192 protein-coding genes, 15 tRNA genes, 9 rRNA genes, 1 other RNA gene and 2 pseudogenes (1 of these 219 running past the window's edge) are annotated in these 230,686 nt (G+C 38.6%); 48 read left to right on the top strand and 171 right to left on the bottom strand.

The genetic code is table 11. The features are described from left to right. Both MHB44_RS01345 and MHB44_RS01340 read left to right on the top strand, forming a co-directional pair. Positions 1 to 572 carry the 3' portion of an ABC transporter substrate-binding protein gene (locus MHB44_RS01345; RefSeq protein WP_053993471.1) on the top strand. It extends 427 nt beyond the left edge of the window, so 572 of the gene's 999 nt are visible here — the last part of the coding sequence; its start codon lies off the left edge, out of view; it ends in the stop codon at positions 570 to 572. Beyond that, positions 569 to 1,369: an alpha/beta hydrolase-fold protein gene (locus MHB44_RS01340; protein ID WP_053993472.1), complete on the top strand. Its 801-nt coding sequence runs from the start codon at positions 569 to 571 to the stop codon at positions 1,367 to 1,369. The genes MHB44_RS01345 and MHB44_RS01340 overlap by 4 nt, the downstream gene beginning before the upstream one ends. Before the next feature lie 88 nt (positions 1,370 to 1,457). Here MHB44_RS01340 and MHB44_RS01335 read toward each other — a convergent pair whose 3' ends face one another. Together MHB44_RS01335 and MHB44_RS01330 are read right to left on the bottom strand one after the other, a co-directional pair. Next, on the bottom strand, positions 1,458 to 5,807 hold the full coding sequence (locus MHB44_RS01335; RefSeq protein WP_341301275.1) for an S-layer homology domain-containing protein: 4,350 nt from the start codon (positions 5,805 to 5,807) through the stop codon (positions 1,458 to 1,460). Between the two features lie 534 nt (positions 5,808 to 6,341). Next, complete coding sequence (locus tag MHB44_RS01330; RefSeq protein WP_341301274.1) at positions 6,342 to 7,892, bottom strand: sensor domain-containing diguanylate cyclase; 1,551 nt, start codon at positions 7,890 to 7,892, stop codon at positions 6,342 to 6,344. Between the two features lie 550 nt (positions 7,893 to 8,442). Between MHB44_RS01330 and MHB44_RS01325 the strand changes: the two genes are divergently transcribed. Beyond that, positions 8,443 to 9,627 (top strand): CaiB/BaiF CoA-transferase family protein, encoded by a 1,185-nt coding sequence (locus MHB44_RS01325; protein WP_053993475.1) that lies wholly within the window; start codon positions 8,443 to 8,445, stop codon positions 9,625 to 9,627. Between the two features lie 51 nt (positions 9,628 to 9,678). Here the strand turns inward: MHB44_RS01325 and MHB44_RS01320 are convergent, their stop codons facing one another. The 4 genes from MHB44_RS01320 to MHB44_RS01305 all read right to left on the bottom strand — a co-directional run bounded on the left by MHB44_RS01320 (position 9,679) and on the right by MHB44_RS01305 (position 14,164). Then, positions 9,679 to 11,154, bottom strand: coding sequence for a hypothetical protein (locus MHB44_RS01320; protein WP_341301273.1), 1,476 nt, complete (start codon positions 11,152 to 11,154; stop codon positions 9,679 to 9,681). 174 nt (positions 11,155 to 11,328) lie between these two features. After that, positions 11,329 to 11,883 carry an HPP family protein gene (locus MHB44_RS01315; protein WP_053993477.1) on the bottom strand — a complete coding sequence of 185 codons (555 nt, stop codon included), beginning with the start codon at positions 11,881 to 11,883 and terminating at the stop codon, positions 11,329 to 11,331. A 232-nt stretch (positions 11,884 to 12,115) separates the two neighbouring features. Then, positions 12,116 to 13,474: an acetamidase/formamidase family protein gene (locus MHB44_RS01310; protein ID WP_341301272.1), complete on the bottom strand. Its 1,359-nt coding sequence runs from the start codon at positions 13,472 to 13,474 to the stop codon at positions 12,116 to 12,118. A gap of 75 nt (positions 13,475 to 13,549) precedes the next feature. Next, positions 13,550 to 14,164, bottom strand: coding sequence for a PH domain-containing protein (locus MHB44_RS01305; RefSeq protein ID WP_053993479.1), 615 nt, complete (start codon positions 14,162 to 14,164; stop codon positions 13,550 to 13,552). A gap of 255 nt (positions 14,165 to 14,419) precedes the next feature. Between MHB44_RS01305 and MHB44_RS01300 the strand changes: the two genes are divergently transcribed. From MHB44_RS01300 to MHB44_RS01290, 3 genes are read left to right on the top strand one after another with little or no spacing between them, the layout of a single operon-like run. Further along, complete coding sequence (locus MHB44_RS01300; protein WP_341301271.1) at positions 14,420 to 15,142, top strand: response regulator transcription factor; 723 nt, start codon at positions 14,420 to 14,422, stop codon at positions 15,140 to 15,142. Further along, positions 15,139 to 16,506 (top strand): HAMP domain-containing sensor histidine kinase, encoded by a 1,368-nt coding sequence (locus MHB44_RS01295; protein ID WP_341301270.1) that lies wholly within the window; start codon positions 15,139 to 15,141, stop codon positions 16,504 to 16,506. The genes MHB44_RS01300 and MHB44_RS01295 overlap by 4 nt, the downstream gene beginning before the upstream one ends. A 30-nt stretch (positions 16,507 to 16,536) precedes the next feature. Beyond that, positions 16,537 to 17,364, top strand: coding sequence for a hypothetical protein (locus MHB44_RS01290; protein WP_341301269.1), 828 nt, complete (start codon positions 16,537 to 16,539; stop codon positions 17,362 to 17,364). 408 nt (positions 17,365 to 17,772) lie between these two features. On the opposite strand, the gene MHB44_RS01285 is transcribed toward MHB44_RS01290, so the two are convergent. The 9 genes from MHB44_RS01285 to MHB44_RS01245 form a co-directional block, all read right to left on the bottom strand. Further along, positions 17,773 to 17,997, bottom strand: coding sequence for a hypothetical protein (locus tag MHB44_RS01285; RefSeq protein WP_341301268.1), 225 nt, complete (start codon positions 17,995 to 17,997; stop codon positions 17,773 to 17,775). Positions 17,998 to 18,439: 442 nt separating this feature from the next. After that, positions 18,440 to 18,847: a hypothetical protein gene (locus MHB44_RS01280; RefSeq protein ID WP_341301267.1), complete on the bottom strand. Its 408-nt coding sequence runs from the start codon at positions 18,845 to 18,847 to the stop codon at positions 18,440 to 18,442. 121 nt (positions 18,848 to 18,968) lie between these two features. Further along, positions 18,969 to 19,328 (bottom strand): YxeA family protein, encoded by a 360-nt coding sequence (locus MHB44_RS01275; RefSeq protein WP_341301266.1) that lies wholly within the window; start codon positions 19,326 to 19,328, stop codon positions 18,969 to 18,971. A 1-nt stretch (position 19,329) separates the two neighbouring features. Then, on the bottom strand, positions 19,330 to 21,198 hold the full coding sequence (locus MHB44_RS01270; RefSeq protein ID WP_341301265.1) for an ABC transporter permease: 1,869 nt from the start codon (positions 21,196 to 21,198) through the stop codon (positions 19,330 to 19,332). Next, the gene (locus tag MHB44_RS01265; RefSeq protein WP_341301264.1) at positions 21,185 to 21,952 is read right to left on the bottom strand and encodes an ABC transporter ATP-binding protein; all 768 of its coding nucleotides are present in this window, start codon (positions 21,950 to 21,952) and stop codon (positions 21,185 to 21,187) included. Before MHB44_RS01265 ends, MHB44_RS01270 begins: the two co-directional genes overlap by 14 nt. A 207-nt stretch (positions 21,953 to 22,159) precedes the next feature. Continuing rightward, on the bottom strand, positions 22,160 to 22,633 hold the full coding sequence (locus MHB44_RS01260; protein WP_341301263.1) for a glutathione peroxidase: 474 nt from the start codon (positions 22,631 to 22,633) through the stop codon (positions 22,160 to 22,162). Between the two features lie 15 nt (positions 22,634 to 22,648). Continuing rightward, positions 22,649 to 23,983, bottom strand: a complete 1,335-nt coding sequence (locus MHB44_RS01255; protein ID WP_341301262.1) for an FAD-dependent oxidoreductase — start codon at positions 23,981 to 23,983, stop codon at positions 22,649 to 22,651. A gap of 13 nt (positions 23,984 to 23,996) precedes the next feature. Next, positions 23,997 to 25,142: a VanZ family protein gene (locus MHB44_RS01250; RefSeq protein WP_341301261.1), complete on the bottom strand. Its 1,146-nt coding sequence runs from the start codon at positions 25,140 to 25,142 to the stop codon at positions 23,997 to 23,999. Positions 25,143 to 25,297: 155 nt separating this feature from the next. Further along, positions 25,298 to 25,585: a DUF6509 family protein gene (locus tag MHB44_RS01245; protein ID WP_341301260.1), complete on the bottom strand. Its 288-nt coding sequence runs from the start codon at positions 25,583 to 25,585 to the stop codon at positions 25,298 to 25,300. A gap of 142 nt (positions 25,586 to 25,727) precedes the next feature. Here MHB44_RS01245 and MHB44_RS01240 point away from each other — a divergent pair, with 142 nt between their 5' ends. The 6 genes from MHB44_RS01240 (at position 25,728) to MHB44_RS01215 (ending at position 32,125) form a co-directional block, all read left to right on the top strand. Further along, on the top strand, positions 25,728 to 26,906 hold the full coding sequence (locus tag MHB44_RS01240; RefSeq protein ID WP_341301259.1) for a DHHA1 domain-containing protein: 1,179 nt from the start codon (positions 25,728 to 25,730) through the stop codon (positions 26,904 to 26,906). A gap of 249 nt (positions 26,907 to 27,155) precedes the next feature. Beyond that, the gene (locus MHB44_RS01235) at positions 27,156 to 27,905 is read left to right on the top strand and encodes a gluconate 2-dehydrogenase subunit 3 family protein (protein WP_341301258.1); all 750 of its coding nucleotides are present in this window, start codon (positions 27,156 to 27,158) and stop codon (positions 27,903 to 27,905) included. A 12-nt stretch (positions 27,906 to 27,917) separates the two neighbouring features. Further along, positions 27,918 to 29,630: a GMC family oxidoreductase gene (locus tag MHB44_RS01230; RefSeq protein ID WP_341301257.1), complete on the top strand. Its 1,713-nt coding sequence runs from the start codon at positions 27,918 to 27,920 to the stop codon at positions 29,628 to 29,630. Between the two features lie 23 nt (positions 29,631 to 29,653). Next, entirely contained in the window at positions 29,654 to 29,860 is a 207-nt protein-coding gene (tatA, locus tag MHB44_RS01225; protein WP_341301256.1) for a twin-arginine translocase TatA/TatE family subunit, read from the top strand. An 11-nt stretch (positions 29,861 to 29,871) separates the two neighbouring features. Beyond that, positions 29,872 to 30,684 (top strand): twin-arginine translocase subunit TatC, encoded by an 813-nt coding sequence (gene tatC, locus MHB44_RS01220; RefSeq protein ID WP_341301255.1) that lies wholly within the window; start codon positions 29,872 to 29,874, stop codon positions 30,682 to 30,684. Positions 30,685 to 31,000: 316 nt separating this feature from the next. Next, on the top strand, positions 31,001 to 32,125 hold the full coding sequence (locus MHB44_RS01215) for an IS4 family transposase (RefSeq protein ID WP_053994495.1): 1,125 nt from the start codon (positions 31,001 to 31,003) through the stop codon (positions 32,123 to 32,125). A 166-nt stretch (positions 32,126 to 32,291) separates the two neighbouring features. Here MHB44_RS01215 and rpoN read toward each other — a convergent pair whose 3' ends face one another. The 7 genes from rpoN to MHB44_RS01180 form a co-directional block, all read right to left on the bottom strand. Then, positions 32,292 to 33,548, bottom strand: coding sequence for an RNA polymerase factor sigma-54 (gene rpoN / locus MHB44_RS01210; protein WP_341301254.1), 1,257 nt, complete (start codon positions 33,546 to 33,548; stop codon positions 32,292 to 32,294). Positions 33,549 to 33,650: 102 nt separating this feature from the next. After that, positions 33,651 to 34,958: a histidinol dehydrogenase gene (hisD, locus tag MHB44_RS01205; RefSeq protein ID WP_341301253.1), complete on the bottom strand. Its 1,308-nt coding sequence runs from the start codon at positions 34,956 to 34,958 to the stop codon at positions 33,651 to 33,653. Positions 34,959 to 34,979: 21 nt separating this feature from the next. Next, positions 34,980 to 35,720 (bottom strand): amino acid ABC transporter ATP-binding protein, encoded by a 741-nt coding sequence (locus tag MHB44_RS01200; protein ID WP_341302901.1) that lies wholly within the window; start codon positions 35,718 to 35,720, stop codon positions 34,980 to 34,982. 4 nt (positions 35,721 to 35,724) lie between these two features. After that, positions 35,725 to 36,420, bottom strand: a complete 696-nt coding sequence (locus MHB44_RS01195; RefSeq protein WP_341301252.1) for an amino acid ABC transporter permease — start codon at positions 36,418 to 36,420, stop codon at positions 35,725 to 35,727. A gap of 261 nt (positions 36,421 to 36,681) precedes the next feature. Then, positions 36,682 to 37,515 carry an ABC transporter substrate-binding protein gene (locus tag MHB44_RS01190; protein WP_341301251.1) on the bottom strand — a complete coding sequence of 278 codons (834 nt, stop codon included), beginning with the start codon at positions 37,513 to 37,515 and terminating at the stop codon, positions 36,682 to 36,684. A 110-nt stretch (positions 37,516 to 37,625) separates the two neighbouring features. After that, complete coding sequence (locus MHB44_RS01185; RefSeq protein WP_341301250.1) at positions 37,626 to 39,059, bottom strand: sigma 54-interacting transcriptional regulator; 1,434 nt, start codon at positions 39,057 to 39,059, stop codon at positions 37,626 to 37,628. A 266-nt stretch (positions 39,060 to 39,325) separates the two neighbouring features. Beyond that, positions 39,326 to 40,141, bottom strand: a complete 816-nt coding sequence (locus MHB44_RS01180) for a metallophosphoesterase (RefSeq protein WP_341301249.1) — start codon at positions 40,139 to 40,141, stop codon at positions 39,326 to 39,328. 356 nt (positions 40,142 to 40,497) lie between these two features. On the opposite strand from MHB44_RS01180, the gene MHB44_RS01175 reads away from it, so the two are divergent. Then, on the top strand, positions 40,498 to 43,527 hold the full coding sequence (locus MHB44_RS01175) for an ATP-binding protein (RefSeq protein WP_341301248.1): 3,030 nt from the start codon (positions 40,498 to 40,500) through the stop codon (positions 43,525 to 43,527). 3 nt (positions 43,528 to 43,530) lie between these two features. After that, positions 43,531 to 44,241, top strand: coding sequence for a DNA-binding response regulator (locus tag MHB44_RS01170; protein ID WP_341301247.1), 711 nt, complete (start codon positions 43,531 to 43,533; stop codon positions 44,239 to 44,241). Between the two features lie 47 nt (positions 44,242 to 44,288). Here the strand turns inward: MHB44_RS01170 and MHB44_RS01165 are convergent, their stop codons facing one another. From MHB44_RS01165 to MHB44_RS01130, 8 genes are all read right to left on the bottom strand, one after another. Beyond that, positions 44,289 to 49,625, bottom strand: a complete 5,337-nt coding sequence (locus MHB44_RS01165) for an S-layer homology domain-containing protein (RefSeq protein WP_341301246.1) — start codon at positions 49,623 to 49,625, stop codon at positions 44,289 to 44,291. 243 nt (positions 49,626 to 49,868) lie between these two features. Next, entirely contained in the window at positions 49,869 to 50,561 is a 693-nt protein-coding gene (locus MHB44_RS01160; RefSeq protein ID WP_341301245.1) for a tail fiber protein, read from the bottom strand. Between the two features lie 101 nt (positions 50,562 to 50,662). Then, the gene (locus MHB44_RS01155) at positions 50,663 to 51,139 is read right to left on the bottom strand and encodes a GNAT family N-acetyltransferase (RefSeq protein ID WP_341301244.1); all 477 of its coding nucleotides are present in this window, start codon (positions 51,137 to 51,139) and stop codon (positions 50,663 to 50,665) included. A gap of 110 nt (positions 51,140 to 51,249) precedes the next feature. Continuing rightward, positions 51,250 to 54,369: an RICIN domain-containing protein gene (locus MHB44_RS01150; RefSeq protein WP_341301243.1), complete on the bottom strand. Its 3,120-nt coding sequence runs from the start codon at positions 54,367 to 54,369 to the stop codon at positions 51,250 to 51,252. Positions 54,370 to 54,787: 418 nt separating this feature from the next. Then, positions 54,788 to 55,057 (bottom strand): tail fiber protein, encoded by a 270-nt coding sequence (locus MHB44_RS01145; protein ID WP_341301242.1) that lies wholly within the window; start codon positions 55,055 to 55,057, stop codon positions 54,788 to 54,790. A gap of 35 nt (positions 55,058 to 55,092) precedes the next feature. Next, on the bottom strand, positions 55,093 to 56,211 hold the full coding sequence (locus tag MHB44_RS01140) for a hypothetical protein (protein WP_341301241.1): 1,119 nt from the start codon (positions 56,209 to 56,211) through the stop codon (positions 55,093 to 55,095). 250 nt (positions 56,212 to 56,461) lie between these two features. Beyond that, entirely contained in the window at positions 56,462 to 56,923 is a 462-nt protein-coding gene (locus MHB44_RS01135) for a GNAT family N-acetyltransferase (RefSeq protein ID WP_341301240.1), read from the bottom strand. A 500-nt stretch (positions 56,924 to 57,423) separates the two neighbouring features. After that, on the bottom strand, positions 57,424 to 58,476 hold the full coding sequence (locus MHB44_RS01130) for a helix-turn-helix transcriptional regulator (protein ID WP_341301239.1): 1,053 nt from the start codon (positions 58,474 to 58,476) through the stop codon (positions 57,424 to 57,426). Between the two features lie 111 nt (positions 58,477 to 58,587). Here MHB44_RS01130 and MHB44_RS01125 point away from each other — a divergent pair, with 111 nt between their 5' ends. Genes MHB44_RS01125 through MHB44_RS01105 form a run of 5 tightly spaced genes read left to right on the top strand, consistent with a single transcriptional unit; the run spans position 58,588 to position 62,738 of the window. Next, positions 58,588 to 59,562, top strand: coding sequence for an ABC transporter substrate-binding protein (locus MHB44_RS01125; protein WP_341301238.1), 975 nt, complete (start codon positions 58,588 to 58,590; stop codon positions 59,560 to 59,562). Further along, complete coding sequence (locus tag MHB44_RS01120) at positions 59,537 to 60,271, top strand: ABC transporter permease subunit (protein WP_341301237.1); 735 nt, start codon at positions 59,537 to 59,539, stop codon at positions 60,269 to 60,271. The genes MHB44_RS01125 and MHB44_RS01120 overlap by 26 nt, the downstream gene beginning before the upstream one ends. 27 nt (positions 60,272 to 60,298) lie before the next feature. Next, positions 60,299 to 60,982, top strand: coding sequence for an ATP-binding cassette domain-containing protein (locus MHB44_RS01115; protein WP_341301236.1), 684 nt, complete (start codon positions 60,299 to 60,301; stop codon positions 60,980 to 60,982). An 11-nt stretch (positions 60,983 to 60,993) separates the two neighbouring features. Next, positions 60,994 to 61,698, top strand: coding sequence for a class I SAM-dependent methyltransferase (locus MHB44_RS01110; protein ID WP_341301235.1), 705 nt, complete (start codon positions 60,994 to 60,996; stop codon positions 61,696 to 61,698). Further along, a complete protein-coding gene (locus MHB44_RS01105) occupies positions 61,695 to 62,738 on the top strand; it encodes a saccharopine dehydrogenase NADP-binding domain-containing protein (protein WP_341301234.1) in 1,044 nt (347 codons plus the stop codon). The genes MHB44_RS01110 and MHB44_RS01105 overlap by 4 nt, the downstream gene beginning before the upstream one ends. Positions 62,739 to 62,786: 48 nt before the next feature. Here MHB44_RS01105 and MHB44_RS01100 read toward each other — a convergent pair whose 3' ends face one another. From MHB44_RS01100 to MHB44_RS01080, 5 genes are all read right to left on the bottom strand, one after another. After that, positions 62,787 to 63,509: an amino acid ABC transporter ATP-binding protein gene (locus tag MHB44_RS01100; RefSeq protein ID WP_341301233.1), complete on the bottom strand. Its 723-nt coding sequence runs from the start codon at positions 63,507 to 63,509 to the stop codon at positions 62,787 to 62,789. Continuing rightward, positions 63,502 to 64,161 (bottom strand): amino acid ABC transporter permease, encoded by a 660-nt coding sequence (locus MHB44_RS01095; protein WP_131522151.1) that lies wholly within the window; start codon positions 64,159 to 64,161, stop codon positions 63,502 to 63,504. Before MHB44_RS01095 ends, MHB44_RS01100 begins: the two co-directional genes overlap by 8 nt. Before the next feature lie 76 nt (positions 64,162 to 64,237). After that, complete coding sequence (locus MHB44_RS01090) at positions 64,238 to 65,035, bottom strand: transporter substrate-binding domain-containing protein (protein WP_341302900.1); 798 nt, start codon at positions 65,033 to 65,035, stop codon at positions 64,238 to 64,240. A 264-nt stretch (positions 65,036 to 65,299) separates the two neighbouring features. After that, complete coding sequence (locus MHB44_RS01085; RefSeq protein ID WP_341301232.1) at positions 65,300 to 69,016, bottom strand: leucine-rich repeat protein; 3,717 nt, start codon at positions 69,014 to 69,016, stop codon at positions 65,300 to 65,302. Between the two features lie 220 nt (positions 69,017 to 69,236). Next, the gene (locus MHB44_RS01080) at positions 69,237 to 72,614 is read right to left on the bottom strand and encodes a leucine-rich repeat protein (RefSeq protein WP_341301231.1); all 3,378 of its coding nucleotides are present in this window, start codon (positions 72,612 to 72,614) and stop codon (positions 69,237 to 69,239) included. A 182-nt stretch (positions 72,615 to 72,796) separates the two neighbouring features. On the opposite strand from MHB44_RS01080, the gene MHB44_RS01075 reads away from it, so the two are divergent. Further along, complete coding sequence (locus MHB44_RS01075) at positions 72,797 to 75,814, top strand: ATP-binding protein (protein ID WP_341301230.1); 3,018 nt, start codon at positions 72,797 to 72,799, stop codon at positions 75,812 to 75,814. Between the two features lie 5 nt (positions 75,815 to 75,819). Continuing rightward, positions 75,820 to 76,524, top strand: a complete 705-nt coding sequence (locus MHB44_RS01070) for a DNA-binding response regulator (RefSeq protein ID WP_341301229.1) — start codon at positions 75,820 to 75,822, stop codon at positions 76,522 to 76,524. A 258-nt stretch (positions 76,525 to 76,782) separates the two neighbouring features. On the opposite strand, the gene MHB44_RS01065 is transcribed toward MHB44_RS01070, so the two are convergent. Genes MHB44_RS01065 through MHB44_RS01035 form a run of 7 tightly spaced genes read right to left on the bottom strand, consistent with a single transcriptional unit; the run spans position 76,783 to position 82,561 of the window. Continuing rightward, entirely contained in the window at positions 76,783 to 77,151 is a 369-nt protein-coding gene (locus tag MHB44_RS01065; RefSeq protein WP_341301228.1) for a Na+/H+ antiporter subunit G, read from the bottom strand. Further along, positions 77,129 to 77,413 (bottom strand): Na(+)/H(+) antiporter subunit F1, encoded by a 285-nt coding sequence (locus tag MHB44_RS01060; protein WP_341301227.1) that lies wholly within the window; start codon positions 77,411 to 77,413, stop codon positions 77,129 to 77,131. The genes MHB44_RS01065 and MHB44_RS01060 overlap by 23 nt, the downstream gene beginning before the upstream one ends. Continuing rightward, positions 77,413 to 77,895, bottom strand: a complete 483-nt coding sequence (locus MHB44_RS01055; RefSeq protein WP_341301226.1) for a Na+/H+ antiporter subunit E — start codon at positions 77,893 to 77,895, stop codon at positions 77,413 to 77,415. Before MHB44_RS01055 ends, MHB44_RS01060 begins: the two co-directional genes overlap by 1 nt. Then, a complete protein-coding gene (locus MHB44_RS01050) occupies positions 77,895 to 79,400 on the bottom strand; it encodes a Na+/H+ antiporter subunit D (protein WP_341301225.1) in 1,506 nt (501 codons plus the stop codon). The genes MHB44_RS01055 and MHB44_RS01050 overlap by 1 nt, the downstream gene beginning before the upstream one ends. Next, positions 79,393 to 79,731 carry a Na(+)/H(+) antiporter subunit C gene (locus tag MHB44_RS01045; RefSeq protein ID WP_004233143.1) on the bottom strand — a complete coding sequence of 113 codons (339 nt, stop codon included), beginning with the start codon at positions 79,729 to 79,731 and terminating at the stop codon, positions 79,393 to 79,395. Before MHB44_RS01045 ends, MHB44_RS01050 begins: the two co-directional genes overlap by 8 nt. A gap of 3 nt (positions 79,732 to 79,734) precedes the next feature. Next, the gene (locus MHB44_RS01040) at positions 79,735 to 80,157 is read right to left on the bottom strand and encodes a Na(+)/H(+) antiporter subunit B (RefSeq protein ID WP_341301224.1); all 423 of its coding nucleotides are present in this window, start codon (positions 80,155 to 80,157) and stop codon (positions 79,735 to 79,737) included. Next, on the bottom strand, positions 80,147 to 82,561 hold the full coding sequence (locus MHB44_RS01035) for a Na+/H+ antiporter subunit A (protein ID WP_341301223.1): 2,415 nt from the start codon (positions 82,559 to 82,561) through the stop codon (positions 80,147 to 80,149). Before MHB44_RS01035 ends, MHB44_RS01040 begins: the two co-directional genes overlap by 11 nt. Positions 82,562 to 83,148: 587 nt before the next feature. On the opposite strand from MHB44_RS01035, the gene MHB44_RS01030 reads away from it, so the two are divergent. Further along, positions 83,149 to 83,835, top strand: a complete 687-nt coding sequence (locus tag MHB44_RS01030; protein WP_341301222.1) for a universal stress protein — start codon at positions 83,149 to 83,151, stop codon at positions 83,833 to 83,835. A 119-nt stretch (positions 83,836 to 83,954) separates the two neighbouring features. Here MHB44_RS01030 and MHB44_RS01025 read toward each other — a convergent pair whose 3' ends face one another. Beyond that, complete coding sequence (locus MHB44_RS01025) at positions 83,955 to 85,160, bottom strand: MFS transporter (RefSeq protein WP_341301221.1); 1,206 nt, start codon at positions 85,158 to 85,160, stop codon at positions 83,955 to 83,957. A 106-nt stretch (positions 85,161 to 85,266) separates the two neighbouring features. Here MHB44_RS01025 and MHB44_RS01020 point away from each other — a divergent pair, with 106 nt between their 5' ends. Continuing rightward, positions 85,267 to 85,986 carry a DUF421 domain-containing protein gene (locus MHB44_RS01020; RefSeq protein ID WP_341301220.1) on the top strand — a complete coding sequence of 240 codons (720 nt, stop codon included), beginning with the start codon at positions 85,267 to 85,269 and terminating at the stop codon, positions 85,984 to 85,986. Positions 85,987 to 86,008: 22 nt separating this feature from the next. Here the strand turns inward: MHB44_RS01020 and MHB44_RS01015 are convergent, their stop codons facing one another. Beyond that, complete coding sequence (locus tag MHB44_RS01015; protein WP_341301219.1) at positions 86,009 to 86,719, bottom strand: CBS domain-containing protein; 711 nt, start codon at positions 86,717 to 86,719, stop codon at positions 86,009 to 86,011. A gap of 184 nt (positions 86,720 to 86,903) precedes the next feature. Here MHB44_RS01015 and MHB44_RS01010 point away from each other — a divergent pair, with 184 nt between their 5' ends. Together MHB44_RS01010 and MHB44_RS01005 are read left to right on the top strand one after the other, a co-directional pair. After that, positions 86,904 to 87,665 carry a MerR family transcriptional regulator gene (locus tag MHB44_RS01010; protein ID WP_341301218.1) on the top strand — a complete coding sequence of 254 codons (762 nt, stop codon included), beginning with the start codon at positions 86,904 to 86,906 and terminating at the stop codon, positions 87,663 to 87,665. Beyond that, on the top strand, positions 87,662 to 88,315 hold the full coding sequence (locus MHB44_RS01005; protein ID WP_341301217.1) for a GAP family protein: 654 nt from the start codon (positions 87,662 to 87,664) through the stop codon (positions 88,313 to 88,315). The genes MHB44_RS01010 and MHB44_RS01005 overlap by 4 nt, the downstream gene beginning before the upstream one ends. Positions 88,316 to 88,368: 53 nt before the next feature. Here the strand turns inward: MHB44_RS01005 and MHB44_RS01000 are convergent, their stop codons facing one another. The 5 genes from MHB44_RS01000 to MHB44_RS00980 all read right to left on the bottom strand — a co-directional run bounded on the left by MHB44_RS01000 (position 88,369) and on the right by MHB44_RS00980 (position 91,813). Then, positions 88,369 to 89,151, bottom strand: coding sequence for an ABC transporter permease subunit (locus MHB44_RS01000; RefSeq protein ID WP_341301216.1), 783 nt, complete (start codon positions 89,149 to 89,151; stop codon positions 88,369 to 88,371). Beyond that, positions 89,148 to 90,032, bottom strand: coding sequence for an ABC transporter ATP-binding protein (locus MHB44_RS00995; protein ID WP_341301215.1), 885 nt, complete (start codon positions 90,030 to 90,032; stop codon positions 89,148 to 89,150). Before MHB44_RS00995 ends, MHB44_RS01000 begins: the two co-directional genes overlap by 4 nt. Continuing rightward, positions 90,029 to 90,232: a PLD nuclease N-terminal domain-containing protein gene (locus MHB44_RS00990; RefSeq protein WP_341301214.1), complete on the bottom strand. Its 204-nt coding sequence runs from the start codon at positions 90,230 to 90,232 to the stop codon at positions 90,029 to 90,031. The genes MHB44_RS00995 and MHB44_RS00990 overlap by 4 nt, the downstream gene beginning before the upstream one ends. 181 nt (positions 90,233 to 90,413) lie before the next feature. After that, on the bottom strand, positions 90,414 to 90,845 hold the full coding sequence (locus MHB44_RS00985; protein WP_341301213.1) for a dual specificity protein phosphatase family protein: 432 nt from the start codon (positions 90,843 to 90,845) through the stop codon (positions 90,414 to 90,416). A gap of 20 nt (positions 90,846 to 90,865) precedes the next feature. After that, entirely contained in the window at positions 90,866 to 91,813 is a 948-nt protein-coding gene (locus MHB44_RS00980) for a carbohydrate kinase (RefSeq protein WP_341302899.1), read from the bottom strand. A gap of 156 nt (positions 91,814 to 91,969) precedes the next feature. Here MHB44_RS00980 and MHB44_RS00975 point away from each other — a divergent pair, with 156 nt between their 5' ends. The 7 genes from MHB44_RS00975 (at position 91,970) to MHB44_RS00945 (ending at position 100,234) form a co-directional block, all read left to right on the top strand. Beyond that, entirely contained in the window at positions 91,970 to 92,533 is a 564-nt protein-coding gene (locus MHB44_RS00975) for a GNAT family N-acetyltransferase (protein WP_341301212.1), read from the top strand. Between the two features lie 19 nt (positions 92,534 to 92,552). After that, complete coding sequence (locus MHB44_RS00970; RefSeq protein ID WP_341301211.1) at positions 92,553 to 93,470, top strand: DMT family transporter; 918 nt, start codon at positions 92,553 to 92,555, stop codon at positions 93,468 to 93,470. 329 nt (positions 93,471 to 93,799) lie between these two features. Continuing rightward, positions 93,800 to 94,876: an extracellular solute-binding protein gene (locus MHB44_RS00965; RefSeq protein WP_341301210.1), complete on the top strand. Its 1,077-nt coding sequence runs from the start codon at positions 93,800 to 93,802 to the stop codon at positions 94,874 to 94,876. A gap of 85 nt (positions 94,877 to 94,961) precedes the next feature. Continuing rightward, a complete protein-coding gene (locus tag MHB44_RS00960; protein ID WP_341301209.1) occupies positions 94,962 to 96,032 on the top strand; it encodes an ABC transporter ATP-binding protein in 1,071 nt (356 codons plus the stop codon). Positions 96,033 to 96,044: 12 nt separating this feature from the next. Continuing rightward, on the top strand, positions 96,045 to 97,751 hold the full coding sequence (locus MHB44_RS00955) for an iron ABC transporter permease (RefSeq protein ID WP_341301208.1): 1,707 nt from the start codon (positions 96,045 to 96,047) through the stop codon (positions 97,749 to 97,751). Between the two features lie 27 nt (positions 97,752 to 97,778). Further along, complete coding sequence (gene argH / locus MHB44_RS00950) at positions 97,779 to 99,290, top strand: argininosuccinate lyase (RefSeq protein ID WP_341301207.1); 1,512 nt, start codon at positions 97,779 to 97,781, stop codon at positions 99,288 to 99,290. Then, the gene (locus tag MHB44_RS00945) at positions 99,290 to 100,234 is read left to right on the top strand and encodes a BadF/BadG/BcrA/BcrD ATPase family protein (RefSeq protein WP_341301206.1); all 945 of its coding nucleotides are present in this window, start codon (positions 99,290 to 99,292) and stop codon (positions 100,232 to 100,234) included. The genes argH and MHB44_RS00945 overlap by 1 nt, the downstream gene beginning before the upstream one ends. Before the next feature lie 23 nt (positions 100,235 to 100,257). Here MHB44_RS00945 and MHB44_RS00940 read toward each other — a convergent pair whose 3' ends face one another. The 3 genes from MHB44_RS00940 to MHB44_RS00930 all read right to left on the bottom strand — a co-directional run bounded on the left by MHB44_RS00940 (position 100,258) and on the right by MHB44_RS00930 (position 102,672). Next, a complete protein-coding gene (locus MHB44_RS00940; protein ID WP_341301205.1) occupies positions 100,258 to 101,562 on the bottom strand; it encodes a transglutaminase domain-containing protein in 1,305 nt (434 codons plus the stop codon). Positions 101,563 to 101,678: 116 nt separating this feature from the next. Beyond that, the gene (locus tag MHB44_RS00935) at positions 101,679 to 101,939 is read right to left on the bottom strand and encodes a metal-sensitive transcriptional regulator (RefSeq protein WP_053993550.1); all 261 of its coding nucleotides are present in this window, start codon (positions 101,937 to 101,939) and stop codon (positions 101,679 to 101,681) included. Between the two features lie 28 nt (positions 101,940 to 101,967). Then, positions 101,968 to 102,672, bottom strand: a complete 705-nt coding sequence (locus tag MHB44_RS00930; protein WP_341301204.1) for a glycosyltransferase family 2 protein — start codon at positions 102,670 to 102,672, stop codon at positions 101,968 to 101,970. Between the two features lie 156 nt (positions 102,673 to 102,828). Between MHB44_RS00930 and MHB44_RS00925 the strand changes: the two genes are divergently transcribed. Then, the gene (locus tag MHB44_RS00925; protein WP_341301203.1) at positions 102,829 to 104,757 is read left to right on the top strand and encodes an SEL1-like repeat protein; all 1,929 of its coding nucleotides are present in this window, start codon (positions 102,829 to 102,831) and stop codon (positions 104,755 to 104,757) included. A gap of 84 nt (positions 104,758 to 104,841) precedes the next feature. On the opposite strand, the gene MHB44_RS00920 is transcribed toward MHB44_RS00925, so the two are convergent. From MHB44_RS00920 to aceA, 7 genes are all read right to left on the bottom strand, one after another. Continuing rightward, positions 104,842 to 105,228, bottom strand: a complete 387-nt coding sequence (locus MHB44_RS00920; RefSeq protein ID WP_341301202.1) for a hypothetical protein — start codon at positions 105,226 to 105,228, stop codon at positions 104,842 to 104,844. 73 nt (positions 105,229 to 105,301) lie between these two features. Then, on the bottom strand, positions 105,302 to 106,675 hold the full coding sequence (locus tag MHB44_RS00915; protein WP_341301201.1) for a HAMP domain-containing sensor histidine kinase: 1,374 nt from the start codon (positions 106,673 to 106,675) through the stop codon (positions 105,302 to 105,304). Next, positions 106,672 to 107,343 carry a response regulator transcription factor gene (locus MHB44_RS00910; protein WP_341301200.1) on the bottom strand — a complete coding sequence of 224 codons (672 nt, stop codon included), beginning with the start codon at positions 107,341 to 107,343 and terminating at the stop codon, positions 106,672 to 106,674. The genes MHB44_RS00915 and MHB44_RS00910 overlap by 4 nt, the downstream gene beginning before the upstream one ends. 73 nt (positions 107,344 to 107,416) lie before the next feature. Next, entirely contained in the window at positions 107,417 to 108,514 is a 1,098-nt protein-coding gene (locus tag MHB44_RS00905; protein WP_341301199.1) for a DUF5808 domain-containing protein, read from the bottom strand. A gap of 4 nt (positions 108,515 to 108,518) precedes the next feature. After that, positions 108,519 to 108,914: a GntR family transcriptional regulator gene (locus MHB44_RS00900; protein WP_341301198.1), complete on the bottom strand. Its 396-nt coding sequence runs from the start codon at positions 108,912 to 108,914 to the stop codon at positions 108,519 to 108,521. Between the two features lie 332 nt (positions 108,915 to 109,246). Continuing rightward, positions 109,247 to 109,474, bottom strand: coding sequence for a hypothetical protein (locus MHB44_RS00895; protein WP_341302898.1), 228 nt, complete (start codon positions 109,472 to 109,474; stop codon positions 109,247 to 109,249). A 160-nt stretch (positions 109,475 to 109,634) separates the two neighbouring features. Continuing rightward, the gene (gene aceA, locus MHB44_RS00890; RefSeq protein ID WP_341301197.1) at positions 109,635 to 110,918 is read right to left on the bottom strand and encodes an isocitrate lyase; all 1,284 of its coding nucleotides are present in this window, start codon (positions 110,916 to 110,918) and stop codon (positions 109,635 to 109,637) included. A gap of 214 nt (positions 110,919 to 111,132) precedes the next feature. Here aceA and MHB44_RS00885 point away from each other — a divergent pair, with 214 nt between their 5' ends. Continuing rightward, a complete protein-coding gene (locus tag MHB44_RS00885; protein ID WP_341301196.1) occupies positions 111,133 to 111,804 on the top strand; it encodes a LytTR family DNA-binding domain-containing protein in 672 nt (223 codons plus the stop codon). 211 nt (positions 111,805 to 112,015) lie between these two features. Here MHB44_RS00885 and MHB44_RS00880 read toward each other — a convergent pair whose 3' ends face one another. The 18 genes from MHB44_RS00880 to sfnG form a co-directional block, all read right to left on the bottom strand. After that, complete coding sequence (locus tag MHB44_RS00880; RefSeq protein WP_083448437.1) at positions 112,016 to 112,198, bottom strand: YezD family protein; 183 nt, start codon at positions 112,196 to 112,198, stop codon at positions 112,016 to 112,018. Continuing rightward, positions 112,195 to 112,596, bottom strand: coding sequence for a riboflavin kinase (locus tag MHB44_RS00875; protein WP_341301195.1), 402 nt, complete (start codon positions 112,594 to 112,596; stop codon positions 112,195 to 112,197). Before MHB44_RS00875 ends, MHB44_RS00880 begins: the two co-directional genes overlap by 4 nt. A gap of 61 nt (positions 112,597 to 112,657) precedes the next feature. Continuing rightward, positions 112,658 to 112,948 (bottom strand): hypothetical protein, encoded by a 291-nt coding sequence (locus MHB44_RS00870; protein WP_341301194.1) that lies wholly within the window; start codon positions 112,946 to 112,948, stop codon positions 112,658 to 112,660. Between the two features lie 296 nt (positions 112,949 to 113,244). Next, complete coding sequence (locus tag MHB44_RS00865; protein ID WP_341301193.1) at positions 113,245 to 114,615, bottom strand: LLM class flavin-dependent oxidoreductase; 1,371 nt, start codon at positions 114,613 to 114,615, stop codon at positions 113,245 to 113,247. 54 nt (positions 114,616 to 114,669) lie between these two features. After that, positions 114,670 to 115,854, bottom strand: coding sequence for an acyl-CoA dehydrogenase (locus MHB44_RS00860; RefSeq protein WP_341301192.1), 1,185 nt, complete (start codon positions 115,852 to 115,854; stop codon positions 114,670 to 114,672). A 15-nt stretch (positions 115,855 to 115,869) separates the two neighbouring features. Next, a complete protein-coding gene (locus MHB44_RS00855) occupies positions 115,870 to 116,403 on the bottom strand; it encodes a redoxin domain-containing protein (RefSeq protein ID WP_341301191.1) in 534 nt (177 codons plus the stop codon). Positions 116,404 to 116,409: 6 nt separating this feature from the next. Further along, a complete protein-coding gene (locus MHB44_RS00850; RefSeq protein ID WP_341301190.1) occupies positions 116,410 to 117,174 on the bottom strand; it encodes an ABC transporter permease subunit in 765 nt (254 codons plus the stop codon). A 10-nt stretch (positions 117,175 to 117,184) separates the two neighbouring features. Continuing rightward, on the bottom strand, positions 117,185 to 118,300 hold the full coding sequence (locus MHB44_RS00845; protein ID WP_341301189.1) for an ABC transporter substrate-binding protein: 1,116 nt from the start codon (positions 118,298 to 118,300) through the stop codon (positions 117,185 to 117,187). Positions 118,301 to 118,312: 12 nt separating this feature from the next. Then, positions 118,313 to 119,188: an ABC transporter ATP-binding protein gene (locus tag MHB44_RS00840; protein WP_341301188.1), complete on the bottom strand. Its 876-nt coding sequence runs from the start codon at positions 119,186 to 119,188 to the stop codon at positions 118,313 to 118,315. 61 nt (positions 119,189 to 119,249) lie between these two features. After that, the gene (locus tag MHB44_RS00835; protein WP_341301187.1) at positions 119,250 to 120,587 is read right to left on the bottom strand and encodes an LLM class flavin-dependent oxidoreductase; all 1,338 of its coding nucleotides are present in this window, start codon (positions 120,585 to 120,587) and stop codon (positions 119,250 to 119,252) included. Between the two features lie 14 nt (positions 120,588 to 120,601). Continuing rightward, positions 120,602 to 121,807, bottom strand: a complete 1,206-nt coding sequence (locus MHB44_RS00830; protein ID WP_341301186.1) for an acyl-CoA dehydrogenase family protein — start codon at positions 121,805 to 121,807, stop codon at positions 120,602 to 120,604. A 167-nt stretch (positions 121,808 to 121,974) separates the two neighbouring features. After that, positions 121,975 to 123,099, bottom strand: a complete 1,125-nt coding sequence (ssuD, locus tag MHB44_RS00825; protein WP_341301185.1) for an FMNH2-dependent alkanesulfonate monooxygenase — start codon at positions 123,097 to 123,099, stop codon at positions 121,975 to 121,977. Between the two features lie 12 nt (positions 123,100 to 123,111). After that, positions 123,112 to 124,278, bottom strand: a complete 1,167-nt coding sequence (locus tag MHB44_RS00820) for an acyl-CoA dehydrogenase family protein (protein ID WP_341301184.1) — start codon at positions 124,276 to 124,278, stop codon at positions 123,112 to 123,114. A 13-nt stretch (positions 124,279 to 124,291) separates the two neighbouring features. Further along, positions 124,292 to 124,810 carry an NADPH-dependent FMN reductase gene (gene ssuE, locus MHB44_RS00815; protein WP_341301183.1) on the bottom strand — a complete coding sequence of 173 codons (519 nt, stop codon included), beginning with the start codon at positions 124,808 to 124,810 and terminating at the stop codon, positions 124,292 to 124,294. A gap of 123 nt (positions 124,811 to 124,933) precedes the next feature. Beyond that, the gene (locus MHB44_RS00810; protein ID WP_341301182.1) at positions 124,934 to 126,325 is read right to left on the bottom strand and encodes an LLM class flavin-dependent oxidoreductase; all 1,392 of its coding nucleotides are present in this window, start codon (positions 126,323 to 126,325) and stop codon (positions 124,934 to 124,936) included. A 39-nt stretch (positions 126,326 to 126,364) separates the two neighbouring features. Then, on the bottom strand, positions 126,365 to 127,588 hold the full coding sequence (locus MHB44_RS00805; RefSeq protein ID WP_341301181.1) for an acyl-CoA dehydrogenase family protein: 1,224 nt from the start codon (positions 127,586 to 127,588) through the stop codon (positions 126,365 to 126,367). Positions 127,589 to 127,601: 13 nt separating this feature from the next. After that, positions 127,602 to 128,810, bottom strand: a complete 1,209-nt coding sequence (locus MHB44_RS00800) for an acyl-CoA dehydrogenase family protein (protein ID WP_341301180.1) — start codon at positions 128,808 to 128,810, stop codon at positions 127,602 to 127,604. An 18-nt stretch (positions 128,811 to 128,828) separates the two neighbouring features. After that, positions 128,829 to 129,905, bottom strand: a complete 1,077-nt coding sequence (gene sfnG, locus MHB44_RS00795; RefSeq protein WP_341301179.1) for a dimethylsulfone monooxygenase SfnG — start codon at positions 129,903 to 129,905, stop codon at positions 128,829 to 128,831. A gap of 1,338 nt (positions 129,906 to 131,243) precedes the next feature. Here sfnG and MHB44_RS00790 point away from each other — a divergent pair. Then, positions 131,244 to 131,390 (top strand): annotated as a pseudogene (locus MHB44_RS00790) (IS30 family transposase); the annotation flags it as partial. A gap of 127 nt (positions 131,391 to 131,517) precedes the next feature. Here MHB44_RS00790 and rrf (MHB44_RS00785) read toward each other — a convergent pair. The 24 genes and pseudogenes from rrf (MHB44_RS00785) to MHB44_RS00670 form a co-directional block, all read right to left on the bottom strand. Next, positions 131,518 to 131,633, bottom strand: a 5S ribosomal RNA gene (rrf, locus tag MHB44_RS00785). A 111-nt stretch (positions 131,634 to 131,744) separates the two neighbouring features. Next, positions 131,745 to 134,673 (bottom strand): 23S ribosomal RNA (locus MHB44_RS00780). Between the two features lie 281 nt (positions 134,674 to 134,954). Next, positions 134,955 to 136,506, bottom strand: a 16S ribosomal RNA gene (locus MHB44_RS00775). 145 nt (positions 136,507 to 136,651) lie between these two features. Further along, positions 136,652 to 136,727: transfer RNA gene (locus MHB44_RS00770), tRNA-Ala, on the bottom strand. A 15-nt stretch (positions 136,728 to 136,742) separates the two neighbouring features. Beyond that, positions 136,743 to 136,819: transfer RNA gene (locus MHB44_RS00765), tRNA-Pro, on the bottom strand. 9 nt (positions 136,820 to 136,828) lie between these two features. Continuing rightward, positions 136,829 to 136,905: transfer RNA gene (locus tag MHB44_RS00760), tRNA-Arg, on the bottom strand. 8 nt (positions 136,906 to 136,913) lie between these two features. Then, positions 136,914 to 137,002 (bottom strand) — tRNA-Leu (locus MHB44_RS00755). A 5-nt stretch (positions 137,003 to 137,007) separates the two neighbouring features. Next, positions 137,008 to 137,082 (bottom strand) — tRNA-Gly (locus MHB44_RS00750). 35 nt (positions 137,083 to 137,117) lie between these two features. Further along, positions 137,118 to 137,202, bottom strand: a tRNA-Leu gene (locus tag MHB44_RS00745). Positions 137,203 to 137,219: 17 nt separating this feature from the next. Next, a tRNA-Lys gene (locus MHB44_RS00740) sits at positions 137,220 to 137,295 on the bottom strand. Positions 137,296 to 137,301: 6 nt separating this feature from the next. Next, a tRNA-Thr gene (locus tag MHB44_RS00735) sits at positions 137,302 to 137,377 on the bottom strand. Positions 137,378 to 137,380: 3 nt separating this feature from the next. Beyond that, positions 137,381 to 137,456 (bottom strand) — tRNA-Val (locus MHB44_RS00730). 10 nt (positions 137,457 to 137,466) lie between these two features. Next, a 5S ribosomal RNA gene (gene rrf, locus MHB44_RS00725) occupies positions 137,467 to 137,582 on the bottom strand. 111 nt (positions 137,583 to 137,693) lie between these two features. Next, positions 137,694 to 140,622 (bottom strand): 23S ribosomal RNA (locus MHB44_RS00720). Positions 140,623 to 140,792: 170 nt separating this feature from the next. Then, positions 140,793 to 140,868 (bottom strand) — tRNA-Ala (locus tag MHB44_RS00715). Between the two features lie 12 nt (positions 140,869 to 140,880). After that, positions 140,881 to 140,957 (bottom strand) — tRNA-Ile (locus MHB44_RS00710). A gap of 99 nt (positions 140,958 to 141,056) precedes the next feature. Beyond that, positions 141,057 to 142,608: ribosomal RNA gene (locus tag MHB44_RS00705) — 16S ribosomal RNA — on the bottom strand. The 16S, 23S and 5S rRNA genes sit together here with 11 tRNA genes alongside, the layout of an rRNA operon. A 391-nt stretch (positions 142,609 to 142,999) precedes the next feature. Continuing rightward, on the bottom strand, positions 143,000 to 143,287 hold the full coding sequence (locus MHB44_RS00700) for a hypothetical protein (protein ID WP_341301178.1): 288 nt from the start codon (positions 143,285 to 143,287) through the stop codon (positions 143,000 to 143,002). Between the two features lie 201 nt (positions 143,288 to 143,488). Beyond that, a complete protein-coding gene (locus MHB44_RS00695) occupies positions 143,489 to 143,587 on the bottom strand; it encodes a LuxR C-terminal-related transcriptional regulator (RefSeq protein ID WP_341302897.1) in 99 nt (32 codons plus the stop codon). Between the two features lie 384 nt (positions 143,588 to 143,971). Then, positions 143,972 to 144,976 carry a putative zinc-binding metallopeptidase gene (locus MHB44_RS00690; protein ID WP_341302896.1) on the bottom strand — a complete coding sequence of 335 codons (1,005 nt, stop codon included), beginning with the start codon at positions 144,974 to 144,976 and terminating at the stop codon, positions 143,972 to 143,974. A 221-nt stretch (positions 144,977 to 145,197) separates the two neighbouring features. Then, positions 145,198 to 145,449, bottom strand: coding sequence for a TPM domain-containing protein (locus tag MHB44_RS00685; protein ID WP_341301177.1), 252 nt, complete (start codon positions 145,447 to 145,449; stop codon positions 145,198 to 145,200). After that, complete coding sequence (locus tag MHB44_RS00680; RefSeq protein WP_341303034.1) at positions 145,446 to 145,649, bottom strand: hypothetical protein; 204 nt, start codon at positions 145,647 to 145,649, stop codon at positions 145,446 to 145,448. Before MHB44_RS00680 ends, MHB44_RS00685 begins: the two co-directional genes overlap by 4 nt. Beyond that, positions 145,609 to 145,989, bottom strand: a pseudogene (locus MHB44_RS00675) (LemA family protein). The gene MHB44_RS00680 and the pseudogene MHB44_RS00675 overlap by 41 nt, the downstream one beginning before the upstream one ends. Before the next feature lie 365 nt (positions 145,990 to 146,354). Continuing rightward, positions 146,355 to 147,059, bottom strand: coding sequence for a YARHG domain-containing protein (locus MHB44_RS00670; RefSeq protein WP_341301176.1), 705 nt, complete (start codon positions 147,057 to 147,059; stop codon positions 146,355 to 146,357). Between the two features lie 137 nt (positions 147,060 to 147,196). Between MHB44_RS00670 and MHB44_RS00665 the strand changes: the two genes are divergently transcribed. From MHB44_RS00665 to MHB44_RS00640, 6 genes are all read left to right on the top strand, one after another. Further along, positions 147,197 to 148,345, top strand: a complete 1,149-nt coding sequence (locus MHB44_RS00665) for a DnaJ domain-containing protein (RefSeq protein ID WP_341301175.1) — start codon at positions 147,197 to 147,199, stop codon at positions 148,343 to 148,345. A gap of 3 nt (positions 148,346 to 148,348) precedes the next feature. After that, a complete protein-coding gene (locus MHB44_RS00660) occupies positions 148,349 to 149,776 on the top strand; it encodes an AAA family ATPase (protein WP_341301174.1) in 1,428 nt (475 codons plus the stop codon). A 214-nt stretch (positions 149,777 to 149,990) separates the two neighbouring features. Further along, entirely contained in the window at positions 149,991 to 150,692 is a 702-nt protein-coding gene (gene grpE / locus MHB44_RS00655) for a nucleotide exchange factor GrpE (protein ID WP_053997008.1), read from the top strand. A gap of 13 nt (positions 150,693 to 150,705) precedes the next feature. Beyond that, positions 150,706 to 152,451: an Hsp70 family protein gene (locus MHB44_RS00650; RefSeq protein WP_341301173.1), complete on the top strand. Its 1,746-nt coding sequence runs from the start codon at positions 150,706 to 150,708 to the stop codon at positions 152,449 to 152,451. 4 nt (positions 152,452 to 152,455) lie between these two features. Next, positions 152,456 to 153,688: a tetratricopeptide repeat protein gene (locus MHB44_RS00645; protein ID WP_341301172.1), complete on the top strand. Its 1,233-nt coding sequence runs from the start codon at positions 152,456 to 152,458 to the stop codon at positions 153,686 to 153,688. Further along, complete coding sequence (locus MHB44_RS00640) at positions 153,675 to 154,955, top strand: tetratricopeptide repeat protein (protein ID WP_341301171.1); 1,281 nt, start codon at positions 153,675 to 153,677, stop codon at positions 154,953 to 154,955. The genes MHB44_RS00645 and MHB44_RS00640 overlap by 14 nt, the downstream gene beginning before the upstream one ends. 245 nt (positions 154,956 to 155,200) lie before the next feature. Here MHB44_RS00640 and MHB44_RS00635 read toward each other — a convergent pair whose 3' ends face one another. From MHB44_RS00635 to MHB44_RS00535, 21 genes are all read right to left on the bottom strand, one after another. Next, on the bottom strand, positions 155,201 to 155,677 hold the full coding sequence (locus MHB44_RS00635) for a hypothetical protein (protein WP_341301170.1): 477 nt from the start codon (positions 155,675 to 155,677) through the stop codon (positions 155,201 to 155,203). A 389-nt stretch (positions 155,678 to 156,066) separates the two neighbouring features. After that, positions 156,067 to 157,599, bottom strand: a complete 1,533-nt coding sequence (gene lysS, locus MHB44_RS00630; RefSeq protein WP_341301169.1) for a lysine--tRNA ligase — start codon at positions 157,597 to 157,599, stop codon at positions 156,067 to 156,069. A 51-nt stretch (positions 157,600 to 157,650) separates the two neighbouring features. Further along, entirely contained in the window at positions 157,651 to 158,637 is a 987-nt protein-coding gene (locus MHB44_RS00625) for a DUF4179 domain-containing protein (RefSeq protein WP_341301168.1), read from the bottom strand. Then, entirely contained in the window at positions 158,630 to 159,163 is a 534-nt protein-coding gene (locus tag MHB44_RS00620; RefSeq protein ID WP_341301167.1) for a sigma-70 family RNA polymerase sigma factor, read from the bottom strand. The genes MHB44_RS00625 and MHB44_RS00620 overlap by 8 nt, the downstream gene beginning before the upstream one ends. Before the next feature lie 97 nt (positions 159,164 to 159,260). Next, on the bottom strand, positions 159,261 to 160,283 hold the full coding sequence (dusB, locus tag MHB44_RS00615; RefSeq protein WP_341301166.1) for a tRNA dihydrouridine synthase DusB: 1,023 nt from the start codon (positions 160,281 to 160,283) through the stop codon (positions 159,261 to 159,263). Between the two features lie 56 nt (positions 160,284 to 160,339). Further along, positions 160,340 to 160,846: a 2-amino-4-hydroxy-6-hydroxymethyldihydropteridine diphosphokinase gene (gene folK / locus MHB44_RS00610; protein ID WP_341301165.1), complete on the bottom strand. Its 507-nt coding sequence runs from the start codon at positions 160,844 to 160,846 to the stop codon at positions 160,340 to 160,342. Further along, a complete protein-coding gene (gene folB / locus MHB44_RS00605) occupies positions 160,846 to 161,211 on the bottom strand; it encodes a dihydroneopterin aldolase (RefSeq protein WP_341301164.1) in 366 nt (121 codons plus the stop codon). The genes folK and folB overlap by 1 nt, the downstream gene beginning before the upstream one ends. Further along, on the bottom strand, positions 161,211 to 162,065 hold the full coding sequence (gene folP / locus MHB44_RS00600) for a dihydropteroate synthase (RefSeq protein ID WP_341301163.1): 855 nt from the start codon (positions 162,063 to 162,065) through the stop codon (positions 161,211 to 161,213). The genes folB and folP overlap by 1 nt, the downstream gene beginning before the upstream one ends. Further along, the gene (pabC, locus tag MHB44_RS00595; RefSeq protein ID WP_341301162.1) at positions 162,058 to 162,903 is read right to left on the bottom strand and encodes an aminodeoxychorismate lyase; all 846 of its coding nucleotides are present in this window, start codon (positions 162,901 to 162,903) and stop codon (positions 162,058 to 162,060) included. Before pabC ends, folP begins: the two co-directional genes overlap by 8 nt. 5 nt (positions 162,904 to 162,908) lie before the next feature. Next, entirely contained in the window at positions 162,909 to 163,484 is a 576-nt protein-coding gene (gene pabA / locus MHB44_RS00590; RefSeq protein WP_341301161.1) for an aminodeoxychorismate/anthranilate synthase component II, read from the bottom strand. Beyond that, positions 163,468 to 164,859 (bottom strand): aminodeoxychorismate synthase, component I, encoded by a 1,392-nt coding sequence (pabB, locus tag MHB44_RS00585; RefSeq protein ID WP_341302895.1) that lies wholly within the window; start codon positions 164,857 to 164,859, stop codon positions 163,468 to 163,470. The genes pabA and pabB overlap by 17 nt, the downstream gene beginning before the upstream one ends. 654 nt (positions 164,860 to 165,513) lie before the next feature. Further along, on the bottom strand, positions 165,514 to 167,268 hold the full coding sequence (locus MHB44_RS00580) for a HAMP domain-containing methyl-accepting chemotaxis protein (RefSeq protein WP_341301160.1): 1,755 nt from the start codon (positions 167,266 to 167,268) through the stop codon (positions 165,514 to 165,516). Positions 167,269 to 167,462: 194 nt separating this feature from the next. Next, entirely contained in the window at positions 167,463 to 168,392 is a 930-nt protein-coding gene (gene cysK / locus MHB44_RS00575; protein WP_341301159.1) for a cysteine synthase A, read from the bottom strand. Positions 168,393 to 168,636: 244 nt separating this feature from the next. Beyond that, a complete protein-coding gene (locus MHB44_RS00570; protein WP_341301158.1) occupies positions 168,637 to 169,608 on the bottom strand; it encodes a peptidyl-prolyl cis-trans isomerase in 972 nt (323 codons plus the stop codon). Next, positions 169,592 to 170,473: an Hsp33 family molecular chaperone HslO gene (gene hslO, locus MHB44_RS00565; RefSeq protein ID WP_341301157.1), complete on the bottom strand. Its 882-nt coding sequence runs from the start codon at positions 170,471 to 170,473 to the stop codon at positions 169,592 to 169,594. Before hslO ends, MHB44_RS00570 begins: the two co-directional genes overlap by 17 nt. 21 nt (positions 170,474 to 170,494) lie before the next feature. Further along, on the bottom strand, positions 170,495 to 171,262 hold the full coding sequence (locus MHB44_RS00560; protein ID WP_341301156.1) for a type III pantothenate kinase: 768 nt from the start codon (positions 171,260 to 171,262) through the stop codon (positions 170,495 to 170,497). Between the two features lie 131 nt (positions 171,263 to 171,393). Further along, entirely contained in the window at positions 171,394 to 172,227 is an 834-nt protein-coding gene (locus tag MHB44_RS00555; protein ID WP_341301155.1) for an aldo/keto reductase, read from the bottom strand. Between the two features lie 154 nt (positions 172,228 to 172,381). Further along, complete coding sequence (gene ftsH, locus MHB44_RS00550) at positions 172,382 to 174,409, bottom strand: ATP-dependent zinc metalloprotease FtsH (RefSeq protein ID WP_341301154.1); 2,028 nt, start codon at positions 174,407 to 174,409, stop codon at positions 172,382 to 172,384. A gap of 346 nt (positions 174,410 to 174,755) precedes the next feature. Then, on the bottom strand, positions 174,756 to 175,298 hold the full coding sequence (gene hpt / locus MHB44_RS00545; RefSeq protein WP_053997027.1) for a hypoxanthine phosphoribosyltransferase: 543 nt from the start codon (positions 175,296 to 175,298) through the stop codon (positions 174,756 to 174,758). Positions 175,299 to 175,370: 72 nt separating this feature from the next. Then, entirely contained in the window at positions 175,371 to 176,777 is a 1,407-nt protein-coding gene (tilS, locus tag MHB44_RS00540; protein WP_341301153.1) for a tRNA lysidine(34) synthetase TilS, read from the bottom strand. 27 nt (positions 176,778 to 176,804) lie between these two features. Then, positions 176,805 to 179,198, bottom strand: a complete 2,394-nt coding sequence (locus MHB44_RS00535; protein WP_341301152.1) for a SpoIIE family protein phosphatase — start codon at positions 179,196 to 179,198, stop codon at positions 176,805 to 176,807. A 543-nt stretch (positions 179,199 to 179,741) separates the two neighbouring features. On the opposite strand from MHB44_RS00535, the gene MHB44_RS00530 reads away from it, so the two are divergent. The 3 genes from MHB44_RS00530 (at position 179,742) to MHB44_RS00520 (ending at position 179,980) form a co-directional block, all read left to right on the top strand. Then, positions 179,742 to 179,816 (top strand) — tRNA-Gly (locus tag MHB44_RS00530). 9 nt (positions 179,817 to 179,825) lie between these two features. Further along, positions 179,826 to 179,902 (top strand) — tRNA-Met (locus tag MHB44_RS00525). A 6-nt stretch (positions 179,903 to 179,908) separates the two neighbouring features. Beyond that, positions 179,909 to 179,980 (top strand) — tRNA-Glu (locus MHB44_RS00520). 729 nt (positions 179,981 to 180,709) lie between these two features. On the opposite strand, the gene MHB44_RS00515 is transcribed toward MHB44_RS00520, so the two are convergent. Continuing rightward, positions 180,710 to 181,399, bottom strand: coding sequence for an aspartate/glutamate racemase family protein (locus MHB44_RS00515; RefSeq protein WP_341301151.1), 690 nt, complete (start codon positions 181,397 to 181,399; stop codon positions 180,710 to 180,712). 154 nt (positions 181,400 to 181,553) lie between these two features. Between MHB44_RS00515 and MHB44_RS00510 the strand changes: the two genes are divergently transcribed. Next, positions 181,554 to 181,805 carry a hypothetical protein gene (locus MHB44_RS00510; RefSeq protein WP_053997031.1) on the top strand — a complete coding sequence of 84 codons (252 nt, stop codon included), beginning with the start codon at positions 181,554 to 181,556 and terminating at the stop codon, positions 181,803 to 181,805. A gap of 297 nt (positions 181,806 to 182,102) precedes the next feature. Here the strand turns inward: MHB44_RS00510 and MHB44_RS00505 are convergent, their stop codons facing one another. The 4 genes from MHB44_RS00505 to yabP form a co-directional block, all read right to left on the bottom strand. Beyond that, the gene (locus MHB44_RS00505) at positions 182,103 to 182,531 is read right to left on the bottom strand and encodes a S1 domain-containing RNA-binding protein (RefSeq protein WP_004229154.1); all 429 of its coding nucleotides are present in this window, start codon (positions 182,529 to 182,531) and stop codon (positions 182,103 to 182,105) included. A 134-nt stretch (positions 182,532 to 182,665) separates the two neighbouring features. Next, a complete protein-coding gene (locus tag MHB44_RS00500) occupies positions 182,666 to 183,070 on the bottom strand; it encodes a septum formation initiator family protein (RefSeq protein ID WP_341301150.1) in 405 nt (134 codons plus the stop codon). Positions 183,071 to 183,087: 17 nt separating this feature from the next. Beyond that, positions 183,088 to 183,579: a spore cortex biosynthesis protein YabQ gene (yabQ, locus tag MHB44_RS00495; RefSeq protein WP_341301149.1), complete on the bottom strand. Its 492-nt coding sequence runs from the start codon at positions 183,577 to 183,579 to the stop codon at positions 183,088 to 183,090. Continuing rightward, positions 183,576 to 183,875, bottom strand: a complete 300-nt coding sequence (gene yabP / locus MHB44_RS00490) for a sporulation protein YabP (protein ID WP_004229167.1) — start codon at positions 183,873 to 183,875, stop codon at positions 183,576 to 183,578. Before yabP ends, yabQ begins: the two co-directional genes overlap by 4 nt. A gap of 191 nt (positions 183,876 to 184,066) precedes the next feature. Here yabP and MHB44_RS00485 point away from each other — a divergent pair, with 191 nt between their 5' ends. Further along, complete coding sequence (locus MHB44_RS00485) at positions 184,067 to 184,321, top strand: hypothetical protein (RefSeq protein ID WP_341301148.1); 255 nt, start codon at positions 184,067 to 184,069, stop codon at positions 184,319 to 184,321. 167 nt (positions 184,322 to 184,488) lie between these two features. On the opposite strand, the gene MHB44_RS00480 is transcribed toward MHB44_RS00485, so the two are convergent. The 21 genes from MHB44_RS00480 to metG all read right to left on the bottom strand — a co-directional run bounded on the left by MHB44_RS00480 (position 184,489) and on the right by metG (position 207,537). Then, the gene (locus MHB44_RS00480) at positions 184,489 to 184,779 is read right to left on the bottom strand and encodes an RNA-binding S4 domain-containing protein (RefSeq protein ID WP_341301147.1); all 291 of its coding nucleotides are present in this window, start codon (positions 184,777 to 184,779) and stop codon (positions 184,489 to 184,491) included. A 4-nt stretch (positions 184,780 to 184,783) separates the two neighbouring features. Further along, positions 184,784 to 186,244, bottom strand: a complete 1,461-nt coding sequence (gene mazG, locus MHB44_RS00475) for a nucleoside triphosphate pyrophosphohydrolase (RefSeq protein WP_341301146.1) — start codon at positions 186,242 to 186,244, stop codon at positions 184,784 to 184,786. A 184-nt stretch (positions 186,245 to 186,428) separates the two neighbouring features. Continuing rightward, positions 186,429 to 188,051: a polysaccharide biosynthesis protein gene (locus MHB44_RS00470; protein ID WP_341301145.1), complete on the bottom strand. Its 1,623-nt coding sequence runs from the start codon at positions 188,049 to 188,051 to the stop codon at positions 186,429 to 186,431. Positions 188,052 to 188,330: 279 nt separating this feature from the next. After that, the gene (gene spoVT, locus MHB44_RS00465) at positions 188,331 to 188,867 is read right to left on the bottom strand and encodes a stage V sporulation protein T (protein ID WP_053997038.1); all 537 of its coding nucleotides are present in this window, start codon (positions 188,865 to 188,867) and stop codon (positions 188,331 to 188,333) included. 734 nt (positions 188,868 to 189,601) lie between these two features. Continuing rightward, positions 189,602 to 193,111, bottom strand: a complete 3,510-nt coding sequence (gene mfd / locus MHB44_RS00460) for a transcription-repair coupling factor (RefSeq protein WP_341301144.1) — start codon at positions 193,109 to 193,111, stop codon at positions 189,602 to 189,604. Positions 193,112 to 193,252: 141 nt separating this feature from the next. Next, positions 193,253 to 193,480, bottom strand: a complete 228-nt coding sequence (locus tag MHB44_RS00455; protein ID WP_016993788.1) for an anti-sigma-F factor Fin — start codon at positions 193,478 to 193,480, stop codon at positions 193,253 to 193,255. 179 nt (positions 193,481 to 193,659) lie between these two features. Next, positions 193,660 to 194,226 carry an aminoacyl-tRNA hydrolase gene (pth, locus tag MHB44_RS00450; RefSeq protein WP_341301143.1) on the bottom strand — a complete coding sequence of 189 codons (567 nt, stop codon included), beginning with the start codon at positions 194,224 to 194,226 and terminating at the stop codon, positions 193,660 to 193,662. A gap of 152 nt (positions 194,227 to 194,378) precedes the next feature. Continuing rightward, the gene (locus MHB44_RS00445) at positions 194,379 to 194,975 is read right to left on the bottom strand and encodes a 50S ribosomal protein L25/general stress protein Ctc (RefSeq protein WP_341301142.1); all 597 of its coding nucleotides are present in this window, start codon (positions 194,973 to 194,975) and stop codon (positions 194,379 to 194,381) included. 218 nt (positions 194,976 to 195,193) lie between these two features. Further along, positions 195,194 to 196,153, bottom strand: coding sequence for a ribose-phosphate diphosphokinase (locus MHB44_RS00440; protein ID WP_341301141.1), 960 nt, complete (start codon positions 196,151 to 196,153; stop codon positions 195,194 to 195,196). Positions 196,154 to 196,177: 24 nt separating this feature from the next. Beyond that, on the bottom strand, positions 196,178 to 197,548 hold the full coding sequence (gene glmU, locus MHB44_RS00435; RefSeq protein WP_341301140.1) for a bifunctional UDP-N-acetylglucosamine diphosphorylase/glucosamine-1-phosphate N-acetyltransferase GlmU: 1,371 nt from the start codon (positions 197,546 to 197,548) through the stop codon (positions 196,178 to 196,180). A 276-nt stretch (positions 197,549 to 197,824) separates the two neighbouring features. Beyond that, positions 197,825 to 198,127 carry a septation regulator SpoVG gene (spoVG, locus tag MHB44_RS00430; protein WP_341301139.1) on the bottom strand — a complete coding sequence of 101 codons (303 nt, stop codon included), beginning with the start codon at positions 198,125 to 198,127 and terminating at the stop codon, positions 197,825 to 197,827. A 228-nt stretch (positions 198,128 to 198,355) separates the two neighbouring features. Then, on the bottom strand, positions 198,356 to 198,730 hold the full coding sequence (locus MHB44_RS00425) for a RidA family protein (protein WP_341301138.1): 375 nt from the start codon (positions 198,728 to 198,730) through the stop codon (positions 198,356 to 198,358). Next, positions 198,727 to 199,560 carry a pur operon repressor gene (gene purR, locus MHB44_RS00420; protein WP_004229190.1) on the bottom strand — a complete coding sequence of 278 codons (834 nt, stop codon included), beginning with the start codon at positions 199,558 to 199,560 and terminating at the stop codon, positions 198,727 to 198,729. Before purR ends, MHB44_RS00425 begins: the two co-directional genes overlap by 4 nt. A 56-nt stretch (positions 199,561 to 199,616) precedes the next feature. Further along, the gene (gene ispE, locus MHB44_RS00415; protein ID WP_341301137.1) at positions 199,617 to 200,483 is read right to left on the bottom strand and encodes a 4-(cytidine 5'-diphospho)-2-C-methyl-D-erythritol kinase; all 867 of its coding nucleotides are present in this window, start codon (positions 200,481 to 200,483) and stop codon (positions 199,617 to 199,619) included. 325 nt (positions 200,484 to 200,808) lie between these two features. Beyond that, the gene (locus MHB44_RS00410; protein ID WP_053997048.1) at positions 200,809 to 200,988 is read right to left on the bottom strand and encodes a small, acid-soluble spore protein, alpha/beta type; all 180 of its coding nucleotides are present in this window, start codon (positions 200,986 to 200,988) and stop codon (positions 200,809 to 200,811) included. Positions 200,989 to 201,102: 114 nt separating this feature from the next. Further along, positions 201,103 to 201,363 (bottom strand): Veg family protein, encoded by a 261-nt coding sequence (locus tag MHB44_RS00405; RefSeq protein ID WP_004229199.1) that lies wholly within the window; start codon positions 201,361 to 201,363, stop codon positions 201,103 to 201,105. A 156-nt stretch (positions 201,364 to 201,519) separates the two neighbouring features. Continuing rightward, the gene (gene rsmA, locus MHB44_RS00400) at positions 201,520 to 202,401 is read right to left on the bottom strand and encodes a 16S rRNA (adenine(1518)-N(6)/adenine(1519)-N(6))-dimethyltransferase RsmA (RefSeq protein WP_341301136.1); all 882 of its coding nucleotides are present in this window, start codon (positions 202,399 to 202,401) and stop codon (positions 201,520 to 201,522) included. Then, on the bottom strand, positions 202,394 to 202,960 hold the full coding sequence (rnmV, locus tag MHB44_RS00395; protein WP_341301135.1) for a ribonuclease M5: 567 nt from the start codon (positions 202,958 to 202,960) through the stop codon (positions 202,394 to 202,396). Before rnmV ends, rsmA begins: the two co-directional genes overlap by 8 nt. A gap of 227 nt (positions 202,961 to 203,187) precedes the next feature. After that, entirely contained in the window at positions 203,188 to 204,402 is a 1,215-nt protein-coding gene (locus tag MHB44_RS00390) for a ubiquitin-like domain-containing protein (protein WP_341301134.1), read from the bottom strand. A 135-nt stretch (positions 204,403 to 204,537) separates the two neighbouring features. After that, positions 204,538 to 205,308: a TatD family hydrolase gene (locus MHB44_RS00385; protein WP_341301133.1), complete on the bottom strand. Its 771-nt coding sequence runs from the start codon at positions 205,306 to 205,308 to the stop codon at positions 204,538 to 204,540. Between the two features lie 252 nt (positions 205,309 to 205,560). Next, entirely contained in the window at positions 205,561 to 207,537 is a 1,977-nt protein-coding gene (gene metG / locus MHB44_RS00380; RefSeq protein ID WP_341301132.1) for a methionine--tRNA ligase, read from the bottom strand. A gap of 348 nt (positions 207,538 to 207,885) precedes the next feature. Here metG and MHB44_RS00375 point away from each other — a divergent pair, with 348 nt between their 5' ends. Next, positions 207,886 to 208,164 (top strand): AbrB/MazE/SpoVT family DNA-binding domain-containing protein, encoded by a 279-nt coding sequence (locus MHB44_RS00375; protein WP_053997054.1) that lies wholly within the window; start codon positions 207,886 to 207,888, stop codon positions 208,162 to 208,164. 304 nt (positions 208,165 to 208,468) lie between these two features. Here MHB44_RS00375 and rsmI read toward each other — a convergent pair whose 3' ends face one another. From rsmI to ffs, 20 genes are all read right to left on the bottom strand, one after another. After that, a complete protein-coding gene (gene rsmI, locus MHB44_RS00370) occupies positions 208,469 to 209,344 on the bottom strand; it encodes a 16S rRNA (cytidine(1402)-2'-O)-methyltransferase (protein WP_341301131.1) in 876 nt (291 codons plus the stop codon). Beyond that, positions 209,341 to 209,604, bottom strand: a complete 264-nt coding sequence (locus tag MHB44_RS00365) for a GIY-YIG nuclease family protein (protein WP_341301130.1) — start codon at positions 209,602 to 209,604, stop codon at positions 209,341 to 209,343. Before MHB44_RS00365 ends, rsmI begins: the two co-directional genes overlap by 4 nt. After that, positions 209,588 to 210,337 carry a tRNA1(Val) (adenine(37)-N6)-methyltransferase gene (locus MHB44_RS00360; protein WP_341301129.1) on the bottom strand — a complete coding sequence of 250 codons (750 nt, stop codon included), beginning with the start codon at positions 210,335 to 210,337 and terminating at the stop codon, positions 209,588 to 209,590. Before MHB44_RS00360 ends, MHB44_RS00365 begins: the two co-directional genes overlap by 17 nt. 63 nt (positions 210,338 to 210,400) lie before the next feature. After that, entirely contained in the window at positions 210,401 to 210,757 is a 357-nt protein-coding gene (yabA, locus tag MHB44_RS00355) for a DNA replication initiation control protein YabA (protein ID WP_004229222.1), read from the bottom strand. Positions 210,758 to 210,784: 27 nt separating this feature from the next. Then, the gene (locus tag MHB44_RS00350; RefSeq protein ID WP_341301128.1) at positions 210,785 to 211,600 is read right to left on the bottom strand and encodes a stage 0 sporulation family protein; all 816 of its coding nucleotides are present in this window, start codon (positions 211,598 to 211,600) and stop codon (positions 210,785 to 210,787) included. Continuing rightward, a complete protein-coding gene (gene holB, locus MHB44_RS00345) occupies positions 211,593 to 212,597 on the bottom strand; it encodes a DNA polymerase III subunit delta' (protein ID WP_341301127.1) in 1,005 nt (334 codons plus the stop codon). The genes MHB44_RS00350 and holB overlap by 8 nt, the downstream gene beginning before the upstream one ends. Positions 212,598 to 212,734: 137 nt before the next feature. Continuing rightward, positions 212,735 to 213,175 carry a YaaR family protein gene (locus MHB44_RS00340; protein WP_341301126.1) on the bottom strand — a complete coding sequence of 147 codons (441 nt, stop codon included), beginning with the start codon at positions 213,173 to 213,175 and terminating at the stop codon, positions 212,735 to 212,737. Between the two features lie 115 nt (positions 213,176 to 213,290). Further along, complete coding sequence (locus MHB44_RS00335) at positions 213,291 to 213,620, bottom strand: cyclic-di-AMP receptor (protein WP_004229230.1); 330 nt, start codon at positions 213,618 to 213,620, stop codon at positions 213,291 to 213,293. 209 nt (positions 213,621 to 213,829) lie between these two features. Further along, positions 213,830 to 214,459 (bottom strand): dTMP kinase, encoded by a 630-nt coding sequence (gene tmk / locus MHB44_RS00330; RefSeq protein ID WP_341301125.1) that lies wholly within the window; start codon positions 214,457 to 214,459, stop codon positions 213,830 to 213,832. A gap of 17 nt (positions 214,460 to 214,476) precedes the next feature. Continuing rightward, the gene (locus MHB44_RS00325) at positions 214,477 to 215,910 is read right to left on the bottom strand and encodes an aminotransferase class I/II-fold pyridoxal phosphate-dependent enzyme (protein ID WP_341301124.1); all 1,434 of its coding nucleotides are present in this window, start codon (positions 215,908 to 215,910) and stop codon (positions 214,477 to 214,479) included. A gap of 145 nt (positions 215,911 to 216,055) precedes the next feature. Continuing rightward, positions 216,056 to 216,361, bottom strand: coding sequence for a hypothetical protein (locus MHB44_RS00320; protein WP_341301123.1), 306 nt, complete (start codon positions 216,359 to 216,361; stop codon positions 216,056 to 216,058). Positions 216,362 to 217,039: 678 nt separating this feature from the next. Next, positions 217,040 to 217,155 (bottom strand): 5S ribosomal RNA (gene rrf / locus MHB44_RS00315). Positions 217,156 to 217,316: 161 nt separating this feature from the next. Next, a 23S ribosomal RNA gene (locus MHB44_RS00310) occupies positions 217,317 to 220,245 on the bottom strand. A 279-nt stretch (positions 220,246 to 220,524) separates the two neighbouring features. After that, positions 220,525 to 222,076: ribosomal RNA gene (locus tag MHB44_RS00305) — 16S ribosomal RNA — on the bottom strand. A 287-nt stretch (positions 222,077 to 222,363) separates the two neighbouring features. Further along, complete coding sequence (locus MHB44_RS00300; RefSeq protein WP_341301122.1) at positions 222,364 to 222,636, bottom strand: pro-sigmaK processing inhibitor BofA family protein; 273 nt, start codon at positions 222,634 to 222,636, stop codon at positions 222,364 to 222,366. A gap of 73 nt (positions 222,637 to 222,709) precedes the next feature. Beyond that, entirely contained in the window at positions 222,710 to 222,925 is a 216-nt protein-coding gene (locus MHB44_RS00295; RefSeq protein ID WP_341301121.1) for a YaaL family protein, read from the bottom strand. Positions 222,926 to 222,938: 13 nt separating this feature from the next. Next, a complete protein-coding gene (gene recR, locus MHB44_RS00290) occupies positions 222,939 to 223,535 on the bottom strand; it encodes a recombination mediator RecR (protein WP_341301120.1) in 597 nt (198 codons plus the stop codon). An 11-nt stretch (positions 223,536 to 223,546) separates the two neighbouring features. Further along, entirely contained in the window at positions 223,547 to 223,861 is a 315-nt protein-coding gene (locus tag MHB44_RS00285; protein ID WP_053995236.1) for a YbaB/EbfC family nucleoid-associated protein, read from the bottom strand. A gap of 21 nt (positions 223,862 to 223,882) precedes the next feature. After that, positions 223,883 to 225,667: a DNA polymerase III subunit gamma/tau gene (gene dnaX, locus MHB44_RS00280; protein WP_341301119.1), complete on the bottom strand. Its 1,785-nt coding sequence runs from the start codon at positions 225,665 to 225,667 to the stop codon at positions 223,883 to 223,885. Positions 225,668 to 226,000: 333 nt separating this feature from the next. After that, an RNA gene (gene ffs / locus MHB44_RS00275) (signal recognition particle sRNA large type) lies at positions 226,001 to 226,268 on the bottom strand. A 168-nt stretch (positions 226,269 to 226,436) separates the two neighbouring features. On the opposite strand from ffs, the gene MHB44_RS00270 reads away from it, so the two are divergent. Then, a tRNA-Ser gene (locus MHB44_RS00270) sits at positions 226,437 to 226,529 on the top strand. An 86-nt stretch (positions 226,530 to 226,615) separates the two neighbouring features. On the opposite strand, the gene MHB44_RS00265 is transcribed toward MHB44_RS00270, so the two are convergent. From MHB44_RS00265 to MHB44_RS00255, 3 genes are read right to left on the bottom strand one after another with little or no spacing between them, the layout of a single operon-like run. Then, the gene (locus MHB44_RS00265) at positions 226,616 to 228,235 is read right to left on the bottom strand and encodes an AraC family transcriptional regulator (protein WP_341301118.1); all 1,620 of its coding nucleotides are present in this window, start codon (positions 228,233 to 228,235) and stop codon (positions 226,616 to 226,618) included. Between the two features lie 6 nt (positions 228,236 to 228,241). Next, the gene (locus tag MHB44_RS00260) at positions 228,242 to 229,570 is read right to left on the bottom strand and encodes an LLM class flavin-dependent oxidoreductase (protein WP_341301117.1); all 1,329 of its coding nucleotides are present in this window, start codon (positions 229,568 to 229,570) and stop codon (positions 228,242 to 228,244) included. A gap of 13 nt (positions 229,571 to 229,583) precedes the next feature. Then, positions 229,584 to 230,564, bottom strand: a complete 981-nt coding sequence (locus tag MHB44_RS00255) for an ABC transporter substrate-binding protein (RefSeq protein WP_341301116.1) — start codon at positions 230,562 to 230,564, stop codon at positions 229,584 to 229,586. Between the last annotated feature and the right edge of the window lie 122 nt (positions 230,565 to 230,686).

Below are 230,686 nucleotides of genomic sequence, written 5' to 3'. Positions count from 1 at the left end.
ATTCATTTTATATGGAAAATGGCACATATGAAAAATACGCAAAAATCGCACCAACCTACGTGTTCAATAATGCTGCAAGTGATTTAGAAAGCTCTATTAAAATTTTAGGACAACTATTTGATGAAACAGACAAAGCTGAGCAAGCTTTACAGGGTTATCAAGAAAAAGTAGATGCCGCAAAAACAAAGCTTTCCTCCATAACAGAGGGTAAAAAAGTTGCGTTAATTCGCTTTAATGCAAAAGGTATGTTTTTTATGACGGATGAGTATTTCAGCGGGTATGTCCTAACACATGAATTAGGATTCGAACAAAGCAGCTACGTGAAAAACGGTGCCTTCGAAATATCATTAGAGATTCTACCTGAACTAGATGCAGATTATATTTTCTTAATTAATGATGGTAACCTTGGCGATGAATTTTTAAATGAGCTGAAGAACAGTCAAATATGGCAAAGTACGGCAGCCTTCAAAAACAATCAAGTATTTGAAACATCCGAGGATTACTGGCTAAATGGTGGTATTCATGCACAAGGTAAAGTAATAGAGGATGTATTGGAGTTTCTAGCGCTATGACAATAATGACAAAGAAACCATATACATCCGAAAACTACTTTGAATTTGCCATGTCGTCTCACCAACAGCTAGCCTATCGCATTTTAATTGCAGCCCCAACAGATGCGCCACCAGCAGATGGTTATACTGTTATCTACGTCTTAGATGGGGACGCTCTTTTTCCAACGCTTGCTGAGGCAGTGAAATTACAAACACGTAAACCAAAAGGCTATGATCCCATTCTTGTTATTGGCATCGGCTATCCCTCAAAAGAACCCTTTGATATGGAGCGACGCTGTCACGATTTTACACTACCTGTTAGTGAAGAACATCTGCCACCACGCCCAGATGGAACGCCTTGGCCTCCAAACGGCAAAGCCAATGAGTTCTTAGATTTTATTGAATACGAGCTTATGCCCACTGTCGAAAAGGAATGGCCTATCAATAAAAAGAAACAAGCAATTGTTGGTCATTCCTTAGGCGGTCTTTTCACATTGTATGCTCTATGTGCAAGTCCCCATTTATTTAGTCATGTAGTAGTCGGAAGTCCCTCTGTTTGGTGGGCTAACAATGCCGTACTAAAAGAAATAGACAGATTTGCTGAAGCTTGGAACAGTCAGTATACTATTCATCTTCTACTTACAATCGGTGCTAACGAGCTGTCAGATATGCTCGAAGGAGCTGATCAAGCGGCTGAACAAATGAAGCGGCTAAGTGGCAAAAACATTCATACTACTTATGTGAAGTTTGATGAGGAGGACCATGTGAGTGTTCTTCCTAGCATGCTTGGTCGAATTCCTCGGTTTTTATATTTCTAATTAAAATATGGGTATATCCGCTCAGTCAGTGGAAGGAATAAAAATAAAAACCAAGTAGACCTGTAGGAGCCTACTTGGTTTTCGATATTTATGGAGTTGAAGTAGTAGAATCGTATCCTACTCTTGCATAAATCTTATTTAAATTACCATATTTATCTTCTATAACTATCGTTATCCAATCGTTTTCAACAAATTGAATTGAATGTCTAGGTTTTGCCTGCGCACGTGCATTGCCGATCTGCATTGTCCCTGTGCCTGTCGCTAGTGCTTCAATTGTTTTGTCTTTAATTCCGTTAAGTACGTCTAATGGTTTTCGATCTCTAATTACTGCTTCATCTTTTAATCTTGATTCTGTCACAAAGTAATACTTTAATGTTTCATTAGGCTCATAGTTTTGCTCGGTTGTGGAAGTTAAATCAAAGAGTATATTTAATTGTTGGTTATTTGTATTAGGTTCAAACTTAATAAACACAAATCCTGCATCTAAAGTTCGGTACTTATAAAGACCTGTATTTATGAAATTATGCCCTATATAATTTGGCAGAATCATAAAGTCTCTAGTACCATCTTTCATTGTTACTGTTATTGTGCGATTTATATCTATTGGTGTTTTCGGTCTAATAATTAGCTGACTATCCTCCGTTGTATTTGTTCCTACCGTATAGCTAACAGGTTCATATTGATCTGTCACATCCGCACCAAGCCTATCTGTAATTGTAAGAACCTCTGCTAAATCCAGATTTACTGTATCTCCTGTACTTATAAGTTCCGATTTACCTTCTGCATTCTCACGCATAATCGTCTCGTTAAATGTGAGAGTCAGTGTATTATCGCTGTTGTTACGATAAATTAATCCTGGATAATCCTTATTATCCATTGGTGATTTCATACCGATTCTTGGTGGCGTACCATCCGAATAGAAATTTTGCTTCATTAAGCCTGTTGCTGTTCGATTATGGTCATTATAGTCACTATTTGCCTGATAAATTGTAAAGTTACCATATGTGTCCTCTGCTCCCACATAAACAACATAATCTGTATGAGGCTTTAATGTTACACCTCTTGCCTCTACTGTTCCAGAAAGACCACTTCCTATTTTTTCAACAGATGGTCTACCTTTTAACTCAGCTTCTAAACGTTGCTCATTTGCTGGAACACTTAAGTTCGCATCTGGATTGTCAATCCAATTCCCCTCTTCATCTTGAATTTTCTTTTCAACAAACCAATAATGCACCGTTGCTGTTTCATTCGTTTCAAAGCTAATTGTTGCTTTTGTATCATTATTTGCCATTGGCTTAATTTCCAAGCCTCGGATAAGCGGTGCTTTCACATCATTAAATACTTCTCTAGGACCCGCAATTCGCGAAAGCTCACCACCACGATCTCTTAATACCATATAAACGGAGTAATTATTAAATGGATTTAAGGCATTCTGTGCTACAGATACAGGGAATTTTTGTGTAGTTGCTTCTAAATCGGCTGTACCTGTACCGCTTGTCACATAAATATTATTTCCATTTATTTGGAACTTGTTCGATCTATTTGTACTGTTAAATTCATTAATAAAATCACGCGCTGTAATTTCATGATCTGTTAAATATTGCTGTAATGTTTTTGTTACACCATTATCTATCACCACATTCGGTAAAATCATATAGTAGTATGTCCCGGCCTTATTTGGACTAAATTCAACTTCCGCTCGTCTAAATCCGTCCGATTCATCAGCTCTATTGATAACATTTTCAATCGTTATAACAGGCATTACTGTGTCTGCATGCTTATATTCTGCATAGTTACGAACTGGGTCACCCGGCTGTACGGTATTTATATTTTCAAATGCATTATCTGCTAAATCTTTTACACCAGGTAATACAGTTACACGCAATGTATCACCATTAACAAAACCTGTATCAGATGGAATCGTTAGCAATACTTTTCTACTGCCTGCTTCATATTTTACTGCTGATGGTTTAATGCCCCGTTCTCCTGTAACATTAACGATAACAGTACCTGTTAATAAATAATTATCAATATTGTTGGCACTTTCTGGATCTAACGCCTCACTCACCGTTAGCTCGAACTGATTATTATTTTTCCGTTCTAATTGTCCTAATCCCACATATGGATGAACAAGATCCAACTCCGATGTTGTAAATTCTCGTGCCACAGGAGGGTCTACTGATAAATTACCCGAAGCATCTCGCATAACAACATAAAGCTGATAAACCGTTTCAGCCTCTAAACCTGTGAGCATTCCTTCAACACCTAGTTTACCAGCTACTGCTTTATCGCTACCTGTTGGATTCGCGATAATATCCTCCGTTGTTGGATCTGGCGCTGTTGTTTTTGGACGTACGTAATAGTAGTAATCCCCAGGCTCACTCGCTGTAAATGTAAACTCTGCACGTGTGCCCCCATGTAAAGGTGTAACTTGTAGTGATCTTACAACCGGTGGTGAAGCATCCTTCATTTGGAACGATTCTGACACAATATCCGAGGCATTCTTCGCGCCATCCACAACTAGAATATAGATTACATATTCCTTTTTCTCCCCTAGATTGGAAACTCTAATGGTATTTGTACCATTGACTGCTGTAGCGGTGCCATGCGCTATATTTTGATTGGAAAGACGGTCGATCATTTCACGCCTTGTTGGTGCATCTGCATCCGCTTCACGTACAATATAGTAGTATGTGCCCACTTCATTTGAATTGAATTTCACTTCAATCTCACTGCCATTTAATACCTGTAGATCGGTAATGCTGACAGTAGGCTTTGTTTTATCATCAGGCTGCTGGTTGTCAATATCATCTTTATCAATCGGCTTACCATCTGGGTCTGTAATGCTACCTACATTGTCTTTATCCTCTAGGAAGTCGTCGAAGATATTATTCGGCGTTTCGCCCTTAGGAATAACCACTTTATCTATATATGTGTAGTCGCCAATATCAATCTTGCCGTATTTATTTTCAACATATAATGTACCCACTCGCCCATCAATATATAGCTCAAGGTCTTTGTTACCCTTGTAATTAATCCAATCAATATTGCCTTCACCATAAATGGTAAGCTTTGTTTCTGTATTGATATTTAATGTACCAATATCACCTTGAATTTCAAATTCTTGTACACTACCATTAATATCTACACGTGGTAGCTTTGTATTTGTTTCAATTTTTGTCCCTGATTGTGATACGACTAGGCGTGACACTGTACTGTTATAGAATATAAGATGCTTTTCAACATTCTTCATTTCCTGCTTTTCTTTTGTCCAGTTCACAAAAGGCTTCTCTTGTTCAGCATCTGGTTTAGTCCAATTTTGCAAATCATTTGTTGGATTATTAGTAGATGAAGCTTCTTCCTCGTTATCTGGATTAGACCAATTGATAAAGGAAGTATTTAAGCTTGCCACGCGTCCCATTGTTAATGGCTGATTATAAGTAGTACCTAGACGTAAGGATGGACGCACTGTTTCATTAACAAACACTGTACCTGTTAGTGTAATATTTGAAAACTCAATATAGTTACCATTCACAACGATGGACGCGCCAAGAGAACCATAATCCCCATCGAATTCAAGGAAGCTTGAACTTGTGCCACTTGCATTTAAAGTTAATTTTGACACAGAGAGGAGGCTTTTCCCTGAAAGGTTACCCTCAATCAGTGCGCCTTTTAAAACCTCTGCATTGTCCTCATTGAAAATATGCGCAAGGCTATCTGAAACTCTATAGGCTTCTCCGTTAATATAAATAGCATCCTCATCGACCTTTGTAATCTTAAAGGATGTTTCATTGCTCTTTTTCTCTTGTGCACCAACAACAAACGATGCAAATTGTCCCCGCGTTACAGGCTCAAATGGAGAAAATGTAACAGGTGTTGTTCCCTCTGTAATATTCAAATCAATTAATGTTTGAATATAAATAGCATTGCTCGATTTGCTATCAACATCCTTGAATATATGATTATACGTAGGAGATACCTCTAAATGGAAAGCTAATACAATAATTTTAGCTAGCTCGCCACGAGTAATAGGCTCGTTTGGCATAAATGTACTATTTGAATAGCCAGACATAATGCCTGCATTTTGTAATGCCGCTACAGAGCGATAAAATTCACTACTTTTAGGCACATCTTTGTAATAAGGATCTTGCACATTTTTAGTATCTAGTTTTAAAGCAGTTGCCAGCATCTTGGCAGCCTGCCCTCGCGTTACACTTACATCTGGTCGGAATGTATTATCCAAAAAACCATCAATAACACCTTGCGAATATAATTTTAATATATCATTATAATGATCTGAGTATTGGTCAATATCCTTGAAGGGTGATGTAGCCGCTGCCGCTTTTTGCGGTGGAGGCACAACAACAGCAATCCCACTTGTAGCAAATACCGTAGCAATCATGGCTTTGTTTACTTTTTGGATTTTAGTTTTATCCATCTCACTCGTCCTTTCATTTATGTAGGCTGATACGTACAAATATCATTTTTCTCATATTCTTTATATCGACCAATAGCTAGCGAACCTTCATAGATAAATACAAGAAATTCAAATAAAATATAATTTCAAAGCTAAAATCCTTGATTACAGGCGTTGATTGATGTCTTTTCTGTTTAATTACCTCTCACTATTTATGAGCGACTTTTTCTTTTTTTGAGCACCCTCAAGCGAAACTCCCTCTTTCCTAATCGAGTAAATATCCAACACCACTATAAAAAACCAAGAAGCATCGGTGCCTCTTGGTTTTCGCGATATATAGGCATACATCTACTCGTCCTTGCGATGTCATAAGGGAAAGGGGGACAACCTTATGTTTTATCAAGATGAGTAAAAGATGCAGCCCGAGTTACATATTCATTTGAACATGGCTTAGAAGTCATATGACGGATGACTCAAAAATAGCTTGCCCAAATGATGATTGCATTAATCATTTACCCTAAAAATTAAAGAAATAAGCGCGTTTTTAATAATTTTTTACTTAGCCATCTTTACTTGATTACGTCCAGCCTGCTTTGCAAGATACAATGCACTGTCAGCAGCCTCTATTAGTGCCTCTGTCGTATCAGCCATTTCTGGATAAACAGCAACGCCTGCAGATAATGTTACAGATCTGCCACAAGGACTGTCTGCTTGGGCTAATCTTGTTCGTAATTGCTCTGCTATTTGTAGTGCCTCCTGTGCTGTTGCGTTTGGCAGAAGTATTATAAATTCTTCGCCCCCATAGCGGCAGCAAACATCGCCCTCACGCACTACAGATTCCATATGTCTTGCTAAAAACTGCAATACTTTATCACCTACTGCATGACCGTATGTATCATTAACACTTTTAAAGTGGTCTAAATCTAGCAAAATAATAGCATGGGGCATCTTCTTTGCCAGCCACTCAGTAAGCAAGGCATCCATCGTACGCCGATTCGTAACGCCCGTCAGTGGATCAACGGTTGATTGATCCTTGAAAAATGTAATTTGTCCATGTAAAAAGGATAAACTTCGTATCAAGACACTCTTTAAGAAATTGGCTTCATAATACCAGCCACTAACTGTTTTTAAGTCATCTACATTTTTGCTATCTAGGCTTTCCTCTGTTAATGTCGCTAATTGCTGTAGCGGATTGGCAATACGTGCTGCTGCCCAAAGTACAATAATAATCGAAATCACCATAAGGGGTATCGATTTCACAATAAATTCCTCTACACGATCAAATGAAGGAGCTAATGCTACCTGTAGAGGTTTTTGGGCAACAACACCCCAGCCTGCAGCGGTCACTGTGCTATAGCCAGCAAGCATTTCTATTCCTTTTGTATTCTCTACAAGTTGATCACCACTTTTTCCCGCCATTACAGCTTGCACGACTTTATTTTCTGTCACCACATCATTAATACGTGCCGGATCTTGATGATAGATGATGCGCCCATCCGCATCCACTACATATACATAAGAGCCATCCTTGCTATAATGTTCTCCTAATAATGTTTTAAAAATATTTGGTTCCTTTAAATAAATGGAGCCTGCTACCATGCCTAAATACTCATTTGAAGCCGAGAAAATAGGATAGGACATAAAAATAATGAGACGTCCTGTGATCGCCTCATAGGGTTTAGAAATAGTTGGTGACTTTTTAGCTAACGCTTCTTTAGCACCCGCAGATGTTAAAACCTCTCCCTTAATATCAACTGATGGTGGTGAGATCGCCAATACAAGACCCTCTGCATTGGTAATAACCACAGAATTGAACATCTGATTTTGCATTTTCAACCGATCTGTTTCCTTGAATAATACTTGCTCATCATCCATCCTTGTACTTATTTGCTTAGCGCTATAACTGAGTATTTGAAAGGCCTCGTTGAGATAGTCATCTGCAGTTGATGCCAATTTCTGAGCATACACCCGATTTGTTTCAAGTGTATTTTCCTTTATCGAATCAACATTCATTCTATATCCGCTCCAAATACTCCCAATGCTTGTAAAGAAGAATGCTGCTAGTGCTACCCCCATAATTAAATGCTTTAATTTCACCCCATGCATACTTACTAATTACCTCCTATATTATTTTTAGATGTATCTTCACAAATCGTCATTTATTACAAATAAAGACCTATTATTAGAAAAGTATGAATTCTCCAACACATATAATAATTTACTACCAAGCAACCCGCAATATATCCTTAAGATTGTATCAACAAAGAGTTACAAATCATATGGATATTTACTAAATATTCATTACAATGTTTATAAAAAAAACTTTATAATATTTTTTCTATTTAAAAACTATCATACGACTGAATTTTCAAATAAATGATTTTTATTTATCTGAATTTTGCTAGGTAATCTAAATTCTAAATTTTTTTACTTTTTTTGCTATTCTGATATATAAAATTTAGATTGTTTATTTTATAATAAAAAATAACATAGGCAAGCCATGATTCATTCTGTTATAATACTGAATAAATTAAAATAAACTGTATTACTACAGAAATAGAAATACACTTTTTATAACAATACACATGATGGGAAAAGCGCTACTCTGTCATCCTATGGATGGTCATGTAGCCTACACAAAAAGGGGTTGAAAGATTTGGGTATTTTAAAGGGACTAAAAATTCTCGATTTTTCTGCATTACTACCAGGACCAATGGCAACAATGATATTTGCTGATTTGGGAGCAGATGTCATTCATGTTGAATCTTCAAAACGTGTTGATTTAATGCGTATTATGCCTCCCTATGATAATGATCATGAGGCATATATTCATCAACATTTAAATCGCTCTAAAAAATCAATTACATTAAATTTAAAGTCGCCAGAAGCTGTAGAAATTGTGAAGTCGCTTGTACAAGAATATGACATTATTGTTGAAGGCTTTCGACCAGGAGTTATGCAACGGCTGGGGATTGGCTATGAAGCACTAAAGGAAGTCAATCCAAAAATTATTTATTGTGCGATTACTGGCTATGGACAAACTGGTCCGTACAGCCATCGTCCTGGACATGATAATAACTATCTATCATTATCAGGCTTGCTTGATTATTCACGTCACAAGGATAAAAAGCCTGTCTCCATGGGACTTCAACTAGCAGATATTGCAGGGGGTACGATGCATGCAGCCATTGGGGTGCTTGCTGCTGCACTGCATCGTGAAAAGACAGGTGAAGGTCAATTTATTGATATTAGTATGACGGATGCTGTTTTTTCTCTCAATGCGATGTATGGCGCTGCTTTTATTGGCGGTGGTCGTGTACCACAGCCTGAGCAAGAAATTTTAAACGGTGGTAGCTATTATGATTTTTACAAAACAAAGGATGGTCGCTTTTTCTCTGTTGGAAGCTTAGAGCCCCAATTTCGAAAGCTGCTCTGTGAAGCGCTTGATATTCCTGAGCTAATTGATAATACCTTTAACGATTCCTACTACACACAAATTCGTTTTAAAGAGGCTGTACAGGATGCATTTTTGTCCAAAACGTACGATGAATGGCTGGAGGTTTTTAATGAGGACTTTGAGGGTTGTGTAGAGCCTGTACTGACATTCCCCGAAGCCTGTGAGCATCCACAGCTAAAAGCTAGAGAAATGATTGTAGATATTCCAAAGCATGATGGAACGATACAAAAGCAAATTGCTTCTCCTTTTAAGTTTAGCGGTGCACATCCTGAATATAAACATGTTGGTGCTAAGCTTGGTGAACATAATGAAGAGGTTTTACATTCATTAGGCTACGATGATGAACAAATTAGCGTTTTAACAGAAAAAGGAGTTTTAGAATAAAACAAAAGGGCTATCGAGAAAAGGAGATTTTTCTTGATAGCCCTTTTGCCATTAAACATAGGCACTAATGAATCGACGAAGATTTTCAAAATGTTCATCAATTAACAAATATTTTTTATAGATTTCCATTAATTTTTCAAAAAGCTCAAACTGCTCGGTGACAAATAATACACGTAAAATATTAAGCATATGCAAGGAAGCGCTTTGTGCGACAATATGATACGGTGCTTCTGGTTGATAATAATGCCGTCGCCACTCCTCCACAGATAAACCGATATGCTGTAGTGAATTATTCACATGTAGAGCAATGTCCTGCTGAACATATGCCTCAATTGTAATAAATTGTTCTTGGCTATAATTTTTTTGTACTAATGAGGTATGGATTTTTTTATTGGACGCTAATACATGCTCCTTTAACAATGCTAGGCCATCTGTATAACGTTCCATTTTTACATAATGATCAAGTAACACTGCATATAAATTTTCTAAATAATTCAGCTGATAATTTTTAATAATGGCAGGTGGTGTTGGTTTACGGTTTGGCAGAAGCTCTCTATATTCCAATAAAATTTCTATCGCATAATTATTTAAGCGTTCATCCTCTAATAAATACTCACCATAGCGTATAGCTGCCTCACTTTGTTGCTCCCTGTTGGCGATATGAAATAAGATATAGGCAATTAACACCTTCTCCTTTTCTGTTAATGCATACATCGAATAGCGCCATTCCGTTTCAAAGGACGTAATCAGCGCTTTCACCTTTTGAACATCCCCTTCTGCTAAACAATAATGGGTCACAATTTGATAGAGTCGCAATTGTTTTTTTGCTAGGCAAGAGGGATTATGCTTATCCACATAAGTTATACACTTATCCAGTATCGCTTTATAGTTATTCACAAAGTTATCCACATGTTCACAATTTTCTCGAATAGATTGCTCAAAATGTCCCATTATTTCATAAAGAAATGTGAATTGTTCTAAAGGTCTGTGGATAAGCAGTGAATAAACCTTTTTTGCAAAAAGCCAATGCCAGAATGGAGCTTTCTCTTTATACATCATATGCATAAAATATTCATCTTGAAATTTATATAAAATAATCGTTTGCAGTTCATTCACAGGCATCGTTATTTGCAGTCGTTTCCCAAAAACTAGCCAAATTACTCTCTCTAAATCCATGGTATGCTGGGCAAAAAGCTGCTCAAAAAATGTTTCTTTTCCTTTTTGTGTATAAAAAAACGCAGAGAGTCGTTCATTCACAAATTTTGCATCGAAGCCATATTGCTCAAACAACAATTGCATTTCTCCTGATACATGTCCCCAATATTTACGTGCTGTGGAAAAGGCAATATTCTTAGCAGCTTCTTCATTTACTAGAAATAGTTGCGGTGAAAGTGAAGTACCTAATATTTGAGGGTCTTCCTGTTGAGTAGACGTTGCCTCCTCCCATGCAGCAAGTAACTTTTCTACACCCTCTTCACTATTTTGTTTATATGCCATGAATAATTGCTCATCACAATCCAACAACATACCATTGGAGCCTCCCATCCAATTTAACCACTATGCATCTTCCCTTACGTTGTTTGTCTTTCTTCAATATAACAAATCTTCTCCAACATATGCTAAAAAAATTGTGATATACATAGCTGGCACACAGAAAAAATCCATCTATAAAATAAGCACTTTATAGATGGACAAACACCGTCACCAAAAAACTGGATATTTTCTTGTATCTCGTAAATTATTGATTAACAACCCGAATAAAACGATAATTAAAGCTCCTATAAACACAGGCATAATCAGATAGCTCCAGCTATAGCCTCCTAAAATAATAATAATTGGATTGGCCCCTGCTGGCGGATGAATGGTTCCTAAAAAAGCCATAAAAAATATCGTTAGTCCAACACCAAGACTGATGGACAGCATATTGGAGCCTAATAGGGAATACATCGTTAAGCCAATAAATGCAGAAATTAAATGACCGCCTATAATATTGCGAGGCTGGGACAATGGGGCATTCCAAACAATAAAAACAAGCACACAGCTTCCGCCAAGTGATGCCATTAGCCAAGGAGCATTCGTATAATTCGTTAACCATAGTAAAACAAAAATACATATCAAACCACCTAGTGCTCCTGTAAAGGCATCAGCGAAGTTTGTACGCGAAGGAGCCCGTCCTCCCCCTTTCATTTTTGCAATAAAGGGTTTTATCGTATTCTTTTTTTCTAGTTTATTTTGGACATGAATCGTTTCTTCCATTTGTCACCAACCTTACTATAGACGTTTAATTTTTAAACTATTATATCAACACAGCAAAAGAATTCAATTCAAATTGAAAAATTCAGATAAATATTTACAATTCCTCAAGAATTGACAATAATTGCGTTAACCATTTATATTATAAAATCAATAACGGTGACCCTTTCTGTAAAGCAACAAAAAGGCCAAGACAGCCACCGAGCTATCTTGGTCATTTATTTCTCTCTTCGTATTAATCGTATTGCCTCTTAATTGTCTTTAAAAGGCGCACTTTTTTCAAAATGCTTTTTGGAACTTGGAGGGTTGCTGTGACTACACCTGGATGACGTCCGATTTCAATGGAGCCTGTAATGGTTGCTCGATTTAATACTTCAGGCTCACTCATATCAAATAGCTTGGCAGCACGCTGAATCGCATTATCCGTCGCCTCATTCAATGTCTTCCCTGAACCTACCACAGATACAGGGAATGCTTCTTCTACCTGCTTAACACCAAATTCCTCTGCTAACTCGCGTGCCTGGCGCTTTTCCTCCTTTGTAAAAGGTCTTGCTGTATATGGCAAATCTTCTTCATTTGGTAATAAAATAGGTCCCTCCAATGTAGCTTTTTTCAGGACACTCACCTGTAGCTGCACAATACCCGCTACATCTGTTGTATGACCTGCAATCTCCCCATCTCCCTGCATCGCGTGCATATCCCCAATATAGACACCACCGCCAGGAACTTTAACAGGGCAAATAATGGTTGCTCCTTCACGTACTCTACTAATATCCATATGCCCATCTGTACGATGCTTGTCCAATTCTTCCTGTGTAAAGGCATATTCATGTGGTGCTCCAATTAAGAACGAGCCAAAATCGCCCGCATTATGAGAATCTGGCATTGCCTTTGAAGGTGTTGTACCAAGCTGCCCTAAAAATGGACGCATTCTAGCCATCACACCAATTAAATCACTTGGTGCTAATGCAACAACAGGATTTTGCACTGAATTTTCAGGTGTTCTCATATAGTTTTTGGCATCGAGAGCGATACGACGTGCACCCTCCCGCCCAACAGTCACACCCATATTCCCTTTGTGATCGAGTGCCATTGTATAGCCATTGGTCATTTTAAATGGTGCTGTTTCTGTATTACATGTGGAACAGCGAATTGCTTGTCTGCCGATACCTTTGATAACTGTACTTGGATGCAGCTTGCCACAGCCTGGACATTTTACAGAAACAAATGGATCACCGATAAATCGGTCTGCGATTGCCTCATCATGACCGGATGAGGTTGCCAATGATGTCACCTGTATAGATTGAATGTTAATAACAATGGCATCTCCTACCTCAGCACCTTCTACAAAAACAGGCTTCGTGACCTCATGCCCTCCACGAATAGTTGGTGTCAGCATAGGTCCCCAGCATCCAGGCGTTGTATTGGCAATAATTGTTCCCCCATTTTTCACAGGCCCTAGCATTTGTTGCGAGGGGTCTAAAATTCCATTTATAAACTCATTTACAAACAATGTTTCAACGGCTTGAGGCCGCTTGATAGAGGCACTATTCTCCATTTCTTCTTTTTCTAGTACATGTAATTCATTTGTCATATTTGTCACGCTCCTAGTTCTGATTTTTTATGTATAGAATGCTAGCTCTCCACAATGTGCAGAGAGCTATTTTCATTAATTGTTTATATATAAATTAAAAATATGTGAGAAATCATCTTTGTTGTATTTGCTTTTGTGGTCAATCATCCAATCGTTTGCAAAGCGCGTAACTTCCTTGAATGATGATGCTGGCGTAATATTGTTATTACCAATTCGCCCAAGTGATGAAGATGCGATATTTAAGCTTCTTTCTGCTACCTCTAGCTTGTAGGCATTTTGTTTTTGTTCATAGCTAATCGCATGTAGTGCTTTATATAAATCTTTAATATCATCAATAAAGCGTTTATGGATGTCGATAGATAGTGGAGAATTATTGATTGTAAATTTAATTTCGACATCAAGGTCTATTGTTCCTGCTGTTTCGAGAAAAACATCTGTAATTGAATACATTGAATAATCGTATCGTCGCAGTAATCGCTTTTTGCTTAGGGCACTTTCACCATCAACGTGAATAATGGCACGATTTGTAAAGCAATACTCATCTGCCTTTGTTTTAATTAAGAAATAAATTTTCTCGTCGATTTCATGTAAAATAAAATCATCTGCATCTGTTTTATCATAATCCTCTCGCGGGACAACTACCCCAATATCTGAAAGTCCCAATGCATCTGCTGCTATTCTTTTAAACATCATCATTCCTCCTAATTTATGATTACTCTTTCTACGCTTGTAGCTCTCTAAAGGTTTCCTTTCTTAAATAAATTTTTAGCCTATTATTCTTTTCGCCATACTATTCGTCACTTTCTCCGTTCTCTCCACCAGTTCTACTATCCTATCCGCTAATTTATCTGAATCCTTCAACAAATACCTCTATTCTCGCTTTCATGGATATTTCATTTATAATAATTGTCAGTAAAGGCTTTTAAAGAAAGGACGTGTAGGCATATGCAAGAGCCAACTATTTTAATTGTAGAGGATGAGGCTGATTTAGCCAATCTGCTAAAAATTAGTCTGCAAAAGGAGGGTTACCAGCAAATTACCATAGCAGGCACTATACAAAATGCCTGGGCCAGTTTTCAGCAAACAACACCCGATATTGTGCTGCTTGATGTAATGCTCCCAGATGGTGAGGGCTATGATTTATGTAGACGAATTCGAGAGGTATCACATGTACCTGTACTCTTTATGTCTGCGAAAACAGAAGAAATTGATAAAATTGTAGGACTAGCTATTGGCGGCGATGATTATATTACAAAGCCTTTTAGCCCTAAAGAGGTGGCCTATCGTGTTAAGGCACAATTACGGAGAGCTGGTTATCAAACACAGGATGCTCCAGCTAGCAGCTCTGAAAAAGCTATACAGGTTGGGCCATTTCAGCTTAATATCGATGAAACTGAGGTACAGAAGGATGGGGTGTTATTGGAGTTAACTGCGAAGGAAATTGGATTAATGGCGTGCTTTATGCGCAATCCAAATCGCATTTTAAGTAAAGAAACACTATTTGAGCGTGTATGGGGCGAGGGTTTTTTCGGCTCTGATAATACAGTAATGGTGCATATTCGACGTTTGCGTGAAAAAATTGAGCAAGATGCTTCAAAGCCTATGTATATTACAACGGTTAAGGGGCTTGGCTATAAATTGGTTATACCGCAAGAGGCACAACGATGAAATGGAAGCTCACCGCTCGCTTTCTTCTATCAGTGCTTTCCATCGTTTTTATTGTTATTGTTATTAACTCCATTATTTTTATAGGCTTTTTTATGCTTCAACAGCTTCATAATTATGATGTATCCTCCTATTCGGAGGAACAGTTTGTTCGTGATTTTCAGCAATATATCGATAGTGATACAGCCACCATCCATCAAGAAGGGCTTCAGGAATTGCATCAGCGAAATGCATGGATTCAATTGCTTGATAAAAATGGAGAGGTGCTTGACGACTACTTTGCCCCAGATGATGCCCTTACACATTATGCACCCATCGATATTATTCAAGTGTATAAATATAAAGAATTTGGTGTAGACACAACAGTTTATATAGGAATGAAGGATGAGCTTAGCTATCTTATTGGCATTAAAGGTAGTAGCGTTTCGCGCTTAGTTATGCATATTTCGGGTCCATCCACACTTCAGTTTATTGGTAAATTTGGACTTGTCATTATCATTGTGGATTTATTAATCGCGGCATTAGTAGGCTGGCTCTTTGGCCGTACATTAACAAAGCCACTCTATGCCATGATTGAACGTATTCATTACTTAAAAAATCATAAATATATCCCTATTAAAAAACCTAGAGGGCTCTATAAGCCTGTTTTTGATAATTTAGATGAGGTATCACAAGAATTAGCTGCCCATGAGCAGGAGAGAAAACAACTAGAATTGATGCGTGAGGAATGGATAAGTAATATTTCACACGATATGAAAACGCCGCTCGCCTCCATTCGCGGCTATGCAGAGCTTTTAAATGATGGCTCTGAGCAAACTGAGTATATAAAAATTATTGAAAGACAGGCATTGCATATGCAGGAGTTACTGGATGATCTCAATTTAACAATGCGTCTAAGACATCAGCAGCTTCCACTAACATTTAATAAGGTCAATCTCGTAGCATTTGTTCGTGAGATTGTGATTGATACTTTAAATTCACCACAATTTGAGCTTGCGAATATTGACTTTGAGGCTACCTCTAACAATATTGAGTATTGTATTGACGAGCATTTTATGCGTCGGGCGATTATTAATTTTTTACACAATGCGGTGCTTCATAATCCACCAGATGTAGCTGTTCGAGTGATTGTTGACGAGGATTCAATTACAATTGCTGATACTGGCACAGGAATGACTGCAGAGGATTTAGAACATATTTTTGAACGCTACTATCGAGGTACAAATACCGAACAAACGGCTGGCACCGGCCTAGGCACAGCGATTGCTAGAGATATTATTGAGGCACATGGTGGAACTGTCACCATCACCTCTGAGGTGCGAAAAGGGACAATTGTAAACATTTATCTAAAAAGGGACCAGTCATAGCAGAATTTATTGTATAGGGAGGCGCTTATTATGCTTGAATGGACGAGCAGTGTGTGGAGCAAGTTAATGGGGCCATATGGTTCTGGAGCAGACGTACCTGTATTCTTACAGCAGTTGACGCAGGAATATGATCAAGAAATGGCTGATGAGCTTTTTCAAGAATATTTGTTTCATCAAAACACAATTTACACGGTTACTTATGCCGCTGTTCCTTATCTAGTACACATTGCTTGTTCAACAGAAGACCTTAAAGTGCAATGTGAGCTATTTATTACATGCGGTATTATCGAGGCAAGCCGGGATCACAATGAGGCAGCTCCATTCCCCGCAACATGGATGGAATTAGCCGAACATATCGGGGCATCAACCTGTACGGATATCTACAGTGAATACCTCAAGGCTATACGTAAGATAGCATTACTAGGACCAGAAGTACTTGCTTATGCAACCCATGCTTTAGAGAACCATGTGGAAAAGCGTTACATCCTTAGTGCTAATGCTGCTTATCAAGGGTTATACACATTGGCTAATATGCTACTGACATTTACAATGGGCGATGAATACGTTGTTACCTGCCCAAAATGTAAAGAGGAGATGTATTTATGGCCGAATGAAGACGATACATGCATACAGGCATTTACGCAGGACCCTGTGTTTAATGAGGAGCAAAATGCTCACACCATTATTCCCACAACAAAATTTTCAAATAGAGAACAGAAAATATTGCAAGAGCAAGCACAGGCGATTGACGAAGATAAACTCATCCGCCATTTGCCCTATTTAGCAGGCAAGATTGACTGTCCTTCATGCCATACAACTATCCAGATTTGGCCTTCATTACTCTCATTATTTGAGTAATGAAGGGGGGTATCGTTCTAATTTATCATTTTCCGACAGAAGACGCCCACTTTAAAGGACGTGAAGGGGATAGTCCTGTGAGTAAGGGGGAGATGAATGTCGATAGGCGTTAGCCTAAATTGGCGTACAATTAGAATGTATGTGCTCTAATGAACCTGTACAGACTGCTCTTTGAAAACTGAAGATAGGAGGTTGTAACAGGAAAGTTCGTCTGTTATATAAAATCTTCAACGTTCTATCGTTCTGTCTAGCCGAAAAGCGAAAACCAAGCAGTACGCTAGACAGCGGAGTCCAACGTACAATCCTTGCAAGTTTTTCACCGTAGGGACTACGGGGAGAGCCTGCTACTACAACTAGACGCTGGTCTGGTGTTCGCAGGAATCCCACACTTCTATAAGTGGGGGTAGTTCAAAGGTACATCTTTTTAGTGATGCGGCTATAAAATTTAATGACTGGCACAATCATAACAGTGATAAGAGCCGCAGTTAAACTATACTTCACAATCCACGCAGGTTCATAAATATTCTCTGACCCTACTGGATTATACAGTATTGTTAAAATAATCCCTTGAAGAAGGTCTGATACTATTAATAGTATGACTATTGCTAGAAAAATTCCTATTATTTTTTTCATTCGATTTCCCCCTACCTATATTTTAATGAGGCTACGAATAGCAAGTGGAAAAGCTTTATAAATCTTATAATGATTTAGCTCAGTTCATTTAGAAAGGACTCTTCCTCAGTTTAACTATGCCTTTGCGCAATTTTATAGTCAATCGCTATACCCCCGCTTTAAATGTATACTTATAGTTAAATTATTTAGCTGGAATTGTAATATCGTCTTGTTCTCCTGGCACTAGCTTTTTTCTATGTTTCTCATTGATTTTTATTATCACGTCTAGCTCTCCATTGTTTTTTCTAATAAATACGTTCTTTGGAATCCTACCGAGCTCGTTAGTTTACTTGTAGCTCTGTTCTATCTAGTAAAAAGGCAGGAACAGTACAACAGTAGCACCTTTCGCAATCATCAATAGAATTACCTTATCCATTTTTCTTCATTTCATCGCTATCTTCTATTATCTTTGACTAAGTCCATATTCCATTCGAATATTTCCTCCATTGTGTAAAGGGGCAGCTTTAAACTCATAGGTTTTCGCAAAAAATCCAACAGAGGTAGAAATATGCCCCTGTTCCCCTGGTTGAAAAATCGCTCCACCCTTTTTATCTATCGTAATTTTAATATCCGTATTTCCTGTATTTTTAATCCAAAAGTTAAGCATTTCGCCATTCCTTTTGGATACTCTATATTTATCTATAAATTGACCACCAGAATATGTACCTCTTGCAATATCTATGCCATGTAGCGTGATAACCTGATGGCTATACTTAGATTGAGCCATAAAGTTTACAGAAACAGGAATGATCAGAACTGTGGCAATGCTTATCGTTAAAATCAATAGCAGTAGCTTGCTTTCCTTTTTCATCTCCATCCCCCTATTTCGAAATTACATTATCATGTATATTATAACAATATTTCCATACATAAATCACCGAATTTTTCTATAAAAAAAGGTAGAGACTATTATCTCTACCTTAACCTGCTTGCTATTTTATTTGCTTCTGCACCTTTACAGGTAATTCATTGAATTGCACTTCATCATAGGAAGTGACCTCTGATCCTTTTTTTACATAGAGCTGTAAATAGGCATCCTGACGTAAGTTTTTTTGCGCTGAAAACTTCAATATTTTTTCTTCTCCCTTGTCATTAAGGGCGGGCAGTTCGTACCAATATGTTGTAAAAATTTCGCCGTTATCTGCCTTGTGCTCCTCTGCTTCTCCATCTGCTGTAATTTGAACGTAGTATGGATCTTTATTTAAACGATTAAAATCTACCGTTATTAGTACAATCAAGCCTGCAATAAATAATATAAATAATGCGCCGATTCCTAAAAATGCTTTTTTCATATTAATTCTCCTGTCTCACAATTTTGTAGAACGCACGTACTGTAAAGATATAGTAAATAAAGTAAATGGCTGAATATGCAACCATCCACAGAATTACGGGCTTTGTAATATTCATATTAAATAATTGTGAAAATGCTAGTAAGGCAAAAACACTATGCATGATGCCCACAATAAGGGGTGCACTAAAGATAACAGCCACCTGTCCTGCCACTGTCTTTAAGATTTGCTTACTATTCACACCAATTTTATTTAGAATTGCATATTTTGCCTGATCTTCCTCAGCTTCCGTTAAAATTTTGAAATAAATAATACTTCCTGTTGCTGCTAGAAACACTAGCCCTAAAAAGCTTCCGACAAACAATAATGCACCGACTGTAGCTAAACTGTCTTCATAGCTTTGGGGAACACTTGAGAAGCCCTGTTGCTGTTCGCTAGACAATTGTTTATAAATAACCTGTGACATGTCCTGCTGCTTTAAATCATTGTTCATGCCGACAACCTGCATTGTCACAGCTTCGGCATCAGTATCAGCAAATTCCTGATCATTTACAACGAGTATCGTTCCTGCTGGTATAAAGTTTAGGACGCTTTCTGTCAGCATTTTATCAACATGGAAGGAATCCCCGTTCTCTAGCTTAAAGTCTTCACCCGTAAAATCATGTGAAAAACGTTCATCAAAGGCTGCATCAAGTAAGACAGTTGAGCCATCTGCAATGTGTAGCTCTCCATCCTTGCCTTGTAGCTGCGCTAAACGATTATAGTCCGTTTCTTTCAGTAATGTATATTCAAAAAATGCGAATTCATTATCGACACGTAAATTTTTCACAGCCAGTGATTCATGATATAAGACATCTTGCTGAGGAAATTCTACGGTATCACCTTTCCACATAAAGGTATTAGGTAGCATCTGACGGACACTTGCTTCTGCATTGTAATACATACCAAAGACACCACCACCAGCAGTAATCGTTGTGGCACTTAAAATTGCAATGATTGACAACGATTTTGCATTGGCTCGGATACGATATAATAATTGAGAGACACCGATTAAATTTAAGCCCTTCCATGACCATGATGTCGCTTTTTTCAAGGCTGTTAACACAAATACGCTAACACTGTGGAATAATAGATAGGTGCCTGCGATTGTTACACCAATTACTAGCAGCGGCGTACCTAAGAACGTGAATAATTTCCAAATACTACTTGTAAACATATCAGAGGCAGCCGTATAATAGCCAAATGCTATCAGTACAGTTCCCAATAATGCAGCGATCAACGATGCACGTGGAATTTGCTCACCCTGTTTTTCCGCATGAAATAAATCAATTAGCTTAAATTGATAAATCACACGGTAACCTTGTAAGGATGTGAATAAAAACAGTAGTGTAAAAATGCCCGTTGTATTAATTAGTGCCTCCATTGAAAATGTCAGACTACCAACCACTTCATAGCCCATTAGATGTACTAGTATCATTAATAGCCCTTGGGACATAAAGAAACCTAGAATGATACCAAACACTAGAGAGACAAGCCCTATGACTAGGTTTTCAAAAAAGAGCATTAAGCCAATTTTTTGCTTACGTACACCTAGTAACGAGTAAAGGGCTACTTCTTTTTTCCGCTTCTTCATAAAAAATGAATTGGAATAGGCCATAAAGATAACAATAAAGAACAGAAGCACTACTGACGATGCACTCATTAATCCCTTAATTTGCTGTGCGGATTGCTTTAAAGCTGCAAGGTCATCATTATATTTCAGTGTGACAAATGTAAAGTAAATAACGATACTAAATACCATCGAGGCAATATATAAAAAGTAATTCGATAAATTGCGCTGAATATTTTTACGCGCTAAACTAAATAACGTCATTTACTCCACCCCCGATGCTGGACAGCACCTGCAAGATCTCTTGGAAAAACTGCTTTCTTGTTAAGGCTCCTCGATGAATTTCCTTCGATAACTGCCCATCCTGAATAAATAGTATGCGCTGACAGAAACTAGCCGCAAAGGCATCATGCGTGACCATCATAATAGTAGCTGCCTGGGATTGATTTAAATCACTTAGGCTTTCTAGTAAATCTGTTGCAGATTTTGAATCAAGCGCACCTGTCGGCTCATCAGCAAAGATTAGTTTTGGCTCAGTCACTAATGCTCGCGACGAGGCGGTACGCTGCTTTTGCCCACCTGAAATTTGATAAGGATATTTGTTTAATAAATCACTAATTCCAAACAATGCAGCAATGCGGTCAACTCTTGCGTTAATAGCCTTTGTTGGCATCTTCGCAATCGCCAGTGGTAAAACAATATTTTCTCGAACTGTTAAAGAATCGAGCAAGTTATAATCCTGGAAGATAAATCCTAAATTATCACGGCGAAAATCGGCTAATTCAGCGTCCTTCATACGTGCTAAGTTAGTATCTTCAATAATAATTTCACCAGTTGTTGGTGTATCAATCGTTGCCAATACATTTAGAAGCGTAGATTTCCCAGCCCCTGAAGGACCCATTACACCAACAAACTCTCCTTTTGCTACTTCAAATGTTATATTCGATAGCGCTGTAAAAGTATTTGCGCCTTTGCCGTAAGTTTTTCCAACGTTTTGTACCTTTAATAATGGCGTCATATACGCTCACCTCTTCTTTCTGACTTTAGTATACGAGTCCAAACTTACAGCAAATTTGTCGCAAGCTTACAACAACCTTAAATCATTTGTTATTGATTAACTTTTCTATTTTATTGACTTAATTTCGCATTTTATTGACCAACTTTTAAGTTTTATTAACAAAAAAAGATCCATACACAACACTGTGCATGAATCCCTCCATCTTTATTATGCTAAAACTTGCTTAATATCATCCTCAATGCTACTTGGCTTATCTGCCGATGCGTAGCGTCCAACAACCTCACCATCACGATTCACAAGAAATTTTGTAAAGTTCCATTTAACACTACTGCCTAAAAATCCTTTAGAGTGGGAAGTGAGATATTCAAAGATGGGATGTGCTTCTTTACCATTTACCTTGACGATCTCATGCATCGGAAATGTTACACCATATGTTAATCGACATTGGGAGGCTGCCTCCTCAGCAGTCGCTAGCTCCTGTTTAAATTGATTGGATGGGAATCCCAGTACAACAAGACCTTCCTCCTGATATTTTTCATAGAGCCCTTCTAATTCTTCAAATTGTGGTGTAAAGCCACATTTGGAAGCTGTATTAACAATTAGCATAGGCTTTCCTTTATAACGTTCGAGGCTATAGACCGTACCATCCTCTAAGGTTACGTTAATATCATAAATGCTCATCGCTCTACCTCCTATTTATAAACGTCCATTTAATCTTGCTAGCTGCTGTAGCGGATCCCAAACACCATTGAATGGTGGTGCATAGGCTAAATCTAAATCTAGTAAATCAGGTAGTGTCATTTTACTATATAAGGCAGTAGCAAACACATCAATACGCTTATCCACCCCTGCTGGACCTACAATTTGTGCCCCTAGTAGTAACTGATCGCGCTTGCGAACGACAACTTTCATATAGATACGCTGTGCCCCTGGATAATACCCAGCTATATGGCGTGCAGATAATTTAAATGCCTCATAGTCAAAGCCAAGCTCTTTAGCATTACGCTCATTAATACCTGTTGTGGCGATCGTTAAGTTGAAAAACTTTAAAATAGAAGTGCCAACAATCCCTCTAAATGGCGCAAATTTGCCAGACATATTAAGCCCTGCTAAGCGACCTTGCTTATTGGCAGTTGTTCCTAAAGGCACATAGTCTAAGCGCTCTTTCACAATATTAAAATGTGTCGCACAGTCTCCTGCTGCATAAATATTTTCAATAGATGTCTCTAAATGACGATTTACGATAATCGCCCCATTTTTAGCAAGCGCTATACCTGTGTCCTTTAAAAATTTTGTGTTTGGGTGAATACCTGAAGCAACAATCACTAAATCTGTGTCAAATACACCATTATCTGTGATTACATGTTTAACTCGTTGATCACCTTCAAAGGCTTCAACACTAGTATTTAATAACAGCTCTACATCGTTCTTTTTTGCTTCCTCATGAACATGCTGGGCAAGTTCTTCATCTAAGATACGCGCTACATGGCCTCCTCGTTGAATGAGTCTTACCCTTTTTCCACAGGCATGAATGGTTTCTGCCATTTCCAATCCAATATAGCCGCCACCTATAATGGTCACCTGTTCAATATCAGATGTTAAATCAGCCAGTAAATCTTCAAGCTGGGGAATTGTTTTCACTGTATGAATGCCCTCTAAATCTATTCCCTTTTTAATAGGTAAGATTGGGTCTGCACCTGTTGCAATGAGAAGCTTATCATAGGGAATTTCAAAGCCTTCTCCTGTTGCCTTAGTGCCTGTAACAACCTGTTTATTGCTATCTACATGCTCTACCTCATAGCCAACTCGGGCATCAATGCCATACTTATCACGAAAGGTTTCGACATCCCTAGCAATCAGGCGTTTGGTTGATGAAATACGTCCATCTACCACATAGGGCAATCCACATTGCCCATATGAATAAATAAAGCCACGTTCTAAAGTCGTTATAACTGCTTCTGGTACATTACGATAGATTTCCATTGCCGCAGACATACCTGCAGCGTCTCCTCCAATGATGACGTATTTCATTTTACAGACCCCCTTATTTTTTCCTTGTTGCGATTAAATCTGCATATTGATCAATATAGAAACGTCGTTGTCCTCCACTGGCAATAACACGTATCACATGAATAACCATAACGATTGTAAGGGCTACTTTTGCTAGCACAGCTAAAAGAGAGAAAGCTATTTGCCAAACATAGAATGGGGAATCCATATCTAATTGCATACTGCCAATCGTTGTAATCGCCTCTGCTACACATGCCGTTGCAATAATAGCTACACAGCGACGCCATGATTGCCATATTACACTTTTGCCATTTTTATTGACCATTGTAAAACGCATAAATCGCATACCTAGTGTCGCGCCATTTGTCACACTTGGAATACCAACAAAGAACAGCATATATAATACACTCTTCACTATTAATTCGAATATACCACTATACCCTGTAAATGCTCCAATAATTAGCCAAATAATATGTGCCAGCAATAAATCAATGATGAATGCCAGCAGAATAGAAATTGGTTTGACAATATCCCTTTTTTCCATTTCAGCAGCTTTTGCCTCTACCTCTTTATGAGAAGGAAACAATGCCCATATGATAGGTGCTAAAAAGAAGCCAAGTAACGCGCCTACACTATTTAATAATAAATCATCAACATCAAAGATACGGTATGCACAATTAAAAATGCCATAAATACCAGTTCCCTGTGTCACTTCATAAAACAATGTTAACAAAAAGCTTAATAAAAATGCACGCTTCCAGTATCTTCTTTCGCGAAGAAAATAGCGTAAATAAACACCAAATGGCATCAATAACAAGAAGTTAAAAAAGACCTGGAAAAATGCCTGCTGTTTCGTCAGTGCAAGCCATGTCGATGGATTTGTAATAACAACCCCACTATCCTTTAAAATATCCTCAATAAATTGAAAAAGCCGTAAATTCATATGGACCGTCTCTGGTGATTGGAGTGAGCAAGTATCTCTTGTGGATGGGAAAGGTAGTAATACTAAGCAGAGAGCCGATAGAAAATAAAAAATAAATGAAAACATAATAATCGTTTTAGATATAGATAAATAGCCATATTTACGATACGTATAAATAAGCCATGGCATAAAAAGAATACATGATAAAATGATCGTCATGAAAAATGCGATTAAAACAGATTGTGTGTAAGTTGACATTTTAGCACCTCTTTATATAAATTGCCCATTTTTATAAATGCTAAAACTCAGTGTAATGCTCCAATACTACATACATATTTCAGCAACCTTACATCATCCTTAATTCCATCAAAAAGAGCGTGTCTTTATATAATCTGTTAGACACGCCCTGCTCTTTATGCTTTCGCTATTTCTTCTTTACAGAAGGCTAGAATTTCTTCTAGTTCATCATCCTCTAATGCTAAATCTAAATATTCACCCTTTGCTTTCTCCATAACAAAGTAATTTAAAATAAATGGCTCGGCATTCTTTTCAGCAATCAGTACACGAACCTCTATGCCTGCCTCATGGTAAAGCTCATCTTCCTCATCAACCTCTACATCCAAAATAAATTCAAAACGCTTACCTTCAATAATATTTGTTGGGTCTAAAATTTCTTCCATTGAAAATTGTGTAATGTCCATTCTTCTAACTCCTTTATCTTTAGCTGTTCTTTTCTATATTAAATCAATTTCAGCATGGGTCAACTAGAAAAGCCATATACACCTTTAAATAATTATGCCACAATAAAATGGCAGTTATTTCATATAATAAGGAGGCTTTTTCTTGAAGGAGCTATTATATTACCAAGATGTGATGCTACGTGAATTTGATGCGAGCATTGTTCGCAAAGGAGTAGATGAGGCTGCTCGTCAATATGTTGTGTTATCAAATACAGCATTCTATCCAACTGGCGGAGGTCAGCCCCACGATACAGGCTCTTTGAATAATGTGCCTGTAATAGATGTTGAAAAAATAGACGATGAAATTCGCCACTATATTCAAGGTGAGCTATCTACTTTAGATGGTGTTGTCCATGGAAAATTGGATTGGTCAAGACGCTTCGACCATATGCAGCAGCATGCAGGGCAGCATATTTTAACAGCTGCATTTGTCGAGCTTTTTGATGCACAGACTGTAAGCTTTCACCTAGGCAGTGCACAGGTTACAATTGACATTGCTGTAGATACACTGACAGAGCAACAGCTTGCAGCAGCAGAAACTAGAGCAAATGCTATTATTTTAGAAAACCGTCCAATTGAAATAACATGGATTACAGAGAATGAGCTTGCTGACTATCAACTTCGAAAGGAAGTAGCCGTATCAGGAGATATTCGCCTTGTGATTATTCCTGATTTTGATTACAACGGCTGTGGAGGAACCCATCCAACTTCTACAGGACAGGTTAGTGCCATTAAAATTCTCGGCAGTGAAAAAATGAAAGGCCATGTACGTGTCTCCTTTGTTTGTGGACAACGAGTGCTAGCTGAGCTGGCTATGCGAAGAAAAGTATTAGCTGATGTTGCGCGCCAATTAAGTGTGCCTGAAATTGAAGCGGCAGCAGCACTTACAAAAATATTAACAGCTCAAAAAAATACAGAAAAAGCACTTACGGCCGCGAAAGAGTCGCTATTAAAGTATGAAGCACAGGCACTTATGGCACAAAACGATACGCTTGTAGCAGTAGCCTTTGATCAACGAACAATGCAGGAGCTACAAAAAATAGCTCGTATCATTGTGACCGAGCAAGCAGATATGACGGCTCTGCTAGTATCTCACACTGAGGGCAAGCTACAATTTGTTGCAGCAAGAGGGAAATATGTGGAAAAAAACATGAAGGATATCGCTGAAAAGGTACTGCTGCTTATTAATGGTAAAGGTGGTGGAAGCGATCAAATGGTACAAGGTGGCGGTGACTGTACAATGACTAAAGAAGAATTATTAGAAGCTATGCAAACTATTTAATTTGATTATCCTAAAGAGAAGCTGTTCATTGAACACTTCTCTTTTTATCTTGGTTTAACAAACGTTTTTTGTACCGAAAGCATTAGCGACAGGTACTATTACACCGAGGCGCAATCGATGACAATGCCTCTCCCTTTCCCCAATTAACTGAAATTAATACTTTTTCCAACAAAAATTGATTATAATTCACATTTTTTGCTGATGATTAAAGATAGAAAGGATTTCAAACATTTTGAGGGGAGGCTTTCTATGAGTACAGATAAAAACAATGTTTCACGCCGAGACTTTTTAAAGACAACTGGTATTGCAGCTGGGACATTAGTCGGTGGTGGATTAATAGGTGGACTAGTAGGCTATAACATCAATGGTAAGGGGACTTCTACGCTGGAGCATGGTGGGCATGGTGCTACAAATGAGGCTACTGCTTCACCAAAGGCTAAGATGTTTTTTAGAAAAGATACAGATTTTAATATTTTGGCGAAAGCGACTGAACGTATTTTCCCAGAAGATGATTTAGGGCCAGGAGCGATAGGCTTGGATGTTCCCTACTTTATCGATCATCAGCTGGCAGGACAATATGGCAGTAATTCTAAAGAATATATGCAAGGTCCCTTTGATGTGGGGGCTCCTACACAAGGCTATCAAAGTCGCTTAACACGAGCAGAAATCTTTAGACAGGGCATTCAGAAATTGGAGGATGAAGCCCAAAATCGTTTTCAAAAAGGCTTTAATGATTTAGAGGGCTCACAAATGGATGAAATTCTCACAGCCTTTCAAAAGGGAGAGGTAGAAATGGTTGGCGTAACATCCGCATTCTTCTTCACCTTGTTACGTGCAGCCACACTAGAGGGAGCCTATTCCGACCCGATGTATGGGGGCAATCGCAATATGGATGGCTGGCGTATGAAGAATTTCCCTGGTCACCAAATGGCTTATATTGCCCAAATTGAGGATCCAAAATTTCAAAAAATTGAGCCTAATTCATTAGGCAATCACTAGGGGGGTTAGAATATGGCTAAAACATTGCCAAGTGTAGATGTGGTAACAGTTGGTGTAGGTTGGACAGGCGGGATTGTCGCTGCTGAATGTACCAAAGCAGGCTTAAAGGTTGTGGGTTTAGAGCGTGGGCAAAAACGTGGTACTGAGGATTACTTAAATGTGCATGATGAATACCGTTATGCCATTCGCTATGATTTAATGCAAAATCTATCCAAGGAAACGGTCAGCTTTCGTAATGATCGCAATATGAAGGCTTTGCCAATGCGCCAGTTAGGCTCATTTTTACTTGGTGAGGGACTAGGAGGCTCAGGAACCCACTGGAATGGGATGACCTACCGTTTTTTGCCCTATGACTTCCAAATCAAAACCTTAACAGATAAACGTTATGGGCCTAATAAGCTTGGACCGGACTACCTCCTTCAGGATTGGGGGTTAACATACGATCAGCTTGAGCCTTATATGGATAAATTTGAGAAAACAGCTGGTATTTCAGGGGATGATAAAAATTCATTTGCTGGAAAACGATCGAATCCATATCCAACACCACCCATGAAAAAAACACCGATGCTTGCACAGTTTGAAACGGCTGCAAAAAACTTAAAGCTAACTCCTTATATGGTGCCATCAGCCAATGTCTCAGAGGTTTACAAAAATCCTGATGGCGAAACAATAAATGCTTGTCAATATTGCGGCTTCTGTGAGCGTTTTGGTTGCGAATATGGGGCAAAATCTTCTGCGGAAATTACGGTTGTGCCAACTGCATTAAAGACGGGTAATTTTGATTTACGTTATAACTCCAATGTTGTTGAAATTTTGAAGCAGGGCAATAAAGTCACTGGTGTTCGATATATCGATACAGTATCAGGTGAGGAATTTATTCAGCCTGCGAATGCTGTTGTTCTGACGAGTTATGTTTTTAATAATGCTAAGCTGTTAATGGTCTCAGATATCGGTGAAAGATATGACCCTACTACTGGCAAGGGCACACTTGGTAGAAATTATTGCTATCAAATTTTACCTGGAGCTGCTGGATTTTTTGATGAACAATACAATACATTTATGGGTGCAGGTTCTTTAGGAATGTGTATAGACGACTATAATGGTGATAATTTTGACCATAGCGATTTAAATTTTATTCATGGAGGAAATATTGCCCTAACACAAACAGGCACACGACCAATCGGCTCAAACCCAACACCTCCAGATACACCAACTTGGGGACCTGAATTTAAAAAGCAGTCCATTTATTACTATACACGCTCATTTGGAGTTGGTGCGCAAGGCGCATGTATGCCACATAAGGAAAACTATCTATCACTGGATTCTGTTTACAAAGATGCTTACGGGCTACCATTGATGCAGCTAACATACAATTTTACAGATCAGGATCGTGCCCTTCATAAATATATTTCTGCACGAGCAGCAGAGATTATGAAGGAAATGGGGGCAAAAACAATTGTGCCAAACGCTGAAATCACGGATTACAATATTGTGCCCTATCAAACAACCCATAATACAGGCGGCACTGTGATGAGCTTAACGCCTGAGGAAGGTGTTGTAAATAACTACCTACAGCATTGGGATGTAGATAATCTTTTTGCGGTGAGTGCTGGGAATTTTCCACATAATAGTGGCTACAATCCAACAGGTACGTTAGGAGCGCTGGCTTATCGCTGTGCAGAGGGCATTATTAAATATAGTCAATCAGGTGGTTCTTTAGTATAAAATTTTATAAGGAGGCAAGGTATATGGGAGGTCTTGGAGCAATTGGTGTACCTGGATTAATCATAATTTTAGTAATTGTTTTAATTGTATTTGGACCGAAGAAATTACCGGAAATTGGTGGTGCGGTTGGCAAAACTTTTGCAGAATTTAAAAAGTCTACGAAAGGGCTTATCGATGATGAGGATGATGATTCACTAAAAAAGACTAACAAAAAATCGGATGATTTGTAGGAGGATTTCCTATGGATCCATATGAAGATGGAAAAAGAAAATATATAAGCCCTCTTGATAAGCCTTTCATATCTGTGGAAGGTTCAACAACCATTACGCAGGAGGTAGAGGAGCCTCTTGCCCCTGTTACCTCTTTATTGGAACATCTTGCAGAGCTACGGAAGCAAATTATAAAAGGGCTAGCCGTTTTTATTGTATTTTTTATTGTGGTCTTTTCAACAATTAATATTTGGTTTCCGTTTATTACACGAGGCCATTCACTTATTATTTTAGGTCCACTTGAGGTTGTGAAATTTTATATGACCATTTCTACCACTTTAGCATTTGGGCTTGCACTGCCATTTCTTGTACATTTTTTATGGAGCTTTGTAAAGCCCGGCTTAAAGGAGGAAGAAAGTCGTTTTTTAGGCTTCTATGCACCGATTATGCTTATGCTTTTTTTGGGAGGAATTCTTTTCGGCTACTTCATCGTCAATCCGCTCAGTTATTCCTTTTTAGTAAGCATTGGAGCAGCCAATTTTGATGTTATGGTATCTGCCAGTGAATATATGCATTTTTTAATAATGACTACTGTGCCGCTCGGCTTATTGTTCGAGCTACCAATTGTTGCCCTATTTTTATCTGCAATTGGTGTACTCACTGCTGAATCCATGAAAAAAATACGGGGTTGGTCTTATATTGCAATGGGCGTAGGCTCTGCCCTTATTACTCCACCTGATTTTATTAGTCAACTACTTGTCTTAATACCAATGATTCTCTTATATGAAATAAGTATCTACCTTGTAAAGCGAACAGAGCGCAAGGAAAAAGTAAGCACTGCGTAAAATCTATGCAGTAGACTACCCTACTTTTATAAGAAAATATAAAACATCTCTAAAATAGGTATGGATATACAGAATTATTTTGGAGGTGTTTTTTTAATACAGATGTAAAATAAATCATCCCTATGGTAGAGGTGGTCTGAGTAGCAAGTAATAACTGTTTCAAGATATATTCATTAAGAATCACTAGTGTCGCATTAAAATGATTCACCTTTATTGAATAAATTAAATTTTCTGTAATTTTATTTATGCACAAAAAAATCCTTTATAATGGTTGGGCGGTAGTAAACCATCCAAATCCAAAATAAAGGACATACGCATGGATAAGTTTACACGAAAAACATCATTTGAACAATGGCTTTCGCCGATTTCCACTACACAATTAGAAGAACTGGTTGAAGCCCATCAATTAAATTACTATACAAAGAAGCTACACATCGCTTCATTTTTGAAATTACTCCTGTTTGCGCAGTTGAATGAAACAGAAAGTCTGCGTGCAGTCAGTGAGACATTGTTTTCAGATGACCTTCAAAAAGCAACAGAATTAGATTCCATCAGCTTTTCGCAATTAGGACGCCGATTAAATCAAGTGCCGACAGAGGTATTCCAACAGATATTTTTAGATTTAGTTATCCAAATTCATGAAAAGTCTCAGTATGAACAACGTCGTAAAAACACGACACCGCTGAAAATCATTGATTCGAGTACGTTACCATTGAATTTAAACAACCATAAATGGGCGGAGTTTCGCAAAACAAAATCAGGAATCAAGCTTCATTTGCGCCTTGTATACTTAGAAAAAGGCTGTTCCTATCCAGACAAAGCGGTTTTAACAAACGCGATTGAACATGATCGTGGTCAACTAGAGGTACTCGTTGATGACAAGGATTGCCTTTACGTTTTTGACCGTGGTTACTTAGATTATGAGCGATTTGACCGCATGACGGACGATGGTTATTTTTTCGTTTCGCGCTTACGAAAAAACGCGGTTATCCGTGTAATCGAGCCGTTTGAGCTGCCAGAAGATTCACTTGTTTCATCCGATGAAATGGTGATCATTGGCACAACACAAAATCGAGCAGAAAATGTCTTTCGTCTTATCAAAGTATTGGATTCAAAAGGAAACGAACTGCAGCTTATCACAAATCGTTTCGACCTAAGTGCGGATGAAATCGCTGAACTGTACAAATCACGCTGGGCAATTGAGCTGTTTTTCAAATGGCTAAAGCAGCACTTGAACATCAAAAAGTTCTACGCACAAAGCGAACAAGGCGTTCATAATCAAGTGTACATCGCGATGATTGTGTATTGTTTACATGTCCTGGCACAACTGAACACAAACAGCTCGAAAACGTACTTGAAAATCAGTCGTTTACTCAAAGCATCCCCGTGGAAATCGGCTCACTTATGGATACGAAAAATCGGTGGGAAAGTGGTCCCCTAAAGGTTTTTCCGCTTCTGTTACTCAGATTAAAGGTTATAGTAAAAAAATGGATGATTACTACCTCTGTCCAAGTGTCTTTGTTTTTCTTCTAAAATGGAAAATAAATAAAACAGAAAATTCAATTAAAATTCACGCGACGCTAGTGATTAAGAATATAATAATCAATTCACTCTAAAATCTTTCTTAATATAGATGATGCTATATTTAGCTCTTCTCGGTACTTAGTTACAGTTCTTCTCGATATTTTCAATCCTTCATTATGTTGAATAATTGTTGCTATTTTTTGATCAGATAGCGGTGTTAGTCTATTTTCCGATTGAATAATCTCTTTCACCAAATTTTTCACTCTACCCTTGGCTAGTGAATTCTCATCATCATTATTTACTTTAACTGAAAATAAATCTTTTAATAAAATGACACCATATTGTGTTTGTACATATTTATTTGATATAGCTCTACTAATAGTTGATTCATGCCTATTTAATTCTTTGGCAACTTGTTTCAATGTCAATGGTTTAACAAACTGAATCCCCTTTTCAAAAGCTTCACGCTGATAGCTTAATAAATACTCAATAATCGCTATCATCGTCTTTTTGCGTTGTTGGAGTGCATTTAATAATAAATAGGCATCTTGCTTCCAAAGCTTATACTGGTTCTTCTCGTCTCTTGAAATTAAATGATTTGTATATTCATGTATTTTAATATTCGGCATAAATCTTTCATGGAAGGAATATGACATAGGACTATTGCGATTAAACTCCACAAAAATATCAGGAATAATAGCAGAGCTTTTAGTCGTCGTGCTCACAAAAGGTCTAGGATTCAATTCTTTTAAATCTTTCATTAACTCTTTTATTTGATCGTCAGAAAACCCTAGTTTCTTTTTTAAAGAATTCGTTTTTCCTTCAACAAGGCTTTCAATATTTTCGATCACTAACAGCAAAGCCTCTTTATCTGGGAACCTATTTTGTGCTTGTAATGCTAAGGAATGCTTGAAATTCAAACAGCCTACACCAATTAGCTCCATTTCCTTAAAAAAATCAAGCACTTTGTTATATTCAACGTCGGACATTATTTGCAGGGCATTTGGTAAGTAACCATTGTCATTTATATTATTGATTGCCTTTTCTAACAGCTTTTTGTCATATTCATCCTTGACCAATAATCTTACATATTGAATCAGCTCTTCTTGCATACTTATTTCGTCTCGTAAATTATTGAGATCATACTCTTTTTCAGCACTTTCACGACGAAAATGATGTTTATTTGTATAATTTACCTCTATTAATGGGTTTGAAAGTTCCATTTCAGTTAAATATTTCTCTAACTCCTCTGAAGTCATTTTCATCATATTTACTGATTGGATAATTTTCGGAGCCAACTTTAGATTCATATGAAGTTGAGATTCTTGTAGTAAAATCATAAAAAACCTCCTCGAATTGATGTAAACATCACCAAATCCATTAGTTTGAGAAAAGCTTGTTTACAAGAATTTATCGACACTCTTGTAAACAAGCTATAAAAATTAAAATGTTTGTATTGTTGCTAATAAATCTTTTTCTGCATCCAGCTTACCTGTTAATCTAATATTAGCTGAGCGTAAATGACCAATTAAGCCTTCACGATAAGATTGTCGGACACAATGTGGCGCTAACACTTCGATTCCCTGTTGTTCAATTCTTTGATACGTTACTACCTTTAAGAAAGTACCAGCCCATACGCCGCCTGTATATTTTGCCGCTTCATTTGTAGGTAAAATATGGTTAGTCCCACATACCTTATCAGCATAAACAACAGAAGCATTTTCTCCTAAAAATAACGAGCCATAATTTTTTAATTGATCTAAATATAATGGAGCATCTTTTACATGAACATGTAAATGCTCTGATGCCAAATCATTCGTCACCTTGATGGCTTCGTCTAAAGTGGACGTAACAATCACCTGACCTCTATTTTGCCATGAAACTCTTGCTACATCTGCCGTTGGTAAGCTGTTTAATTGTACTTCGATTTCTTGTAGGACAGCATTGGCAAGCTCCTCACTATCCGTTACAAGAATACCTTGTGCATGAACATCATGCTCCGATTGTGCTAACAAATCTGATGCGACAAATGCTGGTTTGGCACTTTCATCTGCTAACACAAGCACTTCACTAGGACCTGCTAATAAATCAATTCCCACTTTGCCATGTACTTGTTTTTTTGCCTCTGTGACAAATCTATTTCCCGGTCCTGTAATTTTATTAACAGGACGAATGCTTTCTGTGCCGTAAGCTAATGCCGCTATTGCTTGTGCCCCTCCGACTCTATAAATATCATCTGCACCTGATAAGCTAGCAGCCACTAATACAGCAGAATGTACTTCGCCTGTTTTTGTTGGCGGTGTACATACTTGTATACGCTCAACTCCTGCTACTTTTGCTGGAATAATCGCCATTTGAGCAGAGGATAATAAAGGATAACGTCCTCCTGGCACATATGCTCCGACTGATTCAATTGGAATTACTTTTTGCCCTAAAAATACCCCAGGAATCATTTCATTTTCAAATTCTGAAATGGAGTTGCGCTGTAATTGAGCAAAACTTCTAATTCTTTCAATCGAAAAGTTAATATCCTCTAATAATGTAGCTGGTAGTTGTTTTTTTGCCTTCATAATATCATCTTCAGAGACTCTAATAGAATCTAAACGAATGCCATCAAATTTCTCTGAGTATTCTCTAAGTGCAGCATCACCTGATTCGATGACGTTATCAATAATTGTCTTAACCGTATCTTGAACAGTTTGTACTTCCTTTTTCTCATTAGCGCTAGCCTGTTTTATATATTTAATCATACTGACCTCCAAATAGTTTATTTAATATGATTCTTGCAATAAAAATTGATTCGCTCTTTCTGTTGTAGGATTATTAAAGAAAATTTCTGGTGGTGCTTCCTCAATCACTATACCGTTATCCATAAACACAATACGATCAGCTACATCCTTCGCAAATTTCATCTCATGAGTAACCATCACCATTGTCATACCTTCTTCAGCTAGGTTTTTGATAACCCTAAGTACCTCACCAACTAATTCAGGATCTAATGCTGATGTTGATTCATCGAATAGCATCACCTTTGGATTCATAGCCAATGCCCTAGCAATCGCTACACGTTGCTGCTGACCACCCGATAATTGACTTGGGAAATTCTTTGCTTTCTCTAACATTCCCACTTTCTTTAGATTAGCCTCAGCAATACTTCTTGCCTCTGGTTTACTCAACCCTTTAATTGTCACCAATGCTGCCATCACGTTATCTACTGCATTTAAATGATGAAATAAATTAAATCTTTGAAAAACCATCCCAACCTCTGTTCTTAGCTGAGCAATATGCTTCTCTTTATTTTTTTTATCTCCGTTTTCAAATGAATGACCATTTATCTTGATCTCCCCTTTTGTTGGTGTTTCAAGATAATTGATACATCGAAGTAATGTAGATTTGCCTGAGCCAGAAGGACCTAGAATAACAACCTTTTCTCCTTCCTTAACAATCAAGTCAATTCCTTTTAAAACTTGGACATTATTAAATTGTTTGAAAAGTCCTTTAATTTCAATCATATTATTAGACATATACAGCCATTCTCCTTTCAAGCACTCTTACTAAATAGCCTAAAGGAATACTTGCAACTAAATAGACCAATGCCGCAATAGTATAGGCTTCAATTGTTAAAAATGTTTGTGCTGCATATGATTGTGTCGTTAAAATAATTTCTCCTAACGTAATAAACGCACAAAGTGAAGTATCCTTTAGCAACATAACAAAATAATTTCCTAGTGAAGGTAGTGAAATCCTGATTGACTGCGGAAAGATAATATGTCTCATTGCTTTAACTCTTGTATAGCCTAAAGCAAGAGCAGCCTCATTTTGTCCTTTATCAACGGCTAAAATGGAAGACCTGAAAACTTCAGACATATAGCTTCCATAATTCAGCCCCAAGCCTAATACCCCTGCTTCAAATGCACCAAAATTCATATGAAAATCGGGTACCACAAATCCTATTAGAAAATTCAATATTTCTGGTACTACATAATACATATAAAGTAATTGTACTAATAACGGTGTACCTCGAATAATTTCTACAAAGACAATTAGTATTCTATTAATTGTTTTGTTTCCAAATATACGCCCTATCGCTATTACAATTCCTATAATTAATGCTAAAGCAAATGCTAAAACTGCCAATAATGTAACTATTTTCAATGCACTAAACAACGAGGGTGCTAATTCCCCAAAAGCCTGTCCAAAATGCAATGTCATATTCCTATCACTTCCTTCAGCCGGTTTGTTTTATTAGTTACTCTCAATGAGTAAATGCCAAAACAATTATCTCCATCCCCTTTAAATCAAAGAGCTTTCTGCAAGCTTAGCTTCAGCCCCTTCTAGCTACATGTGGTGGCTGAAGCTGAAGCTTTTCCCGCTGGAAAGTAAAAGTGCAACGACAGAAGCACCCTGACATCACCATTACAAACTCTTATTTATTATATGGAAATAATAGTAATCATTTTTACTCATTTGAAGTTAGTTCGCCATATTATCAGCACTCAGACCATACTTCTCAAGTACTTCTAAAATAAAGCCTTCATCTTTTAACTTTTGTAACTCTGCATTTACTGCATCATATAAATCCTGATCCTCGAAACGCACTGCTGCACCTATACTTCCATCAAAATGCGGCTTATAGGGTGAGGCTAATTTTATCTTTAAAGAAGGGTCATTTTTAATTGCATATGCCGCAGTTGCACTATCTGTTACGGCTGCATCGATCTTCTTTGTATTGACAGCTAATAATAATTCAGCTTGTGACCCAAATACAGTTAAATCTTTAATCTTTCCATCTTTCTTCAACTCTTCTAAAAACGGCTGGAAGGTTGTTCCTTTTTGAGCACCTACAACCTTATCAGACAATTGCTCCAGTGAATTTAGTTCAGAATCCTTTAAGACAATCAGCCCTTCACCTTGGATATACCAAATATCCGTGAAGTTAGCTATTTTCTTTCGTTCCTCCGTTATATACATCGCATCAGCGACAATATCACCTTCACCTTTGTTTAACTCAATTAACATATTTTCAAACTTGACCTGCTTCATTTCCACTTTTTCAATTCCTAATCGCTTGGCAATTTCTTTGATAATTTCAGCATCAATACCAACGAATTCCTTTGTATCCTTATCAATATAGGCAAACGGAACATCATTGGAAGAAATGACAGTTAGCACACCCTTCTCCTTAATCCTCTCGACAGCGCTTTTATTCGATTGATCGGAGCCAGCTGCCTTATCCTTACCTTCATCACCACATGCAACCAAAATCAACATCGAAAAAATTAATAAACCAACTAAATATTTTTTCATTTTATCCCCCCTAGTAAGTTAGTATTGCAAAATTCATGCCAAGCTTTTAAAGTTTTCATCTCCTCCCACTTTATTGTTCATTATTATTCATACAAAATTCATGCCAAGTTTTATTTATTCAGTTTTCTACTTATACTACTTTGACTAGTTTTTAATTTTTCAGCTACTACTTGCATGGATTGAACTTCGTTATATACTTTTGACACTAAATAATTCTCAAACAATTTAACCCTTTCCTTTAACGATCTAGCATGATTCGTATCAAGTAATTCATAAATCAATTTTTCCTCCTCATGGTTTTGTGAAAAACTCAGGCCATTTGTGTAATCAGGTTGTTGGGCAAAATTTAAAAATAATCCTAGCATTTTAAAATCCAAATCTATTATTTCATGCTTACTTGTAACACAAATTCTCTCAATAGTATTTTTCAATTCTCGAATATTGCCCGGCCAGTGGTAATTTTGTAGTGCTTGTATTGTCATATCAGTAAATACATATTTTCGGTTGTATTTGGTATTAATATTTTCGATTATCATAAAAATTAGGCTAATTAAATCATCCTTCCTCTCTCGCAAAGGTGGTATCTTTACAGGAATTACTGACAATCTATAATAGAGATCCTCCCTAAATTCCCCCTCTGAGATCATTTTTTCTAAATCCCTATTAGTGGCGGTAATAATTCTAACGTCAATCGTTTCTAGCTTTGTACCGCCTACCTTTCTAAAAGACTTTGACTGGATAAAATGCAGTATTTTTGACTGCAATTCTAAAGGTAACTCGCCAATTTCATCTAAAAACAACGTGCCTTTATGTGCTTCCAGTGCCAACCCCTTTTTCCCTGATGCCAGCCCACCAGAAAATGTCCCTGGCTCATAGCCAAAGAGCTCAGATTCAAATAAATTATTTGGGATAGCAGCACAGTTAACTTCAATAAATTTATTTTTAGAGCGATCACTTTTTCTATGTATCCAGTTGGCAATTTCACTTTTCCCAACCCCTGACTCTCCCAATAAAAGTACTGTAGAATCAAAATCTTTAACCCTTTCTAATAGCTCATAAATACGTTTCATCGTAGCATCGTTTGTTAATATATGACCCTCGCTAAATTTTAACGAAGCTCTCATTTGTTGAATTTCTCTATCGTAATTGCCGATTATGGCCTCCATCTCTTGCATTTTATTTTGAAATTTTAAGATTTCGGTAATATTGATCGACGTACTAATTACTCTGATAATATCCCCGTTCTCTCCAAATACAGGGATTCCAGTAGCAAATAATTTTTGTCCGTTCTTAGTTTCCTGAATTAATGTAATAGGCTTTTTTTCTTCAATTACTTTTAGCGTTGTTGAGTTTGTAAACAAGCCCATCTCCACTAGTTCTCTTACATTTCTACCAATTAACTGTTCTGCACTTAATCCTAGATTTTTTTCACATTCAGGATTTACTTGCAGGCAAACTCCATTTTTATCCGCAACGAAAATTTCACTTGTCGTATTTTGAAAAATTAAATTTAAATCATTTTCAAATTCTATTTCTTTTGACAAATTAGACCCCTCCCCATCCATTTATCCTATTCAAAATTGAATAAAATTCAAAAACGAATAATTTCATTCAAAACTGAATACTCTGATAATTAATATAATAATACATTCATACGCTAATTTTCTACAAAATTCAGCTTTTTTCTATTATTTTTATGGTTACCCAATATTGGGAAAGAGGTTATTTTCAACTATTTTCACTATCAATCTAATAGACTATTCAATTTTTAGAAACATAGAAAAAGCACTGCGTAAAACCTACGCAGTGCTTACTTTTTCTTTAAATCCATCACAATAATCTCTGGTAAATTAAACATGCGATAAGGCACTGAGCTATTCCCTAGCCCTCGACTAACTACCATCTTTGTTGTGTTTTCTTCATAGACACCAGCCGTATATTTTGGAAATAGCCCCTGTCCTGGCGCAATAAGCCCACCAAGCCCTGGAATACGAATCTGCCCACCATGGGCGTGTCCAGAAAACACTAAATCTATGCCATCCTTTACATACGTACGAAACATTTCAGGTCGATGTGCTAGCAATAGCTTGAACATATCATCTGGTAAATAGGCTGTAGCCATATCCAGCATATCTTCTGTTGTTGCTCCCATTAACGGATCTTCAATGCCAAGAATCGCCAAACGCTCCCCGTCGCGCTCTAACACGGTTGATTCATTAGCCAGTATATGTACCCCTAACGATGACAGCGCCTCATAAATTTCACTTACCTTATTTGTTGCTACTTCATGGTTGCCAAGTACATAATAAACATCCGTGATGTCCACTAGTCCCTTCACTGCCTGTAAACTTTGCTGTAAATCATAGCGATTGCTATCTATCACATCGCCTGTGATAAAAATATAGTCAGGATTTGTGGCCTGAACCTTAGCAATTAGCTTCTGCTGATTGTCACCAAAGCGAGCATCATGTAAATCCGACACCTGTACAATACGTAGCCCATCAAAGCTAGCTGGCACTTTTTCTGATTCAAATACATGCTTACTTACGATTAGCCAGTGATTGTTTACGTACAAAAAAATGACGATAGAAACAACAAAGAAAACTACATATAATAATTTTTTCAATCACAATCGCTCACTTTGTGGCTACTATTTCAGAAAAAATCTGACTCCCTTATTATAAGCATAAAATAGAGTGATTGTAAGCATATGCACTTTAAATCCCTTAAATGCATAAAAAGACTACCATCAAAAACACTGCTCCATTTATTTCGTATCATGTCCCAAAACTCTTCCCTATTTGATATTCATACCATTTACATTATTTTTTTCATAGATAATTATACAATTTCACCTATTTATTACTTAACTTTTCACATGATATACTAGGAGCGTACTGGTCTTTTTAATCAGAATCGCTACTATACAAATAGGTATAAATGCCCTATATTCTAAAATATAATTGAATTGAGAGAAGAAGAATGAGAAAGCTATTACTATTATTTATCGTCATTATTAGTATTTTTATTATTGGAGGCGCCTCTCACTCACTCAAACAGCAGAGCACTGATGCCCCTAAAGCTGTCGGAGGGGTTATCGATCTTCGACAACACGATTTTCACCATAATAATCCAGTTAAATTGGATGGAGAATGGGATTTTGTACCTGATAAATTAGTGAATTATTCGGAATTCCATAGCAATGATACCTATTTAGTAAATGTTCCTTCGTTGTGGGCAAATTACGATCTTAATGGTGAAAGATACTCTGCATTTGGCAGCGGTACATATCGACTAAAAATTTTAATTAATAGTACAGAAGAGATATTAGGTATAAAAACAGGGAATATTCGTATGTCAAATGCAATTTATATAAATGAAAAACGCATTGGACACAGTGGTAAGCCTGCTGAAGATTCAACATATGTACAAGAAAATGTACCGTATGTTGCCTATTTTTTACCTGAATCACAAGAGATTGAGCTCATCATCCATGTAGCCAATTTTGATTATGCATCAGGTGGGGGAATTATTGGCTCTATTTTCATTGGCGATCAAGAAAGTATTGGAAAACTAAGGGAAAACTCTTTATTCTATGATTTAATAACTATTGCTGCATTTTTTACAATGTTTATCTATTTTGCTGGCTCTTATTTTTATGCAAAGCTTGAAATTGAACAGCTCTATTTTTCCTTATTCTGTTTCATGATTTTTTTATACAGTGTCTCTCACGGTGAGAAGCTTTTAATGTCGTTTCTTCCTATCAGCTACGAGCTGCTTATAAGAATTCAAATTATCTCAAGTATCTCCACAGGCATCTTTATGCTGTTATATTTTTATCATGCCTTACAGCAATTTGCTTCTAAAAGAATTGTGCTGGGACTTTGTATGATCGGTTTTATATTATTAGCTACGGTTCCTCTCCCAATATCCGTTAGCTCTTATTTACAGGTTGTACATTCTATTTATGTTTTTACCAATATCTTATATATCTTTTATATTCAAATTTTGGCTATATATAAACGCTCAGTAGGGACAAGCTATTTATGGCTTAGCTCTATGGCTATTCTTATTTATATGATCGTAGCTACTTTAAATCTCAATATAAATTTAGAGCTCTATGCTTTACCACCCTTGTTGCCATTTATTTGTTTAACAACAATCTCTCTTTATATTTCCCATCGTTTTACAGATTCTTATTTAGAAAAGGGAAGATTAACAAATGCACTACTAAAAGTGGATAAGCTGAAAGATGAGCTTCTCGCAAAAACTTCCCATGAATTTCGTACACCATTACATGGTGTTATGGCTATTTCTCAGTCCATGTTAGAGCCAAATGAAAGTTCTTCATTGACGGTAGAGCAAAAGGAAAAAATATCACTTATCTTTAACATCACAGAAAAGTTATCGCACCTTGTCCATGATATATTGGATTTCTCAAAATTAAAGGAGGGTGAACTAAAGCTTCGTATTACCAATGTTGACTTATATTCTGTTACACATGTCATTGTGGAAATTTTGTCGTACATTGGAAATAAGGATGTGAAAATTTATAATTATATTGAACGAGGAAAGTTCGTTTTAGCTGATGAGGATAGACTCCGCCAAATTCTTTATAATTTAATCGAAAACGCTGTTAAATATACACCACAAGGAAAAGTGGAAATATCGTGCTACGAAGAACAGGAATCTCTGGTTATAAAGGTAAGTGACACTGGACGAGGTATTGCTCCAGAACATTTAGAAATGATTTTTGAGCCATTTCACCAATTAGAAAAGGCAAGTAGAGGTGCAGGGCTAGGCCTAAATGTTACGAAAGAGCTCGTCAAACTTCATGGTGGTGATATCACTGTTTATTCAGTTGTTGGGCAAGGAACGACCTTTCTTGTAAAATTACCTTTAAAACAATTAAAAAAGGAACAACTGGATAAACACAAGAAGAAAAATGCTATACGAGCAAAAGAGTATTCACCTGTAACATTCCCCTATTTTGTGGAAGGCAAAACGGACAAAACAATTTTGATTGCAGATGATGACCATATTAATCTCAGCGTATTAATCGATATTCTAAAAAAAGAAAATTACTCTATCATTGCGGTTGACGATGGCCATCACGTTTTTGAACAATTGACATTACATCCAGATATAGATTTATTAATTTTAGATATCATGATGCCTAACCTTTCTGGCTATGAGGTTTGTCAAAAAATTAGGAAAAACTATTCTTCTACAGAGCTACCAATCCTAATGCTTACAGCAGCCCTTCGTCCGGAAGATTTGATTGCAGCCTTTCAATCAGGAGCTAATGATTTTCTGCATAAGCCATTAGATACAGCAGAGCTAAAGACAAGAGTTCGAAACCTTATTTTATTAAAGGAATCTGCAGAAATAGCTATTAAAATGGAAACGGCTTTTTTACAAGCACAAATTAAACCACATTTTATTTATAATGTTCTAAATTCTATTTTATCTCTTAGTTATTTAGACTTAGATAAAGCACGTAGCATGATAACCGATTTTGCAACTTTTTTAAGAAATAGCTTTTCATTTGAGAATACGAATAGCCTCATTCCCTTAGAAAAGGAGCTTACTCTTATACAAACATATGTAAATATTCATCAGATGAGGTATCCTGAACAGCTTGAATGGGATGTTCATATTGAGGAGCATCTAAATATTCTCATTCCACCCCTACTGCTTCAGCCCATAGTTGAAAATGCACTTTTCCATGGATTAAAAACGAAGCGAGTAAACGGTCAAGTGAAAATGATTATAAAAAAAGAACTGCAAATGATTGATATTGAGATTAAAGATAACGGCGTTGGCATGACTCAGGAATTGTTAGAGACACTTTTAATGGAAGAATCAGCTGTTGAGCAAGGTGTTGGAATTCGTAATATCTCGAAACGTTTAAAAAAATATAATAATGCCACTTTCCATATCAGCAGTGTTGTAGATGAAGGAACAACTGTAAAAATAAAATTTCCACTTATTTTAGATGAAAGGAGGTAAAAAATGCTAAAGGCCATTATTGTAGACGATGAAATTTTGGCAATCGATTTATTAGAGGCTATGTTACAGGGCAATAGCGCTGTTAGTGTAGTAGGGAAATTTCTAAATCCACTAGAAGCTTTTACAAACATTCCTACACTCAAACCAGATATTCTTTTTTTAGATATCGAAATGACTGAAATGGATGGTATTGAGTTTGCCAGTAAAGTAAGAAAGCTTTCTTATTTAATAGACATTGTTTTTGTAACTGCCTATGAACAGTATGCAATAGAGGCTTTTACTGTTCAGGCTGTTGACTATATTTTAAAACCTTTTGACAGAGAACGTTTAACAAAAACAATCGAAAGAATCTCTTTGCGTAGAAAGCAATTTCAATCGAAAACTACTGTAAACTTAATAGAGGAAGATGCTTGTATTATTATAGAGAATTTTCACTTTCATGTTCACTCAAGAAGAGTTTATATTGACCATACAGCATTTGTGTTATCTACAAAGGAATTCCAAATTTTTTTCTTTCTAGCACAACGACCAGGGCAAATTTTTCATCCCACGGACCTGTATAAGCACATTTGGGCGGAGGAAAGTATCGGACATACACAGGCATTAAAGGCCCATATTAGTAATTTACGAAAAAAGCTTGAATCTGCCCCTGGCCATAGAGCTAAAATTGTAACCGTGAGAGGTTCTGGCTATCAACTCCTCTTTGAATCATGACAAAAAACACGACGATTCCCTAACAAATCGTCGTGTTTTTGTGCTTATTATTTTGCTGCTTCTTGAATCTCATAAAATGCCCAATGCTGTCTTGGCACATCTGGAAATAATGGTGTTTGGACTTCTGTTAGAACTTGACGTTCAAACAGTCGATTTAATATCTTCACCGCCTGTGCACGTGTTAAGAAGCCCTCTGGATTAAATGTATCTGCCGTAATCCCTGTCATAATCCCTACTGTATTGACAGTATCAATCGCTTTCCTTGCCCAATGATTGTCGCTCACATCTTTAAATTCCACACTTTGTGAGGTTGGTTGGCAGAAATCTGCATCAGGACGATCTTCACATTGCTGTTCTATCCAGCGAGCAGCCACTGTTGCCATCTGGGCACGCGTAATCGAGCCGTTTGGCTGAAAACTTGTTGCAGTAATTCCCTTAAATAGCTCTGTTTCTGTTACAAATTCTATAGCATCTTTAGCATCATGCTTCACAGTATCTGTAAATGTTGCACTTGCCTCAGGGATGTCATTGTTCGTTATATGACGGGCAAACATACTTGCCATTTGTGCGCGTGTAACAGGCGCTTCTGGACGGAAGGTACCATCTGGATAGCCTTGAATATAAGGTAGATGTGTAACAGCGTCAGTAGTTGGCTCCTTCACCTCATCCTTTTCTGGTAAGTAGAGAATCGAGAAAGTGGAGAACTTATTTACCTCAAACTGTAAACCTGCTATTCCCTTTTGAAACTCTACAACTGTTCCACGTACAACCTCTTTTGTGCCATCACTATGCTCAATATAGATAGCCAAATGATCAAGTTGCTCCTGTGTAATATCTGTAGGCAATGGAAGAGTTAATGTTACAGGACGGCTTTGCATATTCGTTTCAATTGTCATTGGACGGCCAAGTAACTCCACAATCGCACTTCCTGCCAACTGCTGCACAATGCTTTCCTTGTTCGCTTGCTCTTTAATCTCTAGTTGTTCATCCTGCCCCTTTATAGGAACCAATCGGAAATAGAGATCATCATGAAACATTTCCAATGAAGTTTTAGGCACTTCAATTCTGACGTTATCCGTGACAATTTCAAGATGGACTGCACCATTTTGTAGAAGTGTCACCACATTTTTTGGTACGGACACTTGGACTTGATTTACTTGATCCTGCTGGTCTGGAATAATGATCCGTGCTTTATCATTTCCTTGTTCCTTTAATTTCCTAATTGTCTCTGTTGCGCTTGCTGCTGTTAATGTGACTTCATCCTTCATCGTGTTATCTACATTTTTTGTTCGGTTTATCGTTGTTTTAGAAACTAAGTCACCATCACCAGACTCTACATCCACCACAATTTCCTCTACATTGGCTGAAGGTGTTGTTGAACCTGATTCAGGGTTCGAGGACGAATTAGTATTGCCCCCACCTGTATTACTATTACTGCTAATCCATTTTGCATAAATCATGGTGTTCGCTGTAATTGCATTATCAAAATTATAAGGCATTGTGTAGGCATTACTTGTATACCAGCCACCAAATGTATAACCCGCTTTTGCTGGGGCTGGCGTTGGCTGACTTGCTTTTTCCCCATGTGCTACAGTTTGGTTCGATACTGCACTCCCTCCAGCGACATCAAACGTCACTGTATATGTCACAGTTACAGGATTCCACTTTGCATATAATATGACATTTCCACTTCCCATTGGAAAAGTTGAACCTGATGCATAATCTATTCCACTACCATCTGCTTGCGTGTTCCAGCCCGCAAACATGTAACCTCCTTTCACTAGGTTTCCTGTATTTCCTAGAACTGTTACGTATTCTCCTTGCTCATACGTTTCACTGTCCGTTGGAACTATGCCTCCTGTGTTTGTATTACCATTGTAGGTGATAGTAATAGTTTGTGCTGAATTTACTATTACAGGAACTACACTACTCGTGGATATTGCCGTTTGGCTCCCACTTACTCCACTCTTTGTGTTTGTCACTACTACGTAATAATACACCGTGCCTACTGTAGAGGTAGGAGCTTCATATGTCGCATTTGTGGCTCCACTAATTGCAGTTCCTCCACTTGGGCTATTCGTCGTATTGCTGTACCATTGGTAGCTTAATATGCCTCCGTCACCTACACTTGCCCCTACACTTAACGTCGGACTTACGGCTCCTTGGTTCACAGTCGCTCCCGTTGGCTGCGTTCCGATTACTGGCGTCTCGGCATCGACTAGCGCATTCACTGTTACACCTACTACATTACTTGTAGCTGGCGCAGTTGGATTTCCACTTACTCCACTCTTTGTGTTCGTCACTACTACGTAATAATACACCGTGCCTACTGTAGAAGTCGGGGCTTCATATGTCGCATTTGTGGCTCCACTAATTGCAGTTCCTCCACTTGGGCTATTCGTCGTATTGCTGTACCATTGGTAGCTTAATGTGCCTCCGTCACCTACACTTGCCCCTACACTTAACGTCGGACTTACGGCTCCTTGGTTCACAGTCGCTCCCGTTGGCTGCGTTCCGATTACTGGCGTCTCGGCATCGACTAGCGCATTCACTGTTACACCTACTACATTACTTGTAGCTGGCGCAGTTGGATTTCCACTTACTCCACTCTTTGTGTTCGTCACTACTACGTAATAATACACCGTGCCTACTGTAGAAGTCGGGGCTTCATATGTCGCATTTGTGGCTCCACTAATTGCAGTTCCTCCACTTGGGCTATTCGTCGTATTGCTGTACCATTGGTAGCTTAATGTGCCTCCGTCACCTACACTTGCCCCTACACTTAACGTCGGACTTACGGCTCCTTGGTTCACAGTCGCTCCCGTTGGTTGCGTTCCGATTACTGGCGTCTCGGCATCGACTAGCGCATTCACTGTTACACCTACTACATTACTTGTAGCTGGCGCAGTTGGATTTCCACTTACTCCACTCTTTGTGTTCGTCACTACTACGTAATAATACACCGTGCCTACTGTAGAAGTCGGGGCTTCATATGTCGCATTTGTGGCTCCACTAATTGCAGTTCCTCCACTTGGGCTATTCGTCGTATTGCTGTACCATTGGTAGCTTAATGTGCCTCCGTCACCTACACTTGCCCCTACACTTAACGTTGGACTGGTAGCTCCTTGATTCACAGTCGCTCCCGTTGGCTGCGTTCCGATTGCTGGCGTCTCGGCATCGACTAGCGCATTCACTGTTACACCTACTACATTACTTGTAGCTGGCGCAGTTGGATTTCCACTTACTCCACTCTTTGTGTTCGTCACTACTACGTAATAATACACCGTGCCTACTGTAGAGGTAGGAGCTTCATATGTCGCATTTGTGGCTCCACTTATCAAGGTTCCTCCACTCGGACTATTCGTCGTATTGCTGTACCATTGGTAGCTTAATGTGCCTCCGTCACCTACACTTGCCCCTACACTTAACGTTGGACTGGTAGCTCCTTGATTCACAGTCGCTCCCGTTGGCTGCGTTCCGATTGCTGGCGTCTCGGCATCGACTAGCGCATTCACTGTTACACCTACTACATTACTTGTAGCTGGCGCAGTTGGATTTCCACTTACTCCACTCTTTGTGTTCGTCACTACTACGTAATAATACACCGTGCCTACTGTAGAGGTAGGAGCTTCATATGTCGCATTTGTGGCTCCACTTATCAAGGTTCCTCCACTCGGACTATTCGTCGTATTGCTGTACCATTGGTAGCTTAATGTGCCTCCGTCACCTACACTTGCCCCTACACTTAACGTTGGACTGGTAGCTCCTTGATTCACAGTCGCTCCCGTTGGCTGCGTTCCGATTACTGGCGTCTCGGCATCGACTAGCGCATTCACTGTTACACCTACTACATTACTTGTAGCTGGCGCAGTTGGATTTCCACTTACTCCACTCTTTGTGTTCGTCACTACTACGTAATAATACACCGTGCCTACTGTAGAGGTAGGAGCTTCATATGTCGCATTTGTGGCTCCACTTATCAAGGTTCCTCCACTCGGACTATTCGTCGTATTGCTGTACCATTGGTAGCTTAATGTGCCTCCGTCACCTACACTTGCCCCTACACTTAACGTTGGACTGGTAGCTCCTTGATTCACAGTCGCTCCCGTTGGCTGCGTTCCGATTGCTGGCGTCTCGGCATCGACTAGCGCATTCACTGTTACACCTACTACATTACTTGTAGCTGGCGCAGTTGGATTTCCACTTACTCCACTCTTTGTGTTCGTCACTACTACGTAATAATACACCGTGCCTACTGTAGAGGTAGGAGCTTCATATGTCGCATTTGTGGCTCCACTTATCAAGGTTCCTCCACTCGGACTATTCGTCGTATTGCTGTACCATTGGTAGCTTAATGTGCCTCCGTCACCTACACTTGCCCCTACACTTAACGTTGGACTGGTAGCTCCTTGATTCACAGTCGCTCCCGTTGGCTGCGTTCCGATTGCTGGCGTCTCGGCATCGACTAGCGCATTCACTGTTACACCTACTACATTACTTGTAGCTGGCGCAGTTGGATTTCCACTTACTCCACTCTTTGTGTTCGTCACTACTACGTAATAATACACCGTGCCTACTGTAGAGGTAGGAGCTTCATATGTCGCATTTGTGGCTCCACTTATCAAGGTTCCTCCACTCGGACTATTCGTCGTATTGCTGTACCATTGGTAGCTTAATGTGCCTCCGTCACCTACACTTGCCCCTACACTTAACGTTGGACTGGTAGCTCCTTGATTCACAGTCGCTCCCGTTGGCTGCGTTCCGATTGCTGGCGTCTCCGCATCTACTGTTCCAGCAACTGGATACCCCCATAATTCAAATTCATAAATCATAGCCGTTAAGATTTCTCCTGGTATACTCGAAAAAGTTTCTGTAACTTTCACTCGAAAATATTGATATGTTACCGAAGAAGAAAATGTTTTATCAATTGTTGTTGTATACCCACTAGAATCAATTTCTATATTATTGTCAGAAAAGTCGATTTGGGTAAAATTTACACCATCATTACTACCTTCTAACTTAATATTTTTTACATTATACGATTCCATTGCTGTGTCCTTGTATGCTGCACCCACCACAACCCAACGGTTTATCGTATGAGGTGTACCGAGATCCACCATCAGCCAAGCAGGATTACTCTCAGTAATTTCGCCATTACCTAGATCAGACCCCCACTGAGTAAGTTCATTTTCATCAAAAGCCATATCAGCTGTTGACCATTCATCTTGTTCACTTGAAGCCACGTATTGCTTGCCTAACGCAACATTCGTATCCGAACTTGCACTTACTTCTATACCTGCAAATCCACCAAAAGAAATTAAATTAAAAAGCAATAATCCAACTATAAATACGGAAGTAATTTTCAACCACTTTTTATTTTCCATCCAATCCTCTCCTCAAAATAAGTTTAGTTCCTTGATTGTAAGGATTGTTTATACAAATCAAGATATAAACACTTGGAAAATTCGTATTCTCACTATATAAGAACTTTACTGTTAAAGACTCCTCTACGGATATCCAAAATGTTCTAAATATCTACCTCAAATCATTAGATACACTACACATTTCTATGAAAATATAAAATTATTAAATAATTAGCTTTATAAAACGTTTAATTTGTTTACTAATTATGGTCTATCTGGAAAAATACCCTGATAACATATAATATAATTTAAAATTAGATAAGGTTGCATATTCGCAACAGGAGTGCCAGAGCCCGTTACGCCAGTATTTACTGTTCCTGTAACCGTTCCATTTACGGTTCCTGTTACTGTTCCTGCTACCGTTCCTGTGGCCTGCACCGAATTAGGCTGAAGTGTCGTATCAGGTGTATTTGTGCTGTATATGTTTATAGGTTGATTAGCAGTCGTTCTTGCTACACCTAAACATGTATTTGAACTTGGCACAGATGTCGCGTTCCCTGCTACCGTGGTTGCATTATTTGGTAAATTCACAGTAACTTCACATGTTCCGTTACTAATACTTCCACCACTAATTCCTGCACTAAATGTATTATTTAATGTAACTGAATGATTATGTGGGGGTATCTGACTAGTTAGCAAGTTCACTTCTTCACTGCCCCCCTTTTGTCCAATTGGCCTATTCGTTAATCCTTCACCTTGCCCCATTCCTACTAGTACTCTACCTCGCAAATCAGGTAATTTAAACGTAGTTGAACCATTCCCTCCGTACTTTAATCCAACTATTGCATAAAGTGCAGCATGCTCTCTTATTTGTAATTCTTGCCCTTGGCATAAAAACCATCCTCTAGGAGCCCAATCTGTAGACCAAGGTAAAATAGTTCCTATAAAAGCATCCATTAATACCATTCTCCTCTCACTCTTATAAATTATTTTTTAAAATTATATACTATCAATTGATCTTACTAAATTCAAAAACTCTTATTCACGAATTCACCCTCTTATCTATCAACCTCCCATATCATTAATAAATACGGGGGCGTTTCATCCGTAACAACAAACCCACATCTCTCATACAACCTACGGGCAGGATTCCCCATCAACACATTCAATTCTAAAGGCAATCTCAATTCAGCAGCTATTTGTTGCAATTCTTTCAATAGCGTTGTACAGATTCCTCTCCCTCTATATTCAGGAAGTACGAAAATATCTATCAGACGTATTGCTTCTTGCTGTACCTCGGTTATCAATCTCCCAATGCCTACACCCTCATATATAATGATTTCATATTTGGCATGAGGAAATTGTTGCTGATAAGAAACTTTTTGAGCATCGTATTGCATGCGCAACAATCCTTCTATTTGTTGCTCATCCCATTCCAATATGGCAAATTCACTTTTTCTTGTAGATACATATAATGAGTAAAGAATCTCTTCCTCTTCAGGTAATGCTACTCGCAATTTCACCTTATCTTTCATCTAGCTAAGTTACTCACCTCCCAAATAAAAATGCATCATCTGTTGTTAAAAGAGTCGTGTTTCTTTACATTTATACAACTATTGTACTTAATTAGAAAATATACTAATTCTCAACTCCAAACAGAGAGCTTCCATTTCCGTAGTTTACTATCCTTACTTTCATCAAAAAGTTGAACATAAGAGCGACTTTCTGTACCGGCTGCCGTTAAAAATTTGCCACTATGCTGGTTGCGAAGTAGCAAAACACCATCTTCTTCAAACCATAAGTACCATTTTTGTGCACTATTCTGTACATTACGTACAATTTGTACTGTTGTTCCATTATCTTTACCATAGTTTAGCGCATCTAGTACCTTATCTGTTCCGTCAAGATAGATGGTATAGGTTCCATCTAAGTTCTCTCGTAACTGCCAGCACTGTGCAATCTTTTGGGTTCCGTCTTGACTAGATGACTGAAGGCAAGTACGGGTATTCTCGTCCGTTTTTCCGCCTTCTACAGCCAATACTAACTGCTCATCACGTTTTCCCTGGTTGATCAAACGATATTGTGTCCTAGGAATAAATACGGCTTGATTATCCCTTGCTCTAATAAGTTTCCATCTTTGAAGCTTTTCATCCTCACCAGATAATTTAGGGGACAACTTAACAGCCTTTCTATGGTACGTTGTAACATTATTATTCTCAACGAGCAAAGATGAAAACGCAATCATCATTCCTGTCCCTTTCAGACCTATACCACCTCGATTCACCTCTCCTCGTGAGAAAGTCTCCCTATTTTTGAATTCCCATAATTGATTGTTATTTCCATCTTCCTTTACCCGCATAACAAGTTCATTATTAGCTAATGTAAGAACCATTTGTTTTTCACCCTCACCATACAACTTACTCACTATATAGCCGTCCTTAGTAAATCTCCAACGTTGATAATCCACGCTGCTATTTAGCATAGTAACAACCAGTTCATCATTATTGACTAGACGCGAAAAATTCCAACTCGACTTATTAATAGATAATACATGACCACCCTCACCTGCAATGAAAAAGAATTCTTTTTCATTAACAGGAAATGGATCGATTTGTCCTACCAACTCATTACTGCTTTCTTCTATATTCTCCATGGATTTTAATTGTTGTGAGGCACAATCCTGTCCTGCATCCACTAACGACCATAATTGATCCTTCGCTACAGTAGTATTTTGCTGATCCAATCTAACATCCCTATCTCTTAATGTTAACACCTGTTTAAAATCTAAACTTGTATTAATAATATGACCAGATCCTGTCATTTCCCATGTTTGATTCGGATATCGCCCTTTTTCCCCCAGAACTACCTTAGATCCCATTGCGGTCAGTACAAATTCTTTCCCATTATTAAGTGCACCACACACGATATAACCTTCTGCTGTCATATACCACACTTGACGTTTTCGAGAGTTAGCGTCATATTCATAGGGCTCCGCCTTTAACTCAGCCCCATCTGTAGGAATCGATGCTGTGCATGTTAATAGCTTCACCTCCCCTACTTGACAGTCCAAGCTACGAATATGACAGTAATCTTTTCGAACATACTGACTAATAATGTCATTATATTGTCCGTAAAATAGGAAATGAGAACCTTCAAGAATAAGTTCCTGCACTGTTTTTTTCTGTACATAGTTTCGCATCGTTGTAATACATTCTTGATATAACGCTTCTGGAAGCATACTAATAGTAAGAATCAATTCATCGGACTTCACCATTGTCCAACCCTTATAGCTATTAAGGGATTGTGCCCATTGACCTGCATCGCGTAAAAATGATCCCTCTCCTCCCATAGCTGTAAATTGAATCGCTTGCTCTTCTGAAACTTGCTTGTCTTTATCTTGTTCACGCTTACCAAGCTGTCCCTTAATGTTTGCTTCCGCAGAAACACCTAATGTATTAATTGCCGCCTTTACTTCAGCTGCATGTCGGCTTGATTCCTCATTTGCTGCCTGCAAGCTGCTTATCTCTTTGTTTTGTGTTGAAATTAATTTACCGCCTAATGTCACACTTGTTGGTATAAAATGACCATATGCTTCTAGTACCTTTACTAGCTGACGATAACTCTTTACTCCTTTATCATCATCAAGTGCTAGCGCATGATGTACTGCATTCACAAACTCATCACTAGCACACGGAATAAGACTATCAAAGGATAACTCAATCTTCGGCAAATAATAATTGCTTGTCATATACATCATTTTTTTTACCTGTGCTTTACTCTCTTCTGTTTGACGATTATAACCATAACCTGCACCAACACCCGAACCAAAAAGAGTCGTTACTGCGGCTGATACACTTAAATTTTGAATACCATTTACCTGAAGCTGATGCTCAATTTCGGAGAAGGTATATGAACTATCTAACATTCCTGTGTATTGAGATTTTCGGTACAAAACAGTAGCAGCATAAGTCTCATCGGAATTCGTACCTACCCTAGTCTCATCTTTATTGTTGTTAGCTCGTATTTTATTTAACACTTCGATACTTTCAGGAGAACGTTTCAATACATTATAGAAGCTTTGTCTTACAGTATCCTTTATAGTGCTATGGATTACTAATCCACGATAAATTCCTATACGATCATATAAATCTTCCCGTTCCGTATAATTTAAGCTATAGAAATCATCTCCTATCTTTGCATCCTTATTTACTTTCGGGAGATTTAAGAAAGCTTTTTCCTCCTCTGTAAATTCGAGCGCTGCCAACGGATTTTCTCCCATCTTAGTACCAATAGTCTCCTTTAAATCTGGCAACGGTACTTGAAATTTTGCGAGAAGCTGGGCGCGATTCTGCAATTTCTTTCTTATTTCATCTACCTCAAGCTCTTCCTTCATATTTTTTTCGTTCAATCGTTCAAATTGTGCTTGTAACTTCTTTTGTTTTTCAAGTTGCCCTAACTGTTGTTCTTTTAGCTTGTTCTCATATTCAAGCTTTTTTATAGTTTTATTAAGCGCTTCAAAAATATCTTTTTCTTTTTCGTCTAAAAAGGAGTCCTTTTCCTCCTTTACTGCTTCCTTATTTTCGTTTCCTTCCTGTTTGCTATCTGCTTCCTTGCTCTCGTTTTTTTCCTGCTTGTTATCTGCTTCCTTGCTCTCTTTTTTTTCCTGCTTGTTATCTGCTTCCTTGCTCTCTTTTTCTTCCTGCTTATTAGCTGTTTCCTCACTAGCATTAGCTTGCACTTGATTTTCCTCATCTTTTTTACACATATGTATCCTCCTTCAATAACTGATCATTCTCTCTCCCATACTATAGATAGTAACTAAAGTGAAACTTCAATCAGTGGTTTTTTCATCCCTCACTAATTGTTAGTTGAACCAGTCGGACACAATACTTGCCAGTTGAGCTCCCACTTATGCTGCTTTGTTCCTTGCATCCTTGAAACAGGAATCTTACTGCCATTAAGACTGGGATGTTCAATTATTTGTGAAATTCCCCATAGAGGAAAAGGATTATTTGAACATGCCAAGTTAATCCTTCTTTTTACCTTTATTCCATTCATACTTCTTTTCCATCAGTGTCTACTGTAAATGTATGTTCTCGTGCAGCTTCTTCTATTTCATAGATACACCCGTACTACCGTTACCATCGTACACAACAGTGCGTCTGCCTGCTTCCCATTAGCTTTCACAGTATGTGTGTGCAAGTCGTTAATGTAACTGCCTCCACCCCACCTGTACTTGCTAATGGATATTGAGAACTTTTATGAATTGGTAACCTTCCACGTAAATTCGGTAAAGCAAAATTTGTTGTACCATCTCCCCATATATTATTTATTAATGGAAAAAGCGCCTGATTGTCATTAATAAGTAATAATTGCCCATTACATAGGGCCCAACCTTCAGGAGCAAAATTCCTCCTAAACATACGGATTTCGCCTATATATTGCTCTAGCATTACACATACTCCCACAATGAAGGCTAAAAAACACATCAGGCAACGCTCGCTAACACCTCCTTATTTGCTTCTTCTATAAACTCTACTTCTTGGACTTCCATATCTAAAGCTTCTGCAATCTCTGCTGGTGTATGTTTATTAAACAATAGATATATAGCCTTGACTTTTTTAGCCTGTTCTACAGATACCCTCAGCTTATTAGCTACTTCTGTTACAGTGGCTTCATTTTCAATTAAATACGAGCCTAATAAAATAGTTGCGGTCTTTTGTAATTCGTTGTGATCAGCAGGATTTTTGCATAGCACTTCCGCCGCTATACCAGCCGCCGTAGCTAGCTCCATTCCTCTTTCACTCATTCGTTTCATGGCATTAAATTGATCTGACCATCTACGTAATACATTGCTCTGCTCTTTCACTAAGAAAACGAGCTCTCGATGATTTGTATAAATAACCTGCAAAAGTCCTGTCGCCTGAACTGCCTTTGTAACATCTTTAAAGAATGCATTCACTTGATTTTGTACAATATCAATTTGCTGTCTTGTCTCACTTAAATCCTTCTTTGCTTGATTTGTCTCTGCTTGAATATTTTCAAAATATTTTTTCCGCATTTCTCCTTGAATAATTCCTGCCACAAGATAAAGTACAGCGGCTAAAGCAGCAAGCGCACCGAGTTTTCTAATTAAGCTATCTAATACCTTTATTTTCCCAAAGCACTGATTGGCAACAAATAAAATAAATGCGATACCTTTGTCTATATTGGCTGTTTTATAAGGAGGCATAACAATCGACAAAGAAATCAACGGCAAGGTATTTTTAAAGTACTTTCGCCAATCTTGAAACTCCATTAAAAGACTATTTAATTCATCTTGAATATCGTGCTTTAAAATATTTAAGTCAATGGTTGTTCCACTTAATTCATTTTTCAGCTCTTTTAATAGTTTAATGGCCTCTGCTTTTCGTTCTGGATTATCTGTGTGAGATAAATGATCGCCTACCCAAGCGATAATGTCGAAATCCTCATCTGTTAACTTGGCAATTATGCTATCAATGCCTTCTTTACCTTCAACCATTTTGTCTTCTAGCTCATAAATATTTTTTAAACAAGGCTGAAGTTCTTCTACATAGGTTTCTAATGTTATTTCTGTAATTGCCATCTCTTTCAACCTCCATTAATTATTTGTCAACTTACAATTGCTATTAAGTCGCTATCCTTATCTTGAATGCTTTCTACCTGTTCCTCTAAGAGAAAAAGCATTAAATCGTTTCCCGTGTATCTTTTTCATATGTTTGAAAAGTAGCATCGGATATCAGCAATTTACATTCTCCTCACTTAATTTTTAATAATGGACGGGAGTTAGTAGCAGTTTAAAAGAAATAAAGTAGTAACTCTCAAAACAATTCCACTCATCGCCATTTCATTTTTAAATACACTTCATCAGCTGACACGACTTGAAATCCTAGTCGCTCATAAAGATTTCTTGCAGGATTTGTATGAAGAACTTGCAATATCACTGATTTATGTTCTTTTTGTGCCTTTTGCTGAAGTTGGGTAATGAGATATGTCCCTACTCCATTTCCTTGGAAACTTGGCAAAATAGAGATATCGATAAGATGATAATGTTCTGGTAAGCCCTCTGTTAATAATCTTCCAATATATTTATTATCTAAAGTAATAATACAGTGGCTTGCCTGCGGGAATTGTTGCCTATAGGAAATTTGTTGTGCACACCACTGCATTTCTAAAAAATGTTGCATTTGCTCAACAGACCATCCCCATGAATCTAGTTCTTTCCTTCGGGTAGAGGAATAGACTTCGTAGAGAAATGACTCATCATCTTTCGTAATAGTTTTAAGTTCTACTCTCATACTATCGCTCCCATCTCTCCTAAAATTTTTAGCAGTTATAAAGATGAATCACACAAATATTTATAGCTATTTAGTCTAAAAGTCGATCTGACCACTACTCCTTATTGTTTCTCCTGATTTTAATAGATTAGATGCTCTTTTATTTAGTATCTCTTAAGAAAAATGCGATACTGCCAGTTTTAAATAATAGTTAAATAATTTTTATGTAAATTGAAAATTCTGAAAATATATATCTTATTTATTTCTTAATACCTACTAGAAAATTCAAAGGTTTTGTTTTTTTGGAGACTTTTAACTTTTTTTTTATTATATTATAGGTCTATAGATTCCACCATGAAATCATTCCATTTTTTAGGTTAATTTTTCTTAACCTTTTGTTATGTAATGAAGCTAGATATGAAAAAATAGTTCTCCCTGCATTATCATGTAATCAAAATGACTGTTAAAAAATAATAAAAATCTGCTATTTTTCTAGCAGATTCTTTTAATCGTTCACATTATTAATCTAATTGGAATCGTGAAAAGATCTTCCATACTAGCTCATTGCGATTCGAGACATTTATTTTTTGAAAAATAACCTTTAAATGATCTTGGACTGTATAGGTTGAAATATGAAGATTATAGGCAATCTCTTTTGTTGGAATCCCTTTAATAATTTCAAACACCACTTCCTTTTCTCTAGGCGTCAGGTTATAGGCTGTTATTAAAAAATTTAACATTTCTTTCGGTGATGCTTCATTTATTAATAAAGCAATTTGCTGGTTATGTTGGCCTGTCAGCATAAGTGATGCACGAATAGCAATATAGCCTGTATCCTTGATAGGGACTATTAAAGAAGAACTGCTTTTGCAATTGTCAGCAAGTAGCTTTGCGCATATCGCTTGAATAGGTTTAGGCACTTGTATATCAGATAAGCTTTCATGCTTTCTTAAAATTAATAGCAATTCACTAGCCTTGGTATTATTTGAAAGAATTTTCAACTTTTTATCAAAAATAATAATGCCTTGTTCTTCTTCTATAGCTGGAATCCGCTCCTCGATAATATAATGATGAAATTCCTTTAAAGCCTCGCCCATAACTGGCATCAGAATTTTTATCAGTGCTAGATCTTTATCTTGAAATAAGGGCTGTTCATTTTCAGCTCTTTTGAATAGCGTTAAAAAACCGTAGCATTGTCCTTGATATGTTAATGCAGCTCGTATCTCATCGGTAAAGCCTTTGGGAACTAACACTTCTCTATAACGCAAACTTTGGCTTATCGAATCACTTAGCCTTCCTAAATACTGACCACTGCATACTAAAAACTCATATTTATTTATATCCTCTGTAGCATATTCTAGTTCCATAATCTTATGATGAATAGCCTCTATAGAATGCTCCGTTACAGCACCTACAGAAAAAAGTGTATGTGCATCCGTTAATGTACAGCAATAAGCATCAAAGTTTACTTGCTTTCGTAGAGCTTCTATCATTAATTGGCGGTATTCAAATGAATTTTTGCTGTGTTTTAAACATTGTTCAGATTTTCTTCGCCAGTATTGTGTGTCCCTCATTAAAACCTACCTCCCCCAGAAATATGGGATAGTTCTTTTTTTCCAAGCCTTTATAATTGAGAATAATTCTTAATTAAATTGTACAAGAGTTTCACAAGGAGGAATACTATTTTGAAGAAATTTTATTACACATTTTTTATTATCCTACTAGCAACTACTCTTATTAGCGGTTGCTCAAAGAAACCATCTCCTGCAACTGCTAATGATCAGGATTCAGATGAGCAGCATACTCTCAAGGCAACCATTAGTGCTCCAAAATCGCCAGCCATTTTCCCTAACATCTTGCTGGCACATCAACAAAAGGATATTGAGCTGATCACATGGGAAACAGCAGATACCCTTTTAGCTCAAATCCAAAAAGAACAAGCCCAATTTATGGCGATGCCTCTTAACATGGGCGCAAATTTATATGCGAAGGGTATGCCCTTACAGCTTATTCAAGTCAATACATTTGGCTCTATGTTTCTTGTTTCAACCGATAACAATGTTCACGAAATAGAAGATATAGCACATCAAACGATTTTCGTCCCTAGTCAGGGTGGTCCGCCGGATATTTTAACAAATTACTTAATCGCTCAACATAATATTCCAGATGTGAAGCTATCCTTTGTCAATATCTCAGAAATCGGTCAACAGCTAGCATCAGGTGCTATCCAACATGTTGTTATTCCAGAGCCCTTGTTAAGTATCGTACAAGCAAATTTACAGACGGATTTACATATCGTCATCAATTTTGAAGAAGTATGGCAGAAACAATTTAATCAACAGCTACCTCAAACCGGTATTTTTGTAAATAAGGCTTGGGCATCTAGTAACCAACAAGCTATTAAACAATTTCAAGCTCTTTCTGGAACAGCAATAACTGATTTATATCAACAGCCTGATGTTTCCTTGCCTTTATTGAGCGATTTTTTCAAAAGTAAGGAAAAAATCATGAAAAATGCATTAGCAAATAGTTCCTTACACTTTCAAACCGCTCAACAAGCTCGGAATGCTATAGAAGCTTACTTTAAAATTTTACTAGAGATTGCACCTGACTCTATAGGTGGTGCATTACCTGATGAAGACTTCTATTACAGTGAATAGTCTGCTACGTCCAATAGGTAGCATCACCATATTAGTTCTTGCCTGGTTTATATTGGCTACTAAATATCCTGATGTCCTATTACCCAGTCCTATTGTAGTTGCTACCGTTCTCTTCAAACTATTAGGAAATTCTGTATTTTGGTCGTCCTTCTTTATTACAGTATTATCTTTTCTAGTCGGGATACTGCTGTCTTTGTTAGTCGGTAGTATCTTAGGAATCATAGCAGGTTTATCCAACATGCTGAAGGATGTTATAAAGCCGCTTATTACCCTAGCTCAATCCATTCCACCAGTTTCATGGATGCTATTTACCGTTTTATGGTTTGGTGAACAAGGTGGTGCTCAAATCTTTATTGTTTTCATTACCTTAGTACCTATTTTTTTCTTTAATGTCATGAAAGGGATACTTCAAACGCCTCAAGAACTGCTCGAAATGGCTCAATGTTTTAGCGTTTCACGTAAGAAAGTGATAAGTGATATTTATTTCCCTCAAGTATCACCTTACTTACATTCAGCTCTATTAATAGCAGTTGGAATGGGGTGGAAGACAATTGTCATGTCAGAATTAATTGTAGGACATGGGGGAATTGGCCAGCAGCTTAGTCAAGCACGTGTTTTCTTTGATACGCCAACAGTATTTGCTTGGACGGTCATACTTGCATTGGTTGGTCTTGCTATGGAGATTTTCCTACAAAGATTCATAAAGTGAGATTTGAATAGAAAGGAGCCCAGCCTATTGTTAACCATAGAAAATCTATCTTTCTCAAGAAATCAAAAGCAGATTTTCCAACAGTTTCATTTACAAATAAGTCCTCATACTGTGACGTGTATTTTAGGCCCTTCAGGTATTGGGAAAACAACATTATTGAAGCTTATTGCGAATTTAATTCCACCAGATGCAGGATTAATTAGCTTTCCTATTGACTCACTAGGATATGTTTTTCAAGAGCCTCGACTTCTTCCTAGTCTTACTGTATTTGAAAATATTGCGTGGGTGGGCGAGGCGGTAGCTGAAGAAAGAATAGATCAATTACTGGAAATTGCAGGTCTTTATCATGCTAAAACAAACTATCCACATCAATTAAGTGGCGGTATGAGGCAGCGTGTCTCTCTTGTTCGGGCAATGGTCAACCAGCCAGCACTTTTACTAATGGATGAACCATTCCAGTCATTAGATATTCATCTAAAACAGGAAATGCTGCAATTAGTGCATACACTTTGGTTGGACTATCAGCCCACAGTTATATTAGTTACACATGATTTAAATGAGGCTCTTTATCTTGGACAACGAATACTTATTTTAAGTAACGGCCCAATACAAATAGTAGGTGACTTCACAAGACACTCAGCAACCTTTCATAAGGATGATTGCTTAAAGATGAAGGAGTTACTCTCCTCATCTATTCCCCTCAAAATTTAGGAGGCATTTTAATGAACAAATCATTACACAACTGGGACAATCCTTCTGTCTCTACGTATCAACAATCCATTCGTCAAAAAATTATTGGCTACGACCTTATTTATGACATGATGGCAAATATACTTCATGACTTCCCCACTACACATAAAATTTTAGTAGTAGGAGCCGGTGGCGGACAGGAATTACTAACATTAGGAAAATCATTTCCTTCTGTTCATTTCACGGCAGTTGATACATCTAAGGTAATGCTAGAGATAGCTGCTAAACAGATTGATTCGCTACCATATGCACTTACTATCGAATGGCTTGAAAGAGATTTATTGAGCTTGAACAGTAAAGAACTGTTTGATGTAGCTACCTGTCATTTAGTTTTACATTTTATTAAGGATCTTGATCAAAAAAGAGACATGCTACAAAAAATAGCTGATAACTTGAAGGACAATGGCGTGTTATTTATTTCATCGATAAATACTGATTTAACTTCCCAAACGTTCAAACAGGAGCTTCACTATTGGCGAAGTTCCATGCTCCATAACGGAATAAGCGAGGAACATTGGGAACTTTTTGAACACTCCTTTAGCATGACAACCCACCCGATTACTCTTGAATTGCTTATTGATTTATTGAAAGAGGCTGGCTTTACGACAATCCTTCCCTATTTTAAAACACATATGATTGACGCTTTAGTAGCGATTAAGGGAGAAAACACTAAATGAAAAAAGAAAATATTTTAATCATCGGCGGCTATGGTGAAGTGGGAGGTAAAATTGCAAAATTATTGCTGCAAAGCTACCCCAATAAAATATGGATTGCTGGTAGAAATATAGAAAGGGCTAGGCATTTCTGTATGCAGCACAATAACCTTATAATGCCTTTAAAAATGGATGTGTCAAAAAAAGTGCAACCAAAGCAATTAGAAAGCGTAGCATTGGTCATTATGTGTTTAGAGCAAGAAGATACTGCATTTGCACAGCTTTGCTTAAATGAAGGAATTATGTATATCGATATTACTGCAAGCTATACCTTCCTTAAAAAGTTAGAGGCACTCCACTTACTAGCTGAACAAAATCATTCAACAGTCGTATTTAGTGTTGGCATGGCACCAGGATTGACCAATTTAATGGCCATGCATGCTGCAAAGCAATTATCCTCCCTAGAGAAGCTGCATATTTCTATCTTACTCGGGGCAGGTGATACACATGGCACCGCAGCAATTCTTTGGATATTGCATCAATTAAATAAACCGTTTAGTAGCTATAATAATCAGAGAGTTACTAATTTTACTAATAGGAGAACTGTGGAATTTAAGAAGATTGGAAAACGTAGTGTATATCAATTTAATTTCTCTGACCAGCATACATTAACAAGGCATTTTCCTTCTATTCCCATCGAAACAAGATTAGGCTTTGATGTAGAGTCACTCAATAGATTCGTATCCTTTTTACAAAAAAGTAGAATTGCTTACTTATTAAAATTTAACCGTATTCAAACCTTGCTCGCTTCACTTATTCAAAAAATTAAAATTGGTTCTGATGTGTGTGGTATACAAATACAAGCCATTGGAAAAAAACATCACAAAGAAACAAGCTTTACATTAGACTTTCTCGACCGGGATGAATCTCTCGTAACAGCGAAAGTAGCAGCATTTATTGCGAAAGAGCTCCTTAACAACAATCATCCAGCAGGAGCCTATCATATTGAGGAGCTATTTACTTTAGAAACCTTACAGACTCAATTCGAAATGTCCTTTCAATAAAAAAGACATTTAGCACTCGCCTAGACGGGAGAGCTAAATGCCTTTTTTTTATAAAACCTTTTCTAAAAAATCCTTCGCACGCTGTGTTGATGGCGCTGTAAAAAACTGCTCTGGTGAAGCATCTTCAATAAGCTTGCCGCCATCAAGGAAAAGAATACGATCAGCAACCTCACGAGCAAAGCCCATTTCATGTGTCACAATCAACATGGTCATACCAGAATCTGCGAGGTTTTTCATTACAGCCAATACCTCTTTAACCATTTCAGGGTCAAGTGCCGATGTAGGCTCATCAAATAATATAACTTTTGGATTCATAGCAAGTGCTCGCGCAATGGCAACACGCTGCTTTTGTCCCCCCGATAAGCGATTTGGATATTCTTGACGCTTCTCAAATAGACCTACTTTCTTCAATAACTCTTCTGCTTTCTTGATAACAGTAGCCTTATCCATCCCCTTCACGTTAATTGGCGCATATGTTAAATTTTCAAGCACCGTTTTATGAGGGAAAAGATGAAAATGCTGAAATACCATCCCTACTTCTTCACGTATTTTCATTATATTTGTCCCTTTATCTGTTAGGACATCCCCTGCAATCGTTACCTTTCCACTTGTCGGAGTTTCCAATAAGTTTAAGCAACGAAGAAATGTCGACTTACCTGATCCAGAAGGCCCAATAATAGCAATTACTTCTTTTTCTTTAACTTCAGTTGAAATACCCTTTAATACTTCATTCTGTCCAAAGGATTTGTGTAAACCTTCAATTTTAATCACTTTTTCTCATTCCTTTCTCGATTCGTTTACCAAGGAACGTTAAAACAAGCGTCATGATGTAATAGATTATCCCTGCAAAAAGTAATGGCTCAAGATAACGGTATGTCGAACCCCCTACAATATAGGCACGACGCATAATATCTAATGCACTGATTACTGTCACAACTGCCGTTTCTTTATTTAATGTAATAAATTCATTTACTAAGGATGGTAAAATATTTTTTACTGCTTGCGGAATAATAATATCCTTCATCATTTTTGCATATGGAATACCTAGTGCCTGTGCAGCTTCCATTTGTCCTTTATCAACTGCATTGATACCAGCACGGATAATCTCTGAAATATATGCACCTGAGTTTAAACCAAAAGCAATAATAGCCGTTGGAATGGGTTCAATTTGAATATCTAGTAATTGTGGTACTGCATAATAAATAATCAGTAATTGTAATACAAGTGGTGTACCGCGGAAAATCGACGTATAGAAATCAGCAAACCAACGTAAAAAATTCACTTTACCAATTTTACATAATGCTAAAAGTATACCTACGATAAAACCAATGATGGATGCACCGATTGCAATTTGAAGTGTAACACCTATCCCTTTTAAAATATAAGGAATAGAGGGAACGATAGCTGTAAAATCTAAATTCACAGCACTCCCTCCTTTCTTTTAATAGAAATGAAAAGCACAAGCGATAGCCCAAAAATAGAGCTATCGCATGCTTTAATTATTCAACTTTTTCTAACCATTTTTCTTCAAGCTCTTGAATTTTGCCTTCTTCAGCTAGTTCTTTTAATGCTTTGTTAATTTTATCTTTTAAACCGCTTCCTTTTGGAACAGCGATCGCTTTAAAATCTTCTGGTTGTTCTTCTACAGGAAAGGCTACTAATTGATCATTTGTTTTTAAATAGCCTTTTGCAACGCCACCCTCTAAAATACCTGCATCTAAACGTTTAGACATCATATCTTGAACAATCTCAGGGATTCGTGTACGTCCTTCTACTGTTACATCAACCTTTTTCGCAATTTCATTCCCTAAATTTTCTTGAATAGACGCTGTCTGTACACCAATTTTTTTACCAGCTAGATCAGCTTCTTTTTTTATACCGCTATCCTTTTTCACAATAATTACTTGCTCTGTTTCATTGTATTTATCAGAGAAATCAACCACTTTTTCACGCTCTGTGTTCGGTGTCATACCAGAAATAACGACATCAACTTTACCTGCCTGTAAAGCTGGTACGAGACTGTTGAAATCCATATCTTGTACCTGCATGTCAACACCGATTTTTTCCCCAACTAGTTTAATTAAATCAATATCAAAGCCAATAATTTCTTCACCTTTTGCTGCATCCACATATTCAAATGGTGCATAATCTGCTGAAGTTCCAACTTTTAATACTGATTTGCCCTCTATAGCATCAGTGCTTGAACCTGAATTACTTACACTATCATCTTTCGTGCCACATGCGGCCAGTAGACCTATAATGGCTAAAAGCATAATCATAAATATTTTATTTTTCATCATTCAATTCACTCCTTTTATTTATTATTTATTGTGTATGAGCATATTATTTTCGGAAATATTTAGTTGGATATTTATTCATATTTAAGAATAAAAAATCTATCTGCTAATTAAGATATACTCTTTTAAAATAATAATCAAGACAAATATTAAAATTTTCAACAAAATATTATACACAGAATCTTCTAATAAATCAATTTTTTAAACTAAAAAATAGCATATGAAAGATATGTTACTATATCTTTCACATGCCATTTGGTATGTTTATTCTTTTAACGCCGCTGCTTGTATTTCATAAAATGCCCAATGTTTATTTGTAATATCTGTAAATAGTGAAAATTCTTCGTTTTGACCTGCTATTGGGTGTTTAAATAAACGATTCAGTACCTTTACAGCTTGTGCACGTGTTAACGACTTATCTGGAGCAAACTGAGCCTCTCCCATTCCCGTCATGATCCCCATCTGACTAATGCGTTCAATTTCTTTAGCAGCCCAATATTGAGGTGCTACATCCTGATAAGTGATCTTATGCTTATTGATCTCGCAATAAGGATATTCTTTAGGCAATACCTCACATTGTTTATCTATCCAACGCACCGCAATTACTGCCATTTGAGCACGTGTTATACCATCATTCGGTCCAAAAAGATGATCACTATAGCCCCGCATCATTCCCTGCGTGTGTATATACTCAATCTCATTCTTTGCCCATGATTGTGCGGTATCTGAATATGATACAACCTTCGTATTCGGTACATTATTATTACTTAAATTTCGTGCCAACATACTTGCCATTTGCGCTCTTGTGACAGAGGCGCTCGGGCGGAATGTGCCGTCTGGGTAACCTTGGATATATGGCGCAGAAACTGATTGCTCCGCCACAACCTCTTCCTCAATTTCAGCTTCCTCTTTCGGCTGCTCCTTTTTCACTGGCAAGTATAAAATCGAAAATGTTGAGAATTTGGTTACTTCAAATTGAAGGCCCTTTGTTCCTTCTTTGAAATCTACGATATTTCCACGTACTACTTCCCTCGTTCCATCACTATGCTCAATATACACCGCTAAATGATCCAACTGCTCCTGTGTGATAGTTTTTGGTAATGGCAATGTTAATGTCACGGGGCGATTTTGCATATTTGTTTCAATCGTCATTGGTTGCCCAAGTAATGTTACGGTTGCACTACCAGCTAGCTGCTGTATCGCTTGCTCCGCTTTTGCATGCTCCTCTAGTTGCTGTTGCATTTCCAGCGACTTTATAGGAACAACACGGAAATAAAAATCTGCATCAAAATTCGCTAAGGAGGCTGAAGGTATATCTAGCTTTACCGTTTCCATATCAATGCCTAGACCTGTTTGACCCTCTGACAATAGCTGAGCTGCTTCCTTTGCGATACCAATTGTTGTTTCGCTAACTTGCTGCTGCTCATCTGGAATAATAATACGTGATTTTTTATTTGCTTGATGTGCTAATTTTTTAATCGACTCCTTGGCATTAGCAGTTGTAAAGTTTACTTTATCCTTTATAACACCACTACTACTATCACGTGAAATCACTGTTTGTACAAGCACCGAATCTGGTTGATTTGCGTTTACCACATTGACCGTGATTTGGTTTGATGTAGAAGATGCTGGTGGATTTGGTGTTGACGTTGTATCTGGAACTGATGGTCGTGAGCTAGTAATCCATTTTGCATAAAGTGTTATATTTTCTGTCACTTTATCTAAAGCAAAATTCCATTGTGTTTGCAATGTGCTATCTTTGTACCAGCCTGCAAATACATAGCCTACTCTCGTTGGTGCTGTAGGTGCTATTATTTCTTCTCCATGCACTACTGCTGTTGGTTCTACCGTGCTTCCACCATTTTCTTCAAATAGCACTGTATACGCAGTTGGTGCAACAGCATATATCGCCATCGCCTGTGGCACAGTTTCATTCCAGTGCTCTGTTAACGAATAATCTGTAAACCAGCCTTTAAATTTTGGATTACTTAATTTCTGTTGTCCAAACGCCATGACCCCTATTGTATCAACGGCTCCCTCGAATACTACCTTTACCAGTTTATTAGACAAAAATGCTCCTTGGCTAATAGATGTTACATTTTTCGGTATCACTAAATTTGTTAAACTACTGCCATCAAAGGCGAATTCTCCAATTTGTGTCACGCTTTCTGGTAGTGTGATTTCTGTCAGTTTATTATTAAAAAATGTATAGTCTTCTATTGTTGTAATGCCATCAGGTATATGGACACTTGTCAATCGATTGTCACTAAACGCCCACTCCCCCATAGAAATCACACTATTTGGTAGCGTTAAATTTGTTAATTTATTTTTTAGGAATGCCTCGTTCCCTATGTGCATTACAGTAGAAGGTAGCTCAAGGCTTGTCAAACCATTTCTGGCAAAAGCTAAAGCTTTAATTTCTGTTAGCCCCTCTGGCATTGTGACACTTATCAAATTATTTTTTTCAAATGCAGAATCCTCAATAATTGTCACTTTTTCAGGGATAGCAATATTGGTTAGTTTATTACCCTTAAACGCGCCAACTCCAATAGTTTCCACACTATTTGGTAAAGTGATGCTCGTCAATTGATTATCCCCAAATGCTAAAGCACCAATATATGTGACACTATCTGGTAATGTCACATTTCTTAACTTATTATCGTAAAAAGCGAACTCGTCAATAAATGTGACACTATTTGGAATCGTTACTTCTGTTAGGTTATTTCTTGAAAAAGAGGAAAAATCAAGTTTACTCAAACCTGAAGATAGCTGCAAACTTGTTAAATTATTATCTTCAAAAGCAAACATACCTATCTCTCTCACATTATCGGGGATGATAAGTGATGTTAATTGATTGTTCTGAAAGGCATAGCTTCCTATAAATTGCACACTGTTAGAAATCGTTAAACTTGTTAGTGCATTGCCCGCAAATGCTGCTGAACCAATATATGTGACATTATCAGGAATCACCATATTCGTTAGTTGATTATCATTGAAAACATATTCAGCAATTGATTCGAGTTCGCTTGGCAATGTAACACTTTGCAGATGATTGTCCGAAAAAGCAAATTGCCCTATATAGCTTACATCATCAGGAATTACTACATTTGTTAGTTGATTTCCACGAAAAGCCTGCTCACTAATCCATTCAAGTGTGCTTGGCAATGTAACACTTTGTAAATTTTTATTCTTAAATGCTTCGTTGCCTATTCTTTTGACAATCAATCCATCAATTTCTTCGGGAATTACTAAATTTGCTGGTGCATCGCCTTTATAATCTGTTATGGTCAGTGTATTATCATTATTTTTAACGATAATAAATGGGTTAATCCACTTAGCATATAACGTCATATCCTCTGTTATCGTATCTAGGAAGTCTAACTTATTCTCTAACTCTGGATCCTTATACCAGCCATCAAATACTAAGCCCGGTTTCTCTGGTCTTTCCCATATAGTTAAAAAATCATTTTCAGTAAAGGGTCTTGAAGCAATAGGGCTACCCCCATTTGTGTCAAAGGTTACCGTATATGTTGCGGGTCTTGCTGAATAAATTGTTAAATAATCACCTGTAGTCTGTCCATCCCAGGCCATATTCAGTTCAGGGTCTATAAACCAGCCATTAAAACCTCCACTTATATCTTGGTTATCAAATGCTCCAGCTCCAATTGTAGCCACTACCTCATCGAATACAACCATTCGTAAACGATTGCTGGCAAAGGCTCCAGCCCCAATACTCACCACTTCAAAAGGAATGAATACGCTTGTTAATTGTTTATTAGCAAATGCACCATCAGCGATTCCTGTAACCGCTATACCGCCAATGCTATCAGGAATCAGCAGATTAGCTGGTGGAATCCCATTATAGCCTGTAATCGTCCCATTATCGAATACAAATAAGCTGCTATCTGCTTTTACTGGTGAGGCAGGTAATTGAGATAATATAAGCATCACCATTAATACAATCAAGCCTATTTTTTTCATCTAATTAACCTCCATTCTATATTAAATAGTCGCTTCTACTAATTTCTAAAAACTACGTTCAATTGTCATCTATTCCTGTACGTCTCTTTCTGTGTGTTGTTTTATTTAGTATAAAAGAATTATGAATACTCTTGGCGTTAAGATTTCTTAACATCTATATAGGACAAAGCAAAAAGTCCACCAACTATTATTGGAAGTTGGTGAACTTTTTGTATACTTACTATTGTGCTGCCGCTTGAATTTCATCAAATGCCCAATGATTGCTTGGTACATCTGTGAATAATGGTGCTTGTTCACTTGCTTGCACTTCACGCTCAAACAATTGATTCAATACTTTCACTGCCTGCGCTCTTGTTAAATGTCCATCTGGATGGAATGTCTCTGCACTTGTGCCTGTCATAATGCCTTGTGCACTTACTACTGCAATCGCTTTGGCTGCCCAATGGTTAGCTTTTACATCCTTAAATGCTTTTGCCTGAGATGCATTTACTTCTCCATTTTCTGCTAGCCAGCGTGCCACAACGGTAGCCATTTGTGCACGTGTAATTGTGCCGTTTGGATTGAATGTTGTAGCTGTTGTGCCCTTCAATAAGCCTGTTTCTTTGACAAATTCAATGGCATCCTTTGCCCCATGCTTTGTTGTGTCTATAAATGTCGCTGTCGCTTCTGGAATAGCGTTATCTGTTAAGTAACGAGCCAGCATACTTGCCATTTGTGCACGTGTGACAGATGTATTCGGACGGAATGTACCGTCTGGGTAGCCCTGAATATATGGAACAGATACGGGTTCTTCTAGTATAACTTCTTCCTCCACCTGTACTTCCTCTTCTGGCTGCTCCTCTTTCGCAGGGGCATATAAAATGGAGAATGTGGAGAATTTCGTTACGTCAAATTGGATCCCTTTTGTTCCTTCTTTAAAATCAACAATCTGACCACGCACTACTTCCTTCGTGCCGTCACTATGTTCAATATATACCGCTAGATTGTCTAATTGCTCCTGTGTCACATCTTTTGGTAATGGCAAGGTTAATGTTACAGGACGATTTTGCATATTCGTTTCAATGGTCATTGGTTGTCCAAGCAATGTAATCGTTGCATTATTTGTGAACTGTTGGACGCTTGATTCTGCTTTTGCCCGTTCTTCTAGTTGTTGCTTTGTTGCTTGTGCTTTCACTGGCACCACTCGGAAATAAATATCATTATCGATATTTGTTAAAGATGATGAAGGAATATCAAATTTCACTGTTTCCATATCAATGCCTAAGCCTGCTTGCCCTTCTGCTAGTAATTGTGCTGCTACCTTTGCAATACCAATTGTTGTTTCGCTAACTTGTTGTTGTGCATCTGGAATAACCATACGCGATTGTTTCTTTTCTTGATTCACTAATTTTTCAATTGACTCTCTTGCATTGGCAGACGTAAAGTTCACTGTATCCTTTACGACACCACCAGTACTTTCACGTGTAATGACCGTTTGTACAAGCACTGCATTTGGATTGTTAGCATCCACTACATCTACCTTAATTTGATTAGTTGTAGATGGCGTTGATGATGTTGCATCTGAAGCTGGCGGTGAGGTTACACCTGGTGTTGACGTTACATTCCATTTTGCATAAAGTGTGATATTTTCTGTTACTTTATCCGTTTGGAAATTCCACGGTGTTTGCAGGGCGCTATCCTTGTACCAGCCTGCAAATGTATAGCCTGCTCTTGTTGGTGCGGTAGGTGCTATAATGCTTTCACTTGGTGTTACAACTTTCTGCGCAACTATGCTACCACCGTTTGTATTAAATGTCACCATATAGCCTGAAATGCCTGTTGAATAAATCGTCATTGCCTGTGGGACAGTCTTATCCCATAGTACAGATGGTTGCATAGAGCGGTCTGTATACCAATCTGTAAATGCTGGTGTGACATCTTGTGAAACGAAGGCTGAACCATCTATTGTGCTGACAGCTCCTTTAAATTCCACTTTCTCTAGCTTATTGCCTTTAAATGCCGTGCTCGCAATCTCCCCCACCGTAGAAGGAATCACTACACTTGTTAACAAATTCCCCGAAAAAGCGGATGTCTCAATTCTCTTAACACCTTCTGGAATCACAACGTCCGTTAAAGTTTGGAACATAAAAGCGGAACTCCCAATTACAGTAACAGGCTTACCATTAATTTCAGCAGGAATGACTAATTCTGCTGGCACAGTGCCATTGTAGCCTGTAATTTTTACTGTACCATCGCTATTGTCAGATGTAGTAAATGGGCTTGCTGCTGCCCATTTTGCATGTAGCGTTATTGGTTCAGTTACTGGATCCGTTGCAAAGTTCCATAACGTTTGTAAATCCTCACGATACCAGCCATCAAATATATAACCATCTTGTGTTGGGTCCTCTGGCTTCGTGACAAGCTCTCCAGCTGCTACAACTTCCGTGTTCACTGTACTTCCGCCATTTGTTTCAAAGGTTACTTCATGTGTTGTTTGCGGTGTAGAATAAACTTTTAATGCAGTTGTTACAGTTTGTTGATCCCAAGGAGTTTGGATATTACCATTTATAAACCACTGAGTACTCATGTTATTATCTTGGAAATTAAATGCACTAACATCGACTGTTACTGGCGGATTTAGTGGTTGTTTAAATTCAATTGTTTTTAATTTATTAAGTACAAATGCTGAATGACCAATCATGTTTATACTAGATGGGAATGTAATACTCTCTAGCTCATTTCCTACAAATGCACTATTTCCTATCTTCTCAAGATGACTTTCCTCTTCAAATGTAACTGTTGTTAGTTTATTCCCAAAAAAGGCTGATTCACCTATTTTTGTGACACTTGATGGAATTGTAATTGTTACTATATTATTCCACGTTCCATCCAGAACTGTAGACGAAAAAGCATTATCCCCTATCTCAGTTAAGTTAGATGTCGGTTCAAAACTTACTGATGTTAGTTTATTTTGCTGAAAGGCATTATTACCTATCTTTTGGACAGAAGAAGGGATAGTAACGCTTGTTAGTTCATTTAGTAGAAAGGCACTTACCCCTATTTCCTCCAAATTAGAAGGTGACTCAAACGTTAAAGAGGTTAGTTGACTGAACATAAAGGCATTGTCGCCTATCTTTTGAACGGAAGAGGGGATTTGGACATTCCCTAATGTATTGCCAGTGAAAGCTCCAATTCCTATTTCTACTAACTCAGATCCTGGTTCAAATGTTAAAGAGGTTAGTTGACTAACTGAAAAGGCAACATTCCCTATCTTTTGAACGGAAGAAGGGATTTGGACACTCCCTAATGCATTGCCAGCAAAAGCTCCTTCCCCTATCTCTACTAACTCAGACGCTGGCTCAAATGTTAAGGATGTTAATTGCCTATTTGAAAAAGCGGACTCTTTTATTGCTGTTACGTTTTTTTCAACACCCCCATCCCATAAAGTGCGTGGAATAACTAAGTCCCCGTCTGGGATTAATCCCGCATACCCAGTAATAGTTAAACCATCTGGATTTGTTTCCGTTAGAAAACCGCTATCAGCCTTTGGGGATAGCAACCCTAGCTGTGACCAAATAAATACCGCAATAATAAAGATACTACTCCATTTTTTTATCATCTACTATTCTCCTTTTTCTGTGTATTGTTTTATCAAGTATAAAAGAATTATGAGCATTTTTAGCGTTAAGATTTCTTAACGTTCAGCCTGCTTCTATTTTAATAAGATAGGCTATCTTGTATAATCCAACTAAAACCATGTTGAGTGAGTGAGGGAGTGGCAGGTTAAGGGGGCTTTTAAAAATGAAAAAATTATCACTATTATTCGCGATTATTATCGGGTCACTGCTGTTAGCGAGCGTTACCTTTTACTTAACTCAACCTAACTCGCATGAACCCCAAGCAACGAAAGGTGTTATAGATTTACGTCATTATACATTTCATGATAATGCCCCTGTTAAATTAGATGGAGAATGGGCATTTATTCCAAACCATTTGGTTGATGGTGCGGCCTTCGATACTTATCAAAGCTATCTTGTAGATGTTCCTTCACTATGGACAAAATATACCATTGATGGGCAAACACTTCCCTCATTCGCAAGCGGGACTTATCGGCTAAAGATTTTAATAAACGATCATGAGGATATTTTAGGGATTAAAACGAACATCATTCGTATGTCCAATGCAATCTATATGAATGGGCAGCGCATTGGACAAAGCGGAGAGCCAGCTGAGGATGACCGCTATACGCCGCACAATACACCATACACTGCTTATTTTTCACCTGATCAACATGAATTGGAATTAATTGTGCATGTAGCAAACTTTGATTATGCACCAGGAGGAGGGATTATTAGCTCCATTTTCTTGGGTGATCAATCTAGTATTACAAAGCTTCGTGAAGGAGCACTATTCTACGATTTAATTACACTAGCAGCTTTTTTAACAATGTTTATCTACTTTTTTGGCTCTTATCTTTATTCAAAATTAGGCATCGAGCAGCTTTACTTTGCGTTATTTTGCTTTGCTAGTGCGCTCTATACCCTTACACATGGCGAAAAGCTGTTACTAGCCTTTGCCGATATGAGCTATGCACCATTTCAAAGTATACAAATGATCTCAAGTATCCTTGTTGGCTTTTCGATATTGCTCTATTTTTATCGCGCTTTGCCACAATATATGAATTATTGGGTGGTAAAGGTATTATCTGTTATTGGGATTTTAATGATGCTCATTATGATATTGCCAGCATCCATCAATTCCAAATTACAAGATGTTAATTCCTTATACATATTTATCAATATCGTTTATATTTTTTATGTCCAAATTATCGCCATCTACCGACGTGCCCCTGGTGTAATGTATTTAACATTAAGCTCATTAGCGATTCTGCTTTATTTTATCGTTGCTACATTAAATACACATATTAATATTGAATTAAATGCCCTGCCACCCTTGCTGCCGTTTATTTGCTTAACAATGCTTTCCTTATATATTTCTCACCGTTTTACCGATTCCTATTTAGAGAAAGGCAAGCTTACAGAGGCACTTATGCGTGTGGATCAATTAAAGGATGAGTTTCTTGCTAAAACATCACATGAATTTCAAACACCCTTGCATGGCATTATTGGGATTTCCCAGTCTATGCTAAATGACAATAGCAAGCCTGCCTTAGCTGTGGAACAGAAGGAAAAAGTAACACTTATTTTTAATATCGCTGAACGCCTCTCCTACTTGATCAACGATATACTTGATTTTTCAAAGTTAAAGGAAAATGAATTAACACTGCGGATAACACCTGTGGATTTATTTGCGGTTACACATATGACTGTGGAGGTGCTGTCCTATACGATCAGTAAAAATGTAAAAATCTACAATAATATTAAACGGGGGAGCTTTGTCCAAGCAGATGAAAATCGACTTCGACAAATTCTCTATAACTTAATTCATAATGCAGTGAAGTATACAAATAAAGGACAAGTTGATATCACTTGCTATGAGGAACAGGCATTTTTAGTGATCGATATCCAAGATACTGGCTGTGGCATTGCACCCGAAAATTTAACAACAATTTTCAACCCCTTTCACCAAGTCAAGCATTCCACTGGTGGTACCGGTTTAGGATTACACATTACAAAGGAACTTGTGGAAAGACAAGGTGGTAAAATTAGTGTAACTTCTATTGTCGGACAAGGGACAACATTTTCTATCAAACTACTAAAAGCTCAGCCGATCCATGAGGAATCCCTAACAATGCCCACACAAAATTATCAACAGCCTTTCCTAACATTCCCACATATTGTTGAGAAAATAGGGAAGAAAAAAATTCTTATCGTGGATGATGACGCTGTTAATTTAAAAGTATTAATTGATATTCTCACACAGGAACACTATTCTATTATTGCAATTGATAATGGGGAGCATGTTTTTGACCAGCTCACCCAACATCCTGATATTGATTTATTAATTTTAGATATTATGATGCCTACTATTTCTGGCTATGAGGTTTGCCAACAGATTAGAAAAAATTATACATCTACAGAGTTACCTATTTTAATGTTAACAGCAGCCGTGCGTCCAGAAGATATGATTGCAGCCTTTCAATCGGGGGCGAATGATTTTTTACATAAGCCGCTCGATATAGCAGAGCTAAAGACACGTGTACGCAATCTTATTTTATTAAAGGATTCAGCCGAAACAGCAATTGCTATGGAAACAGCCTTTTTACAAGCTCAAATTAAACCGCATTTTGTTTATAATGTATTAAATTCTATTTTATCGCTTAGCTATATAGATTTGGAGCAGGCGCGAACAATGATTACAAACTTTGCTACCTTTTTACGCAATAGCTTTGCCTTTGAAAATGCCAATAGCCTTGTTCCTTTAGCAAAAGAGCTTAGCCTTATTGAGGCATATATCAATATTCATTGCACACGATATCCTGAACAATTAGATTGGGAAATTTGTATGGATAAGCCTATTCACTGTCTTATTCCACCACTTCTGCTTCAGCCATTAGTGGAAAATGCCCTTCTTCATGGGCTGAAGATAAAAAAAGAGGGTGGCAGGCTACAATTATCGATCACACAGGAGCAGCAAATGGTAATCTTTAAACTCACAGACAATGGAATCGGCATGTCTCCAGCACTTTTGCAGCAAATTCAAAATGGTGAAGTAACTGCTAGTCAAGGGATCGGCCTTCTCAATATTTCAAAACGATTAAAAAAATTTGAAAATGCAACAATTCATTTTGAAAGCATGGCCAATAAAGGAACAACTGTCGAAATACGCTTTCCAATTATTTCAATAGAAGGGGTGTGAACATCTTGTTAAAAGCAATCATTGTAGACGATGAAATTTTATCAATCCGTTTATTAGAATCCATGTTACAGACAAGTGGCTCTATTGAGGTGATCGAAACCTTTCTAAACCCAAAGGATGTCTTAGCTCATATTGATACATTAAAGCCTGATATTTTATTTTTAGATATCGAAATGGCTGAAATGACTGGACTTGAACTTGCTTCTAAAATAGAGGATGCCTCACATCAAATAGATATCGTCTTTGTGACAGCATATGAGCATTATGCTTTAGAGGCATTTGATGTACAGGCTACAGACTATATTCTAAAACCACTTGATTATAATCGATTATTAAAAACGATTGAGCGGCTATATGAACGACGATACCCTATGAATTCAATCATGTCGATTGAACATGAGTCAACTAAAGTTATTCATACATTACTATTCCATATACATTCTGGAAAAGTTTCAATTGGTGATTCTGTACTTACTTTATCCACAAAGGAATTTCAAATTTTATTCTTTTTAGCACAGCATAACTATCAGGCCTTTCCAGCGGCTGAGCTATACCGACGTATTTGGGATGAAGATAGCATTGGGCAAACACAGGCATTACGAGTGCATATTAGCAATTTAAGAAAAAAGCTAGATGCGATTCCAGAACAACCAGCTAAGATTGTGATGGCAAGAGGCGCTGGCTATCAGTTAGTTTTTCAGCATGGATAGATAGTAAAAAGGAAGCTGTTCGTTTTATGAACAACTTCCTTTTATGTTTGTTATTTTGAGGCCTCCACTTGAATTTCATAGAATGCCCAATCTGTTTACACATTTAATGCATATCAGGAAATGGTCAAAGAAAAAGGAATTACCGTGAGCATGTCCTATAAAGATGAAATAACCCATCACCAGTTCAATACTGTCAACTGGCTGTAAAAGTAAGATGTTTTCTTACTGTCTCAACAATAATACGCAGTACTCTTCTTTCTAGCCTATATTTTTTTCTTCTGGAAACAGCTTTGACTTTAACTCGTCCTCTCCAGAGCCTTTTGCTAAAGGAACGTGAGAGCGATAAGCAGCACGACATACTAGATGTCCTGCAACAGGTGCTGTGGCAAAGACGAAAAGAATCCCTAAAATTAATCGTACACTGACATAGCCATCATGCACCCAAAAGTAAATAAATGTACCTAATAGACATGTTAATACGGATAATGTGGAGCTTTTGGTAGCAGCATGTGAGCGTGTATAAACATCTGGCAGGCGAATCATACCAAATGCACTAATCATGCTGACAATTGAGCCAATTAAAATTAATATGACTGCCCCCCATTCAATCATTTGATTTACGTTCAACAATCACACCTCTTTCAATATATTTGCTAAAGGCAATTGTTCCAATAAACGCTAATATTCCTAAAATCAGAATGGCCTCTAAATAAGCCTTTGTTTTTAAAATAATCGAAACAATGGCAATGGCTGAAAGCAGATTGACACCAATTGTATCGAGTGCTATAGCACGGTCTGGCATGGACGGCCCGCGAATGACACGATACAGTGACAATGCGATGGAAATACTAAAAAAAGCAAGAGCTAGTAATAAGATGTTGTCAATCATTAACGTGTCACCTCCATAATTGCTTGTTCAAATTTCCCAATTGAGCGAATAACAGCGTCCTTCGATTCCTCAATATCCATTGCATGAATATAAAATACGTCGCCCTCTTCAGATACTTCCATCACGACAGATCCAGGGGTTAATGTGAGTAACACCGCTAGTGCTGTAATCTCCCAATCACCTTTTAACACGGTCTTATAAGTAAAAATACCAGGCGTAATATTTAGCTTTGGTGTCATGATTTGTTTTAGTACACTATAGCTTGATAAAAATAGCTCCCAGTTGAAAAGCCATAATAATTTTAGAATAGAGAAAACTCTTCGCAAGTAAAATTGAGTGCCATAAAAGCGATGCATTGCATATAAAATTCCTATTCCTACGATAAAGCCCATTAAAAACGTTGAAAACTGTGGTGTTACTTCATCCTGCAAAAGCAACCAAAGTGTCGCGATAAATAAATTTAATATAAACTGCATCGCCATTATTTATTCACCTCACCCTGCCATAATTCTCCATCCAATACTGGGTCAATATACATTGAAGGCGTATAAAGTGTTTCTGCTGCATCTGTTACAAAAGGTGCTAATTTTTCAGCGCCAACCCCTAAGCCAATTGTACAAACAGCCAATAATGTTAATGGGAGCATCACACGCTTTGGCAAAGGCTTTTCATCCTCTAAGCTAATAATGGTTTCGCCAAAAAAGGAGGAAAGGAAAATTCGTAACAGTGAATATAAAACAACTAAACTAGATAAAAATCCTAGACCTAGTAGCACAAAATTGCCACCCTCTATTGCACCCTGTCCAATTAATACCTTCCCTAAAAAGCCGCTTAATGGTGGTATACCCGCTAATGAACACATGGCAATAAAAAATAACCAGCCAAAGAAAGGATAATTTCGAATAAGCCCGCTCATTTTATCAATCACTGTTTCCCCAGTTAAATAGATCATCATGCCGACTGCTAAAAACAGCATAGCTTTTGCAACCATATCATGCATTAAATAATAGATAACTCCCTGCAAGGCTGATTCTGTACCAATTGCGAGACCAGCTACGATAAATCCAACCCCAATCAGCACATTATAAGAGGCAATCGTTCTTACATCACGTCCGGACAAAGCACCAATGCAGCCTGCCACAATTGTTAGCCCTGCCATAATCCCAAGTACGGTGTGTGTCACTTCTGTATTATTTGGGAAAAGCAAGGTGAAGGAGCGTACAAGTGCATAAATCCCTACTTTTGTTAATAACGCTGCAAATAATGCCGCGACAGCTGTTGGAGGTACACTGTAGGAGCCTGGCAGCCAAAAGAAGAGTAAGAGTCCAGCCTTTAAGCTAAAGACAATTAAGAAAATGAGTGCCACCGTTGTAATCAGTGGATTTGCTCCTGCCTCCATAACACGAAGTGAAATATGTGCCATATTCAAGGTTCCAATCGTTCCATATAAGAATGCTAGCGCCACTAAGAAAATCCATGATGCTACAATATTAATTAATACATATTTCAATGCTTCACGCAGTTGAATTTTTTCACCACCTAAGCTAATAAGTCCATAGGAGGCAAGCAGCATGACTTCAAAGCAAACAAATAGGTTAAAAATATCACCTGTTAAAAATGAACCATTCACACCAGCTACCATCAGTAAGGTAAATGGATAAAAATACATCTTTTCATAGGAAAGCTCCATCGTAAAAATCGCATAGAGCAAGCAGATCACTGCAACAAGATTGGCAACTAGCACTAGTAAGGTTGCGAATGAATCTGCAACAAAAGAAATGCCAAACGGTGGTGCCCAACCGCTAAAATCAATGCGCATTACACCTTGTGCTTGTATCTCTAGCAATAAAACAATGCTAATCACAACGATAAAGCTCAGTGTTAATAAGCTAATAATGCGCTGTAAAAAGACATGCTCTTTTAAAAACACCAGTAAAATCGCTGTAATAACTGGCACGATTAATGGTAAAACGATCATATTACTCATCTGGCGTACCTCTCAATTCATCAAAATTCCCTGAACCATTTGTTTTGTACGCTCTATAGCCTAACACGAGAACAAATGCTGTGACTGCAAAGCTAATCACAATGGCTGTTAAAATTAAGGCTTGTGGTAATGCATCGGTATAAGGTCCCTCTGATTCGCCTAATAATGGTACGTCCCCTTTTTTAAGGCCGCCCATTGTTAATATAAGCAAATGGGCAGCATGTGATAATACAGCCGTTCCTAAAATAACACGCAATAACTGCTTCGAGAGGATTAAGTACGTCGCAACAGCTACTAATATACCTACTAAAACCAGTATTAAAGACTCCATTGGCTACTCATCCTCACTTATACTTAAAATAATTGTCACCACAACACCTACAACCGTTAAAGCTACTCCCGCTTCAAAAATGGTTACAGTTGAAAATCCCATTTCCCCAAATATAGGTACATTTATATACGTATATGTTTGTGTTAAAAAGGGCACATCGAAAAATAAGGAGCCTACCGCAGTTCCTGTAGCAAGCAGAACACCCAAAGCGGCCACCTTTTTAAAATCGAATGGCATCCCTTTATGCACTGTTTCAATATCATAGGCAAGATAGAGCAACACAATACCGGAAGCTAGTACAAGCCCACCTATAAAGCCGCCGCCTGGAGCATGATGTCCCGCAAAGAACAAATACACACCAAGCGTTAAAATAATAAACACAACTGCCTTGGTAACCGTTCTTAATATCACATCATTAATTTTCATGATCCGCTTCCTCCTTTCGTGGCTTAAGCTTTATTAGTGTATAAACCCCTAAGCCAGCAATCAGAAGAACAACAACCTCTAGCATCGTATCAAACGCACGGAAATCTCCAAGTATTGTATTTACAATATTTGAACCACCAGCCAATTCATAAGAATCATTAAAATAGAGAGCTACTGACTCAAAACGATCATAATGTACTACTGCTAAACCTACAATTGTCACCGTTGCCCCTACAAAAATGGAAATAATAGCTTTTGACCATTGCACTTTTTTAGGAGGAGCCTCAGGCATTAAATCTGGCAAGTATTTAAAACATAACAGGAATAAAGCGGTTGTCACAGATTCAACAACTAACTGTGTCAATGCTAAATCGGGTGCACGGAAAATCACAAAGAAAAAGGCAATGGAGTAACCTAATACACCATTTAATAACATAGCTGTTACGCGTCCCTTGGCAAAAATCATCCAGATAGCTGCAAAAATCATCACAAAGACAAGAATTAATTCGTAGTATTCCACAACAGCATCCTTGTCAAAGTTAAATACCATAGCATCTGACCAAATAAAATAGCCTGCAATTAGGGCAATAAAGAATATATATATATATACGAAATAATGTGTTAAATTACCTGTCATATATTTACGAGTGAATGTTGCTGAGCCGCTTTCACTCATTTCAAGCAGCCGATTGTAATAGGCATTAAACGTATATTTTTGTGAAAATATCCGATAGAGCGGCTTCCAGCTCTTTAATGTTTTAAAGAGAATTGTCCCAAGAAGAATCACACCAATTGTCATCCATAATTCTGGACTTAAGATACCATGCCAAGCGTGAATATGTGGTGATAATTCACCTGCTGTTGGGAAAGTAGGATAAATACTTGCCATAGCAGGCTCTAAAATATAATGACCTAACACATTTGGGAAGAAAAAGATCCCTACTACAAACAAACATAAAATAAGTGGCGAAATCAGCATGCCAAATGGAGCCTCGTGTAGTTTTTTATCCAATTTCTCAGGCTGTAGTTTCCCCAAAAATGTACGACTAATTAAAATCATGCTGTAAACAAACGTAAAGACACTTGCTATCCATGCGATGACTGGAAATAAAAGCCCCATATCAGCTATGGAGAATGCTTCCACATCTCGAATAGCTAATACTGCTGCAAAAAACATCTCCTTACTTAAGAAACCATTAAATGGCGGTAATCCTGCCATTGACAAACTGCCGATAACAGCAATTGTAAATGTAACAGGCATAAAGGCCATTAAGCCACCTAAACGACGAATATCACGTGTACCTACCTCATGATCGACAATACCGACCATCATAAATAATGCACCTTTAAAAGTGGAGTGATTCACAAGATGAAACAATGCTGCAAAGCTTGCCTGTGTGTAAATAATAGAACTTTCTACATAGCCATAATAATGTCCAACAGAGCCAAGACCAAATAGACTCATAATTAAACCTAGCTGACTCACTGTTGAATAGGCTAATAAAGCTTTTAAATCTGTTTGGCGTACAGCATTAAAGGAACCCCAGAATAGTGTTACAAGCCCAATAGTGCTAACTAGCCAGAACCAGATCGCCTCTCCGCCAAAAACAGGAGAGAAACGGGCAACTAAATAAATACCTGCCTTCACCATTGTTGCTGAGTGTAAATAGGCACTAACAGGAGTTGGTGCCTCCATCGCATCAGGCAACCAAATATGGAAAGGGAATTGAGCGGATTTAGTAAAAGCCCCTAATAAGATTAAAATTAGTGCTGGTGTAAACAAAGCATGGTCGCGTATGATCTCTACATTTGCTACAATGTCACGAATGCTAAATGTATTGGATGCTACATAAAGCATCAGGAAACCAGCAAGCATGGATAGTCCACCAAAGACTGTAATGGTCATTGCTTTTTTAGCACCTGCACGCGATGCTTTTCGATGATGCCAATAGGCAATTAATAGGAACGATGACACACTTGTTAATTCCCAAAATGTGTATAATACCATTAAGTTATCTGAAAAGACAACACCAAGCATGGCACCCATGAATAGTAATAGATAGCAGTAAAAATGATGAAGAGATTCTTTCGTTGATAAATAAAAAATAGAATATAAAATGACTAAACTACCTACACCTGTAATCAGCAAGCCAAAAATCATACTGAGCCCATCAAGGTAAGTTGTGAAATTTATATTAAAAGAGGGAATCCACTCATATGTATGGATAAACGTTTTACCCTTGGCAACTTGTGGAATGTAGCGTATAAGTAAAAGAAATAAAAGTAATGGAACTGATAAAACAAACCAGCCAAGATGTGTGACACGCCTTAGTCGCTTATAAAGCAATGGGATAAGCGCAGCACCAACAAATGGCAGAAGTATTGCGATAAGTATTGTAAGCAAATAAAAACCTCCTACTATCAAAATCATCTAAAAATTTGTGGTGATTGGAATATTTAGTGTTAACACTAGAGAAATTTGTTCAAGCTAAGGAACATATCAGATGGTGATTTTGAATTTTTTGCAAACTGCATGGGGTAAGAAAGTGTCGATTATTACCTTCTTAAAAGATAGCATGGTGATAGATGAAAACACAAAATGCAAAGAGGTTACAAGCTCATCACCTCTAACCCTGTATAAGCCTAAATAACTTGTGAAAAATCAAATAATTTATACAAATAAAAATCAGTCATATCAGCATTATAAATACACTTGACTATCTAATTAACAGCCTGCATAATAGTGTTTCATATGGCAACATATTTACCTAAATGCATACAATGCATAAATTAAATAACTTATAATTATTGATTTAAGCTTAATTTTTCAAGGGTTTTCCAATATATTTTCATTAACTTTTATACATTTTTAAGTATACAATATTAGTGAATAGAATGCACTGTAACAGCATTGATTTTAGCTGTTTTAGGATAATTTTTTCAAAATCAACAGTGAGTAAAATACCAACAGATAAGAGGTGTAGATTTTTTATGAAGCATGTAAAAGGGCGTTTGGATGAAAGTATATTAGTTTGTGTTTACTATGGACGAAATGGCGAACGCTTAATACGTCGTGGTCACAAAATGGCCACAATGCTAGATTGTCCACTTTATATTCTTTCAGTCGATTCGCAGCCCCTTGATGCATTTGACGCAGAGAAATCTAATTACATTGAAGAATGGAAAGAGTTAGCAGAGGAACTTGAGGTTGAAAAATTCATTTTACAAGATAATGAAAAACGCCCTATACAAAAGGTGATTGCAGAGGTCGCAAAAAATTATGGCATATCCCAAATTATTGTAGGGCAAAGTGCACAAAGCCGCTGGGAGGAAATTACGAAAGGCTCCTTCTTAAATGTGCTGTTAAAAGAGGTGCCTTTTGTGGATTTTCATATTGTTGCTGTTCAACGTCCCACGGATGATGATGCAAATGAAACATATGAAAAAGGTGTGCGTGCTTACTTAATTAAAGAGCATGAAAATTTTAAAGTAGCATTTACATGCCCGAAATATGTATCCATTGAAGGTATATTTTTCAAAGAAATTGGTACGGATTTTGACAATGGAATTTTTAAGTTTACTTACAACGATAAAATGCATGAGGTTCATATTTCTGAAGGCTATGTAGTCGATCAAGAGAAGCTTCCTGGAGAATTTTTATCACCATTAAGACAATAATATGGAGACACCCTTTACGCCGAGTGTGGAGGTATAGGTACGCCATGTTTTTAAGAAATATTTAAAATAAAAGTGAGGACTGTTGGAAAAGAAAAATCCTTTTCGACAGTCCCTTTTTGCTAGGCTGTAGTTGAAGCTGGTTTGTCTTTTGGTAAGAAGAAAGCTATTAGCAATAATAAAGGCAATAAAGAAACGACCATCATTGTAAAATCAATGCCTTTATGATCCATTAAAATACCGATTACCATCGCCCCTATTGCCCCCATACCAAAGGCAAAGCCAGTTGTTAAGCCAGCCATTGTGCCAATTTTTGTAGGCACTAGCTCCTGTGCGTAGACAACCGTTACAGAGAAGCTAATCATAATCAAGGTGCCGATAATGACTAAAAATAGCACTGCTGTCCATAAAGGCACATATGGCAAGGCTAAACAAAATGGCATAGGTACCACTACTGATAAAATAATAACGTTTTTTCTACCAATACGGTCTGATAAGGAGCCACCGAAAAATGTCCCCACTACACCAAAAGCCATAAAGGTGAAAATTAGTATTTGTCCTAATCGAAGGCTTACGTCATAATGCCCCATTAAATAAAAAACATAAAAGCTTGTAATATTGGTTGTATAAAATGATCGTGCAAAAATAATTGTAAATAATAATGCTAATGCGATACCGACTTGTTTTTTTGTTAAAGGCGGCAATGTGGACACTAATACTCGCTTTTTCTTCGCGATGCGCTCTTGCTCTAATTGCTTCTTGTACCATCTCGCAATTTTACTCAATAAAATAATGCCAAACGTTGAAGCCACTAAGACAATTGCTGCGCCACGCTGACCAAAAATATCAAAAATATAGGCGCTAATTAATGGTGCAAGTGCCTGTCCTGAGTTTCCTCCAACCTGATAAATTGATTGAGCTAGCCCTCTTTTAGAGCCTGCCGCCATAAATGATACTCTTGATCCCTCTGGATGGAATACTGCTGAACCAAAGCCTAAAAATAATACAGCAATAAGAATAACCCAATATTGTGTTGTAAACGCTATAACTGCTATACCAATAAAGGAACTAATCATTCCTATCGGCAACGCATATGGCATTGGTTTTTTATCACTGACAAAGCCTACAACAGGCTGTAATGCGGAGGCAAATATATTTAAAACAAATGAGATAAGCCCTATTTGTGTAAAGGTTAGCCCTAATTCACTTTTAAATATTGGGAACATCGCTGGAATAACAGCCTGCATTGTATCATTAATAAGGTGCGCAACACCTATTGCAATCATAATAGGATAGACTGGATTTGTTATATTTAATGGTTTATTCATGCTGTCACCTCTTTTTTCACATGATGTTTATACATAATTGTCGCATACTATTGACCTTTTTGCACAAGCTATAAAATGACAAGCTGTAAAAGGAGCTGATATAGATATGGAGAGCTTTATTCATGCCCATTTCTGGGAGATGATTTTAAGAACAACCCTTTCCTTCTTTGCGTTACTAATTTTAGCCCGTATTCTAGGGAAAAAGCAATTGGGCCAGCTAACATTTTTCCATTATATTACAGGTATTACATTTGGATCGATTGCTTCTGAAATTGCCTCACAGGAGGAAACACCATTTTTAGATGGCATGATTTCTCTTATCTGGTGGAGTGCTTTAACGTATTTAATGACCTTGATTACTATTAAATCTAAAAAAGCCCGTGTCCTCGTTGACGATAAGCCTACAATTGTTGTACAAAATGGTCTTATTTTAGAATCTGCCTTAAAGAAAAATCGTTTGCATTTAGATGAGCTAACGATGATGCTTCGTGAGCAGGCTATTTTCTCTGTTCAGGATGTGCAGTATGCATTACTTGAAACAAATGGTAAACTAAGCGTGCTACAAAAAACTTCTGAACAGGTTGCGACAAAGCAGGATGTGAAAGCAGACGTATCACCACCTACTTATTTACCCACTGAGGTTATTTCTGATGGACAGCTTATTAAAGAAAATCTTGTGGAGCTTGAATTAACAGAAGACTGGGTAATGAAAAAACTGAAAAAACAAAATGTGCAGACTGTTGAGGATGTCTATTTTGCACAAATTCAAACAAATGGTTCTTTATATATCAGCTTAAAAGATAAGGCGAGACACTCAAGCTCATAATTGCTTGTTGTCTCGACTTTTGTTAGTCTACCTTTACAATATCTAAGGGCGTAATAATACCAATTAACTTTTGATGCGGTTTGCCATGCTCGGTTATTAATAATGCCTCAAAGCGCTTCCCTCTTTCGACCCCTTGTTTAAAAATCTCCTCCGCCTCATAAATCGTTATACATTTACTGACGAATTTGTAATTTACCCTATTTTTCTCATGTGTTAAAATATCATGCAATGTGGGAATCCTATTTGGCACTTGACTATGATGATCGCCCATTGTTGAGGCAAGCCAATTAGTAATACCTACTGTTGTAATAAGTCCTCTAAATTGCTTATTATGGTAAACAGGGAATTGCGTATATTTTCGTTGTCGTATAATTTTCAATACTTGCCTAAGGGAATCATTCTCTTGAAAAACAAGCACGCGCTTACGAAACATTTGTCCTACAAGTATTGGCTTAGCTAAGGTAGCGTCTATGTATTCAATTCTCTCTACTACGTCTGGATGTGGCTCTGCAATTACATAATTTAAAGAAATACGATGATGTACGATTGCATTGCGTAAATCTGCATAGGATCGCAAATCATCCTCATATTTCTTCACCAGCACATCTTTTCTCTTTGCTTGCTCAATAAGACGAGAAAACGGTATAAAATCCTTTGCGCCAATAATATCTCTTAATCGATGGTCTATCCGATTAAACGCTGTTAGGAAACGATCGGAATTTTCAGTCCCCACTTTTTATGTACCTTCTTTCTATAGTAATCTATATATTTTCCGAGTTATTTGACAAATTTCGAGTTACATCCCCATTATATTCCTAAGTTATAGAGATTCCAAGAATGTAATTTTACAATCCCTCTTGTAAGTGACGTAACGTCATTTTATATAATGTCATTAACAGAGAGGAGGATTCGTTATTTTGCTTACGATTCACAATGTATCCAAACAAACTGGTATTTCTGTTCGAACACTACGTTACTATGAGGAGATTGGCTTGTTACTTCCAATAGCAAAGACGGAGGGTGGACATCGGATTTACGGGGAGAATGAGCTAAAAATGCTCCAACAAATCGTATTTTTAAAGGCATTAGGCTTCAAGTTGAAAGAAATTCAAACCCTTATCAATCATTCATGGGAGTGGGAAGCAAGTTTAGACCATCAGCTAGCTTTCATAGCAGAGGAACAAAGGAAATTACAGCAGATGAAAAGCGCTATCCTTGGATTAAAAAATGCTTCAGCTATCGAAGGTGGGTTAACAGAGCCCCTTATTCAAAAGTATATTAAGCTTTCAAGTCAGGAGCGAGATAAAAAGCAAGCTTTCCGCAAGCAAATTTTTACAGCTACCGAAATAGGGCTTATTCAAAAACTGCCTAATTTAAATCGTAATGATCCTAATTCTTTAGAGTGGATTGGTTTATTAGGTCAGTTAGAGCAGCTACGTAAGGAAAGCCCTGAGGCACATTCCGTTCAATGTATTATCAAACGAATGATGGAAAAGGCTGAAGTAGAATATAAAGGAAATGATACATTTTTAGAAAAGATATGGGCAATACGAAGGTCGCCTCACAAATCCGAACAAATGGGCTTATATGCTTTAGAGGAAGATTTTTTACATTTTATTGAGCGGGCTTTTCATATTTATGAAGCAAAAAATCAGACGTTAGGAAAGCCACAAACATGAACATAGAAATGTTGCTGCTGATTGGCGCCTTAGCTTTATTAGATATGTTTAACCCTTCTATTATTGGCGTATCTGTCTATATATTACTTAGGGCTAAAAAACAACAAATCCAGCTTTTACTCACCTATCTAATGACTGTTGCCTTGTTTTACTTTAGTACTGGAATTTTTTTAATGTTAGGTCTCGGTGTTATCTTCAACCCCATCTCTAATTTGCTAGATAGCTACTCTGCTCGATTAACTATGACCATTGTGGGAGCAATTTTATTTATTGGCAGCTGGTTAGTACCAAAGAAAAAGGCAAAAGGGGTACCTAAACCAAAATCTTTACAGATGCGTGCTATGATAGCGTTAGGTTGCACTACCTCTATTTTAGAAGTTGCAACAGCTCTACCTTATTTTGCTGCAATCGGCATTTTAACGAGCCATCATGTAGCGTTTTATGAATGGTTACCAATATTAGCAGGCTACAACTTAGTAATGATTGCACCTGGGATTATCTTGCTTTGTTTACATCTATTATTTCGACAATTTATGAATAAATCCCTAAGAAAAATTCAAACCCTTTTTGATCAAAGTACAAGTTCTCCCCTTTCTTGGATCATGTTCTTTGTGGGACTGATTTTACTTATAAATGGTGGGATGATTTAATGTAAAAAACGGTAAAAATCCATTATACATTGGTTTTTACCGCTTTGTACTCTTTAGATTTTTGTTATAGAGGCATTTCTTTTCATCATCATTATACCAATGCTAACACAGATAATTATCAATGCTACAGTAATTATCAGGCTCCACCAGTAATCTGACATCTCTACTGTTCCTTGTACTTGTAAAATGCCATAGCTTGCTAGTTTCCATGGCGATATTGTCCAAAAGATTCCTACAGTCATATCCATTATTTGCCCTGCAAAAATAATAGTAAATGCACATGTAGCAGCAATAACTGTTTTAAAACTAGCACTCATCATTAATGATACTGCTATAACAAATAACAGCCAAATATAATACGTAAAAAAGCTGGAGAAAAGCACTTTTATATCCATTGCTCCATATAAAATACTTGTGTAATAGATATTTGCTGCAAAACCAGCTAAAATGCTAACCAAGCTAACTGTGCTACTCACGATAAATTTACTAAGGAAATAAGCACCAAATGAGATGGGGCGTACATAAAATAATGTCGCCATGCCACTAGCACGTTCTTTACTAATTGAGCCTACAAAAGTCACCATCATTACTAACAAGCCTATTGTTTGAAACTGTCCGATAGAGGCTTGCAATAAATCAACTGGCATTAATTCCGGTATTAGCATTTCAAAGCCCTCAGGTACATTTCCAACAGCCTTTAAAATATCCATCATATAATAATTCGTTAGTGGATCATTCATTCCAAGCAAAGCAAACACAAGCGGGATCCACAAAAATTTCCAACTCCGCCAAGCTTTTTTATATTCCTTTTGCAGAAGTACACTGAATCCTCTCATGCTTTTTTCGCCACCTTCATAAAAATTTCTTCTAAAGATGCTGTTTGTCTCTCTACTTTTCGGATTGTATACGGACATTCACTTAAACGCTGTAGCAGCTCTTTCATCGTTGGCTTCTCATTGATAAGCGCCACAAATACATAACAGCCTTTTACGCTGTCAGATGAGCTTGCAAAAAGCTTTGCCTCTTCTTCGGTATCAAATTCAATAACATAATTTTGCTCATCAAAACGTTGTCGTACCTCACGTAATGTTCCCTGCTCCACTAGTTTGCCATTTTGCAAAAATAACAGCTGATCTGTCATTTCTTCTGCATCATTTAGAATATGTGTTGAATATAGAATGGTTGTCTCTTGCTGCAATCCTTTTAATAAATCAAGCACCTCTCTACGTCCAACTGGGTCTAATGCTGATACAGGCTCATCTAATAACAATAATTTAGGCTTATGCACAATTGCTTGGGCAATACCGAGACGTTGCTTCATGCCACCAGAAAATGTTGCGATTTTTTTTTGCTGAGCATTTCCTAACCCTACAAATCCTAGTGTTTTCTGTGCCTCCATTTTCGCCTGCTTTGCTGCTACTCCATTCAGCCTTGCAGCCATTTCCGTAAACTCCACTGCACTTAACCAAGGATGAAACTGAGGATATTGAGGTAAAAATCCTATATTTGCCCGCAAATCACCTGCTTGCATCTTGACACTGCCAGTAGTCGGCTTTAAAAGTCCTGTTAGCATAGAGAGGGTTGTCGTCTTACCAGCACCATTAGGCCCTATTAATGCCGTTGAAGTTTTTTCTTCTAACAAAAAACTCACATCATCTACAACTCTATGCTCTGCAAATTGCTTCGTTAAACCTGTTACTTGAAGTAATGTTGTCATGACTGCCTTCTCCCTACTATAAAATACGCAATAGAGCCTATAAGATTGGCAAAGATAATAATAAACACCCATAAAATTTTAGGTCCATTTGTTGCATAAATTTTGCGCAAATCGATCAGTGCTACAATCATTAAAATAAGTTGAACAACGATTAATGGAGCTATTACTGCCCATGGAACCTTCGCTAACTCCTCCATCATACAAATCACCCCATATTTTGTTATATATTTAATATAACAAATCTGTTCTAATATGTATATAACAAATATGTTGAATGCATTAATTTGGTTAAGCTATCCATTTATTTTGTAGTCCTATCCGTCATTTTGAGCAATCTATCCATACAAAAAAGATGCACCATGGACTGGCACATCTTTTTCACTATTTATATAATTTTTGCAAAGCCTTTTCCATTTTTGGGCGAATTGTTACTTGCGGGCGTGCTTTCCTGACTGTGGCTTCTGCTTCCTCTAATGACTGTGCCATTCCTAGCTCTATTAACGCAGCTGTAGCTGCTACGCCTGCACGTCCTCCACCACTTCCACAATGAATATATATCTTCTGCCCTTCCTTATAGGCTGTAGCAATTTCCTTCGCTACTTTTTCAACCGAAGATGCCACAACTGTATCCTCATCTGCAATAGGTAGATGCTTGTAAAGATAAGAAACTGCCTCCTGCTCCTGTGATGACAGTCCATTAACACGTACATCGATTATAATATCAACGGATTCTTGTTCAAAGGCTGCTTCTGCATCTTTAGCACCGCCAAAAAATATTTTATCTTTTATTAAAATATCGTAGTTTTTCTCCATTTTCTACACACCTCATAAGATTATTTCAGCAAATGCTTAATATCTTGATAATATGGTAGAGCTGTTAATGCACCTGCTTTTGTCGCGGCTAAAGCACCTAATTTATTGCCAAAGCTTGTACAACGCACAAGCTCTTCTTTCGTTGTAGGTAAACCGTTATAGTGAATATCGCGTAATACCCCTGCCATAAATGCATCTCCAGCCCCTGTTGTATCTACAGGCACTACTTTTTCCGTTGGCACATGGATAACCTCACCATTTAGCACAGCATATGTGCCATTTTCTCCTACTGTTACTAAAATAATAGGCACTAGATAGCTGTTTAATTGTTCAATACCTTCTTCTAAGCTAGTTGTCTCTGTCAGAAAGAATAATTCATCGTCCGTTACCTTTAAAATATCGACATCCTCAAAAAATGATGTGATCGTATCTCGGCAAATTTCCTCGCTGCTCCAACGTAACGGGCGAATATTGGCATCCATCGCAATAATCGCTCCCTTGTCCTTCGCCATAGCTACAGCAGCTCGTGTTGTAGCCAGCGCTGTTGGATGGAACATTGTACCTGAGCACACTGTTAAAGCAGAGGCATGTTTAAAAGCTTCTTCATTTAATTGTGCTGGTTCAACTTGTAAATCGGGTGTTTCATCCACATAATCTTTAAAAATACGCTCACATGCCTCTGTTAAATGCACGTAAACTCCACTAACACGCTTAGCTGGATGAAATACGGCATAATCTAGCTTTACACCCTCTTGTGCAAGTCCATCACGTACAAATTGAGAGCCCTCATCATCCCCTGTAATCGTAATTAATACGGAAGGTGCACCAATGCGGCTAATTCCTGCTGCAACATTTACGGTTGCGCCTCCCATATATTTAGTAAAAGATGTGTTTGTCACATCATCTGCAATATAGTCAATAAAAGCATCTCCATAGACTACTATAAATTCCTGATCTTGCTTTATCATCATTATCCTCCTGAAGGTCTAGTCATTATAGATTACCATGAAAATTGTCAATCTATAAAGATTTTTACTCTTGACATTTTTTCATGACAAGCTGGAAAACTTGAGTCATCCGCTATCTTTGTTATACTTGCCTATAGGAAGGTAGGGATTTTCAAGATGACTATTACAATTCGACAAGCGCAACCACAAGATGCCCATGCCGTTGTGCCTTTAATTATCGATGCCATTGGCGATATTGCTAATCGTTTAACTGGCGAGCAATCAGCGGATGCTGTTATGCAGGAACTAACAATTCTTTTTCAACGTGACGACAATCGGCACTCATACTTAAATACCTTTGTCGCTACGGAAGATGAACAAATATTAGGGATTCTTGTTTATTATTATGGTGCACATGCCATTGAAATGGATGCCAATCTTGTACAATGGCTAGCTACGAAAAATGCTCCATCCATTGTAATTGATCGTGAAGCACATGAGGATGAAGCCTATATTGATACGGTTTGTGTAGCACCAACAGCGCGCGGGAAAGGTATTGGTACATTATTATTGCAGTATGCAGAGGAGCTAACAAAGCAACGAGGCTATACAAAGCTATCATTAAATGTTGAAATCGAAAAAGAAGATGCTCGTCGTCTTTATGAACGATTAGGCTTTGTCATTACAGAGCCATGGTCCATTATTGATGAACCTTTTCATCATATGGTGAAACAGTTTTAGGAAGTGACAACATACATCTATGAAAACAAATTTTATTTATCCTCTTTTGATTGTCATTGCCTCTAGTAGCTACGGTATTTTATCAACAATTATTAAAGTGGCTATGCAGCATGGCTTTACAACAGCAGAGGCCGTATCAAGTCAATATATTATTGGCTTTATGCTGGTTGCGCTTATCTTTGTTATGACACAAAGACAGTTGCCAAAGCCCTCTAAAAATGGCTTATTGATTTTAATTTGGTCAGGTATTTTTACTGGAACAACAGGTATTGTTTATGGTGAATCATTGAAGTATTTACCCGCATCTCTTGCAGTGGTAATGCTTTTTCAATTTACATGGATTGGTCTACTCATCGACTGTGTGCTACATAGAAGATGGCCAAGCCGAGCAGAGATCATTTCTCTTATTATTTTATTTGCAGGTACTATTTTAGCGGCTGGGGTTTTAAATGTAGACTTAAGCGGTATTCCGATCCAAGGTTGGCTATTTGGCTTTGCAGCTGCCGTAACCTTTGCTTGCTTTATTCAATTTAATTCTCGACCTGTAGAGGGTGTAACAACAACATCAAGGGTGCTAATTGTTTCATTTGTCGCCCTTATTGTAATTAGCATTTTCCTTAGCCCTGAAATTATTTGGAATGGTCAATTATTTATGCATGGCTTATGGAAATTTGGACTAGCACTAGGTCTGTTTGGTATTATTTTGCCAATTTATTTATTCTCTATTGCTATACCTAAAATTGGGGGCGCTCTTGCATCGATTCTGAGTGCCATTGAATTGCCAGTGGCAGTTACAGTTTCAGTTATTGTTCTGCATGAGCCTTTAACAATTTTACAAGTTATCGGGATTGTTTTTGTGCTTGTAGGCATGATGCTACCGACAATTGTTGCCCAGCGTCGACAAAAAAATACTCTGCCCAGTATGAACGGGCAGTAATATAGCTATGCTGTAAGCTATTTCAAAATCTAAGCGGAGGATGAACTTCCCATAAATATCTAATTGGTGAAATCCTAGTAATTAGCGGGGAATGAAGAAAACCCCTCTAATGGAAAGTGACATCTTTATAAATCGCCAAAACTCCTTAAAAATGGAAATATTCCTTTTTAAGGAGTTTTTTTAACTTTTGCTGAAATGCCATTGCTAACAATGATAGGCTTCGCTATGATGAAGTGGAATGCAACTTTTTTAATAATTCTAACATTAATATTCCCCCTGCGGATTATACTGCAATATGCAAGTACCTTACTTTGAGAAAGGGGAATATAATGAAAAAAACACGCATTCTTAGTTTTTTACTTGTGTTGACACTTATTTTTGTGGCTGCCTGTAGTTCTAATGACAGTAAAAACTCTACAAATAATGACAAAAAAGAGGTAGCAGCTACAACACCCTCAGGCAAGCTTGTGATCTACACAGGGCGTGATGAGGCAATGGTGCAACAGGTGATTGATCAGTTTAATGAAAAGTATCCAAATATTGAAGTAGAGTTTTTAACAATGGGCGCACAACAAATTTTAGAACGTTTACGTGGGGAAAAGGCTAATCCACAGGCTGATTTTTGGTGGGGTGGCACACAATCAGCCCTTATCGTTGGTGCGAATGAGGATTTACTACACAGCTGGCAGCCTAGCTTTATCGACGCTATTGAGCCGGATCATAAAGATGCTGCTGGACGCTGGTTTGGCGAGATGCTACTGCCTGAGGTTATTATGATTAATAGTGATGTACTGACAAAGGAAACAGGGCCGCAGGATTGGGATGAGCTACTAGACCCTAAATGGAAGGATCAAATTTTAATTCGCGGTGTACTGGCATCGGGTACAATGCGAACAATTTATTCCTCTATGATTGTACGACAGGATGCTGTTTCACCTGAAAAAGGTTATGATTGGCTATTACAATTAGATGCCAATACAAAGGAGTATACACAAGATCCTAATGCATTGTATTTAAAGCTTACACGTCAAGAAGGCAGTGTTTCATTGTGGAACTTGCAAGATATTTTATTAAAGAAATATACAACTGATTATCCTTTTGACTATATTTATCCAAACAGTGGTGCACCTATTTTAGTTGATGGTGTAGCAGTTGTAAATAATGCGAAAAACCTTGAAAATGCGAAGCTATTTGTAGAGTTTTTATTTGAAAAAGAGATGGTGACACAATTAGCAAATGATTATTATCAAATTCCAACACGTTCTGACATTGATAAGTCCTCTATGCCAGAATGGTATCAGGAATTAAATTTAACAACATTTGATATTGATTGGCAGCAAATGTCCGACAAAGAGACTGAGTGGATGGAGTACTGGGATAACAATATTAAAGGACGCGGGAAATAAGCATCAGGGTAAAAATTCGGCTTAGTTGGCGGATTTTTACCTTCCTATATCATCCACTAATTCTTTGTTGGAGAGGAGCTTGTGCTTGAAAAGTGTCAAAATCGAAAATATCTCTAAGCAATTTGGTCAAGTATATGGTGTGAAAAATTTGAACCTTGATATAAAAGCGGGCGAATTTTTTACTTTTCTAGGACCTAGTGGCTGTGGAAAAACAACGACCTTACGAATGATTGCTGGCTTTTATTACCCCACAAATGGTCATATTCTTTTTGATGAGCAAGATGTTACCCGATTCCCACCAAATAAACGCAATATCGGTATGGTTTTTCAAAATTATGCCCTTTTCCCGCATATGACGGTTGATGAAAATATTGCATTTGGCTTACAGGTACGCAAATTTTCAAAGGTTGAGATTCAGCAAAGGGTTGATCGTATTAGAGGACAAGTACATCTAGCCGCCTATGGTAAGCGAAAGATTAATGAGCTATCTGGTGGTCAACAGCAACGGGTAGCCTTGGCAAGAGCACTAGTCATTGAACCTGATATTTTATTGCTTGATGAGCCTTTATCTAATTTGGATGCAAAATTACGTGAGGAAACACGTGTTGAAATAAAACGTATCCAATCTGAGCTAGGTATTACCACTATTTACGTAACCCATGACCAAATGGAGGCAATGGCGATGTCAGACCGAATTATGGTCATGGAGGATGGCAATATTAAGCAAATTGGTACCCCTCAGGAAATTTATCATCGACCTATTAATCGCTTTGTCGCCAATTTTATTGGGGAAACAAATTTAATTGAAGGGACAATCGAAGCTATTGATGGAGAGGATATACAAGTCATCACAACAAATGGACTTGTTTTCACTGGGCGAAAACAACAAAGCTCTCCAACTTTCAAGCATATGATTGGAGACAAAGTATTTATTTCGATTCGTCCAGAGTCTATTCATTTAGGGGCTGGGGATAACACTTTAACAGGGAAAATTACATTTGTAGAATTTACAGGTATCAGTGTTAATTACATTGTAGATTTTACGGCATTTTCACTTAAAGTAATGATTATTCACTCTTATGACCAAATAAAGAACATAGGTGAAGATATTACCATTAATGTTGCCTATGATTCACTGTACTTTTTAGGAGAATAGGAGGGAGCCAATATGGAAAAACAGCCTGTCAATGCATGGACACGAATGACACATTCCAATTGGTTTGTCTATCTATTAATAGCACCGTTATTTTTAGTGTTGTTAGCCTATGTGGTATACCCCTTCTATCAAACCTTTAGTCAAAGCTTTGCTGGTGATGAGGCTTTCATTCATTATAAAAAATTCTTTGATATTGCCAGTCCCGCAAATTTAGAGGCTTTGTGGACCAGTATTTATATCTCTATTATTAGTGTTATAAGTTGTGCGATTGTTGGCGTAACGATGGCGTTTTTACTTGAACGCTATAATTTCCCAGGGAGGCGAATCCTTTCTATCTTAGTATTAGTCCCTATGGCACTTCCTCCCCTTGTAGGCGTACTATCCTTTTCATTTTTATATGGAGATAGCGGTATTTTTCCACGATTCTTCCAGCAACTATTTGGGCTAGAGCAAGTACCGTTTTCATTAAAAGGAATTTGGGGCGTTATTGTTGTTCACACCTTTACGATGTATACCTATTTTTATTTAACTGCCTCTGCTGCGATCAAAGGACTTGACCCCTCTTTAGAAGAGGCCGCAATCAGTCTAGGGGCGGGTCGTATTCGCATATGGACTAAGGTCATTTTACCAATGCTGACACCATCTATTGTAGCCTCTTCTTTATTGGTATTTATGATTTCAATGGCTTCTTATACCGCACCATTAATGTTTGGTGTTGAGCGTACAATGACTATGCAAATCTATTTATCTCGAACCAATGGAAACCTTGAGATGGCAGCAACACAGTCGATGATTTTATCCTTTGTCTCTATTACGTTTTTAATCGTTATGCGATGGTATCAAAATCGGCGTAATTATCAAAACCTGAGTAAAGGAATTAGTGTCCATCGTTCTGAAGTATCTTCCAAAGGAATGAAAATTTTTGCAACAATTGCCTCCTTTGTTGGTACATTCATGTTAATATTACCAATATTAGTGTTAATATTAATATCCTTTTCTGTCGATGGCGCTTGGAAAACGCAAATTCTCCCTACTGATTATACATTTGATCACTATATTGCACTCTTTACGGATGAACGCACATGGCGTCCTATTTGGAACTCTATTCAAATGGGCGTTATCGCTACAGCTGGCAATATTATTTTTGGTGTCGCTGCTGCCTACGCTATGGTGCGTTTAAACTTTAAAGGGAAAACGTTGCTGGATATTTTAATTATGGTGCCTTGGGCATTACCAGGGACAGTTGTCGCTGTTAATTTAATTGCTGCCTTTAGCACAGAAAATATTTTTGCTTTTAATCAGGTGTTAATCGGAACTTTTTGGATTTTGCCATTAGCCTATTTTATTAGACATTTACCACTGGTTTTTCGTTCAACTTCCGCTTCCCTAGTACAGCTAGACCAATCAATTGAGGAAGCATCTCGTGGTTTAGGAGCTACCTGGTGGTATTCATTTAGACGTATTGTTGTGCCCTTAACATTTACTGGGATATTAGCAGGTACATTATTAGCACTAGTTCAAAGCTTTGGTGAATTTGTTGCATCCATTCTTATTTATAGCACATCCACTATTCCATTATCTGTCGCAATATTTCAAAAATTATATGCATTTAAATTTGGGACCGCCTGTGCTTATGGTGTTTTACAAATTTGCTTAATATTAGTTGTCCTTATTATTTCTGAAAAATTATCGAAAGGCAGCGCTGGCTCAGCCATCTAGCTGCTAAACTGTTAGGAGGCCATTACAATGTTTGAAGATTTTCGCAACAAAACACTGCAAGAGGATGGGATGATATTCCCGTCTAACATCTACCGTCAAATTGTTTTACAGCCAGCTTATGACGAAGCCAAAAAAAATTTTTTAACAATCATGCTACAAATTAATATTGCTCATTTAAAAATGCTAGAAGAACAAGGACTTGTTACAACAGATGAAGCAAAGCAAATTGGGGTTGCTCTAAAAAAGATAGACTTAAATTATTATCGTTTAGAGGAATACAATCCCCAATATGAGGATTTATTTTTCCGCATTGAAAATAAATTAATAGCGTTTGCTGGGGATGTTGCTGGAAATCTTCACATTGGAAGAAGCCGTAATGATATGGGCATCGCCATCTATCGAATGACACTCCGAAAGAAATTATTATTATTAATGCATGAATTACTTAAATTACGTGATGATCTGATTGCTGCTGCCGAAGAGCATATCGATACCATTATGATTGGCTATACACATACACAGCAGGCCCAGCCTACAACCTTTGCACATTATTTAAAGGCGGTTATTGACCAGCTTGAGCGTGATTTTGAACGGATGCAGCATGCCTATAAAACGGTCAATCGTAGTAGTATGGGTGCTGCTGCATTAACAACAACAGGCTTTAATATCAATCGAGAGCGTATGCGTGATTTGCTAGCGTTTGATGATATTATCGAAAATGCATGGGATGCTGTGGCAGGTGCAGATTATATTGCTGAAACAGCTAGCATTGTACAGCTCGCTGCATTAAACCTTGGGCGTACATCTCAAGATTTCTTATTATGGGCTACCCAGGAATTTAATGCGTTTACGCTAGCAAGTCCCTATGTACAAATAAGCTCAATTATGCCACAAAAGCGTAATCCAGTGTCAATAGAGCATACACGTTCACTGCTATCCGCCGTTGTTGGTGATGCAAGCACTGTATTACAAATGGTGCATAATACACCTTTTGGCGATATTGTTGATACAGAGGATGATATGCAGCCTTATTTATGGCGTGCTATTGACCGACTAATCGGGATTTATAACCTATTTGGCTCTCTTGTTGTCACAATGGATGTGAATAAGAAAAAATTAAGAGATCGTGCAGAAAATAGCTTTGCCAATGTTACGGAGCTTGCTGATACATTAGTGCGCTCAGAGGGGATTTCATTCCGTCAAGCACATAGTATCGTGAGTAAATGTATTAAAGTTTTACTTGCTCATGGTGAAGAATCGCTTGCAAGCCTTACATGGGGTCTTGCCAATACACAGTCAAAATTGATTACAGGTAAGGAATTAAATATTTCTCAAGAGGACTTTTATGAGACATTAAAGCCAGAATCTTTTGTTGGTGTTCGAACATTACTTGGTGGTCCTGCCCCAGCTACGATGAAGGCAGCTTTGGAGCGCTCAAAATTAAATACACATCACCTTTATGAATGGGTTCGTTTAAAGGAAAGCGCTATTTTCGAAGCAGAGAAGCAATTAACAATATTTATAGAGGAATGGAACTAATGACAAAATGGCTATTGATTATTGATGGCGGAGCAACCAAAACAGCGTGTGCCGTTGTGCATGCAGATTCTGGCGATATTCAATATACAACATCAACAAGGGGCTCTAATTATCAAGCGATTGGTGTTGAAGCAGCTACAGCAGTATTACAAGAGCTTTTAGCAAATATCGACACCTTTTTGCAAAAGCATTCCCCTGCTCACATTGCTGTAGCTACCTTTGCATTAGCGGGTATTGATTCTCCAAAGGATCATCAAATGGTCACAGCAATTGTTCAAAAGGCACTATCTACGACACAGCTACATATTGAGACGCTAATTATTGAAAATGACGCTCAGGCTACACTCTTAGGTGTCACAGCTGGACAGGCTGGGGCCTTACTGATTGCTGGAACAGGGGCCATTGCCTATGCCTACGATGGCAAGCAAATTGTCCGTGCGGGCGGCTGGGGGCATCGAGCTGGCGATGAGGGCAGCGGATTTTGGTTAGGACAAGAGGTAATACGAGCTATTTTTAAAATGGAGGATGGTCGGGGCGAGCCCACTATTTTAAAGGATGCTGTCTATCATTCGCTTGGGATAGAAGATGTCACAGAGCTTGCTGCATGGTTATTCCACCCTTCTTATACCAATGCTCAGCTCGCGAAGATAGGAGCTTTTGTTGCAGAGGCAGTAAAGCGAAATGATACGTGTGCCATTCAAATCTCACAGCAAGCGGCTCATGAATTGACACTACTTGCAAGTGCTGTATTAAAAAAGATTGGCTATCAAAGCGGGCCATTCTCACTTTATTGTAATGGCGGTGCTATCAAGCATAATCCTTTAATTCTAAAAACATTTACAACGCAAATAACATCTATGTATCCACAGATTGATATTTCTTTATGCCAGCATCAACCTATTACTTATCTTATTGAACGTACAAAAAGGGCGTATGACTGTTAATCAGTCATGCCCTTTTCTCTTAATTATAGTGCCATTTTCTTTGGTTCATCCGTTGTAAAATAGAGATAGCCATCCTGCACAAATAAATCCTTGGTATCTTCCCTATTTAATAGCTGTTCGCCGCTTCCATCAGGACGAATCTTCGTTAAGTATGCCCCTCGTGAATAATTACTAAAATAGAGCCAGCCATCCGAGTAAACAATATATTGAGCGCGTGAATTTGTGACACGCTTTGTTTCCTCTGTTGTCATATCCAGTACATACAATTTATTATCATCAGCAATATGACTGAAAAATAATTGATTACCAACCTGCGCAGGGAAATCTATATCATGAAAATAGCTATAAATCGTACTTGTTGCTTTTGGATAGTCCTCAGCTATCCAAGTATGATCTTGTGCCATTGTACGATCATCCACTAAAAAGTATTGATAGCGAATTGCCCCTTTACGATCTGGTACGGGATCATTCCATGTTGTATCGAGATGATACCAATCGCCACCCAGCTTTACTAAATTCCACGCATGTCCTTCCTGACCAACATAGCCGACAATATACTTTGTCTCAATCCCCAACTTTTGTAGCATTGTATGAGCAAGTAAGGCATAGCCTTGACATACCCCTCCACGCTCTGCAAGCACTGTATAGGCACTATGTGGACTAGAATTAGTGTGCTCTGTATAAACAGTATTGGCAACAATATAGTCATTAACCGCCCGTACTTTTTCTACATCTGTCATTGAATTATCTGTAATTTTCGCAATAATTTCCTGGGCATTCATCTCTACATAGGAAGCCTGCTCTGGTGTCATTAAATAGCTTTGCTCTCCAAAAATGGTTGCCTTATTTCGCCCATATTCAAAACGAATGGTATGCTGACTAATATGACCATACACATAATCATCTCGTTTAATCGCTTTATTATAAGCCTCTTCCACTATTTGCTCAATTCGTTGTGTACTGCCCTTATATTGAATTTCAAATTTTGGTGAAAAGCTACTATAATACGCATACATGGCATCAGCCATTTCCTTGGCATCTGTCACAACTAGCTTCGTTTCTGGTTTCTGAATTGGCGGAGCTGTAGGGGCCACCTCTGCTTGATGTACATCTTCTATCGATGTGGCTGTTTCAATAGGGGCTTTATCTGATAGTTTAGCCGTAACATCTATAATTTTGTCCTTTGTTGACACAAGCATTGTTTCAATATCATCATTATTTACCCATGTCTTTACCTGCTGAACAACTGTTTTCCCAACCGTATAAATAGGATCAATAAAAATAATAATCATCACGATGATCGCTAACTTCTTCCACAAACTCCTCACCTCCAACCCTCTTCTTTTTATTATATACAAAAAAAGCACAAAGAACCCACTCCCAGGTCCTTTTATGCTTCTTACATATTATGGATTCATCTTTGACTTACTTCAATAATAAAAGATTACCTGCTTTTCACCACTAAATTAACAGCTTCTTGTATGGCCTCATTCATTTTTTCACCATCGCCTTCAGCATTTTGTACACATTCCAATAGATTTGTACTGACAATTACACCGACTGTACGGTCTACAGCAGAGCGTACAGCTGATAGTTGGGTAATCACTGCCTTACAGTCTTTTCCCTCCTCCATCATCTTTAAAATACCACGTAGCTGTCCTTCCATCCGCTTCACACGATTTTTCACTTGGTCTGAGTATTCCATAAGCTTTGCTCCTTTTGTTTATACTTATCTACGTCCTGTGTTTTAAGTAATTCATTAGCATTTTCGTAATAATGGTTCCTGCATTTGCAATTTCATCATATTGGATAATTGTATTTTTCTTTACACGTAGCTGTCCAATCTCTACCTCAAAAATAGGACACTTTCTTTTAAGTGCCGTAATCAGCATATTTGTATCATAATCATAGCGTTCTCCTTTTACCTTTATCAACCAAGGCAACTCATTGATCGAAATATAACGTAATCCCGTCTGTGTATCCATTAATTTTCGGTGGTACAATAGTTCAAAAAGTAAGGTTGTTGCACGATTGCCCCAATAGGAAAAAAATGTACTATCAGTTGAATGAAAGTTACGAACACCTAGCACAATTCCTTCTGAAAATACCTTGGTCATTGTTAAAATAAGCCTAATATCTTGTAATGTATGTTGATTATGCGCACCTACCGTAAGAACACCACGAAACATTCTTCTATGCTCTTGTATATAAGTAAAAGCTGTCTTCAATGCACCGCCCTTTCCAATATTGATATTATGTTGAAGGACTTGGCAGCCATCTATTTGTTTTAAATCTTCAAAAATATCTTTATATTTTACATCACTGCCATCATCGACCACTATAATTTGTGTAATGGTTGTTGTTAATAACTGATGGACAAAAGTAATAAGTGATTGTTGTGGATTATATGCTGGAATAATAGCTGCAATATTTTTCATTTCTCTCCCCCACTACAGGCTGACAGGTTATATGCATTTTCCTTATATCAAATAGTATCATGTAATAATAACAATTCAACTGATGAAGCCCATTAAAACTTATCAATAATATTGCTATTTTTCCGATATATGAAAGAAGAGTATTTAACGAAAGAGGTGAGTGTTATCGTCATACATAATGAAATGTTCAAAAAGCACTATCAAAAATTAAAGCAGCTATCCTTTAAAACATTGGCTAAAAATTTCCAGGAGGCTCGTATGCTTGCCGTCTCAAAGCCAACGCTATCTCTTCAAAAATCTTTTCTTGTACTAGAAGAAATTTTATATGAGGTTTATCGCTTGGAAATGCATACTAAGCCAAAACAAAAAAATGTTCGTGTAATACTCAATAATCGAAACTTTATCGCACAAATTCATCCCCGCCGTATTTATTTATTAATGAACCTTGTGTATAAAATGACCAATAGTAATAACAATGAGCTTGTGGAGGCAAAGGCAGCAAAAATTGTGTTTGATTATATAAGTGATATTGTGGAATGGTTTATTAAGCGCTATGATCGAAGGTTTCAGTCGTCTCGCCAAGCCTTTCCCTTTGAGGAGGCGACCCATCTATTCAATGACGCGTTACAGCAAGAGGAGTCTACAGAAGCTTATCAACATGCAGCTAGCTGGTTTGAGATTGCTGCAAAAAATGGAGATGCTAGCGCTCAATATAATTTAGGCGCCTTATATAATCATGGACGAGGGGTTAAAAAAGATTATACACTCGCAAAAATGTGGTATGAAAAAGCAGCAGCGCAAAATGATGCCAATGCTTATTATAGTCTTGGTGTGCTTTATCATCTTGGGCAAGGCGTGGAACAAAACTACCAGAAGGCTGCTCAGCATTATCAAATTGCTGCGGATTTAGGCAATGCAGATGCGCAGTATAACCTTGGTGTGCTTTATAACCAAGGGCTAGGCATGATGCAAAACTTTCAGGAAGCCGCAAAATGGTATACATTAGCTGCCACTCAAGGGAACACTAGCGCACAAAATAATCTTGGCTTTCTCTATCATAATGGTACAGGTGTTAAGCAAAGCTACGAGGAGGCAATTGCTTATTTTGAAATGGCTGCCCTAGCGGGAGATGCTAGTGCTCAATATAACTTGGGCTACATGTATCTGAAAGGACGCGGTATTTCACAAAATTTTGAGGAAGCAGCAAAATGGTTTCATATAGCTGCATTGCAGGATCATACAAATGCAGAATTTCAGTTAGCCATGCTCTACAATACGGGGCAAGGCATTGAGCAGGATGAACAAGAGGCTATGAAATGGTTTAAGCTTGCAGCACACAAAGGACATCTAAATGCTCAATATTGCCTTGGACTACTGTATCAAAAAGAACAAAATTTTGCGTCAGCGGAAAAATGGCTATTATTAGCTGCGGAGCAAGGACATATTAGTGCAGGCTTTGAGCTTGGGCGCATCTATGTTTATCAACTACAGCAGCCGAAAAAAGCATTGTCCTACTTAAAGGCTGCGGCTGAAAAGGGTTATGCAGATGCACAATATGAGCTTGGGTTATTACTAACAGCAGGAACGGCTATTCCTGTAAATTATACGGAGGCTGCAAAATGGTGGAGAGCAGCAACCGATCAATCACATATTCAAGCCGAGTATCAATTGGGGTTATTGTTCGAACAAGGATTAGGTGTTGCTATGGACCTTGAGGAGGCTCGTAGATGCTACCGACTCGCTGCCATTCAAGGACATGCAGGTGCACAATATCAGCTTGGTAATTTATTTGATAAAGGAAAAGGGGTCGAGCAGGATTACACAGAGGCTGCGAAATGGATTGAGCAGGCTGCAGCAAAGGGCCATATCAAGGCACAATATCAATTAGCACAAATGCACAGCCATGGACAGGGTGTGCCCAAGGATTTTGCAAGGGCTGCCCAGCTTTATCGACTCGCTGCTAATCAAGGCCATCAAAAAGCACAATTCCAGCTTGGTATGCTCTATAAAAAAGGACTTGGTGTCGCACAAGACTACCAAGAGGCAACCATGTGGTTAAAAAGATCACTTGAAAATATGGGATAAATCAAAATAGCCCATAGCACAATAAAGTGATGGTGCTGCACCCCAAAAGTTAGATTTTTAACTCTAACTTTTGGGGCGTTTTCATTATTTTCGAACCATAAATGTAACAACAATAAATAAAGCAAAGCTAATTAACAATGTAGTACCACCTATAATAAAGAATACTAATGTCAAGGTGTCGCCTAAATGAAACGGATTGATGTGATAGAACCACATGCCGAATGTTAAACCAAAAACACCGAGAATCGCTGTCCAGCCATGAATAGTTACTAACTTTTGTGATTTTACTTGGAAAACACGATAGAAAATGCCCCATGCAAACATAGTCAACCATCCAACAAGTAAAATATGCGCATGGATTGGTCGATACTCATAGCTACCTGAGCCTGACATATGTGTACCTAAATACGTTCCAATCAAAGCAAAAATTGCTGCTAATCGAATAAGACGTATACCCCATTTTTGTTCCATAAGATAAATCCTCCTAAGCTTTTGTCACTTAATTAGCAATTTATCGTGGGAACATAAACTTTATATGAACTTCTTATAACAATTTCGGGAACTGAATATAAATCTTTGTGCCAGCATTTATAGTACTTACCATCCGTATAGTGCCCTCATGCAGCTCAATAATTTCCCGGACAATAGCTAATCCTAGCCCTGTTCCCTGCTTCGTCCTTGAGGTATCTATACGGTAAAAACGTTCATATACTTTTAACAATTGCTCTGGTGTCATTCCTATACCACTATCCTCGATAAGGATATCAATAGAGCTTGCCTTCTCCTGCAAATTTATATATATTTGTCCATGCTCTTTATTATATTTAATAGCATTTGTCAGCAAATTATCCCATACATTTTGGAGCAGCTCTGCATCTCCCCCATATGTTATTTGTTCCATCTTGTAAGTGAGTTGGAGCTGTGCCTCTTCAATCTGCCAACGATATTTTCTTATTGTTTCCTTTAGCTGTTCATCTAATCGATAGGGCTTTCGTTTGATCATTCTTGTTGATTGATCGAGTGAGGTTAGTAATAATAATTGCTTTGTTAATGTAGATAAACGTTTTGTTTCAAGTTCAATAATTGTTGCATATTCTCGACGTTCCTTCTCTGCCAGTAAAGGATTTTTAAGAAGCTCAACATAGCCATGAATATTAAGCAAAGGTGACTGAAAATCATGCGATACATTACTAATAAATTCCTTTCGTATACGGTCATTTTCCTGTAATTTTTCAGTCATAATAGTAAAACTCTTTGCTAATTGACCTATTTCATCTGCACGCTCAATATCCAATGGCGTATCAAATTTTTCATGCGCAAGCTGGTGTGTTGCTACTGTTAGCTTTGTAATTGGCCGAATTAATGCCTTGGCAAATAATAACATGGCAAGCAGGCTTAATATTGCCATCACTAAAATTAATCCAGCAAGTATTGTATGTACTTCTGAAAATAATAGCCGAATATCTGGTCGGATAAACAGTGCATAGGATTGCTCATTATAGCGAAAGGGTACACCGATTGTATTAATCAGCTCGTTCGCAAAAAAGCCTGTGACAAAGGTTTCTTTCGGAAAGTCCCGCATACCATGATAGATTTCCCCACCTAATACAAGCTCAACAACCGATAATGGCAAGGTTTTATCGCGATATTGCCCACCAAAAAAGCGCTCTTCCTCACCAGTTGTTACATAAATTTGATAGCCAATATCACCAAGCGTTGCTAAATAATTATCTAAATCCTGTGGTTTAGCCTTTTCAATATAGATGGCAATATCCTGGGCAATTTTCACATTTTTCGCATCATTTTTGGCTTTTACTACTTGATGATAATAAGTATTTGTCGCTAAAAAGCCAATACACATACTCCCCACCATCACAAGCATCGTTATAATAACAAATTTACCGTATAATGTTTTCATATGATTTCCTCTAACTTATAGCCGACGCCTCGCACGGTTTTAATGATAACAGCTGTCTGATAGCGATTTAATCGTTCACGAATACGCTTAATATGGGTTGTCAATGTTTGTTCATCCCCATCATAGTCATAACCCCATATTTGTTCCATAATATAGCTACGCGTAAACACCTGATTAGGACGTGATGCTAGTAATGCCAATAATTCAAATTCCTTTAAAGGTAATAGAAGCGTCTCTTCCCCTATAACGACCTCAAAGCTTCGACGATCAATGATAAGCTTCCCTACCTGAAGGGTTACTTGATTTTTCTTATCCAATCTCCGCAATATAGCTGCTATACGAAACAATAATTCCTTTGGTTCAAAGGGCTTGACAACATAATCATCTGAGCCTGCTAAAAAGCCCCGTTCCTTATCAGCTAACTCACCCTTTGCTGTTAATAATAAAACCGAAATATCATATTCTTTCGTTAATATCTCTGTTAAGGTAAAACCATCCATCCCTGGCATCATCACATCGACTACAGCGAGATCAGGCAGATTTCCTTCTACTAATGTTAACGCCTGTTGTGCATTTTTCGCACAAAGCACCTGATAGCCTTCTTTTGTTAAATAAATCGTTACTAACTGTAAAATATGTGCATCATCATCAACAACAAGTATTTTCATGAGCCTGCCCCCGTTCAATCAAAATAAAAAATCCGCTCACTTGGAACGAATTTTATTAGTAGTTATAATTATTTTATAATGAAAAAATGGAAATCAACAGTAATATGATAAACGGTAGACCAATCACAATATAGCCTCTAGGATTGGCAAGGTTCATTGTCCAGCCGACACCAAAGCGTTTCTCGACAAAAACTGATGGGTCATGCCGATTCATATAAATTAATCCACCCTTCCAATAGCGGTCTTCATCGACATCCATTACTTGTGAATCAATATTTTCCTTATAGTGCACTTTATGCTTATGTTTTTTCATTGCATACACTACTAATGATCCAAGCACAACTACTAAAAATAAAATAAACAGTGGTAAAAGTTTATAGCCCTCAATTGCAGAGGGGTAAATATTACTTAACTGCAACACTGTCATTAAAATTGTTAAAGCATAGCTTACCAATAGAAGATTCCAACTGATATATTTCCGTGTCTTAAGCTGATCTTCCAATGATTCCTCCTTGCGATTAACTGCTAGCTTAATGGCAGATCGTTTAATAGAATCTGTAATTCCCCACATCATACATTGCATTAGCAGCATAAGTAGTGGCAATGACATAGCTGTGAAATATGTTTTCTCTTGCCAAGCATCCGCTTCTCCACTTGGTCCCCAATGTACCGCTATATTTGCTGGCATTTGGTCATAATGCAACACTGTATAAATCATTAAAAATATAGTGATAGCTAAAGGTACAGCAAAAAATGACCAAGGTAGCATTTCATCACGGCTACGTGCTGTTAAGTCAATTGCACGCACTTGTTTAATATGCAATCCCCACTGTTCCTGATTTTTCAGTGCAGATACCTTTTGATGATTCATCCAGTACAGACACATGCTTACTATTAACATACCGAATAAACAGCCAACTAGAACAAGACTTTGCATTGATTCCGATGAAGCTAGCATTTTATAGCCCATAACCATCATAATGAACAAGACGAAACCTGCACTCCCTACAATTTGGACATAACGCTTCTTCATCTTAGCTAAAGTAGGATGTTTAATATTTTGCTCTGGCACTGTTACGCCAAAAACAATCGTTTCTTGAACAATAAATGGCACAATGATCTGCAAAATGAATGTTATGATGTAGATTGTACTAAAAACACCAAGTAGCATTTTCCTACACTCCCTCTGCTGGTATTTGTAAATCAGCAAACACCTTTTTCATCATGTGCTCAATCTGTTCTGCTGTTGCGCCGAGCACCATACCTTCTGCCACAACAGGCTTTAAATTCTTTTCGATTTGTCTCAGTTGTTCAGGCGTTAAAGCTCTCTCTTCTGTAGAACATATAACCGCCCCTGACTTAGCTCGTATAGTAATAATACCCTTGGCCTCTAATTCATGATAACTTTTATTGACCGTATGCATATTTACCCCTAAATCAGCAGCCAAGCTTCGCACAGATGGTAGCGTATCCCCTGGCTGCATATCACCTCTTGCAATACCTTCAATAATTTGTCGTGTCACCTGTTCATAGATAGGTATAGCAGAATGCGGTTCTATTTGAATAAACATTGTTATCAACTCCATATTTGTTATATAAATAGTATAACAAATATAAAAGCCATTGAAAAACAATTATGTGAAGGATATTTTAGAAAATTTTCTTTGGCAAAAAAAATCTGCATAGACACATAGTCTCGCAGATTTTTGTACAACAAAAGATGCCTTACAAGCTCCCCATCTAAGCTAGCAAGACATCTTCCCCCTTTTAAATCTCTTTACTTTTTATAAATAGACCCCTTTTATAACGCATGCTCATTTCTTTAGATAAAGTGAAGTAGGTTGAACTGTACTTGTGTATAGTTCTTTTTAGGAAAGTTTGATTAAGTTAGTAGATTTATCGTTTACGCTAATTTTTTATACCCTGGAAGTGTCAAGAATTCCGTAAATTCATCTTGTTCAATTAAAGATTTAAACAATTCAGCAGCTTCTTCATAGCGACCATCGTTATAGGCTTGTTCCCCAACAGCCTCTTTAATTTTCACAAGCTCTTCCTCCAAGATTTTTAGCACAATGACTAAGTAATATGGCGACCATCCTCTAAAATATCTGTTGGATGTCGAACGAGGAATTTCTGCTGTCGCAGTATCCTCCCTTTTGACGTTCTTGACAAGCCTCTAATAGCTTTTCTATCTTTGCTTACAATTGTAACTTTGTCACCTCTGCTTTAGGAGAAGCAGAGGTGACTGCTCTATGATTATGAATTTAGGAATACACGTAATTTAAGAAAGCTTAGACAAACTGTTCTGTTTCTGTAGAACCAGCCATTGCCGTTGTAGAAGAAGTACCACCAGAGATTACTTGAGAAACATCATCAAAGTATCCAGTACCTACTTCACGTTGGTGACGTGTAGCTGTATAGCCTTTTGATTCAGATGCAAACTCAGCTTGTTGTAGCTTAGAGTATGCAGCCATACCATTATCTTTATAATCATGTGCAAGCTCAAACATAGAGTGGTTTAGTGCATGGAAACCAGCTAATGTAACGAATTGGAATTTATACCCTAGTTTTCCAAGCTCGCGTTGATACTCTGCAATTTCCTCTTCAGAAAGGTTTGCTTTCCAGTTGAATGAAGGTGAGCAGTTGTATGCAAGCATTTTACCTGGGAACTGTGCATGAATAGCCGCAGCAAATTCACGAGCTTCCTCAAGCGATGGCTTAGAAGTTTCACACCAAATTAAATCTGCATATGGTGCGTAAGCTAAACCACGAGCAATTGCTTGTTTAATACCTGGATTTGTACGGAAGAAGCCTTCTGGTGTACGTTCGCCAGTAATGAACTCTGCATCACGTGGGTCAATATCTGATGTAACCATATCTGCAGCGTCAGCATCTGTACGAGCGATTAAAATTGTATCTACACCCATAACATCTGTTGCTAAACGAGCAGCTACTAGGTTACGCACAGCATTTTGTGTTGGCAGTAAAACTTTTCCTCCCAAGTGACCACATTTCTTTTCAGAAGCTAATTGATCCTCTAAGTGAACGCCAGCCGCTCCAGCTTCAATCATGCCTTTTACAAGTTCGAATACGTTTAGTGGGCCACCAAAGCCTGCCTCTGCATCTGCTACGATTGGTGCGAACCAGTCGAATTCATCTGCTCGTCCTTCAGCATGGTCAATTTGGTCTGCACGTTGAAGTGCTTGGTTAATACGTTTTACTACTGCTGGTACAGAGTTTGCTGGATATAATGATTGGTCAGGATACATTTGTCCTGAAAGGTTTGCATCTGCAGCTACTTGCCAACCCGATAGATAGATCGCCTGTAAGCCTGCTTTTACTTGTTGTACTGCTTGGTTACCTGTTAATGCACCTAATGCATTGATAAATGGCTCTTCATGTAACGAATTCCAAAGTCGTTTAGCGCCCTTTTGTGCTAGTGTTTGTTCCACTATAACAGTTCCTTGTAGTTTAACAACCTCTTCTGCTGAATATGAGCGTTCAATCCCAGCCCAGCGTGGGTTTTCAGCCCATTGTTTTTCTAAAGCTTCGATTCTTTCTTGACGAGTTGACATATTGAAATTCCACCTTCCCCTTTGTGTACAATATACTCTGTTAAAAAACTTTTAATCTACTGTTCCATAACAGGTTTATTTGTTGTAAATTAATATATAACAGAATATTTAAATTTTCATTATTTTTTGATAAAAGACCAAATTTCCAAGATGAAACCGCTTTTTTTCGCGATGAAATTTGGAAGACTGTTTACAAACAAGGGGGATATTCTCAATGAATAATAAGTCAAATTCTTGCACAAAAGATATTTCACAACAGTATATTACGATGTTGAAAGACTGGATTCCTACTGATGCATCCATAGCCATTGCTGTTGAAAATACGTACATTTATTTTCATTCAAGTCATCAAAATATCCGCCTCGAGGTGGGGCAACCCGTATTGCCAGGTAGTATCGCTGGACAGGTGTTACAGACACGCCAAAAAACTGAGGCCATTTTAGATAACTCTTTATTTGATACACCCTATTATGGAATTGGTTATCCGATTAACTTGCAAAATCAACCAGCAGCATTGGTAGTGGTCTTACCTCCATCCTTCTCTGCCAAAAAGACAGAGCCATTTCAATTTTTAACTGGCAAGCAAGAGGAAGAATGGAACCCTATAGCTATCAATAAAATATCTCATATAGAAAGTCTGCAGAAAAAAACGTGGTTTTATGTAGATAGTGAACAATTTAAAACGACTATTACGCTTAAGGAGCTACAAACAAGATTGCCATCCTATTTTATCCGTATTCATAGATCCTATATTGTCAATATTCATTTTATAAAAAAGATGGCTCGTGACCTCACATCAAATTTTATTGTTACACTAATTGATGGCAGTGAACTACCAGTAAGTCAGTCCTATATTACGAATCTTAGAAATGCCCTTGAATTTTAGAAATAGTAAGCGGCTGAAGTTGGAATGGAAACCTCAGCCGCATAAATTTTATCCACTTGTAAAAACGAATGCTTTATGAACGTATATCATTAGCTATTACATGGTACATAAAGTGAACCTTGATTCAGCGAAGGCTTTCCTCATCTCCTACTGATTGGACATTTCACCAATCGAGTTCTTATAGGCTAAAAAGTAATTATTTCATTCAAGACTATCTCTTTGATTGTTTAGCAAGCACCTGCTGAGGTTTTTCTTGCTCAAAGCGTTTCTTCTTTGTTACATCTAATTGTGTAATACTGCCATTATGAATCGTTATGGTGATTGCTCCATAGCTAATGTTCGATAAATGATCTACAATTTCCTTGAATACATCTGCTTTTATATTTGTCATCATGAAACTCCCCTCAATGCTTTACTTTTAAATTGATTTCGAGCATATTGTACATCTAGTTGGAGCTGCTGAATCAGCGCTTCTATACTCTTAAATTTTTTCTCTGGTCGTATCGGAAATACAATTTTAACATTCATATGCTCTTCATAAATGCTTTCCTGAAAATCTAAAATATGCACCTCTACTGTCTGATGATTACCATCATTAAATGTTGGACGATTACCAATATTCATCACACCATTGTATAACTGATTCTTTAAATAAACCTCTACACCATATACACCATTCGTCGGAATACAGCTGGCAGAATTCGCTATATTGGCAGTTGGAAAGCCTATTGTTCTGCCAAGCTGCTTACCGTGCCTTACTTCTCCTTCAATAGATTGAAGCAATGCTGTCATATGATTCCCTCCTCCTCTTAAAATCTAGTATACTTACTGATCACTAATTAAACATATAATTTTAGTATGTTTTAGAATTAAACTTTTCTGTACTAAATTGTTGTAACGCATATGCTAGATTCCCTTGACCAAATTTATAAAATTTAGCACTTTTACTGGGCTGAACATACTTTTTTAAAAAAGACACGATAGCTTTTCTACGATCATAAATATGATGATAACCTGTAGCAAAGAGCTTTTCGTCAATTGTATTATACACGCCTCGATTGATCGAAAATGTCATCTCACACCATTTCGCAAATCGTAAATCAGGTACATGATAAATCTCCTCGAAATCCATATTTTTATCCATTCCTGCTCCTCCTTTACAATTCTTTGTATGTAAACAGAAAAGGTTCCTTATCAATTAATGGACAAGGAACCTCTAGTCGACTAGTGGGTATAGTATATTGGTTAAATTCATTTTGCCTCCGTATGATTATGGCCGCATGAGCATAAATAATTTCAAAACTTTTGAAGGATATATTCTATGTTGATTATAATACTCAATAAAAACATTAAAGTAAAGTATTTTTATAAGAATTGTTTATTTTAATTTTTGCATTCATTAAAAGAATTATAAAATGAACATATGCATCATAGACATATTTATTTCGTGGAAAAAGCTCCCCTATATTGGGCTGCTGTATGGCGCTTATTTAACTTATCTTCTCCAAATAGAGAACGACGGAATGTTTGATTTTCTTCTAGTTGCTCTAATGATGTTGCTAAGCCCCGCTCACGTAAAACGGGCAATACATCTGTTATAAATTGCTCATAGGAGGTAGGAATTGTTTCGTTAATAACATTTATACCATCTACTCCTGCGTTGGACCATTGCTCTAATTGATCAGCAATCGACTCGGGAGTTCCGACAATACGACTAGCCTTACTTCGTAAATAGAGAAGGTCTCTCACAGTCAATACATTTCCTGGTACACTTTGCTTTAGCCATTGTAAAGTACTCTGAATGCCCTCTGTTTCAACATCTTCAATTGATGCATCTAAATCCAAATATCCTAAATCGACACCAATGCCTCCACCTGCATGCGCTAAAATAGAATCTATATCAATTTTGCTGTCAAGCTCAGCCTCTTTCTGCCTTGCCTCCTCCTCTGTTGCACCAATCACAAAAGATAAGCCTTGATAAAACTTAATATCCTCTGCATATCTACCATACTTAACAGCCAAATCACGTGTTTCTTGTATTAATTTTTTAGCATTTTCAGGATCTGGGGAAATAATAAATATCGCTTCCGCATGTCGCGCGCCAAAAGCTCGACCAATTGCTGATGCGCCAGCTTGGAATAAGACAGGTGTTCGTTGTGGTGACGGCGCTACAAGATGTGGTCCCTCTACCTGATAATACGTACCTACATGATGAATTTTGTGTACCTTCGTAGGATCAGCATAAATTCCCCGTTCACGATCCTGTAAAAGTGCTCCCTCATCCCATGAACCTTCCCAAAGTTTATATAGCACATCCACATACTCCTCAGCCCAGTTGTAACGTTCATCATGTGCCACCAATTTTTCATGACCAAAATTACGATAGGCATTTTCCTGTGCATTCGTTACAATATTCCAAGCAATACGTCCATTAGAAACATGATCAAGCGTCGATACACGCCTTGCAAAATTAAATGGCGGCTCTTGTAACGGAGCTGCTGTAAACGCCAACCCAATGCGATTTGTATTAACAGCTAAAGCAGATAGGATAGTCATCGGATCATTACTCGGAATTTGTAAGCCTGCTTTTACGTGATGTTCCCATCCATTTTTATAATTGCCATAAAGTCCTACAACATCAGCAAAGAAAATAGCATCGAACCCTCCAGCTTCTAATTTTTTAGCTAAATCAATCCACAAATTAATATTTTGAAAATCAATTTGCTTTCCGTTCTCATCGCGCCAAAGACCATGGATAATATGAGACGCTGTATTCATGACAAAAGCTGAAAATGATAGTGGTTTTACCATACACATCCGTCCTTTCAGTTATTAAATATATAGATAGACTTACTTGGTATAAGATTAAAAATAAACCTCATTTATTGGCAATTGCTTATTGTTTACTACAAAATCGCCAATTGCTCTCGCTTTATAGACCGCTGGGTTATGTGAAACAAGCGTTCTGATGTTTCGCCAATGTCGATCTAAAAATGCACTCTTTCTAGTCGCAGAGGCTCCTCCGACATCAAATAATTTTGTCGCTGCCCTCAATGCTAATTCATCAATAATCACTTTTGTTTGTGCAACGACTAATGACGCTTGATGGCTTAAATCATAAGGAATATTGCCTTGCTCAGCATGACTACTGGCTTCATCTAATACATCGGCGGCTGCTAAAAGCATGGACTGTGCAGCAAATACAATGCTCGACAGTTCACCAATTATTTGTAATAATTGTGGATCCTGCCGTGGCAGTTGTGCCGCAGCAAAACTAAAGGTGCGCTTCCTACTTTGAATAAGTGTCGCACTATCTCCCACAATACTGTTTAAAATTCCAACAATGACTGCCTGTAAATACAATTGTGGAAAGGCATTGAATGGTGTTTTTCCTTTTAGCTTCTTAAATAGTTCATTGCGGTGTACTTTAACATTTTGAAATTTTGTTGTCCCGCTACCTGTTAGCTCCTGTCCAATACCATCCCAATCGTCCTCAATCGTTATACCTATCCGATCTGTTGGAATGATGACTGCTATAGGCTCAGCATTAACATCTAGTGTTGTCACAACAACTAAATCAGCATATAGCGTACCTGTACTAAAATATTTAATACCGTTTAGTCGATAATCTTGCCCATCTGCGGTCAATTTCGTGTTAAATACTAAACTACCTGCTTGATGCGGGGAATTTTCTGTTACTGCATTGCCAATAATAACGCCATCAGCAATTTGGGCTAACAATGCTGTATGGCGACCATCTATATTTTCTCGCAAAAGCTGCTCTACATAGCTGTAATGTGCTCGTAAAATATGAGCTACATCGGAATCTGCCTCAGCCAATTGTGCAACAAATCGGAACAGTTGACGTAAATTATACCCTTTCCCACCTTTTTGGGCTGGTAACTGCAACGCCCCTAATCTATTTTTTTTAATCAGCTCCATTGCATCATAGGGATGTACTAGAGAATGATTGCTTCGTCTTTGTTTAGCATCCTCCGCAATCTCAAGCAAAATCTTATCGACTACTTGTAAATGAATCTTTTCGTCCATTTAATCCCTCTTTCTTTATAGACTCGGCGTCATTTTTTCGATATTTTTTCTTATAATTACCTCTGTCAATTCACCGCTTACTTTCTCAACAATTTCTCCATTCTCATTAATGAAAAATGTGATTGGTAAATTTAAAACTTGATAGGCTGAGGACACTTTGCCACGACGATCTAATAGAATGGGAAAGCTGCTATTTTTCTCCGAAATAAATGGTGTTACAATACGCATTGGCTCCTCCACATTAATCGCTAATACTTCTACGCCTTGATTTTTATAATTTTGATAGGCCTTTTCAAGAACAGGAAATTCTCGTTCACATGGCGGACAGGAAGTAGCCCAAAAATTAACAATTAACCCATTTTCAACATAATCAATCAAACTATGCTGTTTGCCTTGCAGGTCACTTAAAGTAAAATTGACTGCTACTCCTTCTGGGTCTGTCGTAAGTGTAGTGTTAGGCTGACTATAAATTTGCTGTACTACTATGTAAATCATTGTGAAAAATAAAATAAGAATAAGTGCTTTATTTATAAAAGATTTAGCATGCAATGAAAATCACTCACTTTTTAAATTCATCCAGAATAAAATACGTTTCTTTATTTTCTCAAAGCCCACAATAATAATTAAAATAATAATGCTATTAAAAATAATGCCTGCTAAAACATAATCATATTGTGAAAAATCTGTATAGTATAATACGAAATGCCCCATTCCTGATTGTGCTCCGAACATCTCTGCCATAATTAAGACAATAAATGATAATGTTAAGGACGTGCCAACCCCACCTAAAATATGTGGTGAGCTCGCAGGTAGTACAACCTTCCAAATGAAATCCCAGCCTTTTAAGCCGATTGTTCGGGTATTATCCCAATAGTGTCGATCAATAAGTATCACTCCTTGGATCGTCCCTAAAAAAATAGGCCAAAATGCACCAATAAATAAAATAGCGATTGATGCTAGCTTAAATGTTGGTAATAATGCAATCGCATAGGGAATAAACAATGTTGGCGGTAATGGACTTACTGTATGGAACAATGGAGAGAAAACTTCCCTCCATCTTTCATGTAAGCCAAAGAACAGCCCTCCTCCAATGCCCAAAATAAGCGCAGCTACTAAGGCTGGAATTAACAGACCCATTGAGCTAAAAAAACCTTTTATTAATTCCCCAATTGCACTGATAAACGACTCGATAATTTTAACGGCTGGCGGAAAAATCACTGGATTTAAAAGACTGCTATATGTCGTAATAAAAACCCAAGCTGCTATTACAGCAAGTACTATGAATACGGTAATAGTATACTTTTTGACAATATTAATCATATAATCTCCCCTATAAGTTTTGTTGATTATAGCGCTCTAATACTTTTTGGTAATAGTCATCAGTTGGATTTTCTTCTATTAATTCTGTCAACGCTTCCTCATAAAATGTTAGGTTGAAATGCTCGTTTAAATCTACATTTTCAACGTTCTTCACATAGCCTAAATTCTTCATTTGCTCCCATAATTGCTCTACCTGATGTTTATGGGGGTCAGCAGAATTAATTAAATGCTCCTCATTAACGATTTCATTGACAGTTGCATCATCTAGGTTAAAACGATCACGTGAAGTTTCTAATGCTTTTTCTGGTGTTTCAAGTTTTACTCTCTCTGCTTGAATCAAGCCTTTTAAAAACTTTTTATACGCAGTAGTCTGCTCATCAGATATATCCCCACGTGTAACAACACGGCAGCATACATGACCTGGCTGTACATCATTACTCCATGCAACAGGTGTTAATCCTGATTGCTGTGCCTTTGTTAAAAACCCTGTGCTTGCAAATGCTACATCTACTTTACCTGCTGCCGCTGCTTCAATTAAATTGGCCATCGTTTTAAATTCAATTATTTCAACATCTTTTGCTAAGTCTAAGCCCGCATTCTCTAAAGCCGTACGGAATACAATGTCTGGTACACTTAGACGCACTGTACCAATCACTTTCCCTTTATAATCTTCAAATGTTTGATATTGATCTTTATCCTTCTCTGGTACATAAATCGGGTGACCGCCCTCCATATGTCCACCAATAATATCTAAATCCGCTCCTTGTGCAATAAATGCTAAAGGTGTTGTCGTCCCAAACGTTAATCCCACATCTATCTTGTTGGACTGTAAAGCATTGACACCATCTGTAGATGCATTAAACGGCACCATCTCAACATCTAAATTCTCCTTTTCAAAGAAGCCTTCATGAATAGCAATATCTGCTAAAGGGGCACCATTCGCTTTTAAGTACCCTACTGACAACGAATATTTTTTATCTTGCTCTGCTGTATCTGTTGTTTCTTTTTGCGCTTCTTCCTTCTCAGGCGTGTTCGATGCATGATCCTCCCCACACGCTGTTAACATAAGTAATGACGCTATTGCTATACTATGAATAAACCATTTCCTAAAAGCTTTTTTCTTCATATTAAAATCCTCCTAAATTCCTTCTCCTATTGAAAATTGTTGTGATTGATTCAATTTATCTAGTACTCCTTTGTTCATAATCGCAAGTATTTCATCACGAAATTTAATAAATTCTAGGCTTTCAAGTAATTTTTTTCGATCACTTTGCTTATTAAATGGCACATCTAAAACATCTATAATGAATCCAGGAGGTCCTGGTGAAAACATCACAATTCGATCTGCTAATAAAATCGCTTCTTCTGCATCATGTGTAACGAATACAATTGTTCTCTTTTGGTCTCGATTAATCGTTAATACTAAATCCTGCAATTGAATGCGTGTCAGAGGATCCAAGGCTCCAAATGGTTCATCCATTAACATAATATCTGTCCCTAATGATAAAGCTCTTGCAATGGCTGCTCGTTGTCGCATTCCACCTGACATTTCTCCGGGGTATTTTTTGATGGCATGCCCTAGCTGAACAAGCGATAAATACTCATCAGCTAGTTGTTGAAGCTCTTTTTTTGACTTTTTTAGCCTTTGTTTTAATGCTAGCACTAGATTTTCCTGTGCGGTAAGCCATGGGAAAAGAGAATAATCCTGAAATACAACCGCTACATCATGACTGGTACCTTGCAATTTTTGTCCATTGACAATGATGTCACCAGACGAGGGTGTTGACAATCCCGTTAATAAGCGTAAAAATGTACTTTTCCCAGAGCCACTCGGCCCCATCAGTACAATAAATTCTCCTTCTCTTATTTCCAGCTTAATATCTTGCAATATTTCGATTTCACCATAATGAAAAAATACAGATTGCACGCTTATTTTAGTAGGAAATACTCCTGCTACAGTAGATGAGTCATTTTCTACTTCTTTCACAACATTCGGTGCCAATGCTCTGACCAAATAAATACCCCCTTTAAACCTTCTTAACCTATAATTTTAATATGTTTTAATCCTAAAAAATTTAGATGATTGTTGATTGGCTTACTTTTGGAAAATGCAAGCCTAGATTTTCGCGTAAGGTTTTTCCCTCATACTCTGTACGGAATAGTCCACGATTTTGTAGCTCTGGTGTCACGTAGTCAACAAAATCCTGAACACCCCCTGGGAAGTATGGAAATTTAACATTAAAACCGTCGGCAGCACCATTTATAAACCATTCACTTAATTTATCCGCAACAACATCACCTGAGCCAACCACAAATAGATGTCCTTGTGTGCTGACAAAATAACGAGCTAATTGTTTGATCGTTAGATTTTCTTTATGAGATAGCTCAGCTAACAATTGGAATCGTCCCTTCTCACCATTTACTTGCTCTACATGTTGAAGTTGCGGCAAATATTCATCTGGAGAATATTGCGATAAATCATGGTGTAAATACTGCGATAGCCAGCCAATGCCAAGCTCTGGTAGTATAAGTTCTTGAAAATGTTCGAATTTTTCTTCTGCTTCCTTCTGTGTTTGCGCTACAAATGGTACGATACCAGGCATAATTTTTAATTGGTCAGGATGGCGTCCATTGGATGCTACCCTTTGTTTCATATCATCATAAAGGGCTTTACCCGCCTGCACTGTCGATGAGGCAATGGTAAATAACACTTCTGCATGTTGAGCCGCAAAATCACGTCCTCGATCAGATGCACTTGCTGCCACAATTACAGGATGCCCTTGTGGGGGACGTGGTATATTAATAGGACCTCTTACTTTATAAAATCGTCCTTCATAATGGATCGGATGAATTTTATTAGCATTTAAAAATAAGCCTGTTTCCCGATTCAAGACTAATGTATCGTCCTCCCAGCTATCCCATAAGGCTTTTGTAATTTCAACAAATTCCTCACATTGCTCATACCGTAAATGGTGCTCAATCTGTTGTGCTAATCCAAAATTAGCTGCTTCATGGTCATGTGCAGTTGTGACAACGTTCCATCCTGCACGTCCTCCACTCATATGATCAATAGTGGCAAATTTTCTTGCTACGTTAAACGGATGATTGAAGGTTGTCGTTAAGGTTGCCACAAGACCAATATTTTTGGTAACTGCCGCTAACGTTGCCATCACCGCTGTTGCTTCGAGACGAATTTGTGGGGTATAGGCAATATCCTCTTCACTATGAGCTAGCACATCGGCTAAAAACAATAAATCAAACTTTCCTTTTTCAGCCATCTCTGCTATTTCTCGATATAGACTTAAACTGGTGACCTCTTCTGTTTTCGTTGCTGGATAACGCCAAGCTGCTAAATGATGCCCTAAGAATGTTTGAAAAAATGCTCCTAATCGTATTTGTCTTTTTCCTACCATTTTACGAATCCTCCTTAGCTCGGTTGGGGCTCTTTATTGATGCTGTCTTGAAAATGCTGAATTGCAGCGTTCGCAATATTTTGCAATACCATATCATTTAATGGCGGGTTGTATGCCCCACACTGTACATCACGAAAATATCGTTCAAGCGGTAGACTCTTCGATAAGGAATGTCCTCCTGCAATACTCATTGCTAATTCGACAATTTTTATAGCATTGTTACAAACTGTATATTTTGTCACAGCAACCTCATGACTGAGCTTATCTTGGATATTTTGATGGATATCCCATTTTTCAGCTAATCCATATAGCAATCCCCGAGAAACAGTAATTAAAATTTCGATTTCACCAATTTTTTGCTGCACATGCGGTGCTTCCACAATATAATTATTTAAGCTTGGCGAAAATCGCTGTGTTGCATATTTCAAAATAAAGTCTCTGGCTGCGGTTGCAATTCCTAAATAAATAGCTGGTAGCTGTAAAGTATAGGCACTGCTTTTACCAGTAAAGCGATTGAAGACCCCTTTTTCTGAATAAGCGAGCAGCGCCGTTTCAGGCAAACGCGTATTATGGAAAGCAATGTCCATGCTCCCCGTACCTCTCATCCCTAGTACATCCCATGTATCAATAATTTCGACAGAATCATCTTTTTCCACTAAAAATTCTGCAATTTTATCCTCTTCTTCGATGTAGGCAAGTACAGTAAACTGCTTGACGATGGGTGCTAATGTTGCAAATGATTTTCTGCCATTTAAGACATAGCCTGAGCCATTCTTTTTCACCGTTGTAGATGGTTTGCCACCACGCACAATATTACCTGCCGTTCTTTCTGTTGAATACACATTCAATAAGTAACCTTTTTCTACTGCTGTTTTACAAACCTCAGCAAAAATTTCCTCTTTCCAAGGACGAAAATGACTAAGGCTAAAAAATGTCATTAAATGCCACCCTATAGCTAATGCAGTTGAACCAGATGCTTTCGCTAACCTCTCCTGCACGAGTAAAATTTCGTATAAAGAGAGTTCATCTCCGCCATATTCTTTTGGAATGGTTAATTTTAAATAGCCTTCCTTTTTCAATAGTCGAAAATGCTCGTGTGGAAACGCACCCGATTCATCATATTGTGAAGCTGTCACAGCAATTTTCTTAGCAATGCGATTCGCATAATCCACTAATTGCTGATCTCTTGCATTGCGAATCGTTTGATTATTGTCATTCATTTTCATTGCCCCTTTTGTGCTTTTCGCGTAAATGATACAAATCATACCTTCGTATCTATTTCATCTTGATGTAATAGTACCTGTCGCTAATGCTTTCGGTACATAAAATATTTGCTGAATCAAGATATAGGTCATTGTTTTCATACGAAGGTATATGTATGATTTGATTACTTCAACGTAACAGATTTTATATCTCCACCAAATGGGCTAAAAAATACACGGTCGTTTGTGTTGGCTTTGCTCTGAATTGGTAGTTTGGGGAATAATAATTCTGCAACATTATATGCTTCCTCTAAGTGTGGGTAGCCCGAGAAAATAAAGGTTTCAATTCCTAAATCGGCATATTCCTGAATACGTGCAGCAACTGTATCTGGATCACCCACTAATGCAGTTCCCGCTCCTGTACGAACAAGACCTACACCCGCCCAAAGATTTGGGCTAATTTCTAATTTAGTCCGATCCCCTTTATGCAGATCTGTCATTAAACGCTGCCCTTCTGAATCCATACGACTAAATACTTTTTGAGCCTGCTCAATCGTTTCATCATCTACATATTGAATTAAATCACTTGCCGCCTGCCATGCTTCTTCCTCTGTTCTACGGACAATCAAATGAAGACGAATGCCAAATTTAATTGTTCGTCCTTGTTCCTCTGCCAATGCGCGCATCCTAGCAATTTTTTCTTCTACCTGCGCTGGTGGCTCTCCCCATGTTAAATAGGCATCAATATGTTTCGCCGCTACTTGCATCGCAATACCTGAAGACCCGCCAAAATACAGAGGTGGATAGGGCTGCTGAATAGTTTCATATGGCAATTGACCGCCAGCTACTTTCAAGTAATCCCCCTTAAAATCAACGGTATTTTCCGTAAATAAATCGCGCCAAATTGTTAAAAATTCATCTGTTAATTTATAACGTTCATCGTGGTCAAGGAAGAAGCCCTCTCCTGCTAACTCGACAGGATCTCCTCCAGCCACTACATTAATCAGCAACCGACCACCTGAAAAGCGATCTAATGTCGATGACAGTCTAGCTGCAAAGCTTGGAGACATTAAGCCAGGTCGTACGGCTACCAAAAATTTCAGATTTTCAGTAGCAGCAATTAAACTCGACGCAACAACAAAGCCCTCCTCACAGGTTTTCCCTGTTGGAATTAGTACACCTGTATATCCAAGCTGATCGACTGCCTGTGCGATTTGCCGTGTATAATCAAAGGTTGCTGGTCGTGCCCCCTCATATGAATTTAAATAGCGTACATCGCCATTTGTTGGAATAAACCAAAATACTTCCATTATTTTTCCTCCTTATGAATATGGTGAAATTTCAGGATATTTCCCATTTAATGCAAATTGTCCAATATCCCTTATTTTGTAATCAATAGGATCATGTAGCGTATGGGTTCGAACATTACGCCAATAACGATCAAAATTATACTTTGCCGATGTGGCACGTGCACCCATTAGTTCAAACATGCCATTTGTAATGCCTAATGCTGTTTTAACAATTTGAACCTTCGCTGTTGCCACTGCAATACTGCATTCACTACGCTGTTTGACAGTGAGTTGCTGTCTGTCATTCCAAGTAGCCTGTAGATGTTCATTAGCGATAGTAGACAAGGCTATAGCCGCCTGTAATTGAACAAAAAACTCACCATAATGGTAGACATAGTACGGGTCTTCTGTAGCATTCTGTATATTTGCTGTTAACCACGGTCTCGTAAAGTTTTTCGTATATTCCTTTGCAGCCTGAAATGCTCCTTCGGCCGTTCCTAACAGTACCTGATTTAAAATTGATTGGGCGATATGTGTACGGATAGTTGATTTAAGACTGGAAGTATGGGTGGGATTTGCAGCAAGCACCTCTTGTGCTAAAACTTCTACATGCTCAAACTGAACACTTCCGCTATCTGTTTGCCTTTGCCCAAAGCTATCCCAGTCATTTTCAACAAGTATACCTGTTCTTTTAGTAGGTATTACAGCAAATAAAATGCCCTCTTCATCTCTCTTTTGTGCAGAAATTAATAAAAGGTCTGAGTCACTGGCCCCTGAGCAAAAGCTTTTCACACCATTAATTTCCCAACCAGACTGTGTTTTTGTAGCTGTGACACGTTGATCTAATGGATTAAATGCATTACCCCAAAACAAATTTCCCTCGGCTGTCTGCTGAGCATAATATGCAAATTGCCTCTCTGTACCATAAAGATCTACAGTCGCTAAACATAAAAAGTGATAACCAAATAAATGAGCCAGCGAGCTATCCACCTGTGCAATTTGTTTAATAATAGCCAGCACATTTAACCAGTCTTGCCCGTATCCACCTAATTCTTTAGGTGTGATTAGCCCTAATAAATCACTACTGCGAATCAAGTCCCGCTGCTCCTTAGCAGTACCACCTTCCCTATCACGTTCACTCGCTGTTACTGCAAATTTGTCGATGAGGTCGCTCACCCTCGCACTGATTACTGTCATCATTTTATTCCCTCTTTCAATGCACTGTTATTTTTGCTAAGGCTAACTTTAGCTGATTGTCAATGCGTACGATGACTTCCTCTTCAATGATAAAATCTGTTGCTGTTTTTTTAATGTATCGATCTAAAATATAAATTCCCTGTAAAATTTGCGTTGCACCTAATGAGGCAAGCACTGGTTTTAATGCATAATCAATCGCTAATAAATGATGTAATGTTCCACCGACTGCAATCGGAATCACAATTTTATTTTCCAGCCCCTTTTGTGGCAGCAAATCTAAATAAGTTTTTAAAATACCCGAATATGCAGCCTTATAGACAGGTGTTAATATAATAACCACCTCCGCATCTGCCACTAATTGATTGGCTGCAATAATTTCTTCATGGTTAAAATTAGCTGAAAGTAAATCCTTTGCGGGTAATTGATAAATATCAATTATTTTAATATCTCTCACAGCTTGCTCAATATAGCTTTTCACACCGTTTACACGTGAAATACTTGAATTTGTTCCATTAATAATGACTGTACTTGACATTTTAAATCCTCCCAAGAATTGTATTGTCGACAGAATAGCTCAGCTTTCCAAAACAAAAAGCACTTATTCACAATGTCATGAACAAGTGCCTCTATTATGTATAGTTGGCTATTCAATATATTCCTAAATTACTTTTGCTTCATTACTACCTTTCCTATAATTTGCACCTATATGCTCTTGTGCTAAATAGGCTTTACCTTTCCCAAATAACTTTTCACGATAAACGCCTTCCTCATACTCTGTTTTTAATAGCTCCCGTCGTTGAAGCTCAGGTGTCACCAGGTCTGCAAAGTCAATAAAAGTACCTGGCGTAATAGCATACGCTATATTAAAGCCATCAATATCGGTTTCATCCACCCATTCTTCAAATTTATCAACAATTTGCTCAGGGGTTCCTACAACAACAGGTCCCATACCACCAATACCTGCAAAAGTAGCTAATTCCCTTACTGTCCATTTTTTATTTGGACTAAATTTTGTTAAGACTTCCAGTAGGGATTTTATGGCGTTTGTTTCAATGTAGTTGATTTCCTCATCTAAATCATATTGTGAGAAATCCACACCTGACCAGCCACTTAGCAGCGTTAATGCACCTTCTAAGCTAACATAGCTTGCTAACTCATCATATTTAGCCCATGCTTCTTGCTCTGTTTCACCAACAATTGGTGTAAATAAAGCAAATACCTTTAAGCTCTGTGGATCTCTGCCTTCATCTCGAGTTTTTTGGCGCAAGTCCTTCACATATGCCGCACTTGCCTCCTTTGATGGTACAGAAATAAATGTACATTCTGCATGCTTTGCTGCAAACTTTTTACCAGCCTCTGAGGCACCCGCTTGGAATAATACTGGTGTTCGTTGTGGGGATGGCTCACATAGATGGATACCGGGAACATCAAAATATTTCCCTTTATGCTGAATCTCATGAATTTTTGTAGGGTCTGTAAATACACCTGTTTCTTTATCACGGATGACAGCCTGCTCCTCCCAGCTTCCTTCCCACAGCTTATAACATACCTCTAAGTACTCATCAGCAATATGATAACGCTCTTGGTGCTGAAATCTATCCCCTATATCAATATTTTTAGTACCACTTTCTAAATAGGAGGTAACGATATTCCAAGCAACTCTGCCTTTTGTCAGATGATCGAGTGTTGAAATACGTCGAGCAAATGGATAGGGATGCTCAAAGGTTGTCGAGCATGTAATACCAAATCCTAAATGCTTTGTAGCATGTGACATAGCAGATACTAGCAAAATAGGGTCATTGACTGGCACTTGTGTTGCCTCTCGTATCGTTGTTTCTTTATCATTGCCATAGACATCATAAATACCAATTACATCAGCAATAAACAATCCATCAAAACGTCCTTTTTCCAGTGTTTTTGCTAGCTCCACCCAATACTCAATATCCTTATAGCGCCATGCCTGATCATCTGGATGTCTCCACAGACCTGGTGACTGGTGCGCCACGCAATTCATATCAAATGCATTCAAATAGATACGCTTTTTCTTCATAATAGTCTGCCCTTTCTACCCTCGCTTATCTTTAATTGATTATGCAGTTGTTGAAGCGTTCTTATCTTCTCCCCATAGCTCTAATGGCAAATCTAAAATCAGTTTGCCGACTTGATCACGTCCAATATGATTGGAGGGAGCCATTGGAATACCTCCACGTGCATCACGATATAGTCTCTCAAAAATGCCTTCTGCATAACCATAGCCACCAGCTACTTCCATCGCCACACGAGCTGCAAAATCAGCAAGCTCCGTTGTTTGCACCTTAAATTCTACAATTTCTCTCCCTAATAAAGAGAGGGATTCTCCTTTTGCTAATAGCTCATCATGGTGACGGGCTAAATCTAATTGCCATGCCTTTAAAGCTGTAATTTGAATTTGAACCTCTGCTAATCTTGCTCGTAATACTTGGTAATCAGCAAGACGTTTATTAAACCCTTTGTTTACAGCACTTTTCACATGATTCACCGCAGCATCTAATGCGCCTTGTGCTACCCCTAACCAAGCTGAGGCTAAACCTACTAAATAAATAGGGTTAATGCCCTCCGCAATAATATCCTTACCTAAGCCCTCTTTCCCTAAAAGATCTCGCTTTGGTACAACGACATGATCATAACGAATAGGTCCGCTATGATTGCCACGCACACCTAATGCCTTCCAAGGCCGTGCTGTAATGCCTTTACTTTTGCCATCTACAATAAAGAAGCTAAGATCACTAACATCCTCACTATCTGGCGTTCTTGTTTGTAATAAATAGAAATCGGCTTGACCTCCACTCGTTGTAAAGGATTTTTCTGCATTAATGACATAATCTTCTGCTCGGCGCTCTGCTTGACTTAAGCTATACCAAACATGACCACGCGTTGCTTTTTCACTAATCGAAAATGTACCAATTAATCCGTCACGAATCGGTAATAGCCAGCGTTCCTTTTGCTCATCATTTCCGTATAAATGAATGCCCTGTGCCCCGCCAACATGCATTGCATATACAAGTGCAGTCGAAGCATCTACCTTGCCAATTTCCTCTGCGGCAATGGCAAATCCTAAATAACCTAAGCCTAAGCCACCCCATTTTTCATCAATTGTGACAGAATTCCACCCTTCTTTCGCTAAAGCTAGAAGATTTTCACGCGGGAATTTTGCTTCCTTATCAATAATTTCTGCATTGGCTTTAATGACTGTTTCAATAATTGGACGAATTCGCTGACGAATCTCCTCTATATATTCTCTGGAATACGGATTTTTTTCTGCTACTATGCTCATTCATTTTCCCCCTTTAGAAATATACTTCATTAATGGGTAAGTCAATTTCATTTACTTCATAATTCCCAATTGCCCTTGCTTTGTAGACGGTTGGATTATGAGAAGAGATCGTACGAATATTGCGCCAATGCCGATCTAACTGGGCTGTTTTGCGTGTGGCAGAAGCACCTCCCACCTCAAATAATAGTGTTGATGCCTCGAGAGCTAGCTTGTCAACAACAACTTTAGCCTGGGCTGCACGCAATGATGCTTGATGGCTTGCTTTGTATGAAATGATACCTTTGTCAGCCGTTTCGATGGCTTTATCTAGCTCCTTCGCTGCTGCCAATACAATTGCTTTAGCGGCAAAGGCACTACTAGATAATTCGCCCACTACTTGTAGTAGCTGTGGATCTTCCGTTGGTTTTTCTGCCGCTGCAAAACTAAATGTTCTTGTCCTTGTCGATAGTAAATTCACCGCATCCTCTACAATAGTATGTAGAATTCCTACAATGACAGCCTGTAAGAATAACTGTAAATGTGCATTGAATGGTGTTGTATGATCAGGAATAGTAAAAACTTCTGATTTTTCAACAAATACATGTTTTAAGTTTGTTGTACCACTTCCCGTTAAGGTTTGACCGAATCCATCCCAATCATCTACCACTTCAATGCCCTCTCGATCAGTTGGCAAAATCACCCGAACCGTTTTGCCGTTAATATCTGAGGCCATAATCTCTACCCACTCTGCATATAACGTACCAGTACTAAAATATTTTGTACCATTTAGGCGATATCCGTCACCATCTACTGTTAGGCTCGTTTCAAATTGGAAAAGGCCCGCATTTATGCTATTTAGCTCTGTAAAGCCATTACCAATTAAATCGCCTTTCGCAATCGCTTCAAGCCATTTCACATTTTGTAAATTTTCTTTATCTAATAAAAACTGCTCGACTGCATAAAAGTGGTAGCGTAAACTATGCGCAACATCTGGGTCTACGGCTGCTAATTGAATAAGTACATCAAATACATCCTGAATGCTTGCACCAGCTCCTCCAAGTTCTTCAGGTAAGCGTAAAGCGCCTAAACGTGCCTTTTTTATTAACTGAATCGCATGATTTGGATGGACTGTTGGGTTTTCTCTACGCCGTTTTGCAGCATCATCCTTAATTTCTTGTATCAGCTTTGTTAATTCCTCACTATTAGGTTTGACAATTGGACCTAACGTTACTTGTATGGGCATATAAACACCTGCCTTATCTTAATTATTTTGTAATTGTAAATTGGCTTCTTTTTCTTTTACTAAAGGAATGACCTTTTCACCGAAAGCCTTCAAATCCTCCTCATAATGCAAGAAACCTGTTAGCACAATATTGATACCAATTTTCTTTAATTCAATAATTCGATCAGCAACTTGTTCAGCAGTACCAATTAACCCAGTTTTAAAGCCATCATTATATTGAACGAGATCCTCGTATGTTGATTCAGCCCACATGCCGTTTTTATCTTCTGTTGATTGACCCGCTTGTTTAACAGACTCTTTAAAGCCTAAAACAGCCTCATCATTTGCTTGCTCAACAATATCACGCAGTACTTGTTGAGCTTCTTCCTCTGAATCGCGCACAATCACAAAACCATTAATTCCAAATTCAATCGGTTCATTGCCATTTGCTTCCCGAAGAGCTTTTACTTCATCAATTTGAGCTTTAATTTTCTCTAAAGAACCGCCATTCATAAAGTAAACATCTGACACCCGCCCTGCCATTTCCTTCGCAGCCTCTGAATTACCACCTTGAAAAATCTTTGGCGTTTTAATAGGCTTTGGTTTTAACGGTGCTTGATTGACTCTATAAAAATCACCTTTATACGTAAATTCATCCTGTGTCCAAAGACCACGCAGAATATTAATAAACTCCTCAGAACGGCGATATCGTTCATCATGCTCTAACCATGGTTCACCATATCCAGTAAACTCCCCCTTAAACCAACCACTCACAATATTAATAGTTGCTCGACCATTACTTATTTGATCCACCGTAGCAATGATCTTCGCCATCACCGCTGGATGCCATAAACCAGGTAAAACAGCGGTAATAATATTTAATTTAGAAGTAGATGCTGCTAAGGCTGCTGCAAGTGCTGATGCCTCTAATTGATTTTCTGCTCCATAACTAGCGAAAAAGCGTGTTTGTAACAGGACATAATCAAATCCGATATTCTCGGCAATTTGAGCGTACCGTTTGTTCGCTTCAAAAGACCAATCAGTTTGTTGTGGAATATTAGAAATCACCAATCCGCCACTAACATTTGGTGCCCAATACGCAAATTGTAATGTCATACGTTTTTCCTCCTCACCAATAATCTATTTAACTTATGGGAATAATATGATTTATAATAAAAAAATTTTAAATTCCCTTTAACAAAGCACAAAAAAACTCCTTAATGTTTAAATTAAGAAGTCTCTAGTCGTCTAGCAGACCTACTATTAATAAAAGCTTCTATACACCGTAGTCGGTTAACAAATAGGAGCATTCAATTAACTAGTGAGTTACTCATTTATGATTGTTAGCTACATCATACATGCTTAAATTTATAAAGTCAACTATATTTATAAGAATTATCAGAATAAAAATTATTTATTACACTCAGCAATCGGTATATTCTCAATGAAAATGCAGTCTTTACAATTTTATAACGACTGCTTCGAATAAATACGCTGGATCACTGATAGAAGGGTTTCATAAAACTTACGCATATGAATTATATCAAACAGCAAAAGTTATTTATGTAGTTTTTTCGCATATAAACATTTATAGTGACACAGCTTCCCCATGTTATAGGCATTTCAATTACTTACTGAGATGCTATGCATACTCCATTGGTTCACACTTTACATATTTTCTGGGACGATTACCAATTGAATTAGAAAAGCACTGTCAAAATGTTCTTATGATAAATTGTAATATTAAGTACAATATCTGTAAGACAAAATAAAAGAAGTCCATAACGATTTCATGTAAAACACTAGTTACCACACAAACATCAGAGGAAGAATCATTATGATCTACACTTATCTTATCTATGTGTAAAAATGGAAAATCCGCTTGAATTAGGGCCTTCGATCATGACCATAGTAAAACAACTAAAAAAGGCTCTCTGATGATTTCAAAAAAATTACATCGTTCATTTTCAAGCCAATAAATCGAATTGTGGGACGAAATTCACTTTAACATCTGAATTAAAAGAGGCTGTTCAGGAAAAGTTGGGCGAAGCTTGGTCAACAGAACGGATTATTAACTATTTCTATCAAGCAAAGCTGAGTTTAAAGGCAGTTATCGTTGGATTTATGATGGTTCATTAGAAGTACCCATTATACGGTACTTCACCAAAAAGGGGGACGCTTCACACTTATTTCTAAGCATTCAAAGAAAATTTGCAAAAGGGAAATATTCAGACATTGGGAGTTAGATACAGGAGTTTCTGGGCATAGGTAGGCAAAGAGGTGGGCGCTACATTCATTGAGCAAAAAACACGTTGATATGTAGGTTTATTCATTTCAGACCGTTCTGCTATATCAATGTAGACTGCTGTTAGAGCGTTACATAAAGGGGCTATTCATACAGCGGAAAAGAAATTTAGCTGTTACACCATGCTTGCAAAAAAGGTAAGCTTCCAAGTCTATTTTGCAGATGCTTATGCTTCATGGCAATGTAGGTGTAATGAAAATGGGAATGGCTTATTATTCCTCAAGAAAACAAATTTTGATGATATCACCTTAGAGGAGATAAATGACGCATTACATCTCATCAACAATCGTCCAAGAAACTGTTTTAGGAAGAACTAGTACACTTAATTTGAAAAACTATCGTATAAATTAATGGATGCTTGAACAAATATTATAGAATCTAAAAAAACAGCCAGCTATGTGCTGACTGTTTTCCTTTTTGTTTGCCTAGCGATGTCCTACTCTCACAGGGGGAAGCCCCCAACTACCATCGGCGCTAAAGAACTTAACTTCCGTGTTCGGTATGGAAACGGGTGTGACCTCTTTGCCATTATCACTAGACTATTTGAAAGACAATACTTATTATAACATATTTTATAAAAATTACAAGTATATTATAATATTTTATTCTTTCAAAACTGGATAAACGGTGCATTGACTGTAACAAATATTTTGGTTAAGTCCTCGATCGATTAGTATTCGTCAGCTCCATGTGTCGCCACACTTCCACCTCGAACCTATCTACCTCATCGTCTTTGAGGGATCTTACTTACTTGCGTAATGGGAAATCTCATCTTGAGGGGGGCTTCATGCTTAGATGCTTTCAGCACTTATCCCGTCCACACATAGCTACCCAGCGATGCCTTTGGCAAGACAACTGGTACACCAGCGGTGTGTCCATCCCGGTCCTCTCGTACTAAGGACAGCTCCTCTCAAATTTCCTACGCCCACGACGGATAGGGACCGAACTGTCTCACGACGTTCTGAACCCAGCTCGCGTACCGCTTTAATGGGCGAACAGCCCAACCCTTGGGACCGACTACAGCCCCAGGATGCGATGAGCCGACATCGAGGTGCCAAACCTCCCCGTCGATGTGGACTCTTGGGGGAGATAAGCCTGTTATCCCCGGGGTAGCTTTTATCCGTTGAGCGATGGCCCTTCCATGCGGAACCACCGGATCACTAAGCCCGTCTTTCGACCCTGCTCGACTTGTAGGTCTCGCAGTCAAGCTCCCTTGTGCCTTTACACTCTACGAATGATTTCCAACCATTCTGAGGGAACCTTTGGGCGCCTCCGTTACCTTTTAGGAGGCGACCGCCCCAGTCAAACTGTCCGCCTGACACTGTCTCCTGCCCCGCTTAGGGGCATGGGTTAGAATTTCAATACAACCAGGGTAGTATCCCACCGACGCCTCCTTCGAAGCTGGCGCTCCGAGATCTCTGGCTCCTACCTATCCTGTACAAGTTGTACCAAAATTCAATATCAGGCTACAGTAAAGCTCCACGGGGTCTTTCCGTCCTGTCGCGGGTAACCTGCATCTTCACAGGTACTATAATTTCACCGAGTCTCTCGTTGAGACAGTGCCCAGATCGTTACGCCTTTCGTGCGGGTCGGAACTTACCCGACAAGGAATTTCGCTACCTTAGGACCGTTATAGTTACGGCCGCCGTTTACTGGGGCTTCAATTCGCAGCTTCGCTTGCGCTAACCACTCCTCTTAACCTTCCAGCACCGGGCAGGCGTCAGCCCCTATACGTCACCTTACGGTTTTGCAGAGACCTGTGTTTTTGCTAAACAGTCGCCTGGGCCTATTCACTGCGGCTCTCTCGGGCTTTCACCCTATCAGAGCACCCCTTCTCCCGAAGTTACGGGGTCATTTTGCCGAGTTCCTTAACGAGAGTTCTCTCGCACACCTTAGGATTCTCTCCTCGACTACCTGTGTCGGTTTGCGGTACGGGCACCTCTCACCTCGATAGAGGCTTTTCTTGGCAGTGTGAAATCAGGAACTTCGTCCATACGGACTCGCCATCACAGCTTGGCGTTACAGTGTGCGGATTTGCCTACACACACGCCTATCTGCTTGGACGCGCATATCCAACAGCGCGCTTACCCTATCCTCCTGCGTCCCCCCATTTCTCAAACGGTGAGGAGGTGGTACAGGAATATCAACCTGTTGTCCATCGCCTACGCCTATCGGCCTCGGCTTAGGTCCCGACTAACCCTGAGCGGACGAGCCTTCCTCAGGAAACCTTAGTCATACGGTGGACGGGATTCTCACCCGTCTTTCGCTACTCATACCGGCATTCTCACTTCTAAGCGCTCCACCAGTCCTTCCGGTCTGACTTCAACGCACTTAGAACGCTCTCCTACCACTGACATCGTAGATGTCAATCCACAGCTTCGGTGAATCGTTTAGCCCCGATACATTTTCGGCGCAGCGTCACTCGACCAGTGAGCTATTACGCACTCTTTAAATGATGGCTGCTTCTAAGCCAACATCCTGGTTGTCTGTGCAACGCCACATCCTTTTCCACTTAACGATTACTTGGGGACCTTAGCTGGTGGTCTGGGCTGTTTCCCTTTTGACTACGGATCTTATCACTCGCAGTCTGACTCCCGTGTATAAATATCTGGCATTCGGAGTTTGTCTGAATTCGGTAAACCGGGATGGCCCCCTCGTCCAAACAGTGCTCTACCTCCAGTATTCTCATCACGAGGCTAGCCCTAAAGCTATTTCGGAGAGAACCAGCTATCTCCAGGTTCGATTGGAATTTCTCCGCTACCCACACCTCATCCCCGCACTTTTCAACGTGCGTGGGTTCGGGCCTCCAGTAAGTGTTACCTTACCTTCACCCTGGACATGGGTAGATCACCTGGTTTCGGGTCTACGACCACGTACTATTTCGCCCTATTCAGACTCGCTTTCGCTGCGGCTCCGCCTTCTACAGCTTAACCTTGCACGTAATCGTAACTCGCCGGTTCATTCTACAAAAGGCACGCTATCACCCATTAACGGGCTCTAACTACTTGTAGGCACACGGTTTCAGGATCTCTTTCACTCCCCTTCCGGGGTGCTTTTCACCTTTCCCTCACGGTACTGGTTCACTATCGGTCACTAGGTAGTATTTAGCCTTGGGAGATGGTCCTCCCGGATTCCGACGGAATTTCACGTGTTCCGCCGTACTCAGGATCCACTCTGGAGAGAACGAACTTTCGACTACAGGGCTGTTACCTGCTCTGGCGGACCTTTCCAAGTCGCTTCATCTAACTCGCTCTTTTGTAACTCCGTATAGAGTGTCCTACAACCCCAAGAGGCAAGCCTCTTGGTTTGGGCTCTTCCCGTTTCGCTCGCCGCTACTCAGGGAATCGATTTTTCTTTCTCTTCCTCCAGGTACTTAGATGTTTCAGTTCCCTGGGTCTGCCTTCAAGACGCTATGAATTCACGTCAAGATCCTACGCGATTAAACGTAGTGGGTTCCCCCATTCGGAAATCTCCGGATCAAAGCTCACTTACAGCTCCCCGAAGCATATCGGTGTTAGTGCCGTCCTTCATCGGCTCCTAGTGCCAAGGCATTCGCCGTGCGCCCTTAATAACTTAACCAAGTTATTAAGCCTATAAAAAAACTTAAAAAATAAATGTGTTTGTTGCTGTCGCTGCGCTTTCGCACAAAAACAGCTTGTTACAATTTCAATGTCGTTTTATCCAGTTTTCAAAGAACAAAGCTACTGCCTGCTTCTACTTCTTCGCAGCTTTGCGACGAAAGCGTAGCGACAGGAGCACATATATGAAGTGTTTCATTCAGAAAGAATGAGCCTTCAAAACTGAACGCAAAACGTAATCATTGTTTCATCCTCGATGAAACATTCCGTAAATATCCTTAGAAAGGAGGTGATCCAGCCGCACCTTCCGATACGGCTACCTTGTTACGACTTCACCCCAATCATCTATCCCACCTTCGGCGGCTGGCTCCAAAAGGTTACCTCACCGACTTCGGGTGTTACAAACTCTCGTGGTGTGACGGGCGGTGTGTACAAGGCCCGGGAACGTATTCACCGCGGCATGCTGATCCGCGATTACTAGCGATTCCGGCTTCATGTAGGCGAGTTGCAGCCTACAATCCGAACTGAGAACGACTTTATCGGATTAGCTCCCTCTCGCGAGTTGGCAACCGTTTGTATCGTCCATTGTAGCACGTGTGTAGCCCAGGTCATAAGGGGCATGATGATTTGACGTCATCCCCACCTTCCTCCGGTTTGTCACCGGCAGTCACCTTAGAGTGCCCAACTAAATGATGGCAACTAAGATCAAGGGTTGCGCTCGTTGCGGGACTTAACCCAACATCTCACGACACGAGCTGACGACAACCATGCACCACCTGTCACCGTTGCCCCCGAAGGGGAAACTATATCTCTACAGTGGTCAACGGGATGTCAAGACCTGGTAAGGTTCTTCGCGTTGCTTCGAATTAAACCACATGCTCCACCGCTTGTGCGGGCCCCCGTCAATTCCTTTGAGTTTCAGTCTTGCGACCGTACTCCCCAGGCGGAGTGCTTAATGCGTTAGCTGCAGCACTAAGGGGCGGAAACCCCCTAACACTTAGCACTCATCGTTTACGGCGTGGACTACCAGGGTATCTAATCCTGTTTGCTCCCCACGCTTTCGCGCCTCAGCGTCAGTTACAGACCAGAAAGTCGCCTTCGCCACTGGTGTTCCTCCAAATCTCTACGCATTTCACCGCTACACTTGGAATTCCACTTTCCTCTTCTGCACTCAAGTCCCCCAGTTTCCAATGACCCTCCACGGTTGAGCCGTGGGCTTTCACATCAGACTTAAAGGACCGCCTGCGCGCGCTTTACGCCCAATAATTCCGGACAACGCTTGCCACCTACGTATTACCGCGGCTGCTGGCACGTAGTTAGCCGTGGCTTTCTAATAAGGTACCGTCAAGGTACAGCCAGTTACTACTGTACTTGTTCTTCCCTTACAACAGAGTTTTACGATCCGAAAACCTTCTTCACTCACGCGGCGTTGCTCCATCAGGCTTTCGCCCATTGTGGAAGATTCCCTACTGCTGCCTCCCGTAGGAGTCTGGGCCGTGTCTCAGTCCCAGTGTGGCCGATCACCCTCTCAGGTCGGCTACGCATCGTCGCCTTGGTGAGCCATTACCTCACCAACTAGCTAATGCGCCGCGGGCCCATCCTATAGCGACAGCCGAAACCGTCTTTTAGTCTTTTACCATGAAGCATAAGAGATTATTCGGTATTAGCCCCGGTTTCCCGGAGTTATCCCAAACTATAGGGTAGGTTGCCCACGTGTTACTCACCCGTCCGCCGCTAACGTTGAAGGAGCAAGCTCCTTCTCTGTTCGCTCGACTTGCATGTATTAGGCACGCCGCCAGCGTTCGTCCTGAGCCAGGATCAAACTCTCCATAAAAAGAAATTTGATTTGCTCAAATTGTTTTGCTGGCATCAATTTTGATGTCCAAAATTTTTGTTTTGTTCACTAGCCGAAGCTAGCTACTTAAAACTTGATTGATTACGTTTTGCTTGTTCAGTTTTCAAGGTTCATGTAATTGAATTGGTGGAGCCTAGCGGGATCGAACCGCTGACCTCCTGCGTGCAAGGCAGGCGCTCTCCCAGCTGAGCTAAGGCCCCATAATTTTTAGGAAATGGTCGGGAAGACAGGATTCGAACCTGCGACCCCTTGGTCCCAAACCAAGTGCTCTACCAAGCTGAGCTACTTCCCGTTGTTCTTTTGGCGCGCCCGACAGGAGTCGAACCCATAACCTTCTGATCCGTAGTCAGACGCTCTATCCAATTGAGCTACGGGCGCATTTAAAATGGTGCCGAGGACCGGAATCGAACCGGTACGGTAGTCACCTACCGCAGGATTTTAAGTCCTGTGCGTCTGCCAGTTCCGCCACCCCGGCACATTTGGAGCGGAAGACGAGGTTCGAACTCGCGACCCCCACCTTGGCAAGGTGGTGTTCTACCACTGAACTACTTCCGCATGTGCATACGTTTTTTATCTGGCAATGAAAATAATGGTGCGGGTGAAGGGAGTCGAACCCCCACGCCTTGCGGCGCTAGATCCTAAGTCTAGTGCGTCTGCCAATTCCGCCACACCCGCTTATTATTATTTCAAAATGGTGAGCCATGAAGGACTCGAACCTTCGACCCTCTGATTAAAAGTCAGATGCTCTACCAACTGAGCTAATGGCTCGGAAAATGGTGCCGGCTATAGGAATCGAACCCACGACCTACTGATTACAAGTCAGTTGCTCTACCTGCTGAGCTAAACCGGCATATGGTGGAGGATGACGGGCTCGAACCGCCGACCCTCTGCTTGTAAGGCAGATGCTCTCCCAGCTGAGCTAATCCTCCTGGGTAATATGCCTAGCGACGTCCTACTCTCACAGGGGGAAGCCCCCAACTACCATCGGCGCTAAAGAACTTAACTTCCGTGTTCGGTATGGAAACGGGTGTGACCTCTTTGCCATTATCACTAGACTATTTGAAAGACAATACTTATTATAACATATTTTATAAAAATTACAAGTATATTATAATATTTTATTCTTTCAAAACTGGATAAACGGTGCATTGACTGTAACAAATATTTTGGTTAAGTCCTCGATCGATTAGTATTCGTCAGCTCCATGTGTCGCCACACTTCCACCTCGAACCTATCTACCTCATCGTCTTTGAGGGATCTTACTTACTTGCGTAATGGGAAATCTCATCTTGAGGGGGGCTTCATGCTTAGATGCTTTCAGCACTTATCCCGTCCACACATAGCTACCCAGCGATGCCTTTGGCAAGACAACTGGTACACCAGCGGTGTGTCCATCCCGGTCCTCTCGTACTAAGGACAGCTCCTCTCAAATTTCCTACGCCCACGACGGATAGGGACCGAACTGTCTCACGACGTTCTGAACCCAGCTCGCGTACCGCTTTAATGGGCGAACAGCCCAACCCTTGGGACCGACTACAGCCCCAGGATGCGATGAGCCGACATCGAGGTGCCAAACCTCCCCGTCGATGTGGACTCTTGGGGGAGATAAGCCTGTTATCCCCGGGGTAGCTTTTATCCGTTGAGCGATGGCCCTTCCATGCGGAACCACCGGATCACTAAGCCCGTCTTTCGACCCTGCTCGACTTGTAGGTCTCGCAGTCAAGCTCCCTTGTGCCTTTACACTCTACGAATGATTTCCAACCATTCTGAGGGAACCTTTGGGCGCCTCCGTTACCTTTTAGGAGGCGACCGCCCCAGTCAAACTGTCCGCCTGACACTGTCTCCTGCCCCGCTTAGGGGCATGGGTTAGAATTTCAATACAACCAGGGTAGTATCCCACCGACGCCTCCTTCGAAGCTGGCGCTCCGAGATCTCTGGCTCCTACCTATCCTGTACAAGTTGTACCAAAATTCAATATCAGGCTACAGTAAAGCTCCACGGGGTCTTTCCGTCCTGTCGCGGGTAACCTGCATCTTCACAGGTACTATAATTTCACCGAGTCTCTCGTTGAGACAGTGCCCAGATCGTTACGCCTTTCGTGCGGGTCGGAACTTACCCGACAAGGAATTTCGCTACCTTAGGACCGTTATAGTTACGGCCGCCGTTTACTGGGGCTTCAATTCGCAGCTTCGCTTGCGCTAACCACTCCTCTTAACCTTCCAGCACCGGGCAGGCGTCAGCCCCTATACGTCACCTTACGGTTTTGCAGAGACCTGTGTTTTTGCTAAACAGTCGCCTGGGCCTATTCACTGCGGCTCTCTCGGGCTTTCACCCTATCAGAGCACCCCTTCTCCCGAAGTTACGGGGTCATTTTGCCGAGTTCCTTAACGAGAGTTCTCTCGCACACCTTAGGATTCTCTCCTCGACTACCTGTGTCGGTTTGCGGTACGGGCACCTCTCACCTCGATAGAGGCTTTTCTTGGCAGTGTGAAATCAGGAACTTCGTCCATACGGACTCGCCATCACAGCTTGGCGTTACAGTGTGCGGATTTGCCTACACACACGCCTATCTGCTTGGACGCGCATATCCAACAGCGCGCTTACCCTATCCTCCTGCGTCCCCCCATTTCTCAAACGGTGAGGAGGTGGTACAGGAATATCAACCTGTTGTCCATCGCCTACGCCTATCGGCCTCGGCTTAGGTCCCGACTAACCCTGAGCGGACGAGCCTTCCTCAGGAAACCTTAGTCATACGGTGGACGGGATTCTCACCCGTCTTTCGCTACTCATACCGGCATTCTCACTTCTAAGCGCTCCACCAGTCCTTCCGGTCTGACTTCAACGCACTTAGAACGCTCTCCTACCACTGACATCGTAGATGTCAATCCACAGCTTCGGTGAATCGTTTAGCCCCGATACATTTTCGGCGCAGCGTCACTCGACCAGTGAGCTATTACGCACTCTTTAAATGATGGCTGCTTCTAAGCCAACATCCTGGTTGTCTGTGCAACGCCACATCCTTTTCCACTTAACGATTACTTGGGGACCTTAGCTGGTGGTCTGGGCTGTTTCCCTTTTGACTACGGATCTTATCACTCGCAGTCTGACTCCCGTGTATAAATATCTGGCATTCGGAGTTTGTCTGAATTCGGTAAACCGGGATGGCCCCCTCGTCCAAACAGTGCTCTACCTCCAGTATTCTCATCACGAGGCTAGCCCTAAAGCTATTTCGGAGAGAACCAGCTATCTCCAGGTTCGATTGGAATTTCTCCGCTACCCACACCTCATCCCCGCACTTTTCAACGTGCGTGGGTTCGGGCCTCCAGTAAGTGTTACCTTACCTTCACCCTGGACATGGGTAGATCACCTGGTTTCGGGTCTACGACCACGTACTATTTCGCCCTATTCAGACTCGCTTTCGCTGCGGCTCCGCCTTCTACAGCTTAACCTTGCACGTAATCGTAACTCGCCGGTTCATTCTACAAAAGGCACGCTATCACCCATTAACGGGCTCTAACTACTTGTAGGCACACGGTTTCAGGATCTCTTTCACTCCCCTTCCGGGGTGCTTTTCACCTTTCCCTCACGGTACTGGTTCACTATCGGTCACTAGGTAGTATTTAGCCTTGGGAGATGGTCCTCCCGGATTCCGACGGAATTTCACGTGTTCCGCCGTACTCAGGATCCACTCTGGAGAGAACGAACTTTCGACTACAGGGCTGTTACCTGCTCTGGCGGACCTTTCCAAGTCGCTTCATCTAACTCGCTCTTTTGTAACTCCGTATAGAGTGTCCTACAACCCCAAGAGGCAAGCCTCTTGGTTTGGGCTCTTCCCGTTTCGCTCGCCGCTACTCAGGGAATCGATTTTTCTTTCTCTTCCTCCAGGTACTTAGATGTTTCAGTTCCCTGGGTCTGCCTTCAAGACGCTATGAATTCACGTCAAGATCCTACGCGATTAAACGTAGTGGGTTCCCCCATTCGGAAATCTCCGGATCAAAGCTCACTTACAGCTCCCCGAAGCATATCGGTGTTAGTGCCGTCCTTCATCGGCTCCTAGTGCCAAGGCATTCGCCGTGCGCCCTTAATAACTTAACCTACGGCTTTCGATATACGTCGTTATACAGCGTCAGCTTCACTCACTCAATCGCTTCCTTGCCTAACTCGTATCTCAAAACCCTTAAATTATTAAGCCTATAAAAAAACTTAAAAAATGTGTTTGTTACAATTTCAATGTCGTTTTATCCAGTTTTCAAAGAACAAAAAAATGGTGGAGCCTAGCGGGATCGAACCGCTGACCTCCTGCGTGCAAGGCAGGCGCTCTCCCAGCTGAGCTAAGGCCCCAAGAGGTATATATGGTGGGCCTAAATGGACTCGAACCATCGACCTCACGCTTATCAGGCGTGCGCTCTAACCAGCTGAGCTATAGGCCCTCTTGGAAGTTTTATATAATTATTCATAAACCTTCAAAACTGAACGCAAAACGTAATCATTGTTTCATCCTCGATGAAACCTTCCGTAAATATCCTTAGAAAGGAGGTGATCCAGCCGCACCTTCCGATACGGCTACCTTGTTACGACTTCACCCCAATCATCTATCCCACCTTCGGCGGCTGGCTCCAAAAGGTTACCTCACCGACTTCGGGTGTTACAAACTCTCGTGGTGTGACGGGCGGTGTGTACAAGGCCCGGGAACGTATTCACCGCGGCATGCTGATCCGCGATTACTAGCGATTCCGGCTTCATGTAGGCGAGTTGCAGCCTACAATCCGAACTGAGAACGACTTTATCGGATTAGCTCCCTCTCGCGAGTTGGCAACCGTTTGTATCGTCCATTGTAGCACGTGTGTAGCCCAGGTCATAAGGGGCATGATGATTTGACGTCATCCCCACCTTCCTCCGGTTTGTCACCGGCAGTCACCTTAGAGTGCCCAACTAAATGATGGCAACTAAGATCAAGGGTTGCGCTCGTTGCGGGACTTAACCCAACATCTCACGACACGAGCTGACGACAACCATGCACCACCTGTCACCGTTGCCCCCGAAGGGGAAACTATATCTCTACAGTGGTCAACGGGATGTCAAGACCTGGTAAGGTTCTTCGCGTTGCTTCGAATTAAACCACATGCTCCACCGCTTGTGCGGGCCCCCGTCAATTCCTTTGAGTTTCAGTCTTGCGACCGTACTCCCCAGGCGGAGTGCTTAATGCGTTAGCTGCAGCACTAAGGGGCGGAAACCCCCTAACACTTAGCACTCATCGTTTACGGCGTGGACTACCAGGGTATCTAATCCTGTTTGCTCCCCACGCTTTCGCGCCTCAGCGTCAGTTACAGACCAGAAAGTCGCCTTCGCCACTGGTGTTCCTCCAAATCTCTACGCATTTCACCGCTACACTTGGAATTCCACTTTCCTCTTCTGCACTCAAGTCCCCCAGTTTCCAATGACCCTCCACGGTTGAGCCGTGGGCTTTCACATCAGACTTAAAGGACCGCCTGCGCGCGCTTTACGCCCAATAATTCCGGACAACGCTTGCCACCTACGTATTACCGCGGCTGCTGGCACGTAGTTAGCCGTGGCTTTCTAATAAGGTACCGTCAAGGTACAGCCAGTTACTACTGTACTTGTTCTTCCCTTACAACAGAGTTTTACGATCCGAAAACCTTCTTCACTCACGCGGCGTTGCTCCATCAGGCTTTCGCCCATTGTGGAAGATTCCCTACTGCTGCCTCCCGTAGGAGTCTGGGCCGTGTCTCAGTCCCAGTGTGGCCGATCACCCTCTCAGGTCGGCTACGCATCGTCGCCTTGGTGAGCCATTACCTCACCAACTAGCTAATGCGCCGCGGGCCCATCCTATAGCGACAGCCGAAACCGTCTTTTAGTCTTTTACCATGAAGCAAAAGAGATGATTCGGTATTAGCCCCGGTTTCCCGGAGTTATCCCAAACTATAGGGTAGGTTGCCCACGTGTTACTCACCCGTCCGCCGCTAACGTCGAAGGAGCAAGCTCCTTCTCTGTTCGCTCGACTTGCATGTATTAGGCACGCCGCCAGCGTTCGTCCTGAGCCAGGATCAAACTCTCCATAAAAGAAATTTGATTTGCTCAAATTGTTTTGCTGGCATCAATTTTGATGTCCAAAATTTTTGTTTTGTTCACTAGCCGAAGCTAGCTACTTAAAACTTGATTGATTACGTTTTGCTTGTTCAGTTTTCAAGGTTCATACTACTTTCAACAACAACTTTTATATCTTAGCACCAACATCTTTTTATGTCAATACTTTTTTAAAAATTTATTTAGTTGCTTTTTCAAACGAGATAGATGTTTTGTCACCTCTCTTAGCAACATTTAATAATTTAACATATAGACTATATATTACGCAAGTACTTTTTTAATAAACTTTATCTTAATAGAAATAACTTCTTTTAATACGAAGCAGGAACTGAGGTATTTCTTGAAAACCCAATTCCTGCTTCACTAATTACTCTTCTTGATTCTGTACACTTTGTGTATCTACTACACTCAAGCACCATAGGAAGTTATCCCACGCTGAATACCAGCCGTTGAAAATTTCAGATGAATCATCCCATCGAACATCAAACTTTTTCTGTCCATCTATCTCTACTAAAAATAAAGTAAGTGTTGGGTCCTTTTTCGAAATAGCTAACTTCATGCCATTTGCCAGTTCCTCTTCCATGAATACTACATCTGAAACAGAGCGAACTTGTGCTTGTTCAAACACTTGTTTATTCATAATTCTATAATTCATTATAGACCTCCACTAAAGTTATATTTAAATTTCCCCCCGTAAAAATAAAAGACTAGAAAATTATACTCTATATCCTTCTCTTGTGTGAACCTCATTTAAATAGAAAAGCAGAAACATTGTAAATCCATGTTTCTGCTTTGACTATTTCAATACTAAAAAAATCCTTCAACTATACAATCGCTTGTACTCAATCAATAACCTCTAAACTAAATTATATAAATTACTTACATAGTTTCGCACTGTACCTTCTGCGATATAAAGCGCTATGGCGATCTCTTTATTACTTTTACCTGTAACCATTAATTTTGCTATTTCTATCTCTCTTTGTGTAAGTTTCACTTTTTTTATGTATAGCACTAATGCGCTATCACCTTTGCTGCTACTGCGGAGGACAATACGAACTGTCCTAGTATTGTGTCACGAATAGAGGCAAACATTTTATCTGTGTCCATCTCCTTCAATCTAATGTTAAATAAAGAAGGTGCTTCGAATTCATTCGGAACATCTCCTATGCAGCCCTAATGTTTTTTATTGTAGCGAAAATAGTCGCTTTATACGATGGACTGTTACTATATTTTTGTCATATGATAACCTTTATCTAACAGCATAGTAAGTACCTATCCATATTAAAAAATAGTATCTATATATACCAAAGTATAACGAATACTATTTTCTATCTACTACTTACACAACGGCACGCACAAGCCATGTTGCCGCACGCGTTAAAATATGTGCACGCAATTCTACAAAGTAGTCTGATCCATAAAAGAAAGCAATTTTTTCATCAGCCACTGTACTGATGTCTATTGGCTGCGGTGTCAACACAAAATGGGCAAATGATTCTGCAAAGTCCTCTACTACCGAACTTGCTGCATAGCCTGATACATAATCTTCCTCGTATTCGCTTGCTGGATTCCAAAACTGCTCATAAAAGGCTGTTAAATAGGCATCCTCATAAAAACAGCCTGTATCTTCAATCAGCACATCTTCACAAGCCTCTAAGTCTACCCAAATATTTTGTTCGCCATCTCTCAATGATAGGTAGTGTGCATATTCATGAATATACGTAATCATTGTTTCAGATGCTAACTCAATATTTTCATTGTTCATGCCTAATGTCCAATACTTCCCCTCATCATCATGTAAATTAACATACGCCAATGTATCGCCACTTTCAAACACGATAAATTGATTGATATCTTCGCGTTCCGACTCTGGAATTAACCATGCAAAATCAAACCATAGTTCCGCATGATATTCCATATCCTCATCCGTTACATCATCCTCTGTCAGAATTTGCTCAACGTCATTATCAATTTCATAGGTATACAAATCATGAACACCCTCTAAATCAGTTGCAACCGACTCCTCCGCAGTTAGTGAACCATACTCCTCCTCCAATATTCGCACTAATTCGTCTCCACGCGCTATACAAGTTTCAGCGTTCTCACATTCTAACGGTAAAGCACAAGTATCCTCCGCCTCAATATAAATTTCTCCTTCATAACAACCATTCTCTATCGCATCGCCACTTGTAGCATTTATCTGAATCAATGTGCCTTCTATATCCTCTGTAGAATTTGTATCCTCTGCCTCACTTGCAACGCTCTTTACTACTTCACCGTCAGATTGCACCTCGCCACAACCTACCAATAGTAACAACATCATTAAAAATACTACCTGCTTCATAATTTTCACTCTGCTTCCCCCTTTGTATACACTTAAAATTCCGATCTGAATCCCCACCTAAATAACTACCACTACCTCCATAATCATTTGATAAACCATCCGTGGATGAGCCTTTTCCCCAAATAGCCGCATAAAAGACAAACCCCCAAAATAAGATCAGTGCAATAAGGAATAAAGTATCTTATATCCCACGGCTCTTCAGCCATTACCACTAACCCTCCCTATTCACTTCCTTCTTCTGCTTGAATCTCATCTACTACATGCGTAAAGGCACGTATATAATCGCCATTTTCTAAAGAAGGCATCATATATTCATCGAGCATTCGCCCTAGCTTACCATTTGAATAATTCCCTTCTGGCCCTTGCCCGACAGCAATCCTTACAACATTATTTCTCACACCTTGATCAGTTGTCGCAAAAATCAATATTTCATTATTGATATCTTTTTGATTAATTCCCCATTGCCGAATCACTTGCCCCCCGTATTCAACTCTTTTTCTACATCATCATCCACCATGTTTTGATAAGCAAAAACAAAGCTAGAAGTTGCTGGCCGTTCTGGCACATTTGCCAATGCGCTTAATAGCAACATCATAAGTAGGACAAATAATAACAACAACTGTTTTCTAGTCTTACTCACCTCTGAAATCAATCGTAGGTGTTGCTTTCGCATCGTCTCTTACTTCAAAATAATTTTTTCGTTCAAAGCCAAACATACTCGTCAGAAAAGTGCGTATATTGCTATTACATTCTTTTACATCATTATTGTAGCTTTGACTCGCAACTACCAAGCGATTTTCTGTTCCTGCTAATTCATCCATTAGCTATGTAAATTACTGATTCGCCTTTAAATCAGGATAGTTTTCTACGACAACTAGTAAACGGCTTAAAGCAGCTGTTAACTCCTCCATTGTGGCAGCTCCACCGTATCATGTTCGTACCTCTGCAAGACTTGTAAAAATTTGCTCCTCATGTGCCATATAAACTTTTGTTGCTTCTACTAAATTAGGAATTAAATTGAAGCATTGTTGTAACTGATAACCAATTTATACCCATAAAGCTTCTGTTGTTTCTTCCTTTTTTACTAACTCGTTATACTGGACTAAACATAATAAACCTATGACAAGGAACACACCTACTCCAACCAGCTTAGACTAATTTTTCCTCTTTTCATCCAAAGCCCCCCTTTTTCTTATTTTCAATTTAGCAAAATAGTGATTAGTGTCATATGACAATAAAGGCTGTTGGATATGCCCAACAACCTTTCTCAATAACATAGGTTAAGTAGGAAAGTTTATCTACTAACTCTGTATTTAGGTATCCATAAGAAATTTTTATTTTAGGTTGCTCAAAACTATACTTCTACAAAATTCTTAGGTCATTCATATGATTGGATAAATTCAATATTAGCAAGCTCCACATCGCTTAACTGCTGATCATGGAAATAAGGATTTGCAACATACCAAGGCTTACTACCAAAGTATTCCTGTAACGGACCACTAGCAAATTGGTAGCCGTGACGGGCAAATATCTCATTTCGAATATATTTCAATTGCTCTTGAGAATAATTGGCTATATCTGAAGTATCCAAATAAGCATTATAACTGTAAGGGATAATAAATTCAGATGTATGTTTCAAACTATTTTCTAAAGTTGAAATAAGATAAACATTGGCCAATTCTATATCAGAAAGAGAGGTTTCTGAAAAATTACTATTTTCTTCATACCAAACTTGATTCTGAAAATACATTTTCAAATCCTCTGCTCCAAAAATAAAACCATGGCGCGCGTATAATTCATTCCGTGCAATACGCAGCTCCTTCTCTGTTAAATCAGCTAAATGCTCATATGTTAAATATTCCGTATTACTATTAGATAATATATAATCGCTACCTTCCCCTACGCCTTCTTCATTCATTAGGCCATCCACCTTCTCTGAGACAATACGAGGAAGGTTATATAATTTTTCCGCTAAATCAAATGGCACGATGGCTGCCTTAAAGCTTACAGGTTGGATAATTGCATACGAAATAACAGGGACCAATGTTATAATTAATAGTATCTCTCCCAACGTACCTTTCACCTATATCACCCCCACAATTTAGAATTTAATTGTATTTTATCACTATATCCCTTAAAATGTAGACATATTATTTCCAATATTTATTGCTAAATATAGTAGAACTTTCATTAAAAGTATACATTAGGAAGAGGTATATTTTGAATAGTACTTATTATGAAATATTAGAAGTAACAGTTGATGTCGATTCAGACGAACTTAAAAGAGCATTTAGCATAATGATTCGCCGTTACTCTAATGAAAAATACCCAGAGAAGTCAGCTCAACTCAGGGAAGCATATCGAATATTGATAGATCCAAAACTACGTAAGGATTATGACTTTCAATTAGAATACGGGCAACGGATTGAGCGCCTAAAGGAACTAGCACTCGAAGCAAGTAAAACAGGCTTTATCAGTGAAGTAAAAGACTCTTTTAATGAAATTATTACAATTCAGCCAAGCGCGACCCATTATTACGAATATGCTCTCATGTTAATGAAATTAGAAGATTATGAGGAAGCAGAACACTTATTACACACTACTATACAAACAGATGAGGAATTTATAGATGCCTATATTCAGCTAGCTATTCTTTATTCTAGGTTAGAACAGTATAGAAATATGGTACGAGTAACAAAGCAGGGATTATTAATAGCTCCAGCTAACTATGAGCTTGTATCACTTTTAATAAAAGCTTATCTATGCACTGAGCGATATGAGGAAGCATGGGCCTTTATAGAGAAATTACGATTAAAGCCACATGTTGATAGCCAAAAACATGCCTTCTATCTATGTCAATTTTTTGAGATTTGCTGCGCTGCAGATAGCGCGACAATGTATGAACAATATAAACAGATTATTGCAAAACATCCGTTTACATATGAGGCGAAACAATTATTAATAGAGGAGTTACAGGTATGGATTGAATTCTTATGCAACTCCTATACTTTCAATTGGGCATACAACGCTTTATATATTATATGTCTTCTAAGAAATGAAGGAAATTTATCAAACAATGCCTTCTTAGAAGAGTTACAGAAAAAGCAAATAATTTATAGTGAATTTCAAAAATTGTCTCATGACAAAACAATCGGCAAATTGTTCAAAAAATTATTTTACATTTACTTATTTAAAAGTGACTATGCAAGTGAGCAGGAATGGGAGGAGCATAATCAATTTATACATGATGACATCGAATGGTATGCAAACGAGAATTATCAAAGCTTCAAAAAAGATGTAAAACGACTAGAAATTAAATATCCCGCTCTTTTTAAATGTAAACAGCAATTTTTTAACTATTTGATTTAGGGAATGATTATACTGGATAAATATTACTTAATCGAGGAGTCATTTTATTCCATACAACATGACATCTTAGAAGCATTTAAGCCTTATGATGAACAATTGATTTCACATCATTTATTCCGATTAAATCGAGTATACCGAAAAATTCAACAGTTATTAAAAGAAAAACAGACTGCTCAACTTATTCATTTGCAGTTAACCATCCAACAGTTTTTAGCAAAGTGCTATAGTGAAATGGCTTATGAGGATGAAAAACGTCATAATCTGCTTGCCGCCCAAGCAAAATGGCTACAATGTACAACATTTGAATTAACGGAAAAGTACTCAATTAGTTACGCGAAAACCATACTGCGCTGTGCTAATTTTCTATTAAACCAAGCTCCTTTTGAACAAATTGACTATATTACTTCCTATCAGGCAAATCAAAAAATGGGCGACTTAATACGAGCCAAGCTTGTCTTACAATCTGTCACACACCATTCTGAAGATGCAAAATTACTGAATCATTGGATTAATGAAATGATTTTATGTATGGAACAATCACCTGAGCTAAACAAAGTATTATTGGGCAATAAACAAGAGGAACATACAATTTCACAAGCCTTACATGAATTAGAGACATTAATTGGGCTACAATCGGTTAAACAAAGTATTTATGACTTACATCATTGGATTTCCTTCACTAAAATGAGGCAGGAACAAGGCTTTAAAGTGGAAAAACTCAGTTTACATATGGTCTTCACAGGCAATCCAGGTAGTGGAAAAACTACAGTTGCACGTATTGTGGCTAATATTCTAAAAGCACTTGGTATTTTAACATCTGGTCATTTAGTTGAGGTGATGAGAGGGGATTTAGTTGGTGAATATATTGGACACACGGCAGTAAAAACCCTAGGAAAACTTGCTGAAGCTAAGAATGGTGTGCTTTTTATTGATGAGGCATATGCCTTAACAAGAGCAAAAAACAGTAATGATTTTGGAATGGAAGCAGTAGACACCATTGTCAAAGCAATGGAGGATGACAGAGACACACTTGTTATTATTTTAGCTGGTTATCCAAAGGAGATGGAAAGTTTTGTAAAATCAAACCCTGGACTTGCCTCTCGCTTCAAATATACCATTAGATTTCCAGACTATACACTGGAGGAGCAACTGGAGATATTGGAATTGATGTTAAAACAGAAGCAGTATCGTATGACAGCCTCAGCTAAAAAAATAGCAAAACGTATTATTAGTCGTAATATGATTGATAGTCCATCAAATCACGGGAACGGGCGACTAGTCCGCAATATGTTAGAGGACGCGATTTTAAAGAAGGCCACTTACACATTAACAACTGAAGGTGAGCATGAGCTTGACTTACTAACAGAGGAAGTCCTTTATGCAGTAGAGTCAAGTGATCGATATAGAGTGCGAAATCAAGTTGATGTATAGGAGTTGAAGAATAATTACTAAAGAAAATTGTCCCCAGGAGGATACGCTAAAAGAGGAAGTAATACAACAATATACCTCTGAACAAGAGAAATTTATTGCATTATTTCAAAAAAAACACCTTCCCTTAGAAAATTGCTTAAGCATCATTTTTAAAAGTCATACGATCAGCTATCTGGAGGAAGTACATTGTTTATTAGATGAGCTGGCCATCATTATGCGCATCTACCATGACCAGCCTAATTGGGAAAGCAACTTGGATAGCATAGCAAGAAAATTGCTGGCTATCTTGCCAACTCACTACTTTAAGGAAGAAGTGATTTATGTGGAGATTAAAAGTCATATTGAACAACTGTTAAAAGAAAACCTTTCAAATCTCGAAGAAATGGTGGAGAAATTTGAAGATTTCGATGTGCCCGAAGAACAGCCTCTTGAAGTATTAATTGAACAAATTAATACTCAAGTAAAAAAAGGAACAAAAGTAAACATGAAAATGTTTGAGGAACTTCGCCAGTTTTTAGATACACGTTTAGATATACAAGAAGATCCAGACATGGTAGCAACCATTGAAGCCTTTGAACAAGAGCGAGCTTCCTATATTCATGTAATGATTAAAGGAATTGATTCTATGGATTTGATTCATAGAGCAGCAAGCCTATCAGAAAAAGTAGATAAAGATTGGGTAGCAGAAACAGATAAAATTATATCAGAACATTTGAACAATTTAGCTCAATTAGGCATTGTAGAAATACCTGTCAAAGGGAAAATTTTAGACGGAGCCTACATGGAAAGCATCGGCGTTGTGACAACGGATAATCAAGTACCCCTGTACACTGTAGTCGATGTCCTAGAGCGTTGCTTCATGGATCAAAAAACAACTAAAATTGTTCGAATTGCTAAAGTAATTAATGTTGGATAAGGAGTTAAATTATATGACAGTCATCGGAATTGATTTAGGTACAACAAACAGCGCAATAGCCTATTTAAAAAATGAACGACCGGAAATTATTGTCAACAAGGATGGACAACGCACAACCCCTTCTATCTTTCATATGAAACCTGAAACCAATGAAATTGTAATTGGCGCAACAGCAAAAAATGCAATGGCTGGTGCACCAAAATTAACAGCGAGTGAAGTAAAGCGGCTGATGGGAACGGGTGAAAATGTCACGGTAGGAGATAAAGCCTATACACCAGAAGAAATATCAGCTCATTATTTAAAGTATTTAAAAGAGGCGGCTGAACACCAATTAGGTACGATCGTTACAGAAGCAGTTATTACTGTACCCGCCTATTTTTCAGATGCCCAACGAAAGGCTACAAAATCAGCAGGAGAAATTGCTGGGTTAAAGGTAGAGCGTATTATTAATGAACCAACAGCAGCCGCTATCTCATTTTGTTCAGAAAATATGACTAGCAATATGAAGCTTGCTATTTATGACTTAGGTGGCGGGACATTTGACGTTTCGATTGTCGAATTGTTTGATGGTGTAGTAGAGGTAAAGGCAACTTCAGGAAACAATAGTCTTGGTGGTTTAGATTTTGATAAATTGCTAGCTGACTGGCTAATAAAAGTGATTGAGCGCAAAGAAAATGTGCGTATTGATAGCGGCTCTGAGATAGAAATTTTACAAAGACAAAACCGTTTAAAATTAGCGGCTGAGGAAGTTAAAAAAGTGCTTTCAGCTCAATCAACAGCTCAATTTGAAATTCCCTTCTTTATGATGAAGGATGGTATGCCTATTTCTATTAGCGAGACGATTACGCGAGATGAATTTGAAGACTTAATTCGCCCGTTAGCGGAATCCACATTACTTCAAGTGGAGGAGGCATTACAAGAAGCAAATTTATCTGTACATGATATTGATGATGTATTGTTAGTAGGCGGTTCAACCCGAATTCCATTAGTTCAGCAAATTGTACAGCAAAAATTTAATAAAGCTCCACGTAAAGATATTAATCCAGATGAGGCTGTTGCCTTAGGTGCAGCCATTCAAGCAGGGATTAAAACAGGGATTATTAGCAGCGATAAAGGCATTATGGTGCTGGACGTTTGCCCTTATTCACTTGGAATTGAAACAAGTTCTGTTATTGGCTCCCAAATTGTAAAAGGCTTCTTCTCTGAAATTATTGAGGCGAACTCACCAATTCCTATACGGAAGAGCAAGCGTTTTAACACATTACATGATAACCAAACAGTTGTAGACATTAACGTATTCCAAGGCAAGCCTAATGAGGAAATGGTACAACCTAATTTAGCTATTTCAGCTGAACCAATCACTTTAGAGGGCATTCCTCCTCGTCCCGCTAACCAAGAAATGATTGATGTTATTTTCAGTTATGATATCAATGGTATTTTAGAGGTAGAGGCGGAGATTGTTAGCACAGGGAAACGTATAAAAAAGCAAATTGATACACAGACAGGCGTTATGACAAAAACGGAAATTCAATTAGCTAAACAACGTGCTGATACTGATTGGACAAAATCACAATTGTATGACACGGTGAAAAATGTTGTCAGTCGAGCTGAACGTATACTTCCTGATTTACAAGGTTCTGATATAACAAAAGTAGAGAGCTTATTGCAACAAATTAAACTAGCAGTTCAAGATAACGATGAAACTTTCGTTCGTAAATTAGAAGATGAATTAACAGATTTACTGATCGAACTTGTTTAGCCCTATGAAAAGCTTAAAAGAACAATTAACCGAAGCTGTCCTTCTTATTCAAGAAGGACAGTATCTATATGCAAAAGATAAATTACAAGCACTCTACGAACCTAAAAAGAAAAACGACCTACTCACATGGTCGCTAAGTTTATGCTATATAGCTATAGGAGAACCTTATCAGGCACTATTCCTATGGAGATCATTAAAAAGACCAAATCTCTTTCCTCTTGCAGAGCAACGAACGGCTGTTATTCAATCTCTCCCTGTATATGAGGAAATTGCTAAAACCTATAATAAGGCACTTATATGCTTTCAACAAAACCAGTTTGAAAAGGGGCTTGAATACTTATTACCTTTATTAAAAATAGGCTATGTTTTGCCAACAGTTGTCTATAAAGCCATTCTATTTTCTGGTGCTTTGCTGCATAACGAACAATATACAAAGCAATTACTACAAAATATGCCTGTCCATATTCAGCAACTACCGGACACAAAACAAATATTACTTTTTATGCATCAGTCAAACCTTGAACAGCCTGTCGAGGTAGCGAAAAACAAGCTTCGCTCAGGTAAAATCATGTTCTCTCTAGTTAGTATTTTAGCTGCCATAACTATTATAGTACTACCCTTATTGTTCAAAAAGGAGGCTCCACCTTTATCTGTACCTGCTACACTAGAAAACCAGGAGACACTTATTGATAAACAGCGAGATACAGAAATATCTCAACTAAAAGCTACTATTGACAAGCTAGAAGCTCAGCTTTCTGAAACATCCAAGCTAGAACAACAAATAGATGAGGAAAACCCATTTGCCCTTTTTTCTGCTGAAGAAATTGCCCAAATAGCTGCAACACTAGAGAAGTCTTCATATCAACAAGGACTTCAAGCCTTTCAAAAAGGAGATTACCCTACCGCCACAGCTTTATTCGAAAAAAGTTTAGCTATAAATAAAGACGCCTACTATTCAGATGATGCTATGTATTTTTTATTGCAAGCTCAAATTGCACAAGGTAGGCCAAATGAGGCGATTAACACGGGACAGCAGTTTTTACATATGGATAACAAAACGTTTTGGGATTCCCCTTATCGCGACGATACAATGCTTTCTTTATCAGGTTTATTACAAGAGCAACACCTGAATGAAGCCAAAATTTTGCTCCAAAAGCTAGTAGAACTATACCCTGAAGATTGGACAGGGATAGAAGCTAAACGTAGGTTGGTGGACGAGTCATATGATGAAAATTGATACAAAAAATTACTATACGATATTGAATGTGTCACAAGAGGCTACTGAGGACGAAATAAAAAAAGCTTTTTATAAGTTAGTAAGAATTTATACAAATGAGCAGCACCATGAAGAATATCAATTAATTCGTGAAGCTTATAATGCTTTAAGTAATTCTGAACAACGCAGAGCATACGATGAACAAATTATACACGAAGATATTAATATTTTGTTAAATGAAGCAGATAGATTGTTAGAAAATGAACAAACAGCCAATGCTATTGTCAAAATCAAACAAGCCCTTGCCATAAACCCTAAACATTTAAATGCAAGAAAATTATTAGCACAGGGTTATATGCGAAATGGGCAATTTGAACAAGCAATCCAAGTTTTAAAGGACTTGCAAAGCGATATCCCAAATGATGTAGGCATTTTAATCTCACTAATGGATGCTTATATAGAACTTCAACGTTATAAAGATGCAGCAAACTATGCGGAACAAGCCCTGAGCTTGGAACCAACGAATGATTTTCTTGTAATGGATTTAGCCAGAATTTATTCCATTGATAATCGAATAAAGGATATTTTTACATTATTTAAGAATCATTTAAAAGATCCAATTGTGTTACGCAATTTACCTATCATCATTATGATGTGGGATTATGCCATGTACTATAATTACGAAAATAAAGTTAAGCAGGCTGAAGACAAACTCCAGCATTTAGCAATAGAAAATAGAGATGACGTGATCATCGGGATTATTCGTCATGTAGAAGATCATAGTGAAAAGTGGTTTGGCTTTAGACACGCTATTCAATTTGTAAAAAATTTAAATAACTACGGTAATCCAGACTTTGCGCAATGGACAAGCAATATGCAGCAGTATGTAACAGATGACATTTACTACTTTGGAGATATTGACTATGGTGACTTCGCCATTAAGCATGGCGGTAAGCCTAGCAAAAACACACCACCAAAACAGGTTAAAATGCAAGAGACCTTTTCGCAACAAATACCTGTGAAGCAAGAGCAACATACTTATCAGAGTTCCCCAGTCTCTGCACAGGTGAGAGAGGTTGCTTTTAGAGGATCCGTCTTTTGGGCAATTCTATTTGGTATAATTTTTGCAGTTAGTACAGAAAGTATAGGATTGGGTGTTATCGTAGCACTTGTCTGGTATTTTTTAGCGGGGTACATAAAAAATATCTTTTCATTCCTTATCGGCTGTGGGTGTCTGCTCATAATAGCAACGCTGGTCATAGGCGTCATTATCAATATATTCTCTTAAACTCTCAAGAATATGAACTGCGCTCCGATAGTTAGATACCGTTAACAATCGGAGCGCAGCTTTTTATATTTCTTATATTTTTACAGCGTAATACCTGTCTGTGCAAGCTATATCAAAGCTTAGGCTGATATGCTTGACTTCAGCCTCTGCTTTGCATGTGAATCTTAGAAATGTTTAAGCATAGCGATAAAAATAACCTTTCTCCCAACACTCCAATCCCAAATTATTTTTGCTCATTTAGTGTTTTAAGCCTGTAACATTGTATCTTCTAAAGTAATTTGATGTTTTTTGTATTTAATAAATCTAACAGTCTCTTTGATTAAGTAAAATAATGATACCAAACTATTTTTTAACGCTATTGTGAGAAGGACGAAAAGTACACCAAATAATATCCCCATTGTAAACGAACCATTATTACGTCGAGCAAAAGCATTTTCTAAAAGCGCACTGAACGCGACAATCGTAATTCCTGCTGATGCCGCTCCTAACATAGGCTTAAATGAGGTGTAACGAGCAGTAAAAAGAATCCAAGCTATTAAAAATACAAATAAGGCTGGCCCTGCATCAAAACCACCTTGTACAAATTGAGGTAATATACCTAATAAAGCAATAGTAATAGTCATTATCCCGACTAAAGACCATCCATAAATCACAGAGGATTTTAATATTTCTGCCTCTGTTTGTGCTTTGAAAACATTCTTTAACATAAATGTGAATATCATTTTTCTCCACCACCGCCAAATTTATATCATATATCACCATTTTAGCCCAATTTTTAGTAATTTTGCAATCTATTTTCTTAATTTCCAAAATTATATTAAATAAACAAACAGCCTAATTTCCTGTAAGAATGGTAAGAAGATCACTTGTATGGTTTATGAATAAAATTTATATATATTAACATTCATAAAACTGTGACAGAAAGTAAAGGTGAGAACACAATAATTCCCAACTTTTTATAAATTTAGGAAAACAAGCCAAATCACTCTTTCGGCTTCCTCTACACGAAAAAACAGGAGAATCCTCGGTAGATTCTCCTGTTACGCTCTCCTGACATGGGAGTAGTTCTTTAGCAGTACTTTATTCTAACAAACTGCTTCTGCTTATGATTTTATTTCGAAGTATGACGCATTGTTGGGAATAGTAAAATATCGCGAATAGATGGTGCATTTGTTAATAGCATCACTAAACGATCAATCCCAATTCCTAAGCCACCTGTTGGCGGCATACCATATTCCAATGCTTCAATGAAATCATTGTCCATTTCATGTGCCTCATCATTGCCTGCCTCTTTTTCTGCTAATTGCGCTTCAAAGCGTTGGCGTTGGTCGATTGGGTCATTTAATTCTGTAAAGGCATTCGCATGCTCACGACGAACGATAAATAGCTCAAAGCGATCTGTGAAACGCTCGTCCTCTGGGTTTTTCTTCGCAAGAGGTGAGATTTCTACTGGATGACCATAGACAAATGTAGGTTGTACAAGTGTCTCTTCAATCTTTTGTTCAAAGAATTCATTAATAATATGACCTACTTCATGAACATCTTTCACTTCTACACCATGTTCTTTAGCAAGCGCTTGAGCTTGTTCTTTTGTCATCGGCTGCCAGAAGTCTACACCTGTTGCTTCTTTTACAGCGTCTATCATATGCACGCGTTTCCAGCCTACAGCAAGATTGATTTCATCCTCGCCGTATTGCACAACTGTTGTTCCAAGAACCTCCTGGGCAACATGCGCAATCAGGTTTTCTGTTAATGACATAATATCTTGATAATCCGCATAAGCTTCATAGAGCTCAATCATTGTAAATTCAGGATTATGACGTGTGGAAATTCCTTCGTTACGGAAAACACGGCCAATTTCATACACTTTTTCTAAGCCACCCACAATTAAACGTTTTAAATGCAATTCAATGGCAATACGCATATATAATTCCATATCAAGAGCATTATGATGTGTGATAAATGGACGAGCCGCTGCACCACCAGCAATTGTATGAAGCATTGGTGTTTCTACCTCTAAATAACCAGCGTTATCTAGGTAGTTTCGAATGGCGCGAATAATTTTTGAGCGTGTAATGAATGTTTTTTTGCTATCTGCATTTGTCATTAAATCTAAGTAACGTTGACGATAGCGTTGTTCAACATCCTGTAAGCCGTGGAATTTCTCTGGCATTGGACGAAGTGCTTTTGTCAGGAAAGTGAATTCTTCAGCCTTCACGGAAAGCTCTCCAACTTGTGTGCGGAATACATTGCCACGTACCCCTACAATATCTCCTAAATCAGCTTGTTTAAATAGTTCATATGCTTGTTCGCCTACATGGTCTTGACGTACATAAATTTGAATTTGACCACCTAGATCCTGAATATGTGCAAAGCCTGCTTTTCCTTTTCCACGCTTTGTCATAATACGGCCTGCAATCGTTACGCTTTTTGGCTCTGCCTCTAATTGCTCTTTATCGAAAATATCAAATTCTGTTACTACTTCATTTGATAAATGTGTACGCTCAAAACGGCTACCGAACGGATCAAGACCGCCTTCGCGAATATCTGTCATCTTTTGGCGTCTCACCAAAAGCTGGTCGTTCAATTCTTCTATGTTTGACACATTATTCACTCCTATAATTGATTGGTCTGTTTTGCCCATATTTTATTATTGTACACAATTTCGAGGGTGGATTCACCTTTTTTGTTATTTTTATTTTGAAAGTGGAACAACCAATTCTAATTCCTTTACTTCTTCTTTGAGCCCTTCACGATTTGTCACTTGAGGAGTGAGCTTCAAATAAGATGGAACAACATCCATAGGTGGCAATGTTAAAATCATATGGTGACCGTATTGATCTGGTAGCATACCTGATTGCAATGTCAATCCATCATAAACGCGCCCCGTATCATCTGTTATATAATATTCAAACCATGGCCATGTATCATTTGCATCCATTTCGATGGGATAATCTATCGTTAAATCAATTCTTGTGGCTAAAGGGGTAAATATCACCTTTTCAGCCGTTACAGTGTAAATTTCATCTGATGTTTTTGCTGATATTTGCGGTGTGAAGGCTGAAATTTCGCCAGCTATTTTCTCAAGCGGGAAGGTAACCTCTAAATCTGCTTCGTAGCCAAATAGATTTTCTCCATGGACTGCAACGTCAATTTTATCGCCATATTCATCATAATTAGCAAATGTTAATTCATGATGCTCAATAATTGTGTTTGTATCTATATCATCTTGTGCCGTTCTACCATTTGCTCGTTTAATCGGCTGCCCATTAATCGTTATATAGCTAAATCCATCTAAACTAAAATCCTGTTTGCCTGTGTAGACTACCGATACCATTAGACGAGCACCATCATAAGCTGCTTCTTTTACCACCATGGTTAAACCATTTTGACTATCCTGTTTATCAATAAGTGTTGCTAAATGATCTCGTTCAATCTTATCAGCAGCAATATCTCTAAATTCCTTATAAATCGAGCCAACTAAAGGGATATTCGTCAATGCTTCCCCCATTCCTGTAAAAACAAAGCTTGAGCCGAGAATAGAGAGCCCTAGTATACATGCTACTAAAAATGTATGTTTTATCGTACCTCCAACTCTTCTTTTTTTCTTCGCTTGAAAAATTGCTACTTTTTCTCTTTCCATAAGCTTTTCAATTGGTATATTTATTTTTTCTTTATTCATGCATATAGCCCTCCTTTAAAATAGGTCTAAGCTCTTTCCTCGCTCGATTTAGGTAAGATTTCACTGTTCCTTCAGGACAATCCATAATGCTGGCTATTTCTTTAATAGACAAATCGTGATAATACCTTAATAAAACAATTGTTTTCACCTTAGGCGTTAAATAGCTAAAGGCTTCTGATAAATCCATTGAATGTATACATACATCGTCTTTTTCTGGTGTAATTAATACAGCAAACATCTCCTCGGCATCCGTTGTAAAATGTCTCGACTCCTTGCGAATAAAATCGATTGATTTAAAAACTGCAATTTTTGTAATCCAGCTTGCAAAACCTTCTGCATTTTTCAATTTCTTCATAGAGATATAAGCGGTATAAATTGTTTCTTGGTAAATATCTAATGCATCCTGTTCATTTCGAACGTATGAATAAACTGTTCGATACAGCCTTTCACGAACAGTACTAATCAATTGCTCAAAAGCTTCATCGTCCCTCTTCTTTGCTTTTTGAACTAATTTAACGATATCCATTATGGCTCCCCTTTCCGTTATGCTTTAAAGTCGAACGAAAAGGTAGTTTGGTTGCAAAATAAAAAAGCAGAATCACAAAAATATGATTCTGCCCTTATTACACACTCTCTTTTAACAGCTCTTCCTGTTCTTCATACTCCACTACTACACCATTTAATAGCATATATAGTTCTTCCTTCGTTTCGACTTGGTTAATGGCATTACGAATCTTGCCATTCCCTCGGATGCCTTTTAAATACCATGAGGCATGGCTACGCATTTCAAGCACGGCAATTTTTTCACCTTTTAGTTGCATTAAACGTTCAAAATGCAATAAGCAAACGTCTATTTTTTCACGTATGGATGGCTCGCCTTGTAGCTCACCTGTTTCTAAATATTTAACAGTACGATAAATCATCCACGGATTACCTAACGCTGCACGCCCAATCATTATCGCATCAACGCCTGTTGTATCAAGCATACGTTTAGCATCTTGAGGGGTTTCGACATCACCATTCCCCAACACAGGGATACGAACATTTTGCTTTACATCGCGAATAATATCCCAGTTTGCCTTCCCTTCATACATTTGTACACGTGTGCGACCGTGAACAGCTACTGCCGATGCGCCTGCACGCTCTACCGCCTGTGCATTTTCAACTGCAAAAATATGCTCATCGTCCCAGCCAATACGCATTTTCACAGATACAGGCTTTTTCACGGCATCGACTACTGCTGCGACCATTTCATATACTTTATTTGGATCAAGCAGCAAACGTGCGCCTGCCTCACATTTAATAATTTTATTGACAGGACAGCCCATATTAATGTCAATAATATCGGCTGTTGTATTTTCATCTACATATTTTGCCGCTTCTACTAATGTTTCTTTATCACCACCGAAAATTTGCAGTGATAATGGATTTTCACGCTCATCAATATAAAGCATACCTAATGTCTTTGCATTGCGTTGAACAATTCCTTTATCGCTAATCATTTCAGCATATACAAGCCCTGCTCCAAATTCCTTCACCGTTAAACGGAAAGCAGAGTTACAAATTCCAGCCATTGGCGCTAATGCAACACGGTTGTCCATTACGATATCGCCAATTTGAAATGGCTTCTCAGTTGCTTGACTCAATGTTGATGTCCTCCTCTAAAGCCTTACTTTATCTATTTATTCGTATACAATACTGCTTAGTTTACTGTTAGAGGCTTATCATAGTGCTCCCACAAAGCTACACCCTCACAATCTAGCTGCTGTAATAGACGATGTGCTTGCTGTAGTTGCTCGTCAAGTGGTGGTGCTGTAATTTCAACTAGCGGCACTAACACAAATGCTCGCTCATACATGCGTGGATGTGGAACAATTAAGCGCTCTGTTTCAATATTTTCATGGTTGTAAAGCAAGATGTCAAGGTCAATAATGCGAGGCCCCCATCGAAACTCACGCACACGACCTAATTCCTGTTCAATGGATTGGCAAATGCTCAGCATCTCAGCAGAGGACAAATCTGTTTTTAGGTGAACGGCAATATTTAAAAAATCTCCTTGGTCTGTATAGCCTACAGCAGCCGTTTCATAAACAGAGGAAATGCGGACAAGCTCAATGCCATCCTTCTGCTTTAAAAGTGCTATTGCTTGCTGAAGATTGTCATATCGTTCTCCTATATTTGTACCAATCGATAAATAGACATCCTTCATTAAAACTCACCTCTCGTTACCTCAACAGATACCTCTTTATAATAGCCATGAATTGGAGGGTCTGGTTTAATAAGCTCCACACGTACACCCTTTACTTTATCAGGATAGGTCGTTAATATTGCATTAGCTACCTTCACCGCAAGAGCCTCAATCAGCTTTAAAGGCACGCCCTCTACAATATCTCGGCATAATGCATATACCTCAGCATAATTCACCGTATAGACTAGATTATCGGTTTCTCCTGCCTTTGTCATATCAACTGCAAGAGAAATATTGGCACGGAAGCGTTGACCAAGCGTAGTTTCTGCCGCTAATACACCATGATAGCCATAAAATTGCATATCCTTTAAATGAATATAGTCCATTACGCTTCCTCCTTATAAATACGTTTCCCTACTAAAACATCTGTCATATGTGTAGCCCGTACCATTTCCTTAACATCATGAACACGTATCATATGACAGCCCTTCTCAATGCCATAAACGATCGTTGCACTCGTACCCTCCATACGTTCTTCAACAGGTAGCCGCAAAACATTACCAATCATTGATTTACGTGATGTAGCTAATAGGACAGGATACCCCATTGCTACTAAATCATTTAAATGTTGCATCATAGCGATATTATGTGCAGTATTTTTTGCAAAGCCAATGCCAGGGTCTAAAATAATATGCTGGTCAGGAACACCTGCCCTTTGTGCAATCGCAATACTTTCTTCTAAGTCCGCCTTTGCTGTTGCCCAAAAATCCGCTCCATAATCCATATTTTCACGATTATGCATTAAAATAATCGGAACATGTAGTTCAGCCGCAACATGGGCAATTTCAGGTTCCGCCTTTGCTCCCCAGATATCATTAATTATATGTGCTCCCGCCTTAATAGCAGCACGGGCTACATTCGCCTTATACGTATCAATGGAGATAATCGCAGATACTTCCTTCACTAATGCTTGAATAACAGGCACAACACGTGCAATTTCATCCTCATCCGAAATTCGCTTATAGCCTGGACGTGTAGATTCGCCACCGACATCAATAATTTTAGCCCCTTCAGCCACCATCTTTTTCGCCTGTCCAACAGCTTCCTCTACATTTTTGTACTTTCCACCATCCGAGAAAGAATCGGGCGTAACGTTTAAAATGCCCATCACGAATGTTTCTTTTCTATAGTCTAATGTAATACCATTAATCGTTAACGGTGTTGTATATTTTTCAAGCATGTAAACACTCCACTTCTTTTACAAATGCCTCATGTAAACACGAATAAACAGGCCCCTTATTGCCTAATAACAAATGATCTTCTAGGTTGCTAATAGGAACAAGCTCTTGTACAGAGTTAGTAATAAAGCATTCTGTACTCTGTTCTACATCTTGCTGTGTAAAGAGGCCTTCTCTTACATCCATCCCTAGCATCCTAGCCTTTTGTATAGCCCATGCACGAATTATTCCTGATAAAATACCTGTCTCTAAGGATGGCGTATATAGTATATCATTTTTCACCCAAAATATATTTGATGTTACACCTTCTGCAACATAGCCTTCTTGCGTTAAAAAGAAGCCTTCCTGCTGTGCCAATGATGGCATTTCAAAGCGGCCAAGTATGTTGTTGCCATAATGATGTGATTTAAGCCGTACCTTCTGCTCAGGTGTATTGCGTCGTGTTGTAAGCCACTGAGCTGTTTTTTCTGTGCCACGAGCTACATGCTGTAATTGTTTACGAAAAATAATGATATTTGGTTGTCTATATTCTGTTGGCTGTAGCCCAATCGCATGCTCGCCAGCAGATACATTCAGACGAAAATAGCCATCCTGTCCATCCGCCAACTTATTTAATTGCTGTACCACATCCAGTAATTCATGCTCGTTATATGTTAAGTGAATACGATATTGCGATAAAGCTAGCTGTAGCCTTTCCATATGTGCTTCCCAGCCAAATACTTGACTACCATATGTTCGGAACGTTTCAAAAAATCCTAATCCATACAAAAATCCGTGGTCAAAGGGTGAAATTCGTAAATCTTGCTCATCTATATACTGTCCATTCATCCAGCATTGCATTTATCTCACTTCCCTACATACAGTTCTATAAATTGACGTAAGAGTTTTTTACCTTGCTCCGTCATAATAGACTCTGGATGGTATTGTACACCCTCTAGTGGGTAGTCTTTATGGCGTAGCCCCATAATTTCGCCTTCCTCTGTCCATGCTGTCACCTCGAGACATGCTGGCAATGTTGCCCTTTCTACAATAAGAGAATGATAGCGCGTTGCTTGGAATGGATTTGGCATTCCCTTATGCAAACCTACTTTAGCATGTAGTACAGGTGATGTCTTTCCATGCATAAGATGTTCAGCCTGTATAACCTTACCACCAAATACCTGTGCTAATGCCTGATGACCAAGGCAAACACCTAAAATTGGAATATTTCCCGCGAAATATTTAATAATGTTCAGACTTTCACCAGCCTCATTTGGACTACATGGTCCTGGAGAAATCACAATCATATCTGGAGCTAGTTTCTCAATTTCCTCTATTGTTATTGTATCATTACGTTTCACAACTATTTCATGGCCAAATTCACCCAAATATTGGACAATGTTATAAATAAATGAATCATAGTTATCAATCATTAAAATCATTTTGCTTGCCCTCCGCCATTGCCTTTGCCTGCCACATTGCCTTCGCCTTATTTAAGGATTCCTGATACTCTCTTGCTGGAATAGAGTCAATGACAATCCCTGCACCAGCTTGAATATGTGCTACCCCATCCTTAATAAACGCTGTACGAATGACAATATTAAACTCCATATCGCCTGTAAAACCAAGCCAACCAATTGAACCTGTATATAAACCACGTCGTACAGGCTCTAATTCTTCAATAATTTCCATTGTACGTATTTTTGGCGCACCTGTAATTGTGCCACCTGGGAACATTGCACGAATCACATCAGCATTTGTTTTGCCTTCCGCTATTTCTCCTCGTACATTCGAAACAATATGCATCACATGTGAATAGCGCTCAATCACCATAAACTCATCCACTTCTACTGTGCCATACGTTGATACTCGTCCTAAATCATTGCGCTCCAAGTCCACCAGCATCACATGCTCAGCACGTTCTTTGTCATTATCAATTAATTCTTGGGCCAATGCTAAATCCTCCGCTTCGGATTTCCCCCTTGGTCGTGTACCTGCAATCGGTCGTGTTGAGAGCTCCTCGCCCTGACGTTTGACTAACAGCTCAGGCGAACCAGAAACAACTGCAAAATCAGGTGCTGCAATATATGCCATATATGGAGATGGATTAAATGTGCGCAATGCCTCATACACATCCATCGGTGTCGCCTGTAATTGCTTTGATTGACGAACAGATAAATTTACTTGGAATACATCGCCCTGTGCAATGTACTCTTGAATTTTTGTGACAGCAGCTTCAAAATCTGTACCTGCAAAGGATACATGTAGCTCATTTTCATCATTGATAATTTCTACAGCATCGGTCTGTTCAAATTTTCGAGTTTGTAAGCTAGACTTTGCTGCTGTTTGCCACTGCTGTGCCCATTCCTCTAAATTTCGTTCACTATCAACTAGCTTCATCAATGTCACTTCATCTGTTTTGACATCTCGAACAGCCCAGCAATCAAATAAATAGAAATAAATATCGGGTACTTGTAAATCATCTACTGCAACAGTCGGTAATGCCTCAATTTTCCTCGCATAATCATACGAGACAAAACCTATTGCCCCTCCTTGGAAAGCAGGAAGTTTGGCATCATAAGACAGTTGATAGTTGGCTACGAAACGTTCTAATAAATCTAGCGGCTCTCCCTGTAGTAGTTCATACTCTCCATTACGCCATTCAATTAACAATCCATCTTCCACCGACTGTGCAGTAACAAATGGATTCCAAGCAGCCATCGTCAAATGTCCACCACGTCCACTTTCTAAAAATATATGTCGTTGCTCATTCTTGGTTTGTTGCTGATAACTATAAAAAAAAGATTCTGCATCCATTGTCATTGTTTTCGTCAATAATGTACTCAAGTTGCCATTCCCCTTTAAATCATGTGATGTGATTCCATCTTAACGTGAATTGCCTATAGAAGTGAACATCTTTATCAAAAAAATAGACATTCCTCTAGTCATGGGAATGTCCTTTAACTGATGCACAAACTCTCCAACATTTTACTTATATATCTTTCTACAAGGAACTTGAAACCTATCATCTATCAGCCCATGCGTCTTTACTCTTTTGTTCTAAAAAGAGAGCTCAATACCAAAATCAGTTCAAAAAAGAATAAAAATGCCTGTATCCGTTAAAGTTGGGAATACTAACAAATAGCGAGGTCTACAGATGCACTATCATTCTATCAAAGATTTATTGGGTATATTAGAACTATTCGTTCTTTCTACTAAGAAAATAAGTTTTTATTGATGCCGTTCAAATGTTCATGAAAGTTATAAGATGATTGGGCAATCAAGATGTAAACGAAAGTTAATTATTATATGGGTGAAAAAATAATTTTATAAAGATATCTGGATCATTGTGTTCACACTCAAAAGTTTAAACTGAACAAACTAAATTTTATCATTGGAATTGACACTATTTTTTAAACAATATGAATAGACACTCACAGAAAAATAGTGAATGTCTATCTTCATTTATGATTAATAAGAAAAACGATTTAACAAACTTTGTAACTCTTTACTCAACACTTGTAATTCATCTGCTGTACGGGCAACACTTTCAATCGCTTTACTTTGCTCGTTAGCTGAAGCCGACACTTCATCCGTTGTTGTAGCTGTTTGCTCCGTAATAGCTGTCATACTTTCAATAGCTGTAGCCGTTTCACCTTGTAGTTGCATAATATTTTGCATCCCCTGTGATAGTTCATGAATCGATCTCATAATTGTATCGATGGAGCTTTGAATAGTTGTAAACACTTGCTCTGTTTCTATTGTCACTTCCTCTTGACGTTGTGAAATATCCAATGTCTGTTCGAGAGCACCAGAAGCGTTCACCGATTCATTTAACATAAGCTGTATCATATCACGTATTTTCGTAGTGGCATTGGCAGATGCTTCAGCTAATTTTCGTACCTCATCCGCTACAACAGCAAAACCCTTGCCATGTTCTCCAGCTCTAGCTGCCTCAATACTCGCATTCAATGCTAACAAATTCGTTTGCTCGGCAATACCTGTAATGACATCAATAACACCTTCAATATTCGTTACCTTTGACAGTAATTCATTTATTACATTATTTACATCTACTAATACTTGATTGGAAGCATTGGCTGTTTCACGAAGCTGTTGTACCTGTGTCATCCCCTTTTCACTTGCTGCTGTAGCATCTTGTGATTGATTGATCATACTTGTTGTATATTGTGTCATCAATGCAATTTGTTGGGATACCTCATGTACCCGATTATTAGTTCTCTCTGCATCTATGACCCCTTGAGCAGCATTTTTCGCCATGGATTGAAGTGTATTAGCTACATTTTCAATCGATACCGTTGTTTCCTCAACAGCCGCACTGACAACATTTGATGATTCAACCACACCATCTGTCGCATTATCCACAGATTTTACCAATGTACGTAAATTATTTTTCATCGTATTCACAGATGCCTCTAGGTTACCAAACTCATCCCGTCGATGTAGCTGAATATTTTCTCCCGTAAGGTCGCCATGTGCAATTTTTTCCGTTTCGTTCATAATCACTTGTATCGCCCGCACAATCTCTCGAACGACAAATGCACCTAGTGCCACAACAATAATAATCACAATAGAAATGCCCACTAATAACCATGTATTGCCTTGCTTATAAATAGCGTCTAATGATACTAAGGATTGTTTGGCATTTGTATCAATCAACTGTTCTAATTCATCTAAATTATTACGTGCTATGGCAAAAGTATGATCAGCTTCCTTGATTTCTGCAAACAGCTCTTTTCTTTGTGCTACATCTGTTGTTTCAGCCTTTTTTATAATAGTTGTCATTTCGGTTTGCCAGCGTTGAAAATTCTCTTGGAAAGCTACAAAATTTTGCTCCATATTATTTCCAGATTTCTCATGACCCAACGTTTTATATGCCTCTGAATCTTGTAATAATTGTTGCGAAGTTTGTACCCTCTTCGTTATTTGTCCTATATTTTCCTCATAGTCTATCTGATTATTTTTTAAGTCCTCTTCTGTGTCGCTTTCAACAATATGAATAACAGCTAAATTCGCCTGATATAAATCACGATCTGCTTCAATTAAATTGGTTTGCGCACTATATACTTTATCGAAAATTAATAGCTTTAGCTCATCTCTTACATCTTTACTAAACATGATACTAATTGCGAATGCAATCGTCAGAATAATAACAGGAATAATTAACAATGCCCCTAATTTAGTGCGTATTGAAATTTGTTTCATTTAAAATCTCCACCCCTCCGCTCAAAATAGGCATTCTCTAGGTCTCCATTTAATGTTATATGTTGGTTATATTTACCTAGACATTCTCACTTTAATTGTAAAGCATGGATAATAATAAGACTATATAATTTAGATAAAAAATAATAAAAGACCCCTTACAATATTAGTAAGGAGTCTTTGACACTTCTATTCTATTAGTCTTCAAATTGATAAAGAGGTGTTGATAGGTAACGTTCACCATTTGATGGTACAACCGCAAGGACATTTGCGCCTTTGCCTAAGCGTTTTGCTGTTTCGATTGCTGCATGGATTGCTGCACCTGATGAAATACCACATAAAATACCTTCTTCACGTGCTACTTTACGTGCTACATCAAAAGCAACCTCATTTTCTACAGGGAATACAGAAGAATATACCTCTGTATCTAAAACGGCTGGGACAAAGCCTGCACCAATACCTTGGATTTTATGTGGACCTGGTTGACCACCAGAAAGAACTGGTGAATCTTTTGGCTCAACAGCGATAATTTCAATATTTGGATATTTTTCTTTTAAAACGGCGCCAGCACCTGTAATTGTACCGCCTGTACCAATCCCTGCTACAAATGCATCTAATGTTACGCCGTCAAATGCTTCAACAATTTCAGGGCCTGTTGTTAAGCGGTGAATTTCAGCATTCGCTGGGTTTGTAAATTGTTGTGGTAAGAAATAGCCATGCTCTTTTGCTAGCTCTTCTGCCTTTGCAATAGCTCCCTTCATACCTGCTGGACCAGGTGTTAACACAAGCTCTGCACCATATGCGCGTAATAGGTTGCGACGCTCTAAGCTCATTGTTTCTGGCATTGCTAAAATTGCTTTATACCCTTTAGCTGCAGCAATCATTGCAAGACCAATACCTGTATTACCAGATGTAGGCTCGATAATTGTACCACCCGGCTTTAATGTCCCATCCTTTTCAGCCGCTTCAATCATGGCTAAAGCTAAACGGTCTTTTACTGAGCTACCAGGATTAAAATATTCTAATTTTACATATACAGTACCTTCATTTTCATTTGTTGCATGATTTAATTTAACAATCGGTGTATTTCCCACTAATTCTGCTACTGAATTTGCTAATTTACTCATTTCCTCATCCACTCCCAATCCCTACTATTTTTATAGGTTTTACTTACTTTGTATTTTATCAATTTTTCCATTCGATTGTCAATAAAGAAAATATATATTTTCAGAATACTATCGAAATTCCCATGAAGCATACTAAAAAGAATCTACATCATTTGTCTGGGTAAGTCACCGCCATTGATATCCAGCATTCGCAAGCTAGTTTAGACTTTTATTACCCACAACAATCTGCAGACTCTTTTTGTGTTTACTTTTCTTTCTTAGATTCCCCATAATACCATGTTGCGTTAAATTCAGACCAAAAAGCTTCAGGTGTCACAGATTGTGGCAATTGTTCTAAAGCTAGCTCACGTTTAATATGTTCTTTCACATCGTCATATGTAAAGGATTGCCCCTCTAATACCTCTTGCACCTGAACAATTCCGTAATGACCATTATCTAACTTATAGGCTTTACTTACCTCAGTTGCTTTTAGTGATTTCACAGCATTGATAATGGCAGGGTCAATATTTTCCTGATTTTCTGTAAGGAAACCAATATCGCCCCCTAGGCTTGCTGAAGCACTGTCTACTGAAATTTCACGTGCCAGCACCGAAAAATCAGAGCCATTTTTTAGCTCATTCAATGCTTCATCAGCGGCTTTTTTAGATTCTACCTCAATAAAATTTGTACGATAGCTTGTTTTTGTATTATACAATCCTTGGTTCTCTTCGTAGTACTGCTCAACCTTGTCTTCATTAATCACAACATCTTTTGTCAGGACTTTATCAAGGATTAGCTGTGAACGGATTTTTTGACGTAGCTGTGGTGCTGAAAGATTTTGCATAGTTGTATCGAATTTGTCTTGTGCAGAGCGCATCAATGCTAGCTCAAGGTCAATCTCTTGATCCGTTACTTTAATTTTATATGCTTTGGCTGCCTTTTCCATTACAGTTTCATTCACTAAATTTTGTAGTGTTTCTTTACCATAACGTTCTTCCATAGCAATCATCCACTCTTGTCGTGTAATAACATCCCCGCCAATAGCAGCGACTTGCTCGTCACTGCCAATTTCGTGATCTTTATTGGGGATTAACCAAGCGATGAACCATATCATATTTCCTAGCAATAAAATCGCCATAACGGCTAAAGCAGGCTTTGTCTTTAAACGGCGTTGCAATAAAGGCGTTTGGTTTGGTGTTACAGCGGGTGTAGGGCGTCGATTACGCGTTGAGCTCATCAATAAATCCTTCTAGCTCTTCTTTAGAAAATTCGTATGTTTCCAAGCAAAAATGGCATTGTGCCTCTGCTTTGCCATCTTCTTCAATCATTTCTCGAATTTCCGCTATTCCTAAACCTAAAATTGCTGCACCAAAACGCTCTTTTGAACATTGACATTTGAATTCAACCGGCATGGAATCTAAAACTTGTAGATGCCCATTTCCTAATACAGCCTCTAAAATTTGCTCAGGTGTAAAGCCTTTTTCAATCATTTTTGAGACAGGCTCTATCGTAGCAAGATGTTGTTCAATTTCATTAATGGTCTCATCATCACAGCCTGGCATCAATTGAAGAATAAACCCTCCAGCTGCAAGAATTGTATTATCTGGGTTAACCAAAACCCCTAAGCCAACAGATGAAGGGACTTGCTCAGATGTAGCGAAATAATACGTAAAATCTTCAGCAATTTCACCTGAGACAATAGGTGTTTGTCCAGAGAACATATCTCTTAAGCCAAGGTCTTTTACAACTGTTAAAGCACCCTCTGAGCCAACCCCTGCTCGCACGTCAAGCTTCCCATGCTCATTTAAATCAAAATGAACATGCGGATTTGTGACAAAGCCACGTACCTCACCATGTGCATTACTATCAATCACCATAGGACCGATTGGACCATTCCCCTCGATTTTGATGGTGATCTTCTCTTCACCCTTTAACATCGCACCCATCATAACAGCTGCGGTCATTGAACGGCCTAGAGCTGCTGATACAACAGGCCATGTATCATGTCGGCGTTGCATTTCTCCTACCGTCTCTGTTGTATGAGCTGCAAAAACGCGTACTTGTCCATTAAACCCTAAACCTCTTACTAAATAGTCTTTCATAAATGAAATGTCCCTCATTTCTTATTGATTACGTTTATATAGCTTATACAAACCCTTTAATGTTAAAAATGGCTCCACAACATCAATGATCTGTGTTTCCCCTGCAATTAGATTAGCTAGCCCTCCTGTAGCAATTACGAATGGCTCCTCTTTACTTTGTGCTTTCATGCGCTGCACAATACCCTCTACTTGCCCGACAAAGCCATAAAAAATCCCTGCCTGCATGGCAGAAACAGTTGTTTTGCCAACAATATGTGTAGGTCGCAATATTTCAATACGCGGCAATCTGGCAGCCTGGGTATAAAGCGCCTCCGTTGAAATCGTAATACCTGGCGCAATAGCACCACCCATGTAATCGCCCTTTTCATTCAAATAACAATAGGTTGTTGCGGTACCAAAATCAACGATAATTAAAGGTGCTTTATATAAATCTAAAGCCGCTATAGCATTAACAATACGGTCTGAGCCAACCTCACGTGGATTGTCGTATTTAATATTTAAACCTGTTTTCACACCAGGCCCTACGACTAAAGGCTTTTTTTGAAAATATTTCTGACACATCGCCTCTAATGAAAACATAATTGGTGGTACAACTGAGGATATAATAATACCTGTAATTTGTTCAAATGAAATACCTGCATGATGAAAAAACGATAATACTTGCATGGCATATTCATCCTCAGTTTTATGAAGGTCTGTTACCATACGCCAATGGAAGGCTAATTGCTCGCTGTCATCATAGACACCTAATACAATATTTGAATTCCCTGCATCTAGCACTAAAATCAAGCCTACTACCTCCCATATCGTAAACCTAAAAATGAATTAAAACACTTGAGAAAATAATACCATATTTTTTATAGCAAGAAGTAACAACTTCTTTAAAAAGGGGCTCCCTATACTAGGCAGCCCCCTGATCATTATTTAAAATTAAATTTTTCTGGATCTGGACCACAACGACGACCATCGTTTAATGCATCTAATTGGCTCATTTCTTCCTCTGTTAAAGCAAAATCAAAAACATCTAGGTTCTCAACCATACGTGTAGGGGTCATTGTTTTGGGAATCGTTACAACATGACATTGAACATCATAACGCAATACAATCTGTGCAGGCGTTTTATCATATTTAGCAGCAAGCTCTTGAATCAAAGCCTCTTCTAGCAAGGAACCATTCATTAAAGGTGACCATGCCTCCACCTGAATACCTTTGTCTTTGCAGTAGGCGCGTACTTCCTTTTGTGTTAGATGTGGATGGAATTCAATTTGGTTAATAACAGGAATCACTGTGGTTTCTTTTAATAGGTTTTCTAAATGATGTACATGGAAATTACTTACACCAATAGAGCGCACTCGACCATCTTGATAAATTTTTTCTAATGCCTTATATACATCAATATAATTGTCATCAATACCAGGCCAGTGTACTAAATATAAATCTAAATAATCCAGCCCTATTTTTTCTAAGCTGCTCTCATAAGCAGCTAGTGTTTCTTCATAGGAAAGACCATCGTTCCAAACTTTAGAGGTAATAAATAGCTCTTCACGAGTCACTAAGCCTTCTTCAATCGCTGCACGTATACCTCGTCCAACACTTTCTTCATTACGATATACTTGTGCTGTATCAATACTGCGAAAGCCCTTTGTAATAGCTGTCTTTACGGCCTCTGCTAGATCATCTCCCTCAGGTACTCGAAAAACACCATAGCCCACTAAAGGCATTTCCAGTCCATTATTCAATGTCACATTTCCCATGCTTCAACACTCCTATCTTGTTTTCACTAACAATATCATTTGCTCTCTACAGAGTCATATGTAGTTGTCCTTCATTTATACATCGTACTGCTTCATCATAGAAAAAGGCAAAGAAAAAGACTGTTTACCGAACTAGTAAACAGCCTTTGCCCTATTAATCACGTTTTTCATCGATACCCTTTGGAGCATCGTTGGATTTTTTACCTTCTTTTGCTAAATCCAGAGCTGTTGGATTTGGGTCCTTGCTAAGCAAATCTTTTTCAACAACTGGTTCACCAATTGTATCTAATGTTGGCTTCGCTTCAATCTTTGGCGTGTTGCCCTCAATTTTTTCAACAGCTTCTGGCTCTGGTAATACACCATGTGTGCGTAAATGCTCAATTTCCTGTGCATTTAATGTTTCTTTTTTCATTAAAGTATTGGCAATTAAATCAAGCAAGTCACGATTTTCCGTGAGAATACGTTTTGTACGCTCATACTGTGTATCAATAATTTTTTGCATTTCTTTATCAATTTCATAAGCGATTGAATCAGAATAGTTTTGGTCTGAATTAAAGTCACGGCCAAGGAATACGTTACCGCCTTGGCTTGAGCCAAATTGCATTGCCCCAAGATTTTCACTCATGCCGTATTCAGTTACCATTGCACGTGCAATACTTGTCACCTTTTGGAAATCGTTATGTGCTCCAGTGGATACTTCACCAAGAACAATTTCCTCTGCTACACGGCCACCAAGAAGCCCTGCAATGCGATCTAAAAGCTCCTGTTTTGTTGTAAAGAAGCGTTCTTCCTTTGGCAACATAATTGCATAACCACCTGCTTGACCACGTGGCACAATCGTTACTTTGTGTACAGTATCAGCCTCATCTAACTCAAGGCCAACAACTACGTGACCCGCCTCATGGAAGGATACAAGTTTTTTCTCTTTTGCTGAGTACACACGACTCGCTTTAGCTGGACCTGCAATTACGCGGTCTGATGCCTCATCGATATCTGTCATATTGATCGAACGTTTACCTTTACGAGCAGCTACAAGCGCCGCTTCGTTTAGTAAGTTTTCTAAATCCGCACCTGAGAAGCCAGGAGTACGTTGCGCAACTGCTCCTAAATCAACTGTATCTGCTAATGGCTTATTGCGTGCATGTACTTTTAAGATTGCTTCACGTCCTTTTACATCAGGATGCCCTACTGTAATTTGACGGTCAAAACGACCTGGACGTAATAATGCCTTATCTAAAATATCTGGGCGGTTTGTTGCGGCAATGATAATAATTCCCTCATTTGCACCGAAACCATCCATTTCAACAAGCAATTGGTTCAATGTTTGTTCACGCTCATCATGACCGCCGCCAAGACCAGCGCCACGTTGACGACCCACTGCATCAATCTCATCAATAAAGATAATACATGGTGCGTTTTTCTTAGCATTTTCAAACAAGTCTCGAACACGTGATGCACCGACACCGACGAACATTTCTACAAAGTCAGAACCTGAAATGGAGAAGAACGGAACGCCAGCTTCACCTGCTACTGCTCGTGCTAGTAATGTTTTACCTGTACCTGGAGGCCCTACAAGTAAGATACCCTTTGGAATACGTGCACCGATTTCAGTGAATTTACGATGATCTTTTAAAAATTCTACAACCTCAACAAGCTCTGCCTTTTCTTCATCAGCACCTGCTACATCTGTAAAACGTACTTTTTTCTTTTGATCATCATAAAGTTTCGCCTTACTTTTACCAAAGCCCATCACTTTATTACCGCCACCCTGAGATTGGCTCATTAGGAAGAAGAATAAGAAAATGATGATAATGAAAGGAATAATTCCTGTGAAGAATTGAATCCATCCACTTGTTTCTGGTGCTGCTAAATAGCTAATATTACTATCCTTATCCTTAGCAGCCTCATCGATGCGGTCCATTAAGGATTGATTATCGCGAGGAATATTTACCGTAAAGCTTTGACCTTTTTCATAGCCTTTCAGTGTACCTTCAACAATGTATACGGATTTATCAGGTTGAATGGTAGCACTTGTTATTTCTTTATTATCGAGAGCATTTTGAAACTCATAATACGTTAGCTCTTGCGTTGGCGAATTACCGCCATTGAAAGTACCAAAAATACCGATAATCACTAGGAAAATCAGTAGGTAGAATATGGTATATCGAAATATTCGATTCATCTCCAGCCTCCTCATTACAAACAGAAAAATTATAAGTAAAATCTTAACATACCCTGATTTCAGGATACAACGAAAAGCTCTACTTAAAAAATGTTTCGTTTATTTTTTACTGTTATTCAAACAGCTTTTAGATCATCTTTAATACGTCCCAGCGTAATTGTACCTGTTCCTTAAGCTTGATATAGCGGAATATTGTGTCAAGATTTTGAATTATATTCATAATACGCAAATCCCAAAACAATTATTTCCATTCTATTAAAAATAGATGTGCTTTTGCTTCTTGATATCACGAAAAATTGATGACCTACGCGGGGGCCTTTCTTTTTCATAACGGGTAGCTTATAACTTAGAATGAATAAACTTCAGGCTTTAAAATACCAATATAAGGTAGGTTTCGGTATTTTTCTGCATAATCTAGCCCATAACCTACAACAAAGCCGTCGGGTACTTCAAAGCCAACATAGTCAGCAGCTAAGTTCACTTTGCGACCTGATGGTTTATCAAGCAATGTCACAATTTTAATGGATTTTGCTTTACGATATTTAAATAAATCTACGAGATAGCTTAACGTTAAACCACTATCAATAATGTCCTCAATAATTAATACATCACGCCCCTCAACGCTTGTATTCAAATCCTTTAAAATCTTTACTTCACCAGATGACACTGTAGCATTGCCATAGCTAGAGACATCCATAAAATCTAGCTCGATGAAAGAATCAAAGCGCTTCATTAAATCTGTCATAAAAGGCATCGCCCCTTTAAGAACACCGACAGCTAATGGGAATGCATCTTTGTACTCCTCTGTCAATTGTGCACCTAGCTCTACAATTCTTTCCTGCAATTGTTCTTCTGTAATCATAATTTTTTCGATGTCATTTTGTAACATATCGATTCCTCCTCGTGATGTATCAAAAAATCTTCAACCTATCATTTTATGTTGAAATATTTTACAAAGACCTTAGTCTACGATGAGCACTGTATCATCGTTTGGTTGCGGGGTAGTTGAAAAAAACATGCCCATCCGCACACCAATTACCGCTACTACCTCATCAGATTGAGAAATCAGTAACGGCCAGCTATTTCGCTCATTTAAAGGAATCTTTTCATCTATAAAAAGGCGAGATAAGCGTTTTGGCTGATCCATTCCTTTTAACAGCATTCGATCTCCATCCTTGCGCGTTCGTACATAGAGCGGTAGGTGGAGTTTGCTAGCGTTAAAATAAAAAAGTTGTGCAGTATCCGTCAGCAGCTCAGATGTTAAATCATCTAGCTTAGCTAGGCATAAACGTTCACCAGTTGTCAATGTTGTCCATCCATTAGCAGTCGAAATTATCTTTTTCTCAGAAGAAGCTACTCCTTCCAATGGCCTATTCTTCTGAATTGTTAATTGTCCGTAACGACGAACTGCTAAAAAATCCTCAGGCAAGTGAATTTCAGCATATCCTGCTGTCGTCTCACAAAGCTTTAAAATTGATGTCACTAAAGCATAACTTTGTATCGTATTTGAATCTTTGTAAAGATAGTTTAATAGTATTAAAATGAGCCTCCTTTGTAAAGCAAGCGATATCAATTGAAAAGCATCAATTTTCATGCTGTATGTATTTTCGTTACTTCTCTCGATAATTTGAGAAAATACATCTTGGGCTAAGGCCATTAAAAACGCATCGTCTTCCTGCAATTGCTTTGTAAAATGGGTTACCTGTTCACTCACTCGTGGATTTTCTGCCTCCAATAAAGGCACCACATGATGTCTATAGCGATTGCGTACATAAGTATCCTTGGCATTGCTAGCATCTTCCCGATAATCTAAACCTTTTCTAAGTAAATATTCCCTTATTTCGTACTTTGTAACCGTTAAAAATGGACGAATTAATGTTTTTCCAGCGAAAAATCGTTGGGCACGTATTCCTTGCATACTATTGATGGTCGCATTTTTGGTTAGCGCCATTAACACAGACTCTAATTGGTCATCCGCATGATGTGCAGTGACAAGCTTCGTCGCATTCGTTTGCTGTAAGACCTCTTTAAAATATCGGTATCTTTCCCTCCTGCAAATAAGCTGTGTATTCCCTTTTTCCTGTGCCATTATTGCAGGTATCGGAATCGCCCTCGCATGTAAGTAAACGCCATTATTATCACAGTATTTTTGGACAAATGCTCTATCCTCAGCAGAAGCTTCCCCTCTTAACATATGATCGACATGTACTGCCTCTATCTGAATGCCCCATTGCTCTTTTGTGTCCACAAAATAATGCAGTAACGCCATCGAATCGATTCCTCCCGAAACGGCGATGAGAAGATGGTCGTCTTGCTGTAATAATCGCTCTTTTTCAATAAATGATTTGACCTTTAATTCAAATGACAAACGCTTCTCCTCCCCTTTTCGATACAATTAAGATGATTTACTCAGTGAATGTTGAGCTGGTCTAAAGACAGCCCATGTCGGTACAACATGTGTCACCTCCAGCATTAATACTGTACAGTCATCTTCAATAGCATAATAATCCTGGAACGACTGCATAATGGTTGTTAGCTTATCTTGAATAGTTTTAGTGGTACTTATGACCTGCTGTGCATAAGCTAAAAACATCTCCTCCTGCTCATCCCAATCAGCTACGCTGGAAAATAAACCATCTGAATGCATTAAAATAACATCCCCTGCTTTTAGCTTTCTTTTTTCAGCCTCAACTGCTGAAATGGATAAAAACCCTACAGGCGCTGCATTACTTTCAACCTTTAAGATCTCTTTTCCACGTAAAATATAAGTGGACATTCCCCCAGCCTTCCAAGACCATAAATCGCCATGCTGTAAATCAACAAGCGCAAAGTCAAGCGTTGCATACATATCATTCTGCTGCTTTAAAGACATTACATAATGCAATGTATGCATCGCTGTTTCTGGATTCATATTGTAATTAAGGCATTCTCGCATTAAATGTATCAGCTTTCTACTTTCATGTTGTGCTTCCTTGCTCTGCCCCATACCATCTGATAGCAAGATTGCAAAGAGCCCAGGGTGTAATTGAAAGAGGGCATGTGAATCACCAGAGTATAATGTTGCTTCTTTTGACATGCTATATATATCATACTCTACTTCAAAGCTAATAGCTGATCTAAAGCATATCTGGACATGTCGAAATGGTACATCACAAGCAACAACCTTTTCAATTTCAAATGGCTCATCAAAAATCTCATAAAGAATCGGTAAAATCATCCGTTCAGCTAATGTCGTCTCTTCCTCCCAATCAACCCGCGCCGGTGCTAAAGCACAAACAATCTTTCGTGCTCCAGGCTTATTGCTCAGCACATCAAGCTGAAAGCACTCAATATGTGCTTCCTTTAAGCGTTCAATAATATCCTTTTCCACGCTCACAAAGGAAATCGCATCCTCCTTCATCTCAGCCATTAGCTGATTTAAATGATTGCTCATATCCCGAAGCTGAAGTGCGATCATTTTTTTTCCATGAAAATATTGACCATTAATGTGCTCACGGTAGAGCTCCGTATCTAGCTCCTCAAAAATTTTTGTAGACTTCACACATTTATAGCGTATTTGCTCTTCCACACGATGAAGAGTTGACTCCTTCCCCATACCTTTCATATGAAACCAATCTGTCATAAGCTTGTCCATCCCATTATTTTGTGCTCCCCAACAATGGTCATAACGAAAACAACTTAAGCAAGTATTCATCGGTGACACTTCTTTCGTTGCTTCAACGGGTGTTGTCATAAAACGATCAAAGACCAGCTCCTTCATAAATTGTACAAAATGCTGAAAATGCTCTAATTTATACGTAACATGTTCAGTTAACCAATTTTGCCTTGCAAGTAAAATCTCCTCGCGCTGTGGAAAGAGCTTGTCCCTCGCCATATCTGAATATTTCCTTGGAATGGTTAAAAAAACAACACTGCCAATAACAATGGAGGTAAAGTAAACACTATCTAGCGGCAATGTGGCATCATAAAATAAAAAAAAGACACTGGGCAAAATGCTGCCGATTGCTACGCCAAATCTACCTGCTTTAGCCCCCATACCCGCACATAATCCTGTTAAAGTCGCTACAGATAGCATTCCTGTAAACGACAGCTTTGCAACACCGATAAGGGTCCCCAAAACTGCACCGATTACCGTTGCCAATGGAACGCTTCCTACTAACGCGCCAAAGCAAATAAAAAGCTGTAATAAAAATATAGGCAACGAAAAATAACTAAATACAACTGCCTGCATTCCCGTAAGCATGGCGGCAAATACTACTAATCCAGAGCCTAACTTCTCATATGTCCAATGACTCGTAAACCACTCATAGGAGTTAACAAATAATACTTGCATAAACAACGTCATAATAAGAGCTAGAGCCGCTTCACACCCTACATAAAACTGTACAAGCACCGGCGGCAAACCCTGATACATTACGCCCTGCCATACCATTTGTACCAGCAATACAGCCAAGGAAACAGCAATACTTTGTGGCAACTGCCAGTAACGAAAGCGTCTAATACATTCATACATAAGGATTTGCAATACTAAAATAAGGACTTGTCCAAAGCCGAGGAACAAGCAGCCTATCAAACCACCAAATAACACAAATTTGGCATACTCTCGATATTTTGTTCGAATAATAGCCCAAAAAGGCACTGAGAACGGTACAGCTGCTTCAAATACAACAGACTGTGCCAAAAAAAAGGATGTTAAAAAAAAGAGAGAGCCGATGAGTATTTGTCTTTTTTTCATTCCTAATTTTGGGTTATCTACATTTGTTGTAGTATACCATTCGATACTTGCCATTTAACTATCCCCTTTCCGCACTTTTGGCTATTATAAAAAATTATGTATAGAAAGATTGTCTGACGGTGGCAGAAAAAAATATAAATTTTTCGACGAATAGCTATACATAAATACGAGAAGCGGCAGCAAATATGAATTTGTGCGACAGTGGAGAAAAACACAGCGACAGCGACATATAATTTATCTAGGCTAGAGTGTAACGAAAAGTAGCAGCAGTCTTAATAATCACTTGTCCAAGCCTAAAGTTTATAAAAATTACGACATCTCTTGCAATGAACGAGGCTAGTGATAGATTTCTACGCAAGAACAAAAAATCCGCCAAACGTTCATTACTATAACATGGGCTTATTTGTATGAAAGCATAGTAGAACGTAGTAGGAGCACTACATTTTTTCTTAATGTTAACAGTAAAAAATTCTAGGATAAAATCCCCTTGTTTTAGTGGCAAACTTTGTACAACCTCAATTTAGTTAATTTTTTTGTAAAGCTACTTGACACTAACATCAATGGCTTGTATTATTTAATTTGTTGCTTAGATAACAGGCGGAAGTAGTTCAGTGGTAGAACACCACCTTGCCAAGGTGGGGGTCGCGAGTTCGAACCTCGTCTTCCGCTCCATTTTCTATTGGCGGCCTAGCTCAGCTGGCTAGAGCGTACGGTTCATACCCGTAAGGTCGGGGGTTCGATCCCCTCGGCCGCCACCATTATTAGGCCCGTTGGTCAAGTGGTTAAGACACCGCCCTTTCACGGCGGTAACACGGGTTCGAATCCCGTACGGGTCATCCAAAAGTCCGAGACGATCATTAACATCGTTTTGGGCTTTTTTATTTATCTCTATCTACAACAGTATTTTTATGGCACTGTCTACTCCGATTTTATAAAAAAGAAGGCTTGAAAAATCCTTCTTAAGTTATTATGAGAACACTGAAAAAGTCAATTTACACTAAATCCATTAATGTAAATTGACTTTTCATATCCATTAATTTTTCCATATTTCCAATAATCTGGTTATTATTAGAAGTTATTTTTCACCATACATTTACCTTGTGAAGTACTCTACTTAACCAAACGAAGTAAATATACTAAGTTCATAGTGGGAGTTGACTTAACATAGTGTTTGATCATTTTAAAGACAGGTAGATAAAAACCGATCTATTAGAAGGCTCACTTTATACTGATCTACAACTACATACCTTTGGATTAAATAGTGAGCAATCAGCAGGGAGACACTTTAAAAACAGCAACCGTTGCCCTTTTAAAATAAATTTTCTATTTCCAAATAATTCAATACGTTTATCGCGTCATCAAACATTCATTACTGATATTCACTGTGCTCACATCAAATGTCCTTTATGATTCTAACAAATACAGGAATATAATAGGAATTATTACTATACAAAAAACTCAATATTGTACTTTTTAGTAGTAGAAAGAAAGTTTCTTTATTCTATTTTTTTAAAATACCTACAATATCATTTCATAAGGTTAAAATTCCCTCTATCAAGAAAATTTTATTTTAATGCTACATCTACTGCATATGTAGCATGAATAATTGTTGTATCAAATAAAGGAATAGCTGTATCCTGCGCATTAATGAGAAGCCCAATCTCTGTACAGCCTAAAATAATCCCCTCCACGCCCTGCTGTACAAGCTCATGGATGACCTGCAAATAGTATTCTTTAGAGGATACCTTAATTTCTCCTAAACATAACTCCTCAAAGATAATACGATTAATCTCTGTACGACTCCCTTCGATAGGAATCACAACCTCTATTTGATGCTGCTGAATTTTTTCTTTATAAAAATCTTGCTCCATCGTATACTTAGTGCCGAGCAAACCAACTTTCCTTATCTTTTGATGTTTCATTTCATAGGCTGTTGCATCCGCAATATGCAAAATTGGAATTGTAATGGCCTTCTCGATAATTGGTACTACCTTATGCATTGTATTTGTACAAATAATGATGAAATCTGCCCCTGCTGTTTCTAAATTGCTCGCAACCTTTGCAAGTAACTCACCTGCTTCATCCCACTTTCCTAATTGCTGAAACTGTTCAACCATTTCAAAATCCACACTTGCTAAAATAGATTGCGCTGAATGCAACCCACCCAACCTTCTTTTCACTTCTTCATTGATAATTCTGTAGTATTGTGCTGAAGATTCCCAGCTCATACCCCCAATCAATCCAATTGTTTTCATATGTAAATTCCTCCTTTAACAGGCTTTTCTTTAAAATATACTATAGCATTCTGATAATTAGAGAAACAGTATATATGCCTTCTTTTGTGCCGATTACCTCAAAATATGGCATACTTATATAGACAATTCATACTATCCAGGAGGTCTATTATTTGTGAATCAATTAACAAAAGCCGCTCTTATTTGTGGAAGCGGCTCGATGATTATTCTGGTTTCGATTCTTATTCGCTTGCCGTTTTTTGTGCAAATTCTACTATTGCTTAGTGGACTTGCTATAAGTGTATATGGCGTCTTTTTACTTGTAAAAATGGCCATCCACCCAACAGAAAGCACGAGGAAAACCCCTTCTCACCAAACAACTACCACACCACCTAACAAGAAGAAAAAACCTTCGTCTACTTTGTAGGTACATTCAAAACAGACAGATTTATAAGCACTATAAAAAAGAGCAAGAAATCAATAATAAACCTTGATTTCTCGCTCTTTTGTCTGATAGGGCTTTTTCTGATATAAAAGCTAAAATTAACGATCATCACAAAACAATTTCAAATCATCTTTCTTCTGGTCAAACAAGGTTAGAAAAATTGATACACTACTTCAGCGTAAACTGACTCGTTTTCGCAAAAAAAGGAACTAGCCTTTAAAGAAAGCTAATCCCTACTCTATTTCATACACTTTTTCTACGATTAAAACAGTCAGCAAACTACCCTCTTCTAGCTCCGCGACCACCACGTTTTGATTCCGTAGCACGTTTAAGTGTTGCTAGACGTTCATCACTATCTTTTAAGAAACGTGCCATTTTTTGTTCAAAATTTTCTTTTGGCTGATGGCGTTCGTTGCGATCGTTAGAACGATTATCACGACGTGGACGTGCTGGACGCTCTGGTCTCTCAGCTTGAGGCTTTGCTTTACGGATTGAAAGACCAATCTTTCCGTCCGCTTCAACATTCATCACTTTTACTTCAACTTCATCTCCAACTTTTAGATGCTCATTGATATCTTTCACATAATTATCAGCTACTTCACTAATGTGAACTAAACCTGTTTTGCCATCTGGCAGCTCAACGAATGCTCCAAAATTTGTGATTCCTGTTACTTTACCTTGTACCTTGCTGCCTACTTCAATTGACATAAAAAAAATGCTCCTCCTTAAAAATTAAGCGACCCTTTTGAGTCATGTAATCAATTTAATCAAACTTTTTATTGCAATATACTTCTCTTTTCATTATATATAACAAAAAAAGAGTGTCAACAATACATAGCCTTTCAGTCGTCTTTTTTATCCTCTTTATCTGGAATAATGAAAATAATTTCACCTTCTTCAGATAAATAATACTCTTTTCGTAAGAGCTTTGCGATATATTCATCATCTTCTAATTGTTTGATTTTAAGATTTAATAGGTCTTGTTCTTCTTTCAATTCAGCAAGATGCTGCTCTGCTTCTTTCTTTGCCTTTTCTTTTGTTGCTAATACTTCATTTTGATGTGACAACACATTTAAGAGAAGAGCGATAATAACGACTGGGATAATCGCAAAAAAGACAATACGACGCATTTTACGTTTGCGCGCTTGTTGCTTGCGATTAATAGCTTTATCCGTGTTACGGACATAGTCATTATCAAGCTTCGTGAAATTTTGTTGTTCATCATTTGATGAATGACGTTTTGTCATGCCCGCACCTCCGAAAATTATTGTTGTTTTTTATTATACTTCAAATATCGTAACTTTTTTAAAAAAGTGTAGGACAAATACGAATAAATTTTGACAAAAGGCCTCAAAACAAACATAACGATATGAATGAATAGTTGAAGAATATGTCGAATAACCGTAATAATCAAGTGTACGATAAACCAAAAGGGTCTCCATGTTATATTCACCAAAATCCTTGCAACGAAACGTAAAAAGGTTTGAAAAAATGATTGATATAAAAAAATTCCAGCAATTTGCGCTAGCGGGTCATAAGCCCGCCAAGCGCCATCCTTTAGCCAAAACAATAAATAGTATGTCAATCCTCCAAGTAAAATCCATGTTAGTAGTTCAAAAACCATCATCCACTTTCGAAGGCTTGACCTTTTTGGAGTCGAAAAAACAATGAGTCTCACACTATCAATAATGAAACCAACTGCTATACCGCTCAAAACCATGACGATTAATTGAAAAAATTGTTCACTAACAATCATCCAAATAATTTATGAAGGAAACCTTTCGAGAAGCCACTTTCCTCCTCGTCATACTGTAAGGTTTTTACAGTTCCTTCGAGTGTCAATAAGCCTTTGTCAACATCTAAATGAACGATATGCAGTTCCTCTCCACGGATTAACAAATGCCCCTGGGACGTCTTAATGAAAAATTCTTCCTGATCAAAGCGTTCAATTGATTTTACAGAAGTCATGTCCATTCTTTTACGATTGCGAATCGTTAAAATATGCTCTCCAGATGGAATTGTGTAACGATTACTTTCTTGATGTAGCGTCATTTTCTTCCTCCTTTAGTCGTCCTAGCTTCTGTTCACTTTATGCGGACAACCTTCAAAGAATGACAACACATCATATTTTTTTCTAGTTCTTCACAAGCTTATACTTTCACCTGAACATTGATTCCTTTAAGATTATGTATATTACTGACAATAGTGAACTAAAAAGCATGATAGAAAGAGGGTCAAACTATGTGCTAAAAAATAAATGGACACAACTGATTTTCTTATTGTTTATAACATTTATTTTAGGATGTGAAACACCCCAAAAGAATCCAACAGCCTTGTCCTATGAATCTGTTACCATCATCAGTATAAAAGATAATACAATACTTGGAGTTAATGGTGCGACAAAGGAAGATTTTAATCCCTTACAGCCAAATAAAGTAGTGCACAAATACACCAACAGCACTTCAGAAATAACAGAGGAACTAGCAGGTAAAGGTTGAGGTACGATACTAGGCAACTATCCTTATCTGGTTATGGAGTGGCCATCAAAATAGAATTCCTAGAAACTTAAATGCGGCGTTTTAATGAATTCCAGTAAAGAGGATTAATTGTTTCTCCTAGAGAAAAACAGTTAATCCTCTACCTTTTTGATGCCTAACTTTAGGAATTAGTCCTCATCATCAATAAATTCAGGTTCAATCTTTTCAATACGTTCTTCGTTTAAAATAGTAAACATTTTTGCAGCATCTTCTTTTTTCACCGTGTCACGTAATTCCTCTACACGCGCTGTGACAATTTTTTGACCAAAACGAACGGCAAGCTCATCGCCCACCTTTACTGTACTGCTAGCCTTTGCTACCTTTTTATTAATGGTAATACGCCCTTGATCTGCTACCTCTTTTGCTAAAGTGCGGCGTTTAATTAAACGTGATACTTTTAAAAATTTATCTAATCTCATCTTTTTACTCCTTTTCTAACTGCTTTGCTTCATCCCAAAAAGCATCTAATTGTTCTAATGTAAAATCAGTAAATGATTTGCCACTTGCCTTTACCTGTGCCTCTACATAGCCAAAGCGTCTTGCAAACTTTTCATTGGCATGTAGCATGGCTTCCTCAGGCGATATTTTATAGAAGCGTGCTAAATTCACTAACGTAAATAATACATCGCCAAATTCATCGAGACGTGATGCACTTGAACCTTTTTTGACCTCAGCACGAAATTCCTGCCATTCCTCTGCAAACTTCTCCCATGCCCCTTCTACATCTGGCCATTCAAAGCCTACCTTTGCAGCCAGCTTTTGATAATTATAGGACGTTTGTAGCGCAGAGGAGGCTCTATACTCATTCTTTAATAATGGTTTATCACTAGTGCCCTTTTCCTGAGCCTTGATCGCTTCCCAATTGGCAACAACGCCATCCGCATCCTCCACCGCAACATCACCAAAAACATGTGGATGACGACGAATCATTTTTTCGCTAAGAGTGGCTAAAACATCTTCAAGTGTAAAGTATCCTTGATCTTCTCCAATTTGTGCATGTAAAAATACTTGCAATAGCACATCACCAAGCTCCTCAATCATTGCATAATCATCCTCAGCATCTACAGCTGCTAAGTATTCATGTGCCTCTTCCAGCAAATATTTTTTTAAGGATTCATGCGTTTGTTTTCGATCCCAAGGACAGCCATTCGGGCCTCTTAATGTTGCAATAATTTGGCGTAATGTTGTCCAATCACGCAGTGCTGCCTCCTGTGATCTCACAGGCGGTACATAAACAGTTGTTAAATTATTAACTTCGACACTTTGATCGAGTTCATAGAGGGGTACAGTGATAATTTTCTCTTGAGCAGAGCCTGCTGCCGTTACAACTGTTACAGGGTACTCATCATCATATTTCTCCATTAAGGTTAGCTTCACCTCTGAAGCACTAAATGTATCATATACCTGTGCAATTAACAGATGCTGTCGCATATTGATATCATGCATAGAAAAGCTAGTGCCATCCAGTAATTGAAAGCCCTCAATCGGATCAATTTTTAATGCGCCAAAAATTGGGTCTAGGAAACTTTGACCACCTTCAATAACTAGCTTCACCTTTCCTGCATCCGCTGCTGCAATAAGCAATTGCACTGTTTGCTCTGCCACTAAGGGATGACCAGGCACAGCATATATACTATCTTCTATAGCTGTCGCTTCAATAAGTCTTTCTGCAATTTCCTCATAAACTGGCTGAAATGCATCATGCTTTTCATAGACCTTATCAAAGCTCTCAAATTGGACACCTTCTGCTGCTAATTCCTCCAGCACGGGATGATCCACTGTGCGAACATATAATTTTTTCGCATGTTTTAATTTTCGATAAACACCCATTTGCAGTTGATTAAAATCTCCCGCACCTAAGCCAATAATTGTTAACGTCTTCAATACTCCCACCTACTTCTTTATGTCAATTCACACAGGCATTTTAAGGAACGCGACACTATATGTTGATTGACTACCTATAAGAAAGGCATATCATTAATGTTCCGCCCCTTCTGCCGTTCGTTTATCTTTTCTAATTTAACCCATATTTACTCATTATGCTTCTTGAGGGGCGAGGAATCCTTGCTTATTTTTTTGAATTTAACCATAGTTGATAAACAGCCATTCTTCGGCCAAATGGTAATAGGTACCACTCCTTTTCTGCTAGTACCCGCTTCTTCGCTACCATCGTTAGCAGCACAAATGCCCCTAAGCATACTGCTGTAAAGCTGGCAATGATGGCTGTTACACGTGAAGAGAGGTAATAGCTTAAAAGAGCTGGTGTAAACTGTAACCATAGAAGCACAGCAATTGCCATACTTAAGGAAGCGATTCCTACTTTTTTATAAAAGCTGACCGATGCCAATTGAATGCTTGTTAAACGTTTTAAATAGATAATAAGCATACTTGCCGTTAATAATAGGCCTATATCATTTGCGATAGCTGCGCCTAATACACCAAGCCAACCAATCATCCATAGATTTAGTACAATTTTGATGATAAAGCCTAACAGCAGAAATAGAGCTGGCTTTTTTAATTTGCCATAGCCTTGTAAAATAGCTGTAAATGTAAGGATAATCGACAATGGCACAATTTGAAATACATAGATTGTTAATACTGCTGATAATGCATTTGTTTTAAACAGCATTTCATTCAAATATGGCATAATAAGCATTAAGCCTAAGGATGCAGCCCATCCAAATAAAATAGACGCTTTATATGTTAGTTGGATGAATGGAACTGCACTACGCCCCTCTTGTTTTTTCGATAAATGAGCAACAAGGGGTACAATCGCAAGTGATAATGAAGATGCGATAACAATGCCCAACTGTACCAATGGCTGACCACGATCATAAATCCCCTTTGTTTCCTTGGCCATTGTAGGAGCCATCCCATTCTCTATCAGTAACGAATAAATCGTAAATGAATCAACCAATTGATACCCAAGTAATAGGAGACCACTCATACTTACGCTTATACTCAATAAGGTAACCTCTTTAATAATTGGTAAGCTAGTCACAAGCTGTCGTTGTTGCTTAGCCTGAAATAGTCCAAAACGTCGATAAAATAAATAGATAAGCAAGAGAAAAGCAGCTACTTCACCAATAACAGTACCAGTAATAGCCATTTTCCCTGCGCTATAAAGTGAATTCGTGGTAGCCATAATAATAAAGGTCCCTGCTAAAATCACCGTTATCCTAATCATTTGTTCGAGAACTTGAGCATAGGCAATCGGCTCCATCATTCCTCTCGATTGAAAGCCGCCTTTTAAAATAGCAAGTGCTGGCATCACCCATACGACAAAGGAGCCTGTGCGTATCAGTGGTGCAAGCTGAGCATCACCCATCCATTGTGCAATTTTTTCAGCGCCACCAAATAACACTACAAAAAATAGCAATGATAACACCGTCAAATAATAAAAAACGGTACGCATAATGGCACTTCGTCTTTGTTCACGTTCTTGTGCATTACTCAGTGAATCATTATCTGCTAGCATTTTAGAAACAGCCACAGCAAAGCCACTGGATGTCCAAACAACAAAAATCGATATAACAGGATATACCTGCTGATAAATATAAAAGCCTTCATCACCAACAAGGTTTTGAAAAGGTACACGATAAATAGCACTAAGCACCTTTACAATCAGGGCAGCTATTGTTAACAAGGCCGCTCCCTTCATATAGCTTTTCATGCCGAAACGTTGCGCCATAAATTGCCCTCTTTCCTTCTTAACAATGCCAATAGTATAGCATACCGTGAATCTCTCGCCACTTAGCTACACTTAAAGCCGGAGCTTCTTGGGAACAGATTTTACTTGCGAGTGTATGTATGGTTGCTCTTCTAAACCAAGCTATCCTCGTAGTTCCTAAGGTTCAATCTTAAAAGTTTGACGTGCTTGCTAGCATCAAGTTTCCTCATTCGTATTTTTTTATACGCAAAAAAAGTTATTGTTCAGCCTTAAAGACCATCGCAATAACTTTTATATGCATTAACTATTCATTTGTTTTGCTAAGAAGTTTGCAGCAGTTTCCACTACCTTGACTTCTACATCTCCAACAAAATGCACTTTTGATAAAATAATAATGCAGCCTATTGGATCGCCATTTACGACAATCGGCGTCGCACAATACGATTTTACTTGCTCATATTGTCCTGGCACAATTTCAAGCGTTGCTTCCATTTTTTCAATCTTTGTAGAGCGCTCATCCATAAAGCCCTCTGCAAAGGATGTAATACGACGATTGATATATTCCTTCTTGCCAATCCCTGCAACGGCGATTACCTCATCACGGTCAGTGACAAATGCTGGTGTTCCTAATGTTTCGTAAAGTGTCTCCACATACTCTCTTGCAAATTCTCCTAGGTCATTAATAGGAGAGTATTTTTTTAATATGACTTCACCTTCACGGTCCGTATAAATTTCAAGCGGGTCGCCTTCACGAATACGTAGCGTCCTACGAATTTCTTTTGGAATAACTACACGCCCTAAATCATCAATACGACGAACAATTCCTGTTGCCTTCATTCTAATGCCTCGCTTTCGCTACAATGAAATTTTTATTCACCTACAGTATGGTTTTTATTGAAGCAATCTATGCAAAAAACTGAAGAAAAAGGATGTCACAGCCATCAAAATTTTGCAAAAAGCGCTAATCACCCAACACAAACGTTCATTAACGCCTTATGATAGTACCTAAAAAATAACTTTTTATATGCAAATTCGTAAATACTCTTATACAATTTTAGAAAGGAATTATTGTAATAAGAATATGGAGATTTACAATAAGGGGATATGGTAGTGAATAAATTTTTTATGTCCTCAGAGTTATCAGTGTAGTATTCTTTATGCTTACAGGCGTAGCTATGCCTTTGAATGGAATGGCATCCCTCACTGATCTACAAGTGAGTTTGCTTTATATATCTAGCAGTACAGGAATTTTATGTTTTATTGTCAACATTGTATTCGAGATTTTAGGCTTTAGAAAGATAGAGGAGAGCAGATGGCTTAAATGCCCAGGTTTGTTATTAGCTCCAATTGTCGTAATTGGTACTATATCTTTATCGGGGACAGCTTTCTAAAAATCCTGTTCATGTATGCTTTAATTTCAGATGCTTTGCTGTACAAAAGCAAGGTGACAGCACTAAAACACATACTTGTAATGGACATCAACTGCTTGCTTCTTTTTACTACTTACATAAGTCCCCTCATAATATAAGGTTAGTTTATCTTTTCAAACAGATAAACTAACCTCATTTCTCTTATTGCTTTTTAGCTTGATCAATAATCTGCATCAGTTCTTCTAAAATATCGAACGGCTGGTATTTCCCACACCTGCGCTCGTCTATTGTTACTTTTAATTGTATACCGTCCATACCAAAGCCAACTGCACGTTCAAATTTCATGGATTCCTCAATAATTTTACTACCATCCACATTTGCTGTACCTTCCTCAGATAGCAGTATTGTTATAAGTTTTTGTTTATCCTTAACAGAAACGACACCTGCACCTAGCCCCCACACCTTCATGCGGGCGATTCGTAGCAAGCGCTCTGTTTCAATTGGAAGATCGCCAAATCGATCCTCTAATTCCTCCATGATTTCTTCGTATTCCTCCACCTGATCCATTGCCTTAATGCGTTTATACATTTGGATTTTTTGATAGCCATCTGGAATATAGGCATCAGGAATATAAGCATCCACGCTTAATAAAATTTCAATTTCAGGCTTTTCTTCCTTTTTCACACCTGTTTGACGTTCAGCAATTGCCTCTTGCAGCATTTGTGAATATAAATCAAAGCCGACTGAATCAATAAAGCCATGCTGCTGCGCTCCAAGCAAATTTCCAGCTCCGCGAATCGATAAATCACGCATCGCAATCTTAAAGCCTGAGCCAAGCTCTGTAAATTCTTTAATTGCCTGTAATCGTTGCTCTGCTACATCTGTCAATACTTTATCACGTTGATACATAAAATAGGCATAGGCTACCCTATTTGAACGCCCAACACGTCCACGTAACTGATAAAGCTGTGCTAGACCCATGCGATCAGCATCATGGACAATTAATGTATTAACATTAGGAATATCAACACCTGTCTCAATAATAGTCGTCGTCACAAGTACATCGTAGTCACCCTCTAAAAAGGATAAAATAACCGATTCTAACTCCGTCTCTGTCATTTTCCCATGTGCAAAGCCTATACGAGCCTCTGGAACAAGCACTTGAATTTCCTCAACCCTTCGAGCCATATCCTCTACACGATTATAGAGATAAAACACTTGTCCGCCACGTGCCATTTCCCTTTCGATTGCCTCTCGCACTAATGCTCCACTATGCTCCATCACATAAGTTTGTACTGGAAAACGATTGGCTGGAGGTGTCTCAATAACAGATAAATCACGGACACCCACCATGGACATATGAAGTGTCCTTGGAATTGGTGTAGCCGTTAGCGTTAAGACATCGACATTTGTTTTTAACTGTTTAATTTTTTCCTTATGGGTTACGCCAAAGCGTTGTTCTTCATCAACAATCAATAAGCCAAGATCTTGGAATATCAAATCCTTCGATAAAATACGATGTGTTCCTATAACAATATCGACTTGCCCTTCTTTTAGCCCTTTTAATGTAGCTGTTTGCTCTTTTTTAGTACGGAAACGAGATAACAGTCCTACGTTAATAGCAAAGTCTTGGAAGCGCTCTCGAATTGTCTCATAATGTTGCTGAGCTAAAATTGTTGTAGGTACAAGGAAGGCAACCTGTTTACCGTCCTGGATGGCTTTAAATGCTGCGCGAATGGCAACCTCTGTTTTACCATAGCCTACATCACCACAAACTAGGCGATCCATTGGGCGCTCACGTTCCATATCTCGCTTCACTTCAACAATAGAACGTAGCTGATCCTCTGTTTCCTCATATGGAAACATGGCTTCAAAATTACGTTGATCATCGTTATCAGGCGTAAAAGCATGCCCCTTTTCTGCTTCACGCTTTGCATAAAGCTTAATTAAATCATCAGCAATATCCTGTACAGCAGAGGATACCTTTGCTTTCGCCTTTTTCCATTCTGCCCCACCTAATTTATGTAGCTTTGGCTCACGGTCCTCTGATGCCACATATTTTTGAATTAAGTCTATCTGTTCGACAGGTACATATAATTTATCGTCTGCACGATATCGAATATGCAAGTAATCCTTATGTGTACCATTGACTTCTAATGTTTCTACACCAATATACTTCCCAATCCCGTGATGAACATGGACAACATAATCACCAGGTTTAATTTCTGTATAGCTTTTAATACGTTCAGCGTTGGTCATTTTCTGCTTACGCGCTTTTTTCTTTGCCTGCTGTTTAAAAAGCTCATCCTCTGTTACAACCGTTAAACGTTGAAGGGGCAATTCAAAGCCACTCGATAGGCTTCCATCCACAATATAAATACCAGACTCTGTTGGCTTCCCTAGTGCGGCATGGATATCATATTCCCCCAGCATTTGCTGCACACGTTTCACACGCTCATTATCTCTCACAACAATTAATACTGTAAACTTACCAAGTAACCAGCGTTCAACCTCGCTTTGAAGCAGTGACATTTGCCCATGAAATTGCTGCATTGGCTTGCAGGAAAAGCTCGTTGTTTTATTAAAGGTGATGCCTGAAAATGTTCGTGAAAATAAGGAAAATGATAGCTTTTGCTGCGGAAGCATGGCGAGTATTTCCTTTAATGTGAAGGCAGGCTTCACATCATGCACCATTTTTCCTTCTTCAATTAAAGATAAAAACCATTCATCCTCCTCACGTTCCCACGCATCCATAACCTCCTGAATACGTCCAAGCTCATCAAAAAGGACAAGCCCATCCTGTGCAAAGTAATCCCCTAAATAGGCGGTTTGCTCATACAATAATGAGCCATATTTGTTGACATAGTCAGGTAAATTCCCTTGCTGTAGCAATTCAATATCATACTGAATATGCTGATAAAGCAATTCCTTTGTTTCCTGCTTTTTTACTTTCTTTAAGCTAGAGGCCAACGCTGTTTCTAAACGACCTGCCAATGCCTGTCTTTCCGATTGAGTAAGAATAACCTCTGAGGCAGGAAGAATACGAATCTTTTGCAATTTGTCAATAGAGCGCTGATCATCTGCCGAAAATGTTCGAATAGAATCTACTTCTGTATCAAATAATTCAATACGAATAGGCGCTGCAAAATAAGGTGGATAAATATCTAATATCCCTCCACGTAACGCAAATTCTCCAGGCGTTGTCACCATGGAATTACGCACATAGCCCATCTCGACTAATGTTTGTAACCATCCATCAATATTAATCTCTTCTCCTACAGCTGTTTCTAAAAAATATCGTAGCCAATGCTCTTTCGGCTGCATCACTTTGCGTAAACCCGCAACAGGGATGACATAGACAGCCTTCTCACCCCTAGCTAAACAATCCAGTGTTGCAATACGCTCAGCACGTAATTCAGGAGAGGCTACAGAAAGGTCTGCTGCAATAAATTCATCAGCCGGATAATAGTAAACATGGTCCTCTCCTAATAATCCCGCCAGCTCATCCACCATCTTCTGTGCCTGCAATAGATTAGGAGAAACAATATAGATTGGCTTTTTTACATATTCAAATAACGCATCGACCATGACAGGGCGTGCGCTTCCTGTTAAACCTGTAATAAGCTGTGATGCAGTTTGACCGCTCCGAATCTCCTGTAAAAATGATGTAATATGTTTATCCTGCGACACAAGCTGTCGTAAAATTTCCACAGTCAAAAGCTCCTTTCAGCATAAAATGTATTAATTTTTACTATTAACCTAGTACTATAAATATAGCTTTATTGGCTCTTTTATAAAATGGAAAAAGCCTTGAGCACACGCGAAGTGCGTCAAAGCATCCTTCCAATCCATTTATTGAATCCATTTATTGAGTGCGTGATAATCTGGATATTGTCTCAGCGAATCCTCACATTGCTCACAAATGCAGTGTACAGTCGTTTGTCCATGTTGATCCTTTTCAACATAATCATCTGCTTCTCCCAATTCGAAAATATGTAGCTTTCGAATTGTATCATCTGCATCAAACGGTAGTGTCCCTATTTCTACTTCACAATGCCTACATCGATAGCGAACTGACATCTCCAAATCATCCTCCTTTAAGCAACTTACTACTTAAAGTATAGACATTTATAAAAAGGATTATGCACTTTGCCAACGTATCTGCTTTGCAATATTTTAAAGCACTTAACTATTGTTTTAGCAATAAGTGCACTTTAAACCATTGAGACTTTCATGAAACTCAGTGAGCCTAGCTCCATTTATTTACTCGCATTAAAATGATTCATCACATCAAGAAATGGCTTGGAAAGAGATGCTTCAATAGCATTTACAGCATTTTTAATGGCATCCTCAATAAGGACTTGATCTTCCTTCGAAAATTTCGCCAGTACATAATCGGCTACCTTCATGCCAGCTGGTGGACGACTAATACCTACTCGAATACGATTAAATTCCTGTGTTCCTAAATGCTGAATTAAAGATTTTATGCCATTATGTCCACCTGCACTGCCTTTTTGGCGTAGGCGTAATTTTCCTGTTTCTAAATCTAAATCATCATAAATAACAATTAAATCTTCTACAGCAATATCAAAATAATCCATCAGCGGCCCAATACATTCCCCTGATAAATTCATATATGTTAAAGGCTTAACAAGTAGAACCTTTCCCTCAGGTCGATGAACAGTTGTATACATCCCCTTAAATTTTGAATTTGTTAAAGAGGTTCCCCATTTTTCTGCTAATGCATCAATCACATCAAAGCCAATATTATGTCTTGTATGTTCATAAGGTTTACCTGGATTTCCTAAACCAACAATAATTTTCATAAATACCTCTCTCTTTCCCCACTCTAATAGTCATTATTTTACCATATCACACAGCGAGAAAGCATATGGTACAGTTCCAAAAGCTTAAGCAAAAAAATAAGGCTAGTAAGAAAGACGAAACTTTCTTACTAGCCTGTCCTATTTATTGATTTTTACGCTTGTTCTTCGGCATTATCATCTGCTTCTGTCGCTTCTTCTGTAGCAGTTGGAGCTACCACTGTTGCGATGACATAATCGTCTTCACTAATAATCTCAACAGCTACACGATCACGAATATCGGTAACTGTTAGTGTGTCTCCAATTTTAAGTGCAGTCACATCAATATCAATTGCTTCAGGGATATCGGTTGGCTTTACTTTCACGGTTAGCTCTAAGTTAGGCTGCATTAAAATACCGCCCTCACTCACACCCACTGACTCACCCACTAATTTAATTGGCACAGCTGTTTCTAATGCCTCAGACATATTAATCGCTAAAAAGTCTATATGATTCACTTGTTCTTTTAATGCATTTTGTTGCATTTCTGAAATAACAGCATTTACTTTCTTTCCTTCTAGCTCCATTGTAAACACACCATTTTGTCCATTTTTTTGTATGGACTTTTTAAGTTCCTTTGCAGAAATAGAAATTGGGGTTGACTCTAATTGATAGCCGTAAATAACTGCAGGAATAGCTCCCCCTTTTCTAAGTTGGGTTAATGTCGAACGATGCCCAGTTTCGCGCTTTTTAACACTTAATACTGTACTCATACCTCTTTATTCCCCTTCCAAGAAAATTATTTACGCCTTCTTAATAATTATGGTTCTTCCGAAGGCTATTATACTATTTACCTCTTAAAAAAATAGTGTAAATACTATAACATACTTTCTATTATACCCATTTGTGAGAACTTTCACACAAAATAAGCTCATAAAAAGGCAAACCTATCGCTAAAGATAGATTTGCCTTTTATTTATCCTATTTATTATTAATCGAATAATGTACTTACAGATTTGTTTTCATACACACGAGAAATTGCATCAGCCATTAATTTAGCAACAGAAAGCTCTGTAATTTTTGGCGACTTTTTCTCTTCCGCAAGCTGGATTGTATTTGTTACGACTAATTCTTTAATAGAGGAATTTTCAATACGTTCAATGGCTGGACCCGATAGGACAGGGTGAGAACAGCACGCATAAACTTCCTTTGCACCAGCAGCGCGTAATGCATCTGCACCAATAGTAATCGTACCAGCTGTGTCAATAATATCATCAATCAAGATTGCCACTTTACCATCAACATTACCAACAATGTTCATAACTTCCGCAACATTTGGTTTTGGACGACGCTTGTCAATAATTGCAATCGGTGCTTTTAATCGTTCAGCCATTTTACGAGCACGTGTTACCCCACCATGATCTGGTGAAACAATAACGATTTCATCTCCTGGAATACCTTTAGATTTGAAGTAATCAGAAAGTAATGGTACTGCCATTAAGTGGTCGATTAAAATATCAAAGAAACCTTGAATTTGAGGTGCGTGTAAATCTAAGACGATCACACGTGTTGCTCCAGCAGTCTCAAGTAAGTTTGCCACTAATTTAGCTGTAATTGGCTCGCGTGCTTTTGCTTTACGATCTTGGCGCGCATAGCCGTAATAAGGCATAACAACGTTTACTGTACGAGCAGATGCACGTTTCACTGCATCTACCATAATTAAAAGCTCCATTAAATGTTCGTTTACTGGTGCAGAAGTAGACTGCACGATAAACACATCACAACCACGAATACTTTCTTCAATGCTAATTTGAATCTCTCCATCGCTGAAGTGCTTAACAGAAGATTTACCTAATTCAACACCCATTTCCTGCGCAATTTCTTGAGCTAATGGATTATTAGAATTAAGTGAAAATATTTTTAATTGTGAGTTTGCATAATGATATGGCATGATGGCCTCCTGTTTAATTGATAATTATTTTGATTTTAATTTGCTTACATAATTCGGTTTGTTTTCTTGTCTTGCACGAGCAATGGCAAGTGCATCTTCAGGAACTTCTTTTGTAATTGTAGAACCTGCTGCAATAAATGAACCTTTTCCAATCTTCACGGGTGCCACTAAGTTAGAATTACATCCTACAAATACATCATCTTCAATAATTGTTTTGTACTTATTTTGTCCATCATAGTTGACGGTAATGGAACCACAGCCGACATTGACATTTCTGCCTATTTCGGCATCACCTATATAGCTTAAATGCGATACTTTTGTGTCATTATCTAATTTACTTTTCTTCACTTCTACAAAGTTACCAATTTTCACATGGCTACCAATGTCTGAAAGGGGTCGAATATGTGCAAACGGTCCGATTGCTGTATCTTCCGCTATAGCGCTTTCACGCACAACAGAAGAATGAATCGTTGTACGATCCCCAATGCGACTGTCTGCAATTTGAGTATTTGGCCCAATGATGCAGTCCTCACCAATAATTGTAGAACCTTCAATCATAGAACCAGGCTGGATAACCGTATCACATCCAATAACAGCATCTGCACTAATATACGTTGATTCTGGATGGATAATTGTCACACCATTACGCATATGTTTTTCATTAATTCTTGCACGCATTAATGCCTCTGCCTGTGATAAAGCAACACGATCATTTACACCTAGCGTTTCTTCAAAATCATCTGTCACATATGCCTCTACAATTTCGCCTTGCTTCTGTAAAATTTCAATGACATCTGGTAAATAATATTCACCTTGGGCATTATCATTTTTCACAAGCTTTAATGTCTCAAATAATAATTTGTTATCAAAGCAATATGTGCCTGTGTTTATTTCTTTTACTAATTGCTGCTCAGCTGAAGCATCCTTTTGCTCAACGATTTGTTCAACCTGTCCATTGGCACCGCGTAAAATACGACCATAGCCAGTTGGATCTTCGGCAATTGCTGTTAAAATAGTAGCTTTAGCATTTTTCGCTTGGTGATGTTCGAATAAGGCCTTCATTGTTTCAGGGCGAATTAATGGTGTATCACCACATACAACTAATGTTGTGCCTTCTTCATTGTCTAAAATAGCTTCAGCTTGTTGGACAGCATGTGCTGTACCTAGCTGCTCTGCTTGTAAAACATACTCACTTTTATCGCCAAGTTGTTGTTGTACTGTTTCTGCACCATGTCCTACAACCGTTACAATGCGATTTACATCTAACGTTTGAATATGATCCACCACATGCTGTACCATTGGTTTTCCACATACCGGATGGAGCACTTTATATAATTTGGACTTCATACGTGTACCTTGACCTGCAGCCAAAATGACAGCAAAAATATTGCTCATCTGTAAGTCCTCCAATACGCTCTTTTTCTCTTATGACTATATAGCAAAATCCATCTATTTTCAAGGCATGTAGAGTTGACAAAAAGATGAACACCAAAAACTGCTACACCTTCTGCTCGAATGAGGCATTATCTCTCCTAAAATTGCTCTTTTTCTTGTTTTATTACAATAAAAAGAACTCCTCAAAATTATGAAGAGCTCTTAATAATCTTTCTTAATTTTAAATCTAATAATAACTAGTAATAAGTATTTTAATTAGAATTTATTACCTTTTTATTACACACCAATTTCCTCTAATTCTCCCTCGTTAGCCGTTTCCTCTACATCACTAGAATTATGGTATTCTTTTAAAATGATCTCTTGGATTTTGTTTCGCGTGTCAGAATTAATTGGATGTGCAATATCTCTAAATTCTCCATCTGGCGTTCGTTTGCTAGGCATTGCTACAAATAACCCAGTGTTTCCATCAATTACACGAATATCGTGAACAACAAATTCATTGTCAAGTGTAATGGAAGCAATCGCACGCATGCGACCATCCGTCTGTACCCGACGTAATCTCACATCAGTAACTTCCATTGTTTCACCACCTCTCTTCTTAGATGCCTTATGAAAATATTATATTCTCGGTCACCAAATATTTTCCTTTTTATAGTCTATCAAATTTTCTAAAAAATTTGAATACTTATTAGAATAATATTTTCCCTTATATACGCCAATTTTGACAATTGTTTGTCAACATTTCATTTATTAACGAAAAAAGCTCACTAAAGAGAATATCTAATACTCTTTAGTGAGCCTTTCCATTTATTTAACAATAGCAATAACTTCGATTTCTACTTTTACATCCTTTGGAAGACGGGCTACCTCTACTGCTGAACGAGCTGGCTTATGATCACCAAAATGACTTGCATAAACTTCATTCATGGCTACGAAGTCGTTCATGTCCTTCATAAAGACCGTTGTTTTCACAACATTATCTAAAGAAGTTCCAGCTTCCGCTAAAACTGCTTTTATATTAGCAAATACTTGATTTGTTTGTACAGTTATATCGCCTTCCACTAAGTCGCCTGTTGCTGTTAACGGAATTTGACCTGAGCTATAAAACATTCCGTTAACAATAATCCCTTGTGAATATGGTCCGATTGCTGCTGGTGCGTTTGTCGTTGCTACTACTTTCATTTGTCATGTCCCCTTTTAGAAAAATAGTTACCTTCACTTAATGCAATTGTTCGATCTTTTTCATTCACCTCATGAAGCTTTACAAGTGAATAGTAATCATCTACTAATGTTTCATCCGCATGCTCCGCCTCCACAAGCACCGCAATGCCTGCTAGCTGACAATCAAATTCCTCTAATAGATTTTTCATGCCATTCATTGTACCACCGACCTTCATAAAGTCGTCAGTAATTAACACACGTTGTCCACTTTTCATGCTTCTTTTTGATAATACCATTGTCTGAATTCTTCTGGAAGAACCAGATACATAATTAATACTAACTGTAGAGCCCTCTGTTACTTTACTATCTCTTCTGACAACCACTACAGGTACATTTAAATGTCTTGCAATGGCATGGGCAATCGATATACCTTTCGTTGCAACCGTCATAATCACATCTATTTGCTGATCTGCAAAAGCAGAGGCAAAGACCTTCCCTACACGGTTAATTAAATCTGGATTGCCCAGCAAATCTGTCATAAATAAATAGCCACCTGGTAACAATCGATCTGAATGTTCTAGCTCTGCCTTTAAATCCTGAATTACTAAACGTACTTCTGCCTCGGACATTTTCGGAATATATTTTACGCCTCCTGCTGCGCCTGGCACTGTCATCAATAACCCGATTCCCTTTTCTTCAAAGGTTTCTTTTACAATCGTTAAATCCTCACTAATGGACGATTTTGCAGATTGATATAGTTCTGAAAAATAAGTTAGCGGGATCAATTGGTGTGGATGTTCTAGTAAATAGTACGTCATATCAACTAGTCGTTCACTACGCTTCCATTTCACGCGATCCTCTCCTAAACACGAATATTTATAGGTAAAATTAACACAAATATGCGTTTTTAAGCAAGTGTATTTCGCTCACCTAAAATCCGCACTGCATAAACTTCCTCACAAAAGCCACGTAAGCCATTATAAATACGACTGACACGGGCTTCACTATCCACTAAACCAAACACAGTTGGACCACTTCCACTCATTAATGTAGCATCAGCCCCAAAACGCTTCATTTGCTCCTTTAACATCACCACTTCTGGATGAAGCTTAAATGTTACAGTTTCTAAAACATTTCCTAGTGAAGTACACATTAGCTCATAATCCTTTATGCCAATTGCACGTATCATTTGCTTTGTATTTGGATGTTTCAGCCCTTCGACCTTTAACCCTCCATATACTTCAGCCGTTGAGACACCAATTTTCGGCTTAGCTAAGACAACCCAACAATTAGGAGGTGCTGGTAATTCTTCTATGATCTCTCCACGCCCTGTAGCTAATGCTGTGCCACCATAGACACAAAACGAAACATCTGAACCAATTTTAGCCCCTAGCTCAGCTAGTTCATCTATGGATAAACCTAATTCCCATAGCTCATTTAAGCCCTTTAATGTAGCAGCCGCATCACTACTTCCACCCGCTAGCCCTGCCGCAATAGGAATCTCCTTTTCAATGGTAATGGATACACCTTGTCTAATGCCGTATGTATCTTTGATAAGACGCGCTGCCTGATAAGCAAAATTACGATGGTCAGTGGGCACAAAATTATCTGTTGAAATAATTTGAATCACGCCATCTTCTCGAGATTCAAGACTTATGCGATCAGCCAAATCGACTGTTGTCATGACCATCTCAACTTCGTGAAAATTATCTGGTCTTTTATAAAGTACATCTAATGTTAAATTAATTTTTGCAGGCGCCTTTACATAAAGCATTTTTCTTCCTCCCTTATCGCTCACGCATCAACAACGCCTCGTGTCCTTACATTCGAACTTTTGAAGCTGCTTAAAAAGCTCCTTTTCTAAATTCATGACATCCGCTGGCAGCTTTACCTTGACTCAGTGGGCATTTGTATATCTGCTAAATCAAAATAAAAGTTTATTGTCGCGTAAGATTTTTCATTTTATTTTACCATATTGGTCATACGAAAATGGAAAAAAAGAACCGTATACCCTGTTCGGTGTAACGGTTCTCTGTTGTCAGCTGTATTTGTTGTGTTTGTAAGAATTTTTATCCCTGCTGTTTCAAGATAAGCGTAGTTTACTTACGTTCCTGCTCACTACTTGCTCGTTCAGCCATTTCAATGGCACGTTTCACCATATTACCAGCATCACGAGCTTTTATGCCGCCCCAGCCTTCTCTTTGCACAACATCATAAAATCCAAGCTCTTTTGCGATCTCTTCTTTTAATCGAGGTGACATGATACCTTTTCTAGGCATAGTAACTCCTCCTTTAACAGCTGACGAATTTAGTATGCCCATGAAAACGCAAAACACTCATGTAGTTTTTAACATACATGAGTGTTCCTAAAATATAGAAATAAGTACTAGAAACTATTTTGCGACAGCAGCTTTTGCTTCGTCTAAAAATGTAATCTCTACTGCTTCAGTTAAAATATCTGTGTAACTATACGATACGCGCTTACACGTATTGTCTTCTTGATCGAGTTCTACTACAAAGATGGCGCGATATGTCTCGCGTAATATCCCTGCACACTCAACCGTTTTCTTGCGACCACCGTTTGCTTTCAATTGCAAACGTTTACCCAAATGACAATCCAACGACTTTTTAATGTCCGCTAAAGTTTTTGGCATTTTCGCTTACACCTCACTAATAACCAGTATAAACGATACGCCCAAAAATGTCAACAAAATATAATATTTTATCAGCCTTCAATAAATTTTGTCAACTTATTTTTTATAAAAATATAGATATTTTTTTACATTTAAGAAAAAATGTTAACAAATTTTTTACTTTGCAAAGACAGGATATAGAGCATCCGCTAATTTCCCAAACTCCTGAATTGTAAGTGTTTCTCCTCGACGGGTCGGCTCTATATTAGCAACTGCTAGTGCTTCTAATATCAGTTCCTTTTGTGCCTTCCCATTTGGCAAACCTGATTGCAAGTTATTGTAGATCGTTTTTCTTCGTTGTACAAATGATGCACGTGTTACGACAAATAAAAAATCCTCATCTATAACTTTAACTGGTGGTTCATCGCGCTTAATAAGACGAATAACGGCAGAATCAACATTTGGCTGCGGCATAAAAACGGTCTTTGGCACAGTCATCGCAATATCCGCCTTCACATAATATTGAATCGCAATCGATAATGAGCCGTATTCCTTCGTCCCTGGCTTAGCCGTTATTCGATCTGCCACTTCCTTTTGCATCATGACAACGAAGCCGCGAATCGGTAGTCGGTCATTAAGTAATTTCATTAAAATGGGTGTTGTTACATAGTAAGGTAAATTAGCAACAACCATAATATCCTCAATTTCTGGCATCTCCTCAGTAATAACCTTTGCAACATCTGCCTTTAAAATATCAGCATGAACAATTGATACATTATTATATGGGCTAAGTGTATCATTTAGTACAGGCAATAATCGTTGGTCAATTTCAAAGGCAACAACCTTTTTAGCATTTCTCGCCAAATGCTCAGTTAATGCACCAATACCAGGCCCAACTTCAATGGCACCGCTGTTTTCTGTTAAATTTGCATGACTTACTATATTTCGTAAAATATTTGGATCAATTAAAAAATTTTGCCCTAAGCTTTTTTTAAATGAGAATCCATATTTTTTTAAAATTTCCTGTGTTCGTATTGGTGTTGCTATATCTTTATGCATTCTCTTCCTCCTGATCTAACTGTGCAATCGCCGCACCAAATTGCTGTTCTGTAATTTGAAACATCTTCAATCGTTTATGAAGCTGTTTACCATTTGTTGCACCAATATTTAAAATGTCCCCCAAACGTTCACGACGCTGCTTCGCCTGTGGATGACCTATTAAACGCGCTGTCATTAAATCCTCCAGCGTAATATCATCTTGGTTTGGCACATCATAATTTAGGGTATATACATGTTGTAGGGCTTCACGAATATCCTTATCTGCTGCATGCTCAATTCCTAATCCTTTACCGTTCTTTGCAATTGTTTTTGCTTTTGGTAAAAAGGCATGCTTGACTCCTTGAACATGCTCCTCAATAATGGCACGTATCCGACGTCCAGGATAATCAGGATCGGTAAATACAATAACACCACGCTTCTCCTGTGCATGCTGGATTCGCTTCAATGTCTCCGCTGATATAGCCGATCCATTTGTTTCGATCGTATCTGCTTGTACGGCTCGCTGAATAGCTGTCGTATCATCTTTTCCTTCAACAACAATGATTTCTTTAATTTGCACAAAGGCTCCTCTTTTCTACCTTATCTTCTGACCATTTTACAACTGTGTGCTACCGTTTGTACAGAAATTCAAGGCAAGCCTCCTGTTATCTATCAGTAGAGGGAACTATTCATCTCTTTGAAAGTTCTATATTGGGATCTATCAATTTTAATAAAAAAAGCTTTCCCGCCAGTCAAAACAGGAAAGCTTCATCAGTGAAAAACATTTTGATTAATTTTACAGTTTTTTTAATTTAATACTTTAACACGGACTTTCTTACGTCCCCAGGTACGTGCTTGAGCATCACTTTGGACAAGTACATCAATTTTATTACCTTTAATAGCGCCCCCAGTATCAGCAGCAATAGCTGTGCCATAGCCCTCCACCCAAACCTTTGAGCCTAATTTAATAACAGACGGATCAACTGCTATCACCTTTAAGCCAGAATTTGAGCGTAAATTAATACCTGTTGCCGATATCCCTGAACATCCATTGCAATAGGGTGTATAGGCTGTTGCCGTTACGTAGAATTCCTTTCCATTCGTCGGCTCCACTGCACCACGTGAGACAGTTGTTGCTGTACTCGCAACGACTGTTTTTGTGCCAACTGCAACGACTTTCGTCTTCGGCTCTTTTACTATTTTCTCAGATTGTAAATTTTTAGCGACAACCTTACCATTTTCTTTAACAACTTCATAGGTACGAGAAATGGATCCTTTCTCACCTGCTGTTACTACTTTTTCTTTTCCTTTTAGCAATGAAGCATCCTGTTTCTTTTCAACTGCGAAATCTAAAGAGTCTTCCACTACATCGATAACCTTTTCTACGCGAACTACTGTGATTTTACTCGCTGGAGTAATAACGTCCTCTGGGTTATTGTCGACACGATCGAATTCATTTAGCTGAATTCCTTGTTGTTTTAAAAAGTTAGCGACCGTAGTCGAAGTGGACCATACTTGTTTTTTGTTTACACCATCAACAAGCACCACTTGAAACGCTTTTTGAATATCAATTTTGCTATCTTCGCCTAGCTCAGTATCTAGTCCTTGTGCTAAGGAGTCGTGTTCTGATACTTCGATATTTGCTTCCTTCAAAATGTCCTTCACTAGTGTTTCAGTTGTCCAAACTTTTGACTGATTTCCATCAACTGAAATTGTTACTTCTTTTGCCTGTTCCCATGTAATTGCTAATCCATTAACAATTTTGGTATTCAGAGAGGGTGAGACTTTATCATGCTCTGCTACATCTATATCTTGATCTTGTAATAATTGTTCTACAGTTTTGGCATGTGTTGATACTTCGATTGTTTCTCCGTTTGCTTCAAGCTTTACGGCCTTTTTCGTACCTTGGTAAAGCACGAAAGAAATGACAGACACAAACAGGACAAGTGAAATAATTCTTATCACTGTTTGCTTACTCCTCAATGATCCTAAGAACAAGTTTTTCATGGAATTATTTGACATGAAAAAACGCCTCCTTAATACAAGGTTGGATTATACGGACTAGTTTTGGCACTGTCAACCCGAAAGTATTTCTCAGTAAATTGACTTCTGTGTTTTTGCCAACCACAAACCCAGTATTGGAGGCATCTTAGCTAGTTACTTGTCAATCCCAAAAAATTTTTTCGCATTAGTAGTTGTGGCTTGTGCAATTTCCTCAATTTTCAACCCTTTCAATCGTGCAATTTCCTCTGCAACTAGTGGCACAAAAGCGGGTTCATTACGCTTACCTCGATATGGATGTGGTGCTAAATACGGAGCGTCTGTTTCAATCATCAAGTGCTCCAAAGGTATTTCAGTTGCCACTTCCTTTGGTAGACGCGCATTTTTAAATGTCACTGGTCCCCCAAGGCTAATCATAAAATTCATAGCGATACATTCACGGGCTGTTTCTACACTACCGCCAAAGCAGTGCATAACTCCTCCAACGGATGCTGCATTTTCTTCTCGTAAAATTTGCACAACATCTCCTGTTGCATCTCTGTTATGAATAATAATTGGCAATTTAATCTTTTGTGCTAATTGAATTTGTTTGCGGAAAAGTGCTTGCTGGACATCTTTCGGGGATTTATCCCAGTAGTAGTCCAAGCCAGTTTCACCAATACCAACTATTTTTGGATGTGCTGCTAATTGTTCAATCCACTCTAAATCTTCTTGCGTACAATCAATGGCATCTACTGGGTGCCAGCCAATAACACCATAAACAAAATCGTACTGCTCAATCAATTGCATTGTTCTTTCAATGGTTTTACGGTCAAAACCAATAACAACCATTTTTTCTACTTTGGCTTCAAGAGCTCTATCAATCACCTGTTGAAGGTCTTCCTCATACTGATCTGCATTTAAATGTACATGTGTATCAATAAACATTTTCATTCTCCTAACATTGATTTTATTAAAATTTATTATTTCATATTTTTCGTAAGTATTACAATTTCGTTACAAACTATTCGCAATTGTGACATTCCACTTAAGCTCCAGATCCGTTAACAGTTCTATATACCTATATTTTTGTCAATTTTAAAATGAATAAATTATCTCAAAATAATAAACATCCCATTTTTCTAATCAATTTGAAAAGCCTGCTGAATGTTTTAAATTCGGCAGGCTTATTTTACATTATCATTTTACTTTTGCGCCATTTTCAAGTTTTTGGTCTACTGAGGCTAATTTTAAAATTCCATCTTTTTCACCAGCTAAAATCATTCCTTGGGATAACTCACCACGAAGTTTCACTGGTTTTAAGTTAGCTACCACAATCACTTTTTGGCCAATAAGTTCATCAGGAGAATAAAATTTTGCAATCCCTGAAACTACTTGGCGTTGCTCGTATCCTAAATCAACCTGAAGCTTTAATAATTTATCTGCTTTTGGAACAGACTCACATGCCGTAACAGTCGCCACACGCAAATCAATTTTCATAAAATCATCGATAGTAATTTCAGGGATTTCTGGAATCTCCTCATCCTTTAAAGTCTTTTTAGCTTCCTCCTCTTGAGGTGTTTTTACAGAACCACGCATTTCCTCACGTATATAGGCAATTTCAATTTCACTCTCTAAACGTGGGAAAATAGGTATTCCTTTTTCTACCACTTTAATGTTTGTTGGAATAGTATTGCCGAATGTTTCAATAGTAGCCCATGCTAAGAATTTGTCATCTAATCCTAATTGATCAATAATGCGTTTTGGGGTAGATGTCATAAACGGTTGTAACATGACAGCAATTTGGTGCAAACTTTCTGCCAAGTTTCGCATAACAGATCCTAATTTCGGTTTATCAGCTTCTTCCTTTGCCAATACCCAAGGTTGCGTTTCATCTATATATTTATTTGTTCGTGATACAAGTGTCCATAAATCCGCAAGTACGACACTAAATTGCATTTTTTCCATACTTTCTTCATATTTAATACGTACCGACTTTGCCTGCTCTTGTAATGCAACATCAAATTCTGTCGGTTCAAGATTTTCTGTAGGAATGACACCATCAAAATATTTATTAATCATTGAGATAGTACGATTCAATAAATTCCCTAAATCATTCGCAAGGTCAAAATTTGTACGTTCAATAAATGATTCCGGTGAAAATACGCCATCAGCGCCAAATGGTAATTCGCGTAAAAGGAAATAACGTGTCGCATCTAGTCCATATCGCTCAATCAACATTTCAGGATAAATAACATTGCCCTTTGATTTAGACATTTTCCCGTCCTTCATCATAATAAAACCATGGGCAAATACTTTTTTCGGTAATGGTAAATCCAGCGCCATTAAGAAGATTGGCCAATAAATCGTATGGAAGCGTACAATATCTTTTCCTACTACATGCACATCAGCTGGCCAATATTTGTTGAATAATGTTTCATCCTCTGAAAGATAGCCTAAAGATGTAATATAGTTTGTTAAGGCATCCACCCATACATAAATAACATGCTTTGGATCCCCGGGTACTTTAATCCCCCAGTCGAAGGACGTTCTTGACACTGATAAATCTTCTAGCCCTGGCTTAATGAAATTATTAATCATTTCATTTTTTCGTGATTCTGGCTCAATAAATTCAAGGTTTTCGTCGTAATAAGCCAATAAACGATCTGCGTATTTCTTCATATTAAAGAAGTACGATTCCTCTTTTACCTTGTGTACCGGACGACCACAGTCTGGACAGTTTCCATCAACTAATTGAGTCTCTGTAAAGAATGATTCACAAGGTGTACAGTACCAGCCTTCATATTCGCCTTTGTAAATATCACCATTATCTAAAAACTTTTGGAAAATCTTTGCGACAGCCTTTGTATGTCTTTCTTGCGTTGTTTGAATAAAGTCATCATATAAAATATCCATTAAAGCCCAAAGTTTTTTCGCAGCATCTGCAATTTCATTTACATAATCTTGAGGATGTTTGCCCGCTTCAGCTGCTTTTTCTTGAATTTTTTGGCCATGCTCGTCCATTCCTGTTAAAAAACGAACATCATAGCCACGTAAGCGTTTATAGCGTGCCATCGTATCCGATGCTACCGTTGTATATGCCGTACCAATATGAAATTTCCCACTTGGATAATAAATAGGTGTTGTTATATAGAATGTTTTTTGTTGTTCACTCACAAGAACTGCCTCCATCGTTTTACAATATACTTTCTATTCTAACGAAGTACGAAATTCGTTTCAATGAAAGTTTATCAATTGCGAAAATTGTCGAATAATATATTAAACCCATTTACTTACTTAATTAAGAATCTTTTTTACTAGTCATCAAATTATTTAATAAAAACCTTTTAAAAAAAATAAAAACCCTGCAATCTCCTCCAAAAATTTTTTATAAAACCCAATATTAGTGTATTAATTAATTGACGTTTATGGCATTACTTGGTATGATAACTATCAGACAAAGAAATAATGTCGAAATTTGACGAAATACCAATATAACATTTATAAATTAGGAGGAAAACTATTATGAAATCAACAGGAATTGTACGTAAAGTCGATGAGTTAGGACGTGTAGTAATTCCTATCGAGCTACGCCGTACGCTAGGTATTGCTGAAAAGGACGCTTTGGAAATCTATGTGGATGATGACAAGATTATCCTAAAAAAATATATGCCAAATATGACATGTGCTGTTACTGGTGAAGTTTCAGATGATAACCTTCGTCTAGTTGGAGGCAAATTAATTTTAAGCCCAGAAGGCGCTGAAATGTTAGTAAAAGAAATTCAAAATAACTTAAAAAAATAATAATTATACACCTAAATCAACATAGTGGTTTAGGTGTTTTTTTATCTTTTGCTCTATTTCTGGGAAATGCTACTAGTTTTGATTTATATATTGTAATATACCCATATGACAAATTACTTATAATATTTATGCTAACTTTTTTATAGCCTTTCTCTATAAATTACTTTAATTAACTTATAATGCATATTAAAATAACAACCATTTTTTAAATTTCAAACCTTTTTATGTTAATAATACTATCATTTTCAATTATTTTCAATTTTCCAAAAAAGAAAGAGTCACCTTTTTAGGCAACTCCTTACGACTAATTGGTATGGTATTCATTATAAATATCCCGCTTTGCTACTTGTCGTAGTTTTGCTACTTCCTTAATTGCCTCTTTTGATGTTTTATTTGATTGATGAATCAAGTAATCAACATGCTCAATGATAGACATTGTATGCCAATATGCTTCTTCCTGACTCTCCTCTTCAACATCACGATTGCCTTCTAAAACAATACAAAATTCTCCTCGTATCTCCTCTGTTTGTGACCATTCTACAGCTTCAGCCAGTGTGCCACGCAAAAATTCTTCAAATTTCTTTGTTAGCTCCCTAGCTAAGACGATGCGACGATTCCCCAGGATTGCTTCCATATCCTTTAGTGTATCCTTTAAGCGATGTGGTGCTTCATATAATAAAATGGTTTCTTGACGCTTTTTTAACTGCTCTAATTGCTGGCGACGCTCTTTTTTTCCACGGTTCAAAAATCCATAAAAGAAAAATGGCTGTGGTGTCAACCCTGAAGCAATTAATGCGGAGAGCGCTGCATTTGGACCTGGTATTGGCACAACAGGGAAATTTTGCGCAATAGCTTTTTCAACAATGTCTGCGCCTGGATCAGAAATACATGGTAAGCCTGCATCACTTACTAATGCTATGGTTTTCCCTTCATGCAGTAAAGCTAACAATTTTTCTCCACCTACAACTAAATTATGTTCATGATAACTCATTAAAGGTGTTTCAATATCAAAGTAATTACAAAGCTTTTTCGTATTCCTCGTATCCTCTGCTGCAATCATATCTGCTTCCTTTAAAATACGCAGTGCTCGTACACTTATATCCTCTAAATTACCAATTGGTGTTCCTACAAGATATAAGCAACCTAGCTTATCCTGCATTGTACTTTTTTGTGATTTCATGATTCATCCCTCCTTATATAATTTATTTTTTGCTCTCTCGTTAATTGCTTAAAAGCATATTCCGCACGCATCGCTTCTTGCTTGGTTGCAAACACTTCCTTATAAATACATTTTACTGGTCCTCTAGCTCTTGTATATTTTGCCCCTTTACCAGCATTATGTACAGCAAGTCGTTTTTCGATATTATTTGTATACCCTGCATAAAGAGTATGATCAGCACACTCTAACACATAAAAGTAATGATTATTGCTCTTTTCCATAAAGAATGTCTCTCACTTCATCTGTATATTCGTTATTGTCATTATAAACATATAAAGGCGGTAATATTTTTAAATCTGGCTTTCCATCCTTGATTCCTTCTATTAATAATGTATTTGCCTCTTTTCCTTCTTTCGGGTAAATAAGTTGCATCCGTTTCGGCTCTAAACGATTAGCACGCATGGCTGTCACAATATCTAATAAACGACCAGGTCGATGAACAAATGCTGCCTTCCCACCCTGCTTTAGTAATTTACTCGCTGCTTGAATCGCTTCTTCTAATGTTAAATATAGTTCATGACGTGCGATAGCATAGTGCTCACTTAAATTTTTATCACTGGCCTCATGTGCTAAAAAATAAGGCGGGTTACAGGTCACAACGTCGAATTTTTCAATGCCTAGCTGCTTCGGTACTTCTTTTACATCGCCAAGCATCATTTGAATTTGATGTTCTAGCTGGTTATAACGAATGCTTCTCTCTGCCATATCAAATAAACGCGGCTGAATTTCTACTCCCGTTATTTGCCCCTTTGTACGCCCACTTAAAAAGAGCGGTATAACGCCATTGCCAGAGCATAAATCAACGATTTTTCCCTTATGATATGGAATATTGACAAATTTCGAAAGCAACACCGCATCTAATGAAAATGAAAAGACAGAGGGGCTTTGAATAATACGCAAATCCTCAGCCAGCAAATAATCTAATCGCTCATCACCTTTTAGCCATTTTTCCATGCATACTCCTCCTATGTTACAAAATAAAAGACTGATACCACCGTAGTGGGAATCAGCCTTGTATTACACATTTTGTTTATTTAAAAATGATAGGCAAAACAGACAATCTTCACCTTTACGTGAACTTCCAAAATGAACATGACAAACATGGAAGCCTTCTTGGTATAGACGTGCTAGGTTATCATAACCTTCACCTATATCTAGCGGACTCTCTTTCTTTACTTCAGCAGCTTGTACGGAGTTTGTGTTAGAAAGTAGTTCTTCTAGTCGTGTACGAAGATGATGATTTTCTGTTTCAAGCGCTTTATGTTCTTCCATCATTAGCGCTACAAATTGTTTCAATGCACCAAATTGCTCCTGCATTGCTTCGAGCTGTTGTTCGAACTCCATAACGGTATCTAAGAAATTACGGTCCTTCACCCAAGCCACCTCGTTAAATTCTCTATCTTATATAAGATTTTTTTCGCATGCTAGTAGTTCTTCTAATGTATACTCAATCGTACGTTCTTGCTCCTGTAAATATACTTGAATGAGTCTTTCCAGCACATTTAAGCCTACTACTTTACCACGGCCATCTGGTGTCATTGTAATTTCACCTACATCTGGCATGCCCTCTTTTGCTTCTTCATATTCATCATTTTCATATTTCAAACAACACATTAAGCGACCGCAAAGACCTGATATTTTTGAAGGGTTTAACGATAAGTTTTGATCTTTCGCCATTTTAATAGATACAGGATCAAAATCACCTAAAAATGTGGAACAACAAAGCATTCGACCACATGGACCAATGCCACCTAATAGCTTTGCTTCGTCACGCACACCAATTTGGCGAAGTTCAATACGTGTTCTAAAAACGGAAGCTAAATCCTTTACAAGATCTCTAAAATCTACTCGTCCTTCAGCCGTAAAGTAAAAAATAATTTTATTACGATCAAATGTATACTCAACATCTACAAGCTTCATTTCTAGCTTATGCTCAGTAATCTTTGTACTTGCAAGTTCAAATGCACGCTTCGATTCTGCCGCATTTTCCTCTACTTGTATACGATCACGCTCATCCGCCGGTCGAAGCACCTGTTTAAGTGGTAATACAACATCATTATCACCTACTACTTTTTGAGGAACAACTACTTTACCATACTCTATGCCGCGAGCTGTTTCAACAATCACATACTGGCTATCTTCTAGTGGAAATGATGCTGGATCAAAATAATATATTTTACCCGCTTTTTTAAAGCGGACTCCTACTACATTATACAAATGTATATCCCTCCTGCAGATTTAGCATTAACTGCTCCATCAATAACGTCCTATTCATGTTACGCTGTAGTGAAGCGCGCGCCTGTAAAATAGATTCCATTTGCTTAGATAATTTTTCATAAGTGGAATGTAGCGCAACTTCTTTAAATAGCGATAACATGTCTGGATAAGTACAAGCTGCTTCGGGATTAGCTTTTATTGACACTATATCACGGTAAGCAAATAATAGTAAATCCAATGCTTGCTCCATCTCGCTTTTTTCTTTAAAATGGGGTAGCCATTCGTCATAGACAATAAGCATTGCTTCATGTACATTTTGCTGAATGGCCTCTACTAATTTTAACACTGTTTTTCGAGCAAGTGCAAACTCATCATCATTTGCTAAGAATAGAGCCATTTCAAGCTCATTTGTCATCATACTTACTGTTGAAGCCATTGCAGAAGAAATATGATTGTCCTGTAAATGTTTTAACAAAACATGACGTGGCAGTTTTTGAAATTTGATATGTTGGCAGCGAGACCGGATTGTTGGAAGTATGGATTGCATTTGCTCTGTTAATAAAATCGCAGTAACCTCTCCATCTGGCTCCTCCAAAAATTTAAGAATCATATTGGCGGAAGCTATATTAAGACGGTCTGCATGATGAAGTACATAAATTTTCCGTCCTTCCTCCACGCCCATCATTTTCATCTCTCCAATTAATTCTCGTATCTGATCAATTTTTATAAATTGACCTTCTGGAGAAATTTGATGAACATTTGGATGATTTCCCGATTCAACACGTCTGCAATTTCGACATGTTTCACATGGAACATTGTTATTCGGGTGCTCACATAGCATTAATTTGACAAAAAAGTGCATAATATGCGCCTTGCCTGTCCCTTTTTCACCCTCAAAAATATATGCATGTGCTAATCTATGTTTGTCAAAAATCGTTTGAAGTTGCCTCATTACGACTGGTTGTAGTGTGAATAGCTCTTCAACATTCTTGCCCATATATTAAAATCCTTCCTATATCTATACCTAAAGTGTCTTTTCACTTTTGTTTAGAAATATTGCAGTGCTTCAAATCTTCTCTACAAATCAATATTTGAAAAAAGCCCGCATCTATCTTTAACAGGGAGACACGGGTTTTACATATATAAATTAATTAGTAAGCCTTTAATCTCACCAATTTTATCGAGCAGGTCAACCGCTTCTTTTTCTTCATTTAAAATATCCTCGGTAAGCTCTAGTAGACGTGCATCAATCGTGTCAATAATTTTTAAGCGTCGTCCCTCACCAAAACGATTCCAAGTATGTGATTGCTTCAACTCCATACCATGTTCCACCGTCTCTTGTAAAAAGCGTTTAACAAGCATTTTAAACCTAGCAAGTTCTCGTAAATTACGTGATCTTGCAACGCGATCACCAGCAGTAGAAATATCACCTAATAAACGTGTTAATTGATCGGTTTGTAGCTTAGTGCCCTGCTTAACGACCATATCTCCAAAACGGTTATTTTGATTATTATTTTGTAGTGGCTCTTTATGATTGGTATTTACTCCAACGCGTATATCTTGATTAATTTTCAAGCTGTTTTCGCCCCACTATCTTTATTGATTTCTCCTGAGCACAATTGTATCAAGCTGGTAAAGCATAGGCTGAAGGCTTTACACCAATCAGCCTCATATTTAAATTTCTACTATATTAAAAATGATGGAATTGCTCAATCGGTAAAACGAAAACAGTAGCTCCTCCTACCTCAACCTCTACTGGATAAGGAATATAGGAATCAGCATTTCCACCTAATGGAGAAACTGGTGCAACCATTTGCTCTCGTGCTCGACAATTATCCCGAATTATATCTAAAAGTTTGGGTATGAGAGAGTCTTCAGTTCCTATAAGAAACGTCGTATTTCCAGAACGTAAAAATCCTCCTGTGCTCGCTAATTTAGTTGCACGAAATTGATTTTTCGTTAAAGCATTCGATAAACGGCTGCTATCCTGATCTTGCACTACAGCTACGACTAACTTCATTCGCACTCACCCCTTTTATAAAATTCATCTAAAACAATTTCTTATACCATGTTGAGACAGATAAAATACACCTTGGTATGACTACCTTTAGATTTTTTCGAGCTTTGCGCAGGAAAAACATAACATCAGTCGTCAGGGCTTTTATCTGTATAAAGATAAAATAATGGATAATATCATTATATCACAATGTTGTAGACAACTTCATGCATTTACTGCATTGCCTTCAATAATAATGACCATACTTCTTCAACAACATCCTCGATATCTTGCTCTGCATTCACCACACGTATACGTTCTGGGTATTGCTCCACGAGTTGTAAATACCCAGAACGAACCTTTTCATGAAAGGCTACACTTTCAATATCTAAACGATTTACTTCACGACCTCCAGTTGCATGAATACGTGCTAAACCAACCTCTGGTGGAAGATCAAACAAAATGGTTACATCAGGCAGTTTTTTACCAATAGCAAACTCATTAATGGAAAGCACCTCATCCACACCTATTCCCCTTGCATAACCTTGATAGGCTAATGATGAATCAATAAAACGATCACATATTACCAGCTTGCCAGCATCTAAAGCAGGTCGAACTTTTTCAAAATAATGCTGACTTCTTGCAGCGGCATATAACAATGCCTCTGTTCGCTCGTCCATAGCTGTATGTGCAGGATTTAAAATAATCGTTCTTATTTTTTCAGCAATTTCGATACCACCTGGTTCTCTGGTTGCTAACACATCAATATTTTCTTGTGCAAGCCGCTTTGCTATTTTTTGAATAACTGTTGTTTTACCAGCTCCCTCTGGACCTTCAAATGTAATAAATAAATTACTATTCATGCTGTTATTGCCTCCAACTATTTAATGACCTGAATCATTTTTTCTGTTAAACGATGATGTCCCTGAAATGTCGCACCTACTGCTAGTAACTCCTCTAGTTGACTTAGCTTTGCCACTGTTATCTTTTCTCCAGGAACAAGAAGTGGAATACCAGGAGGATATGGAATAATCATACTTGCCGCAATCCGTCCTATTGTACGCATATAGGGTAACCACTCTTTATTTAATGATGCAATCTCATTAAATGTGTACATAGGCTCAGTAATAGGTGCAAACTGATAGGCAGTTCGTGGTGCTGCTTTGCTAGCTGTTTTTTCTGTATCGACAAGCATTGTTATCGCCTCTTTTATCCGAATACGTATTTCTGCAAATGGATAGGTGTGTCCTTGCTTAAGTAAAGGGAGCATTAGTAATACTTGATTAGCATCAGCTAATTCCCCGTACACATGCTGCGCCTCTAATACTTGCTGTAATTGAAAACCACTATAGCCATTGACACGTAGTAATAATTTAAGTGGATCATCTACTTCAATGACTTCCAATGAGCCAATTGAGCGTAATGCTTCCACCCATTGATTCTTTTTTTCTATTATATATGCCCCATCACTCTCCATATATGTCTGTACATAGTGGCGGGCATCATCTAATGACGCTAATAATAGATAAGACGGACTGCTGGATTGCAGCATGCGTAAATAATAATGGATACGATCTGCATCAATTAATTGTGAATTGACATGCAAAAAGGATGCCATTGTCATTGCAGGTAATGTTTTATGTGCTGATTGTACAACGATATCAGCTCCAAATGATAAAGCGGATGGTTGAAATAAAGTACAAGCATGGAAGTGAGCACCGTGTGCCTCATCTACCAAGACAGGAATCCCCTTTTCCTGACAATAAGCGATCTGTTGCTGTATATCAGATGAAGTCATCCCATAATAAGTAGGATATGTTAACACGACTGCTTTGGCCTTTGAATAGCTCTCAACAGCTTCTTTAAGATCTCTATAAGTAACATATGTAGCCGTTAAGGTGCGTTCATCCCATTGTGGTGACACAAATATAGGCTTTGCACCAACAAGTTCAATCGCATGAAAAATAGACTTATGCGCATTGCGTTGAACAATAATCGTATCACCTGCCTGGCAAGTTGCATAAATCATTGCTAAATTTCCCACTGTTGAGCCTCCTACTAAAAAAAAGCTCTTCATCGCTCCATATGTCTTTGCCAACAAATTTTCTGCCTCTCCTATCATTTCTTCAGGATAATGTAAGTCATCCAGCCCCGATAGCTCTGTTACATCATAACGCATCACATCTTTAAATGCTTGTGGGAGATGGGATAACTCGCCATGCTTATGTCCTGGCACATGAAAGGATATATTTTGCTGCTGACGAAAACGTTCTAAACCCTCGATAATCGGTTTTTTCTTTTGCACAACAAACACCCATTTTCGTTATATTCTTCTTTTAATTATACGGGATTCTAACATGATAACAAAGCTCTCCTTCATCTATACACAATTTATTTAATAAATTACCTTATCATAAAAAACCGACCTTTATCTGTTAGGGTCGGTTCACTCAATAAAACTATTTTTTCCCTACCTTTATAGCTATTTCTTTTACTAGTTGCTCTACTAGCTGTGGTACAAATCTTTCTAACACAGGGTTCATTATTCCTGCTAAAAAACCACTAGCCTTCATGGTTAAATTCCCAACCGGCTGATATGATTGATTTTCGCTTTCTTTTATTTCAAATAACCCATCACCATTTATCAGGTCTGATAATCCTACTAAATCAAATAAAAGTTGATCTGGATCTGATTGTTTCACCTTAAGTTCTACTTTTACAGCCTTTTGAATAATACCAAAATCACCTTGAAAGACCCAAATCATATCTTGTTCATTTAGAAACTCGCGATGTCAATAACCTGGAATTAAAACTGCCCATTCTCCTTTATTTTGAGTAAACTCCTGCAATTTTTCTTTCTCAATATTAATGTCTTCACAATATTGTCCCGTCGCCAATGTATTTTGCCCCTTTATATATTCATGTTATTTAATTAAATTCCAACATTTTATAGGTTTATAAATACATAAGGTTTTCACTTTTATAATTAAAAATTATAAGAGGCTGTAGGAAAATCAAAGTGTATCTAACTTTCCTACAGTCCTCTTTAATAATTGACTATATTACTCATTAAAAGTAGTGGAATCAATATTTTTATTATATATCTTATATCACTTTGAAACTCCTTATTTAAAATTGTTCTATTAGGAAGACTGGAAAAAATTATTTGAGGTTCTATAACTATTGTTTTGAACGATTAACCCATTCAGAAGTTTGTTATTCGTATGAGTAATAGGTCCCCTCATGATGTCTCACCACTACTTTGACCTCTCACAGCTAATTTTTCCGACCAATTTTCTGTGTTATGAGCTCTTTGGCTATTCTTACAGTTATCTAAAATTAAGTAACTATCTTTTCCTTCATAGAGCCTAGATAGTCTAATATAATATGTACACCACACATACAAAAAAGCAGTCAGCTCTATATGCTGACTGCTTTTGTTGGCCTAGCGATGTCCTACTCTCGCAGGGGGAAGCCCCCAACTACCATCGGCGCGAAAGAGCTTAACTTCCGTGTTCGGGATGGGAACGGGTGTGACCTCTTTGCCATTATCACTAGACTTGCACATGGATGTGCTGGCTTCTGCGTTGCAACACGGATGTTGCGTTCTTAGCAGAAGTTCCTTTTTTAAAGCTTCAAAATATATCGTATCTTAAAACTTTTTTGAAAGGGTTATTCTTTCAAAACTGGATAAACGGTGCATTGAATGGTTTAAACATTTTGGTTAAGTCCTCGATCGATTAGTATTCGTCAGCTCCATGTGTCGCCACACTTCCACTTCGAACCTATCTACCTCATCGTCTTTGAGGGATCTTACTTACTTGCGTAATGGGAAATCTCATCTTGAGGGGGGCTTCATGCTTAGATGCTTTCAGCACTTATCCCGTCCACACATAGCTACCCAGCGATGCCTTTGGCAAGACAACTGGTACACCAGCGGTGTGTCCATCCCGGTCCTCTCGTACTAAGGACAGCTCCTCTCAAATTTCCTACGCCCACGACGGATAGGGACCGAACTGTCTCACGACGTTCTGAACCCAGCTCGCGTACCGCTTTAATGGGCGAACAGCCCAACCCTTGGGACCGACTACAGCCCCAGGATGCGATGAGCCGACATCGAGGTGCCAAACCTCCCCGTCGATGTGGACTCTTGGGGGAGATAAGCCTGTTATCCCCGGGGTAGCTTTTATCCGTTGAGCGATGGCCCTTCCATGCGGAACCACCGGATCACTAAGCCCGTCTTTCGACCCTGCTCGACTTGTAGGTCTCGCAGTCAAGCTCCCTTGTGCCTTTACACTCTACGAATGATTTCCAACCATTCTGAGGGAACCTTTGGGCGCCTCCGTTACCTTTTAGGAGGCGACCGCCCCAGTCAAACTGTCCGCCTGACACTGTCTCCTGCCCCGCTTAGGGGCATGGGTTAGAATTTCAATACAACCAGGGTAGTATCCCACCGACGCCTCCTTCGAAGCTGGCGCTCCGAGATCTCTGGCTCCTACCTATCCTGTACAAGTTGTACCAAAATTCAATATCAGGCTACAGTAAAGCTCCACGGGGTCTTTCCGTCCTGTCGCGGGTAACCTGCATCTTCACAGGTACTATAATTTCACCGAGTCTCTCGTTGAGACAGTGCCCAGATCGTTACGCCTTTCGTGCGGGTCGGAACTTACCCGACAAGGAATTTCGCTACCTTAGGACCGTTATAGTTACGGCCGCCGTTTACTGGGGCTTCAATTCGCAGCTTCGCTTGCGCTAACCACTCCTCTTAACCTTCCAGCACCGGGCAGGCGTCAGCCCCTATACGTCACCTTACGGTTTTGCAGAGACCTGTGTTTTTGCTAAACAGTCGCCTGGGCCTATTCACTGCGGCTCTCTCGGGCTTTCACCCTATCAGAGCACCCCTTCTCCCGAAGTTACGGGGTCATTTTGCCGAGTTCCTTAACGAGAGTTCTCTCGCACACCTTAGGATTCTCTCCTCGACTACCTGTGTCGGTTTGCGGTACGGGCACCTCTCACCTCGATAGAGGCTTTTCTTGGCAGTGTGAAATCAGGAACTTCGTCCATACGGACTCGCCATCACAGCTTGGCGTTACAGTGTGCGGATTTGCCTACACACACGCCTATCTGCTTGGACGCGCATATCCAACAGCGCGCTTACCCTATCCTCCTGCGTCCCCCCATTTCTCAAACGGTGAGGAGGTGGTACAGGAATATCAACCTGTTGTCCATCGCCTACGCCTATCGGCCTCGGCTTAGGTCCCGACTAACCCTGAGCGGACGAGCCTTCCTCAGGAAACCTTAGTCATACGGTGGACGGGATTCTCACCCGTCTTTCGCTACTCATACCGGCATTCTCACTTCTAAGCGCTCCACCAGTCCTTCCGGTCTGACTTCAACGCCCTTAGAACGCTCTCCTACCACTGACATCGTAGATGTCAATCCACAGCTTCGGTGAATCGTTTAGCCCCGATACATTTTCGGCGCAGCGTCACTCGACCAGTGAGCTATTACGCACTCTTTAAATGATGGCTGCTTCTAAGCCAACATCCTGGTTGTCTGTGCAACGCCACATCCTTTTCCACTTAACGATTACTTGGGGACCTTAGCTGGTGGTCTGGGCTGTTTCCCTTTTGACTACGGATCTTATCACTCGCAGTCTGACTCCCGTGTATAAATATCTGGCATTCGGAGTTTGTCTGAATTCGGTAAACCGGGATGGCCCCCTCGTCCAAACAGTGCTCTACCTCCAGTATTCTCATCACGAGGCTAGCCCTAAAGCTATTTCGGAGAGAACCAGCTATCTCCAGGTTCGATTGGAATTTCTCCGCTACCCACACCTCATCCCCGCACTTTTCAACGTGCGTGGGTTCGGGCCTCCAGTAAGTGTTACCTTACCTTCACCCTGGACATGGGTAGATCACCTGGTTTCGGGTCTACGACCACGTACTATTTCGCCCTATTCAGACTCGCTTTCGCTGCGGCTCCGCCTTCTACAGCTTAACCTTGCACGTAATCGTAACTCGCCGGTTCATTCTACAAAAGGCACGCTATCACCCATTAACGGGCTCTAACTACTTGTAGGCACACGGTTTCAGGATCTCTTTCACTCCCCTTCCGGGGTGCTTTTCACCTTTCCCTCACGGTACTGGTTCACTATCGGTCACTAGGTAGTATTTAGCCTTGGGAGATGGTCCTCCCGGATTCCGACGGAATTTCACGTGTTCCGCCGTACTCAGGATCCACTCTGGAGAGAACGAACTTTCGACTACAGGGCTGTTACCTGCTCTGGCGGACCTTTCCAAGTCGCTTCATCTAACTCGCTCTTTTGTAACTCCGTATAGAGTGTCCTACAACCCCAAGAGGCAAGCCTCTTGGTTTGGGCTCTTCCCGTTTCGCTCGCCGCTACTCAGGGAATCGATTTTTCTTTCTCTTCCTCCAGGTACTTAGATGTTTCAGTTCCCTGGGTCTGCCTTCAAGACGCTATGAATTCACGTCAAGATCCTACGCGATTAAACGTAGTGGGTTCCCCCATTCGGAAATCTCCGGATCAAAGCTCACTTACAGCTCCCCGAAGCATATCGGTGTTAGTGCCGTCCTTCATCGGCTCCTAGTGCCAAGGCATTCGCCGTGCGCCCTTAATAACTTAACCAAGTTACTAAGCCTAAAAAAACTTAAAAAATAAATGTGTTTGTTGCTGTCGCTGCGCTTTCGCACAAAAACAGCTTGTTACAATTTCAATGTCGTTTTATCCAGTTTTCAAAGAACAAAGCTACTGCCTGCTTCTACTTCTTCGCAGCTTTGCGACGAAAGTGTAGCGACAGGAGCACATATATGAAGTGTTTCATTCAGAAAGAATGAACCTTCAAAACTGAACGCAAAACGTAATCATTGTTTCATCCTCGATGAAACCTTCCGTAAATATCCTTAGAAAGGAGGTGATCCAGCCGCACCTTCCGATACGGCTACCTTGTTACGACTTCACCCCAATCATCTATCCCACCTTCGGCGGCTGGCTCCAAAAGGTTACCTCACCGACTTCGGGTGTTACAAACTCTCGTGGTGTGACGGGCGGTGTGTACAAGGCCCGGGAACGTATTCACCGCGGCATGCTGATCCGCGATTACTAGCGATTCCGGCTTCATGTAGGCGAGTTGCAGCCTACAATCCGAACTGAGAACGACTTTATCGGATTAGCTCCCTCTCGCGAGTTGGCAACCGTTTGTATCGTCCATTGTAGCACGTGTGTAGCCCAGGTCATAAGGGGCATGATGATTTGACGTCATCCCCACCTTCCTCCGGTTTGTCACCGGCAGTCACCTTAGAGTGCCCAACTAAATGATGGCAACTAAGATCAAGGGTTGCGCTCGTTGCGGGACTTAACCCAACATCTCACGACACGAGCTGACGACAACCATGCACCACCTGTCACCGTTGCCCCCGAAGGGGAAACTATATCTCTACAGTGGTCAACGGGATGTCAAGACCTGGTAAGGTTCTTCGCGTTGCTTCGAATTAAACCACATGCTCCACCGCTTGTGCGGGCCCCCGTCAATTCCTTTGAGTTTCAGTCTTGCGACCGTACTCCCCAGGCGGAGTGCTTAATGCGTTAGCTGCAGCACTAAGGGGCGGAAACCCCCTAACACTTAGCACTCATCGTTTACGGCGTGGACTACCAGGGTATCTAATCCTGTTTGCTCCCCACGCTTTCGCGCCTCAGCGTCAGTTACAGACCAGAAAGTCGCCTTCGCCACTGGTGTTCCTCCAAATCTCTACGCATTTCACCGCTACACTTGGAATTCCACTTTCCTCTTCTGCACTCAAGTCCCCCAGTTTCCAATGACCCTCCACGGTTGAGCCGTGGGCTTTCACATCAGACTTAAAGGACCGCCTGCGCGCGCTTTACGCCCAATAATTCCGGACAACGCTTGCCACCTACGTATTACCGCGGCTGCTGGCACGTAGTTAGCCGTGGCTTTCTAATAAGGTACCGTCAAGGTACAGCCAGTTACTACTGTACTTGTTCTTCCCTTACAACAGAGTTTTACGATCCGAAAACCTTCTTCACTCACGCGGCGTTGCTCCATCAGGCTTTCGCCCATTGTGGAAGATTCCCTACTGCTGCCTCCCGTAGGAGTCTGGGCCGTGTCTCAGTCCCAGTGTGGCCGATCACCCTCTCAGGTCGGCTACGCATCGTCGCCTTGGTGAGCCATTACCTCACCAACTAGCTAATGCGCCGCGGGCCCATCCTATAGCGACAGCCGAAACCGTCTTTTAGTCTTTTACCATGAAGCATAAGAGATTATTCGGTATTAGCCCCGGTTTCCCGGAGTTATCCCAAACTATAGGGTAGGTTGCCCACGTGTTACTCACCCGTCCGCCGCTAACGTCGAAGGAGCAAGCTCCTTCTCTGTTCGCTCGACTTGCATGTATTAGGCACGCCGCCAGCGTTCGTCCTGAGCCAGGATCAAACTCTCCATAAAAAGAAATTTGATTTGCTCAAATTGTTTTGCTGGCATCAATTTTGATGTCCAAAATTTTTGTTTTGTTCACTAACTGAAGCTAGCTACTTAAAACTTGATTGATTACGTTTTGCTTGTTCAGTTTTCAAGGTTCATTCATTTGCCATTATTTATTTCCTAACAGCAACTCTTATATAATATCATGTCTCAAACAAATTGTCAACATAAAAATTATTTATTTTTTGTTTCAAGTTGTTGTATTAGCGACTTTTCTAAATATACCATAATATATTTATATTGCAAGTCTTTTATAAAAAAAACATTAAAGCTGTTATTCCTAAAACGCCAGGGATACCCAAAACTGCAATTGTTAGGACTGAAAACAGATTGATTGGCACATTATAGCCTATATAACCGATACCTAAATGAATCATAAACAATAATAGAAAAGCAAATGCAAAGCGAAACCAAAATATAGATAATCCTTCTAATATTTTACCTAGCTTAGCATGTCTTATTATTACATAAAGAAAAAGAAGCCCTACAGGAACACAAATACTCATAATTACTAACCATGACATATGGTTACCTCCTTAAATAGAATAACTATGAAAGTTTATGTTTCCTGTTTTGCTTCTATGAATGCTTAAAAGGCTATTTTAATAATACTTTACGAATTCTAGCTTCCTTAAATAAATAAAAATGAATGCTTTCTGCTGCTTTTCGATGTGCAATAACCCCAAGATCATAGTCATCCATCAATTCTTCTATAACCTTTGCCTGTTGTAAATCCTCTTTTGTGGATTTGATAAGATTTACAAGTTTATCGTCAAATTCTTTTTTTAACTTTCCTTTACTACGGAAGAACATATTAATCCCTCACTTACAACTCTCGTCGACCTTCCATGGCCTTCGATAATGTCACCTCATCAGCATATTCTAAATCTCCGCCTACCGGTAAGCCATGTGCAATACGTGTTGTGCGAATACCCGATGGTTTTACAAGTCGGGATATGTACATTGCTGTTGCCTCACCCTCAATTGTTGAGTTTGTAGCTAAAATTAGCTCCTGAACACTTTCATCTTGTAAACGGACTAGCAAGGAGGCGACATTAATGTCCTCTGGTCCAATACCATCCATAGGTGAAATAGCACCTTGTAATACATGATACATACCGTTATAATCGCGCATTTTTTCCATTGCAATAACATCCTTTGTATCTTGCACAACACAGATAATAGAATGATCTCGTTGCTTATCTGTGCAAATATGACATGGATCGATATCCGTTATATTGCCACAGACAGAACAATAGCTTAAATTACGTTTAGCATCAATTAATGCCTTCGAGAAAGATAATACATCGTCTTCTTTCATTGATAATACAAAAAACGCCAGACGAGCCGCGGTTTTCGGCCCGATACCTGGCAATTTCATAAAACTATCGATTAATTTGGATATTGGTTCTGGGTAGTACATATAATGACCTCCTAGAATGGAAGGTTTAAGCCTTGTGTGAATTTACCCATTGTTGAGTTTGTTTTTTCTTCTACCTTTTTCAATGCTTCATTTGTCGCAATAACAATAAGATCTTGTAGCATTTCAATATCTTCCGGATCTACTACAGATTCATCGAGATTTACTTCTACTACTTCACGTTGACCAGACACAATCACTTTTACCATGCCGCCGCCAGCAGTGCCTTCAAATTGCTCTGCATTTAACGCTTCTTGTGCCTCCATCATTTCCTTTTGCATTTTTTGCATCTTCTTCATCATACCTTGCATATTTCCCATTCCGCGCATAAATAGTTTCCTCCTAAAAATTTAATCTTCAATCACTTCAACAAAGTTTTTACCAAATAACTTTTCTGCCTCTGTCACAAGAGGATCCTGCGAAGCGAGAGGCTGAGCATCATCAATAAATGGTTCTTCTGGCATTTCAGCTGGTGGTGGCTCTAATAGCTCCTCCCCATGCTCTGAAGCAGTTGTTACTTTCTTTTGCTGCAGACCATGATCACGAATAAACTCTTCACGCATCTTTAACCAAGATTCCTCTGGTATACACAGCATCTCGTACATTGTACCACTTTGCCCAGCAATCAGTTGTGTAAAGTGGGCCTTTAAAGACTGATTATCAGCAACCATTTGGCAATGAATATCATACTTGAATTTTAACACAAAAGCACTTGAAGATGCCGCAACAGGTTCAGCTTCTGCTAAAAGAGCGGATTGCGATTTTTGCATTTGACTTAACACTTGTGCCCATACTGACTTAATGCGTTGTACATCTTGCTTGGTAGCATCTTTTAGTACCTCTTGGATACGGCCAGTTGGTGCTTTATAACCGTTTGGACTTTTCGCACGTGGTCGTTGCTCTTTTGGAGCTTGTGTTACTGGTGGAGTTGCCCCTGTTTGTAATTGTAATGATAGTTGTTGAACCATCTGTTCAAGTGCTACAATTTTTTGAGCGAGTTCTGGACTTAACGCCATTTCGTTTGTTACAGCACTCTGGTTTGCACCCATTCCCGAAAACTGCACCATTTTCAGTAATGCTGTTTCTAAATAGATTTTCGTATGGTGAGAGAATCGCATTTCTTGTTGGGTTTTTGCAAGTATATCTATATAACCATAGAGCATCTCTGGTGCAAATTCATGTGCTAGTGTAAATACACGCTCTTCAGGTGACACAAGCTCTAATAATTCAGCTAAGTCATCACTTGTTTGTAGTAATAATAAGTCACGGAAAAATGTAATTAAATCTTCCGACAGGCGAAGTGGGTCCTTGCCATCTGCAATTAGCTGCTCTAAAAGTGCCAGCATTTGTGCAACATCTTTCGCTTTGAGTGCTTCAGCTAAATCATAAAAGATATCCTGACTGATAGAACCTGTAACAAGCAAGGTATCCTCAAGCTTTAATTTTTCTCCGCTGAACGAAACTACTTGGTCTAATAAGCTTAATGCATCACGCATTCCTCCTGCAGCTGCTTGCGCTATTACCTTTAAGCCTTGTTCTTCATAAGGTAGCTCAATATCTTCTAAGACAACCTTCATTCGTTCAATAATATCATTGGTTGAAAGTCGCTTAAAATCGAAGCGTTGACAACGTGAAATAATGGTTGCAGGCAACTTATGAGGCTCTGTCGTTGCTAAAATAAATACAGCATGAGGGGGTGGTTCTTCTAATGTTTTTAACAGGGCATTAAAGGCACTTGTAGAAAGCATATGCACTTCATCGATAATATACACCTTGTACCTACTACTTGCAGGTGCAAAGCGCACTTTTTCTATAACATCCCTAATCTCTTCAACACGTGAATTCGAAGCTGCATCAAATTCAATAACATCTGGGTGAGAGCCTTCTGTAATACTTAGACAAGTAGCGCATTCATTACAAGGTTCCTGAGATGGTGCATGTTCACAATTTAAAGCTTTAGCAAAGATTTTAGCTGTACTAGTCTTCCCTGTACCACGTGGCCCAGAAAATAGATAAGCATGAGTTGTTTTATTCGCTAGGAGAGCATTTTGTAGCGTTCTTTTGACATGTGCTTGGCCAGACATTTCACGAAAAGATTGTGGTCGATACACACGATAAAATGCTTGATACGTCACGTTTTCCCTCCCCCTTCTCCATTAAATAGAATAATTTTATTATAGCATTTGCTTCCTTATATATAAAATGAAGTTATGACATCAATTACGCCTCCGCGTAATTGCGTCCAGATTTTTTCGAGCTCGCTCGAAAAGTTCCTCTCCAAAATCTGTGACATCCGTCGGAGCTTTTATCTTGGTTCAGTAGGCGTTCCATTACCTGCTGAACAAAGTGAAAAATAAGCATTCGTCTTACGACCGACCTATGGGGTTGAAGTCTTCTACTGAACCAAGATAAAATAAAAACGCATCCACCTAATACGTAGGCGGATGCGTTGAATTGGCAATTTTATGCCGTGCACCTTTCCTTGACAGCCGCACATAAGCGTTACTCCTGTCGTTAGCTCAGATTAGGCAACCCCGCGGCACATGAATAAGGCCACTTAATGCTGCTTCCTTCCGGACCTGACATGGTTCATGGGTATCCATTGCGCAGGACCCAATCGTCAACACTACGTGCAAAAGGCAGACCAAACAATACGGACAGCCTCGAAAAAGGAATTCAGTCTCGCTAGAGCGGATTGCGAGTTACAGGACACCGCTACCTTCCCACCTAGCACGGCAATAACTAGTATACTGACTGTTTGTATAAATTGCAACTTAATACACAAATTATTTATTTCCAATTTACTTTGGATCAATTTAAAATTCTTTAATTAAATATATTGACGTATACTTTTAATTATGTTAAATTTACTTTTGTCGATAAGACTACTGAGTTATATACTATGGAGGTATACCCAAGTCTGGCTGAAGGGATCGGTCTTGAAAACCGACAGGCGGGTAACACCGCGCGGGGGTTCGAATCCCTCTACCTCCTCCAGCTTTTAAATCCGACTACATATGTAGCCGTTTTTTTTTGCTTAAATTTATAAAAATGCTCAATTTAGATAATTCAGCTTGATTCATTCATTTTTCTAAAATATTGACTAATAATCCCTCTTTAGAAGCTGTTGTTGTTGAAGGAGCGAGTAATGTTGGTACTTCCCCTAATTGCCAATTCAATGTATAGACACTATTTGAAATGCCTTGATGTCTAAGAATGAATACTTGTTTGTGCTGCACTGCCTTCAATTTATACCAATCTTTTATTGAAGTGAGCTCCTCTAACCATCTATTAAATTCCCTTTCCCCGCCTATTACAATATAAATTCGATCAGCATCAATCTCTAATATTCGATTAAAGCTAATATCGATTCTTCGAAGATTGGTATGTATCTCTGTTGTCTCTAACATAAGTTTAGAAGGTGAAAATGGCATGACGTCATAAAATATTGGAAAAAATCTTGAGGCGTGTACCCAAACCTTTTGTTCATCGAGACGAATAATGGTAGCTGTCTGCGTGAATGGAAATTGAGTGGTACACCATTTTTTCACTAGCTGCCTATTTTGTTCATACTGAGCTAAATAAGCACTGGCTTCCTTAGCCTTTCCCAATACCCTAGCTATTCTTAATAGACGTTCATTAGGATGTATATCCCAAGGTATCACAATAACCGGTGCAAACTGTTCAATTTTCAGCAACTCTTCTTTACTCATAAAATCAGAAGCAATAATAATATCTGGTTGCAGCTCCTTAAGTATCTTTACATCACAATTCACATCTCCTATACTTACAATACCAGAAACTGGTGATTGTAATTGTTGCAGTGTCGCCTGTAATGCACCAATAGGCTTTACCCCTAAAGCAAGCATTTCTCCTGCATAATGCATTGTGACAATTTTAGAATTCAAATGTCTGAGGCGAACGTATTCTTTGGGAGAGCAGCCCACATTTTGTTTAAAACGTCTAGTAAAATAATGTACATCGTTAATACCAATTTTATAGGATATTTTATGGACAGTATCATCTGTTTCAAGCAGTAACTCTTTAGAACGATTAATACGATAATTATTTATATAATTTATAGGTGTTTTACCAGTTAATTTTTTAAAGACTCTGGTATATTGACGAATACTTATATTAGCTTGTTGGGCTAGTTGGATTGTTGTAAGTTTCTCCATATAATGTTGATGAATATAAGAAATTGTACGCTTGACATCTAAAACGGAATCGCCTAATTCCTGATTAAATTGACAAGCTTCTATCATACGTAACATCATTTGTTGAAATAATAGTTGAGCTTTAAAACGTTTCAACCTGTCTGTTTCCGTTAAGCTATTATACAATTCATCCAAATCATTCACTAAGCTAACAAATGGTTTGATACGAATCGACTTACCTCCCCATTCAGATATGTTCTCTGGCAACTGATCAGAGCATACCTTCTGAAATTGAATAATATATCCTTGTGATTCCTTGTCCTCACCTATCATTTGAAATGAATGCTCACATGAGAGAAGGATACTATCTCCTTTGAGCAATAACAGATCATCTAACAATGAACATTTTATTCTACCCTTGGTAATAACGAGAAGACAATTATAGGCAGCCTCTCCATAAAAACAAACTTCTTGAGCTTTTAAGCTAAACTGACTCATCGTAGACATATAAAAAAGATATGGTGTTGTCTTCCTTTCATTTTTCATGATACATCACCTATGATAAGTATTTTTAGGACAAGTAAGACCTAGATTTTCCCGTAATGTGCTTCCTTCGTAGTCCTTTCGGAAAATGCCCCGTTCTTGTAAAACTGGAATAACATGATCTACAAAATCGTCTAAGCCTGAAGGTAAAATATGCGGAATAAATATAAAACCATCTGCTCCTTCTTTTCTTAACCATTCCTCCATTTGATCAGCTATTTGCGTAGGAGTTCCAACAAGCAAAAGATGACCAGTGGTGGCCTCTAAATAAGTATAAAGTTCACGAATTGTTTTCCAACCCTTTTGCTCTGCTAATTCTTTTAGTTTTCTATATTTTTCATTCATATCATTACTAGCTACTTCCGGTAGTGGGGCATCTAGTGAAAGGTTACCAATATCTATTCCTAGTAAGTAAGCTAAACGATCACGTCTAATATCTAACCGTTCTAATTCCTGTATATATTGCTGCTTTTCATATGCCTCTTTTTCTGTTTTGCCAACGATTATTTGTAAACCTGGCATTATCAAAAGGTCACTTTTACTTCGTCCATATTTCACTAATCTACTTTTGACATTTTGATAAAACACTTGTGCCTCAGATAGTGTATTTAACATAGTAAAAATGATATCAGCAGATCGAGCCGCTCTCTCTTTAAAAGCATCTGATTGACCTGCTTGTATAATGACAGGATGACCCTGTGGTGGTCTGGCAATATTCAATGGTCCTTTTACAGAAAACCACTCACTTTCATGGTTTACAGCATGTATTTTTTCCGGATGTGCAAATATACCAGTGGTTTTATTTGCTACAATCGCGTCATTTTCCCAACTGTCCCATAAGGATTTCACAATATCTACAAACAGAGCAGAATGTTTGTCCCTTTCATCACTTGTAGGCCGATGATCCATTTTGAAATTACTAGCCTCAGAATCCCCCCTAGATGTCACAACATTCCAAGATGCACGTCCTTTGCTGAGATGATCTAGTGAGGCTAGCATTCGTGCAACATGATACGGTTCATTATAGGTTGTAGATAAAGTAGCCGCTAATCCAATATGCTCACTGACTGCTGACATAGCTGATAGTAAAGTGATTGGCTCAAGCCATACATTAATCGTATGTGCAAATTCTTCAGGAAAGGTTGCGGAAACGCGATATTGATCTGGCTGAAATACATAATCTAGCCTTCCTTGCTCTGCCTTTTTTATTAACTGCTTGTACAATTGCCCTGGTTCCTCTAAATACAAGTTTGCAAGAGGATGTCTCCAACCTCCACTAGCTGCTCTAGGTGCAATAAGTGTTGTCGCTAATTTTAATGTTTTCTTATTGACATTCATATCTATCTACCCCCTATTGTTCCAGTAAGTGAAATACTTCATCTAATGCCCAATCTAATGTCGTTACATCCTTAGTAGATATACGATTCTGTATTTCATAAACCTTATTGTTTTTCACAGCAGGTAGGTCTTTCCATATTCTGCTATTTTGAATATTTTCCAGAATAGCTCTTGATTCATCATCATTAACAATAAGGAAAATTCGATCAGCATTAAATTCTGGTAATAGCTCTAAAGAAACTACTTGGGGAGCAAATGCTTCATCCTTCTGAAGCTCTTTTTGTTTATCTGTCAATTCAAACTCATAGGCATCAAAGATAGTTGGGAATGTATCGCTATGGTATAAATAGATATCTTTTAATGCAAATTGGATCACAAGTGCCTTTTCTCCTTGTTCCTTAAGATTAGCTGCTTTAACGCGTATTTTTTCAACACGTTCTTGATAAGCAGTAATCCATTGCTCAGCCTGCTCCCGTTTATTCATAATTTCTCCTACGTCTCTCAAAGTTTGGAAGGGGTCACCAAAAAAGGCTGTTGCTACTGTTGGTGCGATTTTACTATACTGCTCAAGCTCTTCTGCTGTTGCCTTAGCATATACTAAAATTAAATCTGGCTGCAAAGATAGTACTTTTTCATAATCTCCCATAACACCTTCACCAACAATTTCGATATCCTTTTGCTCCTCCTCAGAATAGAAACGTAGTAAATTTTTTGTTGAACCAACTGGCTTTGTATTTAATGCTAGTAATTCACCCACTGACCATAGAGCTACAACCCTTTGTGGCTGATCAGGGATGACAACCTCTCTTCCCAATACATCCGTATATTGACGTGTTTTTGCAGAATCTCCCTCCTTGTTTTTTGCCATTTTTTCAGGCTCTCCCTCTTCTAACTTCTGGCTAGATATTGTATCGTTAGTACCGCATGCTGATAAAGAGAGTAATATCATAATGATTACTGCGTAAAAAGTAGATACTTTTAATAATTTACTCATGTTCAAACCTCCTATATATTGATAACGATTATCATTATCAATATTATTGAAAATATGAATGAAGTACAATAGAAGATAACGTCATTCTATTAGTGTAGAAAAACGACATGTACTATTTAAAA

The sequence above is a fragment of the Lysinibacillus sp. FSL H8-0500 genome (genome assembly GCF_038051955.1).
In the GTDB taxonomy this organism is placed as follows: domain Bacteria; phylum Bacillota; class Bacilli; order Bacillales_A; family Planococcaceae; genus Lysinibacillus; species Lysinibacillus macroides.
This window is presented reverse-complemented; position numbering and strand designations above follow the sequence as displayed.

What these genes read in the sequence shown, in the direction of transcription:
- MHB44_RS01260 (WP_341301263.1), bottom strand. Translation starts at nt 22,633, where the DNA reads ATGAGCATTTATGATATTAACGTAACCTTAGAGGATGGTACGGTCTAT.
- MHB44_RS01135 (WP_341301240.1), bottom strand. Translation starts at nt 56,923, where the DNA reads ATGAGAGTAGAACTTAAAACTATTACGAAAGATGATGAGTCATTTCTC.
- MHB44_RS01025 (WP_341301221.1), bottom strand. Translation starts at nt 85,160, where the DNA reads ATGAATAAACCATTAAATATAACAAATCCAGTCTATCCTATTATGATT.
- rpoN (WP_341301254.1), bottom strand. Translation starts at nt 33,548, where the DNA reads ATGATTTTACTACAAGAATCTCAACTTCATATGAATCTAAAGTTGGCT.
- MHB44_RS01150 (WP_341301243.1), bottom strand. Translation starts at nt 54,369, where the DNA reads ATGTGTAAAAAAGATGAGGAAAATCAAGTGCAAGCTAATGCTAGTGAG.
- hslO (WP_341301157.1), bottom strand. Translation starts at nt 170,473, where the DNA reads ATGAAAGACTATTTAGTAAGAGGTTTAGGGTTTAATGGACAAGTACGC.
- MHB44_RS01295 (WP_341301270.1), top strand. Translation starts at nt 15,139, where the DNA reads ATGAAATGGAAGCTCACCGCTCGCTTTCTTCTATCAGTGCTTTCCATC.
- MHB44_RS01305 (WP_053993479.1), bottom strand. Translation starts at nt 14,164, where the DNA reads ATGTTTAAAAGAATAGCAGCAGATGCATTGGGACTTTCAGATATTGGG.
- MHB44_RS01060 (WP_341301227.1), bottom strand. Translation starts at nt 77,413, where the DNA reads ATGATTGACAACATCTTATTACTAGCTCTTGCTTTTTTTAGTATTTCC.
- MHB44_RS01200 (WP_341302901.1), bottom strand. Translation starts at nt 35,720, where the DNA reads ATGATTGAAATTAAAGGACTTTTCAAACAATTTAATAATGTCCAAGTT.
- MHB44_RS01105 (WP_341301234.1), top strand. Translation starts at nt 61,695, where the DNA reads ATGAAAAAAGAAAATATTTTAATCATCGGCGGCTATGGTGAAGTGGGA.
- MHB44_RS00385 (WP_341301133.1), bottom strand. Translation starts at nt 205,308, where the DNA reads ATGTTTATTGATACACATGTACATTTAAATGCAGATCAGTATGAGGAA.
- MHB44_RS00455 (WP_016993788.1), bottom strand. Translation starts at nt 193,480, where the DNA reads ATGTCAGTTCGCTATCGATGTAGGCATTGTGAAGTAGAAATAGGGACA.
- MHB44_RS00265 (WP_341301118.1), bottom strand. Translation starts at nt 228,235, where the DNA reads ATGAAAAATGAAAGGAAGACAACACCATATCTTTTTTATATGTCTACG.
- MHB44_RS00375 (WP_053997054.1), top strand. Translation starts at nt 207,886, where the DNA reads ATGAAATCAACAGGAATTGTACGTAAAGTCGATGAGTTAGGACGTGTA.
- MHB44_RS00965 (WP_341301210.1), top strand. Translation starts at nt 93,800, where the DNA reads ATGAAAAAAACACGCATTCTTAGTTTTTTACTTGTGTTGACACTTATT.
- MHB44_RS01090 (WP_341302900.1), bottom strand. Translation starts at nt 65,035, where the DNA reads ATGAAAAATAAAATATTTATGATTATGCTTTTAGCCATTATAGGTCTA.
- MHB44_RS00700 (WP_341301178.1), bottom strand. Translation starts at nt 143,287, where the DNA reads ATGAATTATAGAATTATGAATAAACAAGTGTTTGAACAAGCACAAGTT.
- MHB44_RS00810 (WP_341301182.1), bottom strand. Translation starts at nt 126,325, where the DNA reads ATGAAGAAAAAGCGTATCTATTTGAATGCATTTGATATGAATTGCGTG.
- ssuE (WP_341301183.1), bottom strand. Translation starts at nt 124,810, where the DNA reads ATGTCAAGTACAGTCATTATTAATGGAACAAATTCAAGTATTTCACGT.
- MHB44_RS00995 (WP_341301215.1), bottom strand. Translation starts at nt 90,032, where the DNA reads ATGACAACATTACTTCAAGTAACAGGTTTAACGAAGCAATTTGCAGAG.
- MHB44_RS00875 (WP_341301195.1), bottom strand. Translation starts at nt 112,596, where the DNA reads ATGACAGCATTGCTTCAATCTATTGAAGGAGAAGTAAGGCACGGTAAG.
- MHB44_RS01195 (WP_341301252.1), bottom strand. Translation starts at nt 36,420, where the DNA reads ATGACATTGCATTTTGGACAGGCTTTTGGGGAATTAGCACCCTCGTTG.
- MHB44_RS01145 (WP_341301242.1), bottom strand. Translation starts at nt 55,057, where the DNA reads ATGCTAGAGCAATATATAGGCGAAATCCGTATGTTTAGGAGGAATTTT.
- folK (WP_341301165.1), bottom strand. Translation starts at nt 160,846, where the DNA reads ATGAAGGATGTCTATTTATCGATTGGTACAAATATAGGAGAACGATAT.
- MHB44_RS00805 (WP_341301181.1), bottom strand. Translation starts at nt 127,588, where the DNA reads ATGAGCATAGTAGCAGAAAAAAATCCGTATTCCAGAGAATATATAGAG.
- tatA (WP_341301256.1), top strand. Translation starts at nt 29,654, where the DNA reads ATGGGAGGTCTTGGAGCAATTGGTGTACCTGGATTAATCATAATTTTA.
- MHB44_RS00390 (WP_341301134.1), bottom strand. Translation starts at nt 204,402, where the DNA reads ATGTCAAATAATTCCATGAAAAACTTGTTCTTAGGATCATTGAGGAGT.
- MHB44_RS01270 (WP_341301265.1), bottom strand. Translation starts at nt 21,198, where the DNA reads ATGACGTTATTTAGTTTAGCGCGTAAAAATATTCAGCGCAATTTATCG.
- MHB44_RS00800 (WP_341301180.1), bottom strand. Translation starts at nt 128,810, where the DNA reads ATGCCCATACAAGTAACGTTAGGTCCAATTGTCAAACCTAATAGTGAG.
- MHB44_RS01340 (WP_053993472.1), top strand. Translation starts at nt 569, where the DNA reads ATGACAATAATGACAAAGAAACCATATACATCCGAAAACTACTTTGAA.
- MHB44_RS01255 (WP_341301262.1), bottom strand. Translation starts at nt 23,983, where the DNA reads ATGAAATACGTCATCATTGGAGGAGACGCTGCAGGTATGTCTGCGGCA.
- MHB44_RS00695 (WP_341302897.1), bottom strand. Translation starts at nt 143,587, where the DNA reads ATGGTTACAGGTAAAAGTAATAAAGAGATCGCCATAGCGCTTTATATC.
- MHB44_RS00850 (WP_341301190.1), bottom strand. Translation starts at nt 117,174, where the DNA reads ATGATTAATATTGTCAAAAAGTATACTATTACCGTATTCATAGTACTT.
- MHB44_RS01245 (WP_341301260.1), bottom strand. Translation starts at nt 25,585, where the DNA reads ATGGACATTACACAATTTTCAATGGAAGAAATTTTAGACCCAACAAAT.
- MHB44_RS00425 (WP_341301138.1), bottom strand. Translation starts at nt 198,730, where the DNA reads ATGAAAGTAGTAGCAACGACAAACGCACCAGCAGCAATCGGACCATAT.
- MHB44_RS00835 (WP_341301187.1), bottom strand. Translation starts at nt 120,587, where the DNA reads ATGGTAGGAAAAAGACAAATACGATTAGGAGCATTTTTTCAAACATTC.
- MHB44_RS01040 (WP_341301224.1), bottom strand. Translation starts at nt 80,157, where the DNA reads ATGAAAATTAATGATGTGATATTAAGAACGGTTACCAAGGCAGTTGTG.
- MHB44_RS00945 (WP_341301206.1), top strand. Translation starts at nt 99,290, where the DNA reads ATGACAAAATGGCTATTGATTATTGATGGCGGAGCAACCAAAACAGCG.
- MHB44_RS01310 (WP_341301272.1), bottom strand. Translation starts at nt 13,474, where the DNA reads ATGACAAATGAATTACATGTACTAGAAAAAGAAGAAATGGAGAATAGT.
- holB (WP_341301127.1), bottom strand. Translation starts at nt 212,597, where the DNA reads ATGGGCAAGAATGTTGAAGAGCTATTCACACTACAACCAGTCGTAATG.
- MHB44_RS00920 (WP_341301202.1), bottom strand. Translation starts at nt 105,228, where the DNA reads ATGGAACAAAAATGGGGTATACGTCTTATTCGATTAGCAGCAATTTTT.
- MHB44_RS00480 (WP_341301147.1), bottom strand. Translation starts at nt 184,779, where the DNA reads ATGAGATTAGATAAATTTTTAAAAGTATCACGTTTAATTAAACGCCGC.
- spoVT (WP_053997038.1), bottom strand. Translation starts at nt 188,867, where the DNA reads ATGAAGGCAACAGGAATTGTTCGTCGTATTGATGATTTAGGGCGTGTA.
- pabB (WP_341302895.1), bottom strand. Translation starts at nt 164,859, where the DNA reads ATGGATGCAGAATCTTTTTTTTATAGTTATCAGCAACAAACCAAGAAT.
- MHB44_RS01265 (WP_341301264.1), bottom strand. Translation starts at nt 21,952, where the DNA reads ATGACGCCATTATTAAAGGTACAAAACGTTGGAAAAACTTACGGCAAA.
- MHB44_RS00885 (WP_341301196.1), top strand. Translation starts at nt 111,133, where the DNA reads ATGAATAATAAGTCAAATTCTTGCACAAAAGATATTTCACAACAGTAT.
- MHB44_RS00300 (WP_341301122.1), bottom strand. Translation starts at nt 222,636, where the DNA reads ATGTCATGGTTAGTAATTATGAGTATTTGTGTTCCTGTAGGGCTTCTT.
- MHB44_RS01160 (WP_341301245.1), bottom strand. Translation starts at nt 50,561, where the DNA reads ATGGATGCTTTTATAGGAACTATTTTACCTTGGTCTACAGATTGGGCT.
- MHB44_RS00935 (WP_053993550.1), bottom strand. Translation starts at nt 101,939, where the DNA reads ATGGAATACTCAGACCAAGTGAAAAATCGTGTGAAGCGGATGGAAGGA.
- MHB44_RS00845 (WP_341301189.1), bottom strand. Translation starts at nt 118,300, where the DNA reads ATGAAGAAAAAAGCTTTTAGGAAATGGTTTATTCATAGTATAGCAATA.
- MHB44_RS00295 (WP_341301121.1), bottom strand. Translation starts at nt 222,925, where the DNA reads ATGTTCTTCCGTAGTAAAGGAAAGTTAAAAAAAGAATTTGACGATAAA.
- MHB44_RS00470 (WP_341301145.1), bottom strand. Translation starts at nt 188,051, where the DNA reads ATGGCGCAACGTTTCGGCATGAAAAGCTATATGAAGGGAGCGGCCTTG.
- MHB44_RS00645 (WP_341301172.1), top strand. Translation starts at nt 152,456, where the DNA reads ATGAAAAGCTTAAAAGAACAATTAACCGAAGCTGTCCTTCTTATTCAA.
- tatC (WP_341301255.1), top strand. Translation starts at nt 29,872, where the DNA reads ATGGATCCATATGAAGATGGAAAAAGAAAATATATAAGCCCTCTTGAT.
- MHB44_RS00910 (WP_341301200.1), bottom strand. Translation starts at nt 107,343, where the DNA reads ATGAAAATACTTGTTGTTGATGATGATGCACATATTTTACAGTTAGTA.
- MHB44_RS00980 (WP_341302899.1), bottom strand. Translation starts at nt 91,813, where the DNA reads ATGATAAAGCAAGATCAGGAATTTATAGTAGTCTATGGAGATGCTTTT.
- MHB44_RS01140 (WP_341301241.1), bottom strand. Translation starts at nt 56,211, where the DNA reads ATGGCAATTACAGAAATAACATTAGAAACCTATGTAGAAGAACTTCAG.
- MHB44_RS01055 (WP_341301226.1), bottom strand. Translation starts at nt 77,895, where the DNA reads ATGGCGATGCAGTTTATATTAAATTTATTTATCGCGACACTTTGGTTG.
- MHB44_RS00915 (WP_341301201.1), bottom strand. Translation starts at nt 106,675, where the DNA reads ATGAAAACATTATACGGTAAATTTGTTATTATAACGATGCTTGTGATG.
- MHB44_RS00285 (WP_053995236.1), bottom strand. Translation starts at nt 223,861, where the DNA reads ATGCGCGGAATGGGAAATATGCAAGGTATGATGAAGAAGATGCAAAAA.
- MHB44_RS01285 (WP_341301268.1), bottom strand. Translation starts at nt 17,997, where the DNA reads ATGAAAAAAATAATAGGAATTTTTCTAGCAATAGTCATACTATTAATA.
- MHB44_RS00860 (WP_341301192.1), bottom strand. Translation starts at nt 115,854, where the DNA reads ATGGACGAAAAGATTCATTTACAAGTAGTCGATAAGATTTTGCTTGAG.
- MHB44_RS01280 (WP_341301267.1), bottom strand. Translation starts at nt 18,847, where the DNA reads ATGAAAAAGGAAAGCAAGCTACTGCTATTGATTTTAACGATAAGCATT.
- argH (WP_341301207.1), top strand. Translation starts at nt 97,779, where the DNA reads ATGTTTGAAGATTTTCGCAACAAAACACTGCAAGAGGATGGGATGATA.
- folB (WP_341301164.1), bottom strand. Translation starts at nt 161,211, where the DNA reads ATGGACTATATTCATTTAAAGGATATGCAATTTTATGGCTATCATGGT.
- glmU (WP_341301140.1), bottom strand. Translation starts at nt 197,548, where the DNA reads ATGAGCAATATTTTTGCTGTCATTTTGGCTGCAGGTCAAGGTACACGT.
- pth (WP_341301143.1), bottom strand. Translation starts at nt 194,226, where the DNA reads ATGAAAATTATTGTTGGTTTAGGAAATCCAGGTAAACCTTATGAACAT.
- MHB44_RS00365 (WP_341301130.1), bottom strand. Translation starts at nt 209,604, where the DNA reads ATGGAAAAGAGCAATAATCATTACTTTTATGTGTTAGAGTGTGCTGAT.
- MHB44_RS01235 (WP_341301258.1), top strand. Translation starts at nt 27,156, where the DNA reads ATGAGTACAGATAAAAACAATGTTTCACGCCGAGACTTTTTAAAGACA.
- pabA (WP_341301161.1), bottom strand. Translation starts at nt 163,484, where the DNA reads ATGATTTTAATGATTGATAACTATGATTCATTTATTTATAACATTGTC.
- MHB44_RS00660 (WP_341301174.1), top strand. Translation starts at nt 148,349, where the DNA reads ATGATTATACTGGATAAATATTACTTAATCGAGGAGTCATTTTATTCC.
- MHB44_RS01030 (WP_341301222.1), top strand. Translation starts at nt 83,149, where the DNA reads ATGAAGCATGTAAAAGGGCGTTTGGATGAAAGTATATTAGTTTGTGTT.
- MHB44_RS01075 (WP_341301230.1), top strand. Translation starts at nt 72,797, where the DNA reads ATGAAAAAATTATCACTATTATTCGCGATTATTATCGGGTCACTGCTG.
- MHB44_RS00555 (WP_341301155.1), bottom strand. Translation starts at nt 172,227, where the DNA reads ATGGGAAATGTGACATTGAATAATGGACTGGAAATGCCTTTAGTGGGC.
- folP (WP_341301163.1), bottom strand. Translation starts at nt 162,065, where the DNA reads ATGCTTGAAAAATATACAACACCGTTAACGATTAATGGTATTACATTA.
- lysS (WP_341301169.1), bottom strand. Translation starts at nt 157,599, where the DNA reads ATGGGCAAAACAGACCAATCAATTATAGGAGTGAATAATGTGTCAAAC.
- MHB44_RS00985 (WP_341301213.1), bottom strand. Translation starts at nt 90,845, where the DNA reads ATGGAGAAAAACTACGATATTTTAATAAAAGATAAAATATTTTTTGGC.
- MHB44_RS00500 (WP_341301150.1), bottom strand. Translation starts at nt 183,070, where the DNA reads ATGACAAAACGTCATTCATCAAATGATGAACAACAAAATTTCACGAAG.
- hisD (WP_341301253.1), bottom strand. Translation starts at nt 34,958, where the DNA reads ATGATTAAATATATAAAACAGGCTAGCGCTAATGAGAAAAAGGAAGTA.
- MHB44_RS00650 (WP_341301173.1), top strand. Translation starts at nt 150,706, where the DNA reads ATGACAGTCATCGGAATTGATTTAGGTACAACAAACAGCGCAATAGCC.
- MHB44_RS00830 (WP_341301186.1), bottom strand. Translation starts at nt 121,807, where the DNA reads ATGAATGACAATAATCAAACGATTCGCAATGCAAGAGATCAGCAATTA.
- MHB44_RS01045 (WP_004233143.1), bottom strand. Translation starts at nt 79,731, where the DNA reads ATGGAGTCTTTAATACTGGTTTTAGTAGGTATATTAGTAGCTGTTGCG.
- spoVG (WP_341301139.1), bottom strand. Translation starts at nt 198,127, where the DNA reads ATGGAAGTTACTGATGTGAGATTACGTCGGGTACAGACGGATGGTCGC.
- MHB44_RS00515 (WP_341301151.1), bottom strand. Translation starts at nt 181,399, where the DNA reads ATGAAAACAATTGGATTGATTGGGGGTATGAGCTGGGAATCTTCAGCA.
- MHB44_RS01300 (WP_341301271.1), top strand. Translation starts at nt 14,420, where the DNA reads ATGCAAGAGCCAACTATTTTAATTGTAGAGGATGAGGCTGATTTAGCC.
- MHB44_RS00690 (WP_341302896.1), bottom strand. Translation starts at nt 144,976, where the DNA reads ATGAAGCAGGTAGTATTTTTAATGATGTTGTTACTATTGGTAGGTTGT.
- MHB44_RS01335 (WP_341301275.1), bottom strand. Translation starts at nt 5,807, where the DNA reads ATGGATAAAACTAAAATCCAAAAAGTAAACAAAGCCATGATTGCTACG.
- MHB44_RS01315 (WP_053993477.1), bottom strand. Translation starts at nt 11,883, where the DNA reads ATGGAAGAAACGATTCATGTCCAAAATAAACTAGAAAAAAAGAATACG.
- MHB44_RS00640 (WP_341301171.1), top strand. Translation starts at nt 153,675, where the DNA reads ATGATGAAAATTGATACAAAAAATTACTATACGATATTGAATGTGTCA.
- MHB44_RS00445 (WP_341301142.1), bottom strand. Translation starts at nt 194,975, where the DNA reads ATGAGTACAGTATTAAGTGTTAAAAAGCGCGAAACTGGGCATCGTTCG.
- cysK (WP_341301159.1), bottom strand. Translation starts at nt 168,392, where the DNA reads ATGAGTAAATTAGCAAATTCAGTAGCAGAATTAGTGGGAAATACACCG.
- hpt (WP_053997027.1), bottom strand. Translation starts at nt 175,298, where the DNA reads ATGTTACAAAATGACATCGAAAAAATTATGATTACAGAAGAACAATTG.
- MHB44_RS00820 (WP_341301184.1), bottom strand. Translation starts at nt 124,278, where the DNA reads ATGATGACAGTAATCAGTGCGAGGGTGAGCGACCTCATCGACAAATTT.
- MHB44_RS00360 (WP_341301129.1), bottom strand. Translation starts at nt 210,337, where the DNA reads ATGGAAAAATGGCTAAAAGGTGATGAGCGATTAGATTATTTGCTGGCT.
- MHB44_RS00335 (WP_004229230.1), bottom strand. Translation starts at nt 213,620, where the DNA reads ATGAAGTTAGTCGTAGCTGTAGTGCAAGATCAGGATAGCAGCCGTTTA.
- MHB44_RS00635 (WP_341301170.1), bottom strand. Translation starts at nt 155,677, where the DNA reads ATGATATTCACATTTATGTTAAAGAATGTTTTCAAAGCACAAACAGAG.
- MHB44_RS01120 (WP_341301237.1), top strand. Translation starts at nt 59,537, where the DNA reads ATGAAGACTTCTATTACAGTGAATAGTCTGCTACGTCCAATAGGTAGC.
- MHB44_RS01290 (WP_341301269.1), top strand. Translation starts at nt 16,537, where the DNA reads ATGCTTGAATGGACGAGCAGTGTGTGGAGCAAGTTAATGGGGCCATAT.
- MHB44_RS00410 (WP_053997048.1), bottom strand. Translation starts at nt 200,988, where the DNA reads ATGCCTAGAAAAGGTATCATGTCACCTCGATTAAAAGAAGAGATCGCA.
- MHB44_RS01110 (WP_341301235.1), top strand. Translation starts at nt 60,994, where the DNA reads ATGAACAAATCATTACACAACTGGGACAATCCTTCTGTCTCTACGTAT.
- MHB44_RS00975 (WP_341301212.1), top strand. Translation starts at nt 91,970, where the DNA reads ATGACTATTACAATTCGACAAGCGCAACCACAAGATGCCCATGCCGTT.
- MHB44_RS00865 (WP_341301193.1), bottom strand. Translation starts at nt 114,615, where the DNA reads ATGGTAAAACCACTATCATTTTCAGCTTTTGTCATGAATACAGCGTCT.
- MHB44_RS01020 (WP_341301220.1), top strand. Translation starts at nt 85,267, where the DNA reads ATGGAGAGCTTTATTCATGCCCATTTCTGGGAGATGATTTTAAGAACA.
- tmk (WP_341301125.1), bottom strand. Translation starts at nt 214,459, where the DNA reads ATGAATAGTAATTTATTTATTACATTTGAAGGTCCAGAGGGAGCTGGT.
- MHB44_RS00625 (WP_341301168.1), bottom strand. Translation starts at nt 158,637, where the DNA reads ATGAATAAAGAAAAAATAAATATACCAATTGAAAAGCTTATGGAAAGA.
- ftsH (WP_341301154.1), bottom strand. Translation starts at nt 174,409, where the DNA reads ATGAATCGAATATTTCGATATACCATATTCTACCTACTGATTTTCCTA.
- MHB44_RS01000 (WP_341301216.1), bottom strand. Translation starts at nt 89,151, where the DNA reads ATGAGAGGATTCAGTGTACTTCTGCAAAAGGAATATAAAAAAGCTTGG.
- pabC (WP_341301162.1), bottom strand. Translation starts at nt 162,903, where the DNA reads ATGCAATGCTGGATGAATGGACAGTATATAGATGAGCAAGATTTACGA.
- MHB44_RS01330 (WP_341301274.1), bottom strand. Translation starts at nt 7,892, where the DNA reads ATGCATGGGGTGAAATTAAAGCATTTAATTATGGGGGTAGCACTAGCA.
- MHB44_RS00880 (WP_083448437.1), bottom strand. Translation starts at nt 112,198, where the DNA reads ATGATGACAAATATAAAAGCAGATGTATTCAAGGAAATTGTAGATCAT.
- MHB44_RS01005 (WP_341301217.1), top strand. Translation starts at nt 87,662, where the DNA reads ATGAACATAGAAATGTTGCTGCTGATTGGCGCCTTAGCTTTATTAGAT.
- MHB44_RS01080 (WP_341301231.1), bottom strand. Translation starts at nt 72,614, where the DNA reads ATGATAAAAAAATGGAGTAGTATCTTTATTATTGCGGTATTTATTTGG.
- sfnG (WP_341301179.1), bottom strand. Translation starts at nt 129,905, where the DNA reads ATGACATTACAATTTGCGTATTGGGCACCAAATGTTAGTGGCGGATTG.
- MHB44_RS00870 (WP_341301194.1), bottom strand. Translation starts at nt 112,948, where the DNA reads ATGGATAAAAATATGGATTTCGAGGAGATTTATCATGTACCTGATTTA.
- MHB44_RS01250 (WP_341301261.1), bottom strand. Translation starts at nt 25,142, where the DNA reads ATGTCAACTTACACACAATCTGTTTTAATCGCATTTTTCATGACGATC.
- MHB44_RS00580 (WP_341301160.1), bottom strand. Translation starts at nt 167,268, where the DNA reads ATGAAACAAATTTCAATACGCACTAAATTAGGGGCATTGTTAATTATT.
- MHB44_RS01170 (WP_341301247.1), top strand. Translation starts at nt 43,531, where the DNA reads ATGCTAAAGGCCATTATTGTAGACGATGAAATTTTGGCAATCGATTTA.
- MHB44_RS00955 (WP_341301208.1), top strand. Translation starts at nt 96,045, where the DNA reads ATGGAAAAACAGCCTGTCAATGCATGGACACGAATGACACATTCCAAT.
- MHB44_RS00620 (WP_341301167.1), bottom strand. Translation starts at nt 159,163, where the DNA reads ATGGATATCGTTAAATTAGTTCAAAAAGCAAAGAAGAGGGACGATGAA.
- MHB44_RS00255 (WP_341301116.1), bottom strand. Translation starts at nt 230,564, where the DNA reads ATGAGTAAATTATTAAAAGTATCTACTTTTTACGCAGTAATCATTATG.
- MHB44_RS01085 (WP_341301232.1), bottom strand. Translation starts at nt 69,016, where the DNA reads ATGAAAAAAATAGGCTTGATTGTATTAATGGTGATGCTTATATTATCT.
- MHB44_RS00320 (WP_341301123.1), bottom strand. Translation starts at nt 216,361, where the DNA reads ATGATTTGGGTCTTTCAAGGTGATTTTGGTATTATTCAAAAGGCTGTA.
- MHB44_RS00440 (WP_341301141.1), bottom strand. Translation starts at nt 196,153, where the DNA reads ATGCCATATCATTATGCAAACTCACAATTAAAAATATTTTCACTTAAT.
- MHB44_RS01230 (WP_341301257.1), top strand. Translation starts at nt 27,918, where the DNA reads ATGGCTAAAACATTGCCAAGTGTAGATGTGGTAACAGTTGGTGTAGGT.
- MHB44_RS01155 (WP_341301244.1), bottom strand. Translation starts at nt 51,139, where the DNA reads ATGAAAGATAAGGTGAAATTGCGAGTAGCATTACCTGAAGAGGAAGAG.
- MHB44_RS00535 (WP_341301152.1), bottom strand. Translation starts at nt 179,198, where the DNA reads ATGGCAAGTATCGAATGGTATACTACAACAAATGTAGATAACCCAAAA.
- ssuD (WP_341301185.1), bottom strand. Translation starts at nt 123,099, where the DNA reads ATGGAAGTATTTTGGTTTATTCCAACAAATGGCGATGTACGCTATTTA.
- MHB44_RS00260 (WP_341301117.1), bottom strand. Translation starts at nt 229,570, where the DNA reads ATGAATGTCAATAAGAAAACATTAAAATTAGCGACAACACTTATTGCA.
- MHB44_RS01215 (WP_053994495.1), top strand. Translation starts at nt 31,001, where the DNA reads ATGGATAAGTTTACACGAAAAACATCATTTGAACAATGGCTTTCGCCG.
- MHB44_RS01320 (WP_341301273.1), bottom strand. Translation starts at nt 11,154, where the DNA reads ATGTTGTTGGATTGTGATGAGCAATTATTCATGGCATATAAACAAAAT.
- yabQ (WP_341301149.1), bottom strand. Translation starts at nt 183,579, where the DNA reads ATGATTGTTAGTGAACAATTTTTTCAATTAATCGTCATGGTTTTGAGC.
- grpE (WP_053997008.1), top strand. Translation starts at nt 149,991, where the DNA reads ATGCGCATCTACCATGACCAGCCTAATTGGGAAAGCAACTTGGATAGC.
- MHB44_RS00505 (WP_004229154.1), bottom strand. Translation starts at nt 182,531, where the DNA reads ATGTCAATTGAAGTAGGCAGCAAGGTACAAGGTAAAGTAACAGGAATC.
- MHB44_RS00905 (WP_341301199.1), bottom strand. Translation starts at nt 108,514, where the DNA reads ATGCTACTTGGTGTTTTTAGTACAATCTACATCATAACATTCATTTTG.
- rsmA (WP_341301136.1), bottom strand. Translation starts at nt 202,401, where the DNA reads ATGCATAAAGATATAGCAACACCAATACGAACACAGGAAATTTTAAAA.
- yabP (WP_004229167.1), bottom strand. Translation starts at nt 183,875, where the DNA reads ATGACGCTACATCAAGAAAGTAATCGTTACACAATTCCATCTGGAGAG.
- MHB44_RS00570 (WP_341301158.1), bottom strand. Translation starts at nt 169,608, where the DNA reads ATGAGCTCAACGCGTAATCGACGCCCTACACCCGCTGTAACACCAAAC.
- aceA (WP_341301197.1), bottom strand. Translation starts at nt 110,918, where the DNA reads ATGTCAACTCGTCAAGAAAGAATCGAAGCTTTAGAAAAACAATGGGCT.
- MHB44_RS01175 (WP_341301248.1), top strand. Translation starts at nt 40,498, where the DNA reads ATGAGAAAGCTATTACTATTATTTATCGTCATTATTAGTATTTTTATT.
- MHB44_RS00900 (WP_341301198.1), bottom strand. Translation starts at nt 108,914, where the DNA reads ATGTTTATTCAAATAGAACCGCATTCTGCTATACCTATCTATGAACAG.
- MHB44_RS00990 (WP_341301214.1), bottom strand. Translation starts at nt 90,232, where the DNA reads ATGATGGAGGAGTTAGCGAAGGTTCCATGGGCAGTAATAGCTCCATTA.
- MHB44_RS00680 (WP_341303034.1), bottom strand. Translation starts at nt 145,649, where the DNA reads ATGCGAAAGCAACACCTACGATTGATTTCAGAGGTGAGTAAGACTAGA.
- MHB44_RS01190 (WP_341301251.1), bottom strand. Translation starts at nt 37,515, where the DNA reads ATGAAAAAATATTTAGTTGGTTTATTAATTTTTTCGATGTTGATTTTG.
- rsmI (WP_341301131.1), bottom strand. Translation starts at nt 209,344, where the DNA reads ATGAAATCACAAAAAAGTACAATGCAGGATAAGCTAGGTTGCTTATAT.
- MHB44_RS01130 (WP_341301239.1), bottom strand. Translation starts at nt 58,476, where the DNA reads ATGAGGGACACACAATACTGGCGAAGAAAATCTGAACAATGTTTAAAA.
- recR (WP_341301120.1), bottom strand. Translation starts at nt 223,535, where the DNA reads ATGTACTACCCAGAACCAATATCCAAATTAATCGATAGTTTTATGAAA.
- MHB44_RS01165 (WP_341301246.1), bottom strand. Translation starts at nt 49,625, where the DNA reads ATGGAAAATAAAAAGTGGTTGAAAATTACTTCCGTATTTATAGTTGGA.
- MHB44_RS00405 (WP_004229199.1), bottom strand. Translation starts at nt 201,363, where the DNA reads ATGCCAAAAACTTTAGCGGACATTAAAAAGTCGTTGGATTGTCATTTG.
- MHB44_RS00970 (WP_341301211.1), top strand. Translation starts at nt 92,553, where the DNA reads ATGAAAACAAATTTTATTTATCCTCTTTTGATTGTCATTGCCTCTAGT.
- MHB44_RS01050 (WP_341301225.1), bottom strand. Translation starts at nt 79,400, where the DNA reads ATGAGTAATATGATCGTTTTACCATTAATCGTGCCAGTTATTACAGCG.
- MHB44_RS00930 (WP_341301204.1), bottom strand. Translation starts at nt 102,672, where the DNA reads ATGAAAAATATTGCAGCTATTATTCCAGCATATAATCCACAACAATCA.
- MHB44_RS01275 (WP_341301266.1), bottom strand. Translation starts at nt 19,328, where the DNA reads ATGAAAAAAGCATTTTTAGGAATCGGCGCATTATTTATATTATTTATT.
- ispE (WP_341301137.1), bottom strand. Translation starts at nt 200,483, where the DNA reads ATGCTTTATGTAAAGGCGCCTGCAAAAATTAATTTAACATTAGATGTA.